Annotated in this window: 205 protein-coding genes, 1 tRNA gene and 2 riboswitches (2 of these 208 running past the window's edge); of the genes, 75 read left to right on the top strand and 131 right to left on the bottom strand. The window is 72.1% G+C overall.

Annotated features, from left to right (window positions below; translation table 11 throughout):
- Positions 1-1,509 carry the 5' portion of a DNA polymerase I gene (gene polA, locus GGE06_RS05080; protein WP_184930088.1) on the bottom strand. The gene continues 1,206 nt to the left of window position 1, outside the view, so the window shows 1,509 of its 2,715 coding nt (coding positions 1-1,509); it begins with the start codon at positions 1,507-1,509; its stop codon lies beyond the left edge, outside the window.
- 121 nt (positions 1,510-1,630) lie between these two features.
- Between polA and GGE06_RS05075 the strand changes: the two genes are divergently transcribed.
- From GGE06_RS05075 to GGE06_RS05035, 9 genes are all read left to right on the top strand, one after another.
- Positions 1,631-3,913, top strand: coding sequence for an FdhF/YdeP family oxidoreductase (locus tag GGE06_RS05075; protein WP_116161559.1), 2,283 nt, complete (start codon positions 1,631-1,633; stop codon positions 3,911-3,913).
- A gap of 62 nt (positions 3,914-3,975) precedes the next feature.
- A complete protein-coding gene (locus GGE06_RS05070; protein WP_116161558.1) occupies positions 3,976-4,470 on the top strand; it encodes a PaaI family thioesterase in 495 nt (164 codons plus the stop codon).
- Positions 4,471-4,630: 160 nt separating this feature from the next.
- The gene (locus tag GGE06_RS05065) at positions 4,631-5,515 is read left to right on the top strand and encodes a trypsin-like serine protease (protein ID WP_220378545.1); all 885 of its coding nucleotides are present in this window, start codon (positions 4,631-4,633) and stop codon (positions 5,513-5,515) included.
- A complete protein-coding gene (locus GGE06_RS05060) occupies positions 5,512-5,982 on the top strand; it encodes a hypothetical protein (RefSeq protein WP_116161557.1) in 471 nt (156 codons plus the stop codon). Before GGE06_RS05065 ends, GGE06_RS05060 begins: the two co-directional genes overlap by 4 nt.
- A 457-nt stretch (positions 5,983-6,439) precedes the next feature.
- The gene (locus GGE06_RS05055; RefSeq protein ID WP_116161556.1) at positions 6,440-7,678 is read left to right on the top strand and encodes a branched-chain amino acid ABC transporter substrate-binding protein; all 1,239 of its coding nucleotides are present in this window, start codon (positions 6,440-6,442) and stop codon (positions 7,676-7,678) included.
- A gap of 125 nt (positions 7,679-7,803) precedes the next feature.
- Positions 7,804-8,736, top strand: a complete 933-nt coding sequence (locus tag GGE06_RS05050; RefSeq protein ID WP_116161555.1) for a branched-chain amino acid ABC transporter permease — start codon at positions 7,804-7,806, stop codon at positions 8,734-8,736.
- Between the two features lie 5 nt (positions 8,737-8,741).
- Complete coding sequence (locus tag GGE06_RS05045; RefSeq protein WP_221517660.1) at positions 8,742-10,496, top strand: branched-chain amino acid ABC transporter permease; 1,755 nt, start codon at positions 8,742-8,744, stop codon at positions 10,494-10,496.
- Positions 10,497-10,501: 5 nt separating this feature from the next.
- Positions 10,502-11,581: an ABC transporter ATP-binding protein gene (locus GGE06_RS05040; protein WP_184930087.1), complete on the top strand. Its 1,080-nt coding sequence runs from the start codon at positions 10,502-10,504 to the stop codon at positions 11,579-11,581.
- Positions 11,578-12,294, top strand: coding sequence for an ABC transporter ATP-binding protein (locus GGE06_RS05035; protein ID WP_116161552.1), 717 nt, complete (start codon positions 11,578-11,580; stop codon positions 12,292-12,294). The genes GGE06_RS05040 and GGE06_RS05035 overlap by 4 nt, the downstream gene beginning before the upstream one ends.
- Positions 12,295-12,374: 80 nt before the next feature.
- Here the strand turns inward: GGE06_RS05035 and GGE06_RS05030 are convergent, their stop codons facing one another.
- Positions 12,375-13,028: an ANTAR domain-containing response regulator gene (locus GGE06_RS05030; protein ID WP_116161551.1), complete on the bottom strand. Its 654-nt coding sequence runs from the start codon at positions 13,026-13,028 to the stop codon at positions 12,375-12,377.
- Between the two features lie 115 nt (positions 13,029-13,143).
- On the opposite strand from GGE06_RS05030, the gene GGE06_RS05025 reads away from it, so the two are divergent.
- Positions 13,144-13,216: transfer RNA gene (locus GGE06_RS05025), tRNA-Leu, on the top strand.
- 65 nt (positions 13,217-13,281) lie between these two features.
- On the opposite strand, the gene pyk is transcribed toward GGE06_RS05025, so the two are convergent.
- A complete protein-coding gene (gene pyk, locus GGE06_RS05020; protein WP_116161550.1) occupies positions 13,282-14,709 on the bottom strand; it encodes a pyruvate kinase in 1,428 nt (475 codons plus the stop codon).
- A gap of 146 nt (positions 14,710-14,855) precedes the next feature.
- Positions 14,856-15,530 (bottom strand): SIMPL domain-containing protein, encoded by a 675-nt coding sequence (locus GGE06_RS05015; protein ID WP_116161549.1) that lies wholly within the window; start codon positions 15,528-15,530, stop codon positions 14,856-14,858.
- A 114-nt stretch (positions 15,531-15,644) separates the two neighbouring features.
- Between GGE06_RS05015 and GGE06_RS05010 the strand changes: the two genes are divergently transcribed.
- Entirely contained in the window at positions 15,645-17,441 is a 1,797-nt protein-coding gene (locus tag GGE06_RS05010; RefSeq protein WP_116161548.1) for a bifunctional metallophosphatase/5'-nucleotidase, read from the top strand.
- Positions 17,442-17,444: 3 nt separating this feature from the next.
- Here the strand turns inward: GGE06_RS05010 and GGE06_RS05005 are convergent, their stop codons facing one another.
- The 6 genes from GGE06_RS05005 to GGE06_RS04980 form a co-directional block, all read right to left on the bottom strand.
- A complete protein-coding gene (locus tag GGE06_RS05005) occupies positions 17,445-18,857 on the bottom strand; it encodes a lysine N(6)-hydroxylase/L-ornithine N(5)-oxygenase family protein (protein ID WP_184930086.1) in 1,413 nt (470 codons plus the stop codon).
- Entirely contained in the window at positions 18,854-20,224 is a 1,371-nt protein-coding gene (locus GGE06_RS05000) for a pyridoxal phosphate-dependent decarboxylase family protein (RefSeq protein WP_116161546.1), read from the bottom strand. The genes GGE06_RS05005 and GGE06_RS05000 overlap by 4 nt, the downstream gene beginning before the upstream one ends.
- A gap of 101 nt (positions 20,225-20,325) precedes the next feature.
- Positions 20,326-22,812: an aminopeptidase N gene (gene pepN / locus GGE06_RS04995; RefSeq protein ID WP_184930085.1), complete on the bottom strand. Its 2,487-nt coding sequence runs from the start codon at positions 22,810-22,812 to the stop codon at positions 20,326-20,328.
- A gap of 51 nt (positions 22,813-22,863) precedes the next feature.
- Positions 22,864-23,853 carry an asparaginase gene (locus GGE06_RS04990; protein WP_116161544.1) on the bottom strand — a complete coding sequence of 330 codons (990 nt, stop codon included), beginning with the start codon at positions 23,851-23,853 and terminating at the stop codon, positions 22,864-22,866.
- Complete coding sequence (locus GGE06_RS04985; RefSeq protein ID WP_116161543.1) at positions 23,853-24,176, bottom strand: chorismate mutase; 324 nt, start codon at positions 24,174-24,176, stop codon at positions 23,853-23,855. Before GGE06_RS04985 ends, GGE06_RS04990 begins: the two co-directional genes overlap by 1 nt.
- 11 nt (positions 24,177-24,187) lie before the next feature.
- Complete coding sequence (locus GGE06_RS04980) at positions 24,188-25,075, bottom strand: helix-turn-helix transcriptional regulator (protein ID WP_116161542.1); 888 nt, start codon at positions 25,073-25,075, stop codon at positions 24,188-24,190.
- 82 nt (positions 25,076-25,157) lie between these two features.
- Between GGE06_RS04980 and GGE06_RS04975 the strand changes: the two genes are divergently transcribed.
- Positions 25,158-26,918 carry a glycoside hydrolase family 35 protein gene (locus tag GGE06_RS04975; RefSeq protein ID WP_221517659.1) on the top strand — a complete coding sequence of 587 codons (1,761 nt, stop codon included), beginning with the start codon at positions 25,158-25,160 and terminating at the stop codon, positions 26,916-26,918.
- Positions 26,919-27,000: 82 nt separating this feature from the next.
- Here the strand turns inward: GGE06_RS04975 and GGE06_RS04970 are convergent, their stop codons facing one another.
- Complete coding sequence (locus tag GGE06_RS04970; protein ID WP_116165598.1) at positions 27,001-27,771, bottom strand: S1 family peptidase; 771 nt, start codon at positions 27,769-27,771, stop codon at positions 27,001-27,003.
- Between the two features lie 190 nt (positions 27,772-27,961).
- Between GGE06_RS04970 and GGE06_RS04965 the strand changes: the two genes are divergently transcribed.
- Positions 27,962-28,846, top strand: a complete 885-nt coding sequence (locus GGE06_RS04965; RefSeq protein WP_184930084.1) for a zinc ribbon domain-containing protein — start codon at positions 27,962-27,964, stop codon at positions 28,844-28,846.
- 83 nt (positions 28,847-28,929) lie between these two features.
- Here the strand turns inward: GGE06_RS04965 and GGE06_RS04960 are convergent, their stop codons facing one another.
- Positions 28,930-29,148: a hypothetical protein gene (locus GGE06_RS04960; RefSeq protein ID WP_116161539.1), complete on the bottom strand. Its 219-nt coding sequence runs from the start codon at positions 29,146-29,148 to the stop codon at positions 28,930-28,932.
- 200 nt (positions 29,149-29,348) lie between these two features.
- Here GGE06_RS04960 and GGE06_RS04955 point away from each other — a divergent pair, with 200 nt between their 5' ends.
- Together GGE06_RS04955 and GGE06_RS04950 are read left to right on the top strand one after the other, a co-directional pair.
- Positions 29,349-32,942, top strand: a complete 3,594-nt coding sequence (locus GGE06_RS04955) for an NACHT domain-containing protein (protein WP_184930083.1) — start codon at positions 29,349-29,351, stop codon at positions 32,940-32,942.
- Positions 32,943-33,005: 63 nt separating this feature from the next.
- On the top strand, positions 33,006-34,472 hold the full coding sequence (locus tag GGE06_RS04950; RefSeq protein WP_116161536.1) for an ankyrin repeat domain-containing protein: 1,467 nt from the start codon (positions 33,006-33,008) through the stop codon (positions 34,470-34,472).
- Positions 34,473-34,483: 11 nt separating this feature from the next.
- On the opposite strand, the gene GGE06_RS04945 is transcribed toward GGE06_RS04950, so the two are convergent.
- A complete protein-coding gene (locus GGE06_RS04945; protein ID WP_116161535.1) occupies positions 34,484-34,909 on the bottom strand; it encodes a ribonuclease domain-containing protein in 426 nt (141 codons plus the stop codon).
- A 319-nt stretch (positions 34,910-35,228) separates the two neighbouring features.
- Here GGE06_RS04945 and GGE06_RS04940 point away from each other — a divergent pair, with 319 nt between their 5' ends.
- Positions 35,229-36,128 (top strand): tyrosine-protein phosphatase, encoded by a 900-nt coding sequence (locus GGE06_RS04940; protein WP_116161534.1) that lies wholly within the window; start codon positions 35,229-35,231, stop codon positions 36,126-36,128.
- Here the strand turns inward: GGE06_RS04940 and GGE06_RS04935 are convergent.
- The 10 genes from GGE06_RS04935 to GGE06_RS04890 all read right to left on the bottom strand — a co-directional run bounded on the left by GGE06_RS04935 (position 36,053) and on the right by GGE06_RS04890 (position 49,405).
- Positions 36,053-37,804, bottom strand: coding sequence for a DEAD/DEAH box helicase (locus tag GGE06_RS04935; RefSeq protein WP_116161533.1), 1,752 nt, complete (start codon positions 37,802-37,804; stop codon positions 36,053-36,055). The two genes, GGE06_RS04940 and GGE06_RS04935, sit on opposite strands and share 76 nt — an antisense overlap.
- 191 nt (positions 37,805-37,995) lie before the next feature.
- Positions 37,996-38,667 carry a TetR/AcrR family transcriptional regulator gene (locus GGE06_RS04930; protein ID WP_116161532.1) on the bottom strand — a complete coding sequence of 224 codons (672 nt, stop codon included), beginning with the start codon at positions 38,665-38,667 and terminating at the stop codon, positions 37,996-37,998.
- Positions 38,668-38,707: 40 nt separating this feature from the next.
- The gene (locus GGE06_RS04925) at positions 38,708-39,226 is read right to left on the bottom strand and encodes a pyridoxamine 5'-phosphate oxidase family protein (RefSeq protein WP_184930082.1); all 519 of its coding nucleotides are present in this window, start codon (positions 39,224-39,226) and stop codon (positions 38,708-38,710) included.
- A gap of 62 nt (positions 39,227-39,288) precedes the next feature.
- The gene (locus tag GGE06_RS04920) at positions 39,289-39,669 is read right to left on the bottom strand and encodes a VOC family protein (RefSeq protein ID WP_181924664.1); all 381 of its coding nucleotides are present in this window, start codon (positions 39,667-39,669) and stop codon (positions 39,289-39,291) included.
- A gap of 70 nt (positions 39,670-39,739) precedes the next feature.
- On the bottom strand, positions 39,740-40,459 hold the full coding sequence (locus tag GGE06_RS04915) for a vWA domain-containing protein (RefSeq protein ID WP_184930081.1): 720 nt from the start codon (positions 40,457-40,459) through the stop codon (positions 39,740-39,742).
- Complete coding sequence (locus GGE06_RS04910) at positions 40,460-40,663, bottom strand: hypothetical protein (RefSeq protein ID WP_246532307.1); 204 nt, start codon at positions 40,661-40,663, stop codon at positions 40,460-40,462. It abuts the gene before it with no gap.
- A gap of 119 nt (positions 40,664-40,782) precedes the next feature.
- Positions 40,783-41,736 carry an RNA-guided endonuclease InsQ/TnpB family protein gene (locus GGE06_RS04905; protein ID WP_312883028.1) on the bottom strand — a complete coding sequence of 318 codons (954 nt, stop codon included), beginning with the start codon at positions 41,734-41,736 and terminating at the stop codon, positions 40,783-40,785.
- A 428-nt stretch (positions 41,737-42,164) separates the two neighbouring features.
- Complete coding sequence (locus GGE06_RS04900) at positions 42,165-43,625, bottom strand: glutamate synthase subunit beta (RefSeq protein WP_184930080.1); 1,461 nt, start codon at positions 43,623-43,625, stop codon at positions 42,165-42,167.
- Positions 43,618-48,180 (bottom strand): glutamate synthase large subunit, encoded by a 4,563-nt coding sequence (gltB, locus tag GGE06_RS04895; protein ID WP_184930079.1) that lies wholly within the window; start codon positions 48,178-48,180, stop codon positions 43,618-43,620. The genes GGE06_RS04900 and gltB overlap by 8 nt, the downstream gene beginning before the upstream one ends.
- Before the next feature lie 496 nt (positions 48,181-48,676).
- A complete protein-coding gene (locus GGE06_RS04890; protein WP_116161526.1) occupies positions 48,677-49,405 on the bottom strand; it encodes a VIT1/CCC1 transporter family protein in 729 nt (242 codons plus the stop codon).
- Between the two features lie 262 nt (positions 49,406-49,667).
- On the opposite strand from GGE06_RS04890, the gene GGE06_RS04885 reads away from it, so the two are divergent.
- From GGE06_RS04885 to GGE06_RS04855, 7 genes are all read left to right on the top strand, one after another.
- Positions 49,668-50,663, top strand: a complete 996-nt coding sequence (locus tag GGE06_RS04885; protein WP_116161525.1) for an ADP-ribosylglycohydrolase family protein — start codon at positions 49,668-49,670, stop codon at positions 50,661-50,663.
- A gap of 563 nt (positions 50,664-51,226) precedes the next feature.
- On the top strand, positions 51,227-52,495 hold the full coding sequence (locus GGE06_RS04880) for an ADP-ribosylglycohydrolase family protein (protein ID WP_116165597.1): 1,269 nt from the start codon (positions 51,227-51,229) through the stop codon (positions 52,493-52,495).
- Positions 52,476-53,627 (top strand): ADP-ribosylglycohydrolase family protein, encoded by a 1,152-nt coding sequence (locus GGE06_RS04875; RefSeq protein ID WP_116161524.1) that lies wholly within the window; start codon positions 52,476-52,478, stop codon positions 53,625-53,627. Before GGE06_RS04880 ends, GGE06_RS04875 begins: the two co-directional genes overlap by 20 nt.
- An 8-nt stretch (positions 53,628-53,635) precedes the next feature.
- Entirely contained in the window at positions 53,636-55,225 is a 1,590-nt protein-coding gene (locus tag GGE06_RS04870; protein ID WP_221517834.1) for an ADP-ribosylglycohydrolase family protein, read from the top strand.
- Entirely contained in the window at positions 55,222-56,142 is a 921-nt protein-coding gene (gene rbsK, locus GGE06_RS04865) for a ribokinase (RefSeq protein WP_116161522.1), read from the top strand. The genes GGE06_RS04870 and rbsK overlap by 4 nt, the downstream gene beginning before the upstream one ends.
- Positions 56,139-57,341 carry a CaiB/BaiF CoA transferase family protein gene (locus tag GGE06_RS04860; RefSeq protein ID WP_116161521.1) on the top strand — a complete coding sequence of 401 codons (1,203 nt, stop codon included), beginning with the start codon at positions 56,139-56,141 and terminating at the stop codon, positions 57,339-57,341. Before rbsK ends, GGE06_RS04860 begins: the two co-directional genes overlap by 4 nt.
- Complete coding sequence (locus GGE06_RS04855; RefSeq protein WP_116161520.1) at positions 57,338-58,198, top strand: HpcH/HpaI aldolase/citrate lyase family protein; 861 nt, start codon at positions 57,338-57,340, stop codon at positions 58,196-58,198. Before GGE06_RS04860 ends, GGE06_RS04855 begins: the two co-directional genes overlap by 4 nt.
- A gap of 71 nt (positions 58,199-58,269) precedes the next feature.
- On the opposite strand, the gene lgt is transcribed toward GGE06_RS04855, so the two are convergent.
- From lgt to hisI, 11 genes are all read right to left on the bottom strand, one after another.
- On the bottom strand, positions 58,270-59,265 hold the full coding sequence (gene lgt, locus GGE06_RS04850; protein ID WP_184930078.1) for a prolipoprotein diacylglyceryl transferase: 996 nt from the start codon (positions 59,263-59,265) through the stop codon (positions 58,270-58,272).
- Between the two features lie 88 nt (positions 59,266-59,353).
- Positions 59,354-60,178, bottom strand: a complete 825-nt coding sequence (locus GGE06_RS04845; RefSeq protein ID WP_116161518.1) for a DsbA family protein — start codon at positions 60,176-60,178, stop codon at positions 59,354-59,356.
- Between the two features lie 64 nt (positions 60,179-60,242).
- Positions 60,243-61,064, bottom strand: coding sequence for a tryptophan synthase subunit alpha (trpA, locus tag GGE06_RS04840; RefSeq protein WP_184930077.1), 822 nt, complete (start codon positions 61,062-61,064; stop codon positions 60,243-60,245).
- Positions 61,061-62,308 (bottom strand): tryptophan synthase subunit beta, encoded by a 1,248-nt coding sequence (gene trpB / locus GGE06_RS04835; protein WP_116161516.1) that lies wholly within the window; start codon positions 62,306-62,308, stop codon positions 61,061-61,063. The genes trpA and trpB overlap by 4 nt, the downstream gene beginning before the upstream one ends.
- A 379-nt stretch (positions 62,309-62,687) precedes the next feature.
- Positions 62,688-62,960 carry a tryptophan biosynthesis modulator TrpM gene (trpM, locus tag GGE06_RS04830; protein ID WP_116161515.1) on the bottom strand — a complete coding sequence of 91 codons (273 nt, stop codon included), beginning with the start codon at positions 62,958-62,960 and terminating at the stop codon, positions 62,688-62,690.
- 7 nt (positions 62,961-62,967) lie between these two features.
- Positions 62,968-63,777, bottom strand: a complete 810-nt coding sequence (gene trpC / locus GGE06_RS04825) for an indole-3-glycerol phosphate synthase TrpC (RefSeq protein WP_116161514.1) — start codon at positions 63,775-63,777, stop codon at positions 62,968-62,970.
- 127 nt (positions 63,778-63,904) lie between these two features.
- Positions 63,905-64,528 carry a DUF2752 domain-containing protein gene (locus tag GGE06_RS43970; RefSeq protein ID WP_376773497.1) on the bottom strand — a complete coding sequence of 208 codons (624 nt, stop codon included), beginning with the start codon at positions 64,526-64,528 and terminating at the stop codon, positions 63,905-63,907.
- A gap of 77 nt (positions 64,529-64,605) precedes the next feature.
- Positions 64,606-64,860 carry an HGxxPAAW family protein gene (locus GGE06_RS04815; RefSeq protein WP_184930076.1) on the bottom strand — a complete coding sequence of 85 codons (255 nt, stop codon included), beginning with the start codon at positions 64,858-64,860 and terminating at the stop codon, positions 64,606-64,608.
- A gap of 124 nt (positions 64,861-64,984) precedes the next feature.
- Complete coding sequence (locus GGE06_RS04810; RefSeq protein ID WP_116161512.1) at positions 64,985-65,635, bottom strand: TIGR02234 family membrane protein; 651 nt, start codon at positions 65,633-65,635, stop codon at positions 64,985-64,987.
- 14 nt (positions 65,636-65,649) lie between these two features.
- Positions 65,650-67,140, bottom strand: coding sequence for an anthranilate synthase component I (locus GGE06_RS04805; protein ID WP_116161511.1), 1,491 nt, complete (start codon positions 67,138-67,140; stop codon positions 65,650-65,652).
- Between the two features lie 11 nt (positions 67,141-67,151).
- The gene (gene hisI / locus GGE06_RS04800; protein ID WP_116165595.1) at positions 67,152-67,517 is read right to left on the bottom strand and encodes a phosphoribosyl-AMP cyclohydrolase; all 366 of its coding nucleotides are present in this window, start codon (positions 67,515-67,517) and stop codon (positions 67,152-67,154) included.
- An 85-nt stretch (positions 67,518-67,602) separates the two neighbouring features.
- Here hisI and GGE06_RS04795 point away from each other — a divergent pair, with 85 nt between their 5' ends.
- Positions 67,603-68,238, top strand: a complete 636-nt coding sequence (locus GGE06_RS04795) for a TIGR03085 family metal-binding protein (protein WP_184930075.1) — start codon at positions 67,603-67,605, stop codon at positions 68,236-68,238.
- Positions 68,239-68,248: 10 nt separating this feature from the next.
- Here the strand turns inward: GGE06_RS04795 and GGE06_RS04790 are convergent, their stop codons facing one another.
- From GGE06_RS04790 to hisD, 10 genes are all read right to left on the bottom strand, one after another.
- Complete coding sequence (locus GGE06_RS04790) at positions 68,249-69,484, bottom strand: MFS transporter (RefSeq protein WP_116161509.1); 1,236 nt, start codon at positions 69,482-69,484, stop codon at positions 68,249-68,251.
- Positions 69,481-70,068 carry an ArsR/SmtB family transcription factor gene (locus tag GGE06_RS04785; protein WP_116161508.1) on the bottom strand — a complete coding sequence of 196 codons (588 nt, stop codon included), beginning with the start codon at positions 70,066-70,068 and terminating at the stop codon, positions 69,481-69,483. Before GGE06_RS04785 ends, GGE06_RS04790 begins: the two co-directional genes overlap by 4 nt.
- A gap of 118 nt (positions 70,069-70,186) precedes the next feature.
- Entirely contained in the window at positions 70,187-70,942 is a 756-nt protein-coding gene (gene hisF / locus GGE06_RS04780; protein WP_116161507.1) for an imidazole glycerol phosphate synthase subunit HisF, read from the bottom strand.
- The gene (locus tag GGE06_RS04775; protein WP_184930074.1) at positions 70,939-71,331 is read right to left on the bottom strand and encodes a RidA family protein; all 393 of its coding nucleotides are present in this window, start codon (positions 71,329-71,331) and stop codon (positions 70,939-70,941) included. The genes hisF and GGE06_RS04775 overlap by 4 nt, the downstream gene beginning before the upstream one ends.
- On the bottom strand, positions 71,328-72,056 hold the full coding sequence (gene priA / locus GGE06_RS04770; RefSeq protein WP_116161505.1) for a bifunctional 1-(5-phosphoribosyl)-5-((5-phosphoribosylamino)methylideneamino)imidazole-4-carboxamide isomerase/phosphoribosylanthranilate isomerase PriA: 729 nt from the start codon (positions 72,054-72,056) through the stop codon (positions 71,328-71,330). Before priA ends, GGE06_RS04775 begins: the two co-directional genes overlap by 4 nt.
- Entirely contained in the window at positions 72,053-72,700 is a 648-nt protein-coding gene (gene hisH, locus GGE06_RS04765) for an imidazole glycerol phosphate synthase subunit HisH (RefSeq protein WP_116161504.1), read from the bottom strand. Before hisH ends, priA begins: the two co-directional genes overlap by 4 nt.
- Entirely contained in the window at positions 72,697-72,861 is a 165-nt protein-coding gene (locus tag GGE06_RS04760) for a CG2302 family histidine operon protein (protein ID WP_184930073.1), read from the bottom strand. Before GGE06_RS04760 ends, hisH begins: the two co-directional genes overlap by 4 nt.
- Before the next feature lie 2 nt (positions 72,862-72,863).
- Complete coding sequence (gene hisB, locus GGE06_RS04755) at positions 72,864-73,457, bottom strand: imidazoleglycerol-phosphate dehydratase HisB (RefSeq protein ID WP_030492957.1); 594 nt, start codon at positions 73,455-73,457, stop codon at positions 72,864-72,866.
- Complete coding sequence (locus tag GGE06_RS04750) at positions 73,454-74,566, bottom strand: histidinol-phosphate transaminase (protein ID WP_116161503.1); 1,113 nt, start codon at positions 74,564-74,566, stop codon at positions 73,454-73,456. The genes hisB and GGE06_RS04750 overlap by 4 nt, the downstream gene beginning before the upstream one ends.
- The gene (gene hisD, locus GGE06_RS04745) at positions 74,563-75,915 is read right to left on the bottom strand and encodes a histidinol dehydrogenase (RefSeq protein ID WP_116161502.1); all 1,353 of its coding nucleotides are present in this window, start codon (positions 75,913-75,915) and stop codon (positions 74,563-74,565) included. Before hisD ends, GGE06_RS04750 begins: the two co-directional genes overlap by 4 nt.
- A 215-nt stretch (positions 75,916-76,130) precedes the next feature.
- Between hisD and GGE06_RS04740 the strand changes: the two genes are divergently transcribed.
- The 4 genes from GGE06_RS04740 to ybaK all read left to right on the top strand — a co-directional run bounded on the left by GGE06_RS04740 (position 76,131) and on the right by ybaK (position 80,219).
- Entirely contained in the window at positions 76,131-77,735 is a 1,605-nt protein-coding gene (locus tag GGE06_RS04740; RefSeq protein WP_116161501.1) for an oxidoreductase, read from the top strand.
- A 106-nt stretch (positions 77,736-77,841) separates the two neighbouring features.
- A complete protein-coding gene (locus GGE06_RS04735; RefSeq protein WP_184930072.1) occupies positions 77,842-78,933 on the top strand; it encodes a hypothetical protein in 1,092 nt (363 codons plus the stop codon).
- Between the two features lie 11 nt (positions 78,934-78,944).
- A complete protein-coding gene (locus GGE06_RS04730; protein ID WP_184930071.1) occupies positions 78,945-79,682 on the top strand; it encodes an LON peptidase substrate-binding domain-containing protein in 738 nt (245 codons plus the stop codon).
- Positions 79,683-79,721: 39 nt separating this feature from the next.
- Positions 79,722-80,219, top strand: a complete 498-nt coding sequence (gene ybaK, locus GGE06_RS04725; RefSeq protein ID WP_184930070.1) for a Cys-tRNA(Pro) deacylase — start codon at positions 79,722-79,724, stop codon at positions 80,217-80,219.
- Positions 80,220-80,282: 63 nt separating this feature from the next.
- On the opposite strand, the gene GGE06_RS04720 is transcribed toward ybaK, so the two are convergent.
- From GGE06_RS04720 to GGE06_RS04705, 4 genes are read right to left on the bottom strand one after another with little or no spacing between them, the layout of a single operon-like run.
- Complete coding sequence (locus GGE06_RS04720; RefSeq protein WP_116161497.1) at positions 80,283-80,921, bottom strand: DUF2567 domain-containing protein; 639 nt, start codon at positions 80,919-80,921, stop codon at positions 80,283-80,285.
- A gap of 34 nt (positions 80,922-80,955) precedes the next feature.
- Positions 80,956-81,783, bottom strand: a complete 828-nt coding sequence (locus GGE06_RS04715; protein WP_376773496.1) for an ABC transporter permease — start codon at positions 81,781-81,783, stop codon at positions 80,956-80,958.
- Positions 81,784-81,823: 40 nt separating this feature from the next.
- The gene (locus GGE06_RS04710) at positions 81,824-82,795 is read right to left on the bottom strand and encodes an ABC transporter ATP-binding protein (RefSeq protein ID WP_181924894.1); all 972 of its coding nucleotides are present in this window, start codon (positions 82,793-82,795) and stop codon (positions 81,824-81,826) included.
- Positions 82,796-82,815: 20 nt separating this feature from the next.
- The gene (locus GGE06_RS04705; protein ID WP_184930069.1) at positions 82,816-84,138 is read right to left on the bottom strand and encodes an NYN domain-containing protein; all 1,323 of its coding nucleotides are present in this window, start codon (positions 84,136-84,138) and stop codon (positions 82,816-82,818) included.
- Positions 84,139-84,364: 226 nt separating this feature from the next.
- On the opposite strand from GGE06_RS04705, the gene GGE06_RS04700 reads away from it, so the two are divergent.
- Positions 84,365-84,538 carry a hypothetical protein gene (locus GGE06_RS04700; protein ID WP_181924662.1) on the top strand — a complete coding sequence of 58 codons (174 nt, stop codon included), beginning with the start codon at positions 84,365-84,367 and terminating at the stop codon, positions 84,536-84,538.
- A gap of 69 nt (positions 84,539-84,607) precedes the next feature.
- Here the strand turns inward: GGE06_RS04700 and dnaE are convergent, their stop codons facing one another.
- Positions 84,608-88,147 carry a DNA polymerase III subunit alpha gene (dnaE, locus tag GGE06_RS04695; RefSeq protein ID WP_116161494.1) on the bottom strand — a complete coding sequence of 1,180 codons (3,540 nt, stop codon included), beginning with the start codon at positions 88,145-88,147 and terminating at the stop codon, positions 84,608-84,610.
- A gap of 157 nt (positions 88,148-88,304) precedes the next feature.
- Here dnaE and GGE06_RS04690 point away from each other — a divergent pair, with 157 nt between their 5' ends.
- From GGE06_RS04690 to GGE06_RS04670, 5 genes are all read left to right on the top strand, one after another.
- Positions 88,305-89,630 carry a DUF2252 domain-containing protein gene (locus tag GGE06_RS04690; RefSeq protein ID WP_116161493.1) on the top strand — a complete coding sequence of 442 codons (1,326 nt, stop codon included), beginning with the start codon at positions 88,305-88,307 and terminating at the stop codon, positions 89,628-89,630.
- A 60-nt stretch (positions 89,631-89,690) separates the two neighbouring features.
- Positions 89,691-90,377, top strand: a complete 687-nt coding sequence (locus tag GGE06_RS04685; protein ID WP_184930068.1) for a hypothetical protein — start codon at positions 89,691-89,693, stop codon at positions 90,375-90,377.
- Positions 90,378-90,429: 52 nt separating this feature from the next.
- Positions 90,430-91,245: a DsbA family protein gene (locus GGE06_RS04680; protein ID WP_184930067.1), complete on the top strand. Its 816-nt coding sequence runs from the start codon at positions 90,430-90,432 to the stop codon at positions 91,243-91,245.
- A 231-nt stretch (positions 91,246-91,476) separates the two neighbouring features.
- Entirely contained in the window at positions 91,477-93,126 is a 1,650-nt protein-coding gene (locus GGE06_RS04675; RefSeq protein WP_184930066.1) for an alkaline phosphatase D family protein, read from the top strand.
- A gap of 326 nt (positions 93,127-93,452) precedes the next feature.
- The gene (locus GGE06_RS04670; protein WP_246532305.1) at positions 93,453-94,412 is read left to right on the top strand and encodes a zinc metalloprotease; all 960 of its coding nucleotides are present in this window, start codon (positions 93,453-93,455) and stop codon (positions 94,410-94,412) included.
- 71 nt (positions 94,413-94,483) lie between these two features.
- On the opposite strand, the gene GGE06_RS04665 is transcribed toward GGE06_RS04670, so the two are convergent.
- The 6 genes from GGE06_RS04665 to GGE06_RS04640 form a co-directional block, all read right to left on the bottom strand.
- On the bottom strand, positions 94,484-95,053 hold the full coding sequence (locus GGE06_RS04665; protein ID WP_116161489.1) for a dienelactone hydrolase family protein: 570 nt from the start codon (positions 95,051-95,053) through the stop codon (positions 94,484-94,486).
- Between the two features lie 43 nt (positions 95,054-95,096).
- A complete protein-coding gene (locus GGE06_RS04660) occupies positions 95,097-96,683 on the bottom strand; it encodes a Na+/H+ antiporter (protein WP_116161488.1) in 1,587 nt (528 codons plus the stop codon).
- A gap of 70 nt (positions 96,684-96,753) precedes the next feature.
- The gene (locus GGE06_RS04655; protein WP_184930065.1) at positions 96,754-97,218 is read right to left on the bottom strand and encodes a GNAT family N-acetyltransferase; all 465 of its coding nucleotides are present in this window, start codon (positions 97,216-97,218) and stop codon (positions 96,754-96,756) included.
- The gene (locus tag GGE06_RS04650) at positions 97,215-98,156 is read right to left on the bottom strand and encodes an RluA family pseudouridine synthase (RefSeq protein ID WP_116161486.1); all 942 of its coding nucleotides are present in this window, start codon (positions 98,154-98,156) and stop codon (positions 97,215-97,217) included. The genes GGE06_RS04655 and GGE06_RS04650 overlap by 4 nt, the downstream gene beginning before the upstream one ends.
- A 17-nt stretch (positions 98,157-98,173) precedes the next feature.
- The gene (gene lspA / locus GGE06_RS04645; protein WP_184930064.1) at positions 98,174-98,830 is read right to left on the bottom strand and encodes a signal peptidase II; all 657 of its coding nucleotides are present in this window, start codon (positions 98,828-98,830) and stop codon (positions 98,174-98,176) included.
- Positions 98,831-98,910: 80 nt separating this feature from the next.
- A complete protein-coding gene (locus GGE06_RS04640) occupies positions 98,911-99,768 on the bottom strand; it encodes a TraR/DksA family transcriptional regulator (RefSeq protein WP_184930063.1) in 858 nt (285 codons plus the stop codon).
- Between the two features lie 541 nt (positions 99,769-100,309).
- Between GGE06_RS04640 and ileS the strand changes: the two genes are divergently transcribed.
- Positions 100,310-103,444: an isoleucine--tRNA ligase gene (gene ileS, locus GGE06_RS04635; RefSeq protein WP_116161483.1), complete on the top strand. Its 3,135-nt coding sequence runs from the start codon at positions 100,310-100,312 to the stop codon at positions 103,442-103,444.
- 353 nt (positions 103,445-103,797) lie between these two features.
- On the opposite strand, the gene GGE06_RS04630 is transcribed toward ileS, so the two are convergent.
- The 16 genes from GGE06_RS04630 to rsmH form a co-directional block, all read right to left on the bottom strand.
- Positions 103,798-104,910: a DivIVA domain-containing protein gene (locus GGE06_RS04630; protein ID WP_116161482.1), complete on the bottom strand. Its 1,113-nt coding sequence runs from the start codon at positions 104,908-104,910 to the stop codon at positions 103,798-103,800.
- Between the two features lie 67 nt (positions 104,911-104,977).
- Complete coding sequence (locus tag GGE06_RS04625) at positions 104,978-105,268, bottom strand: YggT family protein (RefSeq protein ID WP_017238790.1); 291 nt, start codon at positions 105,266-105,268, stop codon at positions 104,978-104,980.
- A gap of 80 nt (positions 105,269-105,348) precedes the next feature.
- The gene (locus GGE06_RS04620) at positions 105,349-105,969 is read right to left on the bottom strand and encodes a cell division protein SepF (protein ID WP_030693462.1); all 621 of its coding nucleotides are present in this window, start codon (positions 105,967-105,969) and stop codon (positions 105,349-105,351) included.
- A gap of 122 nt (positions 105,970-106,091) precedes the next feature.
- Positions 106,092-106,811 (bottom strand): YggS family pyridoxal phosphate-dependent enzyme, encoded by a 720-nt coding sequence (locus GGE06_RS04615; protein ID WP_116161481.1) that lies wholly within the window; start codon positions 106,809-106,811, stop codon positions 106,092-106,094.
- Positions 106,808-107,548, bottom strand: coding sequence for a peptidoglycan editing factor PgeF (gene pgeF / locus GGE06_RS04610; RefSeq protein ID WP_184930062.1), 741 nt, complete (start codon positions 107,546-107,548; stop codon positions 106,808-106,810). Before pgeF ends, GGE06_RS04615 begins: the two co-directional genes overlap by 4 nt.
- Positions 107,545-108,759, bottom strand: coding sequence for a cell division protein FtsZ (ftsZ, locus tag GGE06_RS04605; RefSeq protein ID WP_116161479.1), 1,215 nt, complete (start codon positions 108,757-108,759; stop codon positions 107,545-107,547). The genes pgeF and ftsZ overlap by 4 nt, the downstream gene beginning before the upstream one ends.
- A gap of 277 nt (positions 108,760-109,036) precedes the next feature.
- Positions 109,037-109,840: a cell division protein FtsQ/DivIB gene (locus tag GGE06_RS04600; protein ID WP_116161478.1), complete on the bottom strand. Its 804-nt coding sequence runs from the start codon at positions 109,838-109,840 to the stop codon at positions 109,037-109,039.
- A 36-nt stretch (positions 109,841-109,876) separates the two neighbouring features.
- Entirely contained in the window at positions 109,877-110,962 is a 1,086-nt protein-coding gene (gene murG / locus GGE06_RS04595; protein WP_116161477.1) for an undecaprenyldiphospho-muramoylpentapeptide beta-N-acetylglucosaminyltransferase, read from the bottom strand.
- 6 nt (positions 110,963-110,968) lie between these two features.
- Positions 110,969-112,309 (bottom strand): putative lipid II flippase FtsW, encoded by a 1,341-nt coding sequence (ftsW, locus tag GGE06_RS04590; RefSeq protein WP_116161476.1) that lies wholly within the window; start codon positions 112,307-112,309, stop codon positions 110,969-110,971.
- A gap of 55 nt (positions 112,310-112,364) precedes the next feature.
- The gene (murD, locus tag GGE06_RS04585) at positions 112,365-113,804 is read right to left on the bottom strand and encodes a UDP-N-acetylmuramoyl-L-alanine--D-glutamate ligase (RefSeq protein WP_116161475.1); all 1,440 of its coding nucleotides are present in this window, start codon (positions 113,802-113,804) and stop codon (positions 112,365-112,367) included.
- A complete protein-coding gene (mraY, locus tag GGE06_RS04580; protein WP_116161474.1) occupies positions 113,786-114,856 on the bottom strand; it encodes a phospho-N-acetylmuramoyl-pentapeptide-transferase in 1,071 nt (356 codons plus the stop codon). Before mraY ends, murD begins: the two co-directional genes overlap by 19 nt.
- Positions 114,853-116,277 (bottom strand): UDP-N-acetylmuramoyl-tripeptide--D-alanyl-D-alanine ligase, encoded by a 1,425-nt coding sequence (locus GGE06_RS04575; RefSeq protein WP_116161473.1) that lies wholly within the window; start codon positions 116,275-116,277, stop codon positions 114,853-114,855. Before GGE06_RS04575 ends, mraY begins: the two co-directional genes overlap by 4 nt.
- 4 nt (positions 116,278-116,281) lie before the next feature.
- Positions 116,282-117,955, bottom strand: a complete 1,674-nt coding sequence (locus GGE06_RS04570; protein ID WP_116161472.1) for a UDP-N-acetylmuramoyl-L-alanyl-D-glutamate--2,6-diaminopimelate ligase — start codon at positions 117,953-117,955, stop codon at positions 116,282-116,284.
- Between the two features lie 16 nt (positions 117,956-117,971).
- Complete coding sequence (locus GGE06_RS04565) at positions 117,972-119,954, bottom strand: peptidoglycan D,D-transpeptidase FtsI family protein (protein ID WP_116161471.1); 1,983 nt, start codon at positions 119,952-119,954, stop codon at positions 117,972-117,974.
- A 7-nt stretch (positions 119,955-119,961) separates the two neighbouring features.
- The gene (ftsL, locus tag GGE06_RS04560; RefSeq protein ID WP_116161470.1) at positions 119,962-120,462 is read right to left on the bottom strand and encodes a cell division protein FtsL; all 501 of its coding nucleotides are present in this window, start codon (positions 120,460-120,462) and stop codon (positions 119,962-119,964) included.
- Entirely contained in the window at positions 120,459-121,415 is a 957-nt protein-coding gene (gene rsmH, locus GGE06_RS04555; protein ID WP_116161469.1) for a 16S rRNA (cytosine(1402)-N(4))-methyltransferase RsmH, read from the bottom strand. Before rsmH ends, ftsL begins: the two co-directional genes overlap by 4 nt.
- A 281-nt stretch (positions 121,416-121,696) precedes the next feature.
- Between rsmH and GGE06_RS04550 the strand changes: the two genes are divergently transcribed.
- From GGE06_RS04550 to GGE06_RS04535, 4 genes are all read left to right on the top strand, one after another.
- Positions 121,697-122,236 carry a beta-class carbonic anhydrase gene (locus GGE06_RS04550; protein WP_181924661.1) on the top strand — a complete coding sequence of 180 codons (540 nt, stop codon included), beginning with the start codon at positions 121,697-121,699 and terminating at the stop codon, positions 122,234-122,236.
- 111 nt (positions 122,237-122,347) lie between these two features.
- The gene (locus GGE06_RS04545) at positions 122,348-123,367 is read left to right on the top strand and encodes an AAA family ATPase (protein ID WP_116161467.1); all 1,020 of its coding nucleotides are present in this window, start codon (positions 122,348-122,350) and stop codon (positions 123,365-123,367) included.
- Positions 123,367-124,722, top strand: coding sequence for a DUF58 domain-containing protein (locus GGE06_RS04540; RefSeq protein WP_184930061.1), 1,356 nt, complete (start codon positions 123,367-123,369; stop codon positions 124,720-124,722). Before GGE06_RS04545 ends, GGE06_RS04540 begins: the two co-directional genes overlap by 1 nt.
- Positions 124,719-127,109, top strand: coding sequence for a transglutaminase TgpA family protein (locus GGE06_RS04535; RefSeq protein WP_184930060.1), 2,391 nt, complete (start codon positions 124,719-124,721; stop codon positions 127,107-127,109). The genes GGE06_RS04540 and GGE06_RS04535 overlap by 4 nt, the downstream gene beginning before the upstream one ends.
- Before the next feature lie 165 nt (positions 127,110-127,274).
- Here the strand turns inward: GGE06_RS04535 and GGE06_RS04530 are convergent, their stop codons facing one another.
- The 8 genes from GGE06_RS04530 to GGE06_RS04495 all read right to left on the bottom strand — a co-directional run bounded on the left by GGE06_RS04530 (position 127,275) and on the right by GGE06_RS04495 (position 135,125).
- Positions 127,275-127,664 (bottom strand): SCO2097 family morphological protein, encoded by a 390-nt coding sequence (locus GGE06_RS04530; protein WP_116161464.1) that lies wholly within the window; start codon positions 127,662-127,664, stop codon positions 127,275-127,277.
- A gap of 269 nt (positions 127,665-127,933) precedes the next feature.
- The gene (locus GGE06_RS04525) at positions 127,934-128,722 is read right to left on the bottom strand and encodes a class I SAM-dependent methyltransferase (RefSeq protein ID WP_116161463.1); all 789 of its coding nucleotides are present in this window, start codon (positions 128,720-128,722) and stop codon (positions 127,934-127,936) included.
- A 68-nt stretch (positions 128,723-128,790) separates the two neighbouring features.
- The gene (locus GGE06_RS04520; protein WP_116161462.1) at positions 128,791-129,303 is read right to left on the bottom strand and encodes an SAV_6107 family HEPN domain-containing protein; all 513 of its coding nucleotides are present in this window, start codon (positions 129,301-129,303) and stop codon (positions 128,791-128,793) included.
- A 145-nt stretch (positions 129,304-129,448) separates the two neighbouring features.
- Positions 129,449-130,249, bottom strand: coding sequence for a hypothetical protein (locus tag GGE06_RS04515; protein WP_184930059.1), 801 nt, complete (start codon positions 130,247-130,249; stop codon positions 129,449-129,451).
- A gap of 170 nt (positions 130,250-130,419) precedes the next feature.
- Positions 130,420-131,481 carry a TniB family NTP-binding protein gene (locus tag GGE06_RS04510; protein ID WP_128976815.1) on the bottom strand — a complete coding sequence of 354 codons (1,062 nt, stop codon included), beginning with the start codon at positions 131,479-131,481 and terminating at the stop codon, positions 130,420-130,422.
- Complete coding sequence (locus tag GGE06_RS04505) at positions 131,478-133,547, bottom strand: TnsB C-terminal domain-containing protein (RefSeq protein WP_184930058.1); 2,070 nt, start codon at positions 133,545-133,547, stop codon at positions 131,478-131,480. The genes GGE06_RS04510 and GGE06_RS04505 overlap by 4 nt, the downstream gene beginning before the upstream one ends.
- On the bottom strand, positions 133,547-134,242 hold the full coding sequence (locus tag GGE06_RS04500; protein ID WP_312883026.1) for a TnsA-like heteromeric transposase endonuclease subunit: 696 nt from the start codon (positions 134,240-134,242) through the stop codon (positions 133,547-133,549). The genes GGE06_RS04505 and GGE06_RS04500 overlap by 1 nt, the downstream gene beginning before the upstream one ends.
- Positions 134,243-134,813: 571 nt before the next feature.
- Positions 134,814-135,125, bottom strand: a complete 312-nt coding sequence (locus tag GGE06_RS04495; RefSeq protein WP_147321106.1) for a hypothetical protein — start codon at positions 135,123-135,125, stop codon at positions 134,814-134,816.
- Positions 135,126-135,404: 279 nt separating this feature from the next.
- Here GGE06_RS04495 and GGE06_RS04490 point away from each other — a divergent pair, with 279 nt between their 5' ends.
- From GGE06_RS04490 to GGE06_RS04470, 5 genes are all read left to right on the top strand, one after another.
- Positions 135,405-136,382, top strand: coding sequence for an ATP-binding cassette domain-containing protein (locus tag GGE06_RS04490; protein ID WP_116161456.1), 978 nt, complete (start codon positions 135,405-135,407; stop codon positions 136,380-136,382).
- The gene (locus tag GGE06_RS04485) at positions 136,354-138,462 is read left to right on the top strand and encodes a YhgE/Pip domain-containing protein (protein WP_184930057.1); all 2,109 of its coding nucleotides are present in this window, start codon (positions 136,354-136,356) and stop codon (positions 138,460-138,462) included. Before GGE06_RS04490 ends, GGE06_RS04485 begins: the two co-directional genes overlap by 29 nt.
- Before the next feature lie 19 nt (positions 138,463-138,481).
- Positions 138,482-139,090 carry a TetR/AcrR family transcriptional regulator gene (locus GGE06_RS04480; RefSeq protein ID WP_116161454.1) on the top strand — a complete coding sequence of 203 codons (609 nt, stop codon included), beginning with the start codon at positions 138,482-138,484 and terminating at the stop codon, positions 139,088-139,090.
- A 327-nt stretch (positions 139,091-139,417) separates the two neighbouring features.
- On the top strand, positions 139,418-140,065 hold the full coding sequence (locus GGE06_RS04475; protein ID WP_116161453.1) for a DUF4126 domain-containing protein: 648 nt from the start codon (positions 139,418-139,420) through the stop codon (positions 140,063-140,065).
- 54 nt (positions 140,066-140,119) lie between these two features.
- The gene (locus GGE06_RS04470; RefSeq protein WP_184930056.1) at positions 140,120-141,529 is read left to right on the top strand and encodes a phytoene desaturase family protein; all 1,410 of its coding nucleotides are present in this window, start codon (positions 140,120-140,122) and stop codon (positions 141,527-141,529) included.
- Between the two features lie 4 nt (positions 141,530-141,533).
- Here GGE06_RS04470 and GGE06_RS04465 read toward each other — a convergent pair whose 3' ends face one another.
- From GGE06_RS04465 to GGE06_RS04445, 5 genes are all read right to left on the bottom strand, one after another.
- Positions 141,534-142,355 carry a hypothetical protein gene (locus GGE06_RS04465; protein WP_184930055.1) on the bottom strand — a complete coding sequence of 274 codons (822 nt, stop codon included), beginning with the start codon at positions 142,353-142,355 and terminating at the stop codon, positions 141,534-141,536.
- 54 nt (positions 142,356-142,409) lie between these two features.
- On the bottom strand, positions 142,410-143,327 hold the full coding sequence (gene metF, locus GGE06_RS04460) for a methylenetetrahydrofolate reductase [NAD(P)H] (protein WP_184930054.1): 918 nt from the start codon (positions 143,325-143,327) through the stop codon (positions 142,410-142,412).
- 143 nt (positions 143,328-143,470) lie between these two features.
- Positions 143,471-144,124, bottom strand: coding sequence for a thiamine phosphate synthase (thiE, locus tag GGE06_RS04455; RefSeq protein WP_116161449.1), 654 nt, complete (start codon positions 144,122-144,124; stop codon positions 143,471-143,473).
- A 117-nt stretch (positions 144,125-144,241) separates the two neighbouring features.
- On the bottom strand, positions 144,242-144,607 hold the full coding sequence (locus tag GGE06_RS04450; RefSeq protein WP_116161448.1) for an Rv2175c family DNA-binding protein: 366 nt from the start codon (positions 144,605-144,607) through the stop codon (positions 144,242-144,244).
- A gap of 43 nt (positions 144,608-144,650) precedes the next feature.
- Positions 144,651-145,814: an NAD(P)/FAD-dependent oxidoreductase gene (locus GGE06_RS04445; RefSeq protein ID WP_221517810.1), complete on the bottom strand. Its 1,164-nt coding sequence runs from the start codon at positions 145,812-145,814 to the stop codon at positions 144,651-144,653.
- 133 nt (positions 145,815-145,947) lie between these two features.
- Positions 145,948-146,060: riboswitch (TPP riboswitch) on the top strand.
- Between GGE06_RS04445 and thiO the strand changes: the two genes are divergently transcribed.
- The 6 genes from thiO (at position 146,058) to GGE06_RS42230 (ending at position 151,851) form a co-directional block, all read left to right on the top strand.
- Positions 146,058-147,257 (top strand): glycine oxidase ThiO, encoded by a 1,200-nt coding sequence (gene thiO / locus GGE06_RS04440; protein ID WP_116165591.1) that lies wholly within the window; start codon positions 146,058-146,060, stop codon positions 147,255-147,257. Its footprint overlaps the riboswitch before it by 3 nt.
- The gene (gene thiS, locus GGE06_RS04435) at positions 147,254-147,454 is read left to right on the top strand and encodes a sulfur carrier protein ThiS (RefSeq protein ID WP_116161446.1); all 201 of its coding nucleotides are present in this window, start codon (positions 147,254-147,256) and stop codon (positions 147,452-147,454) included. The genes thiO and thiS overlap by 4 nt, the downstream gene beginning before the upstream one ends.
- A 5-nt stretch (positions 147,455-147,459) precedes the next feature.
- Positions 147,460-148,254 (top strand): thiazole synthase, encoded by a 795-nt coding sequence (locus GGE06_RS04430; RefSeq protein ID WP_184930053.1) that lies wholly within the window; start codon positions 147,460-147,462, stop codon positions 148,252-148,254.
- 92 nt (positions 148,255-148,346) lie between these two features.
- Positions 148,347-150,242 carry a Stk1 family PASTA domain-containing Ser/Thr kinase gene (gene pknB, locus GGE06_RS04425; protein WP_181924658.1) on the top strand — a complete coding sequence of 632 codons (1,896 nt, stop codon included), beginning with the start codon at positions 148,347-148,349 and terminating at the stop codon, positions 150,240-150,242.
- A gap of 6 nt (positions 150,243-150,248) precedes the next feature.
- Entirely contained in the window at positions 150,249-151,109 is an 861-nt protein-coding gene (locus tag GGE06_RS04420; protein WP_184930052.1) for a deoxyribonuclease IV, read from the top strand.
- Positions 151,110-151,191: 82 nt separating this feature from the next.
- On the top strand, positions 151,192-151,851 hold the full coding sequence (locus GGE06_RS42230) for a DUF4396 domain-containing protein (protein ID WP_184930179.1): 660 nt from the start codon (positions 151,192-151,194) through the stop codon (positions 151,849-151,851).
- A gap of 31 nt (positions 151,852-151,882) precedes the next feature.
- Here the strand turns inward: GGE06_RS42230 and GGE06_RS04410 are convergent, their stop codons facing one another.
- On the bottom strand, positions 151,883-152,539 hold the full coding sequence (locus GGE06_RS04410) for a sulfite oxidase-like oxidoreductase (RefSeq protein ID WP_116161441.1): 657 nt from the start codon (positions 152,537-152,539) through the stop codon (positions 151,883-151,885).
- 178 nt (positions 152,540-152,717) lie between these two features.
- On the opposite strand from GGE06_RS04410, the gene bfr reads away from it, so the two are divergent.
- The gene (gene bfr / locus GGE06_RS04405) at positions 152,718-153,194 is read left to right on the top strand and encodes a bacterioferritin (RefSeq protein WP_043223049.1); all 477 of its coding nucleotides are present in this window, start codon (positions 152,718-152,720) and stop codon (positions 153,192-153,194) included.
- 16 nt (positions 153,195-153,210) lie between these two features.
- Here the strand turns inward: bfr and GGE06_RS04400 are convergent, their stop codons facing one another.
- Together GGE06_RS04400 and GGE06_RS04395 are read right to left on the bottom strand one after the other, a co-directional pair.
- Positions 153,211-153,459: a (2Fe-2S)-binding protein gene (locus GGE06_RS04400; protein ID WP_116161440.1), complete on the bottom strand. Its 249-nt coding sequence runs from the start codon at positions 153,457-153,459 to the stop codon at positions 153,211-153,213.
- Positions 153,460-153,581: 122 nt separating this feature from the next.
- Positions 153,582-154,982: a class II 3-deoxy-7-phosphoheptulonate synthase gene (locus GGE06_RS04395; RefSeq protein WP_221517657.1), complete on the bottom strand. Its 1,401-nt coding sequence runs from the start codon at positions 154,980-154,982 to the stop codon at positions 153,582-153,584.
- 119 nt (positions 154,983-155,101) lie between these two features.
- Here GGE06_RS04395 and GGE06_RS04390 point away from each other — a divergent pair, with 119 nt between their 5' ends.
- From GGE06_RS04390 to GGE06_RS04380, 3 genes are all read left to right on the top strand, one after another.
- Positions 155,102-157,912, top strand: a complete 2,811-nt coding sequence (locus GGE06_RS04390; RefSeq protein ID WP_184930051.1) for an N-acetylmuramoyl-L-alanine amidase — start codon at positions 155,102-155,104, stop codon at positions 157,910-157,912.
- A gap of 93 nt (positions 157,913-158,005) precedes the next feature.
- Positions 158,006-158,062, top strand: a complete 57-nt coding sequence (locus GGE06_RS43965; protein ID WP_101392327.1) for a trp operon leader peptide — start codon at positions 158,006-158,008, stop codon at positions 158,060-158,062.
- Positions 158,063-158,170: 108 nt separating this feature from the next.
- A complete protein-coding gene (locus tag GGE06_RS04380; RefSeq protein ID WP_116161437.1) occupies positions 158,171-160,042 on the top strand; it encodes an anthranilate synthase family protein in 1,872 nt (623 codons plus the stop codon).
- On the opposite strand, the gene GGE06_RS04375 is transcribed toward GGE06_RS04380, so the two are convergent.
- The 4 genes from GGE06_RS04375 to GGE06_RS04360 form a co-directional block, all read right to left on the bottom strand.
- On the bottom strand, positions 160,039-161,037 hold the full coding sequence (locus GGE06_RS04375; RefSeq protein WP_116161436.1) for a 2-hydroxyacid dehydrogenase: 999 nt from the start codon (positions 161,035-161,037) through the stop codon (positions 160,039-160,041). The genes GGE06_RS04380 and GGE06_RS04375 overlap by 4 nt on opposite strands.
- A 114-nt stretch (positions 161,038-161,151) precedes the next feature.
- Positions 161,152-161,799, bottom strand: coding sequence for a response regulator (locus GGE06_RS04370; protein ID WP_116165588.1), 648 nt, complete (start codon positions 161,797-161,799; stop codon positions 161,152-161,154).
- A 20-nt stretch (positions 161,800-161,819) separates the two neighbouring features.
- The gene (gene macS, locus GGE06_RS04365; RefSeq protein WP_116161435.1) at positions 161,820-163,034 is read right to left on the bottom strand and encodes a MacS family sensor histidine kinase; all 1,215 of its coding nucleotides are present in this window, start codon (positions 163,032-163,034) and stop codon (positions 161,820-161,822) included.
- A 30-nt stretch (positions 163,035-163,064) separates the two neighbouring features.
- Entirely contained in the window at positions 163,065-163,796 is a 732-nt protein-coding gene (locus GGE06_RS04360; RefSeq protein ID WP_116161434.1) for a lysophospholipid acyltransferase family protein, read from the bottom strand.
- Between the two features lie 188 nt (positions 163,797-163,984).
- Between GGE06_RS04360 and GGE06_RS04355 the strand changes: the two genes are divergently transcribed.
- The gene (locus GGE06_RS04355; RefSeq protein ID WP_116161433.1) at positions 163,985-164,767 is read left to right on the top strand and encodes an alpha/beta hydrolase; all 783 of its coding nucleotides are present in this window, start codon (positions 163,985-163,987) and stop codon (positions 164,765-164,767) included.
- The gene (locus GGE06_RS04350; RefSeq protein ID WP_184930050.1) at positions 164,760-165,401 is read left to right on the top strand and encodes a hypothetical protein; all 642 of its coding nucleotides are present in this window, start codon (positions 164,760-164,762) and stop codon (positions 165,399-165,401) included. Before GGE06_RS04355 ends, GGE06_RS04350 begins: the two co-directional genes overlap by 8 nt.
- 135 nt (positions 165,402-165,536) lie before the next feature.
- Here the strand turns inward: GGE06_RS04350 and GGE06_RS04345 are convergent, their stop codons facing one another.
- The 6 genes from GGE06_RS04345 to GGE06_RS04320 form a co-directional block, all read right to left on the bottom strand.
- A complete protein-coding gene (locus tag GGE06_RS04345) occupies positions 165,537-166,283 on the bottom strand; it encodes an endonuclease/exonuclease/phosphatase family protein (protein WP_184930049.1) in 747 nt (248 codons plus the stop codon).
- Between the two features lie 161 nt (positions 166,284-166,444).
- On the bottom strand, positions 166,445-167,386 hold the full coding sequence (locus tag GGE06_RS04340) for an ROK family glucokinase (RefSeq protein ID WP_116161431.1): 942 nt from the start codon (positions 167,384-167,386) through the stop codon (positions 166,445-166,447).
- A 66-nt stretch (positions 167,387-167,452) separates the two neighbouring features.
- The gene (locus GGE06_RS04335) at positions 167,453-167,917 is read right to left on the bottom strand and encodes a DUF5304 domain-containing protein (protein ID WP_116161430.1); all 465 of its coding nucleotides are present in this window, start codon (positions 167,915-167,917) and stop codon (positions 167,453-167,455) included.
- A 44-nt stretch (positions 167,918-167,961) separates the two neighbouring features.
- Complete coding sequence (locus tag GGE06_RS04330) at positions 167,962-169,083, bottom strand: ArsA family ATPase (protein ID WP_116161429.1); 1,122 nt, start codon at positions 169,081-169,083, stop codon at positions 167,962-167,964.
- Between the two features lie 328 nt (positions 169,084-169,411).
- Positions 169,412-169,852: an SRPBCC family protein gene (locus GGE06_RS04325; protein WP_116161428.1), complete on the bottom strand. Its 441-nt coding sequence runs from the start codon at positions 169,850-169,852 to the stop codon at positions 169,412-169,414.
- Between the two features lie 101 nt (positions 169,853-169,953).
- Positions 169,954-170,721 carry a metallophosphoesterase family protein gene (locus tag GGE06_RS04320; RefSeq protein WP_116161427.1) on the bottom strand — a complete coding sequence of 256 codons (768 nt, stop codon included), beginning with the start codon at positions 170,719-170,721 and terminating at the stop codon, positions 169,954-169,956.
- Between the two features lie 258 nt (positions 170,722-170,979).
- Between GGE06_RS04320 and GGE06_RS04315 the strand changes: the two genes are divergently transcribed.
- The gene (locus GGE06_RS04315) at positions 170,980-172,776 is read left to right on the top strand and encodes an AMP-dependent synthetase/ligase (RefSeq protein ID WP_116161426.1); all 1,797 of its coding nucleotides are present in this window, start codon (positions 170,980-170,982) and stop codon (positions 172,774-172,776) included.
- Positions 172,777-172,850: 74 nt separating this feature from the next.
- Here GGE06_RS04315 and GGE06_RS04310 read toward each other — a convergent pair whose 3' ends face one another.
- Positions 172,851-173,993 carry a glycosyltransferase family 4 protein gene (locus tag GGE06_RS04310; RefSeq protein ID WP_184930048.1) on the bottom strand — a complete coding sequence of 381 codons (1,143 nt, stop codon included), beginning with the start codon at positions 173,991-173,993 and terminating at the stop codon, positions 172,851-172,853.
- Positions 173,994-174,115: 122 nt separating this feature from the next.
- Here GGE06_RS04310 and GGE06_RS04305 point away from each other — a divergent pair, with 122 nt between their 5' ends.
- Positions 174,116-175,393 carry a glycosyltransferase 87 family protein gene (locus tag GGE06_RS04305; RefSeq protein ID WP_116161424.1) on the top strand — a complete coding sequence of 426 codons (1,278 nt, stop codon included), beginning with the start codon at positions 174,116-174,118 and terminating at the stop codon, positions 175,391-175,393.
- Here the strand turns inward: GGE06_RS04305 and GGE06_RS04300 are convergent.
- A complete protein-coding gene (locus GGE06_RS04300) occupies positions 175,354-176,709 on the bottom strand; it encodes an MATE family efflux transporter (RefSeq protein WP_116161423.1) in 1,356 nt (451 codons plus the stop codon). The genes GGE06_RS04305 and GGE06_RS04300 overlap by 40 nt on opposite strands.
- A 114-nt stretch (positions 176,710-176,823) precedes the next feature.
- Between GGE06_RS04300 and GGE06_RS04295 the strand changes: the two genes are divergently transcribed.
- Positions 176,824-177,348, top strand: a complete 525-nt coding sequence (locus GGE06_RS04295) for a PadR family transcriptional regulator (protein ID WP_184930047.1) — start codon at positions 176,824-176,826, stop codon at positions 177,346-177,348.
- Here the strand turns inward: GGE06_RS04295 and GGE06_RS04290 are convergent.
- From GGE06_RS04290 to GGE06_RS04270, 5 genes are all read right to left on the bottom strand, one after another.
- The gene (locus tag GGE06_RS04290; protein WP_184930046.1) at positions 177,345-178,559 is read right to left on the bottom strand and encodes a hypothetical protein; all 1,215 of its coding nucleotides are present in this window, start codon (positions 178,557-178,559) and stop codon (positions 177,345-177,347) included. The two genes, GGE06_RS04295 and GGE06_RS04290, sit on opposite strands and share 4 nt — an antisense overlap.
- A 36-nt stretch (positions 178,560-178,595) precedes the next feature.
- Positions 178,596-179,627, bottom strand: coding sequence for a C40 family peptidase (locus GGE06_RS04285; protein WP_184930045.1), 1,032 nt, complete (start codon positions 179,625-179,627; stop codon positions 178,596-178,598).
- A gap of 195 nt (positions 179,628-179,822) precedes the next feature.
- Entirely contained in the window at positions 179,823-180,854 is a 1,032-nt protein-coding gene (locus tag GGE06_RS04280; protein ID WP_184930044.1) for a C40 family peptidase, read from the bottom strand.
- A gap of 256 nt (positions 180,855-181,110) precedes the next feature.
- Positions 181,111-182,475, bottom strand: coding sequence for an NYN domain-containing protein (locus GGE06_RS04275; RefSeq protein WP_184930043.1), 1,365 nt, complete (start codon positions 182,473-182,475; stop codon positions 181,111-181,113).
- Between the two features lie 33 nt (positions 182,476-182,508).
- Positions 182,509-182,751, bottom strand: a complete 243-nt coding sequence (locus tag GGE06_RS04270) for a hypothetical protein (RefSeq protein ID WP_055644001.1) — start codon at positions 182,749-182,751, stop codon at positions 182,509-182,511.
- 160 nt (positions 182,752-182,911) lie between these two features.
- Between GGE06_RS04270 and GGE06_RS04265 the strand changes: the two genes are divergently transcribed.
- Both GGE06_RS04265 and GGE06_RS04260 read left to right on the top strand, forming a co-directional pair.
- The gene (locus GGE06_RS04265; RefSeq protein ID WP_116161418.1) at positions 182,912-183,646 is read left to right on the top strand and encodes a rhomboid family intramembrane serine protease; all 735 of its coding nucleotides are present in this window, start codon (positions 182,912-182,914) and stop codon (positions 183,644-183,646) included.
- Positions 183,643-183,924, top strand: a complete 282-nt coding sequence (locus GGE06_RS04260; protein WP_017238849.1) for an Lrp/AsnC family transcriptional regulator — start codon at positions 183,643-183,645, stop codon at positions 183,922-183,924. Before GGE06_RS04265 ends, GGE06_RS04260 begins: the two co-directional genes overlap by 4 nt.
- Positions 183,925-183,995: 71 nt before the next feature.
- Here the strand turns inward: GGE06_RS04260 and GGE06_RS04255 are convergent, their stop codons facing one another.
- The 6 genes from GGE06_RS04255 to ctaE form a co-directional block, all read right to left on the bottom strand.
- The gene (locus GGE06_RS04255) at positions 183,996-185,396 is read right to left on the bottom strand and encodes an aminotransferase class V-fold PLP-dependent enzyme (RefSeq protein ID WP_116161417.1); all 1,401 of its coding nucleotides are present in this window, start codon (positions 185,394-185,396) and stop codon (positions 183,996-183,998) included.
- A gap of 187 nt (positions 185,397-185,583) precedes the next feature.
- Positions 185,584-185,700: riboswitch (SAM riboswitch) on the bottom strand.
- Positions 185,701-185,787: 87 nt separating this feature from the next.
- Positions 185,788-186,852 carry an anthranilate phosphoribosyltransferase gene (trpD, locus tag GGE06_RS04250; RefSeq protein WP_116161416.1) on the bottom strand — a complete coding sequence of 355 codons (1,065 nt, stop codon included), beginning with the start codon at positions 186,850-186,852 and terminating at the stop codon, positions 185,788-185,790.
- Positions 186,853-186,984: 132 nt separating this feature from the next.
- Positions 186,985-188,607: a cytochrome bc1 complex cytochrome b subunit gene (qcrB, locus tag GGE06_RS04245; RefSeq protein ID WP_116161415.1), complete on the bottom strand. Its 1,623-nt coding sequence runs from the start codon at positions 188,605-188,607 to the stop codon at positions 186,985-186,987.
- Positions 188,604-189,656, bottom strand: a complete 1,053-nt coding sequence (gene qcrA / locus GGE06_RS04240) for a cytochrome bc1 complex Rieske iron-sulfur subunit (RefSeq protein WP_116161414.1) — start codon at positions 189,654-189,656, stop codon at positions 188,604-188,606. The genes qcrB and qcrA overlap by 4 nt, the downstream gene beginning before the upstream one ends.
- A complete protein-coding gene (qcrC, locus tag GGE06_RS04235; protein ID WP_184930042.1) occupies positions 189,653-190,462 on the bottom strand; it encodes a cytochrome bc1 complex diheme cytochrome c subunit in 810 nt (269 codons plus the stop codon). Before qcrC ends, qcrA begins: the two co-directional genes overlap by 4 nt.
- Positions 190,463-190,536: 74 nt before the next feature.
- Positions 190,537-191,157, bottom strand: coding sequence for an aa3-type cytochrome oxidase subunit III (ctaE, locus tag GGE06_RS04230; RefSeq protein WP_116161412.1), 621 nt, complete (start codon positions 191,155-191,157; stop codon positions 190,537-190,539).
- A gap of 202 nt (positions 191,158-191,359) precedes the next feature.
- On the opposite strand from ctaE, the gene GGE06_RS04225 reads away from it, so the two are divergent.
- On the top strand, positions 191,360-191,761 hold the full coding sequence (locus GGE06_RS04225) for a response regulator transcription factor (RefSeq protein ID WP_116161411.1): 402 nt from the start codon (positions 191,360-191,362) through the stop codon (positions 191,759-191,761).
- A gap of 17 nt (positions 191,762-191,778) precedes the next feature.
- Here the strand turns inward: GGE06_RS04225 and GGE06_RS04220 are convergent, their stop codons facing one another.
- From GGE06_RS04220 to ctaC, 4 genes are all read right to left on the bottom strand, one after another.
- Positions 191,779-193,032 carry a L,D-transpeptidase gene (locus GGE06_RS04220; RefSeq protein WP_184930041.1) on the bottom strand — a complete coding sequence of 418 codons (1,254 nt, stop codon included), beginning with the start codon at positions 193,030-193,032 and terminating at the stop codon, positions 191,779-191,781.
- Positions 193,033-193,154: 122 nt separating this feature from the next.
- The gene (locus GGE06_RS04215) at positions 193,155-193,553 is read right to left on the bottom strand and encodes a cytochrome c oxidase subunit 4 (protein WP_116161409.1); all 399 of its coding nucleotides are present in this window, start codon (positions 193,551-193,553) and stop codon (positions 193,155-193,157) included.
- On the bottom strand, positions 193,550-195,283 hold the full coding sequence (gene ctaD / locus GGE06_RS04210; RefSeq protein ID WP_116161408.1) for an aa3-type cytochrome oxidase subunit I: 1,734 nt from the start codon (positions 195,281-195,283) through the stop codon (positions 193,550-193,552). The genes GGE06_RS04215 and ctaD overlap by 4 nt, the downstream gene beginning before the upstream one ends.
- Positions 195,280-196,245: an aa3-type cytochrome oxidase subunit II gene (ctaC, locus tag GGE06_RS04205; protein ID WP_116161407.1), complete on the bottom strand. Its 966-nt coding sequence runs from the start codon at positions 196,243-196,245 to the stop codon at positions 195,280-195,282. Before ctaC ends, ctaD begins: the two co-directional genes overlap by 4 nt.
- A 463-nt stretch (positions 196,246-196,708) precedes the next feature.
- On the opposite strand from ctaC, the gene GGE06_RS04200 reads away from it, so the two are divergent.
- Positions 196,709-198,094, top strand: a complete 1,386-nt coding sequence (locus tag GGE06_RS04200; RefSeq protein ID WP_116161406.1) for a cysteine desulfurase/sulfurtransferase TusA family protein — start codon at positions 196,709-196,711, stop codon at positions 198,092-198,094.
- A 52-nt stretch (positions 198,095-198,146) separates the two neighbouring features.
- Here GGE06_RS04200 and GGE06_RS04195 read toward each other — a convergent pair whose 3' ends face one another.
- Positions 198,147-199,121 carry a carbohydrate kinase family protein gene (locus GGE06_RS04195; RefSeq protein ID WP_116161405.1) on the bottom strand — a complete coding sequence of 325 codons (975 nt, stop codon included), beginning with the start codon at positions 199,119-199,121 and terminating at the stop codon, positions 198,147-198,149.
- Between the two features lie 130 nt (positions 199,122-199,251).
- On the opposite strand from GGE06_RS04195, the gene GGE06_RS04190 reads away from it, so the two are divergent.
- Together GGE06_RS04190 and GGE06_RS04185 are read left to right on the top strand one after the other, a co-directional pair.
- Positions 199,252-199,458, top strand: coding sequence for a hypothetical protein (locus GGE06_RS04190; protein WP_116161404.1), 207 nt, complete (start codon positions 199,252-199,254; stop codon positions 199,456-199,458).
- A gap of 66 nt (positions 199,459-199,524) precedes the next feature.
- Positions 199,525-200,979, top strand: a complete 1,455-nt coding sequence (locus tag GGE06_RS04185; protein ID WP_184930040.1) for a hypothetical protein — start codon at positions 199,525-199,527, stop codon at positions 200,977-200,979.
- A 72-nt stretch (positions 200,980-201,051) separates the two neighbouring features.
- Here the strand turns inward: GGE06_RS04185 and GGE06_RS04180 are convergent, their stop codons facing one another.
- A complete protein-coding gene (locus tag GGE06_RS04180; RefSeq protein ID WP_015033024.1) occupies positions 201,052-201,408 on the bottom strand; it encodes a HesB/IscA family protein in 357 nt (118 codons plus the stop codon).
- 239 nt (positions 201,409-201,647) lie between these two features.
- Between GGE06_RS04180 and nadA the strand changes: the two genes are divergently transcribed.
- A complete protein-coding gene (gene nadA, locus GGE06_RS04175) occupies positions 201,648-202,826 on the top strand; it encodes a quinolinate synthase NadA (protein WP_184930039.1) in 1,179 nt (392 codons plus the stop codon).
- A gap of 91 nt (positions 202,827-202,917) precedes the next feature.
- Here nadA and GGE06_RS04170 read toward each other — a convergent pair whose 3' ends face one another.
- From GGE06_RS04170 to GGE06_RS04150, 5 genes are all read right to left on the bottom strand, one after another.
- Positions 202,918-206,040, bottom strand: a complete 3,123-nt coding sequence (locus GGE06_RS04170) for an efflux RND transporter permease subunit (RefSeq protein ID WP_184930038.1) — start codon at positions 206,038-206,040, stop codon at positions 202,918-202,920.
- Between the two features lie 178 nt (positions 206,041-206,218).
- On the bottom strand, positions 206,219-206,908 hold the full coding sequence (locus GGE06_RS04165; protein WP_116161400.1) for a response regulator: 690 nt from the start codon (positions 206,906-206,908) through the stop codon (positions 206,219-206,221).
- On the bottom strand, positions 206,905-208,161 hold the full coding sequence (locus GGE06_RS04160; RefSeq protein WP_181924655.1) for a sensor histidine kinase: 1,257 nt from the start codon (positions 208,159-208,161) through the stop codon (positions 206,905-206,907). The genes GGE06_RS04165 and GGE06_RS04160 overlap by 4 nt, the downstream gene beginning before the upstream one ends.
- A gap of 63 nt (positions 208,162-208,224) precedes the next feature.
- The gene (gene pspAA / locus GGE06_RS04155; RefSeq protein WP_116161399.1) at positions 208,225-208,503 is read right to left on the bottom strand and encodes a PspA-associated protein PspAA; all 279 of its coding nucleotides are present in this window, start codon (positions 208,501-208,503) and stop codon (positions 208,225-208,227) included.
- A gap of 30 nt (positions 208,504-208,533) precedes the next feature.
- The gene (locus tag GGE06_RS04150) at positions 208,534-209,328 is read right to left on the bottom strand and encodes a PspA/IM30 family protein (protein ID WP_116161398.1); all 795 of its coding nucleotides are present in this window, start codon (positions 209,326-209,328) and stop codon (positions 208,534-208,536) included.
- Positions 209,329-209,601: 273 nt separating this feature from the next.
- Here GGE06_RS04150 and GGE06_RS04145 point away from each other — a divergent pair, with 273 nt between their 5' ends.
- From GGE06_RS04145 to GGE06_RS04135, 3 genes are all read left to right on the top strand, one after another.
- The gene (locus GGE06_RS04145; protein WP_116161397.1) at positions 209,602-210,207 is read left to right on the top strand and encodes a DUF3043 domain-containing protein; all 606 of its coding nucleotides are present in this window, start codon (positions 209,602-209,604) and stop codon (positions 210,205-210,207) included.
- Between the two features lie 65 nt (positions 210,208-210,272).
- The gene (locus GGE06_RS04140) at positions 210,273-211,049 is read left to right on the top strand and encodes a class I SAM-dependent methyltransferase (protein WP_229842661.1); all 777 of its coding nucleotides are present in this window, start codon (positions 210,273-210,275) and stop codon (positions 211,047-211,049) included.
- A gap of 72 nt (positions 211,050-211,121) precedes the next feature.
- On the top strand, positions 211,122-212,195 hold the full coding sequence (locus tag GGE06_RS04135; RefSeq protein ID WP_116161396.1) for a S1C family serine protease: 1,074 nt from the start codon (positions 211,122-211,124) through the stop codon (positions 212,193-212,195).
- A 102-nt stretch (positions 212,196-212,297) separates the two neighbouring features.
- Here the strand turns inward: GGE06_RS04135 and GGE06_RS04130 are convergent, their stop codons facing one another.
- From GGE06_RS04130 to GGE06_RS04120, 3 genes are read right to left on the bottom strand one after another with little or no spacing between them, the layout of a single operon-like run.
- Positions 212,298-212,462 (bottom strand): hypothetical protein, encoded by a 165-nt coding sequence (locus tag GGE06_RS04130; protein ID WP_184930037.1) that lies wholly within the window; start codon positions 212,460-212,462, stop codon positions 212,298-212,300.
- Between the two features lie 28 nt (positions 212,463-212,490).
- A complete protein-coding gene (locus tag GGE06_RS04125; RefSeq protein ID WP_184930036.1) occupies positions 212,491-213,258 on the bottom strand; it encodes a GntR family transcriptional regulator in 768 nt (255 codons plus the stop codon).
- On the bottom strand, positions 213,258-213,803 hold the full coding sequence (locus GGE06_RS04120) for a GntR family transcriptional regulator (protein WP_184930035.1): 546 nt from the start codon (positions 213,801-213,803) through the stop codon (positions 213,258-213,260). The genes GGE06_RS04125 and GGE06_RS04120 overlap by 1 nt, the downstream gene beginning before the upstream one ends.
- 703 nt (positions 213,804-214,506) lie before the next feature.
- On the opposite strand from GGE06_RS04120, the gene GGE06_RS04115 reads away from it, so the two are divergent.
- Entirely contained in the window at positions 214,507-216,495 is a 1,989-nt protein-coding gene (locus tag GGE06_RS04115; protein WP_184930034.1) for a zinc ribbon domain-containing protein, read from the top strand.
- Positions 216,496-216,510: 15 nt separating this feature from the next.
- Here the strand turns inward: GGE06_RS04115 and GGE06_RS04110 are convergent, their stop codons facing one another.
- Entirely contained in the window at positions 216,511-216,717 is a 207-nt protein-coding gene (locus GGE06_RS04110; RefSeq protein ID WP_116161395.1) for a hypothetical protein, read from the bottom strand.
- A 91-nt stretch (positions 216,718-216,808) separates the two neighbouring features.
- On the opposite strand from GGE06_RS04110, the gene GGE06_RS04105 reads away from it, so the two are divergent.
- From GGE06_RS04105 to GGE06_RS04090, 4 genes are all read left to right on the top strand, one after another.
- Entirely contained in the window at positions 216,809-218,014 is a 1,206-nt protein-coding gene (locus GGE06_RS04105; RefSeq protein WP_181924654.1) for a bifunctional adenosylcobinamide kinase/adenosylcobinamide-phosphate guanylyltransferase, read from the top strand.
- Between the two features lie 48 nt (positions 218,015-218,062).
- Positions 218,063-219,139, top strand: a complete 1,077-nt coding sequence (gene cobT, locus GGE06_RS04100; protein WP_181924653.1) for a nicotinate-nucleotide--dimethylbenzimidazole phosphoribosyltransferase — start codon at positions 218,063-218,065, stop codon at positions 219,137-219,139.
- 107 nt (positions 219,140-219,246) lie between these two features.
- A complete protein-coding gene (locus tag GGE06_RS04095; RefSeq protein ID WP_116161393.1) occupies positions 219,247-221,010 on the top strand; it encodes a phosphatidylglycerol lysyltransferase domain-containing protein in 1,764 nt (587 codons plus the stop codon).
- Complete coding sequence (locus GGE06_RS04090; RefSeq protein WP_181924652.1) at positions 221,007-221,717, top strand: hypothetical protein; 711 nt, start codon at positions 221,007-221,009, stop codon at positions 221,715-221,717. The genes GGE06_RS04095 and GGE06_RS04090 overlap by 4 nt, the downstream gene beginning before the upstream one ends.
- On the opposite strand, the gene GGE06_RS04085 is transcribed toward GGE06_RS04090, so the two are convergent.
- Positions 221,657-222,421, bottom strand: a complete 765-nt coding sequence (locus GGE06_RS04085) for a hypothetical protein (RefSeq protein WP_184930033.1) — start codon at positions 222,419-222,421, stop codon at positions 221,657-221,659. The genes GGE06_RS04090 and GGE06_RS04085 overlap by 61 nt on opposite strands.
- Positions 222,422-222,488: 67 nt before the next feature.
- Here GGE06_RS04085 and GGE06_RS04080 point away from each other — a divergent pair, with 67 nt between their 5' ends.
- Positions 222,489-223,253, top strand: a complete 765-nt coding sequence (locus GGE06_RS04080) for an adenosylcobinamide-GDP ribazoletransferase (protein WP_246532303.1) — start codon at positions 222,489-222,491, stop codon at positions 223,251-223,253.
- Here the strand turns inward: GGE06_RS04080 and GGE06_RS04075 are convergent.
- The 5 genes from GGE06_RS04075 to GGE06_RS04055 form a co-directional block, all read right to left on the bottom strand.
- The gene (locus GGE06_RS04075) at positions 223,250-224,038 is read right to left on the bottom strand and encodes an endo alpha-1,4 polygalactosaminidase (RefSeq protein ID WP_116161390.1); all 789 of its coding nucleotides are present in this window, start codon (positions 224,036-224,038) and stop codon (positions 223,250-223,252) included. The two genes, GGE06_RS04080 and GGE06_RS04075, sit on opposite strands and share 4 nt — an antisense overlap.
- A complete protein-coding gene (locus tag GGE06_RS04070; protein ID WP_116161389.1) occupies positions 224,035-224,655 on the bottom strand; it encodes a spherulation-specific family 4 protein in 621 nt (206 codons plus the stop codon). The genes GGE06_RS04075 and GGE06_RS04070 overlap by 4 nt, the downstream gene beginning before the upstream one ends.
- Positions 224,656-224,668: 13 nt before the next feature.
- On the bottom strand, positions 224,669-226,039 hold the full coding sequence (locus GGE06_RS04065) for a hypothetical protein (RefSeq protein WP_312883024.1): 1,371 nt from the start codon (positions 226,037-226,039) through the stop codon (positions 224,669-224,671).
- Positions 226,040-226,527: 488 nt separating this feature from the next.
- Complete coding sequence (gene pelF / locus GGE06_RS04060) at positions 226,528-228,060, bottom strand: GT4 family glycosyltransferase PelF (RefSeq protein WP_116161388.1); 1,533 nt, start codon at positions 228,058-228,060, stop codon at positions 226,528-226,530.
- A gap of 26 nt (positions 228,061-228,086) precedes the next feature.
- A protein-coding gene (locus GGE06_RS04055) for a hypothetical protein (RefSeq protein ID WP_184930031.1) crosses the window boundary here: on the bottom strand, positions 228,087-228,237 show its end. It continues 1,931 nt past the right edge of the window; the window shows 151 of its 2,082 coding nt (coding positions 1,932-2,082); the start codon falls outside the window, past its right edge; its stop codon occupies positions 228,087-228,089.

The following is a 228,237-nucleotide window of genomic DNA, read 5'->3' as shown; positions in this document are numbered from 1 at the left end:
CTCGTGGAGGAGCTCGCGGGCGCCGACCTCGGCGAGCCGCTCGTCGAAGGCCCCGCCGAGGTCGAGGACGGCCCGCGCCTGGCTCATGAGGGCCTCGGCCTCGGCGGTGTCGTCGGTGCCGAAGGCGAGCTGGCCGTCGGTGGCGGCCGCCGCCGGGGCGAGCTCGCGGCCGAGGTATTCGAGGGTGAGGGCGTCGAGGGCGAAGGAGCGCCGGCCGGGCTTGACCAGGTAGGCGGCGAGGGCGGTGTCCATGGTGACGCCCGCGATGCTCCAGCCGTGCTCGGGGAAGACCCGCATGGCGCCCTTGGCGTTGTGCATGACCTTCGGCCGCTCGGGGTCGGAGATCCACGCGGCCCAGGCCTGCTCGTCGGCCTCGTCGAGCGCGCTGGGGTCGAACCAGGCGGCGGCTCCGCCGGCGGCGGCGAGGGCGACCTCGCCGACGTTCCCCGTGCCGAGGGCCCAGCTGTCGACGGTGGCGATGCCGAGGGGCTCGGTGCCGTGCTCGGCGAGCCAGGGGGCGAGCTCGCCGGCGCCGAGGACGGTGAAGTCGAGCTCGACGCCCGCGGCGGGGGCGGGCGCGGCCTCCTCGGCGGAGCCCGGGTCGACGGCGAGGAGCCGCTCGCGGAGCGAGGGGTTGCGGATCTCCAGGGTGTCGAGGACGAGGGCGAGGGCGGCGCGGTCGTACGGCTCGCGGGCGAGGTCGGTGACGGTCTTCGGCAGCTCGACGTCCCGGACCATCTCGGTCAGGCGGCGGTTGAGCTTGACCGACTCCAGGTGGTCGCGGAAGTTCTGTCCGGCCTTGCCCTTGACCTCCTCGGCGCGCTCGACGAGCTCGGCGAAGGAGCCGAACTGGTTGATCCACTTGGCGGCCGTCTTCTCGCCGACGCCGGGGATGCCCGGGAGGTTGTCGGACGGGTCGCCGCGCAGGGCGGCGAAGTCGGGGTACTGCGAGGGGCTCAGGCCGTACTTCTCCTGGACCTTCTCCGGGGTGAAGCGGGTGAGCTCCGAGACGCCCTTGGTCGGGTAGAGCACGGTGGTGTGGTCGGTGACGAGCTGGAAGGAGTCCCGGTCGCCGGTGACGATGAGGACCTCGAAGCCCTCGGCCTCGGCCTGGGTGGCGAGGGTCGCGATGACGTCGTCGGCCTCGAAGCCGTCGACGGCGAAGCGCGGCGCGTGCATCGCGTCGAGGAGCTCACCGATCAGCTCGACCTGCCCCTTGAACTCGTCGGGGGTCTTCGAGCGGTTCGCCTTGTACTCCGGGAACTCCTCGGACCGCCAGGTCTTCCGGGACACGTCGAACGCGACCGCGAAGTGCGTGGGCGCCTCGTCGCGGAGCGTGTTCGCCAGCATCGACGCGAAGCCGTAGATCGCGTTCGTCGGCTGCCCGGTCGCGGTGGTGAAGTTCTCCGCGGGCAGCGCGAAGAACGCCCGGTACGCGAGCGAGTGCCCGTCCATGAGGAGCAGGCGGGGGCGGGTGTCTGCGGGGTTCTTCGATGCTGTCTCGGCCACACGACGATCCTGCCACGGCCCGCTGACAATCCCGTCCACACCGGCCGGGGTGCCGGGTTGTCGGTGCCGCGTGACAGGATCGGAGACGTACGCAGAGGATTACCGCTCAAGGGAGAGCGCGATGGTCAGCAAGCCGCCGGCCGGTGACCCGGTCCAGGACGCACCGCAGGTCACGCCGCCGCAGCACGCCGCCGCGGGCCTGCCCGCCATCGGGCACACCCTGCGGATCGCGCAGGAGCAGATGGGGCTGCGGCGCACCGCGCGGACCCTGCTCAAGGTCAATCAGAAGGACGGCTTCGACTGTCCCGGCTGCGCCTGGCCCGAGGGCGACAAGCGGCATGTTGCGGAGTTCTGCGAGAACGGCGCGAAGGCGGTCGCCGAGGAGGCGACGCTGCGCCGGGTGACCCCGGAGTTCTTCGCGGCGCACCCGGTGGCGGACCTGGCGACCCGCAGCGGGTACTGGCTGGGCCAGCAGGGCCGGATCACGCAGCCGATGCTCCTGGACGAGGGCGGCGAGCGGTACGAGCCGGTGACCTGGGAGCGGGCGTTCTCGGTCATCGCGGAGGAGCTGCGGGCGCTGGCCTCCCCGGACGAGGCGCTCTTCTACACCTCGGGGCGGACGAGCAACGAGGCGGCGTTCCTGCTCCAGCTCTTCGCGCGCGAGTTCGGCACGAACAACCTGCCGGACTGCTCGAACATGTGCCACGAGTCCTCGGGCTCGGCGCTGACCGAGACGATCGGCATCGGCAAGGGCAGCGTCTCCCTGGAGGACCTGCACCGGGCGGACCTGATCATCGTCGCCGGGCAGAACCCGGGGACGAACCATCCGCGGATGCTGTCGGCCCTGGAGAAGGCGAAGGCCTCGGGCGCCCGGATCATCTCGGTGAACCCGCTGCCGGAGGCGGGCCTGGAGCGCTTCAAGAACCCGCAGACCCCGCAGGGCATGCTCAGGGGCGCGGCGCTCACGGACCTCTTCCTGCAGATCCGGATCGGCGGCGACCAGGCCCTCTTCCGCCTGCTGAACAAGCTGGTCCTGGAGACGGCCGGGGCGGTCGACGAGGAGTTCGTACGCGAACACACCCACGGGTACGAGGAGTTCGCGGCGGCGGCGAAGGCGGCCGACTGGGACGAGACGCTCGCCGCGACGGGCCTCGACCGCGCCGAGATCGAGCGGGCCCTGGAGATGGTGCTCGCCTCGGAGCGGACGATCGTCTGCTGGGCGATGGGCCTCACCCAGCACAAGCACTCGGTGCCGACCATCCGCGAGGTGGTCAACTTCCTGCTGCTGCGCGGGAACATCGGCCGGCCGGGCGCGGGCGTGTGCCCGGTGCGAGGCCATTCGAACGTGCAGGGCGACCGCACGATGGGCATCTTCGAGCGCCCGGCGCCGGCCTTCCTCGACGCCCTGGACAAGGAGTTCGGGATCGTCTCGCCGCGTCACCACGGCTTCGACGTGGTGCGCTCGATCCAGGCGCTGCGCGACGGCGAGGCGAAGGTGTTCTTCGCGATGGGCGGCAACTTCGTGGGGGCGACGCCCGACACGGAGGTGACGGAGGCGGCCATGCGGAACGCGCGCCTGACCGTGCACGTCTCGACGAAGCTGAACCGCTCGCACGCGGTGACGGGCACGCGCGCGCTGATCCTGCCGACACTCGGCCGCACCGACAAGGACACGCAGAAGAGCGGCCGGCAGTTCGTGACGGTCGAGGACTCGATGAGCCTGGTGCACGCCTCCCGGGGCAACCTGCCGCCGGCGAGCCCGCACCTGCTGTCCGAGCCGGCGATCGTGGCGCGGATGGCCCGGGCCGTGCTCGGCGAGGGATCGGCGACGCCGTGGGAGGAGTTCGAGGCGGACTACGCCCGGATCCGGGACCGCATCGCGCGCGTGGTCCCCGGTTTCGAGGACTTCAACGCCCGTCTCGCGTCGAACCCCGGCGGTTTCGCGCTGCCGCACGGCCCGCGTGACGAGCGCCGCTTCCCCACGAAGACCGGCAAGGCCAACTTCACGGCCGCCCCCGTCGAGTACCCGAAGGTGCCCGAGGGCCGGCTGCTGCTGCAGACGCTCCGCTCGCACGATCAGTACAACACCACGATCTACGGTCTGGACGACCGCTACCGGGGGATCAAGGGCGGCCGCCGGGTCGTCCTGGTGCACCCGCAGGACGCGGCGGCGCTCGGCTTCGCCGACGGGCAGTACGCGGACCTGGTGAGCGAGTGGGCGGACGGCACGGAGCGGCGGGCACCCGGCTTCCGGGTCGTGCACTACCCGACGTCCCGGGGATGCGCGGCCGCCTACTACCCGGAGACGAACGTGCTGGTCCCGCTGGAGTCGACGGCGGACATCAGCAACACCCCCGCCAGCAAGTCCGTGATCGTGCGTCTGGAACAATCGCAGTCCGCCTAAGCGTTTGCTCAGGCGTCCTGAACGCGACAAGCAGCCGTACGAAGACGAACGGAGCCGGGCCCATGGGTGAGCAGCAGCACGTGAAGTTCCCGCAGGAGGTCATCGACGAGTACGCGGCGCTGGGCGTCGACCTCCCGGCGCTCTTCTCGGCCGGGCACCTCGGGAACCGGATGGGCGTCCAGATCGTGGAGGCCTCGGCCGAGCGGGTCGTCGGCACCATGCCGGTCGAGGGCAACACCCAGCCGTACGGGCTGCTGCACGGCGGGGCGTCGGCGGTGCTCGCCGAGACGCTGGGCTCCGTCGGCTCGATGCTGCACGGCGGGGTCTCGAAGATCGCCGTCGGCGTCGACCTGAACTGCACCCACCACCGCGGGGTGCGCAGCGGCCTGGTGACCGGCGTGGCGACCCCGGTCCACCGCGGGCGGACCACCGCGACGTACGAGATCGTGATCAGCGACGAGCAGGGCAAGCGGGTGTGCTCGGCGCGGCTGACGTGCCTGCTGCGCGACATCGACGCGAAGGACGCGGGGAACCTGCCGGCGGCGGGCCGGTCCTGACGGGACCCCGCGCGGGCGATCGCGGCGAAGGGGGAGGAGCGCACGGCGCTCCTCCCCCTTCGTGGGTTCCGCCCTCTTGTCGCGCAGCGGGCGGAGCCGCTTCACTGGCGGCCTCCCCGCAGGAGAACACCTGATCCATTCACCCATCGAGGGGTTCTTCGTGACAGCCGTACGCACCACCACCGCGATGACCGCCGTCACCGCCGCCGCCTGCGCCGCCGTGATCGCCACCGCGATCCCGTCCTCGGCCATCAACTCGTACAACGCGGCCCCCGCCCCCGAGCGCACCGAGGTCGGCGCGCTCGTCGCGACCTGGGACGACGACGCCGACCCGGCGACACCGGACCGGGTCGACTGGGTCTGCTCCGGCACCATGATCGACGCGGACACCTTCCTCACGGCCGCCCACTGCACGACGGACTGGCCGGCGAACGTCCGCTTCTACGTCTCGCTCGACCAGGACGTCCAGGCCGGCCTGGACCGGGCGACCGCCGAGCACCCGGGCGACCCCGCCGCCGTTGCACGGAGCGTGGCCGTCGAGGGCACCGCCCACAGCCACCCCGCCTACCCCGGCCCGGCCTCCGACCCCCATGACATCTCGGTGATCGAACTGCCGTCGAAGGCGGTGAAGGCCCGCTGGTCCTTCACACCGGCGACGCTGCCGACGGCGGGCGCGCTGGCCGCGCTCGGCCCGCGGGGGCTGAACTCCACGGCGTTCCTCACCGCCGGATACGGCACACAGGAGGCGGAGCGCGGACCGGGCGGCCAGACCCATCCGGGCGGCGGGGTCCGCATGAAGGCGCCGGTCTCCTTCAACGCCCTCAACGACGCCTGGGTCCGGCTCGCCATGACCGCGCCCCAGGGCAACGGCGGTGCCTGCTACGGCGATTCGGGAGGCCCCAACTTCGCGACGCTGAACGGGAAGTTGACGCTCGTCGCCACCACGATCACCGGCGACACGCCCTGTTACGCCACGAACGTCACGTACCGCCTGGACACCCCCGGCGCGCGCGACTTCCTGAAGCCGTTCGTCCAACTCCCGTGACACGCCCCCGATCACGGCCGGCCGGGGCCGCCCTCGCGGCTGCCCTGGCCGGGTGCGCGCTCGCCCTGTCCGCCGGCTGCGGCCACGCTCCGGCCCCGCACCCCGCACCGACGCCCGCGCCCCGGACCAGCACCCCCGTCGACGTCTGCGCGAACCTGGTGTCGTACTGGGTGAAAGAGGCGCTCAAGGGCTCCAAGTGGGCGGGGCTCGACTGGGAGCAGAAGGGGCTCTCCAACGAGCAGTACGAGATCCACGACGAGGTGCTCGCGGCCGCCCGGGCCGAGGAGCGGCGCGCGGGACGGAAGGCCGCCGAGGCGCTGGCCGACCGGGAGTCGCGACGGCGTTGCGAGGCGGCGAACGGGGCGACGGGAAGCTCGGAGAACTGGCGTCCGCCCGACGAGTGGACCACCGCCCCGCCCCCTTCCGGGACCTCCGGCGCCTCCCCCGGCGCACGATCCCGGCCTTGATCGCCGTAACACTGCGTGACATTCAAGCCATTCGGGAGCGGAATGGCCGGGTCAGCCACCGACCCGATCTCCGTCCGCTGGCAAATGAGGCGGTGTCCGATATCCGGAGACCCTCACAGGTGGGCCGTCAGGACCGTGATCCCCTCAAGCCCCTTAGCGGAACTGCGGGTTCTCAGCATGTGAACACCGCACTACCGACCGCTGTGCCCGGTTTTGCACCCCGCATGCACACCGTCTCCGCCCGTCGGCATAACAAGACAGTCACATCCTGACCTGGGCGCTCCCCGCCGTTCCCCACCTGCGCCTAGAGTCACGGCCAGTCACCGCGCCGCCGGGCGCTTCCACTGCACGGCCTGCTCGACCCAGTACGGCCCGGCATCGAAAACGGCACCTCTAGCTTCACAGCTTCACGGCACCGCCTCAGCTTGAGGGGGCCGCGCCAGGGAAAGGATTCTTCGTGCGACACCGTTCACTGCTCATCCTCACCAGTGTGCTCACCACCGGAGCGCTCACCCTCACCGCCTGTGGTTCGCGTGACGACAAGGGTGGCAGCGACAACAACGCGAGCGGTGACAACGTCACCGTCGTCATCGGCGTCGACGCACCGCTGACCGGCTCCCTCTCGGCGCTCGGCCAGGGCATCAAGAACTCCGTGGACCTGGCGGTCCAGACCGCCAACAAGAACAAGGAAGTCCCCGGCGTCACCTTCAAGATCGAGGGCCTCGACGACCAGGCCGTCCCGGCCTCCGGCCAGGCCAACGCCACCAAGCTCGTGGGCAACAAGGACGTCCTCGGCGTCGTCGGCCCGCTGAACTCCGGCGTCTCCCAGCAGATGCAGGGCGTCTTCGCCTCCGCCAACCTGGCCCAGGTCTCCCCGGCCAACACCAACCCGGCGCTCAGCCAGGGCGACAACTGGGGCAAGGGCGAGTTCAAGCGCCCCTTCAAGACCTACTTCCGCACCGCCGCCACCGACGTGGTCCAGGGCAAGTTCGCCGCCCAGTACCTCTTCAAGGACGCCGGCAAGAAGAAGGTCTTCGTCGTCGACGACAAGCAGACCTACGGCGCCGGCCTCGCGGCGATCTTCTCCGATGAGTTCAAGCGCCTCGGCGGCACCGTCGTCGGCACCGACCACGTCACCGTGAAGGAGACCGACTTCTCCTCCACCGCCGACAAGGTCAAGTCCTCCGGCGCCGACTCCGTCTACTTCGGCGGCCAGTACCCCGAGGGCGGTCTGCTCTCCGACCAGATCAAGAAGACCGGCGCCAAGATCCCCGTCATGGGCGGCGACGGCATCTACGACCCGGCCTTCATCAGCGCCTCCGCCGAGGCCAACGACGGTGACCTGGCCACCTCGATCGGCTACCCGGTCGAGAAGCTCGACACCGCCAAGAAGTTCATCGCGGACTACAACGCGGGCGGCTACAAGGACCCGTACGCGGCCTACGGCGGCTACTCGTACGACGCCGGCTGGTCCATCATCCAGGCCGTCAAGGCCGTCGTCGCCGCCAACAACGGCAAGCTGCCGGCCGACGCCCGCGCCAAGGTCACCGAGGCCCTGGGCAAGGTCTCCTTCGACGGTGTGACCGGCAAGGTCTCCTTCGACGAGTACGGCGACACCACCAACAAGCAGCTCACGGTCTACAAGGTCGAGGGCGGCAAGTGGGTCGACGTCAAGAGCGACACCTTCAACCAGTAATCCCCCGCACCACCGGCATGACCGGCACCCGTGAGGGAGCCCGCTCCACCTGAACCAAGCCGCGCGAGGGCGCAAACAGCGCCCTCGCGCGGAGTCATATCCGACAAGCTCATCGGAGGCCTGCGGTGCACGAACTGCCGCAACAGCTGGCCAACGGCCTTGCCCTCGGTGCCCTCTATGGCCTCATCGCCATCGGGTACACCATGGTCTACGGCATCGTTCAGCTCATCAACTTCGCCCACGGCGAGATCTTCATGATCGGGGGCTTCGGCGCCCTCACCACCTACACCGCTCTCCCGAGCGGCACCTCCCTGCTGGTGGCGATACCGCTCATGATCGTCGGTGGCGCGATAGCCTCCGTGGCCGTCGCGACCGCCGCCGAGCGGTTCGCCTACCGTCCACTGCGCAACGCGCCCCGGCTGGCCCCGCTCATCACGGCGATCGGTCTGTCCATCGCGCTCCAGCAGCTGGTCTGGCAGTTCTACCCGGACGCCAAGAAGGCAGTGAGCTTCCCCGAGATCCCGGGCGAGGCGTTCGAGATCACCTCGAACCTCTCGATCCAGCGCTCCGACGCCTTCGTGCTCATCCTCGCGCCTCTGTGCATGCTCGCCCTCGGCCTCTTCGTCTCCAAGAGCCGCAGCGGCCGCGCCATGCAGGCCACCGCGCAGGACCCGGACACCGCGAAGCTGATGGGCATCAACACCGACCGCATCATCGTCATGGCCTTCGCCATCGGTGCCGCGTTCGCCGCCGTGGCCGCCGTCGCCTACGGCGTCGACAAGGGCCAGATCAACTTCGAGATGGGCTTCATCCTCGGCCTCAAGGCCTTCACCGCGGCCGTCCTCGGCGGCATCGGCAACATCTACGGCGCCATGGTCGGCGGCGTCGTCCTCGGCATCGCCGAGTCCCTCTCGATCGCCTACATCGAGGACATCCCCGGCATGCAGCAGCTCGGCGGCGGTGCCTGGTCCAACGTGTGGGCCTTCGTCCTCCTCATCCTCGTGCTCCTCGTACGGCCGCAGGGCCTGCTGGGCGAGCGCGTCGCGGACAGGGCGTGAGCACCATGACCGAGACCATGACCCAGACCGAGAACTCCGCCGAGGGCTCCGCCGCGCCGAAGCGGGCCGCGCTGCTCTGGGCGGTCGTCGCCGGCAGCGTCGTCACCGCGGTGAGCACCTTCCTCGCGTGGACGTGGACCACCGCGTTCCCCGGCAACCTCACGATCTACGGCAACCCCGCCCCGCTCCAGCTCCTCACGCTGGTCGGCGCGGTCCTCACCGGACTGTTCGGGCTCTCCGCCCTCGGCGTGAAGGGCCTCGGCTGGCTGACGCCGACCGGCGCCCGCAAGGCCGTGTGGATCCTCGCCCTCGGAACCTTCGCCACCACCCTCTTCATCGCGATCTCGATCATCGTGGAGCTGGGCGCCCTGGTGGACCTGGAGCCCGGCGCCGGCGTCGCCGTCCTCGCCGCGGCCGTCCCGGCCGTCGCCTCGTACCTGCTGCCCGACGACACCCGCAAGGCCGCCCCGGCCAAGCAGCTGCCGTCCTGGGCCGAGATCCTGATCATCGTCGCGGTCTTCGCGCTCGGCCTGTACATCGTCACGTTCGGCATCGACACCGACGACTCGGAGCCGCAGCTCTTCATCGCGTACCTGATCCTCGTGACCTTCTCCGCCACCGCGCTGGTCAAGTCCGGGCTGACCCGGCGGCTCTCCGCGATCACCGCGCGGAACCGGCAGGTGACGGTCACGGCCGCCATCGTCATGGCGATCGCCTTCCCGTTCCTCCAGCAGAGCGGCGACACGTACACGCTGATCGCGGTCAACATCCTGATCTTCGCGACCGTCGCCCTCGGCCTCAACATCGTCGTCGGCCTCGCCGGTCTCCTCGACCTCGGTTACGTCGCCTTCCTCGGCGTCGGCGCGTACACCGCGGCCCTCGTCTCCGGCGCCACCAGCTCCGCGTTCGGCGTCCAGTTCCCCTTCTGGGCGGCGGCGCTGACCGGCATGGCCGCCTCGCTGGTCTTCGGCGTCGTCATCGGCGCGCCGACCCTGCGACTGCGCGGCGACTACCTCGCCATCGTGACCCTCGGCTTCGGTGAGATCTTCCGCATCGCCATGGGCAACCTCGACGGCACCTCCGGCCCGCAGATCACCAACGGCCCGAACGGCATCCCGAACATCCCCCAGCTGGAGTTCTTCGGGTACAACTTCGGTGAGTCGCACACCGTGTTCGGCATCGAGCTCGGCGCCTACGCCAACTACTACCTGCTCATGATCCTGGTCATGGCGCTGGTCGTGGTCGTCTTCTCCCGCGCCGGCAACAGCCGCATCGGCCGCGCCTGGGTCGCCATCCGCGAGGACGAGACCGCCGCCACCGCGATGGGCATCAACGGCTTCCGGGTCAAGCTGGTCGCCTTCGCCCTCGGCGCGGCCCTGGCCGGCCTCGCGGGCACGGTGCAGGCGCACGTCAACACCACGGTGGTCCCGGAGAACTACGTGTTCGCCGGCCCCGTCCCGCCGAACTCCGCGTTCCTCCTCGCGGCCGTCATCCTCGGCGGCATGGGCACGATCACCGGCCCGATCGTCGGCTCCGCCCTCCTCTTCCTGATCCCGGCGAAGCTGTCCTTCCTCCAGGACTACCAGCTGCTCGGCTTCGGCATCGCCCTGATCCTGCTGATGCGCTTCCGCCCCGAGGGCCTCATCGCCAACAAGCGGGCGCGGCTGGAATTCCACGAGAACGACGACGACCAGCAGGTCGTGCCGGAGCAGCGGCAGTCCGAGGACGCGGGCGTCGGCACGGCGAAGGCAGGGGCGTGAAAGCCATGACGACCACCACCACCGACACCGCTGTCAGCACGAAGACGGCCTCCACAGTCCTGGAGGCGAGCGGCGTCACGATGCGCTTCGGCGGTCTGACCGCCGTCCGCGACGTCGACCTGACCGTCCGCGAGGGCGAGATCGTCGGCCTGATCGGCCCCAACGGCGCCGGCAAGACGACCTTCTTCAACTGCCTGACCGGTCTGTACGTGCCCACCGAGGGCCAGGTCAGCTACAAGGGGACGGTCCTGCCGCCCAAGCCGCACCTGGTCACCCAGGCCGGCATCGCCCGTACCTTCCAGAACATCCGCCTCTTCTCCAACATGACGGTCCTGGAGAACGTCCTCGTCGGACGGCACACCCGGACCAAGGAGGGCCTGTGGTCCGCGCTGCTGCGCGGCCCCGGCTTCAAGAAGGCGGAGGCCGAGTCCCGCGAACGCGCCATGGAACTCCTGGAGTTCGTGGGCCTCGCGGGCAAGGCGGAGCATCTGGCGCGCAACCTGCCGTACGGCGAGCAGCGCAAGCTGGAGATCGCCCGCGCGCTCGCCAGCGAGCCCGGTCTGCTGCTGCTCGACGAGCCGACCGCCGGCATGAACCAGAGCGAGACCCGCACCACCGAGGAGCTCGTCTTCGCGATCCGCGACCGCGGCATCGCCGTCCTGGTCATCGAGCACGACATGAAGTTCATCTTCAAGCTGTGCGACCGCGTGGCCGTCCTCGTCCAGGGTGAGAAGCTCGTCGAGGGCACGGCCGAGGTCGTCCAGGGCGACGAGCGTGTCGTGGCGGCGTACCTGGGCACGCCGTACGAGGACGCGCCCGGCGCGGAGGAGGCCGCCGAGGTCGAGGCCGCCGAACGGGCCGCCGAAGCCACGACCGCCGAGGCCGCGGAAGAGGTCGCGGAGGAGGCTGCGGAAGAGTCCGCCGACGAGGCCGACGAGAACCCCGAGGCCGAGTCCGACGAGGCCGACGAGGCTCCCGAGGCCGACGAGGCCGACGAGGCCGACGAGGCTCCCGCCGACGACACCCCCGCCGACGGGGCTCCGGCCGCCGACGCGGACAGCACCACCGAAGGAGACTCCAAGTGACCGCACTTCTGGAGGTCGAGGACCTCAGGGTCGCCTACGGCAAGATCGAGGCCGTCAAGGGCATCTCCTTCTCCGTCGAGGCGGGCCAGGTCGTCGCCCTGATCGGCACCAACGGCGCCGGCAAGACCACGACCCTGCGCACCCTCTCCGGTCTGATCAAGCCGACGTCCGGCAAGATCACCTTCGACGGCCAGTCGCTCAGCAGCATCCCGGCCCACAAGGTCGTGTCGCTCGGTCTGGCGCACTCCCCCGAGGGCCGGCACATCTTCCCCCGGCTCTCCATCGAGGAGAACCTCCAGCTCGGCGCCTTCCTCCGCAAGGACAAGGACGGGATCGAGCAGGACATCCAGAAGGCCTACGACCTCTTCCCGATCCTGGGCGAGCGTCGCAAGCAGGCCGCGGGCACCCTCTCCGGCGGTGAGCAGCAGATGCTGGCGATGGGCAGGGCCCTGATGTCCCGCCCCAAGCTGCTGATGCTGGACGAGCCCTCGATGGGCCTCTCCCCGATCATGATGCAGAAGATCATGGAGACCATCGCGACGCTGAAGTCCGAGGGCATGACGATCCTGCTCATCGAGCAGAACGCGCAGGCCGCGCTCTCCCTCGCGGACTACGGGTACGTCCTGGAAGTCGGCACGATGAAGCTGTCCGGGACCGGCCGGGACCTGCTCGTGAACGACGACGTCCGCAAGACGTACCTCGGCGAGGAGTAGGACCCGTCACCAGTACGAGGAGGCCCGCCCCACAGCGACGTGGGGCGGGCCTCCTTCCGTACGAAGGGCGAGGGCCAGGGCTACTGGCCCTTGGCCGCCTTCTTCTCCTCGGCGTCCTCGATGACGGCCTCGGCGACCTGCTGCATCGACATGCGGCGGTCCATCGAGGTCTTCTGGATCCAGCGGAACGCGGCCGGCTCGGTCAGGCCGTACTGGGTCTGCAGGATCGACTTGGCGCGGTCGACGAGCTTGCGGGTCTCCAGGCGCTGGGAGAGGTCGGCGACCTCCTTCTCCAGGGCGCGGAGCTCGGCGAAGCGGGAGACGGCCATCTCGATGGCCGGGACCACATCGCTCTTGCTGAAGGGCTTCACCAGGTACGCCATGGCGCCGGCGTCCCGGGCGCGCTCGACGAGCTCGCGCTGCGAGAAGGCGGTCAGCATGAGGACCGGGGCGATGGACTCGCCGGCGATCTTCTCGGCGGCGGAGATGCCGTCGAGGACGGGCATCTTCACGTCGAGGATGACGAGGTCGGGGCGGTGCTCGCGGGCGAGCTCGACGGCCGTGGCGCCGTCACCGGCCTCGCCGACGACCGTGTAGCCCTCTTCCTCCAGCATCTCTTTGAGGTCGAGGCGGATGAGGGCCTCGTCCTCGGCGATGACGACGCGGGTCGTCAGCGGCGGAACGTGCGACGGCTCGGCGTCGTCGGCGGGCTGGGGCGACTCGGGGGCGGTCACGCGGGCTCCTCGTTCGATGGCCTCGTTCCGAGGCGGATACAGCTCCCCATGAGCCTACCTACCTCCTGTAAGGTAGGGACACGGCGGGTGATCACCGACCTTCGTTTCGAAGGATGCCCCGGTAGCCCAGCGGAAGAGGCAGTGGTCTCAAACACCATACAGCGTGGGTTCGAATCCCACCCGGGGCACTTTACCTTTGATTCCAAGGTCTGAGACGAATAGGCCGATCAAGGCCCCGTCCCCGCCGCCTCCCCTAGTTCAGCGGGTCTCCGATGTGATGCACCCGGACCAGGTTCGTGGAGCCCGCGACGCCCGGCGGGGAGCCGGCCGTGATGACCACGATGTCGCCGGGCCGGCAGCGGCCGATCCGCAGCAGCTCCTCGTCGACCTGGGCCACCATCGCGTCCGTGGAGTCCACCGACGGGCCGAGGAAGGTCTCCACGCCCCAGGTGAGGTTGAGCTGGGAGCGGGTCGCCGGGTCCGGGGTGAAGGCGAGCAGCGGGATCGGCGAGCGGTAGCGGGAGAGCCGCTTGACCGTGTCGCCGGACTGGGTGAAGGCCACCAGGAACTTGGCGCCCAGGAAGTCGCCCATCTCGGCGGCCGCGCGGGCCACGGCGCCGCCCTGGGTGCGGGGCTTGTTCCGCTCGGTCAGCGGGGGGAGGCCCTTGGCGAGGACGTCCTCCTCCGCGGCCTCGACGATCCGGCTCATGGTGCGGACCGTCTCGATCGGGAAGCGGCCCACACTGGTCTCGCCGGAGAGCATCACGGCGTCGGTGCCGTCGATGACCGCGTTCGCCACGTCGCTCGCCTCGGCGCGCGTGGGGCGGGAGTTGTCGATCATCGAGTCGAGCATCTGGGTGGCGACGATGACCGGCTTGGCGTTGCGCTTGGCCAGCTTCACCGCGCGCTTCTGGACGATCGGCACCTGCTCCAGGGGCATCTCGACGCCCAGGTCGCCGCGGGCGACCATGATGCCGTCGAAGGCTGCGACGATCTCGTCGATGTTCTCGACGGCCTGCGGCTTCTCGATCTTGGCGATGACGGGGAGCCGGCGGCCCTCCTCGTCCATGATCCGGTGCACGTCGTCGATGTCGCGGGCGCTGCGGACGAAGGAGAGGGCGATGACGTCGGCGCCGGTGCGCAGCGCCCAGCGCAGGTCCTCGATGTCCTTCTCGGAGAGGGCCGGGACGGAGACGGCGACGCCGGGCAGGTTGAGGCCCTTGTGGTCGGAGACCATGCCGCCCTCGACCACCCGGGTGTGCACGCGGGGGCCGTCGACGGAGGTGACCTCCAGGGTGACGCGGCCGTCGTCGACGAGGATCCGCTCGCCGGCGGTCACGTCCCCGGCGAGGCCGGCGTAGGTCGTGCCGCAGCAGTGGCGGTCGCCCTCCGTCGGCTCGACGGTGATGGTGAACTCGTCGCCGCGTTCAAGGAGTACGGGACCCTCGCGGAAGCGGCCGAGGCGGATCTTCGGGCCTTGAAGGTCGGCCAGGACCCCGACGCTCCGGCCGGTCTCGTCGGCCGCCTCGCGCACGTGCTGGTAGCGCTTCTCGTGTTCGGCGTAGCTGCCGTGGCTGAGGTTGAAGCGGGCCACGTCCATTCCGGCCTCGATCAACGCCTTGATCTGGTCGTATGTTTCGGTGGCGGGCCCAAGGGTACAAACGATTTTCGCTCGGCGCATGAGGCGAGCCTAGGGCTTACCAGTGGGTAGCGAAGGCGCCCACCATGACAAGCCAACAACCTTTCCATGAAAGGTTGTTGACAAGTCTTGAATCTGTGCGGCGGGTTGCTCCGATGAGCGGGTTACGGGCCGAAAAACCGTTCGTCTCAGAGTGCGGGCGGCGCCATCGTGAACCGCGCCGCGACCTCCGAGGTGACCGTCTGCCGCTGGGGTTCCAGGTCCAGCGGAGCGGGCGCCTCCACCGACTCCGCGGCGAAGGCCATGCGCATCCCGCCGGCCTGGGCCGGCATGCCGGGGGCGAGTCCGGTGTCGGAGAGTTCGAGCAGCGCCACCAGGGAGGTGCCGAGCGCCTCCGCGTACTCGCGCGCCCGGCGCACCGCGTCCCGTACGGCCTGCCGGCGCGACTCCGCGTGCGCCGGGGAGTCCGGGCGCAGCGACCACCAGGGGCCGTCCACCCGGGTCCACTCCAGGTCCGCGAGGTGCGTGACGAGCTCGCCGAGCGCGGTGAAGTCGGTCAGCTCGGCCGACAGGTGCACCCAGCCCTGGTAGCCGCGCACCCGCTCGCCGCGGCCGTGCCGGGCCGGCTCGGGGGTGACGGACAGGGCGCCCGTCTCCAGCGCGGCGACTGCCTCCCCGTACGACTTCACCAGGGCGATCGCCTCGGCGTTACGGCTCGTCAGGGCGGCGAGCACCGAGGCCCGGTCGGTGCCCCTGGCGCGTACCGACACGCCGATCCTGGCCAGTTCCGGCTCCACCTCCAGGCGGCCCTCGCCGCGGACCGTCACCTGGGGTGCCTCGGGGGTGGGGTGCGGGTGTGTCATACCGAACACTTTCCCACTCCGTAACCCGAAAGGTCTGTTGCGACAGTGCGTTCCAGGCCAGAATCTACGCGCGTTGTGCGCCATGGCAGGCGCCGAATCAATGGGGAGAACCACATGCCGCTGAACCGCCGTGCCTTCTTGGAGGCCTCCGCCGCCGTCGGAGCCGGAGCCGCCCTCACCGCCGGCGTCGCCGCCCCCGCCGAGGCCCACGAAGCCCGCCCCCGGCCGGCCAAGCGGTACTCGTTCACCGTGATGGGCACCACCGACCTGCACGGGAACGTCTTCAACTGGGACTACTTCACGGACAAGGAGTTCGACGACAAGGCCCACAACGACGTCGGCCTCGCCAAGATCTCCACCCTGGTCGACCAGGTCCGCGCGGCGAAGGGCGAGGAGAACACCCTCCTCATCGACGCCGGCGACACCATCCAGGGCACCCAGCTGTCGTACTACTACGCCAAGGTCGACCCGATCACCCAGACCGGCGGCCCCGTCCACCCGATGGCCCAGGCCATGAACGCCATCGGCTACGACGCCGCCGCGCTCGGCAACCACGAGTTCAACTACGGCATCCCGGTGCTGCGGAAGTTCGAGGAGCAGTGCGACTTCCCGCTGCTCGGCGCCAACGCGCTCGACGCCAAGACACTGCGCCCGGCCTTCGCCCCGTACAGCATCCACTGCCTGCGCACCCCGCACGGCCGGGACGTCAAGGTCGCGATCCTCGGCCTGACCAACCCGGGCATCGCCATCTGGGACAAGGCGAACGTCACCGGCAAGATGGTCTTCCCCGGCCTGGAGGAGCAGGCCGCGAAGTGGGTGCCGAAGCTGCGCTCGATGGGCGCCGACGTCGTGATCGTCTCGGCGCACTCCGGCTCCTCCGGCACCTCCTCGTACGGTGACCAGCTCCCGTACATCGAGAACGCCGCCGGGCTCGTCGCCGAGCAGGTGGCCGGCATCGACGCGATCCTCGTCGGCCACGCGCACACCGAGATCCCCGAGTACCGGGTGAAGAACAAGGAGACCGGCAAGGACGTCGTCCTGTCCGAGCCGCTGAAGTGGGGCCAGCGCCTCACCCTCTTCGACTTCGACCTGGTGTGGGAGAAGGGCCGCTGGGTGGTCGAGAAGGCCGGCGCGCAGGTCCTCAACTCCAACACGGTCGCCGAGGACCCGGAGATCACCGGGCTGCTCGCGGACGAGCACAAGAAGGTCGTCGCGTACGTCAACCAGGTCATCGGCACCTCGACCGCCGCCATGACCACGGCCGACGCGCCGTGGAAGGACGAGCCGATCATCGACCTGATCAACGTCGTCCAGGCCGAGACGGTGAAGGCGGCCCTCGCGGGCGGCGCGTACGCCGGTCTGCCGGTCCTGTCGCAGGCCTCCTGCTTCTCGCGCACGGCCCGGATCCCGGCCGGCGAGATCAGCATCAAGGACGCCGCCGGGCTCTACCCCTTCGAGAACACCCTTGAGGCGCGTCTCATGACGGGCGCCCAGCTGAAGGACTACCTGGAGTACTCGGCGAAGTACTACGTCCAGACCGCGGCGGGCGCCCCCGTCGACACCGCGAAGCTGACGAACGCGGACAACACGCCCGACTACAACTACGACGCCGTGTCGGGTCTCACGTACGACATCGACATCGCCAAGCCGGTCGGCCAGCGGATCGTCGGCCTGTCCTTCCAGGGCAAGCCGCTCGACCCGGCCGCGCAGTTCGTCCTCGCGGTGAACAACTACCGGGCCAGCGGCGGCGGCGCGTTCCCGCACGTCGCCAAGGCCCAGCAGCTGTGGGCGAACTCGGACGAGATCCGCAACACGATCATCGGCTGGGTGAAGGCGAAGGGGACGGTCGACCCGGGCACCTTCGCGTCGGTGGACTGGAAGCTGACCCGGGACGGCGTGCCGGTCTTCTAGTTCCTACTGCTGTACGAGAGGCGTCAGCTTCCGGTCCTGGGCCGGGATGCTCGGCGCCTCTCGCGCGTCCAGGCCGAAGGTGGTGAAGGCGGTGCGGCGGGGCAGCGGGTACGACTCCTTGCCGGTCACCGAGTTGAGGATGACCGCGCTGCGCCAGGCCGCGAGGCCCAGGTCGGGGGCACCGACACCGTGGGTGTGGCGCTCGGCGTTCTGGACGTACACGGAACCGGTGACGGACGGGTCGAGCACCAGGCGGTACCGCTCGTCGATCCGCGCGCGCCCGGCCGAGTCGTGCCGCAGGTACGGGTCGAGCCCGGCGAGCATCCGGTCCACCGGGCGCTCCCGGTAGCCGGTCGCGAGGACGACGGCGTCGGTGGTGAGCCGGGAGCGGGTGGACTGCTGCACGTGCTCCAGGTGCAGCTCGACCTGGGTGGTGGCGACCCGCCCCGCGGTGCGGACCCGGACGCCGGGGGTGAGGACGGCGTCGGGCCAGCCGCCGTGCAGGGTGCGGCGGTAGAGCTCGTCGTGGATGGCGGCGATGGTGTCCGCGTCGATGCCCTTGTGCAACTGCCACTGGCGGGGCATGAGTTCGCCGCGCACGGGCTCGGGCAGGGCGTGGAAGTAGCGGGTGTAGTCGGGGGTGAAGTGCTCCAGGCCGAGCTTGGAGTACTCCATGGGCGAGAAGGCCTCGGTCCTGGCCAGCCAGTGGATCCGCTCGGCCCCGGCGGGGCGGGCGCGGAGCAGGTCGAGGAAGATCTCGGCGCCGGACTGGCCGGAGCCGATGACGGTGACGTGCCCGGCGCGCAGCAGCGACTCGCGGTGGGCCAGGTAGTCGGCCGAGTGGAGGACGGGCACGCCGGGGGCGTCGGCGAGCGGCCGGAGCGGCTCGGGGACGTACGGCTCGGTGCCGACGCCCAGGACGACGTTCCGGGTGTAGGCGCGGCCCAGGGCCTCGGCCTCGCCCTCCGGGTCGACCTGCGTGAAGTCGACCTCGAACAGGCGGCGCTCGGGGTTCCAGCGCACGGAGTCGACCTGGTGCCCGAAGCGGAGGCCGGGGAGCCGCTCGCTGACCCAGCGGCAGTAGGCGTCGTACTCGGCGCGCTGGATGTGGAACTTCTCGGCGAAGTAGAAGGGGAAGAGGCGCTCGCGGCTCTTCAGGTAGTTGAGGAAGGACCAGGGGCTCGCGGGGTCGGCGAGGGTCACCAGGTCCGCGAGGAAGGGGACCTGGAGGGTGGCGCCGTCGAGGAGGAGCCCGGGGTGCCAGTGGAAGGCCGGCCGCTGTTCGTAGAAGGTCGCGGCGAGACCGCCGGGGACGCCGTGCGCGAGGGCGGCGAGCGAGAGGTTGAAGGGGCCGATGCCGACGCCCACCAGGTCGTGGGGCTGGTCGAGGTCCTGCTGGGGGGTGCTGCCGGTCATCGGTGCGTGCTGCCTTCCACGAGGGTGAGGATGTCTGCGAGGTCGCCGGGGGTGGTGTGGGGGTTGAGCAGGGTGGCCTTGAGCCACAGACGGCCGTCGGCCGCGGCCCGGCCGAGGACGGCGCGGCCCTCGGCGAGGAGGGTGCGGCGGATCGCCGCGACGGTCTCGTCGTCGGCGCCGGTGGGGCGGAAGAGGACGGTCGTGAGGGTGGGGCGGCCCTTGAGGTCGAGGCCCGGGGCCTTCTCCACCAGGTCGGCGAGCTCCTGGGCGAGGTCCGCGCACCGGTCGACGAGGGCGCCGAGGCCCGTGCGGCCGAGCGCCCGGAGGGTGACGGCGGTCTTGAGGACGTCGGGGCGGCGGGTGGTGCGCAGGGAGCGGCCGAGGAGGTCGGGGAGGCCGGCCTCGGTGTCGTCGTCGGCGTTGAGGTAGTCGGCGGTGTGGCCGAGGACGGCGAGGTCGGCGGTGTCGCGTACGGCGAGGAGCCCTGCGGCGGCCGGCTGCCAGCCGAGTTTGTGCAGGTCGACGGTGACGGTACGGGCCCGGTCGAGGCCGTCGAGGAGCCTTCGGTGGGTGCGGCTGAACAGGACGGGGCCGCCGTACGCGGCGTCGACGTGGAGCTCGGCGCCGACGCCGGCGCAGACGTCGGCGAGCTCCGGGAGCGGGTCGATCAGGCCCTCGTCGGTCGTGCCGGCGGTGGCGGCGACGAGGACGGGCCCCTCGGTGCGGGCCAGGACGTCCTGGAGGGCCTCCGGGTCGATCGTGCCGCTCGGGGTGGGCACGACGACCGGCTCGGGCAGGCCGAGGAGCCAGGCGGCGCGGCGGAAGGAGTGGTGGGCGTTGGCCCCGACGACGGTCGTCACGCCGCCGTGCCGCTCCCGGGCGAGGAGCAGGGCGAGCTGGTTGGACTCGGTGCCGCCGGTGGTGACGAGCGCGTCGGCCGCTCGCGCGGCGGGGAACACCTCGGCGGCCAGGGCCGCCGTCACCTCGGCCTCCAGGACGGAGGCCGCGGGCGCCTGGTCCCAGGAGTCCATGGACGGGTTCAGCGCGGAGGCGGCGAGATCGGCCGCGACGGCGAGGGCGAGGGGCGGGGTGTGGAGATGGGCGGCGCACCGGGGGTCAGCCGGGTCGGCGGCGCCCTCGGCCAGGACCCGGACGAGGGTACGGATCGCCTCCTCGGCTCCCCGGCCCGTCTCCGGCAGCGGCTCCCCCAGCGCCTCCCGCACCCGCCGCGCCACGGCCTCCGGCCCTCCCGCCGGCAGCGGCCCGCCCCTGGCCTGCGCTCCTTCGTTCAGAGCGTCGAGGGCGGAGCCCAGGAGCCGGCTCAGGGCGAAGACGTCGGCGGCGAGGGGCGGGGGTACGGCACGCATGGACGACAGGGTGGCGCGGCTTGCCGGGGTTTGTCCGGGGAGTCGGATCCTGTGACCCGAACGAGGGACGGCGCCCTGGAACCAGGGCGCCGTCCTCGTCACTACGCGCCGCGTACCGCCAGTGCCCTGCGCAGGTCGTCGAGCTGGTCGACCAGCTTGCGGTGGAGGGCCGGGATCATCGTGTCGGACGTGAGGTGGGACTCGCCCAGGGCCAGGGAGTCCGCGTCGATCGCGTACGACGGGAAGGCGTAGCGCCCCGCCGCCTCGGCCATCGCCGGGCCCCGGCGGTCGCCGAGCGCGACGGCCGCCTCGTAGAAGCGCGGCACGTACTCCCGTACGAGCTCGGCCTGTTCGGGCTGCCAGAAGCCCTGGGCGGTGGCGGTGAAGAGGTAGTTGGAGAGGTCGTCGGAGGAGAACATCGCCGCCCAGGCGGCCTCCTTCGCCTCCGGGTTCGGGAGGCCGGCCCGGCAGCGGGCGGCGCCCTCCTGGCCGGTGGCGCTCGGGTCCCGCTCCAGTTCGGCGGCGATCACGGTCTCGTCCGTGGCGCCGAGGACGGCGAGGCGGGCGAGGATCCGCCAGCGCAGCTCGGGGTCGAGCTCGGGGCCGCCGTGGACGGTGCCCTCCTCGAGCCAGGAGGCGATCTTGTCGGGGGTGGTGGCGCTGTCGACGCAGGCGCGGACGGCGGTGAGGCGCAGCCCGGGCTCCTCGCCGTCCTCGGTGCGGCGCAGCAGCGCGCGGGCGATCTCGCCGATCTTCGCGAGGGCGGCCGGGCGCTCCTCCTCCGTCACGTACCGGTCGGCGATCTGGGTGCGCGCGAAGCCGAGGACGCCCTGGACGAGGGCGAGTTCGGTCTCCTGGGGAAGGTGGGCGTGGGCGGCCTCCAGGTACGCGGCGGGCTCCAGTTCGCCGTCGCGGACCATGTCGCGCAGGCTGTTCCAGACGACGGCGCGGGTGACCGGGTCGGGGAGTGCGGCGAGCCCCCACAGGAGCGTGGCCTCGGAGGTCTCGTCGAAGCGCACCTTGGCGTAGGTGAGGTCCTCCTCGTTGAGGACGACGAGGGCCGGGCGCGGACCGCCCAGGTCGAGCGGCACCTCCTGCGGGACGTCGATCTCGTGCCGTTCGCGCAGGACGGGGGCGTCGAGGGCGTCCCGGTCGTAGATGCCGACCTTGATCCGGTGCGGGCGGCTGCCGTCGCGGTCGACGTGGAGCTGCCAGCTGAGGCCTTCGCCCTCCAGGCGCGGCGTGAGCGTGTCGACGCCCGTCGTGCGCAGCCACTGCTCGGCCCAGGCGTGGACGTCGCGGTCGGTGGCGGCGGCGAGGTTGTCGATGAAGTCGGCGAGGGTGGCGTTGCCGAACTTGTGCCGCTTGAAGTGGATGTTGATGCCGGCGAGGAAGTCCTTCTCGCCGAGCCAGGCGACGAGCTGGCGGAGCGCGGAGGCGCCCTTGGCGTAGGAGATGCCGTCGAAGTTGAGGAGGGCGGAGGCGGTGTCGGGGACGGCTTCCGGGTCGGGGGCGACGGGGTGGGTGGAGGGGCGCTGGTCCGCCTCGTAACCCCAGGCCTTGCGGGTGACGCCGAAGTCGATCCAGGTGTCGGGGAAGAGGTCGGAGCAGGCCTCGTTGACGGTCTGGAAGCCCATGTACTCGGCGAAGGACTCGTTCAGCCAGATGTCGTCCCACCAGCGGAGGGTGACGAGGTCGCCGAACCACATGTGGGCCATCTCGTGGGCGATGACCATGGCGCGGGTCTGGCGCTCGGTGACGGTGACGGCGGAGCGGAAGACGAACTCGTCGCGGAAGGTGACGAGTCCGGGGTTCTCCATGGCGCCGGCGTTGAACTCGGGGACGAAGGCCTGGTCGTACGAGTCGAAGGGGTACGGCTCGTCGAACTTCTCGTGGTACCGGTCGTAGCAGGCCTTGGTGACGGCGAGGATCTCGTCGGCGTCGGCGTCGAGGTGGGCGGCGAGCGAGCGGCGGCAGTGGATGCCGAAGGGCAGGCCGGCGTGCTCGGTGCGGATGGTGTGCCAGGGGCCGGCGGCGACGCAGACGAAGTAGGTGGAGAGCAGCGGGGTGGGGGCGGCCTGCCAGCGGCCGTCGGGCTGCTGCGCGGTGATGCCGTTGGAGAGGACGGTCCAGCCCTCGGGCGCCTCGACGCCGAGCTCGAAGACGGCCTTCAGGTCGGGCTGGTCGAAGGCGGCGAAGACGCGCTGGACGTCCTCCATGAACAGCTGGGTGTAGACGTACGACTCGCCGTCCGAGGGGTCGGTGAAGCGGTGCATGCCCTCGCCGGTGCGGGAGTACCGCATGGTGGTGTCGATGCTGAGGGTGTGCTCGCCCTCGGTGAGGGTCAGCGGGAGCCGGTTGCCGTCGAGGGCGGTGACGTCGAGGGGCTCGTCGTCGAGGAGGGCGGAGTGCAGGGTCTCGGGCTTGAGCTCGACGAAGGTGTCCCCCGCGGCGCGGGCCGTGAAGCGGATGAGGCTGTGTGACCGGAAGGTCTCGTCGCCGGTGGTGAGGTCGAGGTCCACGCGGTAGTGGTGGACGTCGAGGAGCTGGGCACGGGTCTGCGCTTCGTCGCGCGTCAGTACGGACATGGGCCCTATGCTGCCCGATCGCCCCGTTCCCGGGCAGGGGGTATCGGGACCTCAGGCCAGGCCGGAGCCGTTCAGGTGGGCGAAGGCGGCGGTGATGCGGGGCCGGTCGTAGCCGGTCGGGCCCGCGGCGCCGCTGGAGATCAGGGTGTGGAGCAGGATCCGGGCCTTGGCGGGGTCGAGCGGGCCGGCGGGGATCAGTCCGTGGTGCAGCAGGTCGTGCTCGGAGCCGGGGCTGCGGTAGGTGTCGGTGAGGGTGGCGCCGCCGCCGGTGCGGGAGGCGAGGACGACCGGGATGCGCCGGGCGATCTCGGCGAGGGGCTCGACGAGCGGCGCGGGGGCGTGTCCGCCGCCGAACGCGGCGACGACGAGGCCCTGGAAGCGGTCGTCGACGGCGTCGAGGAGTTCGCCCCGGTCGCCGAGGGAGAGGGTCACCAGGGCGACCCGTACCGAGGGGTCGAGCTTCAACGTGCAGGCCGCGGCGGTGACGGCGGGGCGGAGCAGGATCCGGGGTTCGCCCTCGACGACGGTGCCGAGCGGGCCGGCACCGGGCGAGGCGAAGGTGGTGATCGAGGTGGTGTGGGTCTTGCGGGCGAGGCGGGCCGCGTGGATCTCGTCGCCGAGGACGACCAGGACGCCGAGGCCGCGGCAGCCCGGGTCGGCGGCGACCGCGAGGGCGGCGGCGAGGTTGGCGGGGCCGTCGGCGCCCGGCAGGTCGGGGCGGCGCATCGCGCCGGTGACGGCGATCGGCGCCCGCTCGGTGCCGCAGAGCAGGTCGAGGAGGAAGGCGGTCTCCTCCAGGGTGTCGGTGCCCTGGACCACGACCACGCCGGAGCCTTCGGCGACGGCCGCGCGGACCTCGTCCGCGAGGGCGGCGAGGTCCTCGAAGGAGAGGGTGGAGCTGGGGACCCGGCGGAAGTCCCGCAGGACGACGTCCTCGGGGGCGCCGAGCTCGGCGAGGACCTCCCGGCCGGTCATGCGGGCGGCGTCACCGCCCCGGGCGGAGATGGTGCCTCCGAGGGTGAAGACCGTGACGCGCGCCATCAGCGTGCTCCGTCCGCAATCGTCTCGTGGTGCCGGATGACCTCGGCGATGATGAAGTTGAGGAGTTTCTCCGCGAAGGCCGGGTCCAGTTTCGCGCTCGCGGCGAGTTCCCGCAGCCGGGCGATCTGGCGGGCCTCGCGGGCGGGGTCGGCGGGCGGGAGGTGGTGTCCGGCCTTGAGGACGCCGACCTGCTGGGTGCACTTGAAGCGCTCGGCGAGCATGTGCACGACCGCGGCGTCGATGTTGTCGATGCTTTCGCGCAGCCGGGTCAGCTCGGCGAGGACGGAGGGGTCGATGTCACTGGTGCCGCTGGTGTCGCTCATGATCTGCGAGCTTAGACGGATCGCGGGAGGATCGTGGGCGGGTGTTCGGGATCCGGAACGCTGGTGCTCCAGCCGCCGTGCACGGACCGCCCCTGCTGCTCCCGGAAGCGGATGGGCGCGGTGCCGACCCGGCGGGTGAAGAGCCGGGAGAAGTAGGCGGGGTCGTCGTAGCCGACGCGGCGGGCGACGGCGGCGACGGGCAGCTCGGTGGCGGCGAGGAGCTCCTTGGCGCGGCCGAGGCGGACGGTGAGCAGATAGTCCTTGGGGCTGCATCCGGCGGCGCGGCGGACGGCGCTGCGCAGCTCGGCGGGGGTCATGCCGTGCCGGGCGGCGTGCTCGGCGACGGACAGCGGCTGGAAGGCGTCGCGGGCGAGGGCGGCGAGGACGGGGTCGCCGTCGGCGTTGGTGTCGGCGCGGGCCCGGCGCAGGGCGACGAGCAGCTCGTGGACGGCGGCGCCGGTCTCGACTTCGAGGAAGGGGTTGCCGGGGCGGGCGGCGCGGGCGATCCGGCCGATGGCGGCGCGGGCGGGGGCGGCGTCGGAGAGGGGGACGACGGGCCGGTCGGGCTCGATGTAGCCGAGTTCGGTGTACGTGGCGGTGGCGGGTCCGGTGAAGTCGACGAAGGCCTCGTCCCAGCCGGTGCCGGGGTCGGCGGCGTAGTGGTGGGGGGTGCCGGGGGTGAGCCAGAGGAGTGCGGGGGCGGTGACGGTGGTGCGGCGCCCGTCGGCGCTGAGGTACCAGCCGCTGCCGGCGGAGACGACGACGGCGACGTGGTGGTCGAGGGTGCGCGGGCCGACGGTGGGCAGGGTGCCGTGCTGGAGTCCGACGCCGAGGCAGACGAGCCCGAGGCGGTGGTGGACGGGTCCGGGCGTGAAGTAGCGCATCCAGGTGTGGTACATGCCGCGGGCCTTTCCCTAACGTCCAAACTGCGACGATCTTTGTCCATGGACCGGCTCGCCGCCAGAGGGTGAGGGTGAGGCCATGAGCACGTTCGCTGTGGGTGACTTCGCTGTGGGTGACGAGGACTTTCTGCTCGACGGGCGGCCGGTGCGGCTGCTTTCGGGGGCGCTGCACTACTTCCGGGTGCACGAGGGCCATTGGGAGCACCGGCTCGGGATGCTGCGCGCGATGGGCCTGGACTGCGTCGAGACGTACGTCCCGTGGAACCTGCACGAGCCGGAGCCCGGCCGGTACGCCGACGCGGACGCGCTCGGGCGCTTCCTGGACGCGGTGGGGCGGGCCGGGATGCGGGCGATCGTGCGCCCGGGTCCGTACATCTGCGCCGAGTGGGAGAACGGCGGGCTTCCGCACTGGCTGACCGGGCCGCTCGGGCGGCGGGTGCGGACCCTGGACCCGGAGTTCCTGGCGCCGGTGGAGGCCTGGTTCCGGCGGCTGCTCCCGCAGGTGGTGGAGCGGCAGGTCGACCGGGGCGGTCCGGTGGTCCTGGTGCAGGTGGAGAACGAGTACGGGAGTTACGGCAGCGACCGGGGCTATCTGGAGTGGCTGGCGGGGCTGCTGCGGGACTGCGGGGTGAGCGTGCCGCTGTTCACCTCGGACGGGCCCGAGGACCACATGCTGACGGGCGGTTCGGTGCCGGGGGTCCTCGCGACGGCGAACTTCGGCTCGGGGGCGCGGGAGGGCTTCGCGACGCTGCGGCGGCACCAGCCGTCGGGGCCGCTGATGTGCATGGAGTTCTGGTGCGGCTGGTTCGACCACTGGGGCCGGGAGCACACGGTGCGGGACGCGGCGGACGCGGCGGCGGCGCTGCGGGAGATCCTGGAGTGCGGGGCCTCGGTCAATGTGTACATGGCGCACGGCGGGACGAACTTCGGCGGCTGGGCGGGCGCGAACCGGGACGGTGAGCTGCACGACGGTCCGCTGCGGGCGACGGTGACCTCGTACGACTACGACGCGCCGATCGACGAGGCGGGGCGGCCGACGGAGAAGTTCCGGGCCTTCCGCGAGGTGCTCGCGGAGTACGCGGAGGGGCCGCTGCCGGAGGTGCCGGAGCCGCCGGCCCGGCTCGGGGCGGCGGTGTCCGGGGTGCTCGACGGCTGGGCGCCGCTGGACGGGGTCCTGGAGGTCCTCGGCGGAGAGGAGACCGGGACGCCGATGCCGCCGACCTTCGAGGAGCTGGGCGTGGACCGGGGTCTGGTCCGCTACCGGGTGGCGGTGCCGGGTCCCCGGCAGCCGTACCCGCTGGGCGTGACGGGGCTGCGGGACCGGGCGGTGGTGTACGTCGACGGGCGGCCGGCGGGGGTCCTCGAGGGTGAGGACGCGGCGCTTCCCGAGCCGGTGGCGGGTCCGGCGCTCGTGGACCTGTGGGTGGAGTCGCTCGGCCGGGTCAATTACGGGCCGCGCCTCGCGGAGCCGAAGGGGATCACCGGGGGCGTGCGGCACGAACGGCAGTATCTGCACGGAGTACGAGCCCGGGCCCTGCGCCTGGACGCCTTCGACACGGAGACGGTCGCCAAGGTGCCCTTCGGCCCCGTCACGGAAGCTCCGGGCCTGTACCGGGGGGTCCTTGCCGTGGCCGGGGCCGGGGACGCCCGGCTGCGGCTGCCGGGCGCGACCCGCGGCTTCGTGTGGGTGAACGGCTTCTGCCTGGGCCGCTACTGGTCGGCCGGCCCCCAGGAGGCGCTGTTCGTGCCGGGGCCGGTGCTGCGGGAGGGCGCGAACGAGGTGTGGGTGCTCGAACTGGAGGGTGGGGGGCCGTCCGCTGTGGAGCTGGACGTCCTCTGAGTTCTCAAAATAAATAACGTGATCAAGCACGTGCAGGCGCCCCGGAGCCGAGGCCGCTCCGGGGCGCCCGTTCGCGGGGCCGCTACAGCGTGGCGGCGGCGGACTTGATGGCGGCGGCGAAGGTCGAGACCTCCGTGTAGACGCCGGGGAAGCCGGGCCGCGCACAGCCCTCGCCCCAGCTCACGATGCCGACCTGGATCCAGGCTCCGGCGTTGTCCTTGCGGAACATGGGGCCGCCGGAGTCGCCCTGGCAGGTGTCGACTCCGCCCTGGCTGTAGCCGGCGCAGATCTCGTCGCTCGGGACGAGGTCGCTGCCGTACGCCGCCTGGCAGGAGGCGTCGGAGACGAACGGGACGTTCGCCTTGAGGAGGTAGCGCTGCTGCGCCCCGCCCTCGCGGGCGGCGCCCCAGCCGGCGACGGTGAAGGTGCCGTTGTTGTAGGCGGTGGTGTCGGCGATCTTCAGGTTGGCGAGCGAGGTGATCGGGCTGGCGAGCTTGATCAGCGCCCAGTCCTTGCCCTGGCCGGTGTAGCCGGGGGCCTGGAGGACCTTGGTCGACCGGACCTTGATGGCGCTGCTCGACTGGAGGTCCACGACTCCGGCGGTGGCGGTGATGCTGGTGTTGGCGCCGGAGCCGCTGACGCAGTGGGCGGCGGTGAGGACGATCTGAGGGCTGATCAGGGAGCCGCCGCAGCCCATGGAGAGCCTGACCATCCAGGGGAACTCTCCCTGGGCGGCGCGGGTGCCGCCGACGACGGGGGCCGGGGCGGCGGAGGCGGTGGTGGTGGGCTGGAGGCTGACGGCCGCCAGGACGACGGCGCCTGCGGCCGCCAGCTTCTGGAGGGCACGGACCATGCGGTTCTGCTTCACGTGTCTTCCTTCACTCGTGGGGGGTCGCCTCGACGGAGGGATGGCATGTACGCGATGACATGCGCTCGTCAAGGCATGTCCGGATTATGAACAGCGCCCAACTGAGGCCACAAGAAAGCCTTTTCGGCCAGACCCGGTGGAGGGACCGTACAGTGGACGGGAGGGGGGATCCGGCATGCAGAACCGTGATGGGGCCGACCGTGTCATCCGCGGCTTCCCGCACCGCGCCGCCGTGCGGGCCTCGCTCACCGCGCTCTACCGCCGCCTCTCCCCCGACGGAGTGCACCGATATCCCGCCAGCGTCACCGCCGCCGACGTGGAACTCGGCGACGACGAGGACCTCCACCTCGGCGCCCAGCGGGTCGCCCGCGCCCTCGTCCGCCACCTGCAGCTGCCCGAGGCGCGCATCGTGGTGAGCTTCCGCCCCATGGAGTACGCGGCGGCCGTCGAGCTCACGGCGGGACCCGAGTACTTCGTGGAGCTCAACGACCGCTTCCGGACCCGCCGCAGGGACATCGGCGCGGCCCTGGCCCACGAGATCACCCACGTCCTGCTGCACCGGCTCGGCCTCGGCTTCCCCTCCACCGCGGAGAACGAGATCCTCACCGACGTCACCACCGCCTACCTGGGCGCCGGCTGGCTGCTGCTCGACGCCTACCGGCGGGACGGCGTCGAGAGCCAGAAGCTCGGCTACCTCACCCCGGAGGAGTTCGGCTACGTCCTCGCCAAGCGGGCCGAGGTCTTCTCCGAGGACCCCTCGCCGTGGTTCACCAGCGCCGTCGCGTACGAGGCGTGGGTACGGGGCCGGGCCGAGGCCGCGCGGGAGCGGAGCGCGCCACCGCTGGCCGGGGCGGGCTGGGCCGAGCGCCGCCGGTACTCCCTGCAGCGGCGCAGGGGCCGGGCCGCCGAGGACGCCCCGTACGCCTTCGAGGGCGGCGCCCCGGCGACCGGCGTCTCCTTCCTCTGCCCGGTCTGCGGCCAGCGCCTGCGGGTCCCGGCGGGACGCGCGCTGCGGGCCCGGTGCGGGGTGTGCGGCTCGGTGCATGAGTGCGGGCCGTAAGCGGCCGCGTACCGGCTGCTGGAGTGCGGGTCCTGAGGGGCGTCCTGCCGTCGCGGGGCGCCCCTCCCGGTGTCGACGCCCCATCAGAAGGGGTAGAGCCGCCTCACCACCTTCAGCAGCGTGTTCATGGTGCTGCGGGCCGCGGAACGGCGGTAGGCGTGCCGCGACCAGATCGTCGGCAGCACGACCCCGACGAAGACCAGCAGGGCGCCGAGGAGCACCAGGAGGCCGACGGGGCCGAGGAGTTCGAGGGCCTCGGAGAGCAGGGACACGGTGGACTCGGGACGGACTTCGGTGGACACGGAGGACTCCCTCTCGGTTGGGTGACGCGCGGAAACGGGGAGTACTCTCCGGTGCCCCGCCACCCGTCGGCGGATCCCGGGCGAAATCGGCGGACGCCGGACATCGCCGCAGGCCACGGCATACCCTGGGCCCCGGATCCGGGGTACCCCGGGGCGATCCGGGGCGCCCCGGTGTCGCGACCGGCGGGGAGGGAGCGTCATTGGAGCGGGGAGCGGAGGCCCGGCGGCGGTTCGCCGACTGGCTGCACGAGGTGCACGTGGCCGCGGGCACGCCGAGTTCCGACAAGCTGGAGGCCAGTAGCCGCGCGGCCGGGCGCAAGGGCCGCGCCCTCAGCAGCTCGGGCGTCCAGCGCCTGCTGAGCGGGAAGCTCGTCAAGGCCCCCGAGTGGGAGTTCGTGACGGCCTTTCTCGACGCCTGCGTCGCCTGCGCCCCGGCCTCCGCGCCGGTGCCCGCCGCGCTGGTGGCACGGCCGTTGTGGTGGAACCGGCACCAGCAGCTCGTCACCGTCCTCGCCACGACGAGGAGTCCCGCCCGGAGCCGGGGCGGACAGGGCGACGAGCCCTCCGACGCCCACGCCGTGAAGACGTACGCCCGGCGGGTCCGCGAGTCGTACGGACGGCTCGACCTGGAGGTGCTGACCCCGGACAACGACCAGAGCGTGCAGCAGAAGGTGGAGCTGCGCGAGGTCTTCGTCGTGCCGACGGTACGGGCCGATCCCCCGCCCGTGGAGCTCTCCCGCGAGCTCATGGTGCGACTCCTCCAGGGCGAGGAGCTCGCCGCGGAGGACGAGCTGCCGCCCGGCCTCGACCTGGCCCTGCTCGACAGCCTCGTCGAGGCCTACCGGCAGCGGCCGCCGGAACACGTCCTGGAGGTCCTCGCACGGGAGGAGAACCGCCGGGTCGTCCTCCTCGGCGACCCCGGAGCTGGCAAGTCCACCCTCGCGCACTACCTCGCGATGACCCTGACCGCCGATCCGGACCCTTGCGGCCCTCTGGCACCGCTCGCGGGACACGTGCCGCTCGTCGTCGAGCTGCGGCACTACGCGCAGCCCGCCTGGCGGCAGACGACGTTCGAGGACTTCCTCGAACACCTGTGGGTCACCGAGGGGATGGCCCTCCCCCGCCCGACGCTGTCCCGGCTTCTCGGGGAAGGCCGGATCATCCTGGTCTTCGACGGTCTGGACGAGATCTTCGACCCCGAGTTCAGAGCGGAGACGGCCCGCCGGATCGCCGGCTTCGCCGCCCGCCACGAGCGCTGCCGGGTCGTCGTCACGTCCCGGGTCGTCGGCTACCAGCGGAAGACGCTCGACGGGGCGGACTTCACCCACTACATGATCCAGGACCTCGACACCCCGCGGATCCACGCCTTCGCGCGCCGGTGGTTCGACACGGCCTGCCCGGAACAACCCGCGCTCGCGGACCGGCTCTTCAACCGCTTCAAGGACGCCGTCGCCCATTCGGCGTCCGTACGGGAACTGGCCGGCAACCCGCTCCTGCTGACCATCCTCGCCATCCTCGGCCGCCGCCAGACCCTCCCCCGCGACCGGCACGGGGTGTACCAGCACGCCGTCACGGTGCTCGTCGCCCGCTGGGACCGGGACGCCAAGCACCTCACCACCCATCTGTCGGGCTCGGTCGCCGACGCCCTCGACGCCCTCGGCCAGGTCGAACGCCTGGAGATGCTCCGTCTGCTGGCCCGCAGGATGCAGGAGGGGGCCGGCGGGATCTCCGGCAACTACATCCCCGAAGCCGACATCGAGGACGTCTTCCGCCAGTACCTCCAGCTCTGCGACATCCCCCCGGACGTCGCGCGCCGCGCCGCCCGCGCCATGGTCCAGCAGCTGCGGGAGCGCAACTTCATCCTCGCCCGCTACGGCGGGGGCGCCTGGGGCTTCGTCCACCGCACGTTCCTGGAGTACCTCGCCGCGGCCGACATCGTGCACCGCTACGAACACGAACGCGAGTGGACCCCCGAGGCGCTCGTCCACGAGGTCCTCCTGCCGCGGGCCCGGGACACGACCTGGCACGAGGTGATCCTGCTGCTCGCCGGACAGCTTCGCGAGCGCGACACCGGGACGCTGGTGGACGGGCTCGTCGACGCGGCGGCCTCCGGCGACCTGGGCGAAAGGCTGTCCCTGGCGCTCCGCGCGCTCGCCGAGGTCAAGAAGATCGGCGTGCTCGCCCCGCAGAGCACCACGGTGGTCGACGGGATCACCCGCGTCCTCGGCCTGGAGAGCCTCAGACGCGGGGAGTACCTCACCTTCGGCCCGTCGTACCTGCCGGTCGAGGCAGCCGCTCCCGCGCTGGCCTCCTTCAGCGAGCACTGGACGGGGCGCGGCCGCTTCCTGGCCTGGTTCCACGTCTGGGGTCAGTTCCTGCCCGGCCCCACCGCGGCCCGGCTCGCCTGCGCCCTGCACCGGGACGAGACGGCCGTCATCGCGTACGCGCGCTTCACCTGGTCGCCGGGCGGCCGCGCCGCCGCCGTCGCCGAACTGGCTGCGCGGTGGTCCGGCAGCCCCGTCGCCCTGGAGACGGTCAGGACCTGCGCCGTCCACGACGAGGACGTCCAGGTGCGGGGCACGGCGCTGCGTGCCCTGGTCTCCGCGACGGCCGACACCGAACGGGCCGAGGAGCTACACGCGTTCCTCCAGGACCGGGCGGTACGGGATCCCGCGCCCGGTCCGCGCAAGCAGGCACTGGACCACCTGCTGGCCGGGTACCCCGACGACCGCACTCGCCGCTTCTTCGAGCAGCGTGCGGTCCACGACCGGTTCGACGCGGTGCGCGCCCATGCCGAGAGCCTGGTGGACCGCCTCACCTGGCCTGACGGCGACGGCGGGGAGAAGCACGAGGACGCGCGCATCCCGCTGTTCGCGCGACAGCGCGCGCTCGCTCGGCTCGAAGGCCGCCTTGAGGAGGAAGGCCCCGAGAGCGAGGCCGAATGGGCACTGACGGCCTGGCGGTCCGGCAGGTACCGCCCGCTGGTCGAGCTGGGCGAGCCGTTCCGGCCGGCCTCCGTCGAGAAGGAGCTGGCCCTCTGGCTGCGGAACCACCCGGACGATCTCCGCATGCTGATGCGCGACGTCCACCGCCTCACGGAAGACACGCTCCGGAGCCTGTCGAAGGCCCTGAACCGGGACGTCCGGGAGTACCGGCCCCTGAGCTCGTTCAGGATCCGGAGCGCCGCCCTGGCGATCATCGGCCTCGCACCCGGGGAGGACACGCGCGACTTCCTCGTCGCCTGCGCCCGGGAGCTCCCCGACGACGAACTGCGGGTCGAGGCGGCGCACGTCCTCGCCGAGACACAGAACGACGATCCTGCGGTGGCCGCCCTTCTGCTGGACCTCGCCCAGCACGATCCCGTACCCGCCGTCCGGCTCTCCCTCGTCCGGTCGCTCGCCCGCGACTGCTCGCACCGCCCCGCCGTCCGTGACGTCCTGTACACGTGCGCGGCCGGCGACCCGGACGCCGACGTGCGGCTCCACGCGCTGAACTGGATGGCCCAGTGGTGGCCGGACCATCCCGGGTGGGAGGCCCTGTTCGGCACGGACGCCCCGGGTGGCGGACAGGACGAACGCCTGCTGCGACTCAAGGCGCTCGCCTCCGGCGGACGCGACGAGGAGCTGACGCGCGCGCTCGCGGCGGAACCGGAAGCGCCGGTCCGGGAGCAGCTGCGACACGTCCGTCTGCTCCAGGAGGCTCCCGAGCGCACGGCCCGTGCCGTGTTCCGGCACCGGCTGCTCACCGGATTCGGGCGGCTGCTCAAGGCCCGGAGGCGCGCGGCCGCCCCCTGACCCATCCGGCCGCCGTCCGCAATCGATTTGCGCCAGGGCCCGACGGAGGGTCAGGGTCGGGGCATGAGCACGTTGTTCGACGCGATCCGGCACGGGGACGAGGACGGGGCCGTACGCGCCCTGCGGGACGGGGCCGACCCGGAGGGCCGGGAGGACGGGGAGACCGCCCTGTACCGGGCGGCCGTCGACGGCGAGGCCGGCATCGTGCGGGTGCTGCTCGCCGCCGGGGCCGACCCGGGCCGGCTCAGCGGCGAGGACGACGGCGACCTGCCGCTGTGCGGGGCGGCCTGCGCCGGGCACGCCGAGGTGGTGCGGGCACTGCTCGCGGCGGGCGCCGCGGCCGACCAGGAGGAGTCGTACGGCTTCACCGCCCTCGCCTGGGCCCTCCGCCTCGGCTACGCCGACACGGCCCGGGTCCTCCTGGAGCACGGCGCCGACCCGGAGCGGCCGGGGCCCGACGGCGTCCTCCCGCTCGTCGCCGCCGCCCGGCGCGGCTCCAGCGGCTGCGTGCGGGCGCTCCTCGACCACGGGGCGCGGGCCCGGGAGGCCGCCCTGCGGGAGGCCCGGCGGTGGATCGGCGTGGACATCGCGGCCGAGCTGCGGCGCGGGCTCGTCGCCGGGAACGAGGGCGGGCAGACGTACGAGGCGGCCGTCCGGCGGATCCGGGAGGACGGCGGGATCACGGTGTGCGTCGAACTGCTGCGGGAGAACGGCGCCCCCGGGCGCGGTGACGACCGGGGGACCGGCCACGCGGCGATCGCCACGCTCCTGGAGGCCTCGCTCGGCCTGCGCACCCCGCACGAGGAGCTCGCGGCGCGGGCGCTGCACTGCGGCGACCCCGAGCTCGACGACTGGACGACGACGGTGGCCGAACTGGCGGGCCGGGCCGACGAGGAGACCTTCGTGGCGGCGGCCGGCTGGTGCGCCTACCGCGATCCGCTGCGCCGGGCGCTCGGCGCGCGGGTCCTCGGCGCGCTGCCTGGCTTCGGGCCGAGCGCGGTCCCGGTCCTGCGGCGGCTCGCGGCGGAGGCGGTGCCCCCGGCGCGGGAGCCGCTGCTCTCGGCGGTCCTGGCGCTCGGGGAGTGCGCGGACGCGGCCGCCGTGCCGGAACTGCTCGCGGCGGCCGGGCATCCCGACCCGGTGGTGCGGCGTGCGGTCGCGGCCGCGCTCGCCGGGATCGTGCCGCCCGGGCACGTCGAGGCGCTCGGGGTGCTGCTCGCGCTGAGCCGGGACGGCGACGCCCGGGTGCGGGACTGGGCGACGCTGGCGCTCGCCGAGCTGCCCGACGACACCCCGCTCGTACGGGAGGGGCTCGCGGAGCGGCTCGGCGACGCCGACCCGGAGACGGCGGCGGAGGCGGCGCGGGGTCTGGCGATCCGCCAGGATCCCCGCGCCGTCGACGCGCTCGCGGCGATCCTCGCGGACGGGGAGGCGGACGGCGCGCCGCGCGAGACGGCGCTCGCCGCCCTGGAACACGTCCGCGACCCGCGGGTCAGGACCCGCCTGGAGTGGACGACCCCGCGCCGCTGACCGACGGAACGTCAGCAGGCGTAGTCGATCAGGTCGAACGTGGCGTAGTGGTCGGAGGTGTAGTAGTCCTCGTCGAGCGCCTTCCCGGTCACGATCCGGCGGGCGCCGCGGGTGGAGACGCCCGGGGTCTTCACCGTGTACTCGTGGTAGTAGCCGTAGGTGTGGGCCGGCAGGACGCCTTCCCGGTTCTGGAAGACGACCCCGTCCTGGCTGTACGGGAAGGGGCCGCCGGCGTCGATCAGACGCAGGGTGTCGTACGCCTGGGTGGGCAGGTCCGAGTAGCAGATGTCCCCGACGGACGAGACCGCCGCGATCGAGGACACGGAGGCGACGGGCGCGGGGGCCGGTGCGGCGGTGGCCGGGGCGCCGAGGAGGAGGGAGGAGAGGAGGGCGGCGGCGACACCGCCGGCGAGGGTGATTCGAGGGGGGATTCGCATGACTGCGATGATGACGCGCGTAGATCCCCGTCGGGAACCCCAACTACCTTCAATTCCCCGGACGTTAACCGAAGCCTCCCCAACGTGCGGATCCCGTGGACGACGCGGACGACGGCGCCCAGGCCTCCGCGCACACCGGCGCCGCACACCCCTCCCGTTCGGCCCCTCCGGGTGCTACGTTCCTCGCCGACACGTCACCTAACTAACGTTAGATGGAAGAGCGGCCCCGCGGGCCCGTCCGCCCACGGCTGTCCCACCCGACTCCGTCTGCCGTACCGCCACCGGCCGTACGTCCGTCAGTCCGTAAGGGAGCCCAGCCATGCCCCTGTCCCGACGCGCCCTGCTCGCCACCACCGGCGCCGCGCTCCTCCTCGGCGCCGCGCCGCCCGCCGTCGCCCGCCCCCGCCCCGCGACCGCCACGACGATCCGGCAGATCCCGCTCCAGGGCGCGGTCAACGTCCGCGACCTCGGCGGATACGTCACCTACGACGGCGCACGGGTCCGGTACGGTCTGGCCTACCGCGGTGACCACCTCGCCAGGCTCACCGACGCCGACCTCACCGCCCTCTCCGGGCTCGGCCTCGGCACCGTGGTCGACCTGCGCATCCCGCTGGAGGTCGGCTACGACGGCGCCGACCGGCTGCCCGCGGGACCGGTCCCGGTCGCCCGGCCCGTCACCGACCACGGCCTCTTCGGGCAGCTGATGGCCGCGATATCCTCCCGCGACCCGGTGCGGCAGGAGGAGATGCTCGGCGGCGACCGGGCCGCCGCCTTCATGCGCGAGGTGTACCGCACCTTCGTCACCGACCCCGCCAACCGGGCCGCCCTCGCGGCGACCCTGCGGGACCTGGCCGATCCCCGCCGGGGGCCGCTGCTCCTGCACTGCACCTCCGGCAAGGACCGCACCGGCTGGACGAGCTGGCTCCTGCTCACCCTGCTCGGAGTGCCGGCGGCCTCCGCCCGCGCGGACTACCTGGCCTCCAACACCTTCCGCGCCGCGAACGACGCGCGCGTGCGGGAGGGCCTCAAGCAGGGCGGGCTCATGCAGAACCCGGACCTGATCGTGCCGCTCCAGGAGGTGCGGGACGAGTACCTGGACACCGCCCTCGACCAGGTCCGCACCTCCTACGGGAGCCTCTTCCGTTACGTGTCGGTCGGCCTCGGCCTGGAGCTGCGCGAGCTCGCGGCGCTCCGCGAACGGCTGGTGCCCGGGGCCTGACGCCCGCCCCGGCCGCCGCCCGCCGCCGCACCGCGCCCGGCACCCGCGCCGGAACCCCGGCCGGTGCCGGAGCCGCGCCCCGAACCGGCCGCCGCCCGTCCGGAGCCGCCCGTGCCGGCGGCGCCCCGGCCCGTGCCCGTCGTGGTGCCGGAGGTCCGGTTTCCGGTGGGGGTGCCGGACCCGCGGCCGCCGGACGTGCCGGGGGCGCGGCCCGCGGCCGGTGCGGCCGTGCCCGTACCACCGCCACCGGAACCGGACGGACGGCGACGGCGACGGCCGCCGCCCGTGCCGCCGCCGGCCGCCGCCGGCTTGCGCGCCGGGGTCGGCTGCGGCGTCTCGATGACGACGGGGACGCCCGAGGGCTCCCGGGCGCCGGTGAGCTCGGCGAGCTCCTCGTCGCTCGACTTGATCTGCGCCGTCCGGGGGCTGATGCCCGCGTTCGACATCAGCCGGCCCATGTCCCGCTTCTGCTCGGGCAGGACCAGCGTGAAGACGCTGCCGGACTCGCCGGCACGGGCCGTGCGGCCGCCCCGGTGCAGGTAGTCCTTGTGGTCGATCGGCGGGTCGACGTTCACGACCATGTCGAGGTCGTCGACGTGGATGCCGCGCGCCGCCACGTTCGTCGCGACCAGCGTGGTGACCTGGCCGGTCTTGAACTGGTCCAGGGTCCGGTTGCGCTGCGGCTGCGAGCGGCCGCCGTGCAGCCCGGAGGCCCGGACGCCGTTGGCCAGCAGCCGCTTGACCATCCGGTCCACGGACCGCTTGGTGTCCATGAAGAGGATCGTCCGGCCCTCGCGGGCCGCGATCCGCAGCGTGACGGCCTTCTTGTCGGTCTCGTCCATCACGTACAGGACGTGGTGCTCCATCGTGGTCACCGCGCCGGCCGACGGGTCGACCGAGTGCACGACCGGGTCGTCCAGGAACATCTTGACCAGCTTGTCGATGTTCCGGTCGAGGGTCGCGGAGAACAGCAGCCGCTGGCCGTCCGGCTCGACCTGCTTCAGCAGCTTCGTCACCTGCGGCAGGAAGCCCATGTCGGCCATCTGGTCGGCCTCGTCGAGGACCGTGACGGCGACCTGGTCGAGCCGGCAGTCGCCCCGCTCGATGAGGTCGTGGAGCCGGCCCGGCGTGGCGATGAGGACCTCGGCGCCGCGCCGCAGGGACGAGGACTGCCGGGTGATCGACATGCCGCCGACGACCGTGGTGATCCGCAGCCGCAGCGCGGAGGCGTACGGCGTGAGCGCGTCCGTCACCTGCTGCGCGAGCTCGCGGGTCGGCACCAGGACCAGCGCGAGCGGCGCGGTCGGCTCGGCGCGGCGGCCGGCGGTACGGGCGAGGAGCGCGAGCCCGAAGGCGAGGGTCTTGCCGGAGCCGGTGCGCCCCCGGCCGAGGACGTCGCGCCCGGCGATCGAGTTCGGCAGGGTCGCGGCCTGGATCGGGAAGGGCTCGGTGACGCCCTGCTCGGTGAGCGTCCGCAGCAGCGCGGCCGGCATGTCCAGGTCCTCGAAGGAGGCCACGGACGGCAGCGCGGGCGTCACCGTCTCCGGCGGAGTGAACTCCTGCGGCGGCGGGGGCGCGGCGGGACGACGGCCACCGCGGGGGCCCTTCGGCTGGGACGTGGACTTCGCCTGGGCGGTGCGGGGGCCTCGCCTCTGGGGACGTTCGGAGCGGGTCATTCGTGCCTTCCTGGCCGGTGCGCGGCACAGCCGGGGCCCGCACCTGCGCGATGCGGGCCCCGGCTGTCTCTACCCGGAACACGAGATACGGGCCCCGGCTGTCTCTCCCGGAGCACGCGATACGGGCCCCGGCTGTCTCTCCCGGGACGCGCGATACAGGTCCCGGATGTCTACCGGAACAATAGTGCGCCTCAGGACCTTCCCGCCCCGGCCCCCCGCTCCCCGGGCTCCCCGGACGCCCCGGGACCCCGTACGGCGATCCCGTCCAGGACCATCGACAGGTACTGGCGGGCGATCTCCTCCGGGCTGTGCTGTCCGCCCGGCCGGTACCAGGACGCGGCGACCCAGACGGTGTCGCGGACGAAGCGGTACGTCAGCCGGACGTCGAGGTCCGCGCGGAAGACCCCGGCGGCGACGCCCCGCTCCAGGGTCCCCAGCCAGGCCTTCTCGAACTTGCGCTGCGAGTCGACGAGGTAGCCGAAGCGGTCCTGGTCGACGAGGTGCTGGGACTCCTTCTGGTAGATGGCGACGGCGGCGCGGTGCCGGTCGATCTCCCGGAAGGACTCGGTGACCAGGGCCTCGATGGTCTCGCGGGGTCCGAGCTCGGCGTCGAGGACGGCGTCGTACCCCTCCCACAGCTCGTTCAGGAAGGTGGAGAGGATCTCGTCCAGCATCGACTCCTTGGAGTCGAAGTGGTAGTAGAGGCTGCCGGCGAGCATCCCGGCGGCGTCCGCGATCTTGCGGACAGTGGTGGCGTTGTACCCCTGGGCGGCGAACACCTCGGCCGCCGTGTCGAGGAGTTCACGGCGCCGCTCGGGCCCGCCGCTCACCTGGTTTTTCTTCTTGCTTGCTGTGTTCGGCACGTGCCCATTCTGGTCCCACCCGGCCCGTGCCACCCAGGAGTCAGGCCTCCTGCCTGGGCGGGCCGTCGTCGTTGCCGCGCCGGAGCGTCTTCGTCGGGCGTCCCTGCGCCCAGCTGCGCAACGCGATCTCCTCGCCGTCCACCCAGGTCCGTACGACCTCGGTCGGCTCCACCCGGAAGAGGTGGAAGGGCTGCGGCGCGCCCGCCTCGGCCGCGTACCGGCCCAGGGTCTCCCGGTCGGTGATCTCGACCGCCCGGCCGGAGATCCGGACGTCCCCGCCGCCCATGTCGGTGCCGGGGCCGGGGTTGGCCATCAGCGCGAACCGGGGGTCGCGGCGCAGGTCGAGCGCCTTGCGGGAGTTCGGCATCATGCCGAGCCAGAGCTCGCCGCGGCGGAAGTCGGCCTCGATGCCGCTGAGGCGGGGCGAGCCGTCCTTCCGCACGGTGGCGAGGGTGTGGTGGGTGTACTGCCCGAAGCGCTCCCGCACGATCGCGGCGAGCTCGGGCTCGGCGGCCTCGAAGGCCGACCAGGTGGTCGTCGGGTGTCCGGTGTCTCCCATGAGTCCAGGAAACACCGGATACCCGACAACCACTGTCCGGATTACTCCGGGGCGCCCTCGGTTCAGGAGGTCGCGGCGCGCTCGGCGCCGCTGCGCTCCACGCAGAACTCGTTGCCCTCCGGGTCCGCCATGGTCGCCCAGCCGGTGCCGTCGGCGTTCCGGCGGTCGTCGACCAGGGTGGCGCCGAGGGCGATCAGCCGCTCGACCTCCTCGTCGCGGGTGCGGTCCTGGGGCTGGAGGTCGAGGTGGATGCGGTTCTTCACCGCCTTCGGCTCCGGGACCTGGATGAAGAGGAGGTTGGCGCCGGGCGAGTCGACCAGGGCCTCCGGGTCGCCGGGGAAGTCGTCGTCGGCGAGCTTGGCGTCGAGCACCTCCGCCCAGAAGCTCGCCAGGGCGTAGGCGTCGGCGCAGTCGATGGTCACGTGGCGTACGAGAGAACTCATGGCCGCATGATCGCCCGCGCCCATGACCGGGAGCCAGCGAATTCCCGCCCCCGTTCAGAGCTGCCGGGGTTCATGACCGTACGACGCCCTGGGCCCGGGCCGCGGCGAGCCAGGCGGGGAACTCGGACACGAGCCGGTCGTACAGCTCGGCGTCCGGGACCCGGCTCGGGTCCTGGCCCGCGTGGAAGAAGCCGGCGTTGTCGAGGGGCCGCTTCGCCGGCACGTCCAGCTCGTCGAGCCTGCGCAGGAACTCGAACTGGCGGCTGCCGGGGTCGCCGAAGCCGATGAACTGCCAGAAGATCGGCAGCCGGGCCGCCTTGCAGACGTACCGCTCGGCGGCGAGCTTGTTGATCGGCCCGCCGTCGGTCTGGAAGACGACGAGCGCGGGCGCGGCGGAGCCGCTGTCCAGGTAGTGGTCGATGACGGCGTCCATGGCGAGGTGGTAGCTCGTCTTCCCCATGTGGCCGAGGCCGGCGACGATCCGGTCGATCCTGCCGGCGTGGTCGTCGAGCCGGATGTCGGTCTCCGCGTCGACGTCGGTGGAGAAGAAGACCACCGGCACCCGCCCGTCGTCGTCGAGGTGCGCGGAGAGCCCGAGGACCCGGTCGGCGAGGGCCTGGACGGTGCCGTTGGCGTAGTACGGCTTCATGGATCCGGAGTAGTCGATGACGAGGTAGACCGCGACCCGCTGCCCGCTGACCCCGTGCCGCGCGAGCGAGGCCCCGGCCTCCTTGTAGAGGCTCACCAGGGCGGGCGCGATCTCCTCGACCTTCCGCAGGCTCAGTGCCATCTACTGTTCCCCCTCCGACTCCTCGATGTCCGCGAGCATCGCGTCGGCCAGGTCGCGTTCGGCCGTGTAGTACCGCTCGGCCCAGGCCAGGGTGAGCCGGGGGTACACCCACGCCTCGTCCGCCCCCGCGTCGGCCACGTCCGCCCCGGCGCGCCGCCGCATGCCCTCGGCGTACTTCTGGTGCGCGGCCAGGATCTCCCGCATCCGTTCGGCATGGTCGCCGGTCTTTTCCGGGAGGAGCGTCCCGTCAACTACTCGACCCTGAGGGACCGGGCTTGCAAGTGGAGCACGGCCGGCTGTCGCGTGGTCCCCTGCGTCCGGAATCAGCATGGGCCGGTTCTGGGGCGGTTGACCGCGCCCCGCTTCCACACAGCCTCGCCCCGGTGGGCGATGTTGCGGGAGCCGTTGTGGTCCGCGTGCAGGACGGCCCCGCAGGACCGGCACACGAACCGTGCCTGGGTCACCCTGTTCGTGCGATGGGTGTGCTTGCACTCCGACCACTGCCGGGAGGTGTTGCGCGGATCCACGAAGACCACGGGCACCCCCGCCCGACGTGCCTTGTACTCGACGAAGCCGCCGAGCTGGGCGAACGCCCAGGAGTGCAGTCGTGCCCGCTGGTCCTCCTTGGCCGTGACCCTCTGCCGGATGCCCGAGAGGTCTTCCAGGGCGATCCCGCGCGAGGTGCGTTCAGCGGTGGCGACGAGCCGTTTGGCGATGATGTGGTTGGTGTTCGCGGCGTGCCGCGCCTCCCGACGACGGACACGCTTCAGGGCCCGCTTGGCGGACTTGGTGAGCTTCTTCTGCAACTTGCGCCGCAGGTCACGGTGGCGCTGCCGGTACCGGTTCAGCGCGCGGCCGGCGAGGATCTCGCCGTCGCTGGTGGTGGCGATGTTGACGATGCCCAGGTCCACGCCGAGGAAGCCGTCCGGCTCGAACACCTCGGGCTCGGGCAGGTCGACGGTGGCGATCAGGAAGAACATGCCGTCCCGCAGCACCAGGTCCGACTCCCCCTTGCGGGAAACCAGGAGCACCATCGCCTCGTCGGAGCAGACGAACGGGAGGTGCTTGAGCCGCCCGGCCACGGTCCAGATCGGCACGGTACGGGCGTCGGGGTTCCACGTCAGGATCCGGTCGTCGAACGGCTGCGCCGCGTCCTCACGGAAGACGATCGGCTTCGACTCCGCCCGCAGACGGCGCTTCGAACCCTCCCGGCCGAGGTTCCCGGCCTTGATGTTGCCCTTCAGGGCGGCGTAGGCGTCGCACACCTTCTTCACCACCCGCACCGCCGCCTGCGCCCCGATTGCAGGCGCGCAGGGTCGCCGCCAACGCGTCCGTGTCATACGCGGACACAGGCAGCGACTTCACCTGCACGACAATCTTCACGCAGAACACGCCAGTACGACAGGTGACGGGATATCAGCTTCCCTTCCAGGTACGGCGAAGAGGACTCCGCAGCTGCGCGGCTCCACTCCAGGGAAGCCATTCCTCCTGGGGCTGAAGCCTCGGGCTTCCTGGCTGGAGATCAGGTGAAGTACGGGCCCGCGAAAGCAGTCCGCACGACGAACGCGCTCAGCCCCCGCCGGAACGGACCCTCGCGCACCCGCACACCACGCACCACAGCGCCCCCAGGCGTCCGGTCGGGGACATTCAGGGGGCGCTGCGCTCAGTTCCGTACGTCGTTGTACGGGACGTCTTCGGGGGCCGGTCAGACCATCAGGGCGCGGTCCGTCGGGCGGATCGGGGCCGGCAGGGAGCTGGCGCCCGTCAGGTAGCGGTCCACGCCGCGGGCGGCGGAGCGGCCCTCGGCGATGGCCCAGACGATGAGGGACTGGCCGCGGCCGGCGTCGCCGGCGACGAAGACGCCGTCGACGTTGGTGGCGAAGTCGGCGTCGCGGGCGACGTTGCCCCGCTCGTCCAGGTCCAGGCCGAACTGCGCGACCAGGCCGTTCTCCACGTCCGTGCCGGTGAAGCCCATCGCGAGCGTGACCAGCTGGGCGGGGATCTTGCGCTCCGTGCCCGGCTTCTGGGTCAGCTTGCCGTCGACGAACTCGACCTCGATGAGGTGGAGGAACTGGACGTTGCCGTCCTCGTCGCCCTCGAAGTGGGTGGTGGAGACGGAGTAGACCCGCTCGCCGCCCTCCTCGTGCGCCGAGGTGACCTTGTAGAGCATGGGGAAGGTCGGCCAGGGCTGGCCGGCGTTCCGCTCGTCGCCCGGCTTCGGCATGATCTCCAGCTGCGTGACCGAGGCCGCGCCCTGGCGGTGCGCCGTGCCGACGCAGTCGGCGCCGGTGTCGCCGCCGCCGATGACGACGACGTGCTTGCCCTCGGCGGTGATCGGCGGGGCCACGAAGTCGCCCTCGACGACCTTGTTGGCGAGCGGCAGGTACTCCATCGCCTGGTGGATGCCGTTCAGCTCGCGGCCCGGGACGGGCAGGTCGCGGGCGGTGGTGGCGCCGGCGGCGATGACGACCGCGTCGTACCGGTTGCGCAGCGCCGTCGCCGGCATGTCGCGGCCGATCTCGACGCCCGTGCGGAACTTGGTGCCCTCCGCGCGCATCTGCTCGATGCGGCGGTTGATGTGCCGCTTCTCCATCTTGAACTCGGGGATGCCGTACCGGAGGAGACCGCCGATGCGGTCGGCCCGCTCGTAGACGGCGACCGTGTGGCCGGCCCTGGTCAGCTGCTGGGCGGCGGCGAGACCGGCCGGGCCCGAGCCGATGACGGCGACGGTCTTGCCGGAGAGGCGGTCGGGCGCCTGCGGCTTGACGTCGTTGGCGTCCCAGGCCTTGTCGATGATGGAGACTTCGACGTTCTTGATGGTGACGGCCGGCTGGTTGATGCCGAGCACGCACGCCGACTCGCAGGGAGCCGGGCACAGGCGGCCGGTGAACTCCGGGAAGTTGTTGGTGGCGTGCAGGCGCTCCTGCGCCGCCGACCAGTCCTCGCGGTAGGCGTAGTCGTTCCACTCGGGGATCAGGTTCCCGAGGGGGCAGCCGTTGTGGCAGAACGGGATGCCGCAGTCCATGCAGCGGCCGGCCTGCTTGCTGATGATCGGGAGCAGGGAGCCGGGGACGTAGACCTCGTTCCAGTCCCTGACGCGCTCTTCCACCGGCCGGGTCTGGGCGACTTCGCGCCCGGTGGTCAGGAAGCCCTTGGGGTCAGCCATGGGACGCAGCCTCCATCATCTTCTCGGTGGTCTCGGTCTCGGAGAGACCGGCGAGCTCAGCGGCGTCCTTGGCGGCGAGCACTGCCTTGTACGTGGTGGGGATGATCTTGCTGAACCGGGCCGCGGCGGCATCCCAGTCGGCGAGGAGCTTCTCGGCGACCGTGGAGCCGGTCTCCTCGAAGTGGCGGCGCACGACGTCGTGCAGCCAGGTCCTGTCGGTGTCCGACGGGGCCTCGATCGCGTCCAGGTTCCCGGAGTTGACGTTGTCCCGGTCGAGGTCGATCACGTAGGCGACGCCGCCGGACATGCCGGCCGCGAAGTTGCGGCCGGTCTCGCCGAGGACGACCGCCGTGCCGCCGGTCATGTACTCGCAGCCGTGGTCGCCCACGCCCTCCGAGACGACCAGGGCGCCGGAGTTGCGGACGCAGAAGCGCTCGCCGGTGCGGCCGCGGAGGAACAGCTCGCCGCCGGTGGCGCCGTAGCCGATCGTGTTGCCCGCGATGGTCGAGTACTCGGCCAGGTGGTCGGCGCCGCGGTCCGGGCGGACGATCACCCGGCCGCCGGAGAGGCCCTTGCCGACGTAGTCGTTGGCGTCGCCCTCCAGGCGGAGGGTGACACCGGCGGGCAGGAAGGCGCCGAAGGACTGGCCGGCGGAGCCGGTGAAGGTGATGTCGACGGTGTCGGCCGGGAGGCCGGCGCCACCGAACTTCTTCGTCACCTGGTGGCCGAGCATGGTGCCGACGGTGCGGTTGATGTTGCGGATGGCGACCTGGGCGCGGACCGGCTGGGCCTCCTCGGCGGAGGCGGCGCCCAGGGCCTCGGCGGCGAGCTGGATCAGCTCGTTGTCGAGGGCCTTCTCCAGGCCGTGGTCCTGCTCGACGCGGGCGTGGCGGACCGCGCCCTCGGGCAGCTCGGGCACGTAGAAGAGCGGCTCCAGGTCGAGACCCTGCGCCTTCCAGTGCGTGACAGCGCGGCTGGTGTCGAGCAGTTCGGCGTGGCCGACGGCCTCTTCGAGGGTGCGGAAGCCCAGCTCGGCGAGGAGCTCGCGGACCTCCTCGGCGATGAACTCGAAGAAGTTGACGACGAACTCGGCCTTGCCGGAGAAGCGGTCGCGCAGGACCGGGTTCTGGGTGGCGATGCCGACCGGGCAGGTGTCGAGGTGGCAGACGCGCATCATGACGCAGCCGGAGACGACGAGGGGCGCGGTCGCGAAACCGAACTCCTCGGCGCCGAGCAGCGCGGCGATGACCACGTCGCGGCCGGTCTTCAGCTGGCCGTCGGTCTGGACGACGATCCGGTCGCGCAGGCCGTTGAGCAGCAGCGTCTGCTGGGTCTCGGCGAGGCCGAGCTCCCAGGGGCCGCCCGCGTGCTTCAGGGAGGTCAGCGGGGAGGCGCCCGTTCCGCCGTCGTGGCCGGAGATGAGGACGACGTCCGCGTGGGCCTTGGAGACACCGGCGGCGACCGTGCCGACGCCGACCTCGGAGACCAGCTTCACGTGGATGCGGGCGGCCGGGTTGGCGTTCTTGAGGTCGTGGATCAGCTGGGCCAGGTCCTCGATGGAGTAGATGTCGTGGTGCGGCGGCGGCGAGATGAGGCCGACGCCGGGCGTCGAGTGACGCGTCTTGGCGACCCACGGGTAGACCTTGTGGCCGGGCAGCTGGCCGCCCTCGCCGGGCTTGGCGCCCTGCGCCATCTTGATCTGGATGTCGTCGGCGTTGACCAGGTACTCGCTGGTGACGCCGAAGCGGCCGGAGGCGACCTGCTTGATCGCGGAGCGGCGCGCCGGGTCGTACAGGCGCTCCGGGTCCTCGCCGCCCTCACCGGTGTTGGACTTGGCGCCCAGCTGGTTCATGGCGATCGCGAGCGTCTCGTGGGCCTCGCGGGAGATGGAGCCGTACGACATGGCGCCGGTGGAGAAGCGCTTGACGATCTCGGAGACCGGCTCGACCTCGTCGATGGAGATCGGGGTACGGCCTCCGGCGGCGAAGCCGAACAGGCCGCGGAGCGTCATGAGGCGCTCGGACTGCTCGTTCACCCGCTCCGTGTACTTCTTGAAGATGTCGTACCGCTTGGTGCGCGTGGCGTGCTGGAGGCGGAAGACGGTCTCCGGGTCGAACAGGTGCGGCTCGCCCTCGCGGCGCCACTGGTACTCGCCGCCGATCTCCAGGGCGCGGTGCGCCGAGGGGACGCCGGAGACGGGGTACGCCTTGGCGTGGCGGGCGGCGACCTCCTTGGCGACGACGTCGAGACCGGCGCCGCCGATCTTGGTGGCCGTGCCGTTGAAGTACGTGGCGACGAAGGCCTCGTCGAGGCCGACGGCCTCGAAGACCTGGGCGCCGCGGTAGGAGGCGACGGTGGAGATGCCCATCTTGGACATGACCTTGAGGACGCCCTTGCCGAGGGCGTAGATCAGGTTCCGGATGGCCTGCTCGGGCTCCAGGCCCTCGATGAAGGTGCCGGCGCGGACCAGGTCCTCGACGGACTCCATGGCGAGGTACGGGTTGACCGCCGCGGCGCCGTAGCCGATGAGCAGGGCGACGTGGTGGACCTCGCGGACGTCACCGGCCTCGACCAGCAGACCCACCTTGGTGCGCTGCTTGGTGCGGATGAGGTGGTGGTGGACGGCCGCGGTGAGCAGCAGCGAGGGGATCGGCGCGTGCTCGGCGTCGGAGTGCCGGTCGGAGAGCACGATGAGGCGGGCGCCGCCCTCGATGGCGGTGTCGGCCTCGGCGCAGATGGCGTCGATGCGGGCGGCGAGGGACTCGCCGCCGCCGGAGACCCGGTAGAGGCCGGAGAGCGTCGCGGCCTTCATGCCGGGCATGTCGCCGTCGGCGTTGATGTGGATGAGCTTGGCCAGCTCGTCGTTGTCGATCACCGGGAAGGGCAGGGTGACGCTGCGACACGAGCCGGCGGTGGGCTCCAGCAGGTTGCTGCCGGGGCCGAGGGAGGACCGGAGCGAGGTGACGAGCTCCTCGCGGATGGCGTCCAGCGGCGGGTTCGTGACCTGCGCGAAGAGCTGGGTGAAGTAGTCGAAGAGCAGCCGCGGGCGGGAGGACAGGGCCGCGATCGGCGAGTCCGTGCCCATGGAGCCGAGCGGCTCGCCGGCGGTGCGGGCCATCGGCGCGAGGATGACGCGGAGCTCTTCCTCGGTGTAGCCGAAGGTCTGCTGGCGGCGGGTGACCGAGGCGTGGGTGTGCACGATGTGCTCGCGCTCGGGGAGGTCGGAGAGCTCGATCTCGCCGGTCTCCAGCCACTCCTGGTAGGGGTGCTCGGCGGCGAGGGCGGCCTTGATCTCGTCGTCCTCGACGATGCGGTGCTCGGCGGTGTCGACGAGGAACATCTTGCCGGGCTGGAGGCGGCCCTTGCGGACGACCTTGGCGGGGTCGATGTCGAGGACGCCGACCTCGGAGGAGAGGACGACGAGGCCCTCGTCGGTGACCCAGTAGCGGCCGGGGCGCAGACCGTTGCGGTCGAGGACCGCGCCGACCTGGACGCCATCGGTGAAGGTGACGCAGGCCGGGCCGTCCCAGGGCTCCATCATCGTGGAGTGGTACTGGTAGAAGGCGCGGCGGGCCGGGTCCATGGTCTCGTGGTTCTCCCACGCCTCCGGGACCATCATCAGGACCGCGTGCGGCAGGGAGCGGCCGCCGAGGTGGAGGAGCTCCAGGACCTCGTCGAAGGAGGCCGAGTCGGAGGCGTCCGGGGTGCAGATCGGGAAGATCCGCTCCAGCGAGCCCTCACCGAAGGCCGTGGAGTCGAGCTGGGCCTCGCGGGCGGTCATCCAGTTCCGGTTGCCCTTGACGGTGTTGATCTCACCGTTGTGGGCGATGAAGCGGTACGGGTGGGCCAGCGGCCAGCTCGGGAAGGTGTTGGTGGAGAACCGGGAGTGGACCAGGGCCACGGCGGTGGCGCAGCGGCGGTCCGACAGGTCCGGGAAGAAGGGCTCCAGCTGGCCGGTGGTCAGCATGCCCTTGTAGACGATGGTGCGGGCGGAGAGCGACGGGAAGTACGTCGCGGCCTCGCGCTCGGCGCGCTTGCGCAGGACGAAGGCCTTGCGGTCGAGCGCGATGCCCGTGCTCTCGCCGTCGGCGACGAAGAGCTGGCGGAAGACCGGCATGGTGGAGCGGGCGGAGGCGCCGAGCAGCTCGGGGGCGACGGGGACCTCGCGCCAGCCGAGGACGTTCAGGCCCTCTTCGGCGGCGATGGCCTCGATCTGCGCGGTGGTCTCGTCGGTGCCGTCCTCGGGGAGGAAGGCGATGCCGACGGCGTACGCGCCGGCCTCGGGGAGCTCGAATCCGGCGACCTCGCGGAGGAAGGCGTCCGGGACCTGGAGCAGGATGCCGGCGCCGTCACCGGAGTCGGGCTCGGAGCCGGTGGCGCCGCGGTGCTCGAGGTTGCGCAGTACGGTCAGCGCCTGCTCGACCAGCGCATGGCTGGCCACACCGGTGAGGGTGGCCACGAACCCGACACCGCAGGCGTCGTGTTCGTTACGGGGGTCGTACATCCCCTGAGCAGCGGGGCGACCGTCCATGGGCGACCAGGCGTCGGAACGCATCGGCTCTCCCGTCGTCGTCGTGGCAATGGAGCTGCCGAGGGACGACGTTGGCCCTCCGCGAAATTTCGTGCAGGTTACATGATGGCTGGCTTCTCGATAAGTGGAAAGCTCGTTCCAGCATGCGGACACCGCCGATACGCAGCGGTGCTGTGGGTTCACCTGTGGGGTGCGGCGACAGAGGCTGTCCCGCGGGGGACGGATCGGGATCCGGAGGTTCTTCGGGACTCCGGCGACCCGTCGCTGAGAGTGGGCTTCGTTGCCCGGTGACGCTCAGGCCTCTTTCCCGTTGGTCATGGGTTCGAAACCGCCGAGTAACCGGCTACATATGTGGCGTCGTGCATAGTGTCTCATCGCCGCAGCGGAATGGACCAGGGATATACGTCACAGCCGTTCTGCGGCCCATGTCCCGAAAAGAGGACACGAAAAGACCGAGAGGCCCCTTTCGGGGGCCTCTCGGTCTTGCATGGGGTACGGAATCCGCACCGGTCCCGGTGGGCTACAAGGCGGCCCCGAAGAGCATGCCGAGCCCGTACGTGACGGCCGCGGCGGCGCCGCCCAGGACGAGCTGGCGCATGCCGCTGAAGAGCCAGCCGCGAGCCGTCACCCGGGCCACCACGGCGCCGCAGGCGAAGAGCCCGAGGAGCGCGAGGAGCACGGCCGGCCAGAGCGCGGTCGCCCCGAGCAGGTACGGCAGGACGGGCAGGAGCGCGCCGAGCGCGAACGAGCCGAAGGACGAGACGGCGGCGACCGTCGGCGACGGCAGGTCGTCCGGGTCGATGCCGAGCTCCTCGCGGGCGTGGATCTCGAGCGCCTGCTCGGGGTCCTTCGACAGCTGCATCGCGACCTCGCGGGCGAGCGCGGGCTCGACACCGCGGGAGACGTAGAGCGCGGCGAGCTCCTCCATCTCGTCGACGGGGTGCTTGCGCAACTGGCGGCGCTCGACGTCCAGTTCCGCCTGGACGAGCTCGCGCTGCGAGGCGACGGAGGTGTACTCGCCGGCCGCCATGGAGAAGGCGCCGGCCGCGAGGCCCGCGAGGCCCGTGATGACGACGGTCCCCGAGGAGACCGCGCCACCGGCGACACCGGTCATCAGGGCGAGGTTGGAGACGAGTCCGTCCATCGCGCCGAACACCGCCGGGCGCAGCCAACCGCCGTTCACGTCGCGGTGCGTGTGGTTGTCGCGGTGGGCCTCGTGCAGTGGCGCCTGAGCTTCGATGATGGACATGGCTCTCCCCTCGATCCGGCGGGCCGGGATGCACCCGCCGCCCCCAACACCGTCGAAAATACGCCCGATGTAAGGGTCTCGCCAGCAAGCCAGGCCGTACTTACTAAGGCCCGCCTCAGTGAGGGCAACCCAACCTGGCGGGATGTCAGCCGGGTGACAGAGACGTTTCTTCGGCGAGTTCGCGGCCTGTCGTGGCACAGATCCAGGCATCGGGACGCCGCTGTCGGCGCTCCCGTCGAGGAAGTCGAGGAAGGGGCGCGAGATGGTGACGAGGACGGCCTGCGACACGCGTGAACGGGCGAGGGGAGCGCTCCTCGGCCTCGCCGTCGGCGACGCGCTCGGCGCGCCCGCCGAGAACATGAAGCCCTCCGAGATCCGCCGCCGCTGGGGCCGCATCGAGGGCTTCGTCACGGACAGCCCGGCGGGCACCGACGACACCGAGTACGCCATCTTCTCGGCGCTGCTCCTCGCGCGGCACGGCTCCGCGCTCACCGTCCACCACGTCGAACGGGCCTGGCACCACTGGATCGCCGACCTCGACGAAGGCCCGTTCCGCGGGGCGGGCTTCTCCGAGCGCGGCACCCTGGAGAACCTCCGCCGGGGCCTGGCGGCGCCCATCTCCGCCCAGCACCGCCACGCGTGGTCGGACGGCCTCGCCATGCGGGCGGCGCCCTTCGGGGTCTTCGCCGCCGGGCGCCCGGCGGAGGCGGCCCGACTGGTCGCCATCGACGGCAGCGTCAGCCACGAGGGCGAGGGCATCTACGGGGGCCAGGCGGTGGCGGCGGGCGTGGCGGCGGCGATGACGGGGGCGACGGTGACGTCCGTCATCGCGGCGGCCCTCTCCGTCATCCCGATGGACTCGTGGACGGCCCGCTCGCTGCGCCGCGCGGTCGTCGCGGCCCAGCGCGTCCAGCCGGACCCGCTCACCCGCGAACGCCAGGTCCGCTCGGCGGTCGTCATCGGCGGCTACCCCTGGACGGACCTGGCGCCGGAGGCGGTGGGCCTGGCGTTCGGCGCCTTCGCGGCGGCCCGGGGCGACTTCCGCACCGCCGTCCTCACGGCCGTCAACATGGGCCGCGACGCCGACACGACGGCGGCGGTGGCGGGCGCCCTGGCCGGCGCGGCGGGCGGCGTGGACGCGATCCCACCCGACTGGGCCACCGCCATCGCCCCGGTCACCGGCAGCTGCCTCCCGTCGATGCGCGGCTACCACGTCCTGGACGTGGCGGACCTCCTGACCCCGGAGGAGGCGGCATGAGCGCGGACGTGACGACGACGGCTGACGCCGCCGCGGGCGCCGTACCGGCTGTGGGCCAGGGCCAAGGGGCCGGCGCAATCGCCGTACCGGCTGTGGGCCAGGGCCCAGAGGCGGGCGCAATCGCCGTACCGGCTGTGGGCCAGGGCCCAGAGACGGGCGCAATCGCCGTACCGGCTGTGGGCCAGGGCCCAGAGACGGGCGCAATCGCCGCACCAGCTGTGGGCCAGGGCCCAGAGGCGGGCGCAATCGCCGCACCAGCTGTGGGCCAGGGCCCAGAGGCGGGCGCAATCGCCGCACCAGCTGTGGGCAATCGTCCCGCAGGGCGAGGGGGGTCCCCCCTGCCCGAGCGAAGCCGAGAGCTCGGGGGAGGGTGGGCACAGCCCCCGATGCCGGGTTCCGTCCCGGCGACCGATGCCCTGCGGGACCCCGCCCCGGTGCCGGGTTCCGGCTTCCCGCTCGGTGACCCACAGGACCGGGCCCCGGTGCACGGCGCCGACGAACTGGACCTGGCCCCGCAGGGCGCCGCCCCGGTGCGGGACACCGGCTCCCGGGGCGGCGCCCACATGGACCGGGCCCCGACGCACGGCACCGAGAGGCTGGACCTGGCCCCGCGGGGCCCGGCCCCGGTGCGGGGAACCGGCTCCTGGGGCGGCGCCCACGAGGCCCCGGCGCCGGCCGCCCAGGCCAGGGCGACCCGCGACAGGACCGAGGGCCTCCTCCTCGGCATCGCCGCAGGCGACGCCGCCGGCTGGCCCGCGGCAAAGCACCGTGCCGCCCGCATGCCCGAATGGACCCGCCGCCTCACCCGCGAACTCGACACCTTCGCCGAGCAGAACGCGACGACCACCCTCCCCGTCCCCATCGCCCTCAACCAGCCCCCCGAGCCCCTCCGCCTGGGCCCCTCGGACGACGCCGAGTGGGCGGTCTTCACCGCCGAGGCGATCCTCGCCGCCGCAGGCCCGGTCTTCGGGGGCCTCCCCGCGGACCGAAGGCTCCGCGCCGCCGTCGACCTCGCCTGGAACGCCCTCGCGGGCCAGGTCGCCGCCGCGGCGGACCGCGCCCCCGAGGTCGAGTCGGCCGTGCTCCCCCTCCGCGCCCGCATCTCGGTACGCGCCGGGCTCGGCAACCTCGCCACCGGCCTGCGCCCGCCCGCCACCGGCCACGACAACCCGCACTACTTCGACGACGCGGCCTGCGTCCGTGCCGCCGTCCTGGCCCTGGTCCACCCGGGCGACCCCCGCGCCGCCGCCGAACTCGCCGAGTTCGACGCCCGGTACACACAGGACGGCGACGGCGTCCACGGCGCCCGCGCGACGGCGGCGGCCGTCGCCGCGGCCCTCGGCGGGGCGACGGTCGACGAGGCCGTCGAGGCGGCGCTCGCCGAACTCCCGCCCGTCACCGAGATCGGCCGCAACGCCCGGCACGCCGTGAAACTGGCCCAGGCCGCCGACTCCGCCTTCGAGCTCGTCCCCCTCCTGGAGCACCAGATCGTCGACCACGTCTACAGCTACGGCATCGCCGCCGCCGAGACCGTCCCGGTCGCCCTGGCCCTCGCCACCGCCGCCCGGGGCGAGATGACGGCCGCGGTACCGGCCGCCGCCTGTCTCTCCCGGGTCGCCGACTCGGCCCCGGCACTCGCGGGCGCGCTCACCGGCGCGCTGGGCGGCGGCCGTTCGGTCCCGGGCAGCTGGCGCGAGGCGTGCAGGACGCTCGCGGGCTGCGCGCTGCCCCGGCTCGCGGGTACGGACCTGGTGGAACTCGCCGGGCTGCTCGGAGCCACGGAACCGGCCACCCCAGGTGGACAATTCCGACATGACACCCACACTGGATGACCGGATCACCGGCAGTCTCCTCGGGGCCGCCGTCGGCGACGCCCTCGGCGGCCCCGTCGAGGGCTACACCCCCGAGCAGATCCTGGAACGCCACGGCGGCCGCGTCACCGGGATCGTCGGCCCCTGGAACGGCGGCGACTGGCGCACCGCGCGACCCATCGCGCCGTACCACAAGGGCGACGGGCACGTCACCGACGACACCTTGATGACGCACGCGCTGATCCGGGTGTACGAGAAGGTCCGCGGCCACCTCGACGCGTACGCGGTCGCGGACCACCTCGTCCCCGAACTCATGGGCTCCCCCGTCTGGATCCCCGAGCTGGAGGCCGAGGCGCTCCCCCTCCAGCGGATCTTCCTGGCCGAGAAGTGGATCGTGACCCGGCTCCACTACGGCCATGTCGACCCGCGCGAGGCCGGCAGCGGCAACGTCGTCAACTGCGGGGCGGCGATGTACATGGCGCCCGTCGGCCTGGTCAACGCCGCCCACCCGGCGGCCGCCTACGCCGAGGCGATCGACCTGACGGGCGCGCACCAGTCCTCGTACGGCCGGGAGGCGGCGGGTGTCTTCGCGGCGGCGGTCGCGGCGGCGTGCACGCCGGGCGCGACACCGACGTCGGTGGTGGAGGAGGCCCTGTCCCTCGCGAAGGACGGAACGCGCGCGGCGATCGGGGCGGTCGCCGAAGTGGCCTCCACCCACACGGACTTCGAGTCCGCGCTCGACCCCCTCCGCAGGGCGGTCGCCCCCTTCGACACGGTCGGCCCCGACTACCGCACCCCGTCCCTCGGCGCCCGCCGCCCCTCCCGCCTCCACGCGATCGAGGAACTCCCGATCGCCCTCGGCATGCTCCTGGTCGGCGAGGGCGACTTCCGCCGTACGGTCCTGGGCGCGGTCAACTACGGCCGCGACTGCGACTCGATCGCCACGATGGCGGGCGCGATCGTGGGCGCGCTGCACGGCGAGGCGGCCGTCCCCGCGGAGTGGGCGAAGCAGGTGGCGGAGGCGAGCCGCCTGGACCTGCACGCCCCGGCGAGAGCGCTGGCGCGCGTGACCCGCGAGATCTTCGCCGGGGACGCGCAGGCCCGCCGATCCCACGAATCGGCCTTCGCCGCCCTGACGAGCGCGGACCGGTGACCCTCCGTCTGACCTGGGTCCAGCCGGAGGACCTGGTGGGCCACGAACTCCGCCAGGCGGCGGAGGACGGCCGCGACGCCGCCGCGACGGCGGCCCGCTGGACGGCGGCGGGCGGCCCCCCGGCCCCGGAGACGGCCGGCGCCTCGGCCGCCCCCCGCCCGGACCTCCGCCCCCTGGCCGAGGAACTCCTGGACGCCCTGGCGTCCCTGCCCGCGCCATTGTCGGCCGAGGAGCCGACCGCCCTGGCCGCGATCCAGGCTTTGACGACCCCCCGCACCGCCCCTCCCCCAAACTCTGACGAGACCCGGGGCTCCGCCCCCGAACCCCCGCCCACCGCTGCGGGCAGTCGTCCCGGATGCCCGTCTCTCCCAGGAGGAAGTCCTGGGAGAGACGGGCGGGCACAGGACGAGCGCCCGCTCGCGCCCCCGGCGCCGAGCGCTTTTCCTCGCGCCCCGCGCGAAGCGCCGAGAGCCCGGGGGTTCGGGGGCAGCGCCCCCGGTCCCGTCAGGGTTTCGGGAAGGGGCGGGGTGGGGGAGGACCCCGCCCTGCGCGACCGGCTCCACGCCGCCTGGCTCGGCCGCGCCGCCGGCTGCCTCCTCGGCAAGCCCGTCGAGAAGCTCCCCCTCGCCGCCCTCCGCGCCCTCGCCCGCGCCGCCGGCGACTGGCCCCTCTCCACCTGGTTCACCGCCCGCGGCGTCCCGTCCGAGCTGCTCGCCGCGCACCCCTGGAACCGCCGCTCCGCCGCCACGTCCCTCGCCGAGAACATCGACGGCATGCCCGAGGACGACGACCTCAACTACCCCCTCCTCAACCTGCTGCTCCTCCAGCGGTACGGCCGCGACTTCACCACCTCCGACGTCGCCCGGCTCTGGCTCGACGAGCTCCCCGCCGGCCGCACCTTCACGGCCGAGCGCGTCGCCTACCGCAACCTCCTGGACGGCGTGGAACCCCCGCTGACCGCCGTCCGCCGCAACCCCTTCCGCGAGTGGATCGGCGCCCAGATCCGGGCCGACGTCCACGGCTGGACGCACCCGGGCGACCCGGTGGCCGCCGCCGCGCAGGCGCACCGGGACGCGGTGCTCACGCACACCGCGAACGGCGTCTACGGCGCCATGTTCGTCGCCGCCGCCCTCGCCACCGCGGCGACCGGCACGGCCGACGTCCACCGGTCCCTCGCCGCCGGCCTCGCCGTGATCCCGCCGCGCTCCCGTCTCGCGGAGGCGGTCCGGCGCGGCATCGCGCACGCCCGGACAGAACCCGACTTCGACACCGTCGTCGACCGGCTGCACGCCGAACTCGGCGGGTACCACTGGGTGCATGCCGTCCCGAACGCCGCCCTGCTCGCCGCCGCCCTCACCCACGCCGACGGCGACTTCTCGCGCTCGATCTGCGCGGCGGTCTCGGGCGGCTGGGACACCGACTCCAACGGCGCCACCGCCGGTTCGCTCGCCGGGCTGCTCGCCGGGCACCCGGACCGGCTGCCGGAACGCTGGACCTCCCCCCTCAAGAACCGCCTCGCGACCTCGGTGCCGTCCTTCGACGGCATCGGCTTCGACACCCTGGCCGAACTGACACACCTGGAGGCAGTACGCCCATGACCAGCATCGTCGTGCTCGGCAGCACGAACATGGATCTCGTCGTCTACGTGCCGCGGGCCCCCGCCCTCGGCGAGACGGTCACCGGCCGCTCCTTCCGTACGATCCCCGGCGGCAAGGGCGCCAACCAGGCCGTCGCCGCCGCCCGCGCGGGCGGCGAGGTGGCGATGATCGGCGCGGTCGGCGCGGACGGCTTCGGGGCGCAGCTGCGCGCCACCCTGGAGCACTGCGCGGTGGACATCGATCTGCTCCGCACCGCCGAGGGTCCCTCCGGCACCGCTCATGTCGTCGTCGACGACGAGGGCGGCAACGCGATCGTCGTCGTCCCCGGCGCCAACGGCACCGTCACCTCCCTCGACCACGGCGACGAGGCCCTCATCGGCACCGCCGACTCCCTGCTCCTCCAGCTCGAACTCCCCCTGTCCGTAGTCGTCGAGGGCGCCGAGACCGCCCGCCGGCTCGGCGTCCGCACGATCCTCACCCCCGCCCCCGCGCAGCCGCTGCCGCCGGAACTCCTCGCCGCCACCGACCTGTTGGTGCCCAACGAGCACGAGGCCGCCGCGCTCACCGGCCTCACCGACCCGCGCGAGGCCGCGCAGGCCCTGCTGCGGGACGTCCCCGAGGTGGTCGTCACCCTGGGCGCGGCCGGCAGCCTGTACGCGGCGCGCGGCGCCGAGCCGGTCGCCGTGCCCGCGCCCCGGGTCCGGGCCGTGGACACCACGGGGGCGGGCGACACCTTCGTCGGCGCCCTCGCGGTCGCCCTCGGCGAGGGCCGCCCCGCCCCGGAGGCCCTCGCCTGGGCGCAGGCCGCCGCCGCGCTCTCCGTGCGGCGGGAGGGCGCGTCGACCTCGATGCCGTACCGCGTCGAGATCGAGGCCGCCTTCCTCTCCCCCGACACGCTGGAGGCGAACGCCGTATGACCACCGAGACGTCCACGGCGCCCCTGCACGGCCTGCGCGTCCTGGATCTCGCGACCCTGTTCGCCGGCCCGCTCGCGGCCATGATGCTGGGCGACTTCGGCGCCGACGTCGTGAAGGTCGAGCACCCCCGCAAGCCGGATCCGTCCCGTGGCCACGGCCCCGCCAAGGACGGCATCGGCCTGTGGTGGAAGGTCCTCGGCCGCAACAAGCGGGCGATCACCCTCGACCTGTCGTCACCGGGCGGCCGCGACACCCTCCTCGCGCTCGCCGCCGACGCGGACGTGATCGTGGAGAACTTCCGCCCGGGCACCCTGGAGCGCTGGGGTCTGGGCTGGGAGGAGCTGTCGACCGTCAACCCGCGTCTGGTGCTCGCCCGGGTCACCGGCTTCGGCCAGTTCGGGCCGTACGCCCACCGCCCCGGCTTCGGCACCCTCGCCGAGGCGATGAGCGGCTTCGCGGCGATCACCGGCGAGCCGGACGGCCCGCCGACCCTGCCGCCCTTCGGCCTGGCCGACTCGATCGCCGCCCTCGCCACGGCGTACGCGGTGATGACCGCGCTCACCGCCAGGACCACGACCGGCCGCGGCCAGGTCGTCGACATGGCGATCATCGAACCGATGCTCTCCGTCATCGGACCCCACCCCCTCTGGTACGACCAGCTCGGTTACGTCCAGCCCCGGACCGGCAACCGCTCCCGCAACAACGCCCCGCGCAACACCTACCGGACCGCCGACGGCTCCTGGGTCGCCGTCTCCACCTCCGCCCAGTCGATCGCCGAGCGGGTGCTGCGGCTCGTGGGCCGCCCGGAGCTGATCGACGAGCCCTGGTTCGCCGACGGCACGGGCCGCGCCGAGCACGCGGACGTCCTCGACGAGGCGGTCGGCTCGTGGATCGCCCGGCACACCCGTGACGAGGCGATGGCGGCCTTCGAGAAGGCGGAGGCGGCCATCGCCCCCGTCTACGACGTCCGGGACGTCATGGACGATCCGCAGTACCAGGCGCTCCGCACCGTGACCGAGGTGCAGGATCCCGAGCTCGGCCCGATCAAGATGCAGAACGTCCTCTTCCGCCTCTCCGAGACCCCCGGCGGCATCCGCTGGTCCGGCCGCCCGCACGGCGCCGACACGACCGCCGTCCTCTCCGAGCTCGGCCTCACCCCCGCCGAGATCGACGCCCTCCGCGAGCAAGGAGCGGTATGAGCCCCCTCAGCGGCCCCACCGGCTCGGCCGCCGGGCGCGTCGAGGGCGCCACCGCGCACCCCGTCGCGCCCCTGACCTGGCTGTACGCCCCCGGCGACCGCCCCGAGGTCGTGCGCAAGGCCCTGTCCTCCGGCGCCGACGTCGTGATCGTCGATCTGGAGGACGCGGTCGCCCCGCAGCGCAAGGCGTACGCCCTCGACGCCACGGCCGATCTCCTCGCCGACGTCCACCCCGTCCCGGTGCACGTCCGCATCCACACCCCGCGCGACATCCCCACCCTGGCCTCCCTCCCCGGCCTCTCGGGTCTCCGTGTACCCAAGGTGACACAGGCCACTGACATCCAGCGGATCGCCGGGCTCGCCCCCGGCCGCGCGCTCTATCCGCTCCTGGAGAGCGCCCTCGCCGTCGAGCACGCCTACGCCATCGCGTCCGCCCATCCCGCCGTGCGCGGCATCGCCCTCGGCGAGGCCGATCTCCGCGCCGACCTGGGGGTGCGGCAGGACACCGGCCTCGACTGGTCGCGCGGGCGTGTGGTGGTCGCGGCCCGCGCGGCCGCCCTCCCCCCTCCGGCCCAGTCCGTCCACCCGGACATCCGCGACCTGGACGCGCTGGCCGCCGGCTGCGCCCGGGGCCGGGCCATGGGCTTCTTCGGCCGGGCGGCCATCCATCCCCGTCAGCTCCCGGTCATCGAGCGCGCCTATCTGCCCACGCCGGCGGAGGTCGACGCGGCCCGTGAGGTCGTCGCGGCGGCCGCGACCGAGCGGGGCGCCCTCGCCCTCCCGGACGGCCGCTTCGTCGACGCGGCGGTGGTGGAGGGCGCCCACCGGGTCCTCGCCCTCGCGGCCCGCGCCGGCTGACCCGTACCCCCGCATGCGAAAGGGCCGCCGGAACCTTTCGGCTCCGGCGGCCCTCGTGAGGTTCGTTCCGGTCAGCTCTTGGCGGCCGACCCGGCGCCGTGATCGGCGCCGTTGCCGTCGGTTTCCCTGTCCCCGTCCCCGGGCCCGTCCCCGGGCCCGTCGGCCTTGTCCTCGACAGCGTCGGTCGCGTCCGTGACCTCGGCCTCGGCCTCGGCACCCTCGACGGCGTCCGTCTTCTCAGCAGCCTTCTCGGCGGCCCGCGGTTCCACGATCTCCTCGCGGCCGGGCCGCAGGCGGGCCGAGACCACGAAGTAGACGACGGCCAGCAGGCCGACGACGATCGCCGTCCACACGTTGAGCCGCAGGCCCAGGATGTGGTGCGCCTCGTCGACGCGCAGCGCCTCCGTCCACACGCGGCCCGAGCAGTACGCGGCGACGTACAGGGCGAACGCCCGGCCGTGGCCGAGCTTGAAGCGGCGGTCGGCCCAGATGACCAGGAAGCCGACGGCGACGTTCCACAGCGACTCGTACAGGAAGGTCGGGTGGTAGAGCCCGGCCTCGCGGTTGGGCCCCTCGGTGATCTTCAGCGCCCACGGCACGTCGGTCGGCTTGCCGTAGAGCTCCTGGTTGAACCAGTTGCCCCAGCGGCCGATGGCCTGGGCGAAGGCGATGCCGGGGGCGATGGCGTCCGCGTACGCCGGCAGGGAGATCCCTCGACGGCGGCAGCCGATCCAGGCGCCCACCGCGCCGAGCGCGATGGCGCCCCAGATACCGAGGCCGCCCTCCCAGATCTTGAAGGCGTCGACCCAGTTCTCACCCTCGCTGAAGTACAGCTGGTAGTCGGTGATCACGTGGTAGAGGCGTCCGCCGACGAGGCCGAAGGGCACCGCCCAGACGGCGATGTCGGCCACGGTGCCGGCAGTGCCGCCCCGGGCGATCCAGCGCTTGTTGCCGAGCCAGACGGCAACGAAGACACCGATGATGATGCAGAAGGCATAGCCGCGCAGCGGGATCGGTCCGAGGTGGATCACGCCGGTCGACGGGCTGGGAATGTAGGCAAGGTCCATGGCAGAACCGACGCTACCCTGCCGGGCGGGCATGACGGCAGCCCGCCCGGCAACTTCTGGGTAACCAATCGGTCCGCCGAGCCGCCGGCTAACCCGCCGACGGGGAGGCGGTGCCCGGCTTCTTGCCCTTGTTGGCCTCGGCGACCCACTTCTTCAGGTTCTCCGGGGAGATCTGTTCGTTCCCCTTGGTCGGGAAGATCGATTCTCCGTTGAGGAGGACGGTCGGGGTGCCGCGGAAGCCGCCGTTCTGGAAGGCCTCGTTCGACTTCTTCACCCAGCCGTCGTGCGTGCCGTCGTTCACACAGCTGCGGAAGGCCGGCGTGTCGAGCCCCGGGACCTTCGCCGCCAGCTCGATCAGCTTGTCGTTCTTCGCGTAGGCGTCGTCCGTCTCCGGCGGCTGGTTGACGTACAGCGTGTCGTGGTACGCGGTGAACTTCCCCGCGTCCTGGGCGCACGCCGCCGCGTTCGCCGCGCGCAGCGAGCCGCTGCCGCCCATGTTCCCGTCGATGAGGGTGGCGAGGTGGTAGTCGACCCGGAGCGCGCCGGAGGCCTGCAGCTCGTGGATCGTGTCCCGCATGACGTTCTCGAACTGGGCGCACGCCGGGCAGCGGAAGTCCTCCCAGACCGCGAGCGTCGACGGGGCGTCCGCCTTGCCCGTGGGGATGGCGGGCTTGCCGTCCTCTTCGGTCGCCCCGGTCGGCGCGACCACCGGCCCCGCCTTGTCGGATCCGCTGTTGCCGTCGCCACCCGCGGCGATCACTCCGACGACCGCGGCCAGGCCGAGGACGCCGACCACCGCCGCCGACACGATCAGGACGCGCCGCTGCTTCTCACGGGCCTTGTCGCGCTCGCGCTGCTGCTGAAGGCGCTCCCGCGCGCTCCGGTTACCGTCACCACGGTTCTTCTCGCTCACGCCCCAGGCAACGAACCGGGGAGGCACATCCGCGCCTCCCCGGTCCCATATCCACCCGAATGGGTTACGAAGCGCGGCGGACGCCCTCGGCGAGTTCGGCCGCCAGTTCCCTTACGGCGGCGAGTCCGGCCGCCTCGTCGCCGTCGGCGTCGAGGAGGCGCTGCACGAAGGCGGAGCCGACGATGACGCCGTCGGCGAAGCCGGCGACCTCCTTCGCCTGCGTGGCGTTGGAGACGCCGAGCCCGACGCACACCGGCAGGTCCGAGGTGGCGCGGGTGCGGCGGACCAGGTCGGCGGCCGACTCGCCGACCGACTCGCGGGTGCCGGTGACGCCCATGAGCGAGGCGGCGTAGACGAAGCCGGAGCCGGCCGCGGTGATGGTGGCGAGGCGCTCGTCCTTGCTGCTGGGCGCGACGACGAAGACGGTCGCGAGACCGTGCTTGTCGGCGTGCTCGCGCCAGACGGCGGACTCCTGGACCGGCAGGTCGGGCAGGATGCAGCCCGCGCCGCCGGCCGCGGCGAGCTCCTCGGTGAAGCGCTCGATGCCGTACCGGTCGATCGGGTTCCAGTACGTCATGACCAGGACCGGCTTGCCGGTGGCCGCGTGGGCCTCCTTCACCGTCCGCATGACGTCGGCGATCTTCACGCCGCCGCGCAGCGCGATGTCGTCGGCGGTCTGGATGACCGGCCCGTCGAGGACCGGGTCGCTGTGCGGGAGCCCGACCTCGACGACGTCGGCGCCGCCGTCGAAGACGGCCTTGATGGCGGCGATGCCGCCGTCGACGGTCGGGAAGCCGGCCGGCAGGTACGCGATCAGCGCGGCCCGGTTGTCGGCCTTGGCCTTGGCGAGGGTGTCGCTCAGCAGCTGGATGTTTCCGGTGGTCACTTGGAGCCCCCCTCGGCGCCGTTGTCGTAGAGCCCGAAGTAGCGGGCGGCGGTGTCCATGTCCTTGTCGCCGCGCCCGGAGAGGTTCACCAGGAGCAGGGCGTCCTTGCCGAGCTCCTTGCCGACCTCCAGGGCCCCGGCGAGGGCGTGCGCCGACTCGATGGCCGGGATGATGCCCTCCGTACGGGAGAGCAGGCGCAGCGCCTGCATGGCGGCGTCGTCGGTGACGGCGCGGTACTCGCCGCGGCCGCTGTCCTTCAGGTACGCGTGCTCGGGGCCGATGCCCGGGTAGTCGAGGCCCGCCGAGATCGAGTACGGCTCGGTGATCTGGCCCTCCTCGTCCTGGAGGACGTAGGAGCGGGACCCGTGGAGGATGCCGGGCTCGCCGGCGGTGAGGGTGGCCGCGTGCTCGCCGGTCTCGACGCCGTGGCCGGCCGGTTCGCAGCCGATCAGGCGCACGTCCGCGTCCGGGACGAAGGCGTGGAAGAGGCCGATGGCGTTGGAGCCGCCGCCGACGCAGGCGATGGCCGCGTCGGGCAGCCGCCCGGCGCGCTCCAGGATCTGGCGGCGGGCCTCGACGCCGATGACCCGGTGGAAGTCGCGGACCATGGCCGGGAAGGGGTGGGGTCCCGCGACCGTGCCGAAGAGGTAGTGCGTCCGGTCCACGTTCGCGACCCAGTCGCGGAAGGCCTCGTTGATGGCGTCCTTGAGGGTGCGGCTGCCGGACTTCACGGCGACGACCTCGGCGCCGAGCATCCGCATCCGGGCCACGTTGAGGGCCTGGCGCTGGGTGTCGACCTCGCCCATGTAGATGGTGCACTCGAGGCCGAACAGGGCGCAGGCGGTGGCCGTGGCCACGCCGTGCTGGCCGGCGCCGGTCTCGGCGATGACGCGGGTCTTGCCCATGCGCTTGGTGAGCAGCGCCTGGCCGAGGACATTGTTGATCTTGTGCGAACCGGTGTGGTTCAGGTCCTCGCGCTTGAGGAAGATCCGGGCGCCGCCGGCGTGCTCGGCGAACCGCGGCACCTCGGTGAGGGCGCTGGGGCGGCCGGTGTAGTTGACCATCAGGTCGTTGAGCTCGCGGGCGAACTCGGGGTCGGCCTTGGCCTTGTCGTACTCGACGGCGACCTCGTCGACGGCGGCGACGAGGGCCTCCGGGATGAACTTGCCGCCGTAGGCGCCGAAGTAGCCCTCCGGGCTGGGGACCTGGCCTTCCAGGTCCGGGATGAAGAACTCGCTGGACATGCGGATGCGCTCCTCGCGGGGCGGTGCCCCGGGATACGTGGGGTTGATGGTCACGTTATGCGCGCGATCCCTGCACGTACGGCAACGTGGCCACCCCCGTGTGGGCAATCGTCCCGCAGGGCGAGGGGGTCCCCCCTGCTCGAGCGAAGCCGAGAGCTCGGGGGAGGGTGGGCACACGGGACGGCGCCCCCAGCGGCGCCTCCGCGTCCCGCGCCTGGACCCGCACCGCCAGTGCGCCGTGCACGGGGTGCGGGTTCAGCTCGGAAGCCTCTGGCGCCGGCAGGGGCGCCGTCCGTTGTGCCCACCCGTTCCGCCCCAGCGGAACGAATGCCCACAACGGGGGGCCGAAGGGCCAGGGCCTGAAGGGCCAGGCGTTGCTCTACGTGAAAGTGCGCGCGAGGCGCGGGCGCCATCGCATGCCGTTGACCTGTCCCGGCTCGGAGCCGATGACGTAGCGGACCCGGCGGCCGTGGACACGGCGGGCGGGCGCGCGGCAGCCACGCGGGCGGCAGCCCCTGGCCAGCGGCGCGTGCTTGGAGACGGGGGCCGCGGCGGTACGGAGCCGGCCGCGACGGCCCGAGGCGTCCGCGGGCACGACCGAGCCGCCCGGGGCGGAGCCCAGGGCGGTCGGCGTGGCGCGGACGGGGGTCATGATCCGGTCAGCTCCGGCCGTGGCGGAGGGCCGGGTGCGCGCCGGCGGCGACGAGGTCGGCGACGGCGGCCTTCGGGTCGCGGCCGGTGACGAGGGACTCGCCGACGAGGACCGCGTCGGCGCCCGCGTTGGCGTAGGCGATGAGGTCGTGCGGGCCGCGGACGCCGGACTCGGCGACCTTGACGATGTGCGCGGGGATCTCGGGGGCGACGCGCTCGAAGGTGGAGCGGTCGACCTTGAGGGTCTTGAGGTTGCGCGCGTTGACGCCGATGATGCGGGCGCCCGCCTCGACGGCGCGCTCGACCTCCTCCTCGTCGTGGACCTCGACCAGCGGGGTGAGACCGATGGACTCGGCACGCTCGATGAGGGAGACCAGCGCCTCCTGCTCCAGGGCGGCGACGATGAGGAGGGCGAGATCCGCCCCGTACGCCCGCGCTTCCCAGAGCTGGTACGCGGTGACGATGAAGTCCTTGCGCAGCACGGGGATGTCGACCCGGGCGCGGACGGCCTCCAGGTCGGCGAGCGAGCCGCCGAAGCGGCGCTGCTCGGTGAGCACGGAGATGACGGCGGCACCGCCGGCCTCGTAGTCCGCGGCGAGTCCCGCCGGGTCGGCGATCGCGGCGAGTGCGCCCTTGGACGGGCTGGAGCGCTTCACTTCGCAGATCACCTTGACGCCGTCCCCGCGCAGTGCGGCGACGCCGTCCTTGGCCTGCGGCGCCTTGGCGGCGCGCTCCTTGAGCTCGTCGAGGGTGACCCGCGCCTGCCGCTCTGCGAGGTCGGCGCGCACGCCGTCGATGATCTCGTCGAGCACACTCACGCGAGGGGCCCCCTTCCGGGACGGTGATGATGAACCAGGTTCAGCCACTTCGATCCTATCCGCAGGACGGCCCCGGATTCGCATCGGCCGGAGGCGCGTCCCATCTGCTGGGACTCCCGAGGGGTGCTCAGGGAGCGAGGGCGGAGCCGAAGGGAAGGTTCCGGACCAGGGTGAAGAGGACGAGGACGGCCCCGATGGCCCACGAGAGCCGCGGGGAGATCGTGAGGCGCATGGGTACGCCTCGGACGGCGCGAATCAGCCATACGGCCATGACGACGGCGAAGATCCCGTAGCCGACGACGGCGAGGGCGTTGTCGCCGAGGGCGGCCGGGAGGTCGCCGTGTGCGACGGCGTGCGCACTGCGGAGCCCGCCGCAGCCGGGGCAGTAGACGCCGGTGAAGCGCAGCAGCGGGCAGACGGGGTAGTGCCCGGGCTCGTTGGGATCGACGGCCCCGACGTACCCGAACGCGGCGACGACCCCGCCGAGGACCGCGACGGGCGTGAGGAGCCGCCGCACGAGCGACCGCGGCGCGGGCGGTACGGGCGCCGGCGCGTACGGCCCGCCCCAGGCGCCGGCCCCCGCAGGCGCCGCGGCCCGCAGGGCCTGGACGTCCGCCGTCCCTGCGGCGGCCGGGGGCGCGGCGGTCTTCGGCCCCGTCGGGTCCGGATCGGTGGGATTCGGGGCGGGGCGTTCACCCGGGCGGGTGAGGGAATCGTCGGTCACGGCTTCGGCCGTCGGCTGCGCGTCCACGCGGTGATTGTCGCCCTTGACGCGCGAGGGCGCAGCCCGGCGTTGCCGGACCGCGCCCTCGGGTGCGTCGTGTCGCGTCAGGCGCGGGCCCGGGCGGTCTCGGTCGCGGCCTCACGGGCGGCGACGACGTCGGCCGAGTCCTTCGGCATGCCGAGGCCGGCGATCTTCATCCCGCCGCCCACGATGCCGCCGAGGATGATGACGCCCACGCCGGCCCAGAAGCCGGGCAGGTTGGCGGCCACCATGAAGACGCCGGCGATGCAGAAGCCGATGAAGGAGATGATGACACCGGTCCAGGCGGCCGGGGTGTGTCCGTGGGCGCTGCCCGCCATGAGTTGCTCCTCGTTGCAGTTGCTCGATGGTGAGGTCTCGCGTGCGCGGACACTCGGCGCTCATTGTCCCGCACGCGGGCGCGCGAGGATGAATCGGGGGTGCCGGGACGATCACGCGTCGCGGTCAGCCGCCCTGTGTGGGGTCCTCGCCGCGGTCCAGGGCCTTCCACAGGTCCTCCGGACGGTCCGGGTCGGTCGTGGGGGCCTTGCGGCCGGCGCGCGGGGCGCCGGAGCGCTCGTAGCGGCCTCCCATCGCCGGCCAGTTCTTGCCGAAGCGGAGGGCGAAGAGGCCGGCGAGCAGGATGAGGACGGCGCCCGCGGCGGTCACGTACGGCCAGACGGTGTGGGTGAGGTGCGCGACGGCCGCGGCGGTGTCGCCGCTGATCCGGGCGGCCTCGGCGTCGAGCGCGGCGCTGTCGGAGGCGCCGAGGAGCGCGGCGAGCGCGGCGCCCGCGCCGCTCAGCGCGAGGAGCGCGGAGACGAGCGTGCGGCCGGTGCGGCGGACGGCGAAGACGGCGAAGAGCGCGGCGAGGCCGACGATCGCGAGGGCGGTGGGCACGCCGGTGACGGTGCCGCCGTCGGCCTCGACGGGGACGGTGCCGCCGCCGACGGACGCGGTGCCCTCCGCCCAGATCTGGCCCGCGGAGAGCAGGACGACGGTGGCGCCGAGGGCGCCGAGGAGGAGGGCCGCGGCCAGGCTGCGGCGGCCGCCGGTGGGGACGGCCGCGCGGGCGGCCCGGGGCTGGGGTACGGGTACGGCACTCACGTACCCCACTATCCCCTACGTCCTCAGTTGTCGTTCATCCGGTTGGCGGTGTGTACGGCGCGGAGGACGGCCGCGGCCTTGTTGCGGCACTCGTTGTCCTCGGCGACCGGGTCGGAGTCGGCGACGACGCCCGCTCCGGCCTGCACGTACGCCGTTCCGTCCCGGAGCAGGGCGGTGCGGATGGCGATGGCGGTGTCCGCGTCTCCGGCGAAATCGAGATAACCGACACATCCGCCGTAGAGGCCGCGCCGGGAGGGTTCGAGCTCCTCGATGATCTGCATGGCGCGGGGCTTGGGCGCGCCGGAGAGCGTGCCGGCGGGGAAGCAGGCGGTGAGGACGTCGAAGGCGGTGCGGCCCTCGGCGACCTCGCCGGTGACGGTGGAGACGATGTGCATGACGTGCGAGTAGCGCTCGATCGACATGAAGTCGACGACCTCGACGGAGCCGGGCGTGCAGACCCGGCCGAGGTCGTTGCGGCCGAGGTCGACGAGCATGAGGTGCTCGGCGCGCTCCTTGGGGTCGGCGAGCAGCTCCTCGGCGAGGTCGTGGTCCTCCTGCGGGGTGGCGCCGCGGTGCCGGGTGCCGGCGATGGGGTGGAGCATCGCGCGCCCGTCCTCGACCTTGACGAGGGCCTCGGGCGAGGAGCCGACGACGTCGAAGCCGTTCTCGAAGCGGAAGAGGTACATGTACGGGGAGGGGTTGGTGGCCCGCAGGACCCGGTACACGTCGAGCGCGGAGGCGGTGCAGGGGGTCTCGAAGCGCTGCGAGGGCACGACCTGGAAGGCCTCGCCGGCGCGGATGCGCTCCTTGATGTCCTCGACGGCGTCCTGGTAGGCCCGGCCGCCCCAGAGGGCGGAGAACTCGGGGAGTTCGGAGGCGGGGAGGGAGGCGGGGGCGGTCGCGACCGGGCGGGCCAGGTCGGCCTCCATGGCGTCGAGGCGGGCGACGGCGTGCGCGTACGCCTCGTCGACGCCGGTCTCCAGGTCGTTGTGGTTGATCGCGTTGGCGATCAGGAGGACCGAGCCGTCCCAGTGGTCGAGGACGGCGAGGTCGCTGGTGAGGAGCATGGTGAGCTCGGGGAGCTTCAGGTCGTCGCGGCCGTGCTCGCCGATCTTCTCCAGGCGGCGGACGATGTCGTAGCCGAGGTAGCCGACCATGCCGCCGGTGAACGGGGGCATCCCGGAAGCGAGGTCGCGCGGGGTGTGGAGGGTCTCGACGGTGGCGCGCAGGGCGGCGAGCGGGTCGCCGTCCGTGGGGACGCCGACGGGCGGGGTGCCGAGCCAGTGCGCCTGTCCGTCCTTCACCGTCAGGGTCGCGTCGCTGCGGACTCCGATGAAGGAGTAGCGGGACCAGCTGCGGCCGTTCTCCGCCGATTCGAGGAGGAAGGTGCCGGGGCGTTCGGCGGCGAGCTTGCGGTAGAGCCCGACCGGGGTGTCGCCGTCCGCGAGGAGCCTGCGGCTGACGGGGATGACGCGGCGGTCGGCCGCCAGCTTGCGGAACGTCTCGAGATCCATGGCACGGGACCTTACTGGGATACGGGGAGCACGTCGGTGTCGAAGCAGGTGCGGGTGCCGGTGTGGCAGGCGGCGCCGACCTGGTCGACCTTGACGAGGAGGGTGTCGGCGTCGCAGTCGAGGGCGACGGACCTGACGTGCTGGACGTGCCCGGAGGTGTCGCCCTTGACCCAGTACTCGTTCCGGCTGCGGGACCAGTAGGTGCAGCGGCCGGTGGTGAGGGTGCGGTGGAGGGCCTCGTCGTCCATCCAGCCGAGCATCAGCACCTCGCCGGTGTCGTACTGCTGGGCGATGGCGGGGACGAGCCCGTCGGCGCTGCGCTTGAGGCGGGCGGCGATGGCGGGGTCGAGGTCGCTGGGGGTCCGGGGCGTGCTCATGGGGCCCATTGTGCCGCGCTCGGGGGTGGTGTCCGGCGTGGCGTCCACTGGGCGGACGTCCCGCATCCGCCGTACGCTGGCGGGCATGTCGACCCATGCGAAACGTGAACGGCTTCTGCTCGCGGATCTGTTGGAGGCGGCGGGACCGGACGCGCCGACGCTCTGCGAGGGCTGGCGGACCCGGGACCTGGCGGCCCATGTGGTGGTGCGGGAGCGGCGTCCGGACGCGGCGGCGGGGAACCTCGTACCGGCGCTGAAGGAGCGGCTCGACCGGGTGCAGCAGGAGTTCGCCGACAAGCCGTACGAGGAGCTGATCCGGCTGATCCGTACGGGTCCGCCGCGGTTCTCGCCGTTCACCATCAAGCAGGTGGACGAGGGGGCGAACGTCGTCGAGTTCTACGTGCACGCGGAGGACGTGCGCCGGGCGCAGCCCGACTGGTCGGCCCGCGAGCTGGACCCGGTCTTCGCGGACGCGCTGTGGTCGCGCCTGGAGCGGATGGCCCGGCTGCTCGGCCGGAAGGCGCCGGTCGGCCTGGTCCTGCGTCGCCCGAACGGCCAGACGGCGGTCGCCCACCGCGGCACCCCGGTGGTGACGGCCTCCGGGGAGCCGGGCGAGCTGGTGATGTACCTGTACGGCCGCCAGGACTCGGCGAAGGTGGCCCTCGACGGCGAGCCGGAGGCGATCGAGCGGCTGCGGGAGACGAAGCAGCTGGGGCTCTGACCCCGTCCCCCTAGCGGGGCAGTTCGGCCCGGCGTACGGCGGTGACGAGGAGCATGTAGACGCCCGCGAGGCCGCAGACGGCCGCGCTCACGGCGTACACCGGGCCGAGGCCCCACAGTTCGATCGCCGCGCCCGTGAGGGGGAAGCTGAGCGGTGCGATGCCGAGCGAGAGCAGGCTGGAGACGGCGCTGACGCGGCCGAGGTAGGCGGGGTCGCACTCGGTCTGGACGAGGGCGTTGCACAGCGCGCCGGAGAGTCCGGCGAGCAGGCCGACGGAGAGGGCGACGGCGACCGCGACGGGCAGGTACGAGGTGACGCCGAGGGCGCCGATGCAGACGGCGCCCACCGTCATGGTCCAGCCGCTGACGGCTCCGGCGCGTGGGACGCGTCCCCAGACGGTCAGGAGCAGCGAGGCGGCGCCGGCGCCCGTGCCGAAGCCGGCGAGGATCCAGCCGATGCCGGAGGCTCCCCAGCCGCGCTGGTCGGCGAGGAGGGCGAGGCCGACGTTGAAGGGGCCGGCGAAGCCGAGGTCGCTGAGGAGCACGACGATCATCAGCGGGCCGAGGACGTGGTGTCCGCGCAGGTAGCGCAGGCCGTCGGCGAGGTCGCGCAGGGCGGTGCCGTCGCGGGCCTCGTCCTCGGCGGGCAGCGACCGGAGGCGGAGGGTGCTCAGCAGGGGGATCGAGAGGGTGAAGAGCACTCCGGCGACGCCGAAGGCGCCGGCCGTGCCGCCGAGGGCGACGGCGAGGCCGCCGAGCGGGCCGCCGAGGACGGCGCCGAGGCGGTACGAGAGGCCGCGCATCCCCTGGACGCGGGCGAGCTGGTCGCGGTCGGCGACGCGGGGCGGCAGGGCGCCGACGGCGGGCAGGAAGAGGGCGTCGACGACGCCGAAGACGAGGGCGACCGCGGCGAGGATCCACAGGCCCGGCGAGGCGAGGAACAGGGTCGCGGCCAGGCCGAGGACGACCAGGGCGCGGACGGTGTCGGAGGCGATGACGACCCGGCGCGGGCCGAGGCGGTCGGCGATGACTCCCCCGCCGAGCATGAGCAGCGCGCGGGGCACGGCGGAGACGGCCATGACGAGTCCGGCCTGGGCGGGGGTGCCGCTGCTGACGGCGGTCCAGGAGAGGGCCAGGTGGTAGACGCTGTCGCCGAGCGTGGAGGCGGTGTAGGCGCCGAGCCAGCGCAGGACCTGGGGGCTGCGATGGGCGGGGACGGCCGTCGGCGCGACGACGGTGGCCGTCACGAGTGGTAGGGGAACGCGTGGAGGTGGACGGCGACGTTCTCGCGGCCCTCGGTGTCGCCGGCCTCTTCGGCGGCGCGGGCCCGCTGGTCGTACTTCTGGAGGACGGCTTCGAGCTCCCCGCCGAGGGCGGTGAGTTCGGCGGCGGTGAGCCGGGGCAGCCATTCGGAGCTGACGGAGGCGGCGCGCCACTCGCTGGACCAGGTGAGCCGCTCGTCGAGGAAGCGGCTGTGCAGTTCGGCGCGCTGCTGGTTGATCGTGCGGCCGAGGGTGGCGCTCGCGGCGAGCAGCTCGGGGGCGTCACGGAGGTCCTCCTCCTGGACGCTGAACCCGTACGAGCTCGGCTGCCACCACCGCTCCCGCCCGTCCGACGACTGCGTCTCCGCCTCCTCGATGAGGCCGTGCTCGGCGAGCTTGCGCAGGTGGTAGCTGACGAGGGAGACGGCCTCGTCGACCTGCTCGGCGAGCTGGGACGCGGTGGCGGTGCGGGCCACGAAGAGGGCGCGGTAGAGGCGCATGCGCAGCGGGTGCGAGATGGCTTTGAGGGTGCCGAGATCGGTGATCCGGCGGTTCTCCGACGAGGTCATGACACCGACCCTAGACGCGAAAGAAAACTTGCGCAATGAAAATTGCGCAACTGATCCTGCGCATCCGGGCACGAAGAAGGGCCCCCGAAGGGGCCCTTCTCCCCAGCGGAACGACGACTCAGCGGACCGGGTGACCGGCTTCCCGCAGCGTGTCCTTGACCTGCGAGATCCGCAGATCGCCGAAGTGGAAGACGGAGGCCGCGAGCACCGCGTCCGCGCCCGCCGCCACGGCCGGCGGGAAGTCGGCGAGCTTGCCGGCGCCGCCGGAGGCGATCACCGGGACCGTCACGTGCTTGCGCACGGCCGCGATCATCTCGGTGTCGTAGCCGTCCTTCGTGCCGTCGGCGTCCATCGAGTTGAGCAGGATCTCCCCCGCGCCGAGCTCGGCGGCCCGGTGCGCCCACTCGACGGCGTCGATGCCGGTGCCCTTGCGGCCGCCGTGCGTCGTCACCTCGAAGGAGCCGGTGGAGGTGCGGCGGGCGTCGACCGACAGGACGAGGACCTGGCGGCCGAAGCGCTCCGCGATCTCCCGGATCAGCTCGGGGCGCTCGATCGCGGCGGTGTTGACGCCCACCTTGTCGGCGCCGGCCCGCAGCAGCTTGTCGACGTCCTCGGCCGAGCGGACGCCGCCGCCGACCGTGAGCGGGATGAAGACCTGCTCGGCGGTGCGGCGCACCACGTCGTAGGTGGTCTCCCGGTTGCCGGAGGAGGCGGTGATGTCGAGGAAGGTCAGCTCGTCGGCGCCCTCGGCGTCGTACAGCTTGGCCATCTCGACGGGGTCGCCCGCGTCGCGCAGGTTCTGGAAGTTGACGCCCTTGACGACCCGGCCGTTGTCCACGTCCAGGCAGGGGATCACGCGTACGGCGAGGCTCATGCCGCATCACTCCTGTAGGCCTCGACCTCGACCTCGACCACCAGGCGGGGGTCGACGAAGCCGGAGACGATGATCATCGAAGCGGCGGGGCGGACGGCGTCGAACAGCTCCTTGTGGGCGCGGCCGACCTCCTCCACGTCCCGGGCGTGGGTGATGTACATCCGGGTCCGGACGACGTCCTCGGGGCCGAGGTTCAGCTGCTTCAGGGCGTCGAAGGCCACGTTGAAGGAGTTGATGGCCTGCTCGTACGGGCCGCCGTCGGCGATCGCGCCGCCGATCACGGACGTACAGCCGGCGACCAGGACGGTCCCGTTGGGCAGCTCGACCGCGCGGGAGTAGCCGAACTGCTCCTCCCAGGGAGCGCCGGTCACGACCTTGCGCACGCTCATGCCGACGCCACCGCCGCGAGCGCCTCTTCGAGGGTGAAGGCCTTGGCGTACAGCGCCTTGCCGACGATCGCGCCCTCGACGCCCAGCGGGACCAGGCCGGACAGGGCCCGCAGGTCGTCCAGGGAGGACACGCCGCCGGAGGCGACGACGGGCCTGTCGGTGGCCGCGCAGACGTTCTTCAGGAGCTCCAGGTTGGGGCCCTGGAGGGTGCCGTCCTTGGCGATGTCGGTGACGACGTAACGGGAGCAGCCCTCGGAGTCGAGGCGGGCCAGCGTCTCGTACAGGTCGCCGCCGTCGCGGGTCCAGCCGCGGCCGCGCAGGGTCGTGCCGCGGACGTCGAGGCCGACGGCGATCTTGTCGCCGAACTCGGCGATGACCTTGGCGACCCACTCGGGGGTCTCCAGGGCGGCGGTGCCGAGGTTGACGCGGGTGCAGCCGGTGGCGAGGGCGGCGGCGAGCGAGGCGTCGTCGCGGATGCCGCCGGAGAGCTCGACCTTGATGTCCATGGCCTCGGTGACCTCGCGGACCAGGTCGCGGTTGTCGCCGGTGCCGAAGGCGGCGTCCAGGTCGACCAGGTGGAGCCACTCGGCCCCGGCGCGCTGCCAGGCCAGGGCGGCCTCCAGCGGGGAGCCGTAGGAGGTCTCGCTGCCGGACTCGCCGTGGACGAGCCGGACGGCCTGGCCGTCGCGGACGTCGACGGCGGGGAGGAGTTCGAGAGTGCTCACAGGGTTCCGATCCAGTTGGTGAGGAGCTGGGCTCCGGCGTCGCCGGACTTCTCGGGGTGGAACTGGGTGGCCCACAGGGCGCCGTTCTCCACGGCGGCGACGAAGGGCTCGCCGTGGGTGGCCCAGGTGACCTTGGGGGCGCGGATGTTGGGGTTGCCGACCTCCAGGGTCCACTCGCGCACCGCGTAGGAGTGCACGAAGTAGTACCGGGCGTCGGCGTCGAGCCCCGCGAACAGCTGTGTGTCGGCGGGCGCGTCGACCGTGTTCCAGCCCATGTGGGGGACGACGGGGGCGTTCAGCGGCTCGACCCTGCCGGGCCACTCGTCGAGGCCCTCGGTCTCCACGCCGTGCTCGATGCCCTCGGCGAAGAGGATCTGCATGCCGACGCAGATGCCCATGACCGGGCGTCCGCCGGAGAGCCGGCGGCCGACGATCCAGTCGCCGCGGGCCTCCCTGAGGCCCTTCATGCAGGCGGAGAAGGCGCCGACGCCGGGGACGAGCAGCCCGTCGGCGTTCATGGCCGTGTCGTAGTCGCGGGTGATCTCGACGTCCGCGCCGACCCGGGCGAGCGCGCGCTCGGCGGAGCGCACGTTGCCGAAGCCGTAGTCGAAGACGACGACCTTCTTCGGGGAGCTCGTGCTCATGACCACACGTCCAGACGCAGCACGCCGGCGGAGAGACACATCGCGGCGCCGATGGAGAGCAGCACGATGAGGCCCTTGGGCATCTGCTGCTTGACGAAGGAGTAGATGCCGCCGAGCAGGAAGAGCCCGACGAGGATCAGGATGGTGGAGAGGCCGTTCACGACTAGAGCGCGCCCTTCGTGGAGGGGAGGATTCCGGCGGCGCGCGGGTCGCGCTCGGAGGCGTAGCGCAGAGCGCGGGCCAGGGCCTTGAACTGGCACTCCACGATGTGGTGGGCGTTGCGGCCGTACGGCACGTGGACGTGCAGCGCGATCTGCGCCTGGGCGACGAAGGACTCCAGGATGTGCCGGGTCATCGTCGTGTCGTACGAGCCGATCATCGGCGCCATGTTCTCGGGCTCGGTGTGCACGAGGTACGGGCGGCCGGAGAGGTCGACGGTGACCTGGGCGAGCGACTCGTCCAGCGGGACGGTGCAGTTGCCGAAGCGGTAGATGCCGACCTTGTCGCCGAGGGCCTGCTTGAAGGCGGCGCCGAGGGCGAGGGCGGTGTCCTCGATGGTGTGGTGCGAGTCGATGTGCAGGTCGCCGTCGGTCTTGACGGTCAGGTCGAAGAGGCCGTGCCGGCCGAGCTGGTCGAGCATGTGGTCGTAGAAGCCGACCCCGGTCGACACGTCGACCTTTCCGGTGCCGTCGAGGTCGATCTCGACGACGACCGAGGTCTCCTTGGTGGTGCGCTCAACGCGGCCTACGCGGCTCATCGTTCCTGCTCCTTCATCAGTTCACGGACCGCGTCGAGGAACGCGTCGTTCTCTTCGGGGGTGCCGGCGGTGACCCGCAGCCATCCCGGTACGCCGTTGTCCCGGACCAGGACGCCCCGGTCGAGGATCTTCTGCCAGGCCTCGTGCGGGTCGGGGAACCTCCCGAACTGCACGAAGTTGGCGTCGGACTCGGTGACCTCGCAGCCCAGGGCGCGCAGCTCGGTGACGAGCCGGTCGCGCTCGGCCTTGAGCTGCTCGACGTACCCGAGGAGGGTGTCGGTGTGCTCAAGGGCGGCGAGGGCGGTGGCCTGGGTGACGGCCGAGAGGTGGTACGGCAGCCGGACCAGCTGCACGGCGTCGACCACGGCCGGGTGGGCGGCGAGGTAGCCGAGGCGGAGCCCGGCGGCGCCGAAGGCCTTGGACATCGTCCGGGAGATCACCAGGTGCGGGCGGCCCTCCAGGAGCGGCAGCAGCGAGTCGCGGTGGCTGAACTCCACGTACGCCTCGTCCACGACCACCATCGAGGGCTTGGCCGCCTGGGCCGCCTCGTACAGGGCGAGGACGGTGCTCGCCTCGACCGCGGTGCCGGTGGGGTTGTTGGGCGAGACGACGAAGACGACGTCCGGCGCGTTCTCCGCGATGGCCTGGACGGCCGCCTCGACGTCGATCGAGAAGTCCTCGTTGCGCGGTCCGGAGATCCAGCCGGTGCCGGTGCCGCGGGCGATCAGCGCGTGCATCGAGTACGAGGGCTCGAAGCCGATCGCGGTGCGGCCGGGGCCGCCGAAGGTCTGCAACAGCTGCTGGAGGACCTCGTTGGAGCCGTTGGCCGCCCAGACGTTCTCGACGCCGACGCGGTGCCCGCCGGTGCGGGTGAGGTAGGCGGCGAGCTCGGTGCGGAGCTCGATCGCGTCCCGGTCGGGGTAGCGGTTGAGGCCGCGGGCGGCCTCGGCGACCCGCTCCGCGATCCGGGCCACCAGGGGCTCGGGCAGCGGGTAGGGGTTCTCGTTGGTGTTCAGCTGGACGGGGACGTCGAGCTGGGGCGCGCCGTAGGGGGACTTGCCGCGCAGCTCGTCCCGGACGGGCAGGTCGTCGATCTTGATCTTGCTCACTTGCTCTGTGGCACCTTCCAACCGAAACGGGCCTTGATCGCCGCGCCGTGGGCCGGGAGGTCCTCGGCCTCGGCGAGGGTCACCACGTGGTGGGCCACGTCGGCGAGGGCGTCGCGCGTGTAGTCCACGATGTGCACGCCGCGCAGGAAGGACTGCACGGAGAGGCCCGAGGAGTGGCAGGCGCAGCCGCCGGTGGGCAGGACGTGGTTGGAGCCGGCGCAGTAGTCGCCGAGCGAGACCGGCGCCCAGGGGCCGACGAAGATCGCGCCGGCGTTGCGGACGCGGTCGGCGACGGCGGCGGCGTCGGCGGTCTGGATCTCCAGGTGCTCGGCGCCGTACGCGTCGACGACCTTGAGGCCGTCGGCGAGGTCGCGGACGAGGACGATCGCGGACTGGCGGCCGGCCAGGGCCGGGACGATCCGGTCGTCGACGTGCTTGGAGGCGGCGACCTGGGTCTTCAGCTCGGCCTCGGTGGCGGCGGCCAACTCGTCCGAGTCGGTGACGAGGACGGAGGCGGCCATCGGGTCGTGCTCGGCCTGGCTGATGAGGTCGGCGGCGACGTGCACGGGGTCGGCGGTGGAGTCCGCGAGGATCGCGATCTCCGTCGGGCCGGCCTCGGCGTCGATGCCGATGCGGCCCTTGAGGAGGCGCTTGGCGGCGGCCACGTAGATGTTGCCGGGGCCGGTGACCAGGTTGACGGGGGCGCAGCCGGGCTCGTCGGCGGTGTCTGCGTTGTCGGCCGTTCCGTACGCGAACATGGCGATGGCCTGGGCGCCGCCGGCGGCGTAGACCTCGTCGACGCCGAGGAGGGCGCAGGCGGCCAGGATCGTCGGGTGCGGCAGACCGCCGAACTCCTTCTGCGGGGGCGAGGCGACGGCCAGGCCCTCGACACCGGCCTCCTGGGCCGGGACGACGTTCATCACGACGGAGGACGGGTAGACGGCGCGGCCGCCCGGCACGTACAGGCCGACGCGCTCGACCGGGATCCACTTCTCGGTGACGGTGCCGCCGGGGACGACCTGGGTGGTGTGGGTGGTGCGGCGCTGGTCGCGGTGGACCATGCGGGCGCGCCGGATGGACTCCTCCAGTGCGGCGCGGACGGCCGGGTCGAGCTCGTCGAGGGCGCGGGCGATCGCCTCGGCGGGGACGCGGAGGCTCGGGACGCGGACGCCGTCGAATTTCTCCCCGTAGTCGATCACCGCCGCTGCGCCATGATGCCGGACGTCCTCGCAGATCGGCCGCACCTTCTCCAGGGCGGCTTCCACGTCGAACTCGGCACGGGGCAGCAGGTCGCGCAGGGCGGAACCCTCGGGCAGGGTCTCACCGCGCAGATCGATTCGAGAGATCACGGGTCAATTCTCGCAGACGGCCTACAACGCCGGTCGTCCGTATCAACAGCTGATACATGCCAATCGGTGACTGATACGCGTCACAGTGGCGTCTTGTCGCCACGGCTGACCGTTAGCGTTCAGCCCGTCACTCAGCGGGAAAGAACGGCTGTACGAATCCACGAATCCCGGAAAGCGGAATCGTGGGAGCGGACGTGGAAAGCGAGGGGGCGGCAGTGACCGAGCCGCACGAGGACGGGATGCCGGACGGTCTCACGGGCCCGGAGCGGGCCGTGTGGCGGGCGTTCCGGATCGGCAGGACCTGCGATCTGACGGAGGGGATCGCGGAGCGGGACGACCCCTTCGGGGCGAGGGAATGGGGGGAGGAGCGGAGCGTCCGCGCCGACGTGGTGGCGCTGCTGCTGCTCGACGGGCCGCCGGCCCGGTCGGGGCGGGTGGCCGCGCTGAAGCTGCGCGGGGTCAGGATCACCGGCGTGCTGAACCTGGCGGGCGGGACGATAGGGCCGTACGTGGAGCTGCACAGCTGCCGGTTCGACGGCGAGGTCGTGCTGCCCGAGGCCCGGTTCGGCACCCTGCGGATGGTGGAGTGCGCGCTGCCGCGCCTGGAGGCGGCCCGGCTGCACACGGAGGGGGACCTGCACCTGCCGCGCTGCCGGGTGCGGCGGGGCATCCGGCTGACGGACGCCCAGATCGGCACGGACCTGCTGATCAACCAGATCCAGGTGTGGCCGGACCGGAGGGGGCGGGCGATCACGGCCGACGGGATGGTGGTCGCCCAGGACCTCCAGGCCGAGCTGATCGAGACGCACGGGGAGCTGAGCCTGCGCGGGGCGAAGGTCGGGGTCTCGCTCAGCCTGCGGGGCAGTGTGCTGCGCGGGGCGCAGGGCCGCCGCGCGCTGAACGCGCCGCAGCTGACGGTGGAGCGCTCGCTCTATCTGAACGCCGCCTGGGTGTACGAGGGCCGGGAGACCCGGGGCGGCTCCACGGCCACCCCGCCGTACGGTGTCACGCCCGCCCAGGGCACCCGGCGCAAGCCCGTGGAGTGCCACGGCGGGGTGCGGCTCGACGACGGCCGGTTCGGGGACGCGGTCGACCTGCACAGCGCCCGTTTCCTGCTGAACGGCGCCCGGCGGGACGAGCTGTCGCTGCGCCGGATCGTGACCCCGGAGCTGCGGTTCAACGGCGAGCGCCCGGAGGAGGGGCGCGTCGTGCTGAACGGCGCGAAGGTCGTCACCCTGATCGACCTGTCGACCAGCTGGCCGGGGCCCGGCGGGCTCGCGATGGGCGGCTTCGCCTACGAGAACCTCGTGCCGTACGGCCACTTCCCGCTGGCCCGGCGCCTGGAGTGGGTGGCGGCGGCGACCCCGGAGTACGCCCCCGAGCCGTACGAGCGCCTGGCGACGGTCCTGCGGAACAGCGGCGAGGACGCGGACGCCCGCGAAGTGCTGCTCGCCAAGCAGCGGCGCAGACGGGAGACCCTGCCGATCGCGGGGAAGCTGTGGGGCTACGTCCAGGACTGGACCGTGGCGTACGGCTACCGGCCGGGCCGGGCCGCGCTGTGGATGGCCGTGCTGTGGGCGGCGGGCACGGTGGTCTTCTCCCACTACCGCCCGATACCGATGAAGGCGGACGAGGGGCCCGAGTGGAACGGCACGCTGTACGCGCTCGACCTGCTGCTGCCCGTGATCACCCTCGGCCAGGACGGCTACTGGCGCCTGGAGGGCATCTGGCAGTGGGTGGCGGCGGTGCTGATCCTCCTCGGCTGGATCCTGGCGACGACGGTCGCGGCGGGCGCGACCCGGCTGCTGCGCAGGGGGTGAGGACGGCGGCCCCGGGTGCGGCGGAGTGAAAGCGGTGTCACCGCGAGGTGAGGGTGCTGTCGCGGCCTCGTGACGCGGCTGCCGGGGAGGGCTGCGGCGGGGGACAATGCACAGCACCATGTCCATGCTCCGCGCCCTGCTCGGCGCCGTCCGCTCGGTCCGGCACGCACCACGGCTCGCCGCGGCGCTCGTGCCGGACGACGACGTGCTGCTCGACGCCCCGGACGAGCGGCTCGCCCCCGCCCTGGTCGCCGCCGCGCTCGGCGACCCGGAGCCCGCGGCGAAGCTGCTCGCCACCACCCGGGACGCCGGCGAGTGGGAGGACCGCGACCGGTACGTCACCCGGCTCGCCACCTTCGCGCACGGCAGGGGCGACTGGCTCACCGGGTGGCTCTCCGCGACGCCCGGCGATCCCGACGCCCTCCTCGTCATGGCGCAGCTCGCCGTCCGCCGGGCCTGGGAGTCGCCGGCGCGGGCCGAGCGGCTGCGCGAGCTCGCCCCGCTGGTGCGGGAGGTCGCCGGGGAGGCCCCGCACGACCCGGTGCCGTGGCGTCTCGCCCTGGACCACGCGCGCGGGGCGCACGCCGGGCACGCGGTCTTCGAGTCGCTGTGGGAGCAGGCCGTGCGCCGCTCCCCGCACCACTACGGCTGCCATGTCGCCGCGCTGAAGTACCTCTCCGCGCAGTGGTACGGCTCGCACCGTGCCGCCTTCGACTTCGCCGAGCAGGCCGCCGAGGACTCGGCGGCGGACTCGCTCGTCCGGGCGCTGCCGGTCCGCGCGGCCTACGACGGGCTCCGGGTGCCGCCGGGTCCCGACGGGTCCGTGCCCGCCGACCGGGTCGACCGGGCGGTGGCCGACGCCCTGGCCCTGTCGGCGGCGTTCCCCCCGGGCGACCCGTGGCCGGCCGAGGTCCGCAACCTGCTCGCGTACGTGCTGGTGGAGCGGGGGCGCTGGGAGGAGGCGTGGGAGGAGTTCGGGCGGACCGGCGCGTTCGCGACCTCGTTCCCCTGGGGTGCCGCGCGGGACGCCGTGTCGGAGGATCCTCCCCCGGGCCCTCGGCTTCGCCCGGGCAGGGGGGACCCCCTCCTCCGGTTCCTGGCCGCGCGGGACCGGGTGCGGGGCGAACTGGCCCGCCGGACGCCGCTGCGGGACACCGGTCGTGGACGGGCCGGACGGGACGGGCCCGGCGGCCATTAGGCTAAGCGGCTGTGACCACCGCTCGCCTGCCTCTCTTCCCGCTCAACGCGGTGCTGTTCCCCGGCCTCGTGCTGCCGCTGAACGTCTTCGAGGAGCGTTATCGCGCCATGATGCGCGAGCTGCTCGCCCTCGACGACGCGGAGCCGCGCCGCTTCGCCGTCGTCGCGATCCGCGACGGCCGTGAGGTCGCGCCGACGGCTCCGGGCATGCCGGACCAGACGGCGCTGCCGGAGAAGGGCCCGGCGGCGGGCTTCGGCTCCGATCCCATCCAGTCCTTCCACCGCGTCGGCTGCATCGCCGACGCGGCGTCGATCCGGGAGCGCGCCGACGGCAGCTTCGAGGTGATGGCCACCGGTACGACCCGGGTGAAGCTGCTGTCCGTCGACGCGTCCGGGCCGTTCCTGACGGCCGAGGTCGAGGAGATCCCCGAGGAGCAGGGCGAGGAGGCGGGCACGCTCGCCGAGGGCGTGCTGCGGGCGTTCCGCAGCTACCAGAAGCGCCTCGCGGGGGCCCGTGAGCGTTCGCTGACGACCAGCGAGCTGCCGGACGAGCCCTCCGTCGTGTCGTACCTGGTCGCGGCGGCGGCGGTGCTCGACACCCCGTCGAAGCAGCGGCTGCTGCAGGCGCCGGACACGGCGACCCGGCTGCGCGAGGAGCTGACGCTGCTGCGCGCGGAGACCGCGGTGCTGCGGCATCTTCCGTCGCTGCCGGTGGTGGACCTGACGCAGGCCCCGACGTACCCGAACTGACCCCGGCCCCGCCGGGCCGACCGAGCCGAGGAAGAGCCCGTGGCGAAGAAGCAGAAGAAGAACAACGGCGGCACGCCGGCGACGGTGGCCCTGACGGCGGCCGGCACGCCGTTCACGCTGCACGCGTACGAGCACGACCCGGCCTCCCCCTCGTACGGCGAGGAGGCGGCGGAGGCGCTGGGCGTCTCCCCCGACCGGGTCTTCAAGACGCTGGTCGCGGACGTCGACGGCGAGCTGACGGTCGCGGTGGTCCCGGTGGCGGGCCAGCTGGACCTGAAGGCGCTGGCCTCGGCGGTCGGCGGGAAGCGGGCCGCGATGGCCGACCCGGCGGCGGCGGAGCGCACCACGGGGTACGTCCGGGGCGGGATCTCCCCGCTGGGCCAGCGCAAGCGGCTCCGTACCGTGCTCGACTCCTCGGCCTCGGACCACGCGACCGTGTGCATCTCGGCGGGCCGCCGGGGCCTGGAGGTGGAGCTCTCCCCCGCGGACCTGGCGGCGCTCACCTCGGCGGTCGTGGCCCCCATCGGCCGCGCCTGACACCGGGCGCGGCCTCCGCGAGGGCGGTCCGCACGGGCCGGGGCGCGCACGGAGGCCTCGCCGTCAGTGCGTGCCCGGCCCCTGCGTGTACGGCTTCGGCTGTCCCCAGGGCTCCGGTTCCGGGTCGCGGGGGCCGAAGACGGCCGTGAGGGCCAGGTGCACGATCATCGCGGCGAGCGGCCAGGCCAGCATCGCGGCGGCCGCGAAGTTGAGTTCGAGCGGAGCCTCGAAGGTGACGTTCGGGCCGACGGCCTTCGCGTGGGCGACGACGTCGGCGGTGGGTCCGAAGTGCGTCCCGATCCACCAGGCGATCAGCGAGCCCAGGCCGCCGCCGAGGGCCAGGCCGAGCACGAGCGGGACCCCGCCCTTGCGGCGCAGCAGGAAGACGACGAGCGCGGCGACCGCGCCGAAGGCCAGCGCGAGGAGCACGAACGTTCCGTCGGCGCCGATGGCCTGCTCCCCCTCCGAGTTCCGGAGGTAGACGCCCTTGCCGTCCGAGATGAGCAGGACGCGCGGGGCCAGGTTCAGCCACAGCACTCCGAGCAGGGCCCCCGCGACCGCGGAGGCGAGCGTCACCACCACGCCCTGCACGACCTCGGCCGCCGTGATCGGGTCGCCGGCCGGGCCGAGCGGCGGCGGGGGCTGCGGGGGCCAGTCGGGGTCGTTCGACGGCTGGTGAGGCGGAGTCAGAGGTGCGGTCACCCCGCCATCGTGCCAGGTGTCCCTGTGGCCCGCCTCAGCGGACGGCGGCCCGCCGGTAGGCCCAGGTGGCGACGGCGAGCGAGGCGATGCCGACCGCCCCGCACACGGCGAGGTCGACGGCGACGGCCGCCCAGTCGGGGTGCGGGCCGAAGGTGCGGGCGAGGGCCTCCACGCCGTACGTCGACGGCAGCAGGTCCCGCGCCCAGCCGATCGGCCCCGGCAGCCGCTCGGCGGGGAGGACCCCGAGGAGCAGGGCCGCCGACATGCCGAGCTGGCCGAGGAGGGTGGCCAGCTCCTGGCGGGGCGCGAGGAGCCCGAGGGCCGCGCCGAGCCCGGCGAGCGCCGCCCCGGCGAGCGGGACGACGGCGCCGAGGATCCACAGGTGGCCGAGGGGCAGCCCGAAGAGGACGGAGCCGGCGACGGCGGTGAAGGCGGTCCCGGGCACGGTGAAGGAGGCGTACGCCCCGGCGGCGCCGAGCACGACGGCGGCCGGCGGCACGGGCAGGGTGGCGTAGTGGTCGAGGCCGCCGCCGGCCCGCAGCTGCCCGAAGTACTGGGCGAGCAGGTTGAGCGCGACGAAGGCGACGACGAGGACGGTGGAGCCCGCCACGACGGCGCGCGCCTCGGAGCCGCCGTCGACGACCCCACGCATCAGGATCATGATCCCGATCGACTGGAAGGTGGCGACGAAGAGCAGCGGGATGCGGGCCACGCGGGCGCGGGAGAGCTGGGCGCGGTAGACGGCGGCCATGGCCGGAAGGAGACGGGCGCGCGGTGCGAGCGGCGCGGCGCCGTCGGCGGCGTCCCGGCTCGTGGCGGGGAGCGCGCCGGTCGGCAGGACCTCGGCGGGCACGGTGCTCACTGCGTACAGCTCCTGATGGTCACGGGCGGTTCGTGGCGGGTCACGCCTTCACCAGTCCCTCGGTCGCGCCGCCCAGCGAGAGGTACACGTCCTCCAGGCTGGGCGTGGCCAGGGTGAAGTCGTCGAGCGCGGCGAACGCGGCCCCGCCGGTGACGGTGGCGACGGCCGCGCGGGCGGCGTCGGGGGCGAGCCTGAGGTGCCAGCGGCGTCCGGTCTCCTGGGCGAGCGCGCGCAGGGCGGCGACCTCGGGCAGGTGGACCGGCGGGGCGTCGCGCCAGACCAGCTCGACGCGGACCTCTCCGGCGACCCGCTCCTTGAGTCCGGCGGGGGTGTCGCAGGCGATGACCCGGCCGCGGTCGATGACGGCGACCCGGTCGAGGACGGTCTCGGCCTCGATGACGTTGTGGGTGACGAGGAGCACGGTGGCGCCGTGCTCGGCGCGGCGCCGGTCGACGGCGGCCCAGACGGCGCGCCGGGCGACGGGGTCCATGCCGGTGGTGGGCTCGTCGAGGACGAGGACGGGCCGGCGGCCGACGAGCGCGGCGGCGAAGCAGGCGAGGCGCCGCTGTCCGCCGGAGAGCTTCTTGAGGGGGCGGCCGGCGATCTCGCCGAGGCCGAGCTCGTCCAGGACGGCGTCGCGCTCGGCGCGGGCGTCGTGGGCGGAGAGGCCGCGCAGGCGTCCGGTGGTCTCGGCGGCGAGGGAGACGGTCAGCTCGTCGAGGGCGGTGGACTCCTGGCCGAGGTAGGCGAGGAGCCGGGCCGCCCGCTCGGGGTGGCGCACGAGGTCGTGGCCGAGGAGTTCGACGGTGCCGGAGTCGGGGCGCATGAGCCCGGTGAGCTGGCGGACGAGGGTGGACTTGCCGGCGCCGTTGGGGCCGAGCAGCCCGAAGATCTCGCCGCCGCGCACGTCGAGGCTGATCCCGTCGGTGGCCCGCACCTCGGGGGTCGCGGGCGCGCCGCGCCTGCCGCGCGTGGCGGGGTACGTCTTGACCAGATCCCGCACCACGCACACCGTACTCACGGAGAAAGAGATTACGGGGTCGCCGGGCCCGCTCCGGGCGCGGGGGCGGGTTCGGCGGCGGCCCGGACGTCGATCTCGCGCCAGAATCCGGCCCGGATCGCGTACCGGTCGTGCTCGTCGATCTGGTCGTCCTTGTGGGCGAGAAGTCCGAAACGCGCGGCGTAGCGGAGGAGTTCGCCGTCGATGCGGTGCGGGATGCGCGGGTAGAGGGTGGAGAGTTTCTGGACGTGGCTCTGCTCGGGGAGCCGCTCCATCCAGCGGCGGGCGAACACCTGCCCGACCTCGAACGGGTCGCCGCCGACGGTGGTGATGTCCTCCTCGCGGTCCGCCCAGCGCTGCTCCGCGCTGGTGAGCGCGGCGAGGGTGGGCAGGGTGGCGGTCTCGGCCGGCTCGCCGAGGGAGGGGGCGGGGCGGTCGATCCAGCCCCGGTCGGAGGACCAGCGGAGCGCGCTCGCGCCCTGCGGGACCGGGGTGCCGACGGTGGCGGGTCCGCGCAGTCCGGCGAGGTCCTTGGGGGTGGGGACGCCCTTGCCGTTCGCCGGGGCGGGCACCCCGGGGCCGTGGACCTCCTGGTCCTCACGGACGTGGCCGTTGGCGTGGGCGTGCTCGTGGCCGCCGTCGCCGACCGGCTCCGCGGGGGCCGGTGCGCCGTTCCGGGCGGCCGCGGCGGCGGCCTCGGCGGCCCGTTCGGCGGAGGCGGCGAGGGCGGCCTCGGGCAGCGGCGCGGAGAGGATGGCGGCGATCTCCGGGCGCGGGGCGGGCGGCGGCGCGCAGATGCCGGTGAGGTCCTTGGCGCGGACGGCGCGGGTGATCCAGGCCCGGTCGAGGACCCGCCGCTCGTCGGCCTCGGCGACCAGGTCCTCGGACTGGTTGTAGTCGCCGTCGGCGGCCTGGACGGCCCACAGGTGGACGGCGACGCCGTGCTCCTTGGCCGACATGAGGCCGGGCAGCAGGTCGCCGTCGCCGGTGACGAGCACGATGTCGGAGCAGGCCCTGTTCCTGGCGAGCTCGGTCAGCTCGGTGTGCATGGCCGCGTCGACGCCCTTCTGCGCCCAGCGCCCGTCGCTCCTGGTCAGGGCGCCGAGCCGGACGGTGACCCGGGGCATCACGCGCAGTCTGCGGTGCTCGGGCTGGGGCACCCGGTCGGGCGCGCCGTCGAACCAGTAGATCCGCAGGAGCGGCAGGGCGGTCTCGGCCTCGGCGCGCTGCCGCAGCTGCTGGATCAGCCCGGCGTGGTCGACGGTGATCCGGGAGCGGGCCGGTTCCCCGGCGAGGAGGCTGGCGGCGGCGCCCAGCAGGTAGCCGGCGTCCACCAGGACGACGCAGCGGTCCACGTGTTCCACCCTCTTTCGGGAGCCTCGGGTTCGAAAGGGTGCTTCGGGTTCCTTCGAGTCTGCCCGACGGCCAGGTGCTTGACGTCCGGAACTGGATCATCGGCGTGGCGAGCATCACGCCGAGGCCGCCCTTACGCTCCGTAATGATCCAACATGCGGCGGTTCGTACCGTGTGTGAGTCTGACAGCGGCCCTGGCCCCTAGGTCCCTTTGAGGAGGCACACCCCATGGCCAAGAACCGCAACCAGAACCGCAGTCAGAAGCAGCAGTCGCCCGCCGAGCGCGGCACGCAGCAGGCCCAGCAGTCCTCGATGGAGTCGCAGGCCGAGCAGCGCGCGAGCCAGGTGACACCCGGTGACATGGCCCGCAAGGGCCGTCAGAAGCGCTTCGGCCACAACTGACGGCTTTCGCATACGGCAAAGGGGCGCGCCCGTGACGACGGGCGCGCCCCTTGCGCATGCGTACCGGGGTCAGCCGGCCAGGCAGGACGGGCCGAGCAGCACCTTCAGGTCGCCGAAGAGCGCCGGGTCGGGCTGGACCCGGTGCCGGTCGAGCCGGAGCACGGTGGTCTTCCGCGGGCCCTGGAGCTTGATCCGCACCTCGGTGTTGCCCTTGTGGTGCTTGAGGATCTCGCCGAGCCTGCTGACCATCGGCGGGGTCACCTTCACCGTCGGGATGGTGAGGACCACCGGCGCGTTGGTCCCGGCGTTCGACAGGTCGGGGACCATCAGCTCCATCGCGACCAGGCGGGGCACGTCCTCGCGCTTGTCGAGGCGGCCCTTCACGAAGACGACCGTGTCCTCGACCAGCTGGGTGGAGACCAGCTGGTAGGTGGCCGGGAAGAACATGCACTCGATGGAGCCGGCCAGGTCCTCGACGGTGGCGATCGCCCAGGCGTTGCCCTGCTTGGTCATCTTGCGCTGGAGGCCGGAGATGATGCCGCCGATGGTGACGACCGCACCGTCGGCGTGCTCGCCGCCGGTGAGCTGGGAGATCGCCGCGTCCGTCTTGTCGGACAGGACGTGCTCGATGCCGAAGAGCGGGTGGTCGGAGACGTACAGGCCGAGCATCTCGCGCTCCTGGGCGAGCAGGTAGGACTTCTCCCACTCGACGTCGGAGAACTCGACGTCCAGGCCGAAGCCGGGCTCGTCGCTCGCCTCGTCGCCCATCCCTCCGAAGAGGTCGAACTGTCCCTCGGCCTCCTTGCGCTTGACCGCCACCACGTTGTCGATCATGGGTTCGTGGTGGGCGACCAGGCCCTTGCGGGTGTGGCCCATCTCGTCGAAGGCGCCGGCCTTGATCAGCGACTCGACGGTCCGCTTGTTGCAGACGACGGCCTCGACCTTGTCGAGGAAGTCGGGGAAGGAGGAGTACTTCCCCTTGGCCTTGCGCGACTTGATGATCGACTCGACGACGTTGGAGCCGACGTTCCGGACGGCGGTGAGGCCGAAGAGGATCACGTCGTCGCCCTGGGCGGCGAAGTTCGACTCGGACTCGTTCACGTTCGGCGGGAGGACCTTGATGCCCATGCGGCGGCACTCGTTCAGGTAGACCGCGGACTTGTCCTTGTCGTCCTTGACCGAGGTGAGCAGTCCCGCCATGTACTCGGCGGGGTGGTTCGCCTTGAGGTAGGCGGTCCAGTAGGAGACCAGGCCGTACGCGGCGGAGTGCGCCTTGTTGAAGGCGTAGCCGGCGAAGGGGACCAGGACGTCCCAGAGGGCCTGGATGGCCTCGTCGCTGTAGCCGTTCTTCTTGGCTCCGGCCTGGAAGATGGTGAAGTTCTTCGCCAGCTCCTCGGGCTTCTTCTTGCCCATGACGCGGCGGAGGATGTCGGCCTCGCCGAGCGAGTAGCCGGCGATGATCTGCGCGGCCTTCTGCACCTGCTCCTGGTACACGATGAGGCCGTAGGTGACCGCGAGCACCTCTTCGAGCGGCTTCTCCAGCTCGGGGTGGATCGGGGTGATCTCCTGCTGGCCGTTCTTGCGCAGGGCGTAGTTCGTGTGCGAGTTCATGCCCATCGGGCCCGGCCGGTACAGGGCGGACACGGCGGAGATGTCTTCGAAGTTGTCGGGCTTCATCAGCCGCAGCAGCGAGCGCATGGGCCCGCCGTCGAACTGGAAGACGCCGAGGGTGTCACCGCGCTGGAGCAGTTCGAAGGTCTTCTGGTCGTCGAGCGGCAGCGCCAGGAGATCGATGTCGATCCCCTTGTTGGACTTCACCATCTTGACGGCGTCGTCCATGATCGTGAGGTTGCGCAGGCCGAGGAAGTCCATCTTCAGCAGGCCGAGCGACTCGCACTGCGGGTAGTCCCACTGCGTGATGGTGACGCCGTCGGTGTGCCGCACCCAGATCGGGGCGTGGTCGACGATCGGCTCGCTGGACATGATGACGCCGGCGGCGTGCACGCCCATCTGGCGGACCAGGCCCTCGACGCCGCGGGCGGTGTCGATGACCTTCTTGACGTCCGGCTCGTTCTCGTACATCGCGCGGATCTCGCCGGCCTCGCTGTAGCGCGGGTGCGAGGGGTCGGTGATGCCGCTGAGGTCGATGCCCTTGCCGAGGACGTCGGCGGGCATGGCCTTGGTGAGGCGGTCGCCCATGGCGTACGGGTAGCCCAGGACGCGCGCGGAGTCCTTGATGGCGTTCTTCGCCTTGATCTTTCCGTACGTGCCGATCATGGCGACCTTGTCGGAGCCGTACTTCTCGGTCACGTACCGGATCACCTCGACGCGCCGACGCTCGTCGAAGTCGATGTCGACGTCGGGCATCGAGATGCGCTCGGGGTTGAGGAAGCGCTCGAAGATCAGACCGTGCGGGATCGGGTCGAGGTCGGTGATGCCCATGGCGTACGCGACGATCGAGCCGGCCGCGGAGCCTCGGCCGGGGCCGACGGCGATGCCCTGGCTCTTCGCCCACATGATGAAGTCGGCGACCACGAGGAAGTAGCCCGGGAAGCCCATCGAGATGATGGTGTCCATCTCGTACTCGACCTGCTTCATGCGGTCCTCGGGGATGCCGCCGGGGAAGCGGCGGTGCATGCCCTTCATGGTCTCCGCGCGGAACCAGGTGACCTCGGTGTAGCCCTCGGGGATGTCGAACTTCGGCATGAGGTTCTTGGCCTCGAACATGCCGGAGGTGTCGATCTGCTCCGCGACGAGGAGCGTGTTGCGGCAGCCCTCCTGCCAGGCGTCCGAGGAGTCGACGGCATACATCTCGTCCGTCGACTTCAGGTAGTAGCCGGTGCCGTCGAACTTGAAGCGGTCCGGGTCCGAGAGGTTCTTGCCGGTCTGGATGCACAGCAGGGCGTCGTGCGCGCCGGCCTCGTGCGCGTACGTGTAGTGCGAGTCGTTCGTCACCAGCGGCGGGATGCCGAGCTTCTTGCCGATCTCCAGGAGCCCGTCGCGGACCCGGTGCTCGATCTCGATGCCGTGGTCCATCAGCTCCAGGAAGTACCGGTCCTTGCCGAAGATGTCCTGGTACTCGGAGGCGGACTTCAGGGCCTCGTCGAACTGGCCGAGGCGGAGGCGGGTCTGCAGCTCGCCGGAGGGGCAGCCGGTGGAGGCGATCAGGCCCTCGGACCACTGGGAGATGGTCTCCTTGTCCATCCGGGGCCACTTCTGCAGCCAGCCCTCGGCGTACGCGTCGGAGGAGAGCTTGAAGAGGTTGTGGAGTCCGGTGGAGTTCGCCGCCCAGATCGTCTTGTGGGTGTAACCGCCGGAACCGGAGACGTCGTCCCGCTTCTGGTGCGGCTGGCCCCACTGGATCTTCCGCTTGTTGCGCCGGGACTCGGGCGCCACGTACGCCTCGATGCCGATGATCGGCGTCACACCGGCCTTCTTCGCGGTGTGGAAGAAGTCGTACGCCCCGTGCAGGTTGCCGTGGTCGGACATGGCGATGTGGGTCATGCCCATCTCGTTGCACGCGTTGAACATGTCCTTCAGCCGCGCGGCACCGTCCAGCAGCGAGTACTGGGTGTGGACGTGGAGGTGCGTGAAGGGCGGCTTGGTCACGGGGGAGGCCTCCGGCTGAATTTCTGGGGGGACAGCGTCGAAGTCTACGTCGCCCGACTGACAACGACCGGGCACTCCGGAGTACCGTCGCGCGTTGGGAGACCGGGAACACCTGTCCCATTTGTCATGATCAGTATCGCACCAGGAGGCACCCTCGATGTCGGTCCCGCAGCCCACCGCGACAGAGCGCGGTGAGCACATCCTCGCCGTCTTCGACACCGCCTTCGGCGAGCTCCTCGCCGCCGACCCCGCGGCCTTCCGCGTCAAGTTCCGGAAGATGGCCGGATCCGCCTTCGCGTTCTACCGGGGCACGGCCTGCCTGTTCTACTCGGACCTGGAGCGCGAGGCCCACGGTGGCCCCTACCTGGACGAGCGGACCGGCCGGGTCTGGATCCACGGCGACCTCCACGCCGAGAACTTCGGCACCTACATGGACGCCAACGGGCGCCTCGTCTTCAACGTCAACGACTTCGACGAGGCCTACGTCGGCCCCTTCACCTGGGACCTCAAGCGGCTGTCCGCCTCCCTCGCGCTGATCGGCTACGCGAAGGCGCTCAGCGACGAGCAGATCACCGAGCTCGTCCGGATCTACGCGGGCGCGTACCGGGAGCGGATCCACGCCCTCGCGACCGGCGCCAAGGGCGACGAGGTCCCCGCCTTCACCCTGGAGACCGCCGAGGGGGCGCTGCTCGGCGCCCTGCGCGAGGCCCGGGCCCTGACCCGCTTCGGGCTGCTCGACTCGATGACCGAGATCCGCGACTTCGAGCGGCGCTTCGCGGCGGGCGGCGGCTCGATCGAGCTGGACGCGGCCACCCGGTACAAGGTCCTCGCGGCCTTCGACGGCTACCTGGAGACCCTGCCCGAGTCCTCCCTCGCCCGCCCCGACTCGTACCGCGTGAAGGACGTCGTCGGGCGGCGCGGGATCGGCATCGGCTCGGCCGGCCTCCCCTCGTACAACATCCTCCTGGAGGGCAACAGCGACGCCCTCGAGAACGACGTCGTGATCTACATGAAGCAGGCGCAGACCCCGGCGGTCTCGCGGCACGTCACGGACGCGGCGGTACGGGCGTACTTCCGGCACGAGGGCCACCGCACCGTGATCTCGCAGCGGGCGCTCCAGGCGCACGCCGACCCGTGGCTCGGCTGGACGGAGCTGGACGGGGCCGGACAGCTCGTCGCCGAGGTGTCGCCGTACGCGGTGGACCTGGACTGGTCGGACATCGACGACCCGCAGGAGATCGCGGCCACCGTCGCCGACCTGGGCCGGGCGACCGCCACGATGCACGCGGCGGCGGACGACTCCAGCGGGCACTCCCTGGTGCCGTTCTCGACGGAGCGGGCCATCGACGCGGCGATCGCGGCCGACGAGGAGGGCTTCGCGCAGCTCCTGGTCGACTTCGCGCACACGTACGGGGCGCGGGCGCGGGCGGACCACCAGATCTTCGTGGACCTCTTCCGCAACGGCCGGATCCCGGGGCTGTAGGAAAACGCACAGCTTGTCCTTAGGGACCCCTTACGGGCCGGCATGGGACACTCCACCACGATGGACATGGCAGGGACGCAGCTGAGGGCGCTGCGGGCGGCGTTCTTCACGGCACTGGTCGTGACGCTGTCCGTGGCGTCCCACGTGCTGCTCTCCGGCGTGCCGCTGCCGCTCGGGACGGTCGTCCCCGTCGCGGTCGCCGTCTTCGCCGTGGCGTACGCGCTGGCCGGCCGCGAGCGCGGCCTCGGCCCGATCGCCGGGCTCCTCGTCCCGCTGGAGCTGGCCGCCGACACCCTCTTCACCAGCGGTCAGGCGGTCTGTTACGGCCCCGCCGGCGGGCCGGTCGCCGGCTCGCTGCGCTCGTTGGGCGTGGAGGGGTTCTGCGGCGGCGCCGTGGGCGCGCCACTGCCCGGCGTGACGGCCCCGGAGAGCGGGGGCGCGGCCGCCCTGCTCTCCTCCCCCGACCCCGCGCTGCCCTGGCTGCTGCTCCTGGCCCATGTGGGCGTGGGGCTGTCGGCTGCGTGCTGGCTGCGCGGCGGCGAGCGGGCGCTCGCCCGGCTGCTGCGCGCGGTGGAGGCCTTCGCGTTCCGGCCGCTGCTCCTGGTGGCGGCCTTCTTCCGGGCCGCGGGTCCGGCGCCGCTGCGGGCCGGCCGGCCCGCAGCGCGGCCCCGGTCCTCCCGGGCCCGGCTTCTCGTGCACTCCGTCGGGCGGCGGGGGCCGCCGCGTCCGGTGCTCGCTCTCGTCTGAGCGGGCCCGCGCGTCCCCCTGCCTTTCCCCACCTTTCACGGAGATCAGCATCATGAGTGCACGCAACAGCCACGCCAACAAGGCCGCCGCCCGCGAGCGACTGCGCGAGGAGCGCGAGCGCCAGGCGAAGAAGGACCGGGCGCGCCGACAGGTGATCGTCGGCGTCTCGGCCGTGGCCGTCCTGGCCGCCGCCGGCGGCATCGGCTTCGCGATCGTCCAGTCGAACAAGCCCTCCCACTGGGAGTCGGTGGCCGACGCGAAGTCCGTGACGGCCCCGAAGAACACCACGGGCACGGACGGCACGACCGTCGTCATCGGCAAGGACTCGGCGAAGAAGACCCTGGAGCTGTACGAGGACTCGCGCTGCCCGGTCTGCGCGACCTTCGAGCAGAGCGTGGGCTCCACGGTCGAGAAGGACGTCGAGGCCGGCAAGTACAAGATCCGGTACGTCGGTGCCACCTTCATCGACAACGGCATCCCGGGCGAGGGCTCGAAGAACGCGCTCTCGGCGCTCGGCGCCGCGCTGAACGTCAGCCCCGAGGCCTTCCTGAAGTACAAGTCCGCCCTGTACTCCACGAAGTTCCACCCGGAGGAGAAGGACGACAAGTTCGCCAAGGACTCCTACCTCCTGGAGGTGGCGGACTCGGTCCCGGCCCTCAAGGGCAACGCCGAGTTCAAGAAGAACGTCGAGGACGGCACGTTCGACGCGTGGGCGATGAAGATGTCGAAGGCCTTCGACGCCAGCGGGGTGCAGGGCACCCCGACGCTGAAGATGAACGGCAAGCCGGTCACGGTCCAGGGCACGACCAACCCGCCGATGACGGTGGCCGAGTTCGACACGGCGATCGACGCGGCCCTCAAGGCCTGACGCCCCACAGCACCGCCCTGGCCCCGGACCCTCGGTCCGGGGCCGAGGCATTGCGGGGCCGAGGCATTGCGTGCCGAGGCATTGCGTGCCAAAGCGTTACGGGGCCGGGGCATGACGGGGCGTCGGCTCTACGGGGTCGAGGCATGCCCCGGGCATACGTCGGGCGACGAGTCGGCGAACTTCTGTCGTGGGGCTGCCCTTGAGGCGTACTCGTCAGTAATCTGACTGCCCGTGACCAGTCGTTTCATATCCCCTGCCCCCACCCGTCGCACGGTCGTCAAGGCCGCCGCCGCCACCGCCGTCGTCGCGCCCGCCCTCCTGGGCGCGGCCGCCCCGGCGCTCGCGGACACCGGGGCACCCGCCTTCCTCCACGGCGTCGCCTCCGGCGACCCGCTGCCCGACGGCGTCCTGCTCTGGACGCGCGTCACCCCCACCCCCGAGGCCGTGCCCGGATCCGGCCTCGGCCCCGACGTCCAGGTCGGCTGGGAGCTCGCCGAGGACCGCGGCTTCACCCGGGTCGTCGCCTCCGGCACCACCACGGCGAGCGCCGCCTCCGACCACACGGTGAAGGCCGACGTCCGGGGCCTGCGCCCGGCCACCGCCTACTGGTTCCGCTTCACCGCCGGCTCCGTGGTCTCCCCCGCCGCCCGCACCCGCACCGCGCCGGCCGCCGACTCCGCCGCGCCCGGTGTCCGCTTCGGCGTGGTCTCCTGCGCGAACTGGGAGGCCGGCCACTTCTCCGCGTACCGCCATCTCGCGGCCCGCGCCGACCTGGACGCGGTCCTCCACCTCGGCGACTACATCTACGAGTACGCCACCGGCGCCTACCCCGAGGCGAAGTACGTCGTCCGGCAGCACGAGCCGCGCCACGAGATCCTGTCGCTGGCCGACTACCGCACCCGGCACGGCAAGTACAAGACGGACCCCGACCTCCAGGCGATGCACGCGGCGCACCCGATCGTCGCCATCTGGGACGACCACGAGTTCGCCAACGACGCCTGGTCGGGCGGCGCCGAGAACCACACCCCCGGCACCGAGGGCGACTGGGCGGCCCGGGTGGCCGCGGCGAAGCAGGCGTACTTCGAGTGGATGCCGGTCCGCACCTCCACGGAGGGCACGGTCTTCCGGCGGCTGCGCTTCGGCAAGCTGGCCGATCTGCACCTGCTCGACCTGCGGTCGTTCCGGTCCGCGCAGGCGAAGACGGGCAGCGGCACGGTCGACGACCCGGAGCGGAGCATCACCGGCCGCGCGCAGCTGGACTGGCTGAAGGCCGGTCTCGCCGGTTCGGACGCGACCTGGCAGCTGGTCGGCACCTCGGTGATGATCTCGCCGGTCGCCTTCGGCTCGCTTCCGGCCTACCTCCTGGAGCCGCTCGCCGGGCTGCTCGGCCTGCCGAAGGAGGGGCTCGCGGTCAACGTCGACCAGTGGGACGGCTACACCGACGACCGCAGGGAGCTGCTTGCGCACCTGACCGAGCGAGCGATCCGGAACACGGTCTTCCTGACCGGCGACATCCACATGGCCTGGGCCAACGACGTGCCGGTGAAGGCCGCGACGTATCCGCTCTCGGCCTCGGCGGCGACCGAGTTCGTGGTCACCTCGGTGACCTCGGACAACCTGGACGACCTGCTGCACGTGGCCCCGGGCACGCTGTCGGTGGTGGCCGCGGGCGCCGTGAAGGCCGCCAACCGCCATGTGAAGTGGGTGGACATGGACCATCACGGGTACGGCGTCCTCGACGTGACCGCCGCGCGCTCGCAGATGGACTACTACACGGTCTCCGACAAGACGGACCCGGCCGCGACGACGTCCTGGGCGCGCTCGTACCGGACGCTGAGCGGAACGCAGCGTGTCGAGCGGGTGTACCAGCCGGTGCTGTAACCGCCCACTCGACGGCGATTTTCAGCCATGATCTCTCTTGTTAACGGGAGATCACATCGCTACGGCGGGTGGTGGGTTCCGGAGATCGAATCCGGACACACCACCCGCCTCCGTCACGTCCTTCGTTACGTCCGCATCTCAAACCCTGGAAGCGGCGCAAGTTTTTCTTCCCGATGACCCGAATTGCCCCATGAATGATTGGGCCTGATCAATGCTCAACGATCTCTGACATGGACGCGTAATCTCCCCGGCGTGGCGAGGAAGTTCCTCCCACCACCCCCCGCGAGGAGTCACCCGTGCGCGCTCTTGTCCGCATATCGCCGCGTATGTCACGCCGTATGCTCGGCACCGCCGTGATGGCCGGAACCCTGGCCATGGCCCCGCTGTCCGCCCCGGCGGCCACCCCGTCGACCGCCACGCTGGCCTCGGCCGAGAAGTGCGCGGACGGCGCCACCGCCCTGTCCGGCGCCCGCAAGGCCAAGGGTGACGCCACCAAGGCCGAGCCCAACGACATCACCGCCGCCCAGGCCAAGGCCATGGACGACGACCTGAAGAAGAAGGTCGCCGCCGCCCGGAACTCCAGCCGTGCCGGTGCCACCTCCCTCGCCGCCGGCGCCACCATCCCCGTCTACTTCCACGTGATCCACAGCGGCACGGCGGGCAACCTCAGCTCCCAGGCCATCAGCAACCAGATGGCCGTCCTCAACGCCGCCTACTCCGGCCAGGGCACCGGCAACGTGGACTCGGGCTTCCAGTTCTCGCTGGCCGGCACCGACTACACGGACAACGCCACCTGGTACAACGTGTCGTCCGGCTCGCAGGCCGAGAAGGACATGAAGACCACCCTGCGCAAGGGCGGCGCCAACGCGCTGAACATCTACACCGCCAACCTCGGGGGCGGCCTGCTCGGCTGGGCGACCTTCCCGTCCTCGTACAACAGCAGCCCGAACATGGACGGCGTCGTCATCCTCGACGCCTCGCTCCCGGGCGGCTCCGCGGCCAACTACAACGAGGGCGACACCGCCACCCACGAGGTCGGCCACTGGATGGGCCTCTACCACACCTTCCAGGGCGGCTGTAACGGCAACGGCGACTACGTCAGCGACACCCCGGCCGAGAAGAGCGCGGCCTACCAGTGCCCGACCGGCCGTGACTCCTGCACCTCGAAGCCCGGTGTGGACCCGATCCACAACTTCATGGACTACACGTACGACCCCTGCATGTACCAGTTCACCGCCGGCCAGGTGGCCCGCATGAACGACTCCTGGGTCGCGTACCGCGCCTGACGGACCGTCCGCGAGAAAGGTGTGGCCCCCGGGGGAAGCTCCCCGGGGGCCACACCCCTTTCCATACCGGCTTACAGGCTGTCGAGGAACGACAGCGCCACCGACCAGGTCCGCTCCGCCGCCTCCTCGTCCCAGTCGGGCAGCTCCGGGTCCGTGTAGATGTGGCCCGCGCCCCGGTAGCGGTAGACCTCCACGTCCGCCCCGGCCCTGCGCATCTGGAGGTACCAGGAGGACAGCCAGTCGTCCGTCTCGAAGGGGTCGGGTTCGGCCACGTGCAGCTGGACCGGCAGCTCGTCCACCGAGGCGGACTCCGCGATGTCCGAGGTGCCGTGGAGCAGCAGCAGCCCGCGCGCCTTCTCGTCGCCGAGCGCCAGCGTCTGCGCGATCGAGGCGCCGAGGGAGAGGCCCATGTAGACCAGGCCCCGCTCGGAGTAGGGGGCGGCGGCCAGGACCGCGCGCTTCAGCAGCTCGTCCTTGCCGATCTCGTCCCGGAGCACCACGCCCTCCTCGACGGTCCCGACCGTCCGGCCGTCGTAGAGGTCCGGCGTCCAGACCTGGTGCCCGGCGGCCCGGAGCCGCTCGGCGGCCGCCTCGACGGAAGGGGTCAGCCCGTAGGCCGAGTGGAAGAGCATGATGTCCATGCGCCCCATCCTGCCACCCGCCGCGGACCGGCAGGCTCAGGCGTCAGCGCATGCTGCGCACGTCCAGGTGGCGCAGCACCCGGTCCACCACCTCGGGGTCGGCGCCCGGTTCGCTGCGGGCCGAGAGGACCTCGTGCCGGGCGGCCGACATCAGCTCCCGCTGGATCCGCTGCACCGCCTTGAAGCGCTTCGTCCGCTCCACGTAGGCGGCCCGCCGCTCGTCGTCCACCATGTCGGGGCTGATCCGCGCCCCGATGTCGTACGCCCCGCGCAGCAGCCGCTCCTGGACCTCCTCGGGCAGCTCCTCGACCTCCTCGATCTCCTTCAGCCTGCGCTTGGCGGCCTTCGCGGCCCGGATCGCGAGGTCCCGCTCCAGGGCGCGCTCGGCGTCCGTGTCGGCCCGCACCCCGAGCCGCCTGACCAGCCAGGGCAGGGTGAGGCCCTGGACGACGAGGGTGGCGATGATCACGCAGAAGGCGATGAAGACGATCTCGTCACGGCCGGGGAAGGGCGAGCCGTCGTCGGTGCGGAGCGGGATGGCGAGCGCGAGGGCGACCGAGGCCACGCCGCGCATCCCCGCCCACCACATGACGACGGTCTCCCGCCAGCTCATCGGGATCTCCTCGTCGACGTCCCGGAGCGTGTGCAGCCGCTTCGCCAGCCAGGTGGCGGGGAGCAGCCAGAGGAGCCGGACGCCGACGACCACGCCGACGACGGCGGCGCCCCAGCCGAGCATCTCCGCGCCGTGCCCCTTCGCCACCCCGAAGACGTGGATGAGCTCCAGGCCGATGAGGCCGAAGGCGATGCCGGTGACGAGGGTGTCGACGACCTGCCAGAAGGTCTGTCCGGCGAGCCGGCCCATGACGTCGTCGGCGTCGGCCGCGTGCTCGGCCAGGAAGAGCGCGGTGAGCAGGACGGCGAGGACGCCGGAGCCGTGCAGCTCCTCGGCGAGGACGTAGCTCACGAAGGGGACGAGGAGGGTGAGGCCGGTCTGGAGGGTGACGTCGCCGAGCAGTCCGATGAGCTTGTTCGCGAGCCAGCCCAGCACCAGACCGACGACGACGGCGACCACGGCGGACAGCACGAACTGGCCGAGCGCCTCGGGCCAGGAGAAGTGGCCGCTGACGACGGCGGAGATCGCCACGTGGTAGAGCACGATCGCGGTGACGTCGTTGAAGAGCCCCTCGCCCTCCAGGATCGACACGAGCCGGCGGGGCAGCCCGAGGGAGCCGGCCACGGCGGTGGCGGCGACCGGGTCGGGCGGCGCGACGAGGGCGCCGAGCGCGAGGGCGGCGGCCAGCGGAAGGCCGGGCACGAGCGAGTGCGCGACCGCGCCGACGGCGGCCGTGGTCACGAAGACCAGGGCGACCGCGAGCAGGAAGATGGGCCGTCTGTTGGCCGCGAACTGCCGCCAGGAGGTCCGCTGCACGGAGGCGTACAGCAGGGGCGGCAGCACCAGCGGGAGGATGAACTCCGGCGGGACCTCGACGTTCGGCACGAAGGGCAGGAGGGCCAGCACGATCCCGACGAGGGTCATCAGGACGGGCGCGGGCAGCCCGAGCCGGTCGCCGAGGGGCACGGTGACCAGGGCGCCGAGGAGCAGCAGGAAGAGCAGGGCCAATTGATCCACGGCCCCACCCTGTCACGTACGCCCGTTTTGGAGGCGATTGCCCCCCGTATGTGCCGGGAGGCGGCGTCTGCTACAGCGCCTTGCGCATCGCCCGGTGCGGCATGTCCGCGTCGGGGAACTCCGGGCCGTACGCCTCGTAGCCGAGCCGCTCGTAGAAGCCGAGCGCGTGGGTCTGCGCGTGCAGGTCGACGGCGCTCAGGCCGCGCCCCCGGGCCGCGTCCTCGATGGCGCGGACCAGGGCGGCGCCCACTCCGAGGCCGCGCGCGGCCTTGGAGACGGCGAGCCGGCCGAGGGAGCCGACCGAGGCGTCGCCGGTCTTGCCGACCGCGTCCGCCCCGTGCAGCAGGCGCCCGGTGCCGAGCGGCAGGCCGTCCGCGCGGGCGGCGAGGACGTGCACCGCGGTCTCGTCGTACGTGTCGTACTCGATCGCCTGCGGGACGCCCTGCTCCTCGACGAAGACCTCGCGGCGGACCGCGAAGCACGCGTCCCGGTCGTCGTGGCCCAGGGCTTCCTTGACGGTGTACGCGGTGGTCACTGGCTCTCCGAGGCGATGCGGTCGAGGGCCTTCTGCAGGTCCGCGGGGTAGGTGCTCTCGAACTCGACCCAGGAGCCGTCGCCCGGGTGCTCGAAGCCGAGGCGGACGGCGTGCAGCCACTGCCGGGTCAGGCCGAGGCGCTTGGCGAGCGTCGGGTCGGCGCCGTAGGTGAGGTCGCCGACGCAGGGGTGGCGGTGGGCGGACATGTGCACCCGGATCTGGTGGGTGCGGCCCGTCTCCAGCTTGATGTCGAGCAGCGAGGCCGAGCGGTACGCCTCGATGAGGTCGTAGTGCGTGACCGAGGGCTTGCCGTCGGCGGTGACCGCCCACTTGTAGTCGTGGTTCGGGTGTCGGCCGATCGGCGCGTCGATGGTGCCGCTCATCGGGTCCGGGTGGCCCTGGACCAGCGCGTTGTAGCGCTTGTCGACCACGCGCTCCTTGAACTGGCGCTTGAGCGAGGTGTACGCGTACTCGGACTTGGCGACCACCATCAGACCGGAGGTGCCGACGTCGAGGCGGTGCACGATGCCCTGGCGCTCGGCGGCGCCGGAGGTGGAGATGCGGTACCCGGCGGCGGCGAGGCCGCCGATGACCGTGGTGCCGGTCCAGCCGGGGCTGGGGTGCGCGGCGACGCCGACCGGCTTCATGATCACGACGATGTCGTCGTCGTCGTGGACGATCTCCATGCCCTCGACGGGCTCGGCGACGATCTGGACGGGCGCGGGCGCGCCCGGCATCTCGACCTCGAGCCACGCGCCGCCGCTGACCCGCTCGGACTTGCCGACGACGGAGCCGTCGACCTGGACCTTCCCTGCGGCGGCCAGCTCGGCCGCCTTCGTACGGGAGAACCCGAACATTCGGGCGATGGCGGCGTCGACGCGCTCGCCCTCCAGGCCATCGGGAACGGGCAGGGTGCGGATCTCGGGACTCGTGCTCACCCGTCGAGTATGCCTTGTCAGTCCTTGTGGACGGTGCCGTCGGGGTCCAGGCCCCGGAACGACAGGATGACGATCAGGATGCCGCCGCAGACGATCGCCGAGTCGGCGAGGTTGAAGACGGCGAAGTGCGCGGGGGCGATGAAGTCCACGACCGCGCCCTCGAAGACGCCGGGCGAGCGGAAGATCCGGTCCGTGAGGTTGCCGAGCGCACCGCCGAGCAGCAGGCCGAGCGCGATCGCCCAGGGCAGGCTGTAGAGCTTGCGGGCCAGCCGGATGATCACGACGATCACGGCGGCCGCGATGCAGGTGAAGATGATCGTGAAGGCCTCGCCCATGCCGAAGGCGGCGCCCGGGTTCCGGATGGCGTCGAGCCGCAGCAGGTCGCCGACCAGGTCGATCGGCTCGTGGCCCTCCAGCTTGGCGACCACCAGCATCTTGCTGCCGAGGTCGAGCAGGTAGGCGAGGACGGCCACGACGAACAGGGCGACGATCCTGCGCCTGCCCTTCGGCCGCTCCTCGGGAGCGGCCTGGCCGTCGGGGGCCGGCGTGCCGTCGTGGTCCGACGTGCCGCCCGCGGCCGCGGTCTCCTCGCGGGCCGCCGACGCGTCGGAGGCGGCCGTCTCGTCGGCCCCTGCTGAATCCGGCGTACCGATGATGCGCTCCGCCTCTGCCACGTGAGTGAGTCCCTCGACCTCGATGCCTGACCGTGCACCGAGGGTACGGCACAGGCGTACGGGACCGGCAGCCGAGATCGTCAGCCGCGCCGCTCCTGTCGCTGTTTGTCCTCGACGCAGAGCGTGGCCCGCGGGAAGGCCTGCATCCGCGCCTTGCCGATCGGCTTCCCGCACACCTCGCACAGGCCGTACGTGCCCGCGTCGAGCCGCTCCAGGGCGTGCTCGGTCTGCTCCAGCATCTCCCGGGCGTTCGCGGCCAGGGCCAGCTCGTGCTCGCGGGTGATGTTCTTGCTGCCGGTGTCGGCCTGGTCGTCGCCGGCGCCGTCGCCCGAGTCCCGCATCAGGCCGGTCAGCTCCTCCTGGGAGTGGACCAGCTCGCTGCCGAGCCGCAGCACCTCCGCCTGGAGCGCGCTGCGGGCCTCGGCGACCTCCTCCGGCGTCCAGGGGTCCTCGCCGGGACGCACCGCGAGCTCGCCGGCCCGCGCCGGGGGCACCGCCGCCTCGTCCCCGACGGTCGTGACGCCACCCGCGGTCTTCTTCGCTGCCACCGTCCTGGCTCCTGTCTGCTTCTTCGCGGCGGACGCCTTCCTGGCTGCCGCCTTCTTCGCCACGGCCTTCTTGGCGGGCACCGCGGCGTCCTCGGGGGCAGCGCCCTCCGAGGCCGCGACGCCGTCCTCCGCGACCGCGTGCTCCGGGGCGGCGTCCTTGGAGGCCGCCGTCTTCGCGACGCCGTCCTTCGGGGCCGTCCTGCGGGCCGCGGTCTTCCTGGCCGGCGTCTTCTTCGCGACCGATTTCGCGACCGATTTCGCGACCGTCTTCTTGGCCGGCGCCTTCCCGTCGACCGTCGACTTCTTGCCGGCCACGTCCTTGGCGACCCCGGCCGCACCGGTGGAACCGGCGGCCGAGGTCTTCTTCGCGGCGGTCTTCTTCGCCACCATGTCGCGGCCCCTTCACATTTTGTGATCTTGCTCGCGAATCGTGCTGGGACGATAAATCGGCCCAAGGCCCGCGGCAACGGGGCACGCCGCCGTTCCCACCCGCCCCCGCTCCCCGCGGGGCGGGCCTGCCTCCGTTGTGCCCAGCTCCCCGCCCGGTTATCCGTCCCGCCCCTCCCCCACATGGCCGCAGCGGAACTCCGGCCCGCCCCGTATGGCCATTCGGGTCACGCGAAAACCGGTCTGCCACCCTGCGCTCCGCCCCGTACACTGGCGGGAGCGAAAGGCTTGGATGGGGACGAGTAGCGTCGCAAGCAGCCATGAGCGACCCGGGGACGGTGAGAGCCCGGGGGCGAGCCCGATGTGAAGCATCACCCCGGAGCCGTCGGAAGAAAGCCGCAGCACAGCGCGGTGACTAGAACCGGCGTCGCGACCCCAATGAGGGGGCTCAGGGCGTCCGCCCGGGGCCAAGGAGGGTGGTACCGCGGGAGCAGTGCTCTCGTCCCTCCGGACGGAACGAGGAACATCCGCCGGAGGAAGATCGATGTCTTCGCAGTACCGCCAGGTACCCGCCCAGGTAGACCTGTCCGCCCTCGAGCACGCCGTGCTCGACTTCTGGCGCGACAACAAGGTCTTCGCCAAGACCCTTGAGCAGTCCGAGGGACGCCCCGAGTGGGTGTTCTACGAGGGCCCGCCGACCGCCAACGGCATGCCCGGCGCCCACCACATCGAGGCCCGCGTCTTCAAGGACGTGTTCCCCCGCTTCCGGACCATGCGCGGCTACCACGTGGCCCGCAAGGCCGGCTGGGACTGCCACGGCCTGCCGGTCGAGCTCGCCGTCGAGAAGGAGCTCGGCTTCTCCGGCAAGAAGGACATCGAGGCCTACGGCATCGCCGAGTTCAACGACAAGTGCCGCGAGTCCGTGACCCGGCACACCGACGCGTTCGCCGAGCTCACGACCCGCATGGGCTACTGGGTCGACCTCGACGACGCGTACCGGACCATGGACCCCTCGTACATCGAGTCGGTCTGGTGGTCGCTCAAGCAGATCTTCGAGAAGGACCTGCTGGTCCAGGACCACCGCGTCGCCCCCTGGTGCCCCCGCTGCGGCACCGGCCTCTCCGACCACGAGCTGGCGCAGGGGTACGAGACGGTCGTCGACCCCTCCGTGTACGTGCGCTTCCCGCTCACGTCCGGCCCGCTCGCGGGCAAGGCGGCGCTCCTGGTCTGGACGACGACCCCCTGGACCCTGGTGTCCAACACGGCGGTCGCCGCGCACCCCGAGGTGACGTACGTGGTCGCCACGGACGGCGACGAGCGCGTCGTCGTCGCGCAGCCGCTGGTCGAGAAGGCGCTCGGCGAGGGCTGGGTCACCACGGGCGAGTCCTTCACGGGCGCGGAGATGGAGCGCTGGACGTACCAGCGCCCCTTCGAGCTCGTCGAGTTCCCCGAGCCGGCGCACTACATCGTGAACGCCGAGTACGTCACGACCGAGGACGGCACGGGTCTGGTCCACCAGTCCCCCGCCTTCGGTGAGGACGACCTCAAGGTCTGCAAGGCGTACGGCCTGCCGGTCGTGAACCCGGTCCGCCCCGACGGCACCTTCGAGGAGGACGTGCCGCTCGTCGGCGGCGTCTTCTTCAAGAAGGCCGACGAGGCGCTCACCGCCGACCTGGACGCGCGCGGGCTGCTCTTCAAGCACATCGCGTACGAGCACAGCTACCCGCACTGCTGGCGCTGCCACACGGCCCTGCTCTACTACGCGCAGCCGTCCTGGTACATCCGGACGACCGCCGTCAAGGACCGTCTGCTCCAGGAGAACGAGAAGACCAACTGGTTCCCGGAGTCGGTCAAGCACGGCCGCTTCGGCGACTGGCTGACGAACAACGTCGACTGGGCCCTCTCCCGGAACCGCTACTGGGGCACCCCGCTGCCGATCTGGCGCTGCGAGGACGGGCACCTGACCTGCGTGGGCTCCCGCGCGGAGCTGACGGAGCTGACGGGCACCGACCAGTCGGAGCTCGACCCGCACCGCCCGTACATCGACGCGGTCACCTTCCCGTGCCCCAGCTGCTCGAAGACCGCCACGCGCGTGCCGGAGGTCATCGACGCCTGGTACGACTCGGGCTCCATGCCGTTCGCGCAGTACGGCTACCCGTACAAGAACAAGGAACTCTTCGAGTCCCGCTACCCGGCGCAGTTCATCTCCGAGGCCATCGACCAGACCCGCGGCTGGTTCTACACGCTGATGGCCGTCGGCACCCTGGTCTTCGACAAGTCCTCGTACGAGAACGTGGTCTGCCTCGGCCACATCCTCGCCGAGGACGGCCGCAAGATGTCCAAGCACCTGGGCAACATCCTCCAGCCGATCCCGCTGATGGACCAGCACGGCGCCGACGCCGTCCGCTGGTTCATGGCGGCCGGCGGCTCGCCGTGGGCGGCCCGCCGCGTGGGCCACGGCACCATCCAGGAGGTCGTGCGCAAGACGCTCCTCACCTACTGGAACACGGTGGCCTTCCAGGCCCTGTACGCCCGTACGTCCGGCTGGGCGCCGTCCGCGGCGGACCCGGCGCCGGCGGAGCGCACGGTCCTGGACCGCTGGCTGCTCTCCGAGCTGAACACGCTCGTCGCCCAGACGACCGAGGCGATGGAGTCGTACGACACCCAGCGCACCGGCAAGCTGATCTCGGCGTTCGTCGACGACCTCTCCAACTGGTACGTGCGCCGCTCGCGCCGCCGCTTCTGGCAGGGCGACGCCGCCGCGCTCCGCACCCTGCACGACGTCATCGAGACGGTCACGCGCCTGATGGCCCCGCTGACCCCGTTCATCACCGAGCGGGTCTGGCAGGACCTGGTGGTGCCGGTCACCCCGGACGCCCCGGAGTCGGTCCACCTGGCGACCTGGCCGGAGGCGGACGCCGCCCTGATCGACGGCACCCTCTCGGAGCAGATGCTCCTGGTCCGCCGCCTGGTCGAGCTGGGCCGGGCGACGCGCGCCGAGTCGGGCGTGAAGACCCGCCAGCCGCTGTCCCGCGCGCTGGTCGCGGCCGCGGGCTTCCCGGCCCTGTCGCCGGAGCTCCAGGCCCAGATCACGGAGGAGCTGAACGTCTCCTCGCTCGCGTCCCTGTCGGAGGTCGGCGGCTCGCTCGTCGACACCACCGCCAAGGCGAACTTCCGGGCCCTGGGCAAGCGCTTCGGCAAGGGCGTCCAGGACGTGGCCAAGGCGGTGGCCGCGGCCGACGCCGCGGCCCTGTCGCTGGCCCTCCGCTCCGGAGAGGCGACGCTCTCGGTGAACGGCGAGGACATCACCGTCACGCCGGAGGAGATCATCATCACGGAGACCCCCCGTGAGGGCTGGTCGGTCGCCTCCGACGCCGGCGCGACGGTCGCGCTCGACCTGGAGATCACCCCCGAGCTCCGGCGCGCGGGCCTGGCCCGTGACGCGATCCGCCTGATCCAGGAGGCCCGCAAGAACAGCGGCCTGGACGTGGCGGACCGGATCGCCCTCCGCTGGACGTCCGCGTCCCCGGAGACGGTGGAGGCCCTGACGGCCCATGCGTCCCTGATCGCGGACGAGGTCCTGTCGACGGACTACGCGCAGGGCGAGCCGGACGCCACGTACGGCCCGGCCTTCGAAGACGAGGGCCTGGCCCTCACCTTCCACCTCCGCAAGGCGTAAGCGATACGACGAAGGGCCCGGCACCACCCCGGCGCCGGGCCCTTCGCACACCCCCGTGTGGGCAATCGTCCCGCTGGGGCGGGACGGGTGGGCACACGGGACGGCGCCCTCAGCGGCGCCTCCGTGTTCCGCGCCCTGACCCGCACCAAGAGTGCGGCGCACAAGTCGGTGCGGGTTCAGGCGCGGAAGCCTCTGGCGCCGGCAAGGGCGCCGTCCCGTTGTGCCCACCCGTTCCGCCCCGGCGGAACGCATGCCCACAACGGCGGGGCGCGCCGAAGGGCCGGTTCCCCTGGGGGAACCGGCCCTTCGTGGCTGCCGACGGCTACGCGCTCAGCGCGCTGGCGCCCGCCGCCTCAGTTGTCGTCCTCGTCGATCAGGAAGCCCCGCATCGGCGCCGGCGCCTGCTGCATCGGCTGCGGTGCCTGCGGCCGGACCGGAGCCATGGGCTGGGTCATCGCCGGGGACATCTGCTGCTGGCCGCCGTAGGAGGGCGCGCCACCCATGGACGGCGCACCGCCCATCGCGCCGTTCCCGCCGTAGGACGGCGCGCTCGCGCCCGCCGAGGCCATGGACGGGGCCGGCGGCAGCGAGGCCGTGGCCGGGGTGCGCGGCGGAGCCAGCGAGTCGTCCGCCTGGGTCTCCAGCTGACGCAGCTGCGACTCCAGGTAGGACTTCAGACGCGTGCGGTACTCGCGCTCGAAGCCGCGCAGGTCCTCGACCTTGCGCTCCAGCGTGGCGCGGGCGGACTCGAGGGAGCCCATCGCGACGCGGTGCTTCTCCTGCGCGTCCCGCTCAAGAGCGTCCGCCTTGGCGCGGGCGTCCCGCTCCAGGCCCTCGGCGCGGGAGCGCGCCTCGCCGACGATCTTGTTGGCCTCGGAGCGCGCCTCGGCGATCGCCTGGTCGGCGGTCTGCTGGGCGAGCGAGAGGACGCGCGCGGCGCTGTCGCCACCGGGACCCTGCTGCGGCTGCTGCATCTGCGGCGGCTGCATCTGCTGCTGCTGCGGGTGACCCATGGGGCCGCCCTGCATCGGGCCGGGGCCCATCGGGCCGCCCTGCATGGGGCCGCCCTGCATCGGGCCGGGGCCCATGGGCCCGCCCTGCATGGGGCCGCCCTGCATGGGGCCGGCGGGAAGCGCGGGGGCACCGGAGGGCAGCTGCGGCGGGCCCATCTGCGGCGGCTGCTGCTGGGCCGGCGGTCCGGATATGGCGGCGGGCACGGGCGCGCCGGGACCGACGGGACGATCCTGCGGCTCCGGGGGCTTGCGCATGGCCTGCTGCTGGTTCTGCGCGGCGGCACGCGTCGCGGCGGCCAGCTTGGCGCGCAGGTCCTCGTTCTCGCGGAGCAGGCGGGTCAGTTCGGCTTCGACCTCGTCGAGGAAGGCATCGACCTCGTCCTCGTCATAGCCTTCTCGAAGGCGGACGGTCGTGAACTGCTTGTTCCGCACGTCCTCGGGGGTCAGCGGCATCTCTTCTTCACCTCTACGTAGTCGTCGGCAGTCGGCAAGACCGTATCGTCCACTTGTTCCTCCACCATCACCTCGCGAAGCTGCTCACGATGGAGATCAGGATGTAAACGATGATCATCAGAACGAAGAAGGACAGGTCGAGTGCCACGCCCCCGAGACGCAGCGGCGGGATGAGTCGCCGCAGAAGCTTGAGCGGTGGATCGGTGACAGTGTAGGTGGCCTCAAGGACGACCACCATCGCCTTACCGGGTTGCCATGAACGGGCGAACTGGAAGACGTAGTCCATGACAAGCCGGACGATCAGGAGGACGAGGAAGCACATCAGCACGATGTAGACCACCTGTAGTGCGACGCCCATCCCGCGTTTCCCTCTCCCCTGGCTTTCGTGCTCTCGCTTGTCCGGCCGCTAGGCGACCGGCCCGTCCGGTTCTCGTGTTCTCAGCTCTGGTTGAAGAATCCGCCCTCTGCGATCCGGGCCTTGTCCTCCGCCGTGACATCGACGTTAGCAGGCGACAACAGGAACACCTTCTGCGTCACGCGCTCAATGCTGCCATGGAGCCCGAAGACGAGTCCGGCGGCAAAGTCGACAAGTCGCTTCGCGTCCGTGTCGTCCATCTCTGTGAGGTTCATGATCACCGGGGTGCCCTCACGGAAGTGTTCCCCGATGGTACGGGCCTCGTTGTAGGTCCGCGGGTGCAGCGTGGTGATGCGGTACGGCTCCCGCTCGGACACGACCTTGGGCATGATCACCGGTGCGTTCTTCTCCAGGCTCGGACGTTCGGGTGTGATGGATGCCACGGGGGCAATTCGGGCCGGACGTCCGCTTTCGGCGAGTACCGGGACGGAATGGGCGATCGGCTCCCGGGGGGCCGGGGGCTGCACCACTCGCACCGGCTCCTCGCGCTCCACCTGACGCGGGGGGGTGTGGCGCCGGTCGCGCTCGGGCTCCGGCTCCAGCTCGGGTTCGAAGTCGTCGTCGGGGTCGAAGCCCCGGCCGTCGTACCCATCGTCCTCCACGAGGCCGAGGTAGACCGCCATCTTGCGCATCGCGCCGGCCATGCTCTGAGTCCTCCGCTCTGTGGTGGATCGGCCTTGTCACCAAGGGCCGGCGATCCACGGGTCGTCCCGCCGTTCTACGGAATGACCATATTTTCTGCTGTGGTCCGACTTGCTTCGCGACGTTACCCGAGCTTCGGGCGGACTCCGAGTACCGCCGTACCGACGCGTACGTGTGTCGCCCCGGCAGCGACGGCCTCCTCGAGGTCCGCACTCATCCCTGCTGACACCATGTTCGCAGCCGGACGGGTCGCGCGCAGGACAGTCGACAAATCCATCAGCCGGTCGAAGGCCGCGCGTTGCCGTCCCGCGTACTCCCCGGCGAGCGGGGCGACGGTCATCAGTCCGGCGAGCCGCAGTCCGGGCGCGGCGTCCACGGCCGCGGCCAACTCCTCGACCCCGTCCGGCGCGACACCGCCACGGTCGCCCCGCTCGCCGGACTCGGCGTCGAGCGCGACCTGGATCAGGCAGCCGAGCTCGCGACCCTCCTTCTCCGCGGCCGCGGAGAGCGAGGAAACGAGCTTCAAACGGTCGACGGACTGCACCACATCGGCATAACCCACCACGGATCTGACCTTGTTGGTCTGCAACTGGCCCACGAAGTGCCAGGTCAGGTCGAGGTCGGCACAGGCGGCCGCCTTGGGGGCGGCGTCCTGGTCCCGGTTCTCGGCGACGTGCCGGACCCCGAGCTCGTGCAGGAGTCTGACGTCGCTCGCGGGGTAGGTCTTGGTGACCACGATCAGGGTCACCTCCTCCCGCGGGCGCCCGGCTGCGGCGCACGCGGCGGCGATGCGCTCCTCCACCGCGGCCAGGTTCGCGGCGAGTTCCGACTTGCGATCCGTCATGTCTCTTCTCGGTTCAACCAGACATATCCCGCGAGTCGCCCTGTGGTGCGATCGCGGCGGTACGAGTAGTGGTCGCGCGATTCCAGGGTGCAGACCCCGGCGTCCTCGACGTCCCGGACCCCGAGCCGCGCCAACTGCGCGCGCACTCCGGCGGCGACGTCGACGGCCGGGGTTCCCCAGGAGGTCTCCGCGTGCGCGGCGGGTTCGACGGCCGCGACCTCGGCGCGCATCGCCTCGGGCACTTCGTAGCACCGGCCGCAGACGGCGGGTCCGGTGCGGGCGACGATCCGGGCGGGGTCGGCGCCGAGCTTCGTCATCGCCGCGACGGCGGCGGGGACGACTCCGGCGACCATCCCGGGCCGCCCGGCGTGGGCGGCGGCCGCGACCCCGGCGACCGGATCGGCGAGGAGGACGGGGACGCAGTCCGCGGTGAGCACCGCGAGGGCGAGTCCCGGCCGGGCGGTGACGATCGCGTCGACGGACGGGATGTCCGCGTCGCCCCAGGGTCCGTCGACCTCGACGACGTCGGCGCCGTGCACCTGGTTCATCCAGACCACCCGCGCCGGGTCGAGCCCGAGGGCTCCGGCGGCGGCGGCCCGGTTGGCGAGGACGGCCGCGGGGTCGTCCCCGACCGCTCCGCCGAGGTTGAGCTCCTCGTACGGAACGGCGCTCACCCCGCCCCACCGGTCGGTGAAGGCGAAGTGGGCGCCGTTCGCGTCGGAGCGGTGTCCTATCACTTCAGGAAGTCCGGGACGTCCAGCTCCTCGGCCTGGCTGTCCGCGTACGGACGGGCCGGGGGGACGACCGGCGGGGCGGGCGTCAGCGGGGCCTCGTTGACGACCGGGGCGGGCTCGACCGGGATCGAGACCGGCTCCTCGCGCGGGGCGACGGTGCCGAGGCCGCCCAGCGGGCGGGGGGTCTCGGTGATGCGGGGCGCCGGGGCCGGCTCCTCGCGCTTGGCCGAGACCGAGCCGATGATGTTGTCCCGGCGGGCCGGCGGCTGGCCGCCGTCGAAGCCGGCCGCGATGACGGTGACCCGGACCTCGTCGCCGAGGGCGTCGTCGATGACGGCGCCGAAGATGATGTTGGCCTCGGGGTGGGCCGCCTCGCTGACCAGCTGCGCGGCCTCGTTGATCTCGAAGAGGCCGAGGTCGCTGCCGCCGGAGATGGAGAGCAGCACGCCGCGGGCGCCGTCGATGGAGGCCTCGAGGAGCGGCGAGGAGATCGCCATCTCGGCCGCCGCCACCGCGCGGTCGTCGCCGCGGGCGGAGCCGATGCCCATGAGTGCCGAACCGGCCTCGGACATGACCGACTTGACGTCGGCGAAGTCGAGGTTGATCAGACCCGGGGTGGTGATGAGGTCGGTGATGCCCTGGACACCGCTCAGGAGGACCTGGTCGGCCGACTTGAAGGCGTCGAGCACGGAGACCTGGCGGTCCGAGATCGAGAGCAGTCGGTCGTTGGGGATGACGATGAGGGTGTCGACCTCTTCGCGGAGCTCGGCGATGCCGTCCTCCGCCTGGTTCGCGCGACGGCGGCCCTCGAAGGTGAACGGCCGGGTGACCACACCGATCGTGAGGGCGCCGAGCGAGCGCGCGATGTTGGCGACGACGGGCGCGCCGCCGGTGCCGGTGCCGCCGCCCTCGCCTGCGGTGACGAAGACCATGTCGGCCCCCTTGAGGACCTCCTCGATCTCCTCACGGTGGTCCTCTGCCGCCTTGCGACCGACGGCCGGGTTGGCCCCGGCCCCGAGGCCGCGGGTGAGTTCACGGCCGACGTCGAGCTTGACGTCGGCGTCGCTCATCAACAGCGCTTGCGCGTCGGTGTTGATCGCGATGAACTCGACGCCCTTGAGGCCGACCTCGATCATTCGGTTGATGGCATTGACACCACCGCCGCCGACACCGATGACCTTGATGACTGCGAGGTAGTTCTGCGGTGCTGCCACGTCGAAGGCCTCTCGCCTCGAGTTACGTGTCGTCGCTGCGCGGTTGGTCGCGCCGCTCCGACGGATGCCGATTGGGACGGTCCGAACGCCGACCCGAACCCTAACGTTGAAGTTTAGGGTTACCAGTGTCGCTGTTCGCTGGACTCTTCCGAACAGGACACTAAGTCGACAAGTGGCGCACGTTCAACGAACACGCCGAACCTCCCGTTTTTCTTTTCACCCTATGTGATCACCCGTAGCGCTGGCCAACCAGGGTGCTGGCCAGCGGAGATGACCGTCAACTCCCGGACGAAGCGGGCGCTGTGGGGGCACTTACGTCGAAGTGCCCCGCTTTGGGACTTGCCTTCATGAGGGCGGTCAGCACCCGGGCCTTGACCGGGCCGTCCTCACCGCTGCCCCAGAAGACCCTTCGGCCCCCGGTCAGCTCCAGGGTGACGGAGTCGTACGAGGTGATGCGCACGACACGAGTGTCCCGGGCGATCTGCGCCGGGAGTTCACCCCGGACGCGGACCGCCTCCCGGAGCAACCGGTCCGCGCCGAAGCGGCGGAGGCTCGGCGAGGAGGCGCTGTCGAGGACGAGCCGGGGGACGCCGCGGGGGGCGGTGTCGACGGTGGCGAACCGCAGCCCCGTCGCGTCCACTTCAGTGAACTTTCCGCCCTTTTCCACCAGAAGAACAGGCTGCCGTTCCGTCACTTTCAGCCCGATTCCGTGCGGCCATGACCGTACGACGTCGATCGACTCGATCCGCGGCAGCTCCTGCCGGAGCCGGGCCGCGATCGCGTCGGTGTCGACGCCGGCGAGCGGGGCGCCCATCGGGACGGCGGCGACCGCCTCGACCTCGGCCGGGGTCAGGACCCGGGTGCCGGAAGTCTTCACACGTTCCACACGGAACCAGGTCGAGCCGTAGAGCGCCCAGAGCCCGCCGGCCACGAGCGCGACGATGCCGAGCGCCACGAGGAGGACCCGGGGGGCGGGCACCCGGAACCTCTGGTTCCGGTTGTTGGCGCCGGACGACCGCCCCGACGACCCCTTCGACTTGCTGGTACCGCGCTTCTCCGCGGTCGTCGGTCCGGCTGCCACCCGGCGCCTCCTGCCCTCAGTCCCCCGCCGCCGCTGCTAGCGGGAGGCGATCGCCTCGTACACCATGCCGACGAGCAGCTCGTCGGCGTCCCGGCGGCCGAACTCGGCGGCGGCGCGGGACATCTCGTACAAACGGTGCGGATCGGCCAGTACGGGCAGGACGTTGCCCTGCACCCACTGCGGCGTCAGTTCCGCGTCGTCGACGAGGAGTCCACCGCCGGCCTTGACCACCGGCTGGGCGTTGAGCCGCTGTTCGCCGTTGCCGATGGGCAGCGGGACGTACGCGGCGGGCAGCCCGACGGCGGAGAGCTCGGCGACGGTCATCGCGCCCGCGCGGCAGAGCATCATGTCGGCCGCGGCGTACGCGAGATCCATCCGGTCCACGTACGGTACCGGCACGTACGGCGGCATACCGGGCATGTTGTCGACGCGCGGCAGCTCGTTCTTCGGGCCGACCGCGTGCAGGATCTGGATGCCGGAGCGCTGGAGCACCGGGGCGATCTGCTGGATCACCTCGTTGAGCCGGCGGGCGCCCTGCGAGCCGCCGGAGACCAGCAGCGTCGGCAGGTTCGGGTCGAGGCCGAAGGCGGCACGCGCCTCGGGCCGCACCCGCGCCCGGTCGAGGGTCGCGATGGTGTGCCGCAGCGGGATGCCGATGTACCGGGCGTTGCGCAGCTTGCTGTCCGGGGTGGCGACGCCGACCCCGGCCGCGTACCGCGAACCGATCTTGTTGGCGAGGCCGGGCCGGGCGTTGGCCTCGTGGACCACGATGGGCACCCCGAGGCGCTTGGCCGCCAGATAGCCGGGCAGGGCCACGTAGCCGCCGAAGCCGACCACGCAGTCCGCCTTGGTGCGCTCCAGGACCTGCTCGGCCGCCTTGATCGTGCCGCGCAGCCGCCCGGGGACGGTGATCAGCTCGGGGGTGGGCTTGCGGGGCAGCGGTACGGCGGGGATGAGCGCCAACTCGTAGCCCCGCTCGGGCACGAGCCGGGTCTCCAGACCCTTCTCCGTGCCGAGCGCCGTGATCCCCACGCTGGGGTCCTGCCTGCGCAGGGCGTCCGCGAGGGCGAGCGCGGGCTCGATGTGGCCGGCGGTCCCCCCACCGGCGAGTACGACATGCACCGAAATTCACCGCTCTCCGGACGGGCGCTTCTTGACGCGCCGTCGCATCGACTTCCATCTCTTCCCGGCCCGCTTGCCCCAGCCGGGGCGGCGCATGGCCAGGGCCGCTTTCGCGGCGGGTTCCTGTCGCGCGAAGGCGATGAGGAGCCCGACGGCGAACATGGTCGGCAGCAGGGCCGACCCTCCGTAGGAGAACAGCGGGAGCGGGACACCGGCGATCGGCAACAGGCCGAGCACCGCACCGATGTTGATCACGGCCTGAGCCGTGATCCAGGTGGTCACACCTCCCGCGGCGAACCTCACGAAGGGGTCCTCCGTGCCTCCGGCCACGCGGATACCCGCATAGCCTAGAGCCGCGAACAGGGCGAGTACCGACAGCGTCCCCGCGAGACCCAGTTCCTCACCGGTGACCGCGAAGATGAAGTCGGTGTGCGCCTCGGGCAGTTGGCCCCATTTCTCGACGCTCGCACCGAGCCCGGAACCGAACCATCCGCCCGAGGCCAGAGCATAGATTCCGTGCGCGGCCTGCAGACAGGGGGCTCCCTCGCCGCCGGGGTCGGTCGCGCCGATGCAGTCGAAGCGCCTCATCCGGTTCGAGCTCGTCTTGATGAGCAGCACGCCGATCGCACCGGCCACCGTGAGCACGCCGACGAAGAGCCGGGTGGGCGCTCCGGCCGTCCACAGCAGGCCGAAGAGGATGGCCGCGAGGATGATCGAGGTGCCCATGTCGCCGCCGAGCATGATCAGCCCGAGCAGCATGAACGCCCCGGGGACCAGCGGCACCAGCATGTGCTTCCACTGGGTCAGGAGCCGCATGTCCTGCTTGCGGGCGAGCAGGTCGGCCCCCCACAGGATCAGCCCCAGCTTGCCGAACTCGCTGGGCTGGAGCTGGAAGGGACCGCCGAGCGAGATCCAGTTCCGGTTGCCGTTGACCGCGTGCCCTATCCCGGGGATCTGCACGAGCACCATGAGGAAGACCGCGCCGGCCAGGATCGGGTAGGCGAGCGCCCGGTGCAGCTTGACCGGCATCCGGGAGGCGATCAGGAGCAGTCCGGTGCCGAGGAGCGCGGCGACGAACTGCTTCCGGAAGAAGTACGAGGGCACGAGGTCGTAGCGGAGCGCCGTGATCATCGAGGCGGAGTAGACCATCACGAGGCCGAGCGTGGTGATGAGCAGCCCGGCCCCGATGATCACGTAGTACGCCGTGAGAGGGCGGTCCCAGGCCTTGCGGAGCCGCTCGTACAGGCCCCGTACGCCTCCGCCGCGCGGCCGCCGCGGGGTCGCGGGGGCCCGCCCTCCGCCGCGTACGGCGGAAGGCCGGCGTGTCCCGGCGATCTTGCTCGGCATGGTCGCTGTCCCCTCCAGTCGTGCCCGGTCCGGCCGGACCCTCCCGCTGGTCGGGTCAGGCGTCCCCGGTGGCGGCGAGGGCGCGGACGGCGTCCGCGAAGGCCTCGCCCCGCTTGTTGTAGTTGGTGAACATGTCCATCGAGGCGCAGGCCGGGGCGAGCAGGACCGTGTCCCCCGGGGCGGCGAGCCGGGCCGCCTCGCGGACCGCCTCGGACATCGCCCCAGTGTCGGTCCGGTCGAGGTCCACCACCGGGACCTCCGGGGCGTGTCGCGCCAGGGCTTCGCGGATCAGGGCGCGGTCGGCGCCGATCAGCACGGCCCCGCGCAGCCGCTTCGCCGACCGCTGGACGAGCTCGTCGAAGGTCGCGCCCTTGGCGAGGCCGCCGGCGATCCAGACGATCGGGTCGTAGGCGGCCAACGAGGCTTCGGCGGCGTGGGTGTTGGTGGCCTTGGAGTCGTCGACGTACGCGACCCCCTGGACCTCCTCGACCAGTTCGATGCGGTGCGGGTCGGGCCGGAAGGCCTTGAGGCCGTCCCGTACGGCCTTCGCCTCGACGCCGAAGGCGCGCGCGAGGGCGGCCGCGGCGAGGGCGTTGGCGATGTTGTGCGGGGCAGGCGGCTGGACGTCGGCGACCTCGGCGAGCTCCTGGGCGTTCTTCTGCCGGTTCGCGACGAAGGCCCGGTCGACGAGGATGCCCTCGACGACGCCGAGCTGGGAGGGGCCGGGGGTGCCGAGGGTGAAGCCGATGGCGCGGCAGCCCTCCTCGACGTCGGCCTCGCGCACCAGGTCCTCGGTGACCTCATCGGCGACGTTGTAGACGCAGGCGACCTGGTTGCCCTCGTAGATGCGGCCCTTGTCGGCGGCGTACGCCTCCATGGTGCCGTGCCAGTCGAGGTGGTCGGGCGCCAGGTTGAGCACGGCGGCCGAGTGGGCGCGGACGGAGGGCGCCCAGTGCAGCTGGTAGCTGGAGAGCTCGACGGCGAGGACGTCGTACGTCTCCTCGCCGAGGACGGCGTCGAGGAGCGACACCCCGATGTTGCCGACGGCGGCGGTCCGCAGGCCTGCCGCCTCCAGGATCGAGGCGAGCATCCGCACGGTCGTGGTCTTGCCGTTGGTACCGGTGACCGCGAGCCACGGGGCGGCGTCGGGGCCCCGCAGGCGCCAGGCCAGCTCGACGTCGCCCCAGATCTCCACGCCCGCCTCGGCGGCGGCCGCGAAGAGGGGCTTGTCGGGCTTCCAGCCGGGGGCGGTGACGATCAGCTCGGTGCCGGTCGGCAGGGTGGCCCCGTCGCCGAGGCGGACGGTGATGCCCTCCGCCTCCAACTCCGCGGCCTGCGCGCGGGAGCGCTCGTCGTCGCCGTCGTTGACGACGGTCACGAGCGCGCCGCGGGCGTGCAGGACGCGGGCGGCCGGGATGCCGGAGACCCCGAGTCCCGCGACGGTGACCTTCTTGCCGTTCCAGTCGAGCTGTTCTGTCACTTGTCCGCTGCCCATCCCGCGTAGAAGAGGCCCAGGCCCACGATCACGCACATGCCCTGGATGATCCAGAACCGGACGACGACCAGGACCTCGGACCACCCCTTGAGTTCGAAGTGGTGCTGGAGGGGTGCCATCCGGAAGACGCGCTTGCCGGTCATCTTGAACGAGCCGACCTGGATGACCACGGACATCGTGATCAGGACGAACAGGCCGCCGAGCAGGGCCAGCAGGAGCTCCGTACGGGAGCAGATGGCGAGACCGGCGAGGGCGCCGCCGAGGGCGAGCGAGCCGGTGTCACCCATGAAGATCTTGGCGGGCGAGGTGTTCCACCAGAGGAAGCCGAAGCAGGCGCCCATCAGCGCGGAGGCCACGACCGCGAGGTCGAGCGGGTCTCGGACCTCGAAGCAGGCGTTGGGGTTGGTCAGCGTCACCGCGTTGGCACAGGACTCCTGGAACTGCCAGAGCCCGATGAAGGTGTACGCGCCGAAGACCATCACCGAGGCGCCGGTGGCGAGGCCGTCCAGACCGTCCGTGAGGTTCACGCCGTTGGACATGGCCAGGATCATGAAGAGCGCCCAGACCACGAAGAGCACCGGGCCGATGGCCCAGCCGAAGTCCGTGATGAAGGAGAGCTTCGTGGACGCCGGGGTGAGCCCGCGCAGGTCGGCGAACTGCAGCGAGAGCACGGCGAAGGCGATGCCGACGATCAGCTGGCCGGCCATCTTCGCCTTGGCCCGCAGACCGAGCGAACGCTGCTTGACGATCTTGATGTAGTCGTCGAGGAAGCCGACGAGACCCATGCCGGCCATGAGGAACAGCACCAGGACGCCCGAGTACGTCGGGTCCTCACCGGTGATGACCTTGGCCAGCGCGTACGCGATGAGCGTGGCCAGGATGAAGGAGATGCCGCCCATGGTGGGCGTGCCCTTCTTCCCGGCGTGACCGCGCGGGCCGTCGTCCCGGATGAACTGCCCGTATCCCTTGCGGGCGAGGAGCTTGATCAGCAGCGGAGTGCCGATCAGGGTCAGGAAGAGCCCGATGGCCCCCGCGAAGAGGATCTGCCTCATCGGCCGGTGACCTCGCCCTCGGTGTCGAGGAGCGCCAGCGCGACCTGTTCGAGACCGACCGACCTGGAAGCCTTCACAAGGACGACGTCCCCCGGACGCAGCTCCCTGCGCAACAGGTCGACAGCCGCCTGCGCGTCGGACACGTGCACCGACTCCTCACCCCACGAACCCTCGTTATATGCGCCCAGTTGCAGCCAGGACGCTTCCCTGTCCCCGACCGCCACGAGCTTGCTGACGTTGAGCCGGACGGCGAGCCGTCCGACCGCGTCGTGCTCGACGAGCGATGCGTCACCGAGCTCGGCCATCTTGCCGAGCACCGCCCACGTACGAGCCCCTCGGGCCTGTGCGGCCCTGCCCATGGCCGCGAGCGCGCGCAGGGCGGCTCGCATGGACTCGGGATTCGCGTTGTAGGCGTCGTTGACGATCGTCACGCCGTCCGGACGCTCGGTGACCTCCATGCGCCAGCGCGACAGGGTGCCCGCCTCGGAGAGCGCGGTGGCGATCTCTTCGACGGGCATGCCCAGCTCGTGCGCGACGGCGGCCGCTGCGAGCGCGTTCGACACGTGGTGCTCACCGTACAGGCGCAAGGTCACGTCACTGCACCCGGTGGGTGTGTGAAGCCTGAAAGAAGGCTGTCCGTTCTCTGTGAGGTGGACGTTCTCGGCCCGTACGGCCGCTTCGTCCGCTTCTCCGAACAGGGTCACGCGGGCCTTGGTGCGGCTCGCCATCGCGCGGACGAGAGGGTCGTCGGCGTTGAGGACGGCGATGCCGCCCTCTTCGGCGGACGGCAGGGCCTCGACGAGCTCGCCCTTCGCCTCGGCGATCTGCTCCCGGCCGCCGAACTCGCCGATGTGGGCGGTGCCCACGTTGAGGACGAGGCCGATACGGGGCGGGGTGAGGCCCGCGAGGTAGCGGATGTGGCCGATGCCGCGGGCGCCCATCTCCAGGACCAGGTGCCGGGTCTCGTCGCTCGCGCGGAGCGCCGTGAGCGGCAGGCCGATCTCGTTGTTGAGGGAGCCGGGCGTCCACACGGTGGGCGCGTGCCGGTCGAGGACCTGGGCGATCAGGTCCTTGGTGGAGGTCTTGCCGGCCGAACCGGTCAGGGCGACGACATCGGTGCCGAGCCGTTCGACCACCGCTCGGGCGAGGGCCCCGAGCGCGGTCTGGACGTCGTCGACGACGATGGCGGGGGCGCCGACGGGGCGGGCGGCGAGCACGGCCACCGCTCCCGCCGCGACGGCGCGCTCCGCGTAGTCGTGCCCGTCGACGTGCTCACCGGCGAAGGCCGCGAACAGGCTGCCGGCCCGCACCTCGCGGGAGTCGATGACGACGGGCCCGGTGACCAGGGTGGCCGGATCCGGTATGTCGTGCGCCTGCCCGCCGACGATTTCGGCGATCTCGGCGAGGGAGAGGGCGATCACTGCTTCATCCCTGACTGTTCTCGTGACGGTGTGCGTCCTGCTGCTTCTGCTGGCTGAGAATCGCCTCGCGCAGGACCTGACGGTCGTCGAAGGGGCGTACGACCCCGGCGATCTCCTGGCCCTGCTCGTGGCCCTTGCCGGCGACCAGGACGGTGTCGCCGGGCCGCGCGCGGGAGACGGCCGCGGCGATGGCGGCGGCCCGGTCGGGTTCGACCAGGACGTCGCCGCGCTCCTCCGCCGGTACCTCGGCGGCGCCCGCGAGCATGGCGCTGAGGATCACCAGGGGGTCCTCGGAGCGGGGGTTGTCGGAGGTCAGGACGGCGGTGTCGGCGAGCCGGGCGGCCGCGGCGCCCATCGGGCCGCGCTTGGTGGTGTCCCGGTCGCCGCCGCAGCCGATGACCACGTGCAGCCGGCCCTCGGTGACCTCGCGCAGGGAGCGCAGGACCGATTCGACGGCGTCCGTCTTGTGCGCGTAGTCGACGACCGCGAGGTACGGCTGGCCGGCGTCGACCCGCTCCAGGCGGCCCGGGACTCCGGGCACGGCGGCGACGCCCTCGGCGGCGGCCTTCGGGTCGAGGCCCGCGGCGGCGAGGGTGGCGATCGCGGCGAGGGTGTTGGCGACGTTGAACGGGCCGGGCAGCGGGGCGGTGGCCGGAATCCGCTCTCCGTCGGGGCCGACGGCGGTGAACGTCGAGTCGTGGGAGCCGAGGACGAGGTCCTCGGCGCGCCAGTCGGCCTCGGTGCGACCCTCGGCGGAGAAGGTGACGACCGGGACGCCCGCCTCCGCGACGAGCCTGCGGCCGTACGCGTCGTCGAGGTTGACCACGCCCAGGCGGCTGCGCCCGGGCGTGAAGAGCCCGGCCTTGGCCTGGAAGTAGTCCTCCATGTCGGAGTGGAACTCCATGTGCTCCGGGCTGAGGTTGTTGAAGACGGCGACGTCGAAGACGCAGCCGTCGACCCGGCCGAGCACGAGGGCGTGGCTGGAGACCTCCATGGCGACGGCCTCGACGCCCCGCTCGCGCATGACGGCGAAGAGGGCCTGGAGGTCGGTGGCCTCGGGGGTGGTGCGCTCGGACTTGATGCGCTCGTCGCCGATCCGCATCTCGACGGTGCCGACGAGCCCGGTCTTCCGCCCGGAGCCGCGCAGCCCGCCTTCCACGAGGTAGGCCGTGGTGGTCTTGCCGGAGGTGCCGGTGATGCCGATCTGGAGGAGGTCCTCGCCCGGACGCCCGTAGATCGCGGCGGCGAGTTCGCCCATCCGGCCGCGCGGGTTCTCCACGACGAGGACCGGCAGGCCGGTCGCGGCGGCGCGCTCGGCGCCGGCCGGGTCGGTGAGGATCGCGGCGGCACCGAGTCCGGCGGCCTGGGCGACGAAGTCCGCGCCGTGGGTGCGGGCGCCGGGCAGGGCCGCGTACACGTCCCCGGGGCGCACGGCCCGCGAGTCGTGCGTGATGCCCGAGATCTCGGCGGCTTGGGGGGCGTCGACCCCGAGCTGCGCGGCCAGGTCGCCCAGGGGTGTCGGGCGGGCCTGCTCCGGCCGGGGTGGGGTGTTTCGGTACTGATCAGCGTGTGGCACGGCGGTGAGCGTACCGGGCGCACCCTGTGCGGGGCCAAAAGAGCCCGGGGCCTCGCCGGAGTTCGATTTCCGGTTCCCGGAATGAGGGGTGATCGTTGTCACTGGTGCTCCCGGAGTGTCACGGGGTGGGTTCGAAGTCGACCGGCAGTCGGGCGGGGGCGCTGCCCGTGGGGGCGACGTGGAGGGTCTTGAGCGCGAACTCCATGACCTTCTTGTAGATGGGGCCGCAGATCTGGCCGCCGAAGTAGCTGCCCTTGGTGGGGTTCTGGATCGCGCAGTAGACGGTGATCTGCGGGTCGTCGGCGGGGGCGAAGCCGGCGAAGGAGGCGGTGTAGCCCTTGTAGTAGCCGAGCTCGGGGTCGACGCGGTTGGCGGTGCCGGTCTTGCCGGCGACGCGGTAGCCGGGGATGGCGGCCTTGGTGCCGGTGCCCTCCCGGTCCTTGACGACGGACTCCAGCATCCGCGCGAGGGTCTTGGAGGTCTTCTCGCTGATCACCCGGGACTCCTTGGGCGCGGGGGCCGCGGTGAAGCGTCCGTCGGGGCCCTTGGTGCCGCGCACGAGGGTCGGCTCGATCCGTACGCCTCCGTTGGCGATGGTCGAGTACACGGAGGCGGCCTGCATGGCGCTGACGGAGAGGCCCTGGCCGAAGGGGATCGTGTACTGCTGCGAGGTGGACCAGTCCTGCGGCTTGGCGAGGATGCCGGGGGTCTCGCCCGGGTAGTGCAGGCCGGTGGGGCTGCCGATGCCGAACTTGCGCAGGTAGGAGTAGAGGACCCGGTTGGACTCGGCCTGGGTCTTGCCGAGCTGGCCGGTGGCGAGGATGGTGCCGATGTTGCTGGACTTGGCGAGGACGCCGTTGAGGGTCAGGTACCAGGTCTTGTGGTCGACGTCGTCCTTGAAGAGCCGGTCGCCGCGGTGGAGCCGGTTGGGGACGGTGACGTGGGTGTCGGGGGCCGCCTTGCCCTCCTCCAGGACGGCGGCCATGGACATGACCTTGCTGGTGGAGCCGGGCTCGTAGGCGTCCTGGAGGGCGGCGTTGCCCATGGCGGCGGCGTTGGCGGCGGAGAGGTCGTTGGGGTCGAAGCCGGGGGCGTTGGCCATGGCGAGGACCTCGCCGGTCCTGGTGTCCTGCACGACGACGTAGCCGCGGTCGGCCTTGGACTTCTTCACCTGCTCGGTGATGGCCTGCTGGGCGGCCCACTGGATGTCCCGGTCGATGGTCAGCTCGATGTCGGATCCGGGGACGGCGGGGGTGCCCTGGGAGCCCGCGGTGGGCACCTGGCGGCCGCCGGACTGGGTGAAGCGGATCTTGCCGTCCTTGCCGGCGAGCTCCTGGTCGAGCATGGACTCCAGGCCGCCGGCACCGCGGCCCTCGGCGTTGACGTAGCCCAGTATCCCGGCGGCGAGCTCGCCGTTCGGGTACACGCGCTTGGTGCTGGGCTCGCTGAGGATGCCGCCGAGGAGGTTGATCCCGTTGCCGCCGACGGCCTGCGCCTTCTGCCCGTAGACCCGCTTGAGGTCCTTGATCTGGTTCCAGACCTGCGGGGTCTGCTTGCGGGCGAGCAGGGTGTAGCGGGACTTGGGGGTGCGGAGCTTCTTCGCGAGCTCGGCGGGCTCCTTGCCGAGGATCGGGGCGAGGAGCGCGGCCGCCTGCTCGGGGGCGTCGGCGGTCTTCGACTCCTCGCGGGTGAAGAGCTTGGGGTCGGCGGTGATGTCGTACGCGTCGACGCTGTCGGCGAGCGCGATGCCGTTGCGGTCGGTGATCTCGCCGCGCTCGGCGGAGAGCGTGTACTCCTGGAAGCGGTACTTGTCGGCCTTCGCGGCGTACGCACTGGCGTCGACGGCCTGCACCTGGAGCAGCCGGACCACGAAGACCAGCATGACCAGCGTCAGGCCGAGGGAGATCAGCCGCAGCCGGGGCCGGGGGCTGCCGAGCCGGATGGTGCGGGGCTGCCGGGCCGGCGGCCGCTTCGCTGCCGGGCGCGGGGCGGGCCGGGCCGGGCGCGCTCCGGACGCGCGGACCCCGGCGGAGGCGGTCCGGGGACGTGCGGGCCGCGCGGGCCCGGGGACACGGCGACGCGGGGGCTCCTTGGAGGGCACGGCTCGGTCACCTACCGGAAGTAGTGGCGGGGTCGGCGGTCGGGTTCGCGGGCGCACGCGGCGCCGTGGGCGTGTTCGTGGTGGCGGGCGGCTTCGGGGTGCCCGCCGGCTTCGGCCTGGGCTTCGGGGTCGGCTTGGGGGCGACCGCGACCGAGGGTTCGCCGAGGACCTTGCCGTCCGGGCCGAGGAAGGCGGGGCTGCCGCCGGGGACCATGCCGAGTTCGCGGGCCCGCCGCTCGAGGGCGTCGGGGGCCGCGTAGTCGTCGACGTCCCGCTGGAGGGCCTGCTCCTCGTCGGTGAGCTCGGTCGTCCTGTCCTTGAGCTCGTTCAGCTTGAAGGAGCCCTCGTTGAGGGCCGAGTTCAGCAGCAGCAGGGAGATCAGCCCGCCGCCGAGCAGGACGACGACGAGCAGGACGAAGGGGGTGCGGGCGGCCGAGCTGGGCCCCGACGGCATGAGCCGTCCGAGCCGCGCGGCCCGCCCTTTGAGGGGCCCCTTCGCCGTGCTCACAGGACGTCTTCCCTGATGCGCTCGACGCCCCGGAGCCGGGCGGGGGCGGCGCGCCGGTTCTCGGCGACCTCCTCCTCGGTGGGCAGCTCGGCGCCCCGGGTGAGCAGCTTGAGCCGGGGCTGGTACTTCTCGGGGACGACCGGAAGTCCGGGCGGGGCGGTGGTGGCCGCGCCGGCCGCGAAGACGCCCTTGACGATCCGGTCCTCCAGGGACTGGTACGAGAGGACGACGACCCGTCCGCCGACGGCGAGGGCCTTCACGGCCGCCGGGATGGCCTTCTCGACGCTGTCGAGCTCGTGGTTGACCTCGATGCGCAGGGCCTGGAAGGTCCGCTTGGCCGGGTTGCCGCCGGTGCGCTTGGCGGCCTGGGGCAGCGCGTCGCGGATGAGCTCGACGAGCCGGGCGCTGTTGGTGAAGGGCTCCTTCTCGCGCTCGCGCACGATCGCGGAGACGATCCGCTTGGCCTGCTTCTCCTCGCCGTACGCGCGCAGGATGCGGACCAGCTCGCCCGCCGGGTAGGTGTTGAGGACCTCGGCCGCGCTGATGCCGGTCGTCTGGTCCATGCGCATGTCGAGCGGGGCGTCCTGCGCGTAGGCGAAGCCGCGGTCGGCCTCGTCCAGCTGCATGGAGGAGACGCCCAGGTCGAAGAGGACGCCGTCCACCTTGGGGATGCCGAGCCGGTCGAGGACCTCGGGCAGCTCGTCGTACACGGCGTGGACGAGGGTGGCCCGGTCCCCGTACGGGGCGAGCCGCTCGCCGGAGAGCCGCAGGGCCTCCTTGTCGCGGTCGAGGGCGACGAGCCGCGCCTCGGGGAACCGTTCGAGCAGGGCCTCGCTGTGGCCGCCGAGGCCCAGGGTGCAGTCGACGACGACCGCGCCGGGGCGCTGCAAGGCGGGGGCCAACATGTCCAGGCACCGCTGGAGCATCACCGGGACGTGTCGGTCGTTGCTCAATGCGCCCTCTCAGGTCCGGCGCGGAGGCACGTACCGCGGGCGGAGGCCGAGCCGGAGGTACCGCCGCACACACGGGGGGAGAAACCGCGGGAAATCGCTCGTTGTCTCCGTGAACTCCGCGTCACTTTAGTCCACGGGACGCGCCGGTCAATCAACCGACTGGCGTGCCGCGCGACCCGGAGAGCCCCCATCTGTGGGTTAGCTCACAACAAGACTCATTGATGTTCTTTGTCCGCTCTCACAGCGGGCCGGAAAGGCGCGTGACCATTACCGTCGGAACCATGTCGACCTCCGCGCACCCCTCTGCCGACGCCATACGCACCGGCTCGACGGTCACCGACCGTCTCGTCGAGGCCAACGCCCACTACGCCGCCGACTTCAGCGACCCGGGAATGGACGCGCGTCCCGTGCTGCGCGTCGCCGTCGTCGCCTGCATGGACGCCCGTCTCGACCTGCACGCGGCCCTCGGCCTCGAACTCGGCGACTGCCACACCATCCGCAACGCGGGCGGCGTGGTCACCGACGACGTGATCCGCTCGCTCACCATCAGCCAGCGGGCGCTCGGCACCCGCAGCGTGATGCTGGTGCACCACACGAACTGCGGTCTCGAATCGCTCACCGAGGACTTCCGGCACGAGCTGGAGGACGAGGTCGGCCAGCGCCCGGCCTGGGCGGTCGAGGCCTTCCGCGACGTCGACCAGGACGTCCGGCAGTCGATGCAGCGGGTGCGGACCTCCCCCTTCCTGCTGCACTCCGACGACGTCCGCGGCTTCGTCTTCGACGTGACGACCGGTCTGCTGCGCGAGATCGACCCGGCGTAAACCGTCAAACCCCGGCATTTCCCCCGCACTTGTCCGCATGCAAGTGACAGGGCCCGGCCACGACAACAAGAATGCTCGGACGACAGTTCCGAAAGGCCGAGGAGGGCCGGGGTGACGACCTATGACGATCGAGCGAGCCTCGCTGATCTGACCACCACTGTGGAGCGAGTCCGCCGATCGGTGGAGAGTGTGATCGAGGGCAAGCCCGAGGTCGTACGGCTTTCGCTGACCGTGCTGCTCGCCGAGGGACACCTCCTCATCGAGGATGTCCCCGGCGTGGGCAAGACCATGCTGGCCAAGACACTGGCCCGGTCCATCGACTGCTCGGTGCGCCGCATCCAGTTCACCCCCGACCTGCTGCCCTCGGACGTCACCGGCGTGTCGATCTTCGACCAGCAGCGGCGGGACTTCGAGTTCAAGCCGGGCGCGATCTTCGCGCAGATCGTGATCGGCGACGAGATCAACCGCGCCTCGCCGAAGACCCAGTCCGCACTCCTGGAGTCCATGGAGGAGCGCCAGGTCACGGTCGACGGCCAGACGTACGAGCTGCCCAGCCCGTTCATGGTCGTCGCCACCCAGAACCCGGTCGAGATGGAGGGCACCTATCCGCTGCCCGAGGCCCAGCGCGACCGCTTCATGGCCCGCGTCTCCATGGGGTACCCGAGCGCCGAGGCCGAGCTCCAGATGCTCGACGTGCACGGCTCGGTCTCCCCGCTGGACGACCTCCAGCCGGTCGCCCACGCCCACGACGTCCTCAAGCTGATCGAGGCGGTGCGCGGGGTCCACGTCGCCGACGCCGTACGGCGGTACGCGGTCGACATCGTCGCCGCCACCCGCACCCACCCCGACCTGCGGCTCGGCGCCTCCCCCCGGGCCACGCTCCACCTGCTGCGGGCCGCCAAGGCCTCCGCGGCGCTCAGCGGCCGCGAGTACGTCCTGCCCGACGACCTCCAGGCCCTCGCCGCGCCCGTCCTCGCCCACCGGCTGCTGCCGACGGCTCAGGCCCAGCTGAACCGCCGCACCGCCGAGCAGGTCGTCCAGGAGATCCTGCAGCGCACCCCCGTCCCGGCGGCGACCCCGCCCGCCGGACCCCTCTACGGCCAGCAGCAGCCCGGCGCCCGGCGGCTGTGATGAGTGGCGCCTCCGTGTCGGACGGACCGCGGGGCGACGAGGACGACCGGGGCGGTCTGCGGGCCGCCCTCGGCGGTCTCACCACCCGCGGCCGTTCCTTCCTCGCCGCCGGAGTGGCCGCCGCCGTCTGCGCGTACGTCCTCGGCCAGGCCGATCTGCTGCGCGTCGGACTGCTGCTCGCCGCCCTCCCGCTGATCTGCGTCCTCGTGCTGCACCGGACCCGCTACCGGGTCGCCGCCTCCCGCCGGCTCACTCCCCAGCGGGTGGAGACCAGCACCGAGGCGCGGGTCCAGCTGCGGATGGAGAACGTCTCCAAGCTGCCCACCGGCCTCCTGATGCTCCAGGACCACGTGCCGTACATGCTGGGGCCCCGCCCCCGCTTCGTCCTCGACCGGGTCGAGGCCGGCGGGCGGCGCGAGGTGTCCTACCGGGTCCGCTCCGACCTGCGCGGCCGCTTCCCGCTGGGCCCGCTCCAGCTGCGGCTCAACGACCCCTTCGGGATGTGCGAGCTGACCCGCTCCTTCAGCGCGTACGACACCCTCACCGTCGTGCCCAGGACCGAGGCCCTCCCGCCGGTGAAGCTCTTCGGCGAGGCCTCGGGGTACGGGGACGGGCAGTCGCGCTCCCTCGCGCTCGCCGGCGACGACGACGTCATCCCGCGCACCTACCGCCACGGCGACGACCTGCGCCGGGTCCACTGGCGCTCCACCGCCCGCTACGGCGAGCTGATGGTCCGCCGCGAGGAGCTGCCCCAGCGGGCCCGCTGCACGGTCCTCCTCGACACCCGCCGGATCGCCTTCCAGGGCGGGGGCCCCGACTCGGCCTTCGAATGGGCCGTCTCCGGCACCGCGTCCGTGCTCGTCCACATGCTGGAGCGCGGCTACGCGGTCCGGCTGCTCACCGACACCGGCAGCGCGATCCCCGGCGAGGGGGCCGAGGGCTTCGCCGGCTCGGCACAGGACTCGGCCGAGGCGGCCGGACTGATGATGGACACCCTCGCGGTCGTCGACCACTCCGAGGGGGCCGGGTTCTCCCGCGCCTCCGACGTGCTGCGCGGCGGCGGCGACGGGCTGCTCATCGCCTTCCTCGGCGACCTCGACGAGGAGCAGGCCGCCCTCACCGCCAAGATGCGCGGGCGGTCCGGCGCGGCCGTCGCCTTCGTCCTGGACTCCGGCACCTGGCTCACCGGCGGCGCGGTCGCCGGTGCGGTCGACGACCGGGTGCGGCAGCTGCGCGAGGCGGGCTGGACGGCGCTCGCCGTACCGCCCGGCGCCTCCCTCGCCGACCTGTGGCAGCAGGCGGCCGGGCTCCTTCCGGAGACCACCGCCGCCGACACCTACGGAGGATGGTCATGAGCGGCCGCACACGGCTGACGCTCGCTTCCTGGGGCGCCACCCTGATGGCGGCCGGGGCGCTGCTCCCCCTGGTGAAGCCGGCGACCTGGATCTTCACGGCGGCCTTCGTCCTCGCCCTGGTCAGCGGGGTGGGCATGCTGGCCCGCCGGGTGCCGCTGGCCCGGCCGCTGACCCTGCTCGCCCAGATCGTCACCGTGCTCCTCGCGCTGACCCTGATCTTCACCCGCGAGCAGGCCTTCCTGTGGCTGGTCCCCGGCCCCCAGGCCCTCACGCGCGCCGTCGAGCTGTTCCAGACGGGTGCCGAGGACGTCGGCCGGTACGCGATCCCCGCGCCCGACACCGAGGGCATCCGGCTCATGCTGGTGGGCGGGGTCGTCGCGATCGGGCTCCTGGTGGACACCCTCGCGGTCACCTTCCGCAAGGCGGCCCCGGCCGGGCTGCCGCTGCTCGCCCTGTACTCCGTGGCCGCCGGCCTCTCCGGCGGCGGCGCGGGCTGGCTCTGGTTCCTCCTCGCGGCCTCCGGCTATCTGCTGCTCCTCCTCGCCGAGGGCCGTGACCGGCTCTCCCAGTGGGGGCGCGTCTTCGGCGGCGCCCAGCGCTCGGGCCGGCCCGGCTCCGCCGTCGCCGCCGGCGGCGGACCCGCCTTCGCCCCGGCCCGCACCGGCCGCCGGATCGGCGCCGTCGCCATGGGCATCGCGCTGGTCGTGCCGTTCGCCCTGCCGGGCTTCTCCGGCGGCCTCTTCGGCGGCGGCGACGGCGAGGGCGGTGCCGGCGCGGGCAAGGGCGGCACGATCTCCGCCGTGAACCCGCTGGTCTCCCTGCAGAACAACCTCCGCCAGCCGGAGGACCGGGAGGTCCTGCGCTACCGGACCAACGCCCGCGACACCAGCGGCATGTACCTGCGGCTCGTCGCGCTCGACCAGTTCGACGGCACCTCGTGGAAGTCCTCCGTCCGCCCGATCGAGGACGTGCCCAAGCAGCTGCCCTGGCCGGACGGCCTCTCCCAGAGCGTCAAGATCACCGAGGTGACCAGCAACTTCGTCGCCTCCGACGCGTACGAGCAGAAGTGGCTGCCCATGCCGTACCCGGCCGGCCGGGTCGACATCGACGGCCGCTGGCGGTACGAGCCGGCCGGCCGGATGCTCGTCGGCGACGACAAGCAGACCACCAGCGGCGCCCGCTACCAGGTCGCCAGCCTCGACGTGCAGCCGACGGCCGCGCAGCTGGCCGATGCCGGGGCCGCCCCGGAGAAGCTGCGCCGCGAGTACACCAAGGTGCCCACGACGCTGCCCGCCGACGTGCGGGAGACGGCCCTGTCCGTCACCAAGGGCGCGCGGAACGACTACGAGCGGGCGGTGAAGCTCCAGGACTGGTTCGCCCAGGACGGCGGCTTCCGCTACGACGTGAACGTGGAGTCCGGCACCGGGGTGCAGGCGATCTCCCGCTTCCTGAAGGACAAGGAGGGCTTCTGCGTCCACTTCTCCTTCTCCATGGCGGCGATGGCCCGCGCCCTCGGCATCCCGGCCCGCGTGGCCGTCGGCTTCATGCCCGGCACGACCCAGACCGACGGATCGGTCTCCGTCGGCATCCGGGACGCGCACGCCTGGCCCGAGCTGTACTTCGAGGGCGCCGGGTGGACCCGGTTCGAGCCGACGCCCTCGCGGGGCTCCACGCCCTCGTACACCCGGGAGACCACCCCCTCGGGCTCGGCCACCGGGCCGGCGCAGCCGCAGGCGACCGCCTCGGCTCAGCCGTCCGCCGCGCCGAGCGCCTCGGCGAGCTGCACCCCGCAGGAGCGCCGCCTCGGCGACTGCGGCCCGGACGAGGCGGTGGCGGGGGCGTCCACGGACGGCTCGGGCCCGGACCCCCTGACGGTGACGCTGCTGTCCCTGGCGGTCGTCCTGGTCCTGGCCCTCCCCTTCCTCCCCCTGTTCTGGCGGACCCGGATCAGGGCCCGGCGGCTCGGCTCGGGCTCGGACCCGCTGGCGATCTGGGAGGAGATCAACGACACGGCCTGGGACTACGGGGTGGAGCCTTCCGACTCCCTGACGCCCCGGAAGTCCGCGGAGCGGATCGTCCACCTCGGTGAGCTGCGGGGCGAGCCGGCGGAGGCGGTGCACCGGGTGGCGTCGGCGGTGGAGGAGGTGCTGTACGCACCTCGGCCGCAGCCGGTCGCGGGCCTCGCGTCCTCGGCTTCGCTGGTCCGGTCCGGCTTCCACGCGGCCGCCGACCGCCGCACCCGCCTCCGCGCGCTCCTCGCCCCCCGCTCGGCGACCCGCCTCCGCTGGACCTGGTCGTCCCGCTGGGCCACCACGAGGACCCGCTGGGAGACCGCGAGGACCCGGGCGACGTCCCGCCTGCGCCGGTCTCCACGCGAGGCGGGCTGAAGGGCCCTGCCCGTTGTGGGCATGCGTTCCGCCGGGACGGGACGCATGCCCACAACGGGGCGGCGGCGGGCGACGACAGAACGAGCCCCGCAGGGAGGCGCTGGAAGGCGCGGGCCCTGCGGGGCTCGGGTGGTTGTGGGGGCGGGCGCTATCGCGCGGGGGCCGTCAGTGGCCGCCGCCCTGCTGTTCGTCGCGGCGGCGCTGCCACCGCGCTTCGATCCGGTCCATCATGGAGCGTCGCTGCCGAGCCTGACGGCCGCCGGCCGCCCGCTGCTCACCCGGCTTCGGCGCCTTGCGCCATCCGGTGACCGCCAGGACCGCGCAGCCCAGCATGACGAGGAACCCCACCACGCTGATCCAGATCTGCTGTGCGACCATTCCGGCCATGAGGAGCGCGATACCCACCAGGAAGCCGGCGACTGCCTGGTAAACCCGTCGCCGGGTGTACGTACGCAGTCCGCTTCCCTCGAGCGCTGTCGCGAACTTGGGATCTTCGGCGTACAGCGCTCGCTCCATCTGCTCGAGCATTCGCTGCTCGTGCTCCGAGAGCGGCACGGAGTCCTCCTAGTCGTCGGTCGCGGGGGCGACCGGTTTGCGGCCCTTTCAGGATAGGCAGGGAATCGCCCCCGTGAAACCCGCCTCCATACCGATAGCCAATCCGGGCCGCCATGCGGATCGGTTGCTGAGGCGTTGATTCCCCAGCCCCCTGTCCGTCATGCCGGATGGTGTCCCCCGATCATACGGGGCGGAGCCCCATATCGGGCGGGCTGTGGCGTACTCCATGGGCGCCCCGGCCCGTACCGCCGAACGGGCGGCCGTCCTGTTCAGCCCCGCTTCGCGCCGAGAACGTGCAGCTGCGTGGCGATGGCGTGGAAGGAAGGCAGCTCCGCGGCGGCCTCCTCCAGCTTGAGCAGGGCCTCGGCGGCGCCGGGCTCGGTGTCGACGAGGACGCCGGGGACCAGGTCGGCGAAGACCCGGACGCCGTGCACGGCGCCGACCTCGAGTCCGGCCTCGCCGGCCAGCTCGGTGAGCTGCTCGGCGGTGAAGCGCCGGGGCACGGGGTCGCCGGCGCCCCAGCGGCCCTCGGGGTCGCCGAGCGCATGCCGGGCCTCGGTGAAGTGGCCGGCGAGGGCGCGGGCCAGGACGGCGCCGCCGACCCCGGCGGCGAGCAGGCTGAGGCTGCCGCCGGGGCGGAGCGCCGCGGCGGCGTTCCGCACGCCCTCGGCGGGGTCGTCGACGTACTCCAGGACGCCGTGGCAGAGCACGGCGTCGTACTCCTCGCGTCCGACCACGTCGAAGAGGCCGCGGATGTCGCCCTGGACTCCGGTGACGAGGTCGGCGACACCGGCCTCGGCGGCCCGGCGCTCCAGCGCGAAGAGCGCGTTGGGGCTGGGGTCGACGACGGTCACCCGGTGGCCGAGGCCGGCCACCGGCACCGCGAACTTCCCGGAGCCGCCGCCCGTGTCGAGGACGTCGAGGCTGTCCTTCCCGGTGGCCTCGACCCGGCGGTCCAGGGCGTCTTTGAGGACGTCCCAGACGACGGCGGTACGCAGGGAGGCGCGCGACGGACGCGATGACGCCTCTCGACCGAAGACAGGGGAAGGGTCCGGCACGGCTGTTGACTCCTCGGTGGCGGGTGTGGACGCTCCCCCACCCTATGGCCTCGCCCCCGGCTTTCGGATCATCCTCCTGCCCCGTCGCCCCGGGCTGACGGCACACCCCCCAGGGCGAGCAGCCGCTCGACCAGGCGCAGGAAGTGCGCGGCGTCCCTGAGCAGGTCGTCGGCCTCGCGGCGGGTGGCCGCGCCGGCGATGCCGGCCTCGGCGCGGGCCCGGCGGCCGGCGCCGGCCGCGAAGAGGGCGCTCCATTCGGTCAGCTCGGGGGCGAGGTCGGGGAGGAGCTCCCAGGCGCTCCTTATCCGCTGCCGGTGACGGGGGCGGGTGTCGGGTCTGGCGCGGGCGGCGAGCACGGCGGCCGCGGCACGCAGGGCGGCGAGGTGGGCGGTGGCGTACCGCTCGTGGGGGCGGTCGAGGACGGCGGCCTCGGCGAGCCCGGCGCGGGACTTGGCGAGGAGGTCGAGGGCGGCGGGCGGGGCGGCGGAGCGGCGCGGGACGGGGTGGATGTCGGATCCGGGTCCCGCCTCTCCGGCGGCCGGACGGCGGCGGGGCGTGGCTGCTGCGGATGGGCTGGCCATGACGAGCCTCCTGTCGTCGCGTGACGGCGCTGTAGCCGTATGTGTTCATCGTGCCGCGCCCCACTGACAATCACGCTGGCCTGGTGTTCTTTCCTCGCATACATGGCGAAGGGGCCCTCGTCTGAGCTGGGGTTCGCCACCTTCACTAGGTGCATCTGGGTGTCGCCGTCTCCGTGATCATGACGCTTTTGGGGTCGCGCCAGCGGGCCCGGTTGCTTTGGACGATGCGGACGAACGCCCTGATGGGATCGTTCATCGAGTGCGGGATGGGGTTCAGGTCCAGACTGGCGCGGAGGTAAGCACTGAATCTCCGGAGCTGAAACCCGGTGCGTGTGAAGTAGGTCGGGTCCGTGTAGTTGGGTGCCAGGGCGGCTGCCAGGATCGCAACCTCTGGGTGGGTAACGATCCGAGCCGATAGGTCGTCGCTCCGGTGCCACGGCACCAAGCCGAGGACTGCTCTCCGTGAATGCCAGCGATCGGTGAGTTCCGACTCCCGGCACACATTGCTGGTCCAAGCCGCGATGATCCAGCGAGCGTCACGAACACCGAGGGACATCCCGCGATTGCCATGAAGCCTCCGGATGCGACGGAGGGTGTGTTGTGCTCGATCGATTTCAGGCGCCGCCGAGACATCGCAAGGAGCGGGCGACTGCCAGACGCGATGCTGGAGACACACAATGTCAGGAAGCGCCAGGTGGGCGCGGACATCGGCGGTGATCCCGCGCCTGGTGGTACAGCCACGACAGATCACGCCGGATGGGGCCTTCGCGGCACTCATGTAGACCGAGGGAATGTTCGCGGGAAGATATGGCGGATAGGGATGGGACCAGGACAGCGCGGGAAGGGACCTCCGCAGTCGTTCCTCTGACAGGCTGGACATGATCGCCAGTCGTTCGACGGCCAGCCCGTTCAGCACGGCCTCCTTGGTCAACAGCGTGGCGCCCATCGTCCTGACACAGGGCAGACCGATATGGCGCCAGAGCGCGGTGTGACGCGTTCGGTTCACCTCGGCAAGCCGGGCAACAAAGGAAGGCAAGGACTCGCGTCCCCAGGGTCGGACTGAGATCGGAAGGCTCCGGGCTGGCGCCAAGGCCTCGGAGCCGAGTGGGGTGTGGTTCATCCGGCGGCTCGACGCTGTGCGGTGCGGGCTCGCCGCGAACGCGCGCTGAGCGGGGCGCTCGTCTCGGCTGCGGTGTCGAGGGGGATCTCCGCCAGCAGCTGCTTGGTGATCTTCTCGGTGCCGGAGGTCATGGCCCGTAGGGCCGCGGCCCTGATCAGGTGCGCGAGGCTGCCGATCATGCCTGAGGTCCGCTGATAGAGGAAGTCCGCGTGGGCTGCCAGCAGGCCGGGGGTGTGCCGGTGGAGCCGTAGGGACTGTTCCATTGTGGCCAGCAGGGCGAGCCATTCCTGACGCTGGGCGGCGGTGGCGATGGTGAAGGCTTCGGCGTGGATGCTGACGAAACGTCCGGCGATCTGCTTGCCGCGGGTGCCGGCGAACAGTCCGGCGGACTCCACGTCGACGCCTGTGTAGACGAACGTGGCCGCGATCCGCTCGGAGAGGTATTTGAGCTGGTCGGATACCTCGGCGCCGGATCTGGTGGTGAGCGAGATGTTGTGGATCTCGTCGACCAGGACCAGTTCGCAGCGCAGTTCGGCCAGGACCTCGCAGACCGCATTGGTGATCTCGGTCTGGTTCATGCGCTGCAAGAGGGGGATGCCGAGGAACCGAGCGAACTCGACCGCGAGCATCTTCGGGGTGGCGGCCGGGGGAACGGTCACGTAGGCGACGGGCAGCCGGGGCCCGCTGTCGGCGGGAAGTCGGCGGCGGACATGCTGTTCGTGGGCTTTGCCGAGCTGGGTGATCGCGGTCGTCTTGCCTGTGCCGGGCTCGCCGGAGACGATCAGGCCGCGGCGGGCGGAGACCTGGCGGCGGTTGAGGAGGGTCAGCTCCCGACCGGTGCGGATCACTTCCATCATGGTCGGGGTCTTCGCGACGAACAGCTGGGTGTGGTGCTCAGCCCGGGCCTCGTCGTAGAGCTCGCGCTCGATGTCGCTGAGGGCCAGCAGTGCAGAACGGTCCAACGGGGGCGTGCTGACCGGAGCGTACTGGACGAAGCGACTCCATCCCTCCTTCGTGGTCAGGGGGAACTCGCGGTCGGCCGTCTCGGTGGCGGTCACCGGTAGTCCTCCTCGCTGAAGGGGTCGAAGACGCCGAACGGGATGACCTTGGCCAGCTCCGTCGGAGCGGTCTCGTCCTGGTCGTCGCCGCTGTCGTCCGTGTCGAGTTCCGAGGCCGTCCGCAGCGGAATCGCCTCAGGCGCGTTCCTCGTCCCCGCCCTGGGCGGCGGAATCTTGCGGGACTCCGCCTGTCGTTCTGCCCGTCGCAGCAGCGCGTCCAGGGCCCTGGCGATGGCAGTCTGGTCGTCGCCGTCCTGGCCGCGTTCGACGACCTGGCGCCGGGCCTGACGCCAAAGTGCGTCGGAGAACGGGCGGGCGACGAGAGGTAGCAGGGTCCACTCAGCAGTGATCCAGCCGCCTTGGCGGTGGTTGCGTACGAAGATGTGGCTGAGGTCGTGGGGGTCGTAGTGAACCTCCCACTTGCCGCGCTGGACCGCGACACCGGAGGACTGCCTTCGGTAGGCAGCCAGCTCAGACGCGTCGTACGTGCGGTTGGCGATACGGATGCCGTACTCGTTGATCACTCGCCAGGTCACCGGCAGCAGCTCGATGTAGTCGGACGGACCGAGCGGTATCGGCAGATAGCCGCTGGCGGCGACCTGGAGCGCGTATGCGTCGTTGGGTGACAGGGACCGGCCGGGCAGGAAGGGGTGTACCAGCCCGTCGTGCGGACGCATCTGCCACCCGGCGATGACCCATTCCTGGAACAGGTCGTCGAGTTCGGCAAGACTGAAGGCCGCTTTGCGAGCCGGGTCGACGCCGCGCCGGCTGACGTCCCGTCCGGTGTAGCTGGCAACGTACTGGCAGAACAGGGTGTTGATCGAGGAGAACGTCCGCTCGACGACGCCCTTGTCGGTCGGGGTTCCAGGGTGGGCGAGCTGGACGGAGATACCCAGACGCTGGCAGGCGGCGGTGAACGTCTGCGACAAGTAGACAGTGCCGTGATCGGTGACGATGGTCTCCGGGACAATCACCGGTTTCGCAGCAGCGTGCTCGAACCGAGCGTCGATCTCCATCAGCCGGGCGTGTGGAAGCCGGGACGCCGACGCGGCAAGGGCCTGGGGCCAGGTCGGCCGCATAGGCTCGGGCACCAGCATCTTCGCCAGCAGCAGGGCGGCGTCCACCGCCTTCGTGCTCTCCGGCCGCAGGACTGCCGCGCAGATCGTCCGCGTGGCGATGTCGACCGCGATGGTCAGCTCCGGCCGGCGAACTGTTCCGTCGTCGAGGACGGCCAGCAGATCAAGCTTGGTGGTGTCGATCTGTACCTGTTCGCCCGGACGGCTCGCCATAGTCAGGGTGAACGGACCAGTCGGCCGGTTGGCGTTCTGCCGCCGGGTGGTGGCCGCGGCGAAGGTGTGTCGCCCTACGGATAGCTGGTCGACCAGGCGATAAAGGGACGTCCGGGATGGCATCGGGACCGCTCCGGGCCCATGCTCGTCGTCCAGGATCTGCCCGACTCGCCGCATCAGGCGCGAGCGGGTGCCCGTGGATACGTCGGTCTCCTCTCCGATCGCACGGACGATCGCATCGATCACCCGCTGGTCGGCTCGTCCGGTCGGAGACGACGGGCGCATCGCCCGACGGTCCACCAGGCCCAGCAGACCTTGTGCCCGGTAGCGGGCCCGCATCCGTTGCAGCGTCCGTCGCCCCACCGGCCGCCCAAGCACCGCCAGTTCATCGGCCTTGGTCCGCTCCCGTTCCGCCAGCGAGGTGCGGGCTGGATCGTAATCCGGGCGGGGACGGCTATCTGGGGCGGCATCGCAAGGCAATCCGTGCTCGACTTCCGTCACATGTCGTTCCCAGAACCGGGCCTCGGCCACTGCCGCAGGCGGCAACGCCTCCAGGACCCCGACCGCGGCGAACTCCTCTGGGTCCGAGGCAGAGCCGATCAGCGCGAAGCCGTCCGAGGCCAGCATGTAGGGCAGCAGGACGACCTGGTCCCGCCCGTCGTCGCCGTGCAAGCGCACGGCGGTGCCCTCAATGCCGACCACCGTGTGCTCGGTCTCCTCGAACAACACCCGGTCACCGACGCGCAGCACCCCCGGCCGGGACGACAGCCCAGCCATCACGCCGCCTCCACCCTGCGGACCATGGTGTACTCGCCCAGCAGTACGGATAGATCCGCTGCCAAGCGTCCTGACCACAGCAGATGGAACAGCACTGGCAGGACCGCGATCGGATCGCCCACCCGCTCCACCCCGTCGCGCAAGGCCTTCTCTCGACCGAAGACACCTAGCAGCCGGTCCGCAACGGCGCCCACCAGATGGCGGGGATGCCTGTATCCCGCCAGCCAGCGGACATTTGCCAGCAAGACGCCATCGGGCGCCCCGGCCAGACGAAACTCCCAACCGATCTCCCGGCAGGCCCGCTCAGTCGCGGCGAACGCCTCCGCGTCCCGCGGCCTGATCCGGTTCAGAGGCCGACAGTCCACCATCAGCCCGGTGCCGTCCGCCTTTCGCGCGAACCAGTCCGGAGCGTGAGAGCGGCGGCGCCCGCCGGATGTCCAGAACAGCCACATCGGCTGCGACGCGAACGCCGTGACCTGCTGGTCGAAGTCCAACAGCATCGCGTGATCCCGTTCCAGCCAGGACTCGTACCCGACGTGCCGGCCGAGCGTGGCCGCCCACCACAACCCCGGATAGTTGCGCTGGCCCTTCCACGACGGGAACGACCTCACCGGGCGACAGCCCTCGAACGGAACCGCCGCCGCGTCGCACAGGTCTACGCGGTGTTCACCACCGTCCCGGTCGATGTATGCCACCTCGAACCCAGCGCCCGGAGAAGGGACGCCCCCGGTCACCGATCTCAAAACCGCACCCATGCCTCCACGGTGGCGAGCTACGAACCACCTTGCTCGCCACCTTCGCCAGATTCACCGGGACGAGCGGTTCATGGTTCGCCAGTTCTCACAGGAAGACCTGGCCGCCTCGGTTCAGGTCGCCGTTCGGGGAGCCTGCTCGTTCACGCGACCCTCCCACGCCCCGACACAGTGGGCGAGGTCCTCTGAGAGGTAGACGTGAAACCGGCGTGGCGGGTCGATCACCGTGGCCATGTACACCCGTGCGTCTCCTGCATCGTGGAGCCCGTCCACGGCCTGAGCCAGGCTCTCCAGCAGACCCGGATCAGATACTTCCGTCTCCACCAACATGTCCAGCCGGTCGCACCAGATCGCCCACAACGAGCGGGCCGAGGCCGTATTCGAAGGGACCTCCCACCGCGCGCCCGACAGCAGAGCAGCCAAGGCCGCGGGCCCGCTGATGGAGCCGTTCCGGGCCAGAGCGGACCTCAACACCTCGAACGTCAAATCGCCCCCTCTGCTTTGGCCTTGGTGCTCAGAACCCGTCGCCCCATCCGAAAGTGACGTTGTACGCGCGCTGGAGTGCGTGTCGGCCGTGGTCTCCGTCGGCGTAGGCCCATGCGAGGGCTGCGGAGAACCAGAGCAGAAAGACTCCGCCGACGATGCCCAGGGCGACCAGCTTCCCGTTCCAGCCGAGGAGGGCCAGGGCGATGGTCACGATGGCCACGCCGAGGTGGGCTCCCCGCAAGTCGAGCGACGCAGCCTTGCGTGCCTCTCTGCGGTCGGCCCGTTCTGCGGCAAAGCGCTCCTCTCGAACAGACTGCGGTTCGTTCTCGTCGAAGTTCATCTCATCCCCCTGGCACTGACGCTACATGGACCCGGCCCGCGTCGGCAGATGAGCATCACGGGGATATGGATCAGGTACTCAGGGCCTGAGGAACATCTGGTCTCGCTCCTTTGAGGCCGCACCCTTCGCCACTTTCGCCAACTCCAGCGGGACGCGAAGCGGACACTTCGCCAGGTTCAGTACACATCCGCCAGGTTCACGAGGACCGGACACCTGGGGTTTTGCCTGAAACCCAACCTGGGGGTAACTTTTGAACTGACTGGTCAGTTCAAAAGGGGAATGGGGGGTGGGTCCGTGGGCACGGAAACCGAGGAGCGGCCGCACGGCGCCGCCGTCGTCGCGGACGGCTTCGGACTGAAGGGACCGCGAGGCTGGGCGTTCCGGCAGGTCTCCTTCCGCGCCGAGCCCGGCGCGCTGGTGGCCATCGAGGGCCCTTCGGGCTCGGGGCGCACCTGTCTGCTGCTCGCGCTCACCGGCCGGATGAAGGCCAAGGAGGGGCACGCCGAGGTCGGCGGGCTGCCCCTGCCCCGCAAGATGGCCGCCGTGCGCCGGATCACCGCGCTCGGCCAGGTCCCGGGCGTCAGCGAACTGGACCCGGCCTTCACGGTCGCCGAGCACCTGCGCGAGCGGGCGCTGCTCCAGCGCCGCTTCGACGGCTCCGTACGGGCGCTCCTGCGGCGCCCCGCCGAGCGGGCCGCCTCGGCCAGGGCCCGGATCGACGAGGCCGTCGCGGCCGCGGGCCTGGACCTCGACGCCCTGCCGAAGGGCGAGCGGACCTCCGTACGGGACCTGGAGCGTCTGGAGGCGCTGCGGCTGTCGATCGCCCTCGCCCTGATCGGCCGTCCCCGGCTGCTCGCCGTGGACGACACGGACCTGAAGCTCTCGGACGCCGACCGCGCCGAGGCCTGGGCGCTGCTGCGCTCCCTGGCCGCGTCCGGGACGACGGTCCTCGCCGTCTGCAGCGAGGCCCCCGAGGGCGCCCTGCGCATCACGACGCGCTCCGCCGAGACAACCGCGAAGGCCGCCGACGAGGCCGCCGAGGACGCGGCCCCCGCCGAGCGGACCGAGACCGCGAAGACCCGCCTCGCGAAGGCCCCCGCCGCGAAGACCGGCGCTGCGAAGACCGGCGCCCCGCAGGCCGAGGCCGCCGCCCAGGACACCACGCCCGCCGTCGGGGAGACCGCGGGTGACGACACCACCGATGCCACGACCGAGGAGGGGGCGGCCGATGCGCTCGCCGAAACTGGCCGCGCTTGAGCTGAAGCGCTTCGGCAGGGGAAAGCTGCCGCGCGCCGCGCTCGTCGCGATCCTGCTGCTGCCCCTGCTGTACGGCGCCCTGTACCTGTACTCGTTCTGGGACCCGTACAGCAGGCTCGACAAGATCCCCGTCGCCCTCGTCAACGAGGACCGCGGCGCCACCGCCGGCGGCAAGAAGATCCACGCCGGTGACGACATCACCGAGGGGCTCCTGGAGAGCAAGACCTTCGAGTGGCACCAGGTGAGCGACGCCGAGGCGCGCAAGGGCGTGGAGGACGGGACGTACTACCTGTCCCTGACCATGCCCGGCGACTTCAGCACCCGCATCGCCTCCAGCTCCGGCGACTCCCCCGAGACCGGTGCGCTCCGGGTCCGGACGAACGACGCCAACAACTACATCGTCGGCTCGATCTCCCGGACGGTCTTCGCCGAGGTGCGCAGCGCGGCCTCCACGAAGTCCTCGCGAAGCTTCCTCGACAAGATCTTCATCTCCTTCTCCGACATCCACGACGCCACCGCGAAGGCCGCCAAGGGCGCGGCCGACCTCAAGACGGGCGTGGACAAGGCGAAGAAGGGCTCCAAGAGCCTGTCGGACGGCCTCACGGACGCCAAGGCCGGCAGCGGCGACCTCGCCGCCGGCCTGAAGAAGCTCGACAAGGGCGCCAAGGACCTGGAGAGCGGCTCCCGCAAGGTCGCGAACGGCACGCAGACCCTCGCCGACAAGGTGAACGGCACCGCCGACAAGGTCCGCCCGTACCTGGCGAACAACGGCAGGTCCATCCGCGACACCGCCCGGCTCGTCTCCGACTCCGCCGCGGCCGCCCGCAACAACCTGGACGACCTCGTGCGGCGCGCGCCCCTGGTCCGCTCCGCCGCCCACAAGGCGGACGACGGTCTCGCGAACCTCCACCGCGAGATCTGCGTGGACGCCCCCGCACCCGCCCCCGGCGCTCCCGCCCTCGACCCGCGGATCTGCAAGGAGCTCAAGAAGGCCGCGCAGTCCGCCGACGACGTGGCCACGATCGCCGACGACGTGCACGCGCTCACCAAGGACAACACCGACGACCTGAAGACCCTCGACGCGCGCCTGAAGAAGCTCCAGAAGCAGGCCGACGAGCTGGCCGCCCGCGCCCCGCACCTCGACGAGGACGTCGAGGGCGCCATCAGGAAGATCAACGAGCTCAACACGGGCGCGCAGAAGGTCGCGGCGGGCGCGGACCGGCTGCACACCGGCATCACCGAGGCGAAGGCCGGTTCGGTCAGCCTGGACACGGGTGTCGGCAAGCTGAAGAAGGGCGCGGGCGACCTGGACGGCGGCCTGTTCAAGCTGGCCGACGGCTCGGGCACCCTCGCCACCGGCCTGAAGGACGGCGTCGACCAGATCCCCGACTACGACCGGCAGGACCGCGACCGGCGTACGGAGGTCATGGCCGACCCGGTCAAGCTGGCCTCGCAGTCCCTGCACAAGGCGCCCAACTACGGCACCGGCTTCGCCCCGTACTTCATCCCGCTCTCCCTCTGGGTCGGCGCGATGGTCGCGTACATGATCATTCAGCCGCTCAACCGGCGCGCCCTCGCCGCCGGCGGCTCCGCCTGGCGGATCGCGCTCGCGGGCTGGCTCCCGGTGGCGGCCATCGGCGTCCTCCAGGTCGCGGCCCTGATGTCGGTCCTGCACTGGGGCCTCGGCCTCCAGATGACCCGGGCCGCCGGCACGATCGGCTTCCTCGCCCTCGTCACCTGCTGCTTCGCCGCGATCATCCAGTGGCTCAACGCCCGCTTCGGCGCGGCGGGCCGGATCCTGGTGCTCGCGTTCCTGATGCTCCAGCTGACCTCGGCGGGCGGCACGTACCCCGTCCAGACCAGCCCGGCCTTCTTCAACGCCGTCCACCCCTTCCTGCCGATGAGTCACGTGGTCGAGGCGCTGCGCCGGCTGATCACGGGCGGCGGGCTCGGACCGGTCTGGCAGGCCTGCGCGGTCCTGGCGGCCTTCACCGTCGGCGCCCTGGCCCTGACCGCCGTCTCGGCGCGGCAGAAGCAGGTGTGGACGCTCGACCGCCTCCACCCCGAACTGTCGCTCTGAACCTGTGAGAATCGACGCCATGGACAGCAGCAGCACCCGACGCCAGGCCACGCGCACGAAGCTCTACGAGGCGGCCGTCACCCTCATCGCGGAGCAGGGCTTCTCCGCGACGACGGTCGACGAGATCGCCGAGCGGGCCGGCGTGGCCAAGGGCACGGTCTACTACAACTTCAAGAGCAAGACCGAGCTCTTCGAGGAGCTGCTGCGCCACGGGGTGTCGCTGCTCGCCGCCTCCCTGCGCTCGGCGGCCGAGGAGACCGTCGAGCGCGGCGGGACCCGGGTCGAGGCGCTGGACGCGATGATCCGGGCGGGCCTCGTCTTCATCGACCGCTACCCGGCCTTCACCCAGCTGTACGTGGCCGAGCTGTGGCGCACCGGGCGCGCCTGGAACTCGACGCTCCTGGTGGTCCGTCAGGAGGCCGTCACGGTGGTGGAGGGCGTCCTGCGCGAGGGGGTGGCGGCCGGCGAGCTGAGCGACGAGATCGACGTCCAGCTGACGGCGTCCGCGCTCGTCGGGATGGTGCTCGTGGCGGCCCTCGACTGGCAGGCCTTCCAGAGCGAGCGTTCGCTCGACGACGTGCACGCGGCGCTCTCGCGCCTGCTGCACGGGCGCGTGGGCGGCCGCTGAGCGGCCTTCCGGACCGCGCGGACGAAAGACCCGCGCCCGCCCCGACGGGCGAAAAGGCCGGTGCCACGCGCGCGAGGCCACCGAGGCGCACACGCGAAAGGCCGGTGCGGTGAGGCTCGATCCCCCCGAGCCTCGCCGCACCGGCCTCTTTCGCTCCCCCGTGCCGGCAGGTGCGCGCCTCCGTTCCGCAGCCCCGTGCCGGCGGTACCGGAGCCGCGCCCCTTCCGTGGGCTCCACTCTCTCCTCCGGGCACCACCGGGCCCATCCGCGCGCCTACTCATCTCGCCCCCTAGGTACGGATACTCAGTCCTGGTTACGATCGCGGGCGTGTCCGTACTCCCCCTCGTGTTCACCAGCGGCTGGGCGAGCGGGATCAACGCGTACGCGGTGGTCCTGCTGTTCGGCGTCTTCGGCGCGACCGGGCTGACCGACGAGGTGCCCGCGTCCCTGCAGCGCACCGACGTCCTCGTCGCGGCCGGCGTGCTGTTCCTGTGCGAGGCGGTGGCGGACAAGATTCCGTACGTCGACTCGATATGGGACTCCGTCCACACCGTGATCCGGCCGGTCGCGGGCGCCGTGGTCGGCGCCCTGCTCGCCGGGCAGAGCGGCTCGCTGCCGGAGCTGGCGGCGGGTGCGATCGGCGGTTCGACCGCCCTGCTCAGTCACTTCGTCAAGGCCGGGACGAGGATGGCGGTCAACACCACGCCCGAGCCGTTCTCGAACGTCGTCCTGAGCCTGGCGGAGGACCTCGGGGTCGCCGCGATCGTCACCTTCGCGGTCTTCCATCCGGTGGCGGCCTCGGTCATCGCGGCCGTCCTTCTCCTGTCGGGCCTGGCGATACTGGTCTTCCTGGCCCGGCGGATCCGCCGCTTCTGGCGCCGCCGGTCGCAGCGGCGGGAGGAGAGACGGCTCGCGGCGACGGGGGCGCGGCCACGGGCCCGGGGCCTGCCGGGCGACGGGTCCGAACACTTCTGACCGGGCCCGACCGGGCTTCCTGGGGTGTCCGAGGCGCCCCATAGACTCGCCCGCATGGCACGGATTGTGGTGATCGGCGCGGGACTCGGCGCCATGGCGGCGGCGGCCCGACTGGCGGTCGCCGGACACACGGTGACGGTGTACGAGAAGACGCCGACGTACGGCGGCGCGGTCGGCCGCTTCGAGCGCGACGGCTTCGCCTTCGACACCGGTCCCGGGCTGCTGCACCTGCCCGCCGTCTACCGGGACCTGTTCGTGAAGACGGGCAAGGAGCCCCTGGAGGAGTGCGTCGCGCTGACGCAGGTCGATCCGGCGGCCCGTCACGTCTTCGCCGACGGCACCCGCGTCGACCTGCCGAACGCCTCCCGGGCCGGCACGGTCGCCGCCCTGGACACGGCGCTCGGCGCGGGCGCGGGCGAGCGCTGGGGCGACTTCCTGACCCGGGCCCGCGAGGCCTGGGACCGCACCCGGCGCCCGCTCCTGGAGGAGCCGCAGCCCGCCGACCCGGCTCCCCTCGCCCGTGAGCCGTACCCGGCCCTGAAGGCGGGCCTGCTGCGCCGCCCGACGACCACGCTCGCCCAGGTCGGGGCGCGGGAGCTGCGCGACCCGCGGCTCGCGGCCCTCCTCGACGCGTACGCGTGGTCGTACGGCTTCGACCCGGCGACCGCCCCGGCCTCGGCCGCCGTCCTGCCGTACATGGAGCAGACCTTCGGCAGCTGGTACGTGGGCGGGGGCCTGCGGGCGCTCGCCGACGCGGTGTACGAGCGGTGCCGGAAGCGGCGGGTGGAGTTCGTGTTCGACACGGCGGTCGAGGACGTCCTGGAGAAGGACGGCCGGGCGGCCGGGGTGCGGCTGGCGAACGGCGGGACCGTCGAGGCCGACCACGTGGTGTCCGGGGCCCCGGTTCCGGCGCTCCACCACGGCGAGGGCGCGCCGCGTCACCAGGCGATCGGCACGGGCCGGGTGACGGTCTGTCTGGCCCTGCGCGGCCCCCGGGAGGAGGACGCGGTCCACCGGACCGTCGTGCACGCGGAGGGCGGGCGGCCGACCGTGACCGTGCTGCGGCCGGACGACCCGGCGCTGCACCCGGACGGCGCGTACGAGTCGGTGACGGTCACGGCGACCGTGCGCACGGCTGCCGAGCAGGACTGGGAGGCCTTCGCCGACCGGATGGTCGAGGCCGCCGGCCGGGCGGTCCCGGGGCTCGCGGAGCGACTGCTGTGGCGGCACGTCCGCACCCCGGAGGACGTACGGCGGGACACGGGCGCCGCCGAGGTGCCGGGGCCCGCGCTGGCCGGGGCCGACGGCCGGCTCCTGCCGGCCGCCAACCGCTCCCCGCTGCCCGGCCTGTACTTCGCCGGCGGCTGGTCCCACCCCGGCGGCGGGCTCGCGCACGCGGGCATGTCGGGCGCCCTTGTGGCCGGGCTCATCGTGGAGGGCGCGGACTTCCGCGGCTCCCAGTGAGGCCCTAGTAGCGGTACTGGTCGTCCGGGTGCGGCTGCTCGTAGCCGTACGGGGCCTGCGGCTGCTGCTGCTGCGGGGCGTGGTCGGTGTCGCGCTGCTGCGGGACCCAGACGCCGCCGGGCGGGGTGTCGTAGGTGTACGAGGGGGCGTAGGGGTCGGCGTAGTACGGGGTGTACTGCTGGCTGTCCGTGCCCGGGCCGATGTACGGGTCGGAGTACGCGGCGTACTGCTGCTGCCCGGCGGCGGCGCCGTAGTCGTAGGCGGGCTGCTGGGCATAGCCGGGCTGCTCGTAGGAGGTCTGGTCGTACGCGGGCTGCTCGTACCCGGACGCCGTGTAGGAGTCGTACCCCGCGCCGTAGACCCCGTACTGGCCGGTGTCCTCGGGCATGGGCTGCGGCTCGTAGACGGCCGTCGTCTCGGCGGCGGTCTCGGGGTGCGGGTCGTGGCCGGGACCGTCCTCCTCGCCGTACCCGGTGTCGTACCCGGTGTCCTCCGAGTCGTACGAGAGCTCGGTGACCTCCAGGGTGGGTCCGGCCGGCGCGGCGGCCCTGCGGCGGCGGCTCGCCCCCGGGCTGCCGCCGATCGCCCAGCCGGTGGAGAAGCCGCGGCGGAAGGAGAGCGTCACATAGGTCTGGCCGACGGCGAAGGCCACCGCCCCGGCGACGATGACGAGGACCGAGGGCAGCAGGACGCCGATGACCACGCAGAGGAAGCCGCCGAAGGCGAGCAGGCGCCAGCGCAGCCGCGCCTTGTACTGGAGGAGCACCTCCCCCAGCAGCCACAGTGCGACCACGCCGAACGCGATGTAGAGGACCGTCCACCCCATGCCCCGCCGCCCCTCTCCACGGTCACCGCCGCGGGTCGGGGCGGCTACGACCGGTCACGACTGCTCGTGCAGTCCGAGATTCTCGTAGATCTCGAGTGTCGCGGTGGAGCTGTTGAGCGTGATGAAGTGCAGTCCGGGGACACCCTCGGAGAGCAGACGCGCGCAGAACTCCGTCGCGAACTCGATACCGATGGAGCGTACAGCGGCGGGATCGTCCTTGACGGCGAGGATGCGGTCTTTCACGTCCGCGGGGAAGGCGGCGTTGCTGAGCTGGGGCAGCCGGTCGAGGGTCTTCACGTTCACGACGGGCATGACCTCGGGGATGATCGGGGTCTCGCAGCCCGCCTTCTCCACGCTGTCGCGGAACCGCAGGTAGTTCTCCGGGTCGAAGAACATCTGGGTGATCGCGTAGTCGGCGCCCGCGCGGCACTTGTTCACGAAGTGCCGGATGTCCGTGTCCCAGTCGAGGGACCGGGGGTGCATCTCCGGGAAGGCGGCGACGCCGACGCAGAAGTCTCCGGACTCCTTGATCAGCTGGACGAGCTCGGCGGCGTACTTCACGCCCTCCGGGTGCTCGATCCACTCGCCCAGCGGGTCGCCCGCCGGGTCGCCGCGCAGCGCGAGCATGTTGCGGATGCCGGCGTCGGCGTACTGGCCGAGGATGTTGCGCAGCTCGGCGACCGAGTGGTCGACGGCCGTGAGGTGGGCGACCGGGGTGAGGGTGCTGTCGGAGGCGATCTTCTGGGTGGCCTTGACGGTGCCGCCGCGGGTGGTGCCGCCGGCGCCGTAGGTCACGGAGACGAAGCTGGGGCCGACCGCCTCGACGCGGCGCATGGCGTTCCAGAGGACCTGCTCGCCCTTCTCGGTCCGGGGCGCGTAGAACTCGAAGGAGTACGACGTGTCGCCGGACGCGAGGATCTCGCGGACCGTGCGTGCACGGTCCGACCGGACGGAAGCGGTACCAAGGGCCATACGGGCAGGTTAGACGCGGTCCAGGGAACCGCGTGAATGCCGTCCGAGTGTTGGACACCTTTTCGGACAACTGTCGGGCGTCCGCCGGGCGGGTGCCGGACGCATGCCTGACGGGTGCCCGGCGGGCTCAGGCCTCGGCGGGCTCAGGCCTCGGCGCGCTCGCGGACGCGCTTGGCGAGGGCGGCCGTCGCGGCGGCCGGGTCGGCGGCCTCGGTGATGGCGCGGACGACGACGATCCGGCGGGCGCCCGCGTCCAGGACCTCGTCGAGGTTGGTCTCGTCGATGCCGCCGATGGCGAACCAGGGCCGGTCCTGGGCCAGCTCCGCCGCGTACCGGACGAGGCCGAGCCCCGGCGCGTACCGTCCGGGCTTGGTGGGGGTGGGCCAGCAGGGGCCGGTGCAGAAGTAGTCCACGCCCGGCTCGGCGGCGGCCGCGGCCACCTCGGTCTCGGCGTGGCAGGAGCGGCCGATCAGCACCCCGTCGCCGAGGATCGCGCGGGCGGCGGGCACGGGCAGGTCGCCCTGTCCGAGGTGGAGGACGTCGGAGCCGATGGCGTGGGCGACGTCGGCCCGGTCGTTCACCGCGAGGAGCTTGCCGTGCCGGCGGGCGGCCTCGGCGAAGACGGCGAGGTGCTCCAGCTCCTCACCGGCCTCCAGGCCCTTGTCGCGGAGCTGCACGATGTCCACTCCGGAGGAGAGCACGGCGTCGAGGAAGTCCGGCAGGTCGCCCTGGCGCTTCCGGGCGTCGGTGCACAGGTAGAGCCGGGCGTCGGCGAGCAGCTCACGAGGCGTGGACATGGGTGGGTTCCCCCCGTTCGTGCGCCGGCGCCGCGGCGCCCGGCCCATGGGGGCGGGGCGCCGCGACACCCGCGGGTGGTGTCTTCGGTGCGTTCGTACGTCGTCGGCGCGGGCGCCTCAGATGGCGAGCGCCTGGGCGCGGCGCTTCACCTCCGTGCCGCGATTCTCGTTGAGCGCCTGCGCGGGCGTGCCCGGCAGGCTCTCATCCGGAGTGAAGAGCCACTCCAGCATCTCCTCGTTGGTGAAGCCGTCGTCCCGCAGCACGGTCAGGAGCCCGACGAGGCCCTTGACGATCTTGTCGCCCTGGATGAAGGCGGCGGGGATCTGCAGGGCGTTGTTCTCGCCGCGGCGCACGGCGATGAGCTGGCCTTCCTTGATCAGCTGCCGCACGCGCACCACGTCGACATCGAGCATCTCCGCGATGTCGGGCACGTAGAGCCAGGCGGGGACGAGAGCATCGATCTTTGCGTCAATCTCGGTCACGGGACAAGCCTGCCATCCCGGACTGACAGCCGGTAGTCGGGCCCTACCGGACTGCCGCCTTCAGGGGGACGGACGGGTCCGCGGCGCGCTCCGGGTCGACGGGGACGGCGGCCTCGATGAGCTTGCGGCCCTGGGCCAGGTCGCGGGGACGGCCGACCGCGAGGAGGGCGACGGGCACCCCGGCGCGCAGCCAGAGCACGGACCAGGCCTCGTCGGCCGGGTCGCCGCGCCACAGCAGCTCGTCGGCGTCCGCGTGGTGCCCCGCGTACTGGACGAAGCGGCCGAACTGCTCGGACCAGAAGTACGGCACGGGGTCGTACGGCGCGTCGGCGGCGCCGGTGATCGCCGCGGCGACCGCGCGGGGGCCCTGGAGGGCGTTGTCCCAGTGGTGGACGAGGAGGCGCTCGCCGTAGCGGGCGGAGGGGAAGGAGGCGCAGTCGCCGACCGCGTACACGTCGGGCAGGGAGGTGCGCAGCCGGTCGTCGGCGGTGACGGCGCCGTCCGCGTCGAGGGCGATGCCGGAGCCGGCGAGCCAGCTCGTGGCGGGGCGGGCGCCGATGCCGACGACGACGGCGTCGGCGGGCAGTGCGCGGCCGTCGGCGAGGACGACGCGGCCGGGTTCGACGGTGTCCACGCGCGCGTGGGTGAGGAGTTCGGCACCGTTCGCCCCGTACCAGGCGGCCATGGGCGCGGTGACCTCGGCGGGCAGGGCTCCGGCGAGGGGGCGGTCGGCGGCCTCGACGACGGTGACGGCGCAGCCGGCCTCGCGCGCGGCGGTGGCGAACTCGGCGCCGATCCAGCCGGCGCCGACGACCACGACGGAGTGGCGGCGCTCCAGGACGGGTCCGAGGCGCACGGCGTCGTCGAGGGTGCGCAGCAGATGGACCCCGGGGACGCCCTCGGTGCCGGGCAGGACGACGGGCCGGGCCCCGGTGGCGACGACGAGCGTGTCGTACGCGACGGGTCCGGCCTCGGTGTCGATCTCGTGGTCGGCGGCGCGCAGCCCGGTGACGTCCAGGCCGAGGCGGAGCTCGATGGCGAGGTCCTCGAAGTCGATCTCGAAGGCGGAGTCCTCGGCCTTGCCGAGGAGGATCGCCTTGGAGAGCGGGGGCCGGTCGTAGGGCTGGTGGGGCTCGGCCCCGATGAGGGTCACGGGGCCGGTGAAGCCCTGCTCGCGCAGGGCGACGGCGGTCTGGACGCCCGCCATTCCGGCGCCGACGATCACGACGTGCTGCTGGGCCTGCTTCTGCTCGCTCACCCGACCACCTTACGCATCTGACGAACCGTCAGGAAGGGAGGGGTCTGTGGCGGCCCGATCGCGCGGGCTAGTCTGGCGGGCGTAAAGCACTCGCGGGAGCCCGGACGCACCGGGCTGAGAGGGAGGCTGGCCGGCCTCCGACCGTACGAACCTGATCCGGGTCATGCCGGCGAAGGGAGGGGCTGGACGCCCATGCGTTCTTCCGATGTCCACGTGTCCGACGGCCGCGTGTCCGATGGCCGCGTGTCCGACGTCCTCGTCGTCGGGGGCGGCATCATCGGCCTGGTCACGGCCTGGCGGGCCGCGCAGCGCGGACTGCGCACCGCCGTCGTCGACCCGGACCCGGGCGGCGGCGCCGCGCGGGTCGCGGCCGGCATGCTCGCCGCCGTCACCGAACTCCACTACGGCGAGGAGACCCTGCTCGGGCTCAACCTCGCCTCCGCCGACCGCTATCCCGCGTTCGTCGCCGAACTCGAGGAAGCCACCGGCCACGACGTCGGCTACCGCGCCTGCGGCACCCTCGCCGTCGCCCTCGACGCCGACGACCGGGCCCATCTGCGCGAGCTGCACGCCCTGCAGACCCGCTGCGGGCTCGTCTCCGAATGGCTCAGCGGCCGCGAGTGCCGCCGCCTCGAACCGATGCTCGCGCCCGGCGTCCGGGGCGGGCTGCGCGTCGACGGCGACCACCAGGTCGACCCGCGCCGGCTCGCCGCCGCGCTGATGGCGGCCTGCGAGCGGGCCGGAGTGGTCTTCCACCGGGCCCTCGCCGAGCGGCTCACGGTCGTACGGGACCGGGCGCGCGGCGCGGTGCTCGCCGGCGGCGCGGAACTGACGGCCGACCAGGTCGTCCTCGCCGCGGGCAGCCTCAGCGGACGGCTCGCGGGCGTGCCCGCGGAGGTGCTGCCGCCGGTCCGCCCCGTCAAGGGCCAGGTCCTCCGGCTGCGGGTGCCCCCCGCGTACGCCCCCTTCCTCTCCCGCACCGTCCGGGCCGTCGTCCGCGGCAGCCACGTCTACCTGGTGCCCCGCGAGAACGGCGAACTGGTCATCGGCGCCACCAGCGAGGAACTCGGCTGGGACACCACGGTGACGGCGGGCGGGGTGTACGAGCTGCTGCGCGACGCCCACGAGCTCGTCCCCGGCCTCACCGAACTGCCGCTCACCGAGACGTGCGCGGGCCTGCGCCCCGGCTCCCCGGACAACGCGCCCCTCCTCGGACCGAGCGCCCTGCCCGGCCTGCACCTGGCCACCGGCCACTACCGCAACGGGGTGCTGCTCACGCCCGTCACCGGCGACGTCATGGCCGAGGCGCTCACCACGGGCACCCTCCCCGACGAGGCGCGCCCCTTCACCCCCCGCCGTTTCTCCCCCGTACGTCAGGAGCAGCCCGCATGAACGTGTCCGTGAACGGCGAGCCCCGGGTCCTGACGGGCCCCCTCTCCCTGGACTCCCTCGTGGCCACCCTCACCACGGCCCGCGCCGGGGTCGCCGCGGCGCTCAACGAGACGGTCGTGCCGCGCGGCGAGTGGGCCACGACGCTGCTCGGCGAGGGCGACCGGGTGGAAGTCCTCACGGCCGTGCAGGGAGGCTGACCGCGATGTCCGACGACGTCTTCACCCTCGGCGGTACGGAGTTCACCTCCCGCCTCATCATGGGCACCGGCGGCGCCCCCAGCCTCGACGTCCTGGAACGCTCCCTCGTCGCCAGCGGTACGGAACTGACGACGGTCGCCATGCGGCGCCTGGACCCGACGGTCCAGGGCTCGGTCCTCTCCGTCCTGACCCGGCTCGGCATCCAGGTCCTCCCGAACACGGCGGGCTGCTACACGGCCGGCGAGGCCGTCCTGACCGCCCGCCTGGCCCGCGAGGCGCTGGGCACGGACTGGATCAAGCTGGAGGTGGTGGCGGACGAACGCACCCTCCTCCCGGACGGCGAGGAACTCCTCGCCGCGGCCGAGACCCTGGTCGACGACGGCTTCACCGTCCTCCCCTACACCAACGACGACCCGGTCCTCGCCCGCAAGCTGGAGGACGTCGGCTGCGCCGCGATCATGCCGCTCGGCTCCCCCATCGGCTCCGGGCTCGGCATCCGCAACCCGCACAACTTCCAGCTGATCGTGGAGCGGGCCGCGGTCCCGGTCATCCTCGACGCCGGCGCGGGAACGGCCTCCGACGCGGCGCTCGCGATGGAGCTGGGGTGCGCGGCGGTGATGCTGGCGTCGGCGGTGACGCGCGCGCAGGAGCCGGCCCTGATGGCGTCGGCGATGCGCCACGCGGTCACGGCGGGCCGCCTGGCCCACCGCGCGGGCCGGATCCCCCGCCGCCACTTCGCCGCGGCGTCGTCCCCGACGGAGGGCCGCGCGGCCCTGGACCCGGAACGCCCGGCGTTCTGACCTCGCCGCCCGGCGGTGCCGCGCGTCACAGGTGCGCTGCAGTCGGGGGCCGGAGGCGCGGGTCCCCCGTTCCCGGCTCGTAGACTCGGGCCGTGGACACGACCCTTCAGGACCCCCTCGTCGGGCGGCTGCTCGACGGCCGCTACCGCGTCGACGCGCGCATCGCCGTCGGCGGGATGGCCACGGTCTACCGGGCCGTGGACACCCGCCTCGACCGCGTCCTCGCGCTCAAGGTGATGCACCCGTCCCTCGCCACGGACGCCGCCTTCGTCGAGCGGTTCATCCGCGAGGCGAAGTCCGTCGCGCGGCTCGCGCACCCGAACGTCGTCGGGGTCTTCGACCAGGGCGCCGAGGGCGCGTACGTCTATCTGGCGATGGAGTACGTCGCCGGCTGCACCCTCCGTGACGTGCTGCGCGAGCGCGGCGCCCTCTCGCCCCGTGCCGCCCTCGACATCCTGGAGCCGGTGCTCGCCGCGCTGGGCGCCGCGCACCGGGCCGGGTTCGTGCACCGGGACATGAAGCCGGAGAACGTCCTGATAGGGGACGACGGCCGCGTGAAGGTCGCCGACTTCGGTCTCGTACGCGCCGTGGGCTCGGCCACCGCCACCACCGGCTCGGTCCTCGGCACGGTCTCGTACCTCGCGCCGGAGCAGATCGAGCACGGCACCGCCGACACCCGCGCCGACGTGTACGCCTGCGGTGTCGTCCTCTACGAGATGCTGACCGGCGGCAAGCCGCACACCGGCGACACCCCCGCCCAGGTCCTCTACCAGCACCTGAACACCGACGTCCCCGCGCCCTCCGCGACCGTCCCCGGGCTCGCCCCGGAGCTGGACGGGCTGGTCGCGGCGGCCACGGCCCGCGACCCCGAGGTCCGTCCGCACGACGCCGTCGCCCTGCTCGCCCTGCTCCGCGAGGCCCGCGCCGCGCTCGGCGACGAACAGCTGGACGCGGCGCCCCCGCTGGCCCGCTCCGAGGCCCGGGACACCGCCGAGGACCGGACCAGCGTGATCGCCAGGCCCGTGCCCGCGGAAAGCGACGTCCAGCACACCAACCGGCTTCCCGCCCCGGAGGCGCCCCCCGCCACCGCCCGCCGGCGGCCCCCGCGCGGCCCCCTCCTCCTCGTCGTCGCCGTCCTCCTCGCCCTCGGCCTGGGCGCCGGCGTCTGGTACATCAACTCCGGCCAGTTCACCCGCGTCCCCGCCGTCCTCGGCCAGTCCGAGGCCGCCGCGACGAAACGTCTCACCGACGCCGGGCTCGACGTCGGCACCACGAAGCGCGCCTTCAGCGACGTGTACGAGCGCGGCACGGTCATGGCCGCCGACCCGGCCCCCGGCGAGCGCGTCCGGGGCAACGGAACCGTCACCCTCACGATCTCCCGCGGCCCCGAGATCGTGAAGGTGCCGAACCTCAAGGGCAAGCCGCTCGCCGAGGCCAAGCGCCTCCTGAAGGAGGAGGGCCTGGCCCCCGGGGTGATCACCGGCGAGTTCAGCGACTCCGTCGCGCAGGGCTCCGTGATCGGCTCCGACCCCGAGCCCGGCACCGAGCGCGCCCCCGACTCGGCCGTCGCCCTCGTGGTCAGCAAGGGCTCCCCGATCGACGTGCCCGACGTCAGCGGCGAGACCGTCGCCGACGCCACGGCCGCCCTCCAGGAGGAGGGGCTCACCGTCCGGGTCGCCCCGGAGCGGATCAACTCCCCCGAGGACGCCGGCACCGTCGCGGCCCAGTCCCTCGCCGGCGGCAGCCGGGCGGCGGAGGGCGACGTCATCACCCTCACCGTCTCGAAGGGACCGAAGCTGGTCGAGGTTCCCGACGTGACGGGCGAGTCGACCGCGGACGCGCGCACGGCCCTGGAGGACGCGGGCTTCGAGGTGGAGGTCAAGAAGTCCTTCCCCTATCTCGGCGACACCGTCGCGAGCCAGTCCGTGGCCGGCGGCGGGACCGCGCCCGAGGGCTCCACCATCACCATCACGATCAAGGGACTCTAGAGACTCATGCGCAACCCCGTCGGCGGCCATGTCCCCGTGGCCGGTGGCCTCGCCACGACCGGCCTCGGCTACGCCCGTGAGCTCGGCGCCGAGACCGTCCAGGTCTTCGTCGCCAACCCGCGGGGCTGGGCGACCCCGGTCGGCAACCCGGCCCAGGACGAGCGCTTCCGGGCCGAGTGCGAGGCCGAGTCGATCTCGGCCTGGGTGCACGCCCCGTACCTGATCAACTTCGGCTCCCACACCGAGGCCACCGTCGAGAAGTCGGTGGAGTCGCTGCGGCACTCGCTGCGCCGCGGCCGGGAGATCGGCGCGAAGGGCGTCGTCGTCCACACCGGCTCGGCGACCGGCGGCCGTCCGCGCGAGGTGGCCCTCGCCCAGGTGCGGGAGCGGATGCTGCCGCTGCTCGACGAGCTGACGCACGAGGACGATCCGTACCTGCTCCTGGAGTCGACCGCGGGCCAGGGCTTCTCGCTCTGCTCGCGGACCTGGGACTTCGGCCCGTACTTCGACGCGCTCGACCGCCACCCCAAGCTGGGCGTCTGCCTCGACACCTGCCACATCTTCGCGGCCGGGCACGACCTGGCCGGCCCGCACGGGGCGGCGCAGACCCTCGACCTGCTCGTGGAGACGGTCGGCGAGGGCCGGCTGAAGCTGATCCACGCGAACGACTCGAAGGACGTCGTGGGCGCGCACAAGGACCGCCACGCGAACATCGGGGCCGGTCACATCGGCGAGGAGGCCTTCGGAGAACTCCTGCGCCACCCCGCCACCGACGGCGTACCGTTGATCATCGAGACCCCGGGCGGCAAGGAAGGACACGTCGCCGACATCGAGCTCCTGAAGAAGCTCCGCGAGCGCCGAGGATGATCATTTTCCCTTGAGGAATACCCTAGGGGGGTATACGGTTCCAGCGAAGGCAGGAACCGCATACGGGATGGGGGGCACTCCCATGAAGCACGAGGCGCACGCTCACCACGAACACGAGGGCCATGAGGCCCATGCAGGTCACGAGGGTCATGCGGGTCACGAGGCCCATGTCGGCCACCAGGGCCACGCAGGCCATGAGGGTCACGCAGGCCACGGCGACCACCAGGGCCACGCGGGACACGAGGGCCACCACGCCCACACGGACCACAGCGCCCACGCCGGTCACCACCACACCCCCGGCGGCACCGTCTCCTGGGCCATGGCCGCTCAGGCCACGCTGCACTGCCTCACCGGCTGCGCCATCGGCGAGGTCCTCGGCATGATCATCGGCACCGCGTTCGGCTGGGGGAACCTGCCGACGATGGTCCTCGCGATCATCCTGGCCTTCTTCTTCGGGTACGCGCTCACCCTGCGCGGCATCCTCAAGGCCGGCGTCGACTTCAAGACCGCCTTCAAGGTCGCCCTCGCCGCCGACACCCTCTCCATCGTCACCATGGAGATCATCGACAACGGCGTCATCGCCCTCTGGCCCGGCGCCATGGACGCGCACCTCGACGAGCCGCTCTTCTGGGGCGCGCTCGCGGCCTCGCTCGCGCTCGCCTTCGTGGTGACCACGCCGGTCAACAAGTGGATGATCGGCCGCGGCAAGGGCCACGCGGTGGTCCACCAGTACCACCACTGATCCAGAGCGACCGACGGACGGTCCGGGGCCGCTACAGCTCCGGGCCGTCTCCCGGTTCCTCCTGGTACGAGTAGCGCTGCTCCGTCCACGGGTCACCGAGGTTGTGGTAGCCGCGCTCCTCCCAGAAGCCCCGGCGGTCGGCCGCCATGTACTCCACGCCCCGGACCCACTTGGGCCCCTTCCAGGCGTACAGGTGCGGGACGACGAGCCGCAGCGGGAAGCCGTGCTCGGCGGTGAGCAGCTCCCCGTCCTTGTGGGTGGCGAAGATCGTGCCGTCCGCGGCGAAGTCGGCGAGCCGCATGTTGGCGCTGTATCCGTACTCGGCCCAGACCATCACGTGCGTGACGTGGGGCGCGGGCGGGGCGAGCTCCAGGATCGTGCGGGCGGGGACACCGCCCCATTCGGCCCCGAGCATGCTGAACTTCGTGACGCAGTGCAGATCGGACACGACCGTGGAGAACGGGAGCGCAGAGAACTCCTCGTGGTTCCAGCACCGCTTGTCGCCGTCGGCGGTCGCCCCGAAGACGCGGAACTCCCAGCGGTCCGGCTTGAACTTGGGGACGGGCCCGTAATGGGTGACCGGCCAGCCGCGCTGCAGCCGCTGCCCCGGGGGAAGATCCGGCGGAAGGTCCGGCGAACGATCCTGCTGACCCGCTTCCCGGTGTACTCCGCTCTCCGGCTGACCCATGTCATCCATGGTGACAGACCGCGAGGGGTGGTCATGACCAGGCGACCAACCGGGCGGTGCGATTCGGGCAACTGCGACTAAGCCTGCACTTACTGGACGCCCCCCATTCGGGGTGCGAGGATGCGGCCATCCCGCCTAGTGACGGCGTGGACACGTAGCGTGGAAGGATCCTGAAGCGATGCAGGGCGACCCCGAGGTCCTCGAGTTCCTCAACGAGCAGCTGACCGGCGAGCTGACGGCCATCAACCAGTACTGGCTGCATTACCGCATCCAGGACAACAAGGGGTGGACGAAGCTCGCCAAGTACACCCGCGAAGAGTCCATCGACGAGATGAAGCACGCGGACAAGCTGACCGAGCGCATCCTGATGCTCGACGGCCTGCCCAACTACCAGCGGCTCTTCCACGTACGGGTCGGCCAGACGATCACCGAGATGTTCCAGGCGGACCGCCAGGTCGAGGTGGAGGCGATCGACCGCCTCAAGCGCGGGATCGAGGTCATGCGGGCCAAGGGGGACGTCACGTCCGCCAACCTCTTCGAGGAGATCCTGGCCGACGAGGAGCACCACATCGACTACCTGGACACCCAGCTGGAGCTGATCGAGTCCCTGGGTGAGGCGCTGTACATCTCGACGCTGATCGAGCAGCCCAGCTAGGACGGGCCCTGAGGGCCTACGCGGCTTCCTGGAGCTCCGTGACCGTCTCCGTCGTCAGGGCGGGCATGCCCTGGTCGACGAGCTCGCGTCGCGGGCAGTTGCCGCGCCCGAGAATGGCCTGAATACGACGGACGCAGGAACCGCAGTCCGTTCCGGCCTTGCAGGCCGAGGCTATCTGGCGGGGCGTACACGCGCCCGCGTCCGCATGCTCCTTGACCTGCTTCTCCGTGACACCGAAGCATGAGCAGACGTACACGCGGTTCACCTCCCGCCGAGATCGTTAAGGCTAACCTAACCTTACCCGGCGACCCGGAGCCCCAAAAGCCCCGGATACGACGATGGGGCGCGGATCACAGCGATCCGCGCCCCACCTCCGTAGGAACCTACTTACTGATCGCGGTACATCTCCGCCACCAGGAACGCCAGGTCGAGCGACTGGCTGCGGTTGAGCCGCGGGTCGCAGGCCGTCTCGTAGCGCTGGTGCAGGTCGTCGACGAAGATCTCGTCGCCGCCGCCCACGCACTCGGTGACGTCGTCACCGGTGAGCTCGACGTGGATGCCGCCCGGGTGGGTGCCCAGCTCCTTGTGGACCTCGAAGAAGCCCTTGACCTCGTCGAGCACGTCGTCGAAGCGGCGCGTCTTGTGGCCGGAGGCCGCCTCGAAGGTGTTGCCGTGCATCGGGTCGGTGACCCAGGCGACGACGGCGCCGGAGGCGGTGACCTTCTCGACCAGCTCGGGGAGCTTGTCGCGGACCTTGTCGGCGCCCATGCGGACGATGAAGGTCAGCCGGCCCGGCTCGCGGTCCGGGTCGAGACGGTCGATGTACGTGAGCGCCTCGTCCACCGTGGTGGTCGGGCCGAGCTTGATGCCGATCGGGTTGGCGATCTGCGAGCAGAACTCGATGTGCGCGTGGTCCAGCTGGCGGGTGCGCTCACCGATCCAGACCATGTGGCCGGAGGTGTCGTACAGCTTGCCGGTGCGCGAGTCCGTGCGGGTCAGGGCGCCCTCGTAGTCGAGCAGCAGCGCCTCGTGGGAGGCGTAGAACTCGACGGCCTTGAACTCGGCCGGGTCGGTGCCGCAGGCCTTCATGAAGTTCAGGGCGTTGTCGATCTCGCGGGCGAGCGCCTCGTAGCGCTGGCCCGAGGGGGACGACTTCACGAAGTCCTGGTTCCAGGCGTGCACCTGGCGCAGGTCGGCGTAGCCACCGGTGGTGAAGGCACGGACCAGGTTGAGCGTGGAGGCGGAGGCGTTGTACATCCGCTTCAGGCGCTCGGGGTCCGGGATGCGGGCCTTCTCGTTGAAGTCGAAGCCGTTGACGGAGTCGCCCCGATAGGTCGGGAGCGTCACGCCGTCGCGGGTCTCGGTGCCCTTGGAACGGGGCTTCGAGTACTGGCCGGCGATGCGGCCGACCTTCACCACGGGCACGGAGGCCGCGTAGGTGAGGACGGCGCTCATCTGGAGCAGCGTCTTGAGCTTGGCCCTGATGTGGTCGGCGGACACGGCGTCGAAGGCCTCGGCGCAGTCGCCGCCCTGGAGCAGGAACGCCTCGCCACGGGCGACGGCTCCCATCCGGGCGCGCAGCTGGTCGCACTCGCCGGCGAAGACGAGCGGAGGATACGACTCGAGGTCCGCGATCACATCGCGCAGAGCCTCGGCATCGGGGTACTCGGGCTGCTGCGCCGCGGGCAGGTCTCGCCAGGTCGCCTTGGCGACGGCGTGGGAATCAGCGTTCACGGTCACAAGCACCACAGTAAGGGGTTCTTCGTCCGGTCCTGTCCCTCTGCCCATTGGCTGAGACGCGCGTCTCGAACGCCTGCCCGAAATGTCCACCGAGGATCTTCGAGTCGTCGCGGGGTGTTACCCTGCGGCCCGTTTAACAAGAGCAAAGTCGAATCACAGGGGTGGGCGTGACCCAGAGGCACCGCAGGGATCGCAAGAAGAAACGACTCTTGTACGGAGCGGCGGCGGCCGTCGTCGCCACCGCCACCATCGGCACCCTCGCGGTCGCCTCGCCGAGCCTTCTCGGCGCGGCCGGCGACGGCAAGTCCGGTGACGATGCTTCCCTCCAGACGCAGTTCGCAAACGCGGCCCGCGAGTTCGACGTGCCGCAGAGCGTGCTGATGGCGGTGTCGTACCGCCAGACCCGCTGGGAGTCGCACGACGGCGTGCCCAGCACCACCGGCGCGTACAACGTCATGGGTCTGACGAAGGTCGACCCGGAGGACATCGAGCAGGACACGGACGAGCAGCTGCTCGATCTGATGAACCGCAGCGGCGACCCGCGCGTCGAGAAGCGCTTCGACGGGAAGAAGGCGCTCGCCGCCCTCCCCGAGTCGAAGACGAAGATCGACACCTCCGACCCGACGCTGCACACGCTCGACAAGGCCGCCGAGCTGATCGACGGCTCGACCGACTCCGTGCAGAAGGACAGCGCCGCCTCGATCCGCGCCGGTGCCGCGCTCCTCGCCGAGTACCAGAAGCAGGCCGGAGCCGAGCTGTCCGACGACCCGGGCGACTGGTACCCGGCCGTGGCCCGCTACAGCCAGTCCGAGGACCGCAAGGGCGCCGACCTCTTCGCCAAGCGCGTCTTCGAGTCCATCAAGACGGGTGAGCGGGAGACCACCGCCGACGGCCAGCAGGTCGTCCTGCCGGCCGACCCGTCGGTGAAGCCGGTCAAGCCGGCGAACGTGCCGCTGGCCGCGAGCTTCACGGCCACGAACGAGACCCCGGCGGTCGAGTGCCCGACCGGCCTGGACTGCACCTTCATCCCGGCCGCGTACTCGCAGAACGACGGCAACTACAACATCGCGAGCCGTCCCGCCAACGGCTTCGACGTGCGCCAGATCGTCATCCACGACATCGAGGGCAACCACGACGGCGCGGTCACGGTCTTCCAGAACCCGCTGAGCTACGCCAGCGCCCACTACATCGTGCGCGCCGACGGCCGCGTGACGCAGATGGTGGAGACCAAGAACGAGGCGTACCACGCCGGCAACAAGACCCTCAACATGCACTCGATCGGCATCGAGCACGAGGGTTACGCGATCAAGGGCGACGCCGGCTGGTACACCGAGCCGGAGTACGAGTCCTCCGCCGCCCTCGTGAAGTACCTGGCCGCGAAGTTCTCCATCCCGCTGGACCGCGAGCACGTCATCGGCCACGACGACGTGCCGAGCATCCTGGACTCCAAGATCCAGGACCACTGGGACCCGGGCCCGTTCTGGGACTGGAACCACTTCATGAGCCTGGTCGGCGCCCCGACCGGTGCCGGTGGCGCGGGCGGCCCGCTCCAGGCCGGCCAGCTGGTGCGGATCGTCCCGCCGTTCACCGCGGCGAACCAGCAGCAGATGAAGTACACCGAGGACGGCGCCACCAAGACCACCGTGGCTCTGCCGGTCAACTTCGGCTACCTCTACTCGGAGCCCGTGGCCGACCAGACCAAGGCGCTGACCGACCCGTACTTCACCTCGGACGCCACGTACGGCTCCAACTGGGCGAACAAGGTCACGGCCGGCAGCACCCACGTCGTCGCCGAGTCCCGGACCGACTGGACCGCCATCTGGTACGGCGGCAAGAAGGCCTGGTTCTACAACCCGGGCGGCCAGTACACGGCCCCCGCGGGCGTGAAGACGGCGATCACCGCCAAGGACGGCCTCACCTCCGTCCCGGTCTACGGCCGCACCTACCCGGAGGACGCCGCCTACACGGGCACCGGCGTCCCGGTCCAGGCCAACAACGGCGCGTCGCTGACGAAGTACAGCCTCCCGGCCGGGCAGCTGTACGTGAAGGCCGGTGAGCCGGTCGCGGGCGACTACTACTACAGCGCCTACAACACCGACGGCACCCGCGTCGTCGGCACGACGAACATCTTCATCCCGATCCGCTTCAACCACCGCATGGCCTGGGTGAAGGCGAGCGACGTCAAGGAGGTCGCCACCACGGCGTCCGTCCGCACCGACAACCGCTACGACCTCCTCTCCCGCGACGCCTCCGGTGTCCTCTGGCAGTACCAGGGCACCGGTAGCGCCACCAGCCCGTTCCTGAGCAAGTACAAGGTCGGCGGCGGCTGGCAGGTCTACAACGCCATCACCCCGCTGACGGCGCTGCGCGCCGACGGCACCGGTGACGCCGTCGCCCGCGACGCCTCCGGTGCCCTCTGGTACTACCAGGGCAGCGGCAACCCGTCCGCGCCGTTCAAGGGCCGTCTGCGGACCGGCGGCGGCTGGCAGGTCTACGACCGGATCATCGGCGTCCGCGACCTGACCGGCGACGGCAAGCCGGACCTGATCGCCCGCGAGAAGTCCGGCGCGCTGTGGCTGTACAAGGGCACCGGCACCCCGGCGACGCCGTTCGCGCCGCGCGTGAAGATCGGCACCGGCTGGCAGATCTACAACGACGTCGTCAGCACCGGCGACCTCACCTCCGACGGCAAGCCGGACCTGATCGGCCGCGACAGCACCGGCGCGCTCTGGCTGTACAAGGGCACCGGCAGCGCCACCGCCCCGTACGCCGCGCGCGTCAAGGTGGGCACCGGCTGGCAGATCTACAACAGCATCACCGGTCCGAGCGACCTCACCGGTGACGGCAAGGTCGACTTCGTGGCCCGCGACGCCTCGGGCACCCTGTGGCTGTACAAGGGCACCGGCAGTGCCACCGCCCCGTACGCCACGCGCGTGCAGGTCAGCCCCGGCTGGCAGTCTTACAACCTGATCTTCTGATCGGGAAGTCGCCTCAAGAACGGGGCCCGGTCCGCACCGTCCACGGTGCGGACCGGGCCCCGTTCCCGTTCCCGCTTGCGTTACAGTGCTCGCATGTTCGCGCACTCGAACCAGAACTGGTGGTGGACCGCTCATCCGGCGGCCCACTGATCGCGCGTACACCGACAGACACGCGAAGGCCGCCCGAGGGGCGGCCTTCTCCCGTATCCGGGGCCGTTCCTCCTCTCCGTACTCCCACCGGAAGGAACGACACGTCCCATGGACCTCTCCCGTCTCCTCGACGACTCCTGCCCTCCCTTCGCCCTGCTGCGCCGCCGCACCCCCGGCCGTGACCACGACACCGTCGAGGTGCTGATCGGCCGGGTCCACGAGGCCGAGCGCCTCGCGGAGCTGCCCGTCGGGCCGATGCCGACGCTCGCCCTCGTGCCGTTCCGGCAGATCCGGGAGCGCGGCTTCGACGTCCGGGACGACGGCACCCCGCTCTCCGTGCTCGTCGCCGACGAGGCGTACGAACTGCCGCTCGCCGAGGCCCTGGCCGCGCTGCCCGCCCATGACGTACGGGTGGAGGGCGGCGGCTTCGACGTCTCGGACGAGGCGTACGCGGAGACCGTGCGGCGGGTCATCGACGAGGAGATCGGCTCCGGCGAGGGCGCCAACTTCGTCATCCGGCGCACCTACACCGGCGAGATCCCGGGCTTCGGGCGCGCCGACGCGCTCGCCCTGTTCCGGCGGCTGCTCGCGGGCGAGCGGGGCGCCTACTGGACGTTCGTCGTGCACACCGGGGACCGGACGCTCGTCGGGGCGAGCCCCGAGGTGCACGTGCGGATGTCAGGAGGGACGGTCGTGATGAACCCGATCAGCGGCACCTACCGCTACCCGGCCGGGGCCGCCCCCACCGCCGAGGACCTGCTCGCCTTCCTCGCCGACCGCAAGGAGACCGAGGAGCTCTCCATGGTGGTGGACGAGGAGCTGAAGATGATGTGCACGGTGGGCGACATGGGCGGGGTCGTGGTCGGCCCGCGGCTCAAGGAGATGGCCCATCTCGCGCACACCGAGTACGAGTTGCGCGGCCGGTCCTCGCTGGACGTGCGGGAGGTCCTGCGGGAGACCATGTTCGCGGCGACCGTGACGGGGTCGCCCGTGCAGAACGCCTGCCGGGTGATCGAGCGTCACGAGGAGGGCGGCCGGGGCTACTACGCGGGGGCGCTCGCCCTGCTCGGCACGGACGCGAACGGGGCGCAGACGCTGGACTCCCCCATCCTCATCCGTACCGCCGACATCGCGGCCGACGGCCGGCTGCGGGTGCCGGTGGGCGCCACGCTCGTGCGGCACTCGGACCCCGACGGCGAGGTCGCCGAGACCCACGCCAAGGCGGCGGGCGTCCTCACGGCCCTGGGGGTGCGGGAGGGACGGCCGGTCGACGCGTCGGCGCCGGTGCCGCCGCGGCTCGCCGACGACCCCCGGGTGCGGGCCGCGCTCGACGCGCGCCGGGCGGACCTCGCGCCGTTCTGGCTGAAGATGCAGGCCCGTTCGGCGGAGCTGTCCGGGCACGCGCTCGTGATCGACGCCGAGGACACCTTCACGGCGATGCTGGCGCACGTCCTGCGCTCCTCGGGCCTTGAAGTGTCGGTGCTCCGCTACGACGAGCCGGGGCTGCGGGAGCTGACCCTCGCCCACGAGGGGCCGGTCGTCCTCGGCCCCGGGCCGGGGAACCCGTCGGACGCCGCCGACCCGAAGATGCGCTTCCTGCGCGGCCTGACGGCGGAGCTCGTACGGGACCACCGCCACGGCCTGCTCGGCGTCTGCCTCGGCCACGAGCTGATCGCGGCCGAACTGGGCCTGGACATCGTCCGCAAGCGGACTCCCTTCCAGGGCGCGCAGCTGCGGATCGACCTCTTCGGGCAGCAGCGGACGGTCGGCTTCTACAACAGCTTCACGGCGCGGTGCGACGACCGGACGGCGACGGAGCTGGCACTGCACCGCATCGAGGTGAGCCGGGACGCGGAGACCGGCGAGGTGCACGCCCTGCGCGGACCGGGCTTCGCGGGCGTGCAGTTCCATCCGGAGTCGGTGCTCACGACGGACGGGGCCGCGCTCACCGCCTCGCTGCTCGCGGGGGTGCTGGTCTAGCCGATCCTCGGTACCAGGACGTTCTCGTCGCGTCGGCGCCCGACGTGGTTGAGGACGTTCTGGACCGTCGTGTCGATGATCTGGCCGACCGCGTCCAGCGTGTAGTACGCCTGGTGCGAGGTGACCACCACGTTCGGGAAGGTGACGAGGCGGGCCAGGGTGTCGTCCTCGATGCCCGCGAGGGACTTGTCGAGGAAGAACAGCCCGGCCTCCGCCTCGTACACGTCGAGGCCGACGCCGGTGAAGCGGCCGGCCCGGAGCTCGGCGACCAGGGCCTCGGTGTCGACGAGTCCGCCGCGGCTGGAGTTCACCAGGATGGCGTCGTCCTTCATGGCCTTGAGGGCGGCGGCGTCCACGACGTGGCGGGTGGCCTCCATGAGCGGGACGTGGAGGCTGACGAGGTCGGCCTCGGCGAAGAGCCGCTCCTTGTCGACGTACGTCATGCCGAGCTCCAGGCAGGCGGGGTTCTCGGCGACGTCCCAGCCGAGGAGCTCCATGCCGAAGCCGTGGGCGATCCGGGTGAAGGCCTCGCCGATCTTGCCGGTGCCGAGGACGCCGACGGTACGGCCCCGCAGGTCACGGCCCATCAGTCCGTCGAGCCGGAAGTCGAAGTCGCGGGTCCGGTTGGAGGCGCGGACGATCCGGCGGTTGACGGCCAGGGCCAGGGTCCAGGCGAACTCGGCGACGGAGTACGGCGAGTAGGACGAGACCCGGGCGACGGTGAGGCCGAGGCGCTCGGCGACGTCCAGGTCGATGTTGTTGAAGCCCGTGGAGCGCTGGGCGATCATCTGGGTCCCGCCGGCCGCGAGGGTCTGCAGGACCCGGTTGTTCAGGTCGGCGTTGACGCTGGTGGAGATGATCTCGTAGCCGGCGGCGATGGGAGCGGTGTCCTCGCTGAGGAAGACGCCCAGGCAGCGGACGTCGTGATGGCCGGCGAAGGCCTTCTCCAGGAGGGGCTTCTCGTCCGCCTGCACGCCGAATGCCAGGATTTCCACGAGGTCCCCTCACCGTCACGATGCGCCACACTTGGTCGATCTGCACGATATGCGTGATACGCGGGAATATCGCGCACATCGCGCAGATACGGCCCTTCGGGCGCCCCGGCCGCCTCAGGCGTCGTCGAGGCCCCGCTCGATGGCGTACCGGACGAGTTCCACCCGGTTGTGCAGCTGGAGCTTGCCCAGGGTGTTCTGGACGTGGTTCTGCACCGTGCGGTGCGAGATGACGAGGCGCTCGGCGATCTGCTTGTAGCTGAGCCCCTTGGCGACGAGCCGCAGGACCTCGGTCTCGCGTTCGGTCAGCTGCGGGGCCTTCGGCTCGTCGGCGCCGGCGGCCGGGGCGGGCTCGGAGGCCAGCCTGCGGTACTCGCCGAGGACGAGGCCGGCCAGGCCCGGCGTGAAGACGGGGTCGCCGACGGCCGTCCGGCGGACCGCGTCGATCAGCTCCTCCGTGCTGGCCGACTTGAGGAGGTAGCCGGTGGCGCCGGACTTGACCGCCTCCAGGACGTCCGCGTGCTCGCCGCTCGCCGAGAGCACGAGGACCCGCAGCTCGGGGCGGCCGCCGACGAGCTCCTTGCAGACCTGGACGCCCGGCTTGACCGGCAGGTTCAGGTCCAGGACGAGGACGTCCGGGGCGGCCGCGCCGGCGCGGCGCACGGCCTGCTCCCCGTCACCGGCGGTGGCGACCACGTCGAAGCCCGCCTCGGCGAGGTCGCGGGCGACCGCGTCCCGCCACATCGGATGGTCGTCGACGACCATCACCTTGATCCGCTGCTCGCTCACTTCTCCCCTGCCTTCCCCCGTGGAACCTTCAACTCGACTTCCGTGCCCTGCCCCGGGACCGAGATCAGCTCGGCCGTGCCGCCCAGATCCCGCAGTCTGCCCCGGATGGACAGGGCGACGCCCATCCGGCCCTCGCCCTCCGCCTGCGCGAGGCGACCCTCCGGGATGCCTGGGCCGTCGTCCCGGACGGTGACGATCACCTCGTCCGGCCAGTCCTCGATCAGGATCCACGCGTGCGCGTCCTCCCCGGCGTGCACCCGGACGTTGTCCAGGGCGGCGCCGACGGCGGCGGCCAGCTCGCGGGCCGCGGGCGACGGCAGCAGGACCGGGGCGCCCGGCTCGGAGAGCGTCACCCGGGACCCGGCGCGCGGGGCGAGCAGGACCCGGAGGTCGGTGGGGCCGTCCGCGTCGGCTTCGTCGTCCACCTCGACGACCCGGACGACGGCGCCCTCGGACTCGTCCTCGGAGACAAGGCTGGGTCGGGTGAGCCCGCCCGCGACGAGGGTGCGCAGGGCGACCTCCTGCTCCCCCGCCATCCGGCCGAGTTCGGCGGCCTCGCCCCCGAGGGCCGTGCCGCGCCGCTGCACCATCGCGAGGACCTGGAGGACGCTGTCGTGGATGTCCCGGGCGAGCCGCTCCCGCTCCCGGGTCGCGGCCTCGATCTCCAGGGCGCGGGCGAGGGTGCGCTCGGAGGCGCGGGCGACCTCGACGACGTAGCCGATGGCGATGGAGGCGACCCAGACGAGGAGCACGTTGTGGAAGGTGTCCCGGCTGGGGTGGCCGCGCTCGACGATGTTGGCGACGGCGACCAGGGAGGAGGCGACTCCGGCCCAGCGCCAGCCGCCCTTGATGGCGTACGCGAGGACGGATCCCGCGGTCCATATCGACGGCAGGGTGGGGCCGTCGATCGACTGGGCCTGGGCGTCGGCGAGCGGGGTGAGGAGGATGCCGACGAGGGCGACGGCGAGGTCGGCGACGAGGAAGCCCTTGGTGCAGCTGGCCGCGTTCGCCACCTTGGGGAGGGTGGCGAGCGTCCAGCAGCACAGCACCGCCAGATAGCCGATCGCGATCCAGGGCCGCTCGTACCCGCCCCGGTTGAAGGCGTAGTACAGCAGGACCGCGTAGACCATGGTCAGGACGCGGTAGCCGGTCAGCGCCCGCCACAGCGGCTGCTCGACCGACATGCGCACGACACGCTCGCGCTTGGCCATCTCCCCCACCCCGGACCCCCTCGCGGGGACTTAAGCGCCGGACTCTTCCCGAGCGGCGATCTCGGCCTTGACGGCCTCCTTGGCCGCCTTCTCCGCCTCCGCGATCTGCCGCTTGGCGGCGGTCGCGTAGATGTCGACGTACTCCTGGCCGGACAGCTTCATGATCTCGTACATGACCTCGTCGGTCACCGAGCGGAGGATGAAGCGGTCCCCCTCCATGCCCTGGTAGCGGGTGAAGTCCAGCGGCTTGCCGATCTTGATCCCCGGGCGCATCAGCTTGGGGACGACCTTGCCGGGCGGCTGGATCTTCTCCGTGTCGATCATGGCGACCGGGATCACGGGCGCGCCGGTGGCCAGGGCGACGCGCGCCAGACCGCCGGGCTTGCCCCGGTAGAGGCGGCCGTCGGGCGAGCGGGTGCCCTCGGGGTAGATGCCGAAGAGGCCGCCGCCCTCGATGACCTCGATGCCGGCCTTGATGGCGGCCTCGCCCGCGCCGCGGGCACCCGAACGGTCCACCGGGAGCTGGCCGACGCCCTTGAAGAAGGCGGCGGTGAGCTTGCCCTTCACACCGGGGGTGGTGAAGTACTCGGCCTTGGCGATGAAGGTGACCTTGCGGTCCAGGACGGCGGGCAGGAAGAAGGAGTCCGAGAAGGACAGGTGGTTGCTCGCGAGGATCGCGGGGCCCTCGGCGGGGATGTTCTCCAGCCCCTCCACCCAGGGCCGGAAGGCGAGCTTCAGGGACCCTCCGATGGAGAACTTCATTGCGCCGTAGATCAACTCGCCATGCCTTCCGTGTGCCGTCGCCCCGACTTTATCCCGTACCGACGCACGGCCCCCGCTACGGCCCTGGTCGGTGTCGGTCCGGTCGCGTACCGTGAAGGTCCTTCCCCATCTTCCGTCGCTCCGGCGCACCCGCAGACGCCGGAGTCGCAACCGAACAGGAGACCCCGGTGCCGGTCCTTCCCGGAGCCGAGCCGTACCGCCATGAAGGCGGAGAGGTCGGCGTCCTTCTCTGTCACGGATTCACCGGTTCCCCGCAGTCGATGCGCCCGTGGGCCGAGTACCTGGCCGAGCGCGGCCTGTCGGTGTCGGTGCCGCTGCTGCCGGGCCACGGCACCCGCTGGCAGGACATGCAGCTCACCACCTGGCACGACTGGTACGCGGAGGTGGACCGCGCCCTGCGCGAGCTCCTGGAGCGGTGCCGGACCGTCTTCGTCTTCGGCCTCTCCATGGGCGGGGCCCTCACGCTGCGTCTCGCCGCCCAGCACGGCGACGCGATCCGGGGCATCGTCCTGGTCAACCCGGGGAACAAGGTGCACGGCCTCGCCGCGTACGCGCTGCCCGTCGCCCGCCACCTGGTCCCGTCCACGAAGGGCATCGCCAGCGACATCGCCAAGGAGGGCGTGGCCGAGGTCGGCTACGACCGGGTGCCGCTGCACGCCGCGCACTCCCTGCGCCGCTTCTTCCGGACGGTGGACGCGCAGCTCCCGCAGGTCACCCAGCCGGTGGTACTGCTCCACAGCCCCCAGGACCACGTCGTGCCGCCCGTCGACTCGGCCCGGATCCTCTCCCGGATCTCCTCGACGGACGTCAAGGAGGTCCTGCTGGAACAGAGCTACCACGTGGCGACGTTGGACCATGATGCGGAGCGGATCTTCGACGAGAGCCTGGCCTTCGTCGAGCGTCTGGCCCCGGATCTGGTCGACGGGAAGGGGAGCAGGAGCGGTGGCTGAGCAGCAGGACGGCCCGGAGCGGGAGCCGCAGCCCATCGACGAGGAGGCGGCCTGGGCCGCGATCGTCGCCGGGTACGGCGAGGAGCCCGCGGACCCGCCGGGGACGAAGCCGTACCGGCCCGTCGAGAACCTGCCGCTGCCCGAGCCCGAGGAGGACGAGGACGGGCCCGCCCAGGAGATCCGGCCGGTGAAGGGCACGGCCTGGAAGCCGAGGCCGAAGCCGGTGGAGCCCGAGGACGATGCGGACGAGGACCCGGAGGCGGGCCCCGAGCGGCCCGCGCTCGGCAGCTCGATCGTGTTCGCGCCCGGGGTGCGGGCGGGTGGCCCCCGGGACTACTCGCCGGCCGAGCCGGACGACGCGGCGGGCGGCGCCGACGAGGGGCACTTCGTCCCGCCGGAGCCGCCGCCGCTGCCCGAGGCGGACACCACGACCAAGTTCGCCTGGCTCGCGGTCGTCGGCGGCCCGGTCCTCATGCTGGTCGCCGTCCTGCTCCAGTGGGACATGACCTGGTGGCTGACGACCCTCTGCGTGGGCGGCTTCCTGGGCGGCTTCGCGACCCTGGTGGCCCGCATGAAGCACGACGACGACGATGACGACGGCTTCGACGACCCGGGGCGCGGGGCGGTCGTGTAGCGGGCCTCAGCCCGCGGGGACCCGGACCGCCGCGAGCACCGGCAGGCGGGCTCCTCCTCCCGACGCCGCCCTCGCACCGCTCGGCGCCGGGGCGCCTCCCGGGCTTCGGACGGCTGCGCCGGCCTCCGGCCGCCGTCAGGGCGCGGCCGGCACCCGGACCGCCGCGAGCACCGGCAGGTGATCCGTGGCGGCCCGCAGGTCGGCCGGGTCGAGGTCCGTCGGGACCCCGCAGCCGAGGAACTCGACGCCCGGGGTCGCCAGGATCGCGTCGATGCGCTGGTGCGGGTCGGTGGGCGTCGAGGTGTGCTCGCCGCCCCAGGGGCTGACCGCCCAGCCGTCCCGGAGCTCCTTCGTGAGGCGGGTGAAGGCGGGGCCCCCGGGGCGTTCGTTCAGGTCGCCGGCGACGAGGGCGTGCGGGGTGCCGAGGGCGGCGACCCGGTCGAGGACCATCCCTGCCTGGGCGTACCGCTCGTCCTTCCGCAGGCTCAGATGGCAGCTGACCACCCCGAGCCGGGCCCCGGCGAAGCGGACGACGGCGGTCGCGAGGCCGCGCCGGTGCAGGCCCGGTGTGAGCGGCAGCAGGACGTCCTCGGTCCGCTCCACGGTGGCCCGCAGGGAGCAGAGCAGCATCGGTCCGGCCGCGGTGGCGCCGCCGCTCAGGATGACGAGCTCGCTCTTGGCCGCGAGCCGGGCCGCGTGTTTGCGCCAGCGGAAGAAGCGGGGCGCCTCCTGGACGAAGACGAGGTCCGGGGCGCAGGCGCGGATCACCCGGGCGAGGGCGTCCTCGTCGTCGCGCATCGAGCGGACGTTGTAGCTCAGGACCCGGAGGACGGCCGAACCGTCGCTCTCGGTGCGGGAGTTGGGCAGCTCACTGATCGCCATGACGGCCAACATACGACGACCGCCCGCCGGGTCCATGGGGACGCGACGGGCGTACGCCGTTCGACAGTGCAGCGACGAAGGCCGCAACCATCAATTGAGCAACCCCCGCGGCGATCGACCACATCCGCGAGAGCGGCGCCGGTTTAGGCGCACAGGGGGCTTCAGCCCTGGCGGGCGAGGTCCGCGGCGCCGACCAGGCCGGCCTTGTTGCCGAGCTGGGCCGCGAGGACCTGCGCGTGCGGGCGCCACTGGCCGCCGATCAGCCAGCGGCGGAAGGACTTGCGGATCGGGTCGAGGACGAGGTCGCCCTCGTCCGAGACGCCGCCGCCGACGATGAACGCCGAGGGGTCGAAGAGCGAGGCCAGGTCGGCGAGGCCGGCGCCCGCCCAGCGGGCCAGCTCGCGGAAGGAGTCGACGGCCACCGGGTCGCCCGCGCGGGCGGCCTGGCTGACGTGCTTGCCCTCGATGCCCTGCGGGGTGCCGTCGCCGAGGCCGAGGAGGAGCTCCGCGCGCTCCGGGGTGGCGTTGGCGCGCTGCTTGGCGTACCGGACGAGCGCGCGCCCGGAGGCGTACTGCTCCCAGCAGCCCTGGCTGCCGCAGCCGCACAGCAGACCGTCCGGGACGACCCGGATGTGGCCGAACTCGGCGGCCACGCCGAAGCGTCCGCGGCGCAGCTTGTTGCCGATGATGATGCCGCCGCCGAGGCCGGTGCCGAGGGTGATGCAGATGACGTCCTCGTGGCCCTGACCGGCGCCGAAGCGGTACTCGCCCCAGGCCGCGGCGTTGGCGTCGTTCTCGACGACGACCGGCAGGCCGACCCGCTGCTCGACCTTGTCCTTCAGCGGCTCGTGCCGCCAGTCGATGTTCGGCGCGAAGAGGACGGTGGCGCGCTTGTCGTCGACGTAGCCCGCGGCTCCGATGCCGACGGCCTCGATCTGGTACCCCTTGCCCGCCTCGGAGACCGCGGCGCAGATGGCGTCGACGATGCCCTCGGGGGTCGGCGGGGTGGGCACGGTGTGGGTGTCGAGGATGTTGCCCTCCTCGTCGACCACGCCGGCCGCGATCTTCGTGCCGCCGATGTCGACGCCGATGGTGAGTCCCATGTGTCCCTCAGTTTTCGGTCGAGCCCCGCTATGGCCAACCGTACCCGAGGCGAGGTGACCCGCCGGTCAGTCGAGGTCGATGTGCTGGCCGGTTCCGGGCCCCTCGTCGTCCTTCTTCCGGGGTGTGTCCGGGTCGGCGTCCCGGCGCGGGTCGTCGTCCTCGGGGACGGCGCCGCCGCGGGTCCAGCGGCTCTCGTGGCCCTCGACGGCGGAGCGGTAGGCGGCGAGCAGCTCGCTGCCGGCGGCGGCGAGGTGGTCGAAGACCTGCGGGTTGCGCTCGATGACGGGCTCGACGACGGCCTTCGCCTGGTTGACGAGCTGCTGCACGGTCTGCGCGGCGGTCTGCGCGGCCTGACCGCCGAGGAGCGGGGCCCCGAGGCCGCCGGAGACCTTGTCGGCCACGGCCTCGAAGAGCCTGCGGAACTCCTCCGCGGGCGAGCCGGGCTCGGTCGCGCGCTGCGCCCGGCGGCGGGCCTTCTCCGCCTCCAGGTCCTCGGCACAGGCCTTGGCCCAGGCGTCCGAATCGCTCATGGCGTACTCCTCAGTGGCTGCGTACTTCGACGGTACACGCCGCCTCAGGGGGTGCGGGGCCAGAGCCCGGGGTCGGGGGTGAAGCGCACCCGGAGGTCCCCGTCGACGAGCCCGGCGCCGGTGACGGTGCAGCGGCGCAGGGCGCCCGGGAGCGGGACGCCGCGGCGGAACGCGCCGACGGTCAGGAGCAGTTCGTCGCCGCGGCGGACGAGCGACAGCTCCTCCTTGACGGCGCCCGGCAGGGGGATGTGCCAGACGAGGACGCCGTCCTCCTCGCGCCGGTCCTCGACGGCCCACTCCGGTACGGGGCCGGTCTTCTCGGGCCGGGGGGACGCGAGGAGGACGAGGTCCTCGGCCCCGCGCGGGGCCCGGCCCAGGTGCGGGAGCTCGTACAGCTCTCCGGCGCCTTCGGTACGGAGCTCCGCGAGGTGCCGGTGCTGTTCGGCGGTGAGCCCGGCCAGCCAGGGGTCCTCGGAGCCGGCGGGGAGGATCCGGTTCGCGACGACGGCGTCGAGGGCGAGGCGCTGGACGGCGAGGCCGAGCCGGGCGGTGCGCAGGGCGCGGGCGGCGGCGGGGCCGGGCTCGACGACGAGGCGGACGGTGGTGGCCGGGGCCTCGACGACCGCCTGGACGGCGGCGAGCTCCGCCTCCCAGCGGGCGGTCGTCTCGTACAGCCACTGCGAGGGCATCGGGACGCCGGCGAGCTGGGCGAGCATCGGGCGCAGGGCGCGGGCGGCCTGGCGCTCGGGAGGCAGGAGTCGGCGCAGGTAGCGGCGGAGCTGCCCGGGGAGGGCGAGGAGGGCGAGGGCCTCGTCGAGCGGGGGCAGGTCGACGACGGCGAGGTCGTGGTCGCCCTCGGCGGCGTCGCGCAGGGCGCGCAGCAGGGCGAACGGGCGGCTGCCGGGGAGCTCGGTCAGTTCGGCGTCCTCGAAGGGCGCGGCGCCGAGGAGGTCGAGGGCGGCGGTGGAGCGGGCCTGGAGGGCGAGGAACTCCCGGCGGAAGTCGGCACCGGGCTGCGGACGCAGGACGCGGAGCCCCTCCATGGGTTCCGCGTCCTCGGAGACGAGCAGCACCCGACGTCCGGCGCGCGCCTCGGCGAGGGCGGTGCCGGCGGCGAGGGTGGTACGCCCGGCCCCGCCGGGACCGGTGACAAGGATGATCCGCATGCGCCCGAACTTACCGGGCCCCGTTGTGGGCAATCGTTCCGCAGGGCGGAACGGGTGGGCACAACGGACCCGCGCCCTGCCGGCGCCAGAGGCTCCCGCGCCCCGACCCGCACCCTTTGTGCACCGCCGCTCGTGGTGCGGGTCCAGGCGCGGAACGCGGAGGCGCCGCTAAGCGCGCCGTCCCGTGTGCCCACCCTCCCCCAAGCTCTCGGCTTCGCTCGAGCAGGGGGGACCCCCTCGCCCTGCGGGACGATTGCCCACACGGGGGTGGGCCGGGGCCCTGGCGGAACGCATGCCCACAACGGGGCGGGGCACCGCCCGGCAGGGCTTACGCGCCCGATTCCACCCGCTTCTTCAGGCCGTCCAGCGCGCGGTCGATGATGACCTTCTCCGCCTTGCGCTTGATCATGCCGAGCATCGGGATCTTGACGTCCACCGTCAGCTGGTAGGTGACCTCCGTGCGGTCGCCGCCGAGGGACTTCAGGAGGTAGGAGCCGTCGAGGGAGCGGAGCATCTGGGACTTGACCAGGGTCCAGCTGACCTCGTCGGACCCGGTCCAGGTGTACGCGAGGGTGTGGTCGTCCTTGATGGCGCCCGCGTCGAGGAGGAGCCGGACCTTCGAGGCGCGTCCGGCGTCGTCGGTCTCCAGGACCTGGGCCTCCTTCACCTCGCCGGTCCACTCGGGGTAGCGGGCGAAGTCGGCGATCACGCTCATGACGTCGGTCGGCGCCGCCTCGATGGTGATGCTCGAGCTGGTGTGTTCGGCCATCGCGGTGGCTCCTCCACTGTGCGGTCCGGCGGAAGTAAAGGCGGAAGCAAAAGGGCACAGACGTGCCGACGGAAGGCTATCGCGCCCCCGCGCCCGCGCCGTCACCACTCCAGGGCGAAGGGCCTGCCGGTCGAGGCGAAGTGTCCGACGTTCACGCACTCGGTCGCGCCGATGCGCATCCGGCGGGCGAGCGGCTGGTGGACGTGGCCGAAGAGGGCGTACCGGGGCCGGACGCGGTGAATGGCGTCGAGGAGGGCCCGGCTGCCGCGCTCGAAGCGGCGGGCGACGGTGTCGTAGGTGAGGTCGGGGATGTCCGGCGGGATGTGGGAGCAGAGGACGTCGACGTCGCCGAGGGCCTCGACCTTGGCGGCGTACTCCTCGTCGGGGATCTCGTACGGCGTGCGCATGGGGGTCTGCAGGCCGCCGCCGACGAAGCCGAAGACCAGGCCGCCGAGCTCGATCCGCTGCCCGTCGAGGACGGTCGTCCCCGGTCCGGCGAAGTCGGGCCAGAGGCGGGGGATGTCGACGTTGCCGTAGGTGGCGTAGGTGGGGGTGGGGAAGGCGGCGAAGAGTTCGGCGTACTGGCGCCGGACGGCGGTCTCGATGGCGGTGTCGCGGTCGACGTCGAGCCCGGCCCAGAGGCTGCGGCCGAGGTCGCGGGCCTCGTCGAAGCGGCGGGCGGTGCGCAGCTCGACGAGCCGGTCGGCGTTCTCGGTGCCGAAGAGGTCGGGGAAGATCCCCCGGCTGTGGTCGGCGTAGTCGAGGAAGAGGACCAGGTCACCGAGGCATATGAGGGCGTCGGCGCCCTCTCCGGCCTTGGCGAGGTCGCCGGCGTTGCCGTGCACGTCACTGACCACATGGACTCGCATGTGCCCACCTTAGGGGGTGTCACCTGCGGTTACTTGGGAGTCGTGAAACCGGTGGATTACTGTGCGGAGAGCATGGTCACGCATATGTGACGCACGGAACATCTGGCCGGGACCCCCTACCGGGAACCGTGTACTGGCGAGTAACGTCCGGGCAGTCCACCAGTCGTGCTCACCCCCACTGAGCACCTGCCCGATCATGGACTTCACCGGTGCATCACACAGAGCCGTGGCGCCGGCGCCCGATGAGGAGCAGCAGTCTTGCGCGAGTTCAGCCTTCCGGCCCTGTACGAGGTCCCCACGGACGGCAACCTGACGGATCTCATCCGCCGCAACGCCTCCCAGCACCCAGACGTCGCCGTGATGGGGCGCAAGATCGACGGCGTCTGGACGGACGTCACCGCCACGCAGTTCCTCGCCGAGGTCCGCGGGGTCGCCAAGGGCCTGATCGCCGAGGGCGTGGAGCCGGGCGACCGGGTCGCGCTGCTGTCCCGTACGCGCTACGAGTGGGTGCTCCTCGACTTCGCGATCTGGAGCGCGGGCGCGGTGACCGTGCCGGTGTACGAGACGAGCTCGCCGGAGCAGATCCAGTGGATCCTCGGCGACTCGGGCGCGACCCTGGTGCTGGCCGAGAGCGCCGCCCACCAGGCCTCGGTGGAGTCCGTGCGGGACCGGCTCCCGGAGCTCAAGGGCATCTGGCAGATCGAGGACGACGCGGTCGCGCGGCTCACGGCCACCGGCGCGGACGTCTCGGACGAGCTGCTCGACGCCCGCATGTCGGCGGCGAACGCGGACGACCCGGCGACGATCGTCTACACCTCGGGCACGACGGGCCGCCCCAAGGGCTGTGTCCTGTCCCACCGGGCCTTCTTCGCCGAGTGCGGCAACATCGTGGAGCGGCTGAAGCCCCTCTTCCGTACGGGCGAGTGCTCGGTCCTGCTGTTCCTGCCGGCCGCGCACGTCTTCGGGCGGCTCGTCGAGGTCGCGTCGGTGATGGCGCCGATCCGGCTGGGCTGCGTCCCGGACATCAAGAACCTCACCGACGAGCTGGCCTCGTTCCGGCCGACGCTGATCCTGGGCGTGCCGCGCGTCTTCGAGAAGGTCTACAACTCGGCGCGGGCGAAGGCGCAGGCCGACGGCAAGGGGAAGATCTTCGACAAGGCCGCGCACACGGCCATCGCGTACAGCCGGGCGATCGGCACCCCGCAGGGCCCGTCCTTCGGGCTGAAGCTGAAGCACAAGGTCTTCGACAAGCTGGTCTACAGCAAGCTGCGGGCGGTGCTCGGCGGCCGCGGCGAGTACGCGATCTCGGGCGGCGCGCCGCTGGGCGAGCGGCTCGGCCACTTCTTCCGGGGCATCGGCTTCACGGTCCTGGAGGGCTACGGCCTGACGGAGTCCTGCGCCGCGACGGCGTTCAACCCGTGGGACCGGCAGAAGATCGGCACGGTCGGTCAGCCGCTGCCGGGCTCCGTGGTGCGGATCGCCGACGACGGCGAGGTGCTGCTGCACGGCGAGCACATCTTCACGCGGTACTGGAACAACGAGGCGGCGACGGCCGAGGCGCTGGCGGACGGCTGGTTCCACACGGGTGACATCGGCACGCTCGACGAGGACGGCTACCTCGCGATCACCGGCCGCAAGAAGGAGATCCTGGTGACGGCGGGCGGCAAGAACGTCGCCCCGGCGGTCATCGAGGACCGGATCCGGGCGCACGCGCTGGTCGCGGAGTGCATGGTGGTCGGCGACGGGCGTCCGTTCGTGGGCGCGCTGGTCACGATCGACGAGGAGTTCCTGGGCCGCTGGGTGAGCGAGCACGGCAAGCCGGCCGGTTCGACGGCGGCGTCCCTGCGGGAGGACGCGGATCTGGTCGCCGAGGTCCAGCGGGCGATCGACGACGGCAACGCGGCGGTGTCGAAGGCGGAGTCGGTCCGCAAGTTCCGCATCCTTCCGGCCCAGTTCACGGAGGAGGCGGGCCACATCACCCCGTCGCTGAAGCTGAAGCGGAACGTGGTGGCGAAGGACTTCGCGGACGAGATCGAGGCGATCTACACGAAGTAGGGGCGGGTACGGGAAGGGCCCGGGGCGATCGCATCGCCCCGGGCCCTTCCCGTACGTCCTCCAGCAGCTGCGTCCTACAGCAGCTCGCGCAGCCGCTCCGCGAGCAGGTCCCAGCGCCAGCGGTCCTCCACCCAGGCCCTGCCCCGCTCGCCCATGCGGGCGCGGAGCTCGGGGTCGAGGAGGAGGGTGGCGACGCGGTCGGCGGTCTCCTCGGCGGACTCGCCGCGGACGACCCAGCCGGTCTCGCCGTCGAGGACGGCGTCGGGGGCGCCGCCGGAGTCGCCGGCGACGACGGGCAGGCCGGTCGCGGAGGCCTCCAGGTAGACGATGCCGAGGCCCTCGACGTCGAGGCCGCCGCGCCGGGTGCGGCAGGGCATGGCGAAGACGTCGCCGGCCCCGTAGTGGGCGGGCAGCTCGGACCAGGGGACGGCGCCGGTGAAGCGCACGGATCCGGCCACGCCGGTCTCGGCCGCGAGGCGGTGCAGGTCCTTCTCGTACGGTCCGCCGCCGACGATCAGGAGGACGGCGTCCGGTACCCGGCGGAGGATCTCGGGCATGGCCCTGATCAGGGTGTCCTGGCCCTTGCGGGGGACGAGCCGGGAGACGCAGACGACGACCGGGCGGTCGCTGAGCCCGAGGCGGGCGCGGACCTCGTCGCCGCCCGAGTCGGGGTGGAAGGTCTTCTCGTCGACGCCGGGCGGGAGCTGGACCATGCGGCCGGCGGCGGCCGGGGTGAGGGCGGTCGCGATCCGGGAGCGGGTGTACTCGCCGAGGTAGGTGATCGTGTCGGTGCCCTCGCCGATGCGGCGCAGCAGTTGCCGGGCGGCGGGGAGCTGGGCCCAGCCGGCCTCGTGCCCGTGGGTGGTGGCGACGAGTCGGCGCGCGCCGGCCCTGCGGAGCGCGGGGGCCATCAGACCGAGCGGGGCGGCCGCGCCGAACCACACGGACTCGCAGCCGTGCTCGCGCAGGAGCGCGGTGGCGCGGGCGGTGACCCGAGGAGTCGGCAGCAGCATGGTGGTGCGATCCCGTACGACCGTGAAAGGCTGTTCGGCGTCGAACGCGGCCGTCGCCTCGATCCCCTCGCGGCTGCGCTTCCACGTGGAGGCGTAGACCACGATCCGGTCGGGGTCCAGGCGGAGGGCCATGTTGTGCAGGAAGGCCTGGATTCCGCCGGGACGGGGCGGGAAGTCGTTGGTTACGATCAGGGTCTTGTGCATCGTGGCCGACAGTACGCGATCGCCTGCACCACCCGGCAACACACCTGCCCCGCCACCGCGGGCCGGCAGGACCACGACCGACTGCCCCCGCCACCGCGGGCCGACAGGACAAGGACGCGACAGTGACGACGGGTGCGGCGGGGAACGGGTCACGCACGGGTCTGCGGCTTCCGCTCGGCCTCTGGGGTCTGTCCCGGGCCATCCTGCTGCTCGTCGTCTTCAAGATCGTGGTGATCCCCGGACCGGACGTCACCTTCGACGTCTCGAACATCTACCAGGGCTGGTACGAGGTCCTGCGGACGGGCACGTACCCGCTGGACGACGTCACCTGGCAGTACCCGCCGGCCGCCGCGTTCGCCATCCTCGCCCCGGGGCTGCTGCCGTTCCTCGGCTACGCGAGCGCCTTCTTCCTCCTCGCGTTCCTCTGCGACGCGCTCGTCTTCGGGCTGCTCCTGCACACGGGCCGCCGTTCCGGCCGCTCGTTCCGGGGTGCCTGGTTCTGGCTCGCCGCCGTTCCGCTGCTCGGCCCGACGGCGTACGCCCGGTACGACGTGATGGTGACCGCCGTCGCGGTGGCGGGGCTGCTCGCGGCGGGGCGGAGCCCGCGCGTCCTCGGCGCGCTCGCCGGTTTCGGCGCGGTCCTGAAGGTGTGGCCGGTGCTGCTGCTCGCGGGCAGCCCGAAGGGGCGGGCGACCCTCCGCTCCTGGTCGACGGCGGTGGGCGCGGCGGCGGCGGTGCTCGCGTTCTGCGTGATGTGGATGCCGGGGGCGCTGGCCTTCCTCGGGTTCCAGCGCGACCGGGGCACGGAGGTCGAGTCGCTGGGCTCGATGGTCTTCCACGTCGTCCGGCACTTCGGCTGGGACGGCGAGGCGCGGATGAACTACGGCTCGATCGAGTTCCTCGGGCCGCACGTGTCCACGGTCTCGGCGGCCGCCCTCGTCCTCACGATCGCCGCGTTCGGCTGGCTGCTCGTGTGGCGGATCCGGGCGCGCCACTTCGGCTCGTCGACGGTGGCGGACGCGGCCTTCGTGGCGGTGCTGCTGTTCACGACGACGAGCCGGGTGCTCTCCCCCCAGTACATGCTGTGGCTGGTCGGCCTGGCGGCGGTGTGCCTCGCCTACCGGTCGAGCCGGATGCGGCTGCCCGCGCACCTGGTGCTGTGGGCGACGGCGGTGACGCAGTTCGAGTTCCCGGTGTGGTTCTCGCACGTGACGCGGAGCGATCCGCTGGGCGTGGCGGTGCTGTTCACCCGGAACGGTCTGCTGGTGGCCGCCACCGTCATCGCCTGCCGGATCCTGTGGCGCCACACGGTGACGGAACCGCGTCTCGCCGAGGGCGCGAGGATCCCCGCGCAGGCGACTCAGCCGGAGCGCGAGAAGGCCCTGTCCGGCACCCGCTGAGACTCCCGGGGGGCCGTGACCGTACGGCGGTGCAGCAGGCCGAGCGCCGCGCACTGGGCCGCCATGGCGAGGGCCATGGCCAGGCAGATCCCGCCGAGGCCGAGGCGTGAGAGGGCGTACGCGAGCGGGAGCTGGACCAGGACGCCCGTGACGGTGATCCGGGCGAGGTACGGGCTCGCCCCGGTGCCCTCGAAGACGCCGGCGAGCGCGATGTACCCGGCCATGAGCAGCAGGTACGGGCCGAGGCAGCGCAGGAAGAGCGCGCCCGCGGCCGCCACCTCGGGCTCGGCGCCGAAGGCCCGCATGACGGGTCCGGCGCCCAGGAACAGCAGTGCGGCCGCGCTCGCGCCGAGGACCCCGGCGAGGACGAGGGCCTGCCGGCCGACGGCCCTGCGCTCGTCCAGGCCCGCCCCGAGGAGGTGGGCGCTGTGGATCGAGGCGGCCTGCCGGACGGCGTAGAAGGCCATGGTCGCCACGTACATGGCCTTGGTGGCGATGCCGTAGGCGGCGATCTCGGTGACGCCGAGCCGGGCGACGACGGAGACGAGGGCGAGGGCTCCGGCCATCCGGACCGCGAAGTCGACGGACATGGGCAGTCCGGTGGCGGCGGTGCGGCGCAGGGAGGCCGCCGTGGGCAGGGCGGCGCGGGCGGCCCGCGCGGCCTTGAGGAGCGGGTCGCGGCGCAGGGCGACGAGCCCGGCGGCGAGGGCGACGGTCCGGCCGGTGACGGTGGCGAGGGCGGCGCCCGGCACCCCGTACGCGTGGATGAGCAGCGGGTCGAGGACCAGGATCAGGCCGTTGGCGAGGAAGGCGAGCCGCATGGGGGTGCGGGTGTCGCCGGCGCCCTTGAGGATCCCGTCGAGGACGTTCGTGGCGAAGAAGACGGCGGTGCCGGGGAGCGAGATCGCGAAGTAGGCGCCGGCCAGGGCGTGTGCGGGGTGGTCCGAACCGCCGAGCAGGAGGGCGGCGAGCGGCTCGCGGAGCAGGTATCCGCCGAGGGCGACGGGCGGGACGAGCAGGGCGCAGAGGGCGGTGCCGCCGCGGACGGCGGAGCGGACGGCGCCGGGGTCGTCGGCGCCTCTGGCGCGGGCGACGAGGACGGTGGTGCCGGAGCCGGCCATGAGGACGACGCCGAGGAGCAGGTTCTCGACGTTGCCGGCGAGGGCGACGGCGGCGACGGCGTCCCCGCCGAGGCGGGCGACCCAGACCATGTTGATGATGCCGGCGGCGACTCCGGCGAGGAGTTCGAAGTAGACCGGGCGGGCGAGCCGGACGAGCGTGCGGCGGTGCGTGGACGGCGACGACGGCGAGGACATGCGAAGGGACCCCCTCTTTCCGATGTACCTCGAATAGAGGCACCTCGAAAAGAGGTAGCATGAGAAGCCGTTCCCCGACAAGTGGTCCCGACGAGCGCGAAGGAGAGGTGCCCGGTGCTGGAGCTGTCGATCCTGGGCTTCCTGTACGAGAGGCCGCTGCACGGCTACGAGCTGAAGGAGCGCATCCAGGGCCTGAGCGGCCACGTCCGCCCGGTCAGCGACGGCGCCCTCTACCCCGCCATCACCCGCCTGGTGAAGAACGGCCTGGTCGACAGCCGTACGGAGCCGGGCGCGAGCGCGGCCCCGCGCCGGACGCTCTCCCTCACCTCCGAGGGCCGCCGGGAGCTCCTCGCCCGGCTGCGCACCCCCAAGGACGCGGAGATCACCGACGGCCAGCGCTTCTTCACCCTGCTCGCCTTCCTGGGCCACCTCCCCGACCGGGCGGACCAGGCGGCCGTCCTCCGCCGCCGCCAGGAGTTCCTGAACACCCCGGCCAGCTTCTTCTACGAGGACGGGACCCCGGTCCGCGCCGAGCGCGAGCCCGACCTCTTCCGCCAGGGCATGCTCCGGATCGCCCGCGCGACGGGCACCGAGGAGAAGGCCTGGCTCGCCGAGACCCTCGCCGTCCTGGAGAGCTAGCCGAGCCGCTCGGTCAGGTATGCACGCCAGTCCGCGGTGAACTGCTCCGGCGTGGTGTCCAGGACGTCCCGGAGCGCCTTCTCCACCGCGCCGTCCCGGGCCGGGTGCGCGCCGACCGCCTGGTAGAAGGCGGACAGCTTCGCCTCGCCCCAGCGGTTCGCGATCAGCTCGCAGGCCAGCCATCCGCCCTCGTAGGCCCTGGCCAGCGCCTCCGCGTCGCCGCCGAAGGCGAAGGCCCGGTCGTCGGGGAGCTCCGCCGGGAGGTCGCCCGCCCGCACCGCGCGGCGCAGCTCGGGGGCGGCCTGGGCGGCGGTGCGCTCGGTCCCCCGGTAGGCGACCCAGTCGGCGAAGCCCTCGGAGAGCCAGACCGGGGTGGCCCCGGTCGTCTGGACGCGGGTCGCGACGTGGGTGGTCTCGTGGGTGAGGACCAGCTGCCGGCCGAAGGATCCGAGCACCGCGTACGCGTCGGGGTTCACGATCACCCGGTCCGCGGGCGCGGTCGGCCCGCCGCCCGCCCGGCCGGTCGTGACGGCCGCGATGCCGCGGTAGGAGGCGGCGGGACCGCCGAGGAGCCGGCCCATCGCCTCGATCGACGCGGGTACGAGGACCACGACCCGGCCCGCCCAGTTCCCGTGCCAGGCGTCCCCGACCGCGGGCACCGCCCGGTCCGCCGCCGTCGCCACCTCCCGCAGCCGCGCCGCGCTCTGCCCCACGCCGAGGACGAGGCTGCGCCGGCCGGTCACCGCCGTGACCTCGCCCTGCTGCCACAGCTGCTGCGGGGCGCCCTCGGCGGCGCGGTCGCCGGTGACGTACCAGCGGCCGTCCCGCTCGGTGAGGTCGAGGACCCGCTCGGTCGTGGCGGGCCCGGAGTCGTAGCCCTTGATCCGGTAGCCGAGCTCGGCCCTCGCGGTGGCCCGCCCCTCGCCGGTCCGGTCGACGTCGGTGACCCGGTAGTGCCAGCCGCCCAGCGGGATCTTCGCGAGCCGGTCGAACTCGGTGCGCGCGGCCGGTGCGAGCGCGGGGTCGAGGCCCGCGAGGTATCCGGCCTCGTCGCGGTCGAGCAGCGCCCGCGCGTGCCGGTCGAGCAGTCCCTGGATCTCCCCGGTCGCCGGCCGCTCCGGCGCGGGGGCCGCGCATCCGGCGAGGGTCAGCACCGCGGCGAGCAGCCCCGCCGCCGCGCCGCGCACCGCTCCGCTCCGCCGAACCCGCACGCACCCGATCGTACGGGGCGCCCCGGATAGGGGACCTCAGACCCGGGTCACCGTCACGTGGGACATCATGTTCACCGGGTCGTAGCGGACCCGCGCGCCCGGGTACGGGGCGTGGATGACCTGGCCGTTCCCGGCGTAGATCGCCACATGGCTGGCGTCGCCGCGGTACGTGACGAGGTCGCCGGGCTGCGCCTGCGAGAGCGGCACCTGCCGGCCCGCGTACCGCTGCGCCGAGGAGGTGCGCGGCAGGCTGATCCCGGCCTTGCGGTACGACCAGACCATCAGGCCCGAGCAGTCGAAGGCGGAGGGGCCGGTCGCCCCCCACACGTACGGCCTGCCGATCGCGCTGCGGGCGGCGAGCACCGCGGCGGCGGCCCGCGAGGGGCCGAGGTCGCCGAGCGGCGGCAGCGCCTCGGCGGTCGCGCCGTCGGGCCCCCCGGCGCGCTCGCCGGTGCGGGAGACGCGGTCGTAGTCGGCGCGCTGCTCGACGGTGAGGGAGGCGAGCACCCGGCGGGCCTCGGCCAGCTTCCGCTCGACGGCCCGCTTGTGGCGGGCGACCTCGGCCCGGCTCTGCTCCAGTTCGGCGAGGGCCGTGCGGGCCTCGCTGCGCTGCTGGCCCAGCCGGCGCAGCTCGCGGCGGAGTTCGCCGAGCGCGGCGCTCTGGCGTGCGGTGACCCGGTCCAGGGCGGAGGCCCGGTCCAGGTAGGTGTCGGGGTCGGAGGAGAGCAGCAGGGCGAGGGCGGGGTCGATGCCGCCGGAGCGGTACTGGGCCCCGGCGACCGATCCGAGCGCGCCCCGCATGCGGTTGACCCGCTCCTGGCCGCGGGCGAGGGCGTCCTGCGCCTGGGAGACCGTCCGGCGCAGCGCGTCCGCCTTCTCGTCCGCCCGGTTGTAGCCCTCGGTCGCCTTCTCGGCCTCCTCGAAGAGGCGGTCGACCGCGGCGCGCGTGGCCGCGGGCGTGGCCCCGGGGTCGGCGCTCGCGGGGACGGCCCCGAGGGACGCCGCCGCGGTGGCCGCGGCCGCGGCGGTGAGGACGGTGACCCTGACGGGTCGGCGGTGGGACGCCACGAATCGCGCTCCGTTCGGCTCGACGCTGACTGGCGCGGCAGACAGTAGCCGCTGATCAGCCCTCGTCCAACGAAGGCGCCGGGCACACAAAGTGACGCCCCGCCGGAGAACACAGGTCACCGGCGGGGCGTCAGGTCAGCGTGCGTCGCCGCGAACCACCCGTTCGGGCGGCATGGCGCGGCGTTTCGGCGTGCGTCAGATACGGACGCCGAACATGAACGAGCCAATGGTGTTCATGGACTCGTAGCGGACGTAGGCACCCGAGTGAGGGGCGTGCAGAACGGTGTTGTTGCCCGCGTACAGGCCCACGTGCGCCAGGTTGTTGAAGAAGACCAGGTCGCCCGGCTTCAGCTGGCTGCGGCCGATCTTCACGCCGTCGTTCTGCTGGGTGTAGGTGGTGCGGGTGAGGCCGACGCCGGCCTGACCGTAGGCCCACATGGTCAGACCCGAGCAGTCGTACGAGTTGGGGCCCTCCATGCCGGAGGCGTACGGCTTGCCGATCTGGGTGGCGGCGGCGGCGAGGGCGGCGGCGCCGCGCTGCGAGGCCGGGACCTCGTTGCCCAGGTCGACGCGGTCGCCGGCGGCGCGGCTGGCGCGCTGCTCCTGCTGCTGCATCTTGGCGCGCTCTTCGGCGGTGAGGGTGTTGAGGAGCTTCCGGGCCTCGGCCAGCTTGCCCTGGAACTTCTTCTTCTTCTCGCCGAGGGTCTTGCGGACGTCGTCGAGGTCGGCCAGCTTCGCGGTGGCCTCGGCCCGCTCCTGGGCGAGCGTGCGCTGCTTGGCCTGGATCGAGGTGAGCACGTCGGCCTGCTGGGAGCTCAGCTGGTCGATCGCGGACGCCTTGTCGAGGTAGGTGTCCGGGTCGGCGGAGAGGAAGAGCTGGAGCGCCGGGTCGATGCCGCCGGAGCGGTACTGGGCGCTGGCGACCGAACCGATCTGGTCGCGGAGGGTGTTGAGCTCCTCCTGGCCGCGGGCCACCTTGTCCTGGAGCTGGCTGATCTCCTTCTGCAGCTTGCCCCGTCGCTCCTCGGCGAGGTTGTACTGCTCGGTGGCCACCTCGGCCTCTTCGTTGAGCTTGTCGACCTTCGACTTGACCTCGTCGATCTTCGGCTTCGCGGGGGCCGCCTGCGCTCCGGACTGGGCGGAGAGGGCGACGGCTGCGGCCGCTGCCGCGGTGAGCACGGTCACACGGGTACGGCTCGGCTGCTTGGGTCGACGGTGGGACGCCACGAAGGCGAGCTCCTTCTTCCTCGAGCCGCCCAACCGGTCAGGGGCAGGCGGTTCCTCCGCCGCCACCCCGGATGGGTGATCAACCGCGCGAAGGTTCGAAGCCCGACCCTAGTGACCAAGTTGTGATCAGTTCAAATCCCGCTGGCAAAATTCTCGCTCACGCACCACTTTATTTACATACATCACACGGCCAGTGATGGGCACTTGACCGTGCGCCATCCAGAATTCGGGCATAGCGCCCAGGACTTGCGATGTGTCACGAGAGGCGCGAAAGCCGCTTCAGCAACAAGGCGGACGTCACCGGCCGCGCCCCCGCCTTCGCGACGCCGTCGGCCACCTCCCGGTCGGTGGAGACCACCACGACCGGCCGCCCCGGCGGCTCCGCCCGGACCAGCTGCCGGATCAACTCGTCCGCCGTGACACCGGGCTTGGAGAACAGCACCCGCACCCCGCGCGGCGGCGCGAGCAGCACCGGGGCCGCCAGCTCCGCCCCGTCGAAGACACAGGTGACCTCGGCGCCGGAACGGGCCGCGAGCGCCGAGAGACTGCCGAGCAGCCGCAGCCGCTGCTTCTCCAGCGGCATCGTCGGATAGCCGGTCTTGGTGACGTTGTAGCCGTCGACGACCAGATGCGCCTGCGGCAGCGCGAGCAGCTGGTCGAGCAGCGCCGGATCGGTCTCGGAGAGCGCCCGCGCCGCGATGTCCTTCGGGGACATCCGCCCCGGCTCCACCGCGTCCACGGTGTCCGCCGGGTGCACCGAGACGGGCGGCAGCGCGAGTTCGCGGCGCAGCCCCTGGGCCGCGTCGAGGACCGTGTCGAGCAGCAGCCGCAGCCGCATGTCCTCCACCGAGCGGCCCTCGCGGGCGGTCCTGCGGCTGGCCTCCAGGGCCGCCTCGACCTCGCCGAGCCGGGCCTTGAGCCGCCGCGTCTCGCTCTCGGCGGCCGACACCTGCGCCGCCGACTCGGCCCGCGCGGCCTCGATCTCGCCCTGGACCTTGCGCAGCGCGGCCTCGCCGCGCTTGACGTCGCTCTGGGCGCTGCGCAGCTTGCGGTGAAGCGATTCCGCTTCCTTGCGGGCGGCGTCCAGGTCGTGCCGGAGCTGCTCGGTCTCGCCCCGGGAGCGGTCCTTGGCGGCGGCGAGCTCCTCGCGCAGCCGCTCCAGCTCGCGCCGGCCGGCCTCGTCGGCCCGCTCGGCGTCGGCCCGCTCGGCCTCCTCGCCGGCGGCGGCGACGAGCTTGACCCAGCCGGGCGGGCGCAGCACATAGGCGGCCGCCGCCACGTCGACGGGGTCGGCGGCCGCGGGCGGGGTGCCGGTCTCCACGGCTCCGGCCAGCTCGGGCTGGCTCTGCTTGAACCGCTCGCCGATCCGCTGCCGGAAGAGGGCGTCGGTGTCGAGCGCCGCGGCCATCGCGTTGCCGGCGAACTTGGCCCGCCGGCTCGCGGTGAAGCGGGCGTACTGCCGCAGGGACGCGGGCAGCTCCGCGACGGTGAGCCCGCCGAAGGCGTCCGCGACCAGCGCGACGACCCGTCGCCGTACGCCTTCCGGCAATGGGTGGTCGAGCGCCTCGGCAGCGTCACCTGCCGCGCCGGCCGGCTCACCACCGTGCGCGGGCTGCTCCACGATCCGTCACCCCTATGTCGTCCGCGCCGTCCCTCAGGAGGCGGCGCCCGGCCTGTCCACCAGTTCGATCTGGTCCACCGCGTTGCACCAGCGGCAGCGGACCGACTCGATGGTCTCACTGACCACCTGTCGCTCCTCGACCGTCGGGTCGCCGGCCAGGTCCAGATGGACGTACTCCACGACCTTCGAGGAGCGGGTCACGTCGAAGCGGGTCAGGTTGCCGCAGAGCGTGCAGCGCCAGCGGGTCTCGTCGGTCGGCAGGGGAACCGTCGTCATCGGTCCGTCCTTCTTCCTGTTGCGTGGTACCAGGGTGCGGGAGCCGCGGTGCGCCGTCGAACTGCGGTCGGTTTTGCCCGTAACCCTAAGGCCTCCCGGGGAGAGCGGGGCACGGCGAGGCACTCTGTCCCCATGGGCCCCGGTACGCCATCATCTGTCCATGATCGATTGGCGAGGCGCGGTCCTCGGTGCCTGGCGGGGCGCCCGCAGCGGACCCACGGTGACGTACGGACTGATCGCCGCGTGCTGCCTGCTCTTCGTGATCGGTCCGGTCGCCGGACTCAACCCGGTGTACGGCACGGGCGACGAGCTCCTGGCCGCCCAGGGCGCCTACTTCCGCCGCTGGGGCGTCGTCCCCGACGAGCTGACGGGCGGCGAGCCGCGCGCCCTGCTCACCCCGCTGACCGCGCTCTTCGTCCACGGCAGCTGGCTCCACCTCCTGGGCAACATGCTCTTCCTCTACGTCTTCGGGGCGATGGCCGAGGAGCGCATGGGGCCGGTCGAGTTCTGCCTCTTCTACCTGGGGACCGGCTACGTCGCCCTGTCCGGGTACGCGCTGGCGCACGCGGACAGCGACCAGACCCTGGTCGGGGCCTCCGGGGCGATCTCCGCGGTGCTCGGGGCCTTCCTCTTCCTCTTCCCGCGCTCCCGGGTCACCAGCCTCTTCCCCTTCCTGTTCTTCCTGCCGCTGCGCTTCCCCGCCTGGATCGTGCTGATCTTCTGGTTCACGCTGCAGTGGACGGCCGCGCGGGCGGCGGGCGCGGGGCCCGGCGTCGCCTATCTGGCCCATGTCGTGGGCTTCTCCGTCGGCTTCCTCTACGCCTGGGGGCGCTTCCGCGGTGGGGATAGAGTGAAAGCCCAAGCCGCGGCGACCGAGGGAGAAAGCCAGCCGTGATCACCGCGATCGTGCTCATCAAGACCAGCGTGGACCGCATCCCCGAGATCGCCGAGTCGATCGCCGCGCTCGACAGCGTCAGCGAGGTCTTCTCGGTCACCGGTACGTACGACCTGATCGCCATGGTCCGGGTGCCGCGCCACGACGACCTGGCGGACGTCATCCCCGGCCGCATCAGCAAGATCCCCGGCGTCGAGGCCACGGACACCCACGTCGCCTTCCGCACGTACTCCCAGCACGACCTGGAGGCGGCCTTCGCCATCGGCCTGGAGTCCTGACACCGCGCACGCGGCAGGACGGAAGGGGGCCTCCCGGTCGGGAGGCCCCCTTCACCCGTACGAGTGAGCGATCAGCCGCGGTCCGGGACGCAGCGGCCGTCCTCGGTGCGGTACTTCCACTGCGCGCCGTCCCGGACGAGCTCCTTCACGGCGCCGACGAACCGCTCCACGTGCTCGTCCGGCGTACCGGCGCCGAAGCTCACCCGGATGGCGTTCAGAGACCGCTCCCCCGGGTTCGCCTCGGGCGCGCCGCACTCGCCCGGGTCCTGCGGGTCGCTGCCGAGCAGGGTGCGGACCAGCGGGTGGGCGCAGAAGAGGCCGTCGCGGACGCCGATGCCGTACTCGGCGGAGAGCGCGGCGGCGAAGTGGGAGCTGTTCCAGCCCTCCACGACGAAGGAGATGACGCCCACGCGGGGCGCGTCGTCGCCGAAGAGCGAGAGGACGCGGACCTCGGGCACCTCGGCCAGGCCCTCGCGGACCTTCGCGATCAGGTGCCGCTCGCGGGCGACGAGGGAGTCGAAGCCGGCCTCGGTGAGCGCCTTGCAGGCGGAGGCGATCGAGTAGACGCCGATGACGTTCGGCGAACCGGCTTCGTGCCGGGCCGCGGTGGTGTGCCACTCCACGTCCACACCACCGTCGGCCCGACGGGCTACCTTGCGGGACGCTCCACCGCCCGCGAGGTAGGGCTCGGAATCCTGCAGCCAGTCGGCGCGGCCGGCGAGCACGCCGGAGCCGAAGGGCGCGTACAGCTTGTGCCCGGAGAAGGCGACCCAGTCCACGTCCAACTCCTGTACGGAGACGGGGTGGTGGGGCGCGAGCTGGGCGGCGTCGAGCACGATCCGGGCGCCGTGCGCGTGCGCGGCGGCGGCCAGCTCCTTCACCGGCCACAGCTCGCCGGTGACGTTGGAGGCGCCGGTGACGCAGACCAGCGCCGGACCGTAGGGGTCGCGGTCGGCGAGGGCGCGCTCCAGGGTCTCGACGGCCTGGGCCGGGGTGCGCGGCGCGTTGAGGTAGGTCACGCGGGCGTCGCGCCAGGGCAGCAGCGAGGCGTGGTGCTCGGTCTCGAAGACGAAGACCTCGCAGTCGGCCGGGACGGTGGCGGCGAGCAGGTTGAGCGAGTCGGTGGTGGAGCGGGTGAAGACGACCTGGTCGCCGGGGCGGCAGTCGAGGAACTCGGCGACGGTGGCGCGGCTGTTCTCGAAGAGGTCGGTGGAGAGCTGGGAGAGGTACCCGGCGCCACGGTGGACGCTGCCGTAGTAGGGGGCGTACGCGGCGACGTCGTCCCAGACCCGCTGGAGGGCCGGCGCGCTGGCCGCGTAGTCGAGCGCCGCGTAGGTCACCTCGCCGCCGGTGACGAGCGGGACGGTCACGTCCCGGCCGAGGACCGGGAGCGGGGCGGCGCAGCAGGGGTCCGCGGACTCGGCGGCGACGGTGGCGACAGCGGCGGTGGCGGTGTTCGGGCGTGCGGACATGGCGGTATCTCCCGGCATAAAAAGGGCGCGAAAAGGCGTGAAAGGGCCCGCGGGGCAGCAGCGCGCGAAGGGCTGCGCCGCACTACGGGGTGATGAGGGGAAGAGGGGCCGAAAGGGCCCTAACGCATTCGCTTGCTCACGAGACAACGCTCCCTAGAGGACCAAGGACCCCAGGGTGTGGCGCAGGGGTCCGCGCTTGCCGCAGGCTTCTGCTCGTACGGCCTGGTCTTCACCCGGGGCACCCCGCCACGGACGGAGGGTTGCCGGACAGCCGGCCGGGGCCTTGCAGCTGTCACTCATGACCTGTTCCAGAACCTATGCCAGACGATCTCTACGCCGCAACCCCGTCCCGGCATCCGGGACGGGGTCGCCATGCTCCGTTCATACGACCTCAGGCGTTGCTGGCGGCGATCCACCGCTCCAGGGAGCGGTGGGCCGCGCCGGAGTCGATCGACTCGGCCGCCTTCGCGATGCCGACGCTCAGCTGCTCCGCCAGGGTGCCCGTGCCGGGCTCCAGGGCGGTGAGCGCCGCCGCCGCGTTGAGCAGCACCGCGTCCCGTACCGGACCGGTCTCCCCCGCGAGCAGCCGGCGGGCCACGTCGGCGTTGTACGAGGCGTCGGCGCCGCGCAGGGCCTCCAGGGGGACGAGCTCGATGCCGACGTCCCGCGGGTCGAAGCGCTCCTCGGTGACGGCGCCGTCCTTGACCACCCAGACCCGGGAGGTCCCGGTGGTCGTCAGCTCGTCGAGTCCGTCGTCGCCGCGGAAGACCAGGGCGGAGTTGCCGCGCTCGGCGAGGACGCCGGCGACGATGGGCGCCATGCGCGGGTCGGCGACGCCGACGGCCTGGGCCTTCACCTTGGCCGGGTTGGTCAGCGGGCCGAGGACGTTGAAGGTGGTCCGGATGCCGAGCTGGCCGCGGGCGGCGGCGACGTGCCGCAGCGAGGGGTGGAACTTGACCGCGAAGCAGATGGTGATGCCGGCTTCCTCGGCGACCTCGGCGACCCGCCGCGGGGTGAGGTTCAGGTTGATGCCGAGCTTCTCCAGGACGTCGGAGGAGCCGGAGGCGGAGGACGCGGCGCGGTTGCCGTGCTTGACGACCTTGGTGCCCGTGCCGGCGACGACGATCGACGCCATCGTGGAGATGTTGACGGTCTTGGCGCCGTCGCCGCCGGTGCCGACGATGTCGACGGCCGGTCCCGGCACCTCGATCGTGTTGGCGTGCGCGTACATGGTCCGGACGAGGCCGGTGATCTCCTGGACGGTCTCGCCCTTGGCGCGCAGCGCCACCATGAACCCGGCGATCTGGGCGTCGGTCGCCTCGCCGCTCATGATCAGGTCCATCGCCCAGGCGGTGTCGTCGGCGGACAGGTCGTTGCCGTCGAGGAGGCCGTTCAGCAGGACGGGCCAGGAGCGGCCCGCCGTGGTAGGTCCTCCAGCGGGGGTCGCAGCGCTCATGGCAGCTCCTGATGATCACGTGACGGATACACACCCACCCTATCGACCTCCGGGGACGGCAAAGAGCCCCGTCCATCGAATGGACGGGGCTCTCGCCGTGGCGACACCTACATGGTCAGGTGTTCAGGGTGATCAGTGGTGGCCGTGGCCGCTCTGGATCTCCTTGTACTCCTCGACCGTGGGCTTGGCGATCTGGCTGTCGTCGCCGTAGTAGCCCTTGTTGAGCTTGACCCGGAGCTTCTCCATGCGGCCGATCTTGCGCTCGACGCCGTTCTCGTCGACGGCCGGCGGAAGCTCGGCGGCGTCGTACTGCTCGTGCGCCGTGAGGCGGTGCAGCTCGCCCTGGCTGAGCGGCTGGTGGACCTCGACGAACTCACCGTGCGGCAGGCGCTTGATGATGCCCGACTCGCGGCCGTGCAGCACCTTGTCCTTGTCGCGGCGCTGGAGGCCGAGGCAGATCCGCTTGGTGGCGATGAACGCGATGACCGGACCGGCGAAGAAGAAGATCCGCACGAACCAGGTGATCGAGTTCAGCGACAGGTGGAAGTGCGTCGCCCAGAGGTCGTTTCCACCACCCACGAGCATGATCATGTACGCGGTGATCCAGGCGACGCCGAAGGCGGTGCGCGTCGGAGCGTTGCGCGGGCGCTGCGCGATGTGGTGCTCGCGCTTGTCGCCGGTGATCCAGGACTCGATGAACGGGTAGACCGCGATGGCCGCGAGGACCGCTGGGAAGATCGCCAGCGGGATCATCACGCCGAGGACCAGCGTGTGGCCCCACAGGTTGATCTCCCAGCCCGGCATGACACGGATCAGACCCTCGGCGAAGCCCATGTACCAGTCGGGCTGGGCGCCGGTGGACACCTGGTCCGGGCGGTACGGGCCGATGGCCCAGATCGGGTTGATCGAGGCGATCGCCGCGATGACCGCGATGACACCGAAGACCAGGAAGAAGAAGCCTCCGGCCTTCGCCATGTACACGGGCAGCAGCGGCATGCCGACGACGTTGTTGTTCGTCCGGCCGGGGCCGGCGAAGTGCGTGTGCTTGTGGACGAACACCAGGATGAGGTGGGCGACCACGAGGCCCAGCATGATGCCGGGGAGCAGCAGCACGTGCGCCGAGTAGAACCGGGCGACGAAGTCGCCGCCGGGGAACTCGCCGCCGAACAGGAACATCGAGAGGTACGTGCCGAGGACCGGCACGGACAGGATCGCGCCCTGCATGAAGCGGACACCGGTGCCGGAGAGCAGGTCGTCCGGGAGCGAGTAACCGGTGAAGCCGGTGAACATGCCCAGGAAGAACAGCAGGAAGCCGAACAGCCAGTTGATCTCACGCGGCTTGCGGAACGCGCCGGTGAAGAACACGCGCATCATGTGCACGAACATGCCGGCGAGGAAGATCAGCGCCGCCCAGTGGTGGATCTGCCGGATCAGCAGACCACCGCGCACCTCGAAGGAGATGTGCATGGTCGAGTTGAACGCCTCGGACATCAGCTGTCCCTGGAGCGGGACGTACGGTCCGACGTACTCCACCTCGTTCATCGACGGGTGGAAGAACATCGTCAGGTAGACGCCCGTCAGGATGATGATGAGGAAGCTGTAGAGGCAGACCTCGCCCAGCATGAAGGACCAGTGGTCCGGGAAGATCTTCCGCATGTTGGCCTTGGCCAGCGTGTAGATCCCCAGGCGGCCGTCGGCCCAGTCCGCGACCCGCTCGCCGGCGGGTGCTTTCTTCGTTTCGGTCACGGTGCTCATCCGCGCTCCCAGAAGGCAGGACCGACGGGCTCGTCGAAGTCGCCGAGCGCCTCGAGGAAGCCCTTGTCGTTCACGCCGATCCGCAGCTGCGGAAGGCGGTGACCGGCCGGGCCGAAGATGACGCGGGCGCCGTCGGAGAGGTCGAAGGTGGACTGGTGGCACGGGCAGAGCACGTGGTGCGTCTGCTGCTCGTACAGGGAGATCGGGCAGCCCACGTGGGTGCAGATCTTCGAGAACGCGACGATGCCCTCGTGGGACCACTCGAGCTCGCGCTTGTCCTTGATGTCCTCCGGCTGGATCCGGACGATCATCAGGGCGGCCTTGGCGATCTCGGTCTGGAAGTGCTCGTCGTGCTCCGAGAGGCCCTCGGGCATCGCGAAGGTCAGCGAACCGACCGCGACGTCCTCGGGACGCAGCGGCTCGTTCGTGTTCATGTTGATGAGCTGGAGGCCCTTGGCCCACAGCGTGGACCGGAGCTTCTTCTCGGGCAGCGGGCCCATGTCACGCAGCAGCACGATGCCGGAGAGCGGCACGAGCGCCAGCGCGCCGAACATCGTGTTGCGGATGAGCTTGCGGCGGCCCATGCCCGACTCCGCGGCACCGGCCGCGAAGTCCGCCATGACCTTCGCCTTGACCTCGGGCGTCGCCTGCATCGGGTGACGCTCGTCGGCGACCTCGACGTCGGACATCAGGGTGCGGGCCCAGTGGACCGCGCCCGCGCCGATGAAGAAGAGGGCGGCACCGAGGGTCAGGCCCAGGGCGAAGTTGAGCGCGGACACGTGGCCGAAGGGCCAGATGAACACGATCTTGTCGACCGGGAAGATCACGTACGAGGCGATGAAGCCGACGGTGGCCAGCATCGACAGCGTGAACATGAAGGCGACCGCACGCTCGGACCGGCGGGCGGCCCGCTCGTCGATGTCCTGGATGCGGGGCTTGTGGGGCGGGAGGCCCGGGTCGGCGAACGGGTCGTCGGCGACCTTCACCGCGCCGTGCGCGGTGTCCTGCCCTGCCGGCAGGGTCTCTTCTGGAATCTCTTGGCTACTCATGACTTCTTGGCCTTAGCGGTGTGGGCCGCGACCCAGATGGCAACTGCGATCAGCGCGCCCAGGCCGAAGACCCAGCCGAACAGGCCCTCGCTGACGGGGCCGAGGCCACCGAGCTTGAAACCGCCCGGGCTCTCGGACTTGTCGCTGTTGACGGCCTGGACGTACGCGATGATGTCCTTCTTCTCCTTCTCCGGCATCGTCGTGTCGGGGAAGGACGGCATGTTCTGCGGGCCGGTCTGCATGGCCTCGTAGAGGTGCTTCGGGTCCACGTCCTCAAGGGACGGGGCGTACTTGCCGTAGGTCAGCGCGCCACCCTCACCGGTGAAGTTGTGGCACTGGGCACAGTTGGTGCGGAACAGCTCGCCACCCTTGGCGATGTCGGCACCGTCAGGGCTGTACTGGCCCTCGGTCGGCTTGATCGGGCCGGCACCGAGGGAGGCCACGTACGCCGCGAGCTGGTCGATCTCAGCCTGCGTGTAGATGGTCGGCTTCTTCGGGACCTGGGCGCCGGGCTGCTGGGCCGGCATACGGCCCGTGCCGACCTGGAAGTCCACTGCGGCCGAGCCCACGCCGACCAGGGAGGGGCCGTCAGAGGTGCCCTGACCGCCGGTTCCGTGGCAGCTGGCGCAGCCGACGGAGTAGAGCTTCTTGCCCTCCTCGATGGCGAGGGACTGGGCGGTTTCATCGGCCTTCGCCGTGCCCGCGGGCGCGAACGCGGCGTACAGCCCCCCAGTGGCCGCCAGCGCGAGAAGTAGGACGACGACCGCCGCCAGCGGATGGCGTCGTCGTGCGGAGAGCTTTTTCACGGATTACCCCGGTGTCAGGATCTTCTGCGTCGATGCTTGCTGGATGTCTCGGTCCGCCGTGGAGGCGGAGCCGATTACTTGATCATGTAGATCGTGGCGAAGAGGCCGATCCAGACGACATCGACGAAGTGCCAGTAGTAGGACACGACGATGGCGGCGGTTGCCTGCTCGTGGGTGAACCTCTTGGCGGCGTACGTCCGGCCGAGGACCAGCAGGAAGGCGATGAGACCGCCCGTCACGTGCAGGCCGTGGAAGCCGGTGGTCAGGTAGAACACCGAGCCGTACGGGCTGGAGGACAGCGAGAGGCCGTCCTTCTTGACCAGCTCGGTGTACTCGAAGACCTGGCCGCCGATGAAGATCGCACCCATCACGAACGTGATGATGAACCACGTCCGGAGCTTCTTCACATCGCCCCGCTCGGCGGCGAAGACGCCGAGCTGGCAGGTGAGGGAGGAGAGCACCAGGACGGTGGTGTTGGTCGCCGAGAAGGGGAAGTTCAAGGCCGAGGCCTGTTCCGCCCAGAACTCGGGACCCGTCACCGATCGCAGGGTGAAGTACATCGCGAAGAGGGCCGCGAAGAACATCAGCTCGGAACTCAACCAGATGATGGTTCCGACGCTGGTGAGGTTCGGTCGATTGACCGACGGGTGCGCGTGCCCTGTTTCTACTGTCGTTACTGTCGCCACGACCGACATTATGTCGGTCGCTTATCCCGCCCTCACTCCGGGGGGTGCCGTTCGGAGTGTCAGGGGGGCGTGTCCAGCCCGAACGGCCCAGTGCCGGGGCCCCCGAGCACCGTTCGAACAGGTGTTGAACGGGTGTTGACGGGGTGTGGAGCGGAGTAGCATCCGGCGCATCGATCGACGACCTTCCCACGGACTTCCCCACGGAGGAACGATGCAGTCGAGTGCCACGGTCCTGGTCTACAGCGACGACGCGAACACCCGCGCGCAGGTGCGGCTCGCGGCCGGACGCAGGCCCGCGACCGACGTTCCCCCGGTCGAGTTCGTGGAGTGCGCGACGCTGCCGGCCGTGCTCAAGCGCCTCGACGAGGGCGGGATCGACGTGTGCGTGCTCGACGGCGAGGCGGTGCCCGCCGGAGGCATGGGGGTCTGCCGGCAGATCAAGGACGAGGTCTTCCACTGCCCGCCGGTGCTGCTGCTGATCGGGCGCCCGCAGGACGCCTGGCTGGCCACCTGGAGCCGCGCGGACGCCGCGGTCACCCTTCCGGTGGAACCGGTCGAGTTCGCGGCGTCCCTGGCGGCCCTGCTGCGCTCGCGCCTGTCGCTCGACGCGTGAGCGGGCGCCCGCGTTAGTCAGATCGAGGGCCTCAGGTTGGCCTTCTCGGTGGTGGTCGCCGGGTTGTCGGCGGCCTCCACCAGGGCGCTGCCCCGGCGCCACTTGTTCCACTCCATGTTCCAGTCGCCGAAGCCGTTGCCGAAGGTGTCCATCGTGTCGCCGATGCTGTTGACGACGCGGACGACGTCCCCGGGGCGGACGGTCTCGTAGAACCAGGCCGCGTTCTCCGTCGACATGCCGACACAGCCGTGGCTGACGTTCTCCACGCCCTGCGAGCCCACGGACCAGGGCGCCGCGTGCACGTACTCGCCGCTCCAGGTGACCCGGGTGGCGTAGTACACGGGCAGGTCGTACGAGTCGGAGCTGCCCTCCGCGATGCCGATGCTGGTGCCCCGCATCCGGACGTAGTACTCCTTGCCGAGCACCACCTTGATGCCGTTGCGGGTGGAGAAGCCGGGCTTGCCGGTGGTCACCGGAATGGTGTTGATCACTTCTCCGTTGCGCTTCACGGTCATCTGGTGCGTCTCGGCGTCCGTGACGGCCTCGATCCGGTCGCCGATCTTCAGCTTCAGCGCCTTGGAGGCCCCTCCGTAGAGCTTGTCGCCGACCTTGAGGCCGTCCAGGTTGCCGGTGACCGTGACGAGCGCCCCGGCCGGCCAGTACTCCTCCGGACGGAAGTGCAGGTGCTTGTCGTCCACCCAGTACCAGGAGCCCTCGACGGCGGGCGTGGAGCGGACCTTGAGGGCCCGTTCGACGATCGCGCGCGAGGACCGGTCCTTGACGGGGAGGCTGAGCTCCGCCGTGATGGGCTGTCCGACGCCGTACGTGCCCGCCTCCGGCCCGAAGGTCACGGTCAGGGCCCGTTTGGCCGGAGCCGTCTCGAAAGTGAACGTACGGGTGCCTGGAGCGCCGTCCTCGTCCTCGGTGGCCACGTGGACCGTGTAGCGGGCGCCGGCCGCCAGGGAGGCCGTGGAGCGCCAGCGCTGCCCGTCCGCGGTGAGTTCGCCGGCCAGGTGGTGGCCGGAGGCGTCGATGGCGGTGACGTCGGTGATCCGGGCGTCGTCGTCCTTGGCGGTGATCTCCAGGGGCTTCTCCGGGTCCGCCTTGGCGCCGTCGGCGGGGGCGTTGACCGCGAGCTGGTCCGCCGCGTCGTAGGCCTTCTCCGACAGCGGGTGGCTGTCGGAGCCTGCGCAGGAGGTGGCTCCCGCGGTGACGGTGACAGCCAGAAGAGTGCAGCTCAGAACAGTCCGAATGCGCGGCGTGTCGTTCATGACTTCACGCTAGATACGTTCCTCGCGACCGGCGCGCCGAGTGCTGCAAAAGAGGGGCCCGGACACTTCGGTGACGAAGTGTCCGGGCCCCTCTGTGTGCTCCGGTGCGGAGCGGGGTACCGCTACTGGTTCTGGTTCTCGCCGCGGTAGAACTCGAAGACCCAGCCGAACAGGCCGACGAGGATCAGCGGGGCGGAGAAGTACAGGATCCACCAGCCCATCGCGACGCCGAGGAAGGCGAGCGCGCCACCGACGGCCAGCGAGAGCGGCTGCCAGCTGTGCGGGGCGAAGAAGCCCACCTCGCCGGCCTCGTCCGCGACGTCGGCCTCCTTGTCGTCCTGCGCCATCGCGTCGACACGCTTGGCCGTGAAGGCCAGGTAGTAGCCGATCATGATGGACAGGCCGAAGGCCAGGAAGAGCGCCGTCGTACCGACCGGCTCCTTGCTCCAGACGCCGTACACGATCGCCATGGCAAGGATGAAGACGCTCAGCCAGATGAACATCTTGCCCTGGATCTTCACTTGCCGGCCTCCTTGCTGCCCGTGAGGGCCGCAGCCTCGTGCGGCTTGTTCTCGAGCTGGTCGAGAGCGGCGATCTCAGGGTGGTGCAGGTCGAACGCCGGGGATTCCGAACGGATCCGCGGCAGGGTGAGGAAGTTGTGCCGCGGCGGCGGGCAGGACGTCGCCCACTCGAGCGAACGGCCGTAGCCCCACGGGTCGTCGACCTCGATCTTCTTGCCGTACTTGGCGGTCTTCCAGACGTTGTAGAAGAACGGCAGGATCGACAGACCGAGCAGGAAGGACGAGATCGTCGAGATCGTGTTCAGCGTGGTGAAGCCGTCGGCGTTCAGGTAGTCCGCGTAACGACGCGGCATGCCCTCGGCACCGAGCCAGTGCTGCACCAGGAACGTGCCGTGGAAGCCCACGAACAGCGTCCAGAACGTGATCTTGCCGAGGCGCTCGTCGAGCATCTTGCCGGTGAACTTCGGCCACCAGAAGTGGAAGCCGGAGAACATCGCGAAGACGACGGTGCCGAAGATGACGTAGTGGAAGTGCGCCACGACGAAGTACGAGTCGGAGACGTGGAAGTCCATCGGGGGCGAGGCCAGGATGACGCCGGTCAGACCACCGAAGGTGAAGGTGATCAGGAAGCCGACGGCCCAGAGCATCGGGGTCTCGAAGGACAGTGAGCCCTTCCACATCGTTCCGATCCAGTTGAAGAACTTCACGCCGGTCGGAACGGCGATGAGGAACGTCATGAAGGAGAAGAACGGGAGGAGCACGCCACCGGTGACGTACATGTGGTGTGCCCACACGGTCACGGACAGACCGGCGATCGCGATGGTCGCGGCCACCAGACCGATGTAGCCGAACATCGGCTTGCGGCTGAAGACCGGGATGACCTCGGAGATGATGCCGAAGAACGGCAGGGCGATGATGTACACCTCTGGGTGTCCGAAGAACCAGAAGAGGTGCTGCCAGAGCAGCGCTCCGCCGTTCGCCGCGTCGAAGACGTGGGCACCGAACTTGCGGTCCGCCTCCAGGGCGAACAGCGCGGCCGCCAGGACCGGGAAGGCGAGCAGGACCAGGACACCGGTCAGCAGCACGTTCCAGACGAAGATCGGCATGCGGAACATCGTCATGCCCGGAGCGCGCATGCAGATGATCGTGGTGATGAAGTTGACCGAACCGAGGATCGTGCCGAAGCCGGAGAAGGCCAGACCCATGATCCACATGTCGGCGCCGACACCCGGCGAGCGGACGGCGTCCGACAGCGGGGAGTAGGCGAACCAGCCGAAGTCGGCCGCACCCTGCGGGGTGAGGAAGCCGGCCACCGCGATGATCGAGCCGAAGAGGTACAGCCAGTACGCGAACATGTTCAGCCGCGGGAACGCCACGTCGGGCGCGCCGATCTGCAGCGGCATGATCCAGTTGGCGAATCCGGCGAACAGCGGCGTCGCGAACATCAGCAGCATGATCGTGCCGTGCATCGTGAACGCCTGGTTGAACTGCTCGTTCGACATGATCTGCGTACCCGGACGGGCCAGCTCGGCGCGCATGAAGAGCGCCATGAGTCCGCCGATGCAGAAGAAGACGAACGACGTGACGAGGTAGAGCGTACCGATCGTCTTGTGGTCCGTCGTGGTCAGCCACTTGATGACCACGTTGCCGGGCTGCTTGCGCCTGACGGGCAGCTCGTTCTCGTACGAGTCCTCAGCTGCGGAGGCCTGGGTTTCGTCGTGGATGCTCACAGTTGGTGCTTCTCCGCATTCCTGGCCGGGTCCGTCTGCTCGATGCCAGACGGGATGTAGCCGGTCTGCCCCTTCTCGGCCAGCTCCTTCAGGTGCGCCTGGTAGCGCTCCGGGGAGACCACCTTGACGTTGAAGAGCATCCGGGAGTGGTCGACACCGCACAGCTCGGCGCACTTCCCGAGGAAGGTGCCTTCCTGCGTCGGGATGACCTCGAAGGCGTTGGTGTGACCCGGAATGACGTCCTGCTTCATGAGGAAGGGGACCACCCAGAAGGAGTGGATGACGTCACGGGAGGACAGGACGAACCTGACCTTCTCACCCTTCGGCAGCCACAGGGTCGGGCCCGGGTTGCCGGTCTGCGGGTTCCGGTCGCCGGGGATGCCGGCGTCGTAGACACCGCCCGCGTTCTCCGGGAAGTCCGCGAGGAACTTGTCCGGGAGCGAGGCGAGGTTCTTGTCCGTCTTGGCGTCGCCCTGCACACCGGGCACGTTCTCGATGTAGTTGAAGCCCCAGCTCCACTGGTAGCCGACCACGTTGACCGTGTGGGGCGGCTTCGGGGTGAGCTCGAGGAGCTTCGACTCGTCGCGTGCGGTGAAGTAGAAGAGCACCGAGACGATGATGAGCGGGGTGACCGTGTACAGCGCCTCGATGGGCATGTTGTAACGGGTCTGCGGAGGTACCTCGACCTTGGTCCGGCTGCGCCGGTGGAAGATGGTGGCCCAGAGGATCAGGCCCCACACCAGGATGCCCGTGATCAGGGCTGCGGCCCAGGAGCCCTGCCACAGGGAGAGGATCCGAGGCGCCTCTTCCGTGACGGGGGTGGGCATGCCAAGGCGGGGGAAGTCTTCCCAGTTGTACGAGCAGCCCGTGGCTGTCGCCAGGATCAGGCCCGCAGTCAGCACCTGCGGCAGCTTCCGCCGCATCGGGCGCCGCGACGAGCGGTCGGAGCCGTTGGGACTCACGTAGCGCCTTCCCGAGAGTCTCGGCCCGCAGTGGTCGGCCACGGCCGTCCGTCTCGCTGGTCGGTCGCCGCCCCGGCCGCGGGCAGGGGTTTGGATGTTTATGCGGACCAAACCCTACTGGACGCTATTTGGGGTCGCGCGGGGAGGGTGCCCAACGCGCCGTCCGAGCCCCCGAAGGGGTGGACTCCGCCCCTCCGGAGGGGCGCCGGGGAGGCCCGTTCGGGGGGCTGACGGCGTGGTGGGGCGGGGTTGTGACGGGGGGTCATGGGGGGCGGGGGCCTCCGGGTGGACGGGGGGTCAGGGGGTGCGGGCGCTCCGGTCGCCACCCCGCCGCAGAGGACGCTGCCGCTCCGGTGGGCGTTCGCTCCCGAGCCGACGAGGGGGCGCCCGGCCCCCGTGCCGACGAGGGACGCTCGCCCAGGGCCTGCCGGGGGCGTCCCGTCTCAGGGCCTACCGTGGGCGGATGCCGTACTTCGACGCCGCGTCCGCCGCTCCGCTGCACCCCGTCGCCCGTCAGGCGCTGCTCGCCTCCCTCGACGAGGGCTGGGCCGACCCGGCCCGGCTGTACCGGGAGGGGCGGCGGGCCCGGCTGCTGCTCGACGCGGCCCGGGAGGCCGCCGCGGAGGCCGTGGGGTGCCGGCCGGACGAGCTCGTGTTCACTCCTTCGGGGACGCGCGCGGTTCACGCGGGGATCTCCGGCGCGCTCGCGGGGCGTCGGCGCGTCGGAGACCGGCTCGTCGTCTCCGCGGTCGAACACTCCTCCGTCCTGCACGCGGGCGAGACGCACGCGGCGGCGGGCGGCACGGTGACCGAGGTGCCGGTGGACCGGTCGGGGGCCGTGGACGCGGACGCCTTCGCGGCGGCCCTCGTCCCCGGCACGGCCCTGGCGTGCCTCCAGTCGGCCAACCACGAGGTGGGGACCGAGCAGCCGGTGGCCGAGGTCGCCGAGGCCTGCCGGGCCGCGGAGGTGCCGCTGCTCGTGGACGCGGCGCAGTCGCTGGGCTGGGGCCCGGTGGCGGGCGGCTGGTCGCTCCTCACGGCGAGCGCGCACAAGTGGGGCGGGCCGGCGGGCGTCGGGCTGCTCGCCGTGCGGAAGGGGGTCAGGTTCGCACCTCAAGGCCCCTCCGACGAACGGGAGTCGGGCCGGGCGCCGGGCTTCGAGAACCTGCCGGCGATCGTGGCGGCGGCGGCCTCGCTGCGGGCGGTCCGGGCGGAGGCGGAGGCCGAGGGGGCGCGGCTGCGGGCGCTCGTGGACGGGATCCGGGCGCGGGTGCCTCAGCTGGTGCCGGACGTGGAGGTGGTGGGCGACGCGGTGCGCCGGCTCCCCCATCTCGTCACGTTCTCCTGTCTGTACGTCGACGGGGAGACGCTGCTGCACGAGCTGGACCGGGAGGGTTTCTCCGTTTCGTCCGGTTCGTCGTGCACGAGCTCGACGCTGACGCCCAGCCATGTGCTGCGCGCGATGGGGGTGCTGAGCGAGGGGAACGTCCGGGTGTCGCTGCCGGCGGGGACGTCGGAGGAGGACGTGGACCGCTTCCTCGCGGTGCTGCCGGGGGTGGTGGCGGGGGTACGGGAGCGACTGGGCGCCCCGGTCTCCGCGCCGTCCGCGCCGGCACCCTCGGGCTCCCTCGTCGTGGACTCCCTGGGCAAGCGGTGCCCGATCCCGGTGATCGAACTCGCGAAGGTGATCGGCGAGGTGCCGGTGGGCGGGACGGTGACGGTCCTCTCGGACGACGAGGCGGCGCGGCTCGACATCCCGGCGTGGTGCGAGATGCGGGGCCAGGAGTACGTGGGCGAGTCGCCGCGGCCGGGCGGCGGCACGGCGTACGTCGTCCGCCGGGTGTCGTAGCACCCCGCCGCCCGTCGGGGGCCCACGCGGCGAAAGCGTGGGCCCCGTGGGGTCAGGACAGGTGGGGGTGGATCTCCGTGGCCGCTTCCTCGCCGTACGCCTTCGTGAAGCGCTCCATGAAGTGCGCCCGCCGCAGCGCGTACTCCTGCGTGCCCAGCGTCTCGATGACCAGCGTCGCCAGCATGCAGCCGACCTGCGCCGCCCGCTCCAGGCCGACGCCCCAGGACAGGCCCGTGAGGAAGCCCGCGCGGAAGGCGTCGCCGACGCCGGTGGGGTCGACCTTGGCGGTCTCCTCGGCGCAGCCGACCTCGATGGGCGTCTCGCCGACCCGCTCGATGCGGACGCCGCGCGAGCCGAGGGTGGTGATGCGGTGGCCGACGCGGGAGAGGATCTCCTCCTCGGTCCAGCCGGTCTTGGACTCGATGAGGCCCTTCTCGTACTCGTTCGAGAAGAGGTACATGGCGCCGTCGAGCAGCGTGCGGATCTCCTCGCCGTCCATGCGGGCGATCTGCTGGGAGAAGTCGGCGGCGAAGGGGATGGACCGGGTCCGGCACTCCTCCGTGTGACGGAGCATCGCCTCGGGGTCGTCGGCGCCGATGAGGACCAGGTCGAGCCCGCCCACGCGGTCGGCGACGGCCTTGAGCTCGATCAGCCGGGCCTCGCTCATCGCGCCGGTGTAGAAGGAGCCGATCTGGTTGTGGTCGGCGTCGGTGGTGCAGACGAAGCGGGCGGTGTGCAGGACCTCGGAGATCCGCACGGAGGCCGTGTCGACGCCGTGGCGGTCGAGCCAGGCGCGGTACTCGTCGAAGTCGTAGCCGGCCGCGCCGACCAGGATCGGGCTGCCGCCGAGCTGCCCCATGCCGAAGCAGATGTTGGGGGCGACACCTCCCCGGCGCACGTCCAGGTTGTCCACGAGGAAGGAGAGGGACACCGTGTGGAGCTGGTCGGCCACGAGCTGGTCGGCGAACCGGCCGGGGAAGGTCATGAGGTGGTCGGTGGCGATGGAGCCGGTGACTGCGATACGCACGGCGGGGCGCTCCTGCGGGAAGGCGGTAATGACAGTTCACGCTACCCGTTGGGTGGTGTCCTGCCGAACAGTGGAAACTACCCCAGAGTAGGTCTTTTCCCCGGGGTGGTGCGGTGCATACGGTGCGCCCATGACCATGTACCCCGCTCCCACAGAGCGACACGAGTCCGAGTTGAGCCTCGCCCAGCTGCGCGGGGACGGCGCTCGGATGGCCCCCCACTGGGTCACTCCGGTCTCCCCCGAGCCCGTACGGGTCTCCCCCGCGTCGATCCACGGGGTCGTCGTCCCGGCCGCCTCGGCGCGGCTGATCGACGCCACCACCGAGTACGGAGGCTGACGGACGGAACCGTCCGCGCGTCCGCTCCGTCCCATCGGCGTCCGGTCGAGACGAGGGAGCGTTGCGGTGAGCGGTACGGAGAACGTGCGGAGGCGACGGAACGTCCTGGCCGCCTCGGTGGCGGCGGGTGTGCTGCTCGCCGGGGGCGGTGGCGTCTATCTGGCCGTCGCCGCGACGGCGCCGGGTGAGGCCACGCCGGCCGCGTCGGCGGCCAAGGCCGCCGACGCGGCCGGGACGCCGGCGCCGACGCGCCCGGAGGCCGGCGGCGGTACGGGCGACGTTCACGGGATCGCGCCCGGCGAGCCCGACCCGAGCGGCGGTTCGCACGGAACGGTCTACAAAGCCGAGGGCCCCCTCCCCCATGGGCCCTCCTCGGCCGCGGTCCACCGGCCCGAGGGCCTGGTCACCTCGGCCGAGGTGACCAGGCTGGCCGAGGCGCTCGGGATCGAGGGCCGGCCGGTCCTGGTCGGGGACGTCTGGACGATCCGGCCCGAGAAGGACGGCCAGGGTCCGCGCCTGGACGTGGCGAAGGCGGCTCCCGGCAGCTGGACGTACTCCTGGTACGACGGCGGTCCGGCCGGCGACGCCTGTCTCAAGGGCCCGGCGTGCCCGCCCCCGGGTCGGGCGAAGCCCCCGACCGCGGGCCGTACGCCGGTGAGCGAGGCCGCGGCGAAGGCGGCGGCGGCCCCCGTCCTGAAGGCCATCGGCCAGGACGACGCGAAGGTGAACGCGACCCAGGTGATGAACGGCTCGGTGCGGGTCGTCAACGCCGATCCGGTGGTGGACGGGCTGCCGACCTACGGCTGGTCGACGGGGCTGCACATCGGCCCGGACGGCCGGCCGGTCGCCGGGAGCGGGACGCTCAAGGAGCCGGTGAAGGGCGACACGTATCCGGTGCTCGGGGCGGAGAAGGCGCTCGCGGAGCTGAACGAGGCGTCGAAGGGCGCCGGCCCGGTCGGCATCGGCGGCTGCGCGACCGACCCGCCGGCCGGAGCCGAGGTCGACGGGAACGGCAAGGAGAGCGGGAACCCCGCCCCTGCCGTGCCCTGCCGGACCTCCGGGGACGTCGCGCCGCCGGTCGAGGTCCCGGTGACGGGTGCCGTCTTCGGGCTGGCCGCGCGGGACGTGGCGGGCGAGCGGCTGCTCGTGCCGGCGTGGCTGTTCACGGCGGACCCGGTGGACGCGGCGCCGTACACGGTGGTGGAGCCGGCGGTGGCCCGTGAGCACCTGTCGCCGCCGGACGAGGGCACGGCGCCGGCCAGCCGGATCGAGTCGTACCGGACGGCGGAGGACGGCCGGAAGCTGACGGTCACCTTCTGGGGCGGGGTGTGCAGCACGTACACCGCGAAGGCCGTGGAGACCCCGGAGAAGGTGACCGTGCGGATCGACGAGAAGTCCGACCCCGGGCGGGCCTGCATCATGATCGCCAAGGAGATCACGCTCACCGTGACGCTGCAGAGCCCGCTCGGCGACCGGCCCGTGGTGGACGCGGCCAGCGGGCAGGCCGTGCCGCGGCGCTGAGCGCGCCCGGGTACGCGTGAGGGCAGCGGCTCCGGGAATCCCCGGGGCCGCCGCCCTCAGCCACGTACAGGCTTAGCTGAACGAGTCGCCGCAGGCGCAGGAGCCCGTGGCGTTCGGGTTGTCGATCGTGAAGCCCTGCTTCTCGATCGTGTCGACGAAGTCGATCGACGCGCCACCCAGGTACGGGGCGCTCATGCGGTCGGTGACGACCTTGACGCCGTCGAAGTCCTTCACGACGTCGCCGTCGAGCGAGCGCTCGTCGAAGAACAGCTGGTAACGCAGGCCGGAGCAGCCGCCGGGCTGAACGGCGACGCGCAGGGCCAGGTCCTCACGGCCTTCCTGGTCGAGGAGGGCCTTGACCTTGGCCGCGGCGGCGTCGGACAGGAGGATGCCGTCGCTGACAGTGGTCTTCTCGTCCGATACGGACATCTGCTTCTCTCCCGGTGTGTACGGAGACTGCTTGCCGACGGTTGCAACCGACGGCGCCCCGGAATCATTCCGGGCCGAGTAGGGGTCTTTCCCTCTTTCATGCTCGCACACCCTGTCCAGGAGCGCGGACGGCGAATTCGTCACATCGACACTATGGACATCGTCAATCTGACGTGAACCGGTTATGATAGATAGCGTCATTTCGACGAAAAGGTTTCCCCGAAGAAAGGGTGCGTGACGTGACCACCGCCCAGCCCCTGGATGTCCAGCCGACGCCGCTCGCCCTGCTCCTGCTCGGCCGCGAGGCCGACCCGAAGAGCGAGCGCGGCGTGGAGTGTCCTGGCGATCTCCCGTCGCCCTCCGACCCTGACCTCGTGGAGCGCGCCCGCGCCGCGAAGGAGAAGCTCGGGGACAAGGTCTTCGTCCTCGGCCACCACTACCAGCGCGACGAGGTCATCCAGTTCGCCGACGTGACCGGTGACTCCTTCAAGCTCGCGCGCGACGCCGCCGCCAAGCCCGAGGCCGAGTACATCGTCTTCTGCGGTGTGCACTTCATGGCGGAGTCCGCCGACATCCTCACCGGCGACGAGCAGAAGGTCGTCCTGCCCGACCTCGCGGCCGGCTGCTCGATGGCCGACATGGCCACCGCCGAGCAGGTCGCCGAGTGCTGGGACGTGCTGACCGAGGCCGGCATCGCCGAGCAGGTCGTGCCCGTCTCGTACATGAACTCCTCGGCCGACATCAAGGCCTTCACCGGCAAGCACGGGGGCACGATCTGCACCTCGTCCAACGCCGAGCGGGCCCTGAACTGGGCCTTCGAGCAGGGCGAGAAGGTGCTGTTCCTGCCGGACCAGCACCTGGGCCGCAACACCGCCGTCCGCGACATGGGCATGTCCCTGGACGACTGCGTGCTGTACAACCCGCACAAGCCGAACGGCGGGCTCACCGTCGAGGAGCTGCGCGCCGCCAAGATGATCCTGTGGCGGGGCCACTGCTCGGTGCACGGGCGCTTCTCGCTGGACTCGGTGAACGACGTGCGCGAGCGCATCCCGGGCGTGAACGTGCTCGTCCACCCCGAGTGCAAGCACGAGGTCGTCGCCGCCGCCGACTACGTGGGCTCGACCGAGTACATCATCAACACCCTGGAGGCGGCCCCGGCCGGTTCCAAGTGGGCGATCGGCACGGAGCTGAACCTCGTCCAGCGGCTGGCGAACCGGTTCGCCGACCAGGGCAAGGAGATCGTCTTCCTCGACAAGACGGTCTGCTTCTGCTCGACCATGAACCGCATCGACCTCCCCCACCTGGTGTGGACGCTGGAGTCCCTGGCCGAGGGCAACCTCGTCAACCAGATCCAGGTCGACAAGGAGACGGAGAGCTTCGCCAAGCTCGCCCTGGAGCGGATGCTGGCTCTGCCGTAACGATTCCTCGTACGGACATCCAGTCCTCGTACGGAGACACGGAAGGGGCGCCCCGCACGCTGCGGGGCGCCCCTTCGTCATGCCGTACGGATCAGACCGCGGCCGGCTCCTTGGCCTGCGGCGGGACCGGGGCCTCGCCGCCCGCCTTCTTCTCCCGCTTCGCCGCCTTCTTCTTCGCGCGGCGCTCCTTGCGGAGCTCCACCATCGCGTAGAGCGTCGGGACGAGGAGGAGGGTGAGCAGCGTCGAGGTGATCAGGCCGCCGATCACCACCACGGCCAGCGGCTGGGCGATGAAGCCGCCCTCGCCGGTGACGCCGAGGGCCATCGGCAGCAGGGCGAAGATCGTCGCCAGGGCGGTCATCAGGATCGGGCGGAGCCGGTGCCGGCCGCCCTCGATCACCGCTTCGACGACGCCCAGGCCCTGCGCCCGGTACTGGTTGATCAGGTCGATCAGGACGATCGCGTTGGTGACGACGATGCCGATGAGCATCAGCATGCCGATCATCGCCGGGACGCCCATCGCCGTGCCGGTGGCCACGAGGAGGCCGATCGCGCCGGTCGCGGCGAACGGGATCGAGACCAGGAGGATCAGCGGCTGGATCAGCGACCGGAAGGTCGCGACGAGCAGCATGAAGACGATCGCCACGGCGGCGAGCATCGCGAGGGCCATCTTGCCGGTGGCCTCGGACTGGTCCTGGGAGACGCCGCCGATGGAGGCGGTGGCGCCCTCGGGCAGGTCGAGCGCGTTGATCTTCGTCTGGAGCTCGGCGCTCACCGCACCGGTGTTGTCCGTGGTCGGCTTGGCCGTGATCGTGGCCGCGCGGGCGCCGTCGATCCGGGTCATGGAGACCGGGCCGGGCACCAGCTCGACGTGCGCGATGTCGCCGAGCTTCACCGGGCCGAGCGGCAGCGCCTTCAGCGCGGCCAGCGTGGTGGCCGGGTGGGCCGAGGTGATCAGGACGTCCCGCTCGGTGTCGTCGAGGACGGCCTTGGCGGCCGGGGTGCCGTGCACCGCCTGGGCGACGACCATGCCGAGGCTGGTGTCGTCGAAGCCGGCGTCGGCCGCCTTCTCGTTGGCCCGGACCGAGATCCGCGGCACCGACTGGGACAGGTCGCTCCGCACGTCGGAGACGTTCTTCAGCTGGGAGACGGCCTGCGTGACCTGCTCGGCCGCCTTCTTCAGGATCGCCGGGTCGGCGGCCTTGACGACCACGCTGAGGTCCTGGTTGCCGAAGCCGTCACCGGCCGCGACGCTCGTGTCGCCGATGCCGTCGAGCTTGCCGAGCGCCGCGTGCAGGACGTCCCGGGTCTTCTCGTACGAGGCGGAGTCCTCCAGGGTGACCTGGTACGACGCCTGGTTGGAGCCGGTGCCGCCGCCGAAGGCCGCCATGAAGCCGGAGGAGCCGACGGTGACCTGGTAGTCCTTGACGCCCTCGGTGTCGGCGAGGACCTTCTCGACCTTCTTCGCGGCCTCGTCGGAGGCGGCGAGGCTGGTGCCCGGGGCCAGCTTCTGCTTGACCGTCAGGACCTTCTGCTCGCCCTGGTCGAAGAAGTTGGTCTTCATGAGCGGCGCCATGCCGAAGGTGCCGAAGAGGACCACGAGGGCGATGACGACGCTGGTGAAGCGGCGCCGGGTGGCGAACCGCAGCACCGGGACGTACGCCCGCTGGAGACGGCTCTTCGTCTCCTTCTCCTCGGCCAGTCGGCGGGCCTCCTCCGGGTCCGCGGAGGTGCCCTTGGGGGCGCGCAGGAACCAGTACGACAGGACCGGGACGACCGTCAGGGAGACGAGCAGCGAGGCGAGCAGCGCCGCGGTGACGGTGAGGCTGAAGGAGCCGAACAGCTCGCCGATCATGCCGCCGACCAGGCCGATCGGCAGGAAGACGGCGACGGTGGTGAGGGTCGAGGAGGTGACCGCGCCGGCGACCTCCTTGACCGCGGTGATGATCGCGGCCTGGCGCTCCTCGCCGTATCCGAGGTGCCGCTTGATGTTCTCCAGGACCACGATCGAGTCGTCGACGACGCGGCCGATGGCGATGGTGAGCGCGCCGAGCGTCAGCACGTTCAGGGAGAGGTCACGGGTCCACAGCACGATCAGGGCGAGGACGACCGAGAGCGGGATGGAGACCGCGGTGACCAGCGTGGAGCGGAGCGAGGCCAGGAAGACCAGGATGACGAGGACGGCCATGACGAGGCCGAGCGCGCCCTCGGTGGTGAGGCCGGAGATCGACTTGGCGACGGCCGGGCCCTGGTCGGAGACCACGGTCAGCTCGGCGCCGGCGCCGAGGGCCTTGCGCAGCTCGGGCAGCTTGTCCTTGACCGCGTCGGAGATGGCGACGGCGCTGCCGTCCTTGTCCATGGTGGCCATCACGGCGAGGCTGGGCTTGCCGTTGGTACGGGTCAGGGAGACCGGGGTGGCCTCCGTCTGCTTCACGGTGGCGACGTCGCCGAGGCGGACCGCCTTGCCCTTCTCGGGCTTGATCCGCAGGTCCTGGATCTGCTGGAGCGAGGTGTAGCCGCCGCCGACCTGGACGGTGCGGCTCTTGCCGGCCTCGGAGAAGGCGCCGGCGGGCATGGTGCCGCCGCCGTTGCGGATGGCCTCGGCGAGCTTCATCGGGCTCAGGCCGGCCGCGGCGAGCTTGCGCTCGTCCGGGGTGACGGAGACCTGGAGGTCACGGACGCCGTCGACGTTGACGTGGGAGACGCCGTCGATGTCCTCCAGGGCCGGGACGACGGTCCGGTCGAGCTGGTCCGCGAGGGCCTGCTGGTCCTTGTCGGAGCTGACCGCGAGCACGACCGTCGGGATGTCGTCGGTGGAGCCGGCCACCACCTGCGGGTCGACCGAGTCCGGCAGCTGGGCGCGGGCCCGGTTCACGGCCTGCTGGACGTCGGCGACGAGCTGCTTGGTGCCCTCGTCCCCGTAGTCGAAGCTGGCCATGATGACGGCGCTGCCCTCGGAGGCGGTGGACGTGATGCCCTTGATGCCGTCGACGGCCTTGAGGTTGTTCTCCAGGGGCTGGACGACCTGCTTCTCGACCACGTCCGGAGAGGCGCCCTGGTACGGGGCGAGGATCGAGACCATCGGCAGCTCGATCGAGGGGAACAACTGCTGCTTCAGCTGCGGGATCGCGATCGCCCCGAACACGATCGCGACGATGGACATCAGCCCGATCAGGGCCCTTTGCGCGAGGCTGAATCTCGACAGCCAGGACATGGGGTCTCTCTTCTGTGGCGTACTCGTCGGCAGGCGGGAGCAGCCAAGACCCCGGCCCGGACCCGCTGGATCCGCCCGGAGGTGCCCCCCGTCCCTACGATCTGCCATCAACCGCCGAAAGTCCTCGGCCCCCGGGTCCAATTCCTTATCCCGCGCATACTCCGTCTGGAGTACGAGCTCACTCCACCCGCGGGCGTACGAGACCGGACTCGTAGGCCGTGACCACCAGCTGGGCCCGGTCGCGGGCGCCCAGCTTGGCCATCGTCCGGTTGACATGCGTCTTCACGGTGAGCGGGCTGACGTCGAGCCGCTCGGCGATCTCGTCGTTCGACAGGCCGCCCGCGACGAGGACGAGGACCTCGCGCTCCCTGGCGGTGAGCGCGGCGAGCCGCGCGGTGCGGGCGTCGCCCGCCGCGTCCGCGGGGTCGGCGCCGGGGCCCTGGGCGAGGAAGGAGGCGATCAGGCCCTTGGTGGCGGCCGGCGAGAGCAGCGCCTCCCCGGCGTGGGCGATGCGGATCGCGCCGAGGAGCTCCTCGGGCTCGGCCCCCTTGCCGAGGAAGCCGGAGGCGCCGGCGCGCAGCGACTGCACGACGTACTCGTCGACCTCGAAGGTGGTCAGCATGACGATCCGCACGTCGGCGAGCTCGGGGTCCGCCGTGATCATCCGGGTGGCGGCGAGGCCGTCCGTGCCCGGCATGCGGATGTCCATCAGGACGACGTCGGGCCGGGTGGACCGGGCCAGCGCGACCGCGCCGTCGCCGTCGGGCGCCTCCCCGACCACCTCCATGTCGGGCTCGGAGTCCACCAGGACCTTGAAGGCGCTGCGCAGCAGGGCCTGGTCGTCGGCGAGCAGTACGCGGATGGTCATGCGCGGTCCTCCCCCGTGCGGGACGTCACCGGCAGTATGGCCTGGACGCGGAAGCCGCCGCCGTAGCGGGGGGCGGCGGTGAGGGTGCCGCCGAGCGCGCCGACCCGCTCCCGCATGCCGAGCAGTCCGTGGCCGCCGACCGGGGGCTGCTCGGCGGCCGGGCGCGGGACGGTGGGGGGCGTGCCGTTGTCGAGGACGGTGATCTCGACCGTGCGGCCCACCTTGACGACGCTCACCTCGGCCTTCGCGTCCGGGCCCGCGTGCTTGCGGACGTTGGTCAGGGCCTCCTGCACGATCCGGTACGCGGCCAGGTCGACGGTCGCGGGCAGCGTCAGGCCCTCGTCGGCGCGGGCCAGGGCGACGGGGAGACCGGCCTTGCGGAAGCTGTCGAGCAGCCCGTCGAGGACCGCGAGGCCCGGCGCGGGCTCGGTGGGGGCCTCCGGGTCGCCGGACTGGCGCAGCAGGCCGACGGTGGCGCGCAGCTCGTCCAGTGCGGAGCGGCTGGCCTCGCGGACGTGCGCGAGGGCCTCCTTGGCCTGGTCGGGGCGCTTGTCCATGACGTGGGCGGCGACGCCGGCCTGCACGTTCACCAGGGCGATGTGGTGGGCGACGACGTCGTGGAGGTCGCGGGCGATCCGCAGCCGCTCCTCGGCGACCCGGCGGCCCGCCTCCTCCTCGCGGGTGCGCTCGGCCCGCTCGGCGCGCTCCGTCATCGCGTCGATGAAGGCCCGGCGGCTGCGGACCGCGTCCCCGGCGGCCGCCGCCATCCCGGTCCAGGCGAAGACGCCGAGGTTCTCCTGCGCGTACCAGGGGGTCGGGCCGAAGGCCATGGCGGCGGCCGTGAGCACCGCCATCGTGGCGAGGCCGACCCGCCAGGTGGTGGGGCGGTCGGTGCGGGCGGCGACCGTGTAGAGCGCGATGACGGCGCTCATCGCGATCGGGGCGGGCCGGTTGTCGTCGATGAGCTCGAACAGGGTGATCGTGACGGTGAACGCGAGCACCGCGAAGGGCTTGCGCCGACGGCACACCAGCGCGGCGGCCCCCGCGATCATGACGACCACGCCCCAGGCGCTGGGCGCCTTGTCCCCGAAGGTCGGCCCGTCCGGACTGCCGTGCGGGTCGGTGAACGACCCGGCGACCATCGCGACGAGCGCGCCGACCGCGATCACGGCGTCGAAGGCGAGCGGATGCGCGCGGAACCAGTCGCGCGCGCGGACGTAGGGGGTGCCGGTGGCGGGGCCGGGTGGGTTCACGGGGACAACGGTACGGCCCGCACCCGCGCGGGCCGCCGCACCGGGCGGCGGCCCTCGGCCTCGTCAGCCGGGGATCAGCCCGTCGTCGGAGAGCATCTCGCGGACCTCGTCCAGGGTCGCGTCCGGAGACGGGAGGATCAGTTCCGAGGGCTCCAGGGCGTCGTCCGGGAGCGGCTCGCCGAGCCGGCGGACGGCGTCGAGGAGGGCGCCGAGCGTGCGCCGGAACCCTTCCTCGTCCCCCGACTCCATCTCCGCGAGCAGCTCGTCGTCGAGCGCGTTCAGCTCGGCGAAGTGGCTGTCGGCCAGCTTCTGCTGGCCCTCCCCCATGATCCGTACGATCATGACGCGTCCTGTCTGTCGCCGAAGCGGAAGCTACTTCTCGAAGCGCGGGTGGGACTGCTGGTCGCGGTCCTGCGGCGCCGCCGCGCCACCGCCCTCGATGGCCTGCTGCTGCGCCGAGGGGCCACCGGCCAGCTCGGCCTTCATGCGCTGGAGCTCCAGCTCGACGTCCGTACCGCCGGAGAGGCGGTCCAGCTCGGCCTGGATGTCGTCCTTGCCCAGGCCCGACTGGTCGTCGAGCGCGCCCGAGGCGAGCAGCTCGTCGATCGCGCCGGCGCGCGCCTGGAGCTGGGCGGTCTTGTCCTCGGCCCGCTGGATCGCGAGGCCGACGTCGCTCATCTCCTCCGAGATGCCGGAGAAGGACTCGGCGATCCGGGTCTGCGCCTGGGCCGCCGTGTAGGTCGCCTTGATGGTCTCCTTCTTGGTGCGGAAGGCGTCCACCTTGGCCTGCAGGCGCTGGGCGGCGAGGGTGAGCTTCTCCTCCTCGCCCTGCAGCGTCTGGTGCTGCACCTCCAGGTCGCTGACCTGCTGCTGGAGCGCGGCCCGCCGGGACAGCGCCTCGCGCGCCAGGTCCTCGCGGCCGAGCGCGAGCGCCTTGCGGCCCTGGTCCTCCAGCTTGGCGGACTGGCCCTGCAGCTGGTTCAGCTGCAGTTCGAGCCGCTTGCGGGAGGTGGCGACGTCGGCGACGCCCCGCCGCACCTTCTGCAGCAGCTCCAGCTGCTTCTGGTAGGAGTAATCGAGCGTCTCGCGCGGATCCTCGGCCCGGTCAAGGGCCTTGTTCGCCTTCGCGCGGAAGATCATCCCCATACGCTTCATGACACCGCTCATGGGCTTCGCGCGCCCCCTTCTGACGGACTTCGGCTCCAGCTCTCCAACAGGATCCACAGTACGGGCCCTGCTTCCATTACCGCACTGTTCGGAGCGGGATGCGCTCCTCCCCAAGGACGACTGCGCGGGGTGTTCCCTCCCGCGCAGGGAGTAGGTGGATCTCGGGGAGACCCTCTCCGTCCTCGCGTACGTACGCCCCAAGACGCAGTCCGTTAGCGGATCGTTCCCGGCCCGCATGGGGTTCATGCCCGCCACCCCGTACCCTTGGGTTTTGTGTTCCGTAGCCGTGCGAAGGACGAGAAGGCCCCCACCGACAAGGTGACGGCGGACCTCTCCAGCAAGCAGTCCCGCGACCCCGAGGCCCCCAAGGGCCGCCCGACTCCGAAGCGGAGCGAGGCGCAGTCCCAGCGCCGGCGTGCCGCGACGGTGCCGACCGACCGCAAGGAGGCCACCAAGCGCCAGCGCGAGGCACGCCGCTCGGACCTGGCACGGCAGCGCGAGGCGCTGGCCAGCGGCGACGAGCGTTACCTGCCCGCCCGCGACAAGGGTCCGGTCCGCCGTTTCGTGCGCGACTTCGTCGACTCGCGGTTCGCGATCGCCGAGTTCTTCCTGCCGATGGCCGTGGTGATCCTCGTGCTGTCGCTGTTCGGCAACGCCAACCGGGCGCTGCAGAACATCTCCCTGCTGCTGTGGCTCGGTGTGATCGTCCTGATCGTCATCGACTCGATCGGCATCTGGATCCGTCTGCGGAAGCAGCTGAACGAGCGCTTCCCGAACGAGCCGAAGCGCGGCGCCATCGCCTACGGCCTGATGCGCACGCTCCAGATGCGCCGACTGCGTCTGCCGAAGCCGCAGGTCAAGCGCGGAGAGCGGCCCTGAGCGCCGACAGCTCGGAGTTCGACGGGCGCGCGTTCGGCGAGGCCACGTCGGAGTCGGGCGGCCCCGTGCTGCCCGTCGTCGCGCACTGGCCCGCCGGTCCCGGCGGGCTGCGCGACACCATCCGGCAGGAGATAGTCGCCCGTCAGCTCGACGAGCAGATAACCAGCCGCTACCCGGTGGGACAGCGGCTGCGGATCCTCGACGCGGGCATGGGTCAGGGCACCCAGGCCCTGCGCCTCGCCCGCGCCGGACACACCGTGACCGGCCTGGAGGCCGATCCGGACCTCCTGAAGGCGGCCCGTGAGTCGCTGGCGACGGAGCCCGCCGGGATCCGCGAGCGGGTCCGGATGATCGAGGGCGACGGGCGCGAGACCGGGGTGCACTTCCTGCCCGGCAGTTTCGACGTGGTCCTCTGCCACGGCGTGCTCATGTACGCGGACGAGCCCGACGCGCTGCTCGCCGGCCTGGCCCGGATGCTGGCCCCCGGCGGCCTGCTGTCCCTGGTGGTACGGAACGCGGAGGCCCTGTCGATGCGGCCGGGTCTCGCCGGGGACTGGTCGGGGGCGCTCGCGGCCTTCGACTCGGACGTCTACACGGACGACAACGGCGTGAAGGTGCGGGCCGACCGGCTGGACGCGCTCACGTCGACGCTCGCGGGGATCGCCGCGCCGCTGCACGCCTGGTACGGCGTCCGGGTCTTCACGGACGACGTCCCCGCCGACGCGGGCCTGCCCGCCGCCGAGGAACTGGAGCGGCTGCTCGCCGCCGAGGACCGGGCCGGGCGCACGGAACCGTACCGGCGGATCGCGGCGTTGCTGCACCTGTGCGGGGTCCGGGGTTAGGGCCGTGGTCGCGCACCCCTGATCGGGTGCGCTCGCCGGGCCGGGGCCAGGGCGGAATCGGATACTCCGGACATGGACGTCTTCCGTGCCCGTGTCCGTGCCCGCCGTGTCCTCCTTCCCCTCGCCGCCGGGGCCTGCGCCGTCGCACTGGTCGGCGGCTGTTCCTCCGCCGGGGGCGCGGCCGCACCGGAGCGCTCCACCCAGACGCCGGTGCCGCACGTCTCCAACGAGCTCCAGGACGACTACCAGACCGTCATCAGGAACGTCCTGCCGTCGGTCGTCCAGATCGAGGCGTCGAACAGCCTCGGCTCCGGGGTCGTCTACGACGACAAGGGGCACATCGTCACCAACGCGCACGTGGTCGGCCAGGAGAAGAGCTTCAAGGTCACGGCGGCGACCGGCGGGCAGTCCGTGACGGCACGGCTCGTCTCCTCGTACCCCGAGCAGGACCTCGCCGTGCTCAAGCTGGACACCGTGCCGCAGGGGCTGAAGGCCGCGCGGTTCGGCGACTCCGCCGAGGTCGACATGGGGCAGATCGTGCTCGCCATGGGCTCCCCCCTCGGCCTGTCCGGCAGCGTCACCCAGGGCATCGTCTCCGCGACCGGCCGCACGGTCAGCGAGGGGCGGGCCGGCGGCGGCACGGGCGCGACCATCGCGAACATGGTCCAGACGTCGGCCGCGATCAACCCCGGCAACAGCGGGGGCGCCCTCGTGAACCTCGACAGCGAGGTCATCGGCATCCCGACGCTCGCCGCGACCGACCCCGAACTCGGCGGCGGCTCGGCGCCCGGCATCGGCTTCGCGATCCCCGCGTCGATGGTGCGGACGGTCGCGGACCAGATCATCAAGAACGGCAAGGTGACGGACTCGGGGCGGGCGGCCCTCAACATCACCGGCCGTACGGTCCTCGACGACAACTACGAGCCGGCGGGCGTCGCGATCGTCGAGGCGCCGGCGGACGGGGCGGCGGGGAAGGCGGGCCTGAAGCCGGGCGACGTGATCACCCGCCTCGGCGAGACCGAGATCACGACGATCACGTCGCTGGCGGAGGCGCTGGCGGCGATGCAGCCGGGGGACGAGGTGACGGTGGAGTACGTCCGGGGCGGGTCGACGCACAAGGCCCAGGTCACACTGGGCGAACTGTAGCCCGCCGGGCCTCGCCTCTGCGGGGGCCCACAACGGGGGTACGTCAACTCTTGCCGGTAGCCGGTCTTGAGGGTGTGGAGGACGGGGACGGCGCGGGCGGTATCACCTCAGTGCCTCGAAGTCCTTGAGGCGGGCGAGGGCGTGTTCGGCCTGTGCCCGCCGTTTGGCGAACGGCTTGCTCCTCGTCTTACCGGTGATGACCTCGGGTGCTCTGCAGCAGGCCCGGCCTCCGATGAGCAGTTGGTGACCGGTCACCTGGTTGGGCATGGTCGCAGGGAGGTCGGCGAAGACGTACCTATGTCACAGGCAGCCTGTAGCGCATCCGGTAACGGTGCGCAGCCTTCGTCATCAGTGTGACCTCGATCGGACGCCGGGCGTCGGAATAGACCACCCGGAAGGCCACCAGTACGGGCATGTCCTTCGGGAGCTCCAGCGCCACGACTTCCTCCTCCGTCGGGATCTCGGACGACAGCTCGTCCACGAACTCGCGCGGGGGAAGACCCATCGCGTCGAGCAGCGTGGGCGTACCGCCTCGAATCCGCTTCTTCTCCAGGATGGCCGTGCCCTCGACCAGGCTCAGCGGGTAGTACGACCTCGTGAGTTCGGTCGGCTCCTCGTCCAGGAAGAGAACCTGCTTGCGAAGCGCAGCTCGCTCGCCATCCTCCAATTGCAGGGCCTCGGCCACCTCCTTCGGCGGGACGACGACCTCGACATCGAGGAGCTGGGACCTGCCGACCTGCCGGCGTTTCGCGGCTTCGGACATCCAGGGGTAGGGCTCGCCCGGCCCTGCCGGCCTCATGTAGGCGATCGGTTCGACGGACTGCTGGGCGTGCTGCCGCACGTATACGCCCTTGCCCGGGAGTCCTTCGAGGAGTCCCTCGGCCTTCAGCATCTGGAGGGCCTTCTGGACGGTCGTGTTGGCCACGCCGCCGTACTGCTCCATCAGCTCGGCCGTCGAGCCCAGCTTGCTTCCCGGAGGGAGGTCTCCGCGGGTGATCTGCCGCCGGAGCTCCGCCGCGATCTTCTGGTGCGGCGATCTCGGGTCCTTGAACTCCTTCGCCATCACACGCCCTGCTTCCCGAGCCGGTACGTGAGGTGCCTGCCGGCCGGCATGGTCATCAGGGACGCCTCCATCGGTGTTCCGTCGGCGGTCTGTGTCAGGCGGAGCAGGTGGAGGACGGCGCTGCCCTCGGGCAGGCCCAGGTGCTCGCGCTCCTCCGTGGTGGCGAGGGCGGCGCTCACGTCCTCAACGACTTCGGCGCCGGTGTATCCGAGCTCCTTGAGCAGGGTGACGGCGCCGCCGGGCACCTTGCCCGGTTCCGCCAGGGGCGTGCCTGCGGCGATGGGTACGGGGTAGTAGGAGTCGGCCAGCTCTACGGGCTGGTCGTCGAGGAGGATCAGCCGACGCCTGACGATCACGCGCTCAGATGCGGACAACCGCAGGGCGGCGCGGACCGCGTCCGGGGCATCCACTTCGCCTGCCTGGAGAAGCCGTTGGCCGCCACGGCGCCCACGGCGAGAGGCCTCGTCGCTCCATGCGTCGCTCTGACCGGGCTTGCGCGGGGCCAGATATGGCGCGGTGTCGCTGATCCATGCATCGCCCGACATGTTCCTACCTCCGGCTCACTGTTGCCAGTGACCCTACTTGCTCGCCCCCACCGGAAACCTGACCTTAATCGCTTGCGACTTAAAGTCGTTTTCACTTAAAGTCATCGCCATGGAAGCGACGGATGCTGACGAGGCGCAGCATGGTGTTCCCGTACCACCGGAGGGCTTGAGCCCGGCTCTCCGAGCTCGCGCCGAGGCCGGGTGGCAGAAGTTCCTCGACCGGTGGTTCGACGCCTGCGAGGAGCCCGAACGATGAGCGCGCCCGGCGCCGAGGGCGGGGATGGTCACCCCCTCCTTCACCGGAGGGTTCGCGACATCGCCAGCCGAGGCGAAGGAGTGCTGACGGCCGTCGTTCACGAGTGGCACGGCGGCCGACTCCTGCGTATCGCATACGTCCAGCCCGCCACCGGTGTCGCCTGGACGACGGCGGTTGACAACATCGGGCCCGTCCTGTGGCGTGAGGCATCGCCCGCCGAGGAACCCTCGGAAGGGGGCCCAGATTCATGACGCGCGCGAGATGCGAGGGGCCTCGGCTACCCAGAGCTGTGACCGAGGGGTGCGTGCCATGCGGGCCGCCATGCACCGCCGTCACCCCAGTCGGCGGCACTTCCCCTGGTAGTACGTCAGCGGCCCGCTGCCCCCCGTTCGCACGCTAAGGGCTTACAGAGTATTAACACGGCCATTTTGAAGGGAGGTGACGGTCATGCAGCATGCCCAGATGCAGGGGAAGTTCCGAGGCAAGAACAAGGCCCCGAAGTGGACCAAGCCCGACGGCGGGATCGTGTCCGTGATGGTGCTGCCCCTGGCCGTCACCGATCCCGCCGACCTTGACCGGTTGGACAAGCTGTTCGGCGCGATGTGGTCGGTTAAGCGGGCCGTCCAGCGCGACGCCCGCGCCAAGGTCGACGCGTACTGGGCCGCCAGACACGAGCGCGACACTCACGGAGCGAAGGCCGCACGGCAGCGCCTCGGCCTGTCCCGTGAGGGCCTGGAGCGGTGCGCGTACAAGCATCTTGAGGATGCGGGGCACCTCAAGCACCACGCCTCCAAGGCCCTGGTCATGCACATGGCCGACCAGGTGTGGAACGGCGTGCAGCGGCACCTGTTCGCCGATAGCGCGGGAAACCGCCACGGCCGCCCCCGCGTGGGTCGCTGGTACGACTTCACCCGGATTCCGGGCCGTGCCCGGTCTCACACCATCGTGAACAAGTGGGAGACCTTCCGCCTGGTCGGCACCTTCCATGGCCACGCCACGGCCTACGCAGGCGGGGGCCGACACGCCTTGGTGCAGCCCCGCCGGATGCCGACACCGGCCAAGCCGGACGGCAAGATCCCCATCGGCAGGGGCACTCGCAAAGCTACCTGGTGGGACCACACCGGCCCGCTCGCCGTGGTGTTCGCGGGCGGCCCGGACGGCAAACGCGGTGACCTCGTCCTCCCCGTCCGCATCCCCCAGGGACCGGGCCAGGAGGACCGCGCACGGCACTTCCTTGCGGCCTGCGCCCGCTGGCACAAGGTGGACTTGGTACGCCGCCGCAAGGCCGGTGCGTCGGGCGGCTGGGCGTACGAGGCACACCTGATGGTCCTCGGCCCCGGCTACGCCTCCCCGGCCGTCCGGCAGATGCGCCAGCGCGCTGCCGAGCTGGACCGGATCGGCGGCGTGGACGGCAACGTCTCCAACCTCTCCGTCGTCTCCTTCCCCGCCTCCCTGGACCCCGCCGAAGGGAAGCCGGAGTCCTCGGAGATCGTGTTGACCGATCAGGAGCGGGCGCGGCTGGAGCGGGAGGCGAAAAAGCGGCGGGGCCGGGCTCGGGCGCTGGAGCGCTCCCGCCGGGCGACGAACGCCGCACAGTACGGGCTGTCCAAGCGGCAGGCCGTCCGCGCCGAGCGCCGGGCCGCCCAGGGCCTGAAGCCCAAGAAGGTCACGGTGCCGGGCGGCGCCCGCGACTCCCGTGCCGATGGGGTGCCGAAGCAGGCGTTCCGCCGCGACCGGCTGTCCAGCGGCTATCGGGAGCTGCGCGCCCGCCAGGCCGAAGCCGCCGCCGGCGCGGCCGAGTACCGGCGTCACCGGGCCCGTGCCGTGGCCCGCGAGATCGTCGCCGCCCACGGCCCCGTACTGATGGTGGAGGACTGTGATATCCGCACCTGGTACCGGCTGTGGGGCAAGCGCCTTTCCCAGACCACGCCGGGCATGTTGGTCTCCGCGCTGGAGATCGAGTGCCGGGCCGCCGGTGGCCGTCTCGTGCGTGCCTCCACCTGGTCCACGGCCCTGTCGCAGCACTGCCTGTGCGGCGAGCGCGTCACCAAGACGCTGCGGGACCGGGAACACAAATGCATCGCCTGCGGACTCGTCGGCAAGCGGGATCTCGTCTCCGCCGCTCTGGCCGCCTTCGTGGACCTGGCCGACCCCGACGACCCCAAGACCGCCCGACTGGACTCCGCCCGGTCGCGGCACGCACAGATCACGTACGGAGAAGGGCTGGAAGAAGCCCTGAATGAGTCAACCACACCGTGCCAGAACACCCCTCGGGGTGCTGGTCGCGTGGCAGTTCCGCGTCAGAGCGGGGCCTCTGCTCACCGAACCGCCGAACGACGGGACCGGGCAACCCCAGATGAGCCGCGCCATGTGCGCGACCACGCTGGAGCGCCCGGCACCCGACCGGCGTGCAGTCCGCAGCTCACCCTCTGGTGAATTGCGGAACAAGTCTTAGCCCTCCGCGTCCAGCGGCATCGGGCCGTAGATCTTCGTCCCGTCCTCCGACAGCGTCACCTGGTCCGCGCCGCCACCCAGGAGGTCACGCCAGTGTTCGCCGATCCAGCTCTCCGCGTCGCCCTGGGTGGTGAACTCCTCAGGGGTCACCACCGGCTCGACCTCGGTTCCGTCGGACTTCTCGAACCGCCACGTCCATGCCATGCAAGCCTCCTGGCGCTCACCGGATGATCGGTTTCCTGCCCGCAGCGTAGCCGGGCGCGCACGCCTCGCGGTGGCGCGGGAGGATCTGAGGGTGGAACTGACTCTGCTCGGCACCGGCGCCCCCCTCGGACTCCCCCGCCCCGACTGCCCCTGCGCCGTGTGCGCGCTGTCCCGTGGGGCGCGGGCGAGGGCCGCGACCTCCCTGCTCGTGGACGGGGCCCTGCTGCTCGATCTGACCCCGGGGGCCGCGCTCGCCGCCGCCCGGTCGGGGCATTCGCTGGTCGGGGTGCGGCAGGTGCTGCTGTCGCATCCGCACGACGGGCCGGCCGTCGAGGTGCCGGCCGGGCTGCCCACCGCCGTGCGGGTGCCGGACGGACGCGAGTTGACGCTGATCAGCGGGCACCGGGTGCGGGCGTTGTCGATGGACTCCCCCGGGACGGGGTACGAGGTGGTCTCCGCCGACGGCGAGCGGCTGCTGTACCTGCCGCCGGGTGGCGCGCCCGCCGGGATCGCGGACGAGCACCTCGTGCCGTACGACATGGTCGTCGCCGATGTCACCGGGCGGCCGGACGGGCTGGCCCGGCTGCGGGCGACGGGAGCGGTCGGTCCGGCGACCGAGGTGATCGCCGTGCACCTGGACCACGACGTGCCGGCGGGCGCCGAGCTGGACCGGCGGCTCGCGGCGGCGGGGGCGCGGGCGGTGCCGGACGGGACGACGCTGTACATCGGCGACTACCACGAGGTGCCGGAGGTGCCCCGGCGGACGCTGGTGACGGGCGGGGCCAGGTCGGGGAAGTCGGTGGAGGCCGAGCGGCGGCTGGAGACCTTCCCCGAGGTGCTGTACGTGGCGACGGGCGGCACGCGGGAGGGCGATCCGGAGTGGGCCGAGCGGATCGGGCTGCACCGGGAGCGGCGGCCGGGTTCGTGGCGTACGGCCGAGACCTGCGAGCTCGTACCGCTGCTGACGGAGGAGGGCGGTCCCGCGCTGCTGGTCGACTGTCTGTCGCTGTGGCTGACGGACGCGATGGACCGGGCCGGCGCGTGGGACGACGAGACCTGGGCGAACGGCGGGCAGGCGGCGCTGCGGGAGCGGACGGCGGAGCTGGTGGCGGCGGTGCGGGCGACGAGCCGTACGGTCGTGGTGGTGACGAACGAGGTCGGCTCGGGGGTCGTGCCGGCCACGGCGGCGGGGCGGCGGTTCCGGGACGAGCTGGGCAGGCTGAACGCGGCCTTCGCGGACGAGTGCGAGCAGGTCGTCCTCGTGGTCGCCGGGCAGGCGATCGTGCTGCGCGGGTAGGGTTGCCGATCGCTGATGGCCCTCGCTGACTCGTCCCTAGGCGGAACCTTGAACCTCGACGACTTCTCCGATCTGATCGAGCGCCCCGACGGCGGCATTCGGCGTGACGCCGAGGAGCGCCGGGAGCGGCTGAGCGTGCCACCGGGGGCGCTCGGCAGGCTGGACGAGCTGGGCGAGTGGCTGTCGGCGGCGCAGGCCTCGGTCAAGGTGCGGGCGATCGAGGAGCCGAAGGTCGTGCTGTTCGCGGGCGACCACGGGGTGGCCTCGCTCGACGTGTCGGGGCGCGCGGCGGGCACGGCGCACGAGCTGGTGCGGGCGGTGCTCGACGGGACGAGTCCGGTGGCCGTCCTCGCCCGCTCGATGCGCGTCCCGGTGCGGGTCGTGGACGCCGGTCTGGACTGCGATCCGGAGCTGCTGCCGGCCGAGGTGGTACGGCACCGGGTGCGGCGCGGCAGCGGCCGGATCGACGTGGCGGACGCGCTGACGGCGGAGGAGACCGAGGCGGCGGTCCGGCTCGGCATGGCGATCGCCGACGAGGAGGCGGACTCGGGCACCGATCTGGTGGTGCTCGGGGATCTGAGCGTCGGCGGGACGACCGCCGCGTCGACGCTGATCGCGGCGCTGTGCGGGACGGACGCCTCGGTGGTGACGGGCCGGGGCGGTGCCGGGATCGACGATCTGGCGTGGATGCGCAAGTGCGCGGCGATCCGGGACGCGCTGCGGCGGGCCCGGCCGGTCCTGGGCGATCAGCTGCAGCTGCTCGCGGCGGTCGGCGGGGCGGACCTGGCGGCGATGACCGGTTTCCTGCTCCAGGCCTCGGTGCGGCGGATGCCGGTGATCCTGGACGGTGTGGTGGGCGCGGCCTGTGCGCTCGTGGCGCAGCGGGCGGCCTTCCGGGCGCCGGACTGGTGGCTGGCGGGGCAGGTGAGCGGGGAGCCGGCGCAGGCGAAGGCGCTGGATCGGATGGCGCTCAACCCGCTGCTCGATCACGGCGTCCATGTGGGTGAGGGAACCGGGGCATTGCTCGCACTTCCCCTCGTCCAGGCCGCGGCGGCGTTCGCCGCGGAGCTGCCCGAGCGTCCGGATCCGACCACTCCGGACGCCGACGGCGCCGCGGAGGCCTGAGCGCGGGCGTAAGCGAAGGACCGGCTCCGGGGCGGTCGCGGGCGACGCGCGCGTGACCGCCCGGGGCGTCTCCGTAGCGCAAGCCGTGCCCCATATGATCGCTTTTCATGGGAGAAGTCCGCTTGTCTGCCGAAGCAGCACCCCGGGGTACGACCGCGCGTTCACGGCGCGGCGCCGCTTTCGCCGTCTGGTACCTGCGGGTCGTCACGTTCATCAACTTCCTGAGCGCCGTCTGGGTCTCGTTCGGCAACGACCTGCGCCGGCACAACGAGGACAACTACTTCACCCCGTACATGCTCACCGCGGGCTTCGCCTCGGGCGTCTTCACCCTCTTCCTGGCGATCACCATGCGGCGCCGCAAGCGGGCCGCGTGGATCCTCAACCTGGTGCTCAGCGGCCTCTTCCTGCTGCTCTTCGCCCTCGTGATGGCCTTCCCCGAGATCCGGCAGCACGCCCAGAACTGGATCTCGCTGTTCCTCACCGCCGCGTTCGTCCTCGCGCTGCTCGTCAGCCGCAAGGAGTTCTACGCGAAGGGCGACCGCTCCAACCCGAAGCTGGCGGCGGGGGTGGCGGTCGGCGGCCTGCTCGTCACCTCGCTGCTCGCCGCCCTCCTGGTGACCCTCACCAACGACTCCCCCGTCACCTCCACCTTCATGGACCGCTGGAAGTACGGCCTGCTGCGGCTCGTCACGCTGGCCTCCGACAGCTCCGGCTTCTCCAACATCAGCACCCCCGGCTGGGTCGACGTCACCATCAACGTCCTGTCCACGCTGCTGATCATCGCGGTGCTCTTCGCCGCCTTCCGCTCCCGGCGGGCCGTCGACCCGCTGACCGAGGAGGACGAGGACCGGCTGCGGCTCCTGCTCGACAAGCAGGGCGAGCGCGACTCGCTCGGCTACTTCGCGCTGCGCCGCGAGAAGAGCGTCGTGTGGTCGCCGAGCGAGAAGGCGGCCATCGCCTACCGGGTGGTGGGCGGGGTCTCGCTGGCCTCCGGCGACCCGATCGGCGACCCCGAGGCCTGGCCGGGCGCCATCGAGCCCTGGCTCGCCGAGGCCCGCGAGCACGGCTGGATCCCGGCGGTGATGGGCGCGAGCGAGGAGGCCGGGGTCATCTACGCCCGGCACGGCCTGGACGCCCTGGAGCTGGGCGACGAGGCGATCGTGGAGACCGACGAGTTCACCCTGGACGGCCGCGCCATGCGGACCGTCCGGCAGGCCTTCAACCGGGTGAAGCGGGCCGGGTACGAGGTCCGGATCCGGCGCCACGAGGACATCCCCGCCGAGGAGATGGCCGAACTGCTCCGCAAGGCGGACGACTGGCGGGACGGGGCCACCGAGCGCGGCTTCTCGATGGCGCTCGGCCGGCTCGGCGACCCCAAGGACGGCCGCTGCGTGATGCTGGAGTGCACCGACGACGAGGGGGAGCTGCGGGCGCTGCTCTCCTTCGTGCCCTGGGGGCCGCAGGGGCTCTCGCTGGATCTGATGCGCCGTGACCGGGACTCCGAGAACGGCCTGATGGAGTTCATGGTCATCGAACTCCTGCAGCGCGCCAAGGAGATCGGGATCACTCAGGTCTCGCTCAACTTCGCGATGTTCCGATCCGTCTTCGAACGTGGCTCGAAGCTCGGGGCGGGACCGGTGCTGCGCATGTGGCGTTCACTGCTCAGTTTCTTCTCCCGCTGGTGGCAGATCGAGTCGCTGTACCGCGCCAACGCCAAGTACCGACCGATCTGGGAGCCCCGATTCATGCTCTTCGAGAAGAGTGCGGACCTGCTGCGCATCGGCCTCGCGGCCGGGCGGGCCGAGGGCTTCCTGGAGGCCCCCGGTCTGCCGAAGTGGATGCACCGCAGACATCTGGAGAGCAGCCGTTGAGCAAGGCCCTGAAGGGTTTCGCCCGGCGCGAGTGGGGGCCGCTGTTCACCACCGTACGGACGGCGCTCGTCACCAAGAGGTGGAGGGCGGTGCCGATGACGCTGGCCGCCGTCTGTCTCACCGCGCTGTTCCAGCTCGTGCAGAACCAGGACTGGGGCTATCAGCCTGTCCAGGACATCGGCTCCGTACGGGCCGAGGACCCCCTGTGGCTGTCGCTGCTGCGGACCCCGCTCTCGCTGTTCGTGCCCGCGCTCGACCTGCCCGTCTGGGGCGCCCTCGCGCAGGTCCTGCTGGTGTTCGGGATCGCCGAGATCTGCCTCGGGCGGTGGCGGACGCTCGGCGTCGCCTTTCTGGCGACGCTCGCCGGCACGCTCTACGCGCGCGTGGGCATCGCCCTCGGTCCCGACAACCCCTTCGGACTGCCCGCCACCGACGCGCAGGTCGTCGACACCGGTCCCTCGGCCGCCGTGGTGGGCCTCGCGGTCTACGTCTGCTGGCGGTACGGGGCGCGGTGGACGGGTGCGCTCGTCGTCCTGTCCATGGTGATCGAGGTGGTGATCAAGGCGAACCTGGCGGGCAAGGAGCACATCGCGGCGATCGCCGCCGTCCTCGCCCTCATCGCGGTCCAGGCCTGGCGCGAGCGGGGTCAGGACGGCGTCGAGCCCCGCCCGGGCACCCGCTCCTGGAAGCCGCCGATCAGGTCCTGAAAACGGCGGCGCACCTTGGTCCAGCGCTTGTCGTGGCGGTACGCGCGGACCCTGGCCCGGGCCCTGGCCCGGTGGCGGCGGCCGTAGAAGCGGCGGGACCACCAGGAGCCGGGGCGGGCGAGGCGCACGGCGCCGACGATCGCCACGAACGGGACCAGGACCCCGAACACGGCCATCCGGGTCTTCCCCTTCACCAGGGTCACGAGGACGAGCAGGAAGTTCAGCGCGATGCTGAGGATGAAGGCACTCCGGTCCTGACGCTCCTGCGGCGTCACGTCGTTGACGCCGAGCGGCGAGAAGCCGCTCAGGGCGAGCAGGGCCAGGGCCGCGGTGAGGACGACCACCTCGACGCTCTTGCGGCCCTCGTCCGACCAGTACACGTCGTCGAGGTGGAGGATGAGCGCGAACTCGTCCAGGACGAGCCCGGCGCCGGTCCCGAAGACGACGGCGAAGACGGCCGCGGCGACGCCGTGCCGGTCGCTGGCCACCGCGCCGAATCCGCCGAGGACGGTGAGGACGATGCCCGGTACGACGTGATGGATGTGGACGCCTCCCGAGGAGATGTTCCCGAAGGGCCCCTTGCCCGCCCGGATGAGCCGGGTGACGGTACGGGTGACCAGGAATGTCAGGACGAAGGAGGTCAGAGCGAGCAGCATCGGGAGCTTGCCCGGCTCGACGATGTTCCGGGAGAACCAGTGACCCATGCCACCCACTTCCGATATGCGCCGTATGCGCAATCTACCGTCCGGGGACGACGATTACCCTGCCCGGATGGACGGCCTGCGTTTCGCCTTCGGGACCCTCACCGTGTTCCCCGCCCGCATCACCCGCTGGGACCGGGACGCGGCGCGCGCCGGCATGCTCTGCGCCCCGGTCGCGGGCCTGGCCGTCGGGCTCTGCGCCGCCATGGCTGGCGGAACGTTCCTGCTGCTCGGCTCCGGACCGCTGCTCGCGGCCGTCGTCTCCACCGCCGTCCCCGCCCTGCTCACCCGGGGCCTCCACCTCGACGGCCTCGCGGACACCGCCGACGGCCTCGGCAGCGCCAAGCCCGCCGAGGACGCGCTGCGGATCATGAAGCAGTCGGACATCGGGCCGTTCGGCGTCATCGCCCTGGTCCTCGTCCTGCTCGCCCAGGTCGCCGCGCTGTACGAGCTGTACGGGGAGGGCTGGACGCGCGGCACGGTCGCCGCGGCCTTCGCCGCCACCGTGTCCCGGCTCGCCCTCACCCACGCGTCCCGGCACGGCGTCCCGGCGGCCCGCCCCGAGGGCCTCGGCGCGATCGTCGCCGCGACGGTCCCGACCCGCTCGGCGACCCTCATGACCGCCCTCGTCCTGACCCTCGGCGCGGCGACGGGCCTCCTCCTCTCCCCGTACGACGCCGTCCGCGACGTCCTGGCGGCCGGCGCGGGCCTCGGCGCGGCGGCGCTGCTGCTCCGCCGGTGCGTGCGGCGCTTCGGCGGGGTGACGGGCGACGTGTTCGGCGCGGTGGAGGAGACGGCGGCCACGGTCGCGCTGGTCGCGCTGACGCTGGGCTAACAGGGCTGGCGCCAGGCGTCGAGCTCGTAGCGCTTCCGCATGGAGCTGAGTCCCAGCTTCCGGGTCTGCGGGCAGAACTGGGCCGTCGTCAGCTCGTACTCGACGTGGAAGACGGCTTTGCCCGCCGTGACGAACGGGACGAGGGCGTCGCACTCCTCGTACTCGGCGCACTGCTCGTTCACCGCGAAGTCGAAGTCCGGGAGCAGCTGCGGGATCTGGTCCAGGTCGTTCTTCAGGCCGACCGACAGGCCGCGCTCGTGGGCCATCGTGGCGATCAGGCGGTTGTAGCGGAGCTGGTCGGCGGCGGTCAGGGGGAAGCCGGTGCGGTTGCGGTAGCCGTCCATGTTGTCCGGCTCGACGGCGTCGAAGCCCTTGTCGCGGCACATGTCGAGGCGCTTGGCCATGATCGGCCCGAGGACGTCGGTGCGCCGGACGTCGAGCCAGCGCTCGCCCGGCCAGCCGTTGCCCCGGCCGAGGACGGCCGCCGGGAAGCTCCCGGCGTCGGGGCGGAACTTCTCCCAGGCGCCGGTGGACACGTAGCAGATGACCTTGCGGCCCCGGCGGTGCAGGTCGGCGACGGTCGAGGCCGGGTGGTCGAAGCCGTCGATGTCGTACACCGGGACGTCGACGGCCGGGTCGAGCGTGCCGCTGAGCTGCCACTGCCAGGTGAGTCCGGGGGCCGGGCGCCAGCGGTCCGCGGTGGTCTTGGGGTCCGGGTCGGGGGCGGCCGTGCAGGCGGTGGCGAGGAGCAACAGGCCGGCGAGCAGCGGGAGGAGACGTCTCATCGGGCGGGCTCCAGGAGGTGCGGGAGGGTGCCCCAGGGGTGCGCGCCCGTGCCGGGGACGGCGCAGTGCACCGGGGTGGCCGGGCGGAAGCCCGCGGGGGCCGCGTACACGAGGTGGCAGTAGTGGGCGGCGACCGGCAGGTCGAGCGTCCGGTACGTGTCCCAGGGGCCCTCGAAGGTGACGAGGAGGTCCGCCTGCGCCTCGTAGCCGGGGTCGGGGTGGGCCCCGTGGTTGAAGACGAGGGTCGCGGCCCCGGCGGCCCGGGCGGCGACCGCGATGCGGCGGTAGTGGGGAAGGGCGGCGGGCGCCGTCGCCACCTGGTCGAGGAAGGCGCCGTCGGCTCCGTACCAGTCGCGGTGGCGGAGCAGTTCGGCGACGACCTCGGCGTGCGGGCGGCGGCCGTAGGAGGTGTCCACGTAGCCGAGGAGCCGCACCCCGGCCGCCCGCAGCCGCCCGGCGGCCTCGGCGAACGCCGGGTCGGGGGCCTCGCCGGCGCCGCTCGCCGGGTTGAGGACGACGCCGTACAGGGTCGGCGCCGCGTCGACGAGCGCCGACCAGGCCTCGGGGCGCTCGGCCGGGTGCTCGTAGTACGGCACCAGGAGGGAGGGGTTCGTCATGGCGTCGGCGTTCCTAGGCGCGGTGGGCGGTCGGTCGTACGAGGAGGGCGCAGGTCAGGGCGGCGAGGACGGCCGCCGCTCCCCCGGCGGTCAGCGGGCCCGCCGCCGGGTGCACGGTCTGGGCGGCCGCCGCGAGCAGGCAGACGGTGGCGGCGCTGAGGACCGCGCCGAAGGCCTGGAGCAGCAGCCCCAGCCACAGCACGGTCCCGATCAGGAGCAGGGTGACCAGGCGCGGGAGCGTCGGCAGCGGCGCCCCGGGCCAGGCCAGGGTCGCGGCGAGGGTGAGGGCGAGGAGCACGGTGAGGTAGCCGCCGAGGCAGAGCACGAGGGTGCCGGTGACCGCCCGGCGGAACTCGCGGGCGGTGGTGAGGGTCCGCAGCCGGGCCAGGGCGCCGTACCGGAAGCGGTGCAGGAGCCACTCGGCGGGCCCCATGGAGAGGGTGAGCGCGATGACCGCCCCCGCCCCGGTCACCAGGGTGTCGGCCACGCCCGCGTGCAGGACGAGCACGCCGCTGCCGAGGCCGAAGAGGCCGTACGGGAGGGAGGCGGCGCGCGGGGGTCCGCCGCGGCCCGCCGCGCCCCGGCGGGCGCCGGGACGCAGGACGAGCGCGGCGAGGGCGACGGACGCGGCGAGGGAGGCGAGGAGCAGTCCCGCGCGCAGGACGTCCGGCAGGTCCCAGCGGAGGGCCGGGACGGCGCCGGTGAGCGGCAGCAGGGCGCCGAGCAGGGCCCGTTCGCGGCCGAGGACCAGGAGCACGGTCGCGGCGGCGAGGTAGAGGGACTGTCCGGCGGCGAAGACGGCGGCCGGGAGCTCGCCGGGCGCGGCGGTCGCGAGGGCGACGGCCGTCCCGGCGAGGGCGCCGGCCGGGGCGCCGATGAGCAGGGCGCGGGCGGCGGCGGCCCGGTCGCCGAGCCCGAGCCAGGTGTACGCGCGGTGGGAGAGGGCCTGGTTCCAGACCCAGCCGGTGACGGCGCCGGCGAGCAGCGGGACCGTCCCGGCGGGGAGCCCGAACCGGCCGTGCTGCGCGGCGAGGAGGGGCGCGGCGAGGACGTACGCGAGGCCGGGGAGCGCGAAGACGAGTCCGCGCAGCAGGCAGCCCGCGAGCTCGCTGTGCCAGGCGCCGGAGGGCGGCGCCGACGGTTCGGGGTGGCGCCGCTCCACGCGCGCGTAGAGGTCCTCGGCGAGCGAGAAGGAGTCGGCGCGGCCGTAGGTGAGCCGGATGTGCTCGTCGGTCATGCCGTCGGACTCGAGGATCGCGGCGATCTCGTCCGGGTGCACGGCGACGGCGACGAACCCGTCGAGCCGCCGGGCGAGCTCGTCGAGCGGATCGTCGGCGAGTCCGCCTCCGGCGGGGGGCGAGGCGGTCCGGGCGGGCGGCCCCACGGCGGCCGCGGGATGTGCGGGCCCGTCCGGGTCCGCCGGACCGGCGGGCCCGGCCGAGGCCGGTGGGCCGGCGGGGGCGCCCGGGGCCGGTGGGCCGGCGGGGGCGCCCGGGGCCGGTGGCCCGGCCGGGGCGTCCTGGGTCGGCGGTCCGGCGGGGGTGCCCGGGGGCGGTGGCCCGGCGGGCCCGGCTGAGGCCCGTGGCCCGGCGGGGGTGCCCGGGGCCGGTGGTCCGGCGGGGGTGCCCGGGGCCGGCGGTCCGGCGGGGGTGCCCGGGGCCGGCGGCCCGGCGGGACCGGCCGAGGCCCGTGGCCCGGCGGGGGTGCCCGGGGTCGGTGGCCCGGCCGGGGTGCCCGGGGCCGGTGGTCCGGCGGGGTCCGACGGGGGTGGGGATTCGTCGGGGTGGCCCGGCGCGCGCTCGCGCCGGGGGCGCGGGATCGCCGGCAACGGGGTCTCGCCCACCGTCGGGGGTTTCAGCCAGAGGGAGCCGCTCATGCCGGGGTGCCTCCTGGGACGAGGGCCGCGGCGGTACGGCGCGGGGACGGGATTCTGAGGCGCAGGGGTTCCTGGGGCAGCGGGACCGGGCCCGCCGGGCGGGCGCCCGCCAGTTCGCGGTAGATCTGGCGGAAGCCGTCCACCGAGCGGTGCAGGGTGAACTGGTCGATCACGCGCCGTCGGGCGAGGCGGCCGAGTTCGGCGCGGCGGGCGCCGTCCGAGAGGAGCGCGGAGACGGCGGCGGCCATGACGGCCGGTTCGCGGGGCGGGACGACGATCCCGGTGTCGCCGACCGCCTCCCGTACGCCTCCGACGTCCGTGGAGACGGTGGCGCGGCCGCAGGACATGGCCTCGATGAGGGAGAAGGGGAAGCCCTCGCTGATGGAGGAGAGCATGACCACGCTGCCGGCGGCGTAGGCGGAGGGGACGTCGGAGATTCGGCCCTCGAAGGAGACGCCGTCGGCGACGCCGAGTTCGGCGGCGAGCTTCTCCAGGCGGGTCAGGTAGTCCTCGTTCCCGGCGGGGACCGGGCCGAACAGGCGGAGCCTCAGTTCGGGGAGTTCGGCGCGGGAGATCGCGTACGCCCTGATCAGGGTCTCCAGGTCCTTGATGGGGTCGACGCGGCCGCACCAGCTGAGGGTCGGTGTCTCGGGTTCGGGTCCGGCCTCGGGGAAGAGGGCCGGGTCGACGCCGTTGTAGACGGTGCGGATGCGGTCGGCGGGGGCTCCGCCGCGCTCCTCCCAGCGCCGGTTGTACTGGTTGCAGGGGGTGATGAGGTCGGCCTTGACGTAGCCGAGGGTGTTGAGTTCGCGGTAGAAGCCGAGCATGAGGGCCTTGACGGGCCAGCGTTGCGCTTCGGTGCGGTAGCCGAGGTAGCGCTCGCGGAGGTAGATGCCGTGTTCGGTGAGCAGGAAGGGCACCCCTTCGAAGTGCTGCGCGGCGAGCGCCGGCAGCGTGGCGAGGCCGCTGGAGACCGCGTGCGCCACGCCGCCGGTGGCTATCCGGGCGGCGAGCGGACGCAGGGCGTGTTCGAGCAGGTCGGTGGCGGTGAGGGCGTCGTGGACGGTGGGCCCGGCGGCGAGCGTGGGCAGGTGCGGCATGGTCCAGATCCACATGAGGGAGCGCAGGGCCGGCTCGGAGCGGAGGGCGGCGGTCAGCCGTCCCTGCCGGGCGAGTGCGGCGAGTTCGTACAGGCTGGCGCCGAAGTCGCGGCCCGCGTCGGGGTCGAGGAGGGCGAGCAGGAGCCCTTCGTACGCGTCGAGGAAGCGGCGGCGTTCGCGCCCCCGCAGGGGCCGGCGCGCGGCCGGTCCCTGCGGGGGTCCCCAGAGGGGGTAGGCGGTGTGCCGGGTGACGTTGGGCGGCAGCTCCCAGGTGACGGGTTCGCGGCCGCTGCCGGTGAGCGCGAGGATCTCGAAGTCGACCTCGGGCATGCCGCGGACGAGCTGGTCGCACCAGGTGCTGACGCCGCCGTGGACATGCGGGTAGGTGCCTTCGGTGAGCATGGTGACGTGACGGCCACTGCTCGGCATGAGCGGGTCCCCCCAGGACGTGCTGGTCAGGCGGTCGGCAGCGTGAGTGTGACGGCGGTCTGGAGCAGGTCGGGCGTGGTCCAGGCGGAGCGCGTGCCGGCGTAGGCGGTGCCGAAGGCGGTGCTGCCGAGGAGGGCCCGCTTGCGGGTGCCCTCGGGGGCGGTGACGGGCACGGTC

Source organism: Streptomyces nymphaeiformis, from assembly GCF_014203895.1.
GTDB classification, from domain to species: Bacteria; Actinomycetota; Actinomycetes; order Streptomycetales; family Streptomycetaceae; genus Streptomyces; species Streptomyces nymphaeiformis.
This window is presented reverse-complemented; position numbering and strand designations above follow the sequence as displayed.

What these genes read in the sequence shown, in the direction of transcription:
- GGE06_RS05075 (WP_116161559.1), top strand. Translation starts at nt 1,631, where the DNA reads ATGGTCAGCAAGCCGCCGGCCGGTGACCCGGTCCAGGACGCACCGCAG.
- GGE06_RS05070 (WP_116161558.1), top strand. Translation starts at nt 3,976, where the DNA reads ATGGGTGAGCAGCAGCACGTGAAGTTCCCGCAGGAGGTCATCGACGAG.
- GGE06_RS05045 (WP_221517660.1), top strand. Translation starts at nt 8,742, where the DNA reads ATGACCGAGACCATGACCCAGACCGAGAACTCCGCCGAGGGCTCCGCC.
- GGE06_RS05040 (WP_184930087.1), top strand. Translation starts at nt 10,502, where the DNA reads ATGACGACCACCACCACCGACACCGCTGTCAGCACGAAGACGGCCTCC.
- pyk (WP_116161550.1), bottom strand. Translation starts at nt 14,709, where the DNA reads ATGCGCCGAGCGAAAATCGTTTGTACCCTTGGGCCCGCCACCGAAACA.
- GGE06_RS05015 (WP_116161549.1), bottom strand. Translation starts at nt 15,530, where the DNA reads ATGACACACCCGCACCCCACCCCCGAGGCACCCCAGGTGACGGTCCGC.
- GGE06_RS05010 (WP_116161548.1), top strand. Translation starts at nt 15,645, where the DNA reads ATGCCGCTGAACCGCCGTGCCTTCTTGGAGGCCTCCGCCGCCGTCGGA.
- GGE06_RS05005 (WP_184930086.1), bottom strand. Translation starts at nt 18,857, where the DNA reads ATGACCGGCAGCACCCCCCAGCAGGACCTCGACCAGCCCCACGACCTG.
- GGE06_RS05000 (WP_116161546.1), bottom strand. Translation starts at nt 20,224, where the DNA reads ATGCGTGCCGTACCCCCGCCCCTCGCCGCCGACGTCTTCGCCCTGAGC.
- pepN (WP_184930085.1), bottom strand. Translation starts at nt 22,812, where the DNA reads ATGTCCGTACTGACGCGCGACGAAGCGCAGACCCGTGCCCAGCTCCTC.
- GGE06_RS04990 (WP_116161544.1), bottom strand. Translation starts at nt 23,853, where the DNA reads ATGGCGCGCGTCACGGTCTTCACCCTCGGAGGCACCATCTCCGCCCGG.
- GGE06_RS04985 (WP_116161543.1), bottom strand. Translation starts at nt 24,176, where the DNA reads ATGAGCGACACCAGCGGCACCAGTGACATCGACCCCTCCGTCCTCGCC.
- GGE06_RS04980 (WP_116161542.1), bottom strand. Translation starts at nt 25,075, where the DNA reads ATGTACCACACCTGGATGCGCTACTTCACGCCCGGACCCGTCCACCAC.
- GGE06_RS04975 (WP_221517659.1), top strand. Translation starts at nt 25,158, where the DNA reads ATGAGCACGTTCGCTGTGGGTGACTTCGCTGTGGGTGACGAGGACTTT.
- GGE06_RS04970 (WP_116165598.1), bottom strand. Translation starts at nt 27,771, where the DNA reads ATGGTCCGTGCCCTCCAGAAGCTGGCGGCCGCAGGCGCCGTCGTCCTG.
- GGE06_RS04965 (WP_184930084.1), top strand. Translation starts at nt 27,962, where the DNA reads ATGCAGAACCGTGATGGGGCCGACCGTGTCATCCGCGGCTTCCCGCAC.
- GGE06_RS04950 (WP_116161536.1), top strand. Translation starts at nt 33,006, where the DNA reads ATGAGCACGTTGTTCGACGCGATCCGGCACGGGGACGAGGACGGGGCC.
- GGE06_RS04945 (WP_116161535.1), bottom strand. Translation starts at nt 34,909, where the DNA reads ATGCGAATCCCCCCTCGAATCACCCTCGCCGGCGGTGTCGCCGCCGCC.
- GGE06_RS04940 (WP_116161534.1), top strand. Translation starts at nt 35,229, where the DNA reads ATGCCCCTGTCCCGACGCGCCCTGCTCGCCACCACCGGCGCCGCGCTC.
- GGE06_RS04935 (WP_116161533.1), bottom strand. Translation starts at nt 37,804, where the DNA reads ATGACCCGCTCCGAACGTCCCCAGAGGCGAGGCCCCCGCACCGCCCAG.
- GGE06_RS04925 (WP_184930082.1), bottom strand. Translation starts at nt 39,226, where the DNA reads ATGGGAGACACCGGACACCCGACGACCACCTGGTCGGCCTTCGAGGCC.
- GGE06_RS04920 (WP_181924664.1), bottom strand. Translation starts at nt 39,669, where the DNA reads ATGAGTTCTCTCGTACGCCACGTGACCATCGACTGCGCCGACGCCTAC.
- GGE06_RS04915 (WP_184930081.1), bottom strand. Translation starts at nt 40,459, where the DNA reads ATGGCACTGAGCCTGCGGAAGGTCGAGGAGATCGCGCCCGCCCTGGTG.
- GGE06_RS04910 (WP_246532307.1), bottom strand. Translation starts at nt 40,663, where the DNA reads ATGCGGGAGATCCTGGCCGCGCACCAGAAGTACGCCGAGGGCATGCGG.
- GGE06_RS04900 (WP_184930080.1), bottom strand. Translation starts at nt 43,625, where the DNA reads ATGGCTGACCCCAAGGGCTTCCTGACCACCGGGCGCGAAGTCGCCCAG.
- gltB (WP_184930079.1), bottom strand. Translation starts at nt 48,180, where the DNA reads ATGCGTTCCGACGCCTGGTCGCCCATGGACGGTCGCCCCGCTGCTCAG.
- GGE06_RS04890 (WP_116161526.1), bottom strand. Translation starts at nt 49,405, where the DNA reads ATGTCCATCATCGAAGCTCAGGCGCCACTGCACGAGGCCCACCGCGAC.
- GGE06_RS04885 (WP_116161525.1), top strand. Translation starts at nt 49,668, where the DNA reads ATGGTGACGAGGACGGCCTGCGACACGCGTGAACGGGCGAGGGGAGCG.
- GGE06_RS04880 (WP_116165597.1), top strand. Translation starts at nt 51,227, where the DNA reads ATGGACCGGGCCCCGACGCACGGCACCGAGAGGCTGGACCTGGCCCCG.
- GGE06_RS04875 (WP_116161524.1), top strand. Translation starts at nt 52,476, where the DNA reads ATGACACCCACACTGGATGACCGGATCACCGGCAGTCTCCTCGGGGCC.
- rbsK (WP_116161522.1), top strand. Translation starts at nt 55,222, where the DNA reads ATGACCAGCATCGTCGTGCTCGGCAGCACGAACATGGATCTCGTCGTC.
- GGE06_RS04860 (WP_116161521.1), top strand. Translation starts at nt 56,139, where the DNA reads ATGACCACCGAGACGTCCACGGCGCCCCTGCACGGCCTGCGCGTCCTG.
- GGE06_RS04855 (WP_116161520.1), top strand. Translation starts at nt 57,338, where the DNA reads ATGAGCCCCCTCAGCGGCCCCACCGGCTCGGCCGCCGGGCGCGTCGAG.
- lgt (WP_184930078.1), bottom strand. Translation starts at nt 59,265, where the DNA reads ATGGACCTTGCCTACATTCCCAGCCCGTCGACCGGCGTGATCCACCTC.
- trpB (WP_116161516.1), bottom strand. Translation starts at nt 62,308, where the DNA reads ATGTCCAGCGAGTTCTTCATCCCGGACCTGGAAGGCCAGGTCCCCAGC.
- trpM (WP_116161515.1), bottom strand. Translation starts at nt 62,960, where the DNA reads ATGACCCCCGTCCGCGCCACGCCGACCGCCCTGGGCTCCGCCCCGGGC.
- GGE06_RS04815 (WP_184930076.1), bottom strand. Translation starts at nt 64,860, where the DNA reads ATGGCGGGCAGCGCCCACGGACACACCCCGGCCGCCTGGACCGGTGTC.
- GGE06_RS04805 (WP_116161511.1), bottom strand. Translation starts at nt 67,140, where the DNA reads ATGGATCTCGAGACGTTCCGCAAGCTGGCGGCCGACCGCCGCGTCATC.
- hisI (WP_116165595.1), bottom strand. Translation starts at nt 67,517, where the DNA reads ATGAGCACGCCCCGGACCCCCAGCGACCTCGACCCCGCCATCGCCGCC.
- GGE06_RS04795 (WP_184930075.1), top strand. Translation starts at nt 67,603, where the DNA reads ATGTCGACCCATGCGAAACGTGAACGGCTTCTGCTCGCGGATCTGTTG.
- GGE06_RS04785 (WP_116161508.1), bottom strand. Translation starts at nt 70,068, where the DNA reads ATGACCTCGTCGGAGAACCGCCGGATCACCGATCTCGGCACCCTCAAA.
- hisF (WP_116161507.1), bottom strand. Translation starts at nt 70,942, where the DNA reads ATGAGCCTCGCCGTACGCGTGATCCCCTGCCTGGACGTGGACAACGGC.
- GGE06_RS04775 (WP_184930074.1), bottom strand. Translation starts at nt 71,331, where the DNA reads ATGAGCGTGCGCAAGGTCGTGACCGGCGCTCCCTGGGAGGAGCAGTTC.
- hisH (WP_116161504.1), bottom strand. Translation starts at nt 72,700, where the DNA reads ATGAGCACGAGCTCCCCGAAGAAGGTCGTCGTCTTCGACTACGGCTTC.
- hisB (WP_030492957.1), bottom strand. Translation starts at nt 73,457, where the DNA reads ATGAGCCGCGTAGGCCGCGTTGAGCGCACCACCAAGGAGACCTCGGTC.
- GGE06_RS04735 (WP_184930072.1), top strand. Translation starts at nt 77,842, where the DNA reads ATGCACAGCACCATGTCCATGCTCCGCGCCCTGCTCGGCGCCGTCCGC.
- GGE06_RS04700 (WP_181924662.1), top strand. Translation starts at nt 84,365, where the DNA reads ATGGCCAAGAACCGCAACCAGAACCGCAGTCAGAAGCAGCAGTCGCCC.
- GGE06_RS04690 (WP_116161493.1), top strand. Translation starts at nt 88,305, where the DNA reads ATGTCGGTCCCGCAGCCCACCGCGACAGAGCGCGGTGAGCACATCCTC.
- GGE06_RS04685 (WP_184930068.1), top strand. Translation starts at nt 89,691, where the DNA reads ATGGACATGGCAGGGACGCAGCTGAGGGCGCTGCGGGCGGCGTTCTTC.
- GGE06_RS04680 (WP_184930067.1), top strand. Translation starts at nt 90,430, where the DNA reads ATGAGTGCACGCAACAGCCACGCCAACAAGGCCGCCGCCCGCGAGCGA.
- GGE06_RS04670 (WP_246532305.1), top strand. Translation starts at nt 93,453, where the DNA reads ATGTCACGCCGTATGCTCGGCACCGCCGTGATGGCCGGAACCCTGGCC.
- GGE06_RS04665 (WP_116161489.1), bottom strand. Translation starts at nt 95,053, where the DNA reads ATGGACATCATGCTCTTCCACTCGGCCTACGGGCTGACCCCTTCCGTC.
- GGE06_RS04640 (WP_184930063.1), bottom strand. Translation starts at nt 99,768, where the DNA reads ATGGTGGCGAAGAAGACCGCCGCGAAGAAGACCTCGGCCGCCGGTTCC.
- ileS (WP_116161483.1), top strand. Translation starts at nt 100,310, where the DNA reads ATGTCTTCGCAGTACCGCCAGGTACCCGCCCAGGTAGACCTGTCCGCC.
- GGE06_RS04630 (WP_116161482.1), bottom strand. Translation starts at nt 104,910, where the DNA reads ATGCCGCTGACCCCCGAGGACGTGCGGAACAAGCAGTTCACGACCGTC.
- GGE06_RS04625 (WP_017238790.1), bottom strand. Translation starts at nt 105,268, where the DNA reads ATGGGCGTCGCACTACAGGTGGTCTACATCGTGCTGATGTGCTTCCTC.
- GGE06_RS04620 (WP_030693462.1), bottom strand. Translation starts at nt 105,969, where the DNA reads ATGGCCGGCGCGATGCGCAAGATGGCGGTCTACCTCGGCCTCGTGGAG.
- GGE06_RS04615 (WP_116161481.1), bottom strand. Translation starts at nt 106,811, where the DNA reads ATGACGGATCGCAAGTCGGAACTCGCCGCGAACCTGGCCGCGGTGGAG.
- ftsW (WP_116161476.1), bottom strand. Translation starts at nt 112,309, where the DNA reads ATGCCGAGCAAGATCGCCGGGACACGCCGGCCTTCCGCCGTACGCGGC.
- murD (WP_116161475.1), bottom strand. Translation starts at nt 113,804, where the DNA reads ATGGGCAGCGGACAAGTGACAGAACAGCTCGACTGGAACGGCAAGAAG.
- mraY (WP_116161474.1), bottom strand. Translation starts at nt 114,856, where the DNA reads ATGAGGCAGATCCTCTTCGCGGGGGCCATCGGGCTCTTCCTGACCCTG.
- GGE06_RS04550 (WP_181924661.1), top strand. Translation starts at nt 121,697, where the DNA reads ATGTCGACCTCCGCGCACCCCTCTGCCGACGCCATACGCACCGGCTCG.
- GGE06_RS04540 (WP_184930061.1), top strand. Translation starts at nt 123,367, where the DNA reads ATGAGTGGCGCCTCCGTGTCGGACGGACCGCGGGGCGACGAGGACGAC.
- GGE06_RS04535 (WP_184930060.1), top strand. Translation starts at nt 124,719, where the DNA reads ATGAGCGGCCGCACACGGCTGACGCTCGCTTCCTGGGGCGCCACCCTG.
- GGE06_RS04520 (WP_116161462.1), bottom strand. Translation starts at nt 129,303, where the DNA reads ATGGCCAGCCCATCCGCAGCAGCCACGCCCCGCCGCCGTCCGGCCGCC.
- GGE06_RS04515 (WP_184930059.1), bottom strand. Translation starts at nt 130,249, where the DNA reads ATGGGCGCCACGCTGTTGACCAAGGAGGCCGTGCTGAACGGGCTGGCC.
- GGE06_RS04505 (WP_184930058.1), bottom strand. Translation starts at nt 133,547, where the DNA reads ATGGCTGGGCTGTCGTCCCGGCCGGGGGTGCTGCGCGTCGGTGACCGG.
- GGE06_RS04495 (WP_147321106.1), bottom strand. Translation starts at nt 135,125, where the DNA reads ATGAACTTCGACGAGAACGAACCGCAGTCTGTTCGAGAGGAGCGCTTT.
- GGE06_RS04490 (WP_116161456.1), top strand. Translation starts at nt 135,405, where the DNA reads ATGGGGGGTGGGTCCGTGGGCACGGAAACCGAGGAGCGGCCGCACGGC.
- GGE06_RS04485 (WP_184930057.1), top strand. Translation starts at nt 136,354, where the DNA reads ATGCGCTCGCCGAAACTGGCCGCGCTTGAGCTGAAGCGCTTCGGCAGG.
- GGE06_RS04480 (WP_116161454.1), top strand. Translation starts at nt 138,482, where the DNA reads ATGGACAGCAGCAGCACCCGACGCCAGGCCACGCGCACGAAGCTCTAC.
- GGE06_RS04470 (WP_184930056.1), top strand. Translation starts at nt 140,120, where the DNA reads ATGGCACGGATTGTGGTGATCGGCGCGGGACTCGGCGCCATGGCGGCG.
- GGE06_RS04465 (WP_184930055.1), bottom strand. Translation starts at nt 142,355, where the DNA reads ATGGGGTGGACGGTCCTCTACATCGCGTTCGGCGTGGTCGCACTGTGG.
- metF (WP_184930054.1), bottom strand. Translation starts at nt 143,327, where the DNA reads ATGGCCCTTGGTACCGCTTCCGTCCGGTCGGACCGTGCACGCACGGTC.
- thiE (WP_116161449.1), bottom strand. Translation starts at nt 144,124, where the DNA reads ATGTCCACGCCTCGTGAGCTGCTCGCCGACGCCCGGCTCTACCTGTGC.
- GGE06_RS04445 (WP_221517810.1), bottom strand. Translation starts at nt 145,814, where the DNA reads ATGGCGGGCGTCCAGACCGCCGTCGCCCTGCGCGAGCAGGGCTTCACC.
- thiO (WP_116165591.1), top strand. Translation starts at nt 146,058, where the DNA reads ATGCGTTCTTCCGATGTCCACGTGTCCGACGGCCGCGTGTCCGATGGC.
- thiS (WP_116161446.1), top strand. Translation starts at nt 147,254, where the DNA reads ATGAACGTGTCCGTGAACGGCGAGCCCCGGGTCCTGACGGGCCCCCTC.
- GGE06_RS04430 (WP_184930053.1), top strand. Translation starts at nt 147,460, where the DNA reads ATGTCCGACGACGTCTTCACCCTCGGCGGTACGGAGTTCACCTCCCGC.
- GGE06_RS04420 (WP_184930052.1), top strand. Translation starts at nt 150,249, where the DNA reads ATGCGCAACCCCGTCGGCGGCCATGTCCCCGTGGCCGGTGGCCTCGCC.
- GGE06_RS42230 (WP_184930179.1), top strand. Translation starts at nt 151,192, where the DNA reads ATGAAGCACGAGGCGCACGCTCACCACGAACACGAGGGCCATGAGGCC.
- GGE06_RS04410 (WP_116161441.1), bottom strand. Translation starts at nt 152,539, where the DNA reads ATGGGTCAGCCGGAGAGCGGAGTACACCGGGAAGCGGGTCAGCAGGAT.
- bfr (WP_043223049.1), top strand. Translation starts at nt 152,718, where the DNA reads ATGCAGGGCGACCCCGAGGTCCTCGAGTTCCTCAACGAGCAGCTGACC.
- GGE06_RS04395 (WP_221517657.1), bottom strand. Translation starts at nt 154,982, where the DNA reads ATGGGCAGAGGGACAGGACCGGACGAAGAACCCCTTACTGTGGTGCTT.
- GGE06_RS04380 (WP_116161437.1), top strand. Translation starts at nt 158,171, where the DNA reads ATGGACCTCTCCCGTCTCCTCGACGACTCCTGCCCTCCCTTCGCCCTG.
- GGE06_RS04370 (WP_116165588.1), bottom strand. Translation starts at nt 161,799, where the DNA reads ATGGTCGTCGACGACCATCCGATGTGGCGGGACGCGGTCGCCCGCGAC.
- macS (WP_116161435.1), bottom strand. Translation starts at nt 163,034, where the DNA reads ATGGCCAAGCGCGAGCGTGTCGTGCGCATGTCGGTCGAGCAGCCGCTG.
- GGE06_RS04360 (WP_116161434.1), bottom strand. Translation starts at nt 163,796, where the DNA reads ATGAAGTTCTCCATCGGAGGGTCCCTGAAGCTCGCCTTCCGGCCCTGG.
- GGE06_RS04345 (WP_184930049.1), bottom strand. Translation starts at nt 166,283, where the DNA reads ATGGCGATCAGTGAGCTGCCCAACTCCCGCACCGAGAGCGACGGTTCG.
- GGE06_RS04340 (WP_116161431.1), bottom strand. Translation starts at nt 167,386, where the DNA reads ATGGGACTCACCATCGGCGTCGACATCGGCGGCACGAAGATCGCGGCC.
- GGE06_RS04335 (WP_116161430.1), bottom strand. Translation starts at nt 167,917, where the DNA reads ATGAGCGATTCGGACGCCTGGGCCAAGGCCTGTGCCGAGGACCTGGAG.
- GGE06_RS04330 (WP_116161429.1), bottom strand. Translation starts at nt 169,083, where the DNA reads ATGCGGATCATCCTTGTCACCGGTCCCGGCGGGGCCGGGCGTACCACC.
- GGE06_RS04325 (WP_116161428.1), bottom strand. Translation starts at nt 169,852, where the DNA reads ATGGCCGAACACACCAGCTCGAGCATCACCATCGAGGCGGCGCCGACC.
- GGE06_RS04320 (WP_116161427.1), bottom strand. Translation starts at nt 170,721, where the DNA reads ATGCGAGTCCATGTGGTCAGTGACGTGCACGGCAACGCCGGCGACCTC.
- GGE06_RS04310 (WP_184930048.1), bottom strand. Translation starts at nt 173,993, where the DNA reads ATGCACAAGACCCTGATCGTAACCAACGACTTCCCGCCCCGTCCCGGC.
- GGE06_RS04300 (WP_116161423.1), bottom strand. Translation starts at nt 176,709, where the DNA reads ATGTCCTCGCCGTCGTCGCCGTCCACGCACCGCCGCACGCTCGTCCGG.
- GGE06_RS04270 (WP_055644001.1), bottom strand. Translation starts at nt 182,751, where the DNA reads ATGACGACGGTTCCCCTGCCGACCGACGAGACCCGCTGGCGCTGCACG.
- GGE06_RS04265 (WP_116161418.1), top strand. Translation starts at nt 182,912, where the DNA reads ATGATCGATTGGCGAGGCGCGGTCCTCGGTGCCTGGCGGGGCGCCCGC.
- GGE06_RS04255 (WP_116161417.1), bottom strand. Translation starts at nt 185,396, where the DNA reads ATGTCCGCACGCCCGAACACCGCCACCGCCGCTGTCGCCACCGTCGCC.
- trpD (WP_116161416.1), bottom strand. Translation starts at nt 186,852, where the DNA reads ATGAGCGCTGCGACCCCCGCTGGAGGACCTACCACGGCGGGCCGCTCC.
- qcrB (WP_116161415.1), bottom strand. Translation starts at nt 188,607, where the DNA reads ATGAGCACCGTGACCGAAACGAAGAAAGCACCCGCCGGCGAGCGGGTC.
- qcrA (WP_116161414.1), bottom strand. Translation starts at nt 189,656, where the DNA reads ATGAGTAGCCAAGAGATTCCAGAAGAGACCCTGCCGGCAGGGCAGGAC.
- ctaE (WP_116161412.1), bottom strand. Translation starts at nt 191,157, where the DNA reads ATGTCGGTCGTGGCGACAGTAACGACAGTAGAAACAGGGCACGCGCAC.
- GGE06_RS04225 (WP_116161411.1), top strand. Translation starts at nt 191,360, where the DNA reads ATGCAGTCGAGTGCCACGGTCCTGGTCTACAGCGACGACGCGAACACC.
- GGE06_RS04220 (WP_184930041.1), bottom strand. Translation starts at nt 193,032, where the DNA reads ATGAACGACACGCCGCGCATTCGGACTGTTCTGAGCTGCACTCTTCTG.
- GGE06_RS04200 (WP_116161406.1), top strand. Translation starts at nt 196,709, where the DNA reads ATGCCGTACTTCGACGCCGCGTCCGCCGCTCCGCTGCACCCCGTCGCC.
- GGE06_RS04190 (WP_116161404.1), top strand. Translation starts at nt 199,252, where the DNA reads ATGACCATGTACCCCGCTCCCACAGAGCGACACGAGTCCGAGTTGAGC.
- GGE06_RS04180 (WP_015033024.1), bottom strand. Translation starts at nt 201,408, where the DNA reads ATGTCCGTATCGGACGAGAAGACCACTGTCAGCGACGGCATCCTCCTG.
- GGE06_RS04170 (WP_184930038.1), bottom strand. Translation starts at nt 206,040, where the DNA reads ATGTCCTGGCTGTCGAGATTCAGCCTCGCGCAAAGGGCCCTGATCGGG.
- GGE06_RS04165 (WP_116161400.1), bottom strand. Translation starts at nt 206,908, where the DNA reads ATGACCATCCGCGTACTGCTCGCCGACGACCAGGCCCTGCTGCGCAGC.
- pspAA (WP_116161399.1), bottom strand. Translation starts at nt 208,503, where the DNA reads ATGATCGTACGGATCATGGGGGAGGGCCAGCAGAAGCTGGCCGACAGC.
- GGE06_RS04150 (WP_116161398.1), bottom strand. Translation starts at nt 209,328, where the DNA reads ATGAGCGGTGTCATGAAGCGTATGGGGATGATCTTCCGCGCGAAGGCG.
- GGE06_RS04135 (WP_116161396.1), top strand. Translation starts at nt 211,122, where the DNA reads ATGGACGTCTTCCGTGCCCGTGTCCGTGCCCGCCGTGTCCTCCTTCCC.
- GGE06_RS04130 (WP_184930037.1), bottom strand. Translation starts at nt 212,462, where the DNA reads ATGCCCAACCAGGTGACCGGTCACCAACTGCTCATCGGAGGCCGGGCC.
- GGE06_RS04125 (WP_184930036.1), bottom strand. Translation starts at nt 213,258, where the DNA reads ATGGCGAAGGAGTTCAAGGACCCGAGATCGCCGCACCAGAAGATCGCG.
- GGE06_RS04120 (WP_184930035.1), bottom strand. Translation starts at nt 213,803, where the DNA reads ATGTCGGGCGATGCATGGATCAGCGACACCGCGCCATATCTGGCCCCG.
- GGE06_RS04115 (WP_184930034.1), top strand. Translation starts at nt 214,507, where the DNA reads ATGCAGCATGCCCAGATGCAGGGGAAGTTCCGAGGCAAGAACAAGGCC.
- GGE06_RS04110 (WP_116161395.1), bottom strand. Translation starts at nt 216,717, where the DNA reads ATGGCATGGACGTGGCGGTTCGAGAAGTCCGACGGAACCGAGGTCGAG.
- GGE06_RS04095 (WP_116161393.1), top strand. Translation starts at nt 219,247, where the DNA reads ATGGGAGAAGTCCGCTTGTCTGCCGAAGCAGCACCCCGGGGTACGACC.
- GGE06_RS04085 (WP_184930033.1), bottom strand. Translation starts at nt 222,421, where the DNA reads ATGGGTCACTGGTTCTCCCGGAACATCGTCGAGCCGGGCAAGCTCCCG.
- GGE06_RS04080 (WP_246532303.1), top strand. Translation starts at nt 222,489, where the DNA reads ATGGACGGCCTGCGTTTCGCCTTCGGGACCCTCACCGTGTTCCCCGCC.
- GGE06_RS04075 (WP_116161390.1), bottom strand. Translation starts at nt 224,038, where the DNA reads ATGAGACGTCTCCTCCCGCTGCTCGCCGGCCTGTTGCTCCTCGCCACC.
- GGE06_RS04070 (WP_116161389.1), bottom strand. Translation starts at nt 224,655, where the DNA reads ATGACGAACCCCTCCCTCCTGGTGCCGTACTACGAGCACCCGGCCGAG.
- pelF (WP_116161388.1), bottom strand. Translation starts at nt 228,060, where the DNA reads ATGCCGAGCAGTGGCCGTCACGTCACCATGCTCACCGAAGGCACCTAC.